216 protein-coding genes, 1 tRNA gene and 2 riboswitches (2 of these 219 cut by a window edge) are annotated in these 219,673 nt (G+C 68.2%); of the genes, 106 read left to right on the forward strand and 111 right to left on the reverse strand.

Features of this window, described 5'->3' with window-relative positions; genetic code table 11:
• The 6 genes from ileS to H7X47_RS03855 all read left to right on the forward strand — a co-directional run.
• Positions 1-1,956, forward strand: partial view of an isoleucine--tRNA ligase gene (ileS, locus tag H7X47_RS03830; protein WP_193367258.1) — the 3' portion only. The gene continues 900 nt to the left of window position 1, outside the view; the window shows 1,956 of its 2,856 coding nt (coding positions 901-2,856); the start codon falls outside the window, past its left edge; the stop codon is at positions 1,954-1,956.
• A gap of 17 nt (positions 1,957-1,973) precedes the next feature.
• On the forward strand, positions 1,974-2,477 hold the full coding sequence (lspA, locus tag H7X47_RS03835) for a signal peptidase II (protein ID WP_193367259.1): 504 nt from the start codon (positions 1,974-1,976) through the stop codon (positions 2,475-2,477).
• 16 nt (positions 2,478-2,493) lie between these two features.
• Complete coding sequence (locus tag H7X47_RS03840) at positions 2,494-3,054, forward strand: DUF3035 domain-containing protein (RefSeq protein ID WP_227010138.1); 561 nt, start codon at positions 2,494-2,496, stop codon at positions 3,052-3,054.
• A 285-nt stretch (positions 3,055-3,339) separates the two neighbouring features.
• Positions 3,340-4,710 (forward strand): M16 family metallopeptidase, encoded by a 1,371-nt coding sequence (locus H7X47_RS03845; RefSeq protein WP_193367261.1) that lies wholly within the window; start codon positions 3,340-3,342, stop codon positions 4,708-4,710.
• 61 nt (positions 4,711-4,771) lie between these two features.
• Positions 4,772-6,151: a M16 family metallopeptidase gene (locus H7X47_RS03850; protein ID WP_193367262.1), complete on the forward strand. Its 1,380-nt coding sequence runs from the start codon at positions 4,772-4,774 to the stop codon at positions 6,149-6,151.
• Positions 6,152-6,235: 84 nt separating this feature from the next.
• Entirely contained in the window at positions 6,236-6,745 is a 510-nt protein-coding gene (locus H7X47_RS03855; RefSeq protein WP_193367263.1) for a hypothetical protein, read from the forward strand.
• A gap of 4 nt (positions 6,746-6,749) precedes the next feature.
• Here H7X47_RS03855 and H7X47_RS03860 read toward each other — a convergent pair whose 3' ends face one another.
• Positions 6,750-7,118, reverse strand: coding sequence for a VOC family protein (locus H7X47_RS03860; RefSeq protein ID WP_193367264.1), 369 nt, complete (start codon positions 7,116-7,118; stop codon positions 6,750-6,752).
• A gap of 107 nt (positions 7,119-7,225) precedes the next feature.
• Between H7X47_RS03860 and H7X47_RS03865 the strand changes: the two genes are divergently transcribed.
• The 4 genes from H7X47_RS03865 to H7X47_RS03880 all read left to right on the forward strand — a co-directional run bounded on the left by H7X47_RS03865 (position 7,226) and on the right by H7X47_RS03880 (position 12,925).
• A complete protein-coding gene (locus tag H7X47_RS03865; protein WP_193367265.1) occupies positions 7,226-8,920 on the forward strand; it encodes an acyl-CoA dehydrogenase family protein in 1,695 nt (564 codons plus the stop codon).
• Between the two features lie 202 nt (positions 8,921-9,122).
• The gene (locus H7X47_RS03870) at positions 9,123-9,440 is read left to right on the forward strand and encodes a hypothetical protein (RefSeq protein WP_193367266.1); all 318 of its coding nucleotides are present in this window, start codon (positions 9,123-9,125) and stop codon (positions 9,438-9,440) included.
• Between the two features lie 142 nt (positions 9,441-9,582).
• Entirely contained in the window at positions 9,583-11,430 is a 1,848-nt protein-coding gene (gene mutL / locus H7X47_RS03875; RefSeq protein WP_193367267.1) for a DNA mismatch repair endonuclease MutL, read from the forward strand.
• Positions 11,431-11,434: 4 nt separating this feature from the next.
• Positions 11,435-12,925 carry an inorganic phosphate transporter gene (locus H7X47_RS03880; RefSeq protein WP_193367268.1) on the forward strand — a complete coding sequence of 497 codons (1,491 nt, stop codon included), beginning with the start codon at positions 11,435-11,437 and terminating at the stop codon, positions 12,923-12,925.
• Here the strand turns inward: H7X47_RS03880 and H7X47_RS03885 are convergent.
• Positions 12,864-13,331 carry an NUDIX hydrolase gene (locus H7X47_RS03885; protein ID WP_193367269.1) on the reverse strand — a complete coding sequence of 156 codons (468 nt, stop codon included), beginning with the start codon at positions 13,329-13,331 and terminating at the stop codon, positions 12,864-12,866. The two genes, H7X47_RS03880 and H7X47_RS03885, sit on opposite strands and share 62 nt — an antisense overlap.
• Positions 13,332-13,559: 228 nt before the next feature.
• Here H7X47_RS03885 and H7X47_RS03890 point away from each other — a divergent pair, with 228 nt between their 5' ends.
• Together H7X47_RS03890 and H7X47_RS03895 are read left to right on the forward strand one after the other, a co-directional pair.
• The gene (locus H7X47_RS03890; RefSeq protein WP_193367270.1) at positions 13,560-13,766 is read left to right on the forward strand and encodes a hypothetical protein; all 207 of its coding nucleotides are present in this window, start codon (positions 13,560-13,562) and stop codon (positions 13,764-13,766) included.
• Positions 13,767-14,217: 451 nt separating this feature from the next.
• Complete coding sequence (locus tag H7X47_RS03895) at positions 14,218-14,739, forward strand: hypothetical protein (RefSeq protein ID WP_193367271.1); 522 nt, start codon at positions 14,218-14,220, stop codon at positions 14,737-14,739.
• Positions 14,740-14,790: 51 nt separating this feature from the next.
• Here H7X47_RS03895 and rsmD read toward each other — a convergent pair whose 3' ends face one another.
• The 4 genes from rsmD to H7X47_RS03915 all read right to left on the reverse strand — a co-directional run bounded on the left by rsmD (position 14,791) and on the right by H7X47_RS03915 (position 17,786).
• A complete protein-coding gene (rsmD, locus tag H7X47_RS03900) occupies positions 14,791-15,360 on the reverse strand; it encodes a 16S rRNA (guanine(966)-N(2))-methyltransferase RsmD (RefSeq protein WP_193367272.1) in 570 nt (189 codons plus the stop codon).
• Entirely contained in the window at positions 15,335-16,522 is a 1,188-nt protein-coding gene (locus H7X47_RS03905; RefSeq protein WP_193367273.1) for a pseudouridine synthase, read from the reverse strand. The genes rsmD and H7X47_RS03905 overlap by 26 nt, the downstream gene beginning before the upstream one ends.
• 13 nt (positions 16,523-16,535) lie before the next feature.
• Positions 16,536-17,273, reverse strand: coding sequence for a gamma-glutamyl-gamma-aminobutyrate hydrolase family protein (locus tag H7X47_RS03910; RefSeq protein WP_193367274.1), 738 nt, complete (start codon positions 17,271-17,273; stop codon positions 16,536-16,538).
• A 69-nt stretch (positions 17,274-17,342) separates the two neighbouring features.
• The gene (locus H7X47_RS03915) at positions 17,343-17,786 is read right to left on the reverse strand and encodes a DUF3775 domain-containing protein (RefSeq protein WP_193367275.1); all 444 of its coding nucleotides are present in this window, start codon (positions 17,784-17,786) and stop codon (positions 17,343-17,345) included.
• Between the two features lie 171 nt (positions 17,787-17,957).
• On the opposite strand from H7X47_RS03915, the gene H7X47_RS03920 reads away from it, so the two are divergent.
• Both H7X47_RS03920 and H7X47_RS03925 read left to right on the forward strand, forming a co-directional pair.
• Positions 17,958-18,428, forward strand: a complete 471-nt coding sequence (locus H7X47_RS03920; protein WP_227010139.1) for a nucleoside deaminase — start codon at positions 17,958-17,960, stop codon at positions 18,426-18,428.
• Between the two features lie 44 nt (positions 18,429-18,472).
• Positions 18,473-18,817, forward strand: a complete 345-nt coding sequence (locus tag H7X47_RS03925; protein ID WP_193367276.1) for a DOPA 4,5-dioxygenase family protein — start codon at positions 18,473-18,475, stop codon at positions 18,815-18,817.
• A 175-nt stretch (positions 18,818-18,992) separates the two neighbouring features.
• Here H7X47_RS03925 and H7X47_RS03930 read toward each other — a convergent pair whose 3' ends face one another.
• Entirely contained in the window at positions 18,993-19,280 is a 288-nt protein-coding gene (locus H7X47_RS03930; protein ID WP_193367277.1) for a TMEM165/GDT1 family protein, read from the reverse strand.
• A gap of 90 nt (positions 19,281-19,370) precedes the next feature.
• Positions 19,371-19,480: riboswitch (yybP-ykoY riboswitch) on the reverse strand.
• A gap of 218 nt (positions 19,481-19,698) precedes the next feature.
• Here H7X47_RS03930 and speD point away from each other — a divergent pair.
• On the forward strand, positions 19,699-20,187 hold the full coding sequence (gene speD, locus H7X47_RS03935; protein WP_193367278.1) for an adenosylmethionine decarboxylase: 489 nt from the start codon (positions 19,699-19,701) through the stop codon (positions 20,185-20,187).
• Complete coding sequence (gene speE, locus H7X47_RS03940; RefSeq protein ID WP_193367279.1) at positions 20,184-21,032, forward strand: polyamine aminopropyltransferase; 849 nt, start codon at positions 20,184-20,186, stop codon at positions 21,030-21,032. Before speD ends, speE begins: the two co-directional genes overlap by 4 nt.
• Positions 21,033-21,146: 114 nt before the next feature.
• Here the strand turns inward: speE and H7X47_RS03945 are convergent, their stop codons facing one another.
• Genes H7X47_RS03945 through purD form a run of 3 tightly spaced genes read right to left on the reverse strand, consistent with a single transcriptional unit; the run spans position 21,147 to position 23,608 of the window.
• Positions 21,147-21,680 carry a GNAT family N-acetyltransferase gene (locus H7X47_RS03945; protein WP_193367280.1) on the reverse strand — a complete coding sequence of 178 codons (534 nt, stop codon included), beginning with the start codon at positions 21,678-21,680 and terminating at the stop codon, positions 21,147-21,149.
• 10 nt (positions 21,681-21,690) lie between these two features.
• Positions 21,691-22,320, reverse strand: coding sequence for a class I SAM-dependent methyltransferase (locus tag H7X47_RS03950; RefSeq protein ID WP_193367281.1), 630 nt, complete (start codon positions 22,318-22,320; stop codon positions 21,691-21,693).
• A gap of 7 nt (positions 22,321-22,327) precedes the next feature.
• Positions 22,328-23,608: a phosphoribosylamine--glycine ligase gene (gene purD / locus H7X47_RS03955; RefSeq protein WP_193367282.1), complete on the reverse strand. Its 1,281-nt coding sequence runs from the start codon at positions 23,606-23,608 to the stop codon at positions 22,328-22,330.
• 83 nt (positions 23,609-23,691) lie between these two features.
• On the opposite strand from purD, the gene xseA reads away from it, so the two are divergent.
• Complete coding sequence (gene xseA, locus H7X47_RS03960) at positions 23,692-25,185, forward strand: exodeoxyribonuclease VII large subunit (protein WP_193367283.1); 1,494 nt, start codon at positions 23,692-23,694, stop codon at positions 25,183-25,185.
• Between the two features lie 23 nt (positions 25,186-25,208).
• Complete coding sequence (locus tag H7X47_RS03965; RefSeq protein ID WP_227010140.1) at positions 25,209-26,030, forward strand: M23 family metallopeptidase; 822 nt, start codon at positions 25,209-25,211, stop codon at positions 26,028-26,030.
• A gap of 157 nt (positions 26,031-26,187) precedes the next feature.
• Here H7X47_RS03965 and H7X47_RS03970 read toward each other — a convergent pair whose 3' ends face one another.
• Genes H7X47_RS03970 through H7X47_RS03985 form a run of 4 tightly spaced genes read right to left on the reverse strand, consistent with a single transcriptional unit; the run spans position 26,188 to position 30,661 of the window.
• Positions 26,188-27,108, reverse strand: a complete 921-nt coding sequence (locus H7X47_RS03970) for an LpxL/LpxP family acyltransferase (protein ID WP_193367285.1) — start codon at positions 27,106-27,108, stop codon at positions 26,188-26,190.
• Entirely contained in the window at positions 27,105-28,106 is a 1,002-nt protein-coding gene (lpxK, locus tag H7X47_RS03975) for a tetraacyldisaccharide 4'-kinase (RefSeq protein ID WP_193367286.1), read from the reverse strand. Before lpxK ends, H7X47_RS03970 begins: the two co-directional genes overlap by 4 nt.
• Complete coding sequence (locus tag H7X47_RS03980) at positions 28,093-28,836, reverse strand: lysophospholipid acyltransferase family protein (RefSeq protein ID WP_193367287.1); 744 nt, start codon at positions 28,834-28,836, stop codon at positions 28,093-28,095. Before H7X47_RS03980 ends, lpxK begins: the two co-directional genes overlap by 14 nt.
• A 13-nt stretch (positions 28,837-28,849) precedes the next feature.
• A complete protein-coding gene (locus H7X47_RS03985; protein WP_319633521.1) occupies positions 28,850-30,661 on the reverse strand; it encodes an ABC transporter ATP-binding protein in 1,812 nt (603 codons plus the stop codon).
• A gap of 183 nt (positions 30,662-30,844) precedes the next feature.
• Here H7X47_RS03985 and H7X47_RS03990 point away from each other — a divergent pair, with 183 nt between their 5' ends.
• The 3 genes from H7X47_RS03990 (at position 30,845) to H7X47_RS04000 (ending at position 33,647) form a co-directional block, all read left to right on the forward strand.
• On the forward strand, positions 30,845-31,804 hold the full coding sequence (locus H7X47_RS03990) for a diacylglycerol/lipid kinase family protein (RefSeq protein ID WP_193367288.1): 960 nt from the start codon (positions 30,845-30,847) through the stop codon (positions 31,802-31,804).
• Between the two features lie 107 nt (positions 31,805-31,911).
• A complete protein-coding gene (locus H7X47_RS03995; RefSeq protein ID WP_319633522.1) occupies positions 31,912-32,841 on the forward strand; it encodes an NAD(P)-dependent oxidoreductase in 930 nt (309 codons plus the stop codon).
• Positions 32,838-33,647 (forward strand): N-acyl homoserine lactonase family protein, encoded by an 810-nt coding sequence (locus H7X47_RS04000; RefSeq protein WP_193367289.1) that lies wholly within the window; start codon positions 32,838-32,840, stop codon positions 33,645-33,647. Before H7X47_RS03995 ends, H7X47_RS04000 begins: the two co-directional genes overlap by 4 nt.
• A 26-nt stretch (positions 33,648-33,673) precedes the next feature.
• Here H7X47_RS04000 and H7X47_RS04005 read toward each other — a convergent pair whose 3' ends face one another.
• The 9 genes from H7X47_RS04005 to H7X47_RS04045 all read right to left on the reverse strand — a co-directional run bounded on the left by H7X47_RS04005 (position 33,674) and on the right by H7X47_RS04045 (position 42,783).
• On the reverse strand, positions 33,674-34,189 hold the full coding sequence (locus H7X47_RS04005; RefSeq protein ID WP_193367290.1) for a PAS domain-containing protein: 516 nt from the start codon (positions 34,187-34,189) through the stop codon (positions 33,674-33,676).
• Positions 34,190-34,368: 179 nt separating this feature from the next.
• Positions 34,369-35,832, reverse strand: coding sequence for a RimK family ATP-grasp domain-containing protein (locus tag H7X47_RS04010; RefSeq protein ID WP_193367291.1), 1,464 nt, complete (start codon positions 35,830-35,832; stop codon positions 34,369-34,371).
• Between the two features lie 27 nt (positions 35,833-35,859).
• Positions 35,860-36,357: a GNAT family N-acetyltransferase gene (locus H7X47_RS04015; protein ID WP_193367292.1), complete on the reverse strand. Its 498-nt coding sequence runs from the start codon at positions 36,355-36,357 to the stop codon at positions 35,860-35,862.
• A gap of 135 nt (positions 36,358-36,492) precedes the next feature.
• A complete protein-coding gene (locus H7X47_RS04020) occupies positions 36,493-36,924 on the reverse strand; it encodes a GFA family protein (protein ID WP_193367293.1) in 432 nt (143 codons plus the stop codon).
• Positions 36,921-37,526: a DUF2239 family protein gene (locus H7X47_RS04025; protein ID WP_193367294.1), complete on the reverse strand. Its 606-nt coding sequence runs from the start codon at positions 37,524-37,526 to the stop codon at positions 36,921-36,923. Before H7X47_RS04025 ends, H7X47_RS04020 begins: the two co-directional genes overlap by 4 nt.
• 86 nt (positions 37,527-37,612) lie before the next feature.
• Positions 37,613-38,956 carry a TldD/PmbA family protein gene (locus tag H7X47_RS04030; protein WP_193367295.1) on the reverse strand — a complete coding sequence of 448 codons (1,344 nt, stop codon included), beginning with the start codon at positions 38,954-38,956 and terminating at the stop codon, positions 37,613-37,615.
• A 100-nt stretch (positions 38,957-39,056) separates the two neighbouring features.
• On the reverse strand, positions 39,057-39,566 hold the full coding sequence (locus H7X47_RS04035) for a GNAT family N-acetyltransferase (protein ID WP_193367296.1): 510 nt from the start codon (positions 39,564-39,566) through the stop codon (positions 39,057-39,059).
• A 181-nt stretch (positions 39,567-39,747) separates the two neighbouring features.
• Positions 39,748-41,463, reverse strand: a complete 1,716-nt coding sequence (gene leuA / locus H7X47_RS04040) for a 2-isopropylmalate synthase (RefSeq protein WP_193367297.1) — start codon at positions 41,461-41,463, stop codon at positions 39,748-39,750.
• 402 nt (positions 41,464-41,865) lie between these two features.
• The gene (locus H7X47_RS04045; protein ID WP_193367298.1) at positions 41,866-42,783 is read right to left on the reverse strand and encodes a LysR substrate-binding domain-containing protein; all 918 of its coding nucleotides are present in this window, start codon (positions 42,781-42,783) and stop codon (positions 41,866-41,868) included.
• A gap of 104 nt (positions 42,784-42,887) precedes the next feature.
• On the opposite strand from H7X47_RS04045, the gene H7X47_RS04050 reads away from it, so the two are divergent.
• Both H7X47_RS04050 and H7X47_RS04055 read left to right on the forward strand, forming a co-directional pair.
• Positions 42,888-43,916 carry a glutathione S-transferase family protein gene (locus H7X47_RS04050; RefSeq protein ID WP_193367299.1) on the forward strand — a complete coding sequence of 343 codons (1,029 nt, stop codon included), beginning with the start codon at positions 42,888-42,890 and terminating at the stop codon, positions 43,914-43,916.
• The gene (locus H7X47_RS04055; RefSeq protein ID WP_193367300.1) at positions 43,913-44,527 is read left to right on the forward strand and encodes a LysE family translocator; all 615 of its coding nucleotides are present in this window, start codon (positions 43,913-43,915) and stop codon (positions 44,525-44,527) included. The genes H7X47_RS04050 and H7X47_RS04055 overlap by 4 nt, the downstream gene beginning before the upstream one ends.
• Positions 44,528-44,537: 10 nt before the next feature.
• Here the strand turns inward: H7X47_RS04055 and H7X47_RS04060 are convergent, their stop codons facing one another.
• The 4 genes from H7X47_RS04060 to H7X47_RS04075 all read right to left on the reverse strand — a co-directional run bounded on the left by H7X47_RS04060 (position 44,538) and on the right by H7X47_RS04075 (position 48,228).
• Positions 44,538-45,014: a PAS domain-containing protein gene (locus H7X47_RS04060; RefSeq protein WP_193367301.1), complete on the reverse strand. Its 477-nt coding sequence runs from the start codon at positions 45,012-45,014 to the stop codon at positions 44,538-44,540.
• Positions 45,015-45,209: 195 nt separating this feature from the next.
• On the reverse strand, positions 45,210-46,724 hold the full coding sequence (locus H7X47_RS04065; RefSeq protein WP_193367302.1) for a UbiD family decarboxylase: 1,515 nt from the start codon (positions 46,722-46,724) through the stop codon (positions 45,210-45,212).
• Positions 46,725-46,732: 8 nt separating this feature from the next.
• Positions 46,733-47,179, reverse strand: a complete 447-nt coding sequence (locus H7X47_RS04070; RefSeq protein ID WP_193367303.1) for an NfeD family protein — start codon at positions 47,177-47,179, stop codon at positions 46,733-46,735.
• Positions 47,176-48,228 (reverse strand): SPFH domain-containing protein, encoded by a 1,053-nt coding sequence (locus tag H7X47_RS04075; protein WP_227010141.1) that lies wholly within the window; start codon positions 48,226-48,228, stop codon positions 47,176-47,178. The genes H7X47_RS04070 and H7X47_RS04075 overlap by 4 nt, the downstream gene beginning before the upstream one ends.
• Positions 48,229-48,581: 353 nt before the next feature.
• Between H7X47_RS04075 and H7X47_RS04080 the strand changes: the two genes are divergently transcribed.
• From H7X47_RS04080 to H7X47_RS04100, 5 genes are all read left to right on the forward strand, one after another.
• Positions 48,582-48,794 (forward strand): DUF4170 domain-containing protein, encoded by a 213-nt coding sequence (locus H7X47_RS04080; RefSeq protein WP_193367304.1) that lies wholly within the window; start codon positions 48,582-48,584, stop codon positions 48,792-48,794.
• Positions 48,795-48,833: 39 nt separating this feature from the next.
• On the forward strand, positions 48,834-49,595 hold the full coding sequence (locus H7X47_RS04085) for a hypothetical protein (protein WP_193367305.1): 762 nt from the start codon (positions 48,834-48,836) through the stop codon (positions 49,593-49,595).
• Positions 49,596-49,754: 159 nt separating this feature from the next.
• The gene (locus tag H7X47_RS04090; RefSeq protein WP_193367306.1) at positions 49,755-50,390 is read left to right on the forward strand and encodes a tetratricopeptide repeat protein; all 636 of its coding nucleotides are present in this window, start codon (positions 49,755-49,757) and stop codon (positions 50,388-50,390) included.
• 41 nt (positions 50,391-50,431) lie between these two features.
• Complete coding sequence (locus tag H7X47_RS04095) at positions 50,432-51,163, forward strand: DUF3047 domain-containing protein (protein ID WP_193367307.1); 732 nt, start codon at positions 50,432-50,434, stop codon at positions 51,161-51,163.
• 90 nt (positions 51,164-51,253) lie between these two features.
• A complete protein-coding gene (locus tag H7X47_RS04100) occupies positions 51,254-52,120 on the forward strand; it encodes a Tll0287-like domain-containing protein (RefSeq protein ID WP_193367308.1) in 867 nt (288 codons plus the stop codon).
• Between the two features lie 24 nt (positions 52,121-52,144).
• Here H7X47_RS04100 and H7X47_RS04105 read toward each other — a convergent pair whose 3' ends face one another.
• Positions 52,145-52,855 (reverse strand): class I SAM-dependent methyltransferase, encoded by a 711-nt coding sequence (locus tag H7X47_RS04105; protein WP_193367309.1) that lies wholly within the window; start codon positions 52,853-52,855, stop codon positions 52,145-52,147.
• Positions 52,852-53,820, reverse strand: a complete 969-nt coding sequence (gene ubiA / locus H7X47_RS04110) for a 4-hydroxybenzoate octaprenyltransferase (RefSeq protein WP_193367310.1) — start codon at positions 53,818-53,820, stop codon at positions 52,852-52,854. Before ubiA ends, H7X47_RS04105 begins: the two co-directional genes overlap by 4 nt.
• A gap of 79 nt (positions 53,821-53,899) precedes the next feature.
• Here ubiA and H7X47_RS04115 point away from each other — a divergent pair, with 79 nt between their 5' ends.
• Together H7X47_RS04115 and H7X47_RS04120 are read left to right on the forward strand one after the other, a co-directional pair.
• Entirely contained in the window at positions 53,900-54,718 is an 819-nt protein-coding gene (locus H7X47_RS04115) for a 16S rRNA (uracil(1498)-N(3))-methyltransferase (protein ID WP_193367311.1), read from the forward strand.
• 223 nt (positions 54,719-54,941) lie between these two features.
• Complete coding sequence (locus H7X47_RS04120; RefSeq protein ID WP_193367312.1) at positions 54,942-56,306, forward strand: glutamate--cysteine ligase; 1,365 nt, start codon at positions 54,942-54,944, stop codon at positions 56,304-56,306.
• 3 nt (positions 56,307-56,309) lie between these two features.
• Here the strand turns inward: H7X47_RS04120 and H7X47_RS04125 are convergent, their stop codons facing one another.
• Both H7X47_RS04125 and H7X47_RS04130 read right to left on the reverse strand, forming a co-directional pair.
• Entirely contained in the window at positions 56,310-56,891 is a 582-nt protein-coding gene (locus tag H7X47_RS04125) for a PAS domain-containing protein (RefSeq protein WP_193367313.1), read from the reverse strand.
• A gap of 220 nt (positions 56,892-57,111) precedes the next feature.
• Positions 57,112-57,657 (reverse strand): hypothetical protein, encoded by a 546-nt coding sequence (locus H7X47_RS04130; RefSeq protein WP_193367314.1) that lies wholly within the window; start codon positions 57,655-57,657, stop codon positions 57,112-57,114.
• Positions 57,658-57,889: 232 nt separating this feature from the next.
• Between H7X47_RS04130 and H7X47_RS04135 the strand changes: the two genes are divergently transcribed.
• Positions 57,890-58,105 (forward strand): hypothetical protein, encoded by a 216-nt coding sequence (locus H7X47_RS04135; protein ID WP_193367315.1) that lies wholly within the window; start codon positions 57,890-57,892, stop codon positions 58,103-58,105.
• Positions 58,106-58,137: 32 nt separating this feature from the next.
• Here the strand turns inward: H7X47_RS04135 and tldD are convergent, their stop codons facing one another.
• Positions 58,138-59,571, reverse strand: coding sequence for a metalloprotease TldD (gene tldD, locus H7X47_RS04140; RefSeq protein ID WP_193367316.1), 1,434 nt, complete (start codon positions 59,569-59,571; stop codon positions 58,138-58,140).
• 211 nt (positions 59,572-59,782) lie between these two features.
• Here tldD and H7X47_RS04145 point away from each other — a divergent pair, with 211 nt between their 5' ends.
• From H7X47_RS04145 to H7X47_RS04185, 10 genes are all read left to right on the forward strand, one after another.
• The gene (locus H7X47_RS04145) at positions 59,783-61,084 is read left to right on the forward strand and encodes a DUF3422 family protein (RefSeq protein WP_193367317.1); all 1,302 of its coding nucleotides are present in this window, start codon (positions 59,783-59,785) and stop codon (positions 61,082-61,084) included.
• A gap of 315 nt (positions 61,085-61,399) precedes the next feature.
• Positions 61,400-62,302: a cytochrome c oxidase subunit II gene (gene coxB, locus H7X47_RS04150; RefSeq protein WP_193367318.1), complete on the forward strand. Its 903-nt coding sequence runs from the start codon at positions 61,400-61,402 to the stop codon at positions 62,300-62,302.
• A gap of 14 nt (positions 62,303-62,316) precedes the next feature.
• Positions 62,317-63,939, forward strand: coding sequence for a cytochrome c oxidase subunit I (gene ctaD / locus H7X47_RS04155; protein ID WP_193367319.1), 1,623 nt, complete (start codon positions 62,317-62,319; stop codon positions 63,937-63,939).
• 64 nt (positions 63,940-64,003) lie between these two features.
• A complete protein-coding gene (locus H7X47_RS04160; RefSeq protein WP_437126542.1) occupies positions 64,004-64,987 on the forward strand; it encodes a heme o synthase in 984 nt (327 codons plus the stop codon).
• Between the two features lie 5 nt (positions 64,988-64,992).
• A complete protein-coding gene (locus tag H7X47_RS26055) occupies positions 64,993-65,121 on the forward strand; it encodes a cytochrome c oxidase system small membrane protein (protein ID WP_264373062.1) in 129 nt (42 codons plus the stop codon).
• A 2-nt stretch (positions 65,122-65,123) separates the two neighbouring features.
• Positions 65,124-65,762 (forward strand): cytochrome c oxidase assembly protein, encoded by a 639-nt coding sequence (locus H7X47_RS04165; RefSeq protein WP_193367320.1) that lies wholly within the window; start codon positions 65,124-65,126, stop codon positions 65,760-65,762.
• A gap of 161 nt (positions 65,763-65,923) precedes the next feature.
• Entirely contained in the window at positions 65,924-66,748 is an 825-nt protein-coding gene (locus H7X47_RS04170) for a cytochrome c oxidase subunit 3 (RefSeq protein ID WP_193367552.1), read from the forward strand.
• Positions 66,749-66,818: 70 nt separating this feature from the next.
• Positions 66,819-67,229: a DUF983 domain-containing protein gene (locus tag H7X47_RS04175; RefSeq protein WP_319633523.1), complete on the forward strand. Its 411-nt coding sequence runs from the start codon at positions 66,819-66,821 to the stop codon at positions 67,227-67,229.
• Positions 67,226-67,987 (forward strand): SURF1 family protein, encoded by a 762-nt coding sequence (locus H7X47_RS04180; RefSeq protein ID WP_193367321.1) that lies wholly within the window; start codon positions 67,226-67,228, stop codon positions 67,985-67,987. The genes H7X47_RS04175 and H7X47_RS04180 overlap by 4 nt, the downstream gene beginning before the upstream one ends.
• A gap of 80 nt (positions 67,988-68,067) precedes the next feature.
• The gene (locus tag H7X47_RS04185) at positions 68,068-69,558 is read left to right on the forward strand and encodes a carboxypeptidase M32 (RefSeq protein WP_193367322.1); all 1,491 of its coding nucleotides are present in this window, start codon (positions 68,068-68,070) and stop codon (positions 69,556-69,558) included.
• A gap of 78 nt (positions 69,559-69,636) precedes the next feature.
• On the opposite strand, the gene H7X47_RS04190 is transcribed toward H7X47_RS04185, so the two are convergent.
• The 3 genes from H7X47_RS04190 to H7X47_RS04200 form a co-directional block, all read right to left on the reverse strand.
• Positions 69,637-71,385 (reverse strand): flotillin family protein, encoded by a 1,749-nt coding sequence (locus tag H7X47_RS04190; RefSeq protein WP_193367323.1) that lies wholly within the window; start codon positions 71,383-71,385, stop codon positions 69,637-69,639.
• Positions 71,386-71,418: 33 nt separating this feature from the next.
• Complete coding sequence (locus H7X47_RS04195; protein ID WP_193367324.1) at positions 71,419-72,072, reverse strand: OB-fold-containig protein; 654 nt, start codon at positions 72,070-72,072, stop codon at positions 71,419-71,421.
• Positions 72,073-72,183: 111 nt separating this feature from the next.
• Positions 72,184-73,356 carry a PspA/IM30 family protein gene (locus tag H7X47_RS04200; RefSeq protein ID WP_193367325.1) on the reverse strand — a complete coding sequence of 391 codons (1,173 nt, stop codon included), beginning with the start codon at positions 73,354-73,356 and terminating at the stop codon, positions 72,184-72,186.
• A gap of 442 nt (positions 73,357-73,798) precedes the next feature.
• On the opposite strand from H7X47_RS04200, the gene H7X47_RS04205 reads away from it, so the two are divergent.
• The 6 genes from H7X47_RS04205 to H7X47_RS04230 all read left to right on the forward strand — a co-directional run bounded on the left by H7X47_RS04205 (position 73,799) and on the right by H7X47_RS04230 (position 80,476).
• Positions 73,799-74,578: a hypothetical protein gene (locus H7X47_RS04205; RefSeq protein WP_193367326.1), complete on the forward strand. Its 780-nt coding sequence runs from the start codon at positions 73,799-73,801 to the stop codon at positions 74,576-74,578.
• A 195-nt stretch (positions 74,579-74,773) separates the two neighbouring features.
• A complete protein-coding gene (locus H7X47_RS04210; RefSeq protein ID WP_193367327.1) occupies positions 74,774-76,564 on the forward strand; it encodes a CARDB domain-containing protein in 1,791 nt (596 codons plus the stop codon).
• A 130-nt stretch (positions 76,565-76,694) separates the two neighbouring features.
• Positions 76,695-78,116, forward strand: coding sequence for a threonine synthase (gene thrC / locus H7X47_RS04215; RefSeq protein WP_193367328.1), 1,422 nt, complete (start codon positions 76,695-76,697; stop codon positions 78,114-78,116).
• The gene (locus H7X47_RS04220; protein WP_193367329.1) at positions 78,113-79,393 is read left to right on the forward strand and encodes a M16 family metallopeptidase; all 1,281 of its coding nucleotides are present in this window, start codon (positions 78,113-78,115) and stop codon (positions 79,391-79,393) included. The genes thrC and H7X47_RS04220 overlap by 4 nt, the downstream gene beginning before the upstream one ends.
• Positions 79,394-79,409: 16 nt before the next feature.
• Complete coding sequence (locus H7X47_RS04225) at positions 79,410-79,997, forward strand: GNAT family N-acetyltransferase (RefSeq protein WP_193367330.1); 588 nt, start codon at positions 79,410-79,412, stop codon at positions 79,995-79,997.
• A 128-nt stretch (positions 79,998-80,125) separates the two neighbouring features.
• A complete protein-coding gene (locus H7X47_RS04230; RefSeq protein ID WP_193367331.1) occupies positions 80,126-80,476 on the forward strand; it encodes a cupin domain-containing protein in 351 nt (116 codons plus the stop codon).
• A 57-nt stretch (positions 80,477-80,533) separates the two neighbouring features.
• Here H7X47_RS04230 and H7X47_RS04235 read toward each other — a convergent pair whose 3' ends face one another.
• Positions 80,534-82,312: an adenylate/guanylate cyclase domain-containing protein gene (locus tag H7X47_RS04235; protein ID WP_193367332.1), complete on the reverse strand. Its 1,779-nt coding sequence runs from the start codon at positions 82,310-82,312 to the stop codon at positions 80,534-80,536.
• A 167-nt stretch (positions 82,313-82,479) separates the two neighbouring features.
• Complete coding sequence (locus tag H7X47_RS04240) at positions 82,480-83,043, reverse strand: YqgE/AlgH family protein (protein ID WP_193367333.1); 564 nt, start codon at positions 83,041-83,043, stop codon at positions 82,480-82,482.
• 241 nt (positions 83,044-83,284) lie between these two features.
• Here H7X47_RS04240 and H7X47_RS04245 point away from each other — a divergent pair, with 241 nt between their 5' ends.
• Complete coding sequence (locus tag H7X47_RS04245) at positions 83,285-85,444, forward strand: protein-disulfide reductase DsbD family protein (protein WP_227010142.1); 2,160 nt, start codon at positions 83,285-83,287, stop codon at positions 85,442-85,444.
• Between the two features lie 138 nt (positions 85,445-85,582).
• Positions 85,583-86,065: a peroxiredoxin gene (locus H7X47_RS04250; RefSeq protein WP_193367334.1), complete on the forward strand. Its 483-nt coding sequence runs from the start codon at positions 85,583-85,585 to the stop codon at positions 86,063-86,065.
• A 90-nt stretch (positions 86,066-86,155) separates the two neighbouring features.
• Here H7X47_RS04250 and H7X47_RS04255 read toward each other — a convergent pair whose 3' ends face one another.
• On the reverse strand, positions 86,156-87,169 hold the full coding sequence (locus tag H7X47_RS04255) for a 1-aminocyclopropane-1-carboxylate deaminase (protein WP_193367335.1): 1,014 nt from the start codon (positions 87,167-87,169) through the stop codon (positions 86,156-86,158).
• A gap of 126 nt (positions 87,170-87,295) precedes the next feature.
• Here H7X47_RS04255 and H7X47_RS04260 point away from each other — a divergent pair, with 126 nt between their 5' ends.
• The gene (locus tag H7X47_RS04260) at positions 87,296-87,790 is read left to right on the forward strand and encodes an Lrp/AsnC family transcriptional regulator (protein WP_193367336.1); all 495 of its coding nucleotides are present in this window, start codon (positions 87,296-87,298) and stop codon (positions 87,788-87,790) included.
• Between the two features lie 96 nt (positions 87,791-87,886).
• Here the strand turns inward: H7X47_RS04260 and H7X47_RS04265 are convergent, their stop codons facing one another.
• The 4 genes from H7X47_RS04265 to ispH form a co-directional block, all read right to left on the reverse strand.
• On the reverse strand, positions 87,887-88,828 hold the full coding sequence (locus tag H7X47_RS04265) for a transporter (protein ID WP_193367337.1): 942 nt from the start codon (positions 88,826-88,828) through the stop codon (positions 87,887-87,889).
• A gap of 375 nt (positions 88,829-89,203) precedes the next feature.
• Entirely contained in the window at positions 89,204-89,653 is a 450-nt protein-coding gene (rnhA, locus tag H7X47_RS04270; protein ID WP_193367338.1) for a ribonuclease HI, read from the reverse strand.
• Positions 89,653-90,618, reverse strand: coding sequence for a homoserine kinase (locus H7X47_RS04275; RefSeq protein WP_193367339.1), 966 nt, complete (start codon positions 90,616-90,618; stop codon positions 89,653-89,655). The genes rnhA and H7X47_RS04275 overlap by 1 nt, the downstream gene beginning before the upstream one ends.
• 64 nt (positions 90,619-90,682) lie before the next feature.
• On the reverse strand, positions 90,683-91,642 hold the full coding sequence (gene ispH, locus H7X47_RS04280; protein ID WP_193367340.1) for a 4-hydroxy-3-methylbut-2-enyl diphosphate reductase: 960 nt from the start codon (positions 91,640-91,642) through the stop codon (positions 90,683-90,685).
• A gap of 281 nt (positions 91,643-91,923) precedes the next feature.
• On the opposite strand from ispH, the gene H7X47_RS04285 reads away from it, so the two are divergent.
• The 9 genes from H7X47_RS04285 (at position 91,924) to H7X47_RS04325 (ending at position 101,059) form a co-directional block, all read left to right on the forward strand.
• Complete coding sequence (locus H7X47_RS04285; RefSeq protein ID WP_193367341.1) at positions 91,924-92,163, forward strand: CDGSH iron-sulfur domain-containing protein; 240 nt, start codon at positions 91,924-91,926, stop codon at positions 92,161-92,163.
• A gap of 44 nt (positions 92,164-92,207) precedes the next feature.
• Positions 92,208-92,762, forward strand: coding sequence for a hypothetical protein (locus tag H7X47_RS04290; RefSeq protein ID WP_193367342.1), 555 nt, complete (start codon positions 92,208-92,210; stop codon positions 92,760-92,762).
• A 7-nt stretch (positions 92,763-92,769) separates the two neighbouring features.
• Positions 92,770-93,273 (forward strand): GFA family protein, encoded by a 504-nt coding sequence (locus H7X47_RS04295; RefSeq protein WP_193367343.1) that lies wholly within the window; start codon positions 92,770-92,772, stop codon positions 93,271-93,273.
• Between the two features lie 73 nt (positions 93,274-93,346).
• A riboswitch (glycine riboswitch) is annotated at positions 93,347-93,442 on the forward strand.
• Positions 93,443-93,640: 198 nt separating this feature from the next.
• On the forward strand, positions 93,641-94,756 hold the full coding sequence (gcvT, locus tag H7X47_RS04300; RefSeq protein WP_193367344.1) for a glycine cleavage system aminomethyltransferase GcvT: 1,116 nt from the start codon (positions 93,641-93,643) through the stop codon (positions 94,754-94,756).
• Between the two features lie 18 nt (positions 94,757-94,774).
• The gene (gene gcvH / locus H7X47_RS04305; protein WP_193367345.1) at positions 94,775-95,146 is read left to right on the forward strand and encodes a glycine cleavage system protein GcvH; all 372 of its coding nucleotides are present in this window, start codon (positions 94,775-94,777) and stop codon (positions 95,144-95,146) included.
• Between the two features lie 64 nt (positions 95,147-95,210).
• Complete coding sequence (gcvP, locus tag H7X47_RS04310) at positions 95,211-98,117, forward strand: aminomethyl-transferring glycine dehydrogenase (protein ID WP_193367346.1); 2,907 nt, start codon at positions 95,211-95,213, stop codon at positions 98,115-98,117.
• A 162-nt stretch (positions 98,118-98,279) separates the two neighbouring features.
• Entirely contained in the window at positions 98,280-98,573 is a 294-nt protein-coding gene (locus H7X47_RS04315) for a YrhB domain-containing protein (protein ID WP_193367347.1), read from the forward strand.
• A gap of 91 nt (positions 98,574-98,664) precedes the next feature.
• Positions 98,665-99,990 carry a serine hydroxymethyltransferase gene (gene glyA / locus H7X47_RS04320; RefSeq protein WP_193367348.1) on the forward strand — a complete coding sequence of 442 codons (1,326 nt, stop codon included), beginning with the start codon at positions 98,665-98,667 and terminating at the stop codon, positions 99,988-99,990.
• Positions 99,991-100,069: 79 nt separating this feature from the next.
• Positions 100,070-101,059, forward strand: coding sequence for a zinc-dependent alcohol dehydrogenase family protein (locus tag H7X47_RS04325; RefSeq protein WP_193367349.1), 990 nt, complete (start codon positions 100,070-100,072; stop codon positions 101,057-101,059).
• Positions 101,060-101,329: 270 nt separating this feature from the next.
• On the opposite strand, the gene H7X47_RS04330 is transcribed toward H7X47_RS04325, so the two are convergent.
• The 9 genes from H7X47_RS04330 to H7X47_RS04370 all read right to left on the reverse strand — a co-directional run bounded on the left by H7X47_RS04330 (position 101,330) and on the right by H7X47_RS04370 (position 110,187).
• On the reverse strand, positions 101,330-101,818 hold the full coding sequence (locus H7X47_RS04330) for a hypothetical protein (protein ID WP_193367350.1): 489 nt from the start codon (positions 101,816-101,818) through the stop codon (positions 101,330-101,332).
• Between the two features lie 710 nt (positions 101,819-102,528).
• Complete coding sequence (locus H7X47_RS04335) at positions 102,529-103,020, reverse strand: F0F1 ATP synthase subunit B family protein (RefSeq protein ID WP_193367351.1); 492 nt, start codon at positions 103,018-103,020, stop codon at positions 102,529-102,531.
• Positions 103,020-103,511, reverse strand: coding sequence for a F0F1 ATP synthase subunit B family protein (locus tag H7X47_RS04340; RefSeq protein ID WP_193367352.1), 492 nt, complete (start codon positions 103,509-103,511; stop codon positions 103,020-103,022). The genes H7X47_RS04335 and H7X47_RS04340 overlap by 1 nt, the downstream gene beginning before the upstream one ends.
• 99 nt (positions 103,512-103,610) lie before the next feature.
• Positions 103,611-103,835, reverse strand: a complete 225-nt coding sequence (locus H7X47_RS04345; RefSeq protein WP_193367353.1) for an ATP synthase subunit C-like protein — start codon at positions 103,833-103,835, stop codon at positions 103,611-103,613.
• A gap of 69 nt (positions 103,836-103,904) precedes the next feature.
• Positions 103,905-104,654 (reverse strand): F0F1 ATP synthase subunit A, encoded by a 750-nt coding sequence (locus H7X47_RS04350; protein WP_193367354.1) that lies wholly within the window; start codon positions 104,652-104,654, stop codon positions 103,905-103,907.
• Positions 104,655-104,677: 23 nt separating this feature from the next.
• A complete protein-coding gene (locus H7X47_RS04355) occupies positions 104,678-105,049 on the reverse strand; it encodes an AtpZ/AtpI family protein (RefSeq protein WP_193367355.1) in 372 nt (123 codons plus the stop codon).
• 234 nt (positions 105,050-105,283) lie between these two features.
• The gene (gene smc, locus H7X47_RS04360) at positions 105,284-108,748 is read right to left on the reverse strand and encodes a chromosome segregation protein SMC (protein WP_319633525.1); all 3,465 of its coding nucleotides are present in this window, start codon (positions 108,746-108,748) and stop codon (positions 105,284-105,286) included.
• A 59-nt stretch (positions 108,749-108,807) separates the two neighbouring features.
• On the reverse strand, positions 108,808-109,494 hold the full coding sequence (locus H7X47_RS04365) for a DsbA family protein (protein WP_193367356.1): 687 nt from the start codon (positions 109,492-109,494) through the stop codon (positions 108,808-108,810).
• 141 nt (positions 109,495-109,635) lie between these two features.
• Entirely contained in the window at positions 109,636-110,187 is a 552-nt protein-coding gene (locus H7X47_RS04370) for a DUF721 domain-containing protein (protein WP_193367357.1), read from the reverse strand.
• Positions 110,188-110,265: 78 nt separating this feature from the next.
• Between H7X47_RS04370 and mutY the strand changes: the two genes are divergently transcribed.
• Positions 110,266-111,393 (forward strand): A/G-specific adenine glycosylase, encoded by a 1,128-nt coding sequence (mutY, locus tag H7X47_RS04375; RefSeq protein WP_193367358.1) that lies wholly within the window; start codon positions 110,266-110,268, stop codon positions 111,391-111,393.
• The gene (locus tag H7X47_RS04380; protein WP_193367359.1) at positions 111,386-112,285 is read left to right on the forward strand and encodes a DMT family transporter; all 900 of its coding nucleotides are present in this window, start codon (positions 111,386-111,388) and stop codon (positions 112,283-112,285) included. The genes mutY and H7X47_RS04380 overlap by 8 nt, the downstream gene beginning before the upstream one ends.
• Before the next feature lies 1 nt (position 112,286).
• Here H7X47_RS04380 and H7X47_RS04385 read toward each other — a convergent pair whose 3' ends face one another.
• A complete protein-coding gene (locus tag H7X47_RS04385) occupies positions 112,287-113,429 on the reverse strand; it encodes a DSD1 family PLP-dependent enzyme (protein ID WP_193367360.1) in 1,143 nt (380 codons plus the stop codon).
• A gap of 263 nt (positions 113,430-113,692) precedes the next feature.
• On the opposite strand from H7X47_RS04385, the gene H7X47_RS04390 reads away from it, so the two are divergent.
• Positions 113,693-114,046 carry a hypothetical protein gene (locus H7X47_RS04390; protein WP_193367361.1) on the forward strand — a complete coding sequence of 118 codons (354 nt, stop codon included), beginning with the start codon at positions 113,693-113,695 and terminating at the stop codon, positions 114,044-114,046.
• 224 nt (positions 114,047-114,270) lie between these two features.
• Here H7X47_RS04390 and H7X47_RS04395 read toward each other — a convergent pair whose 3' ends face one another.
• The 4 genes from H7X47_RS04395 to H7X47_RS04410 form a co-directional block, all read right to left on the reverse strand.
• Complete coding sequence (locus H7X47_RS04395; RefSeq protein ID WP_193367362.1) at positions 114,271-114,438, reverse strand: hypothetical protein; 168 nt, start codon at positions 114,436-114,438, stop codon at positions 114,271-114,273.
• 78 nt (positions 114,439-114,516) lie between these two features.
• The gene (locus tag H7X47_RS04400; protein WP_193367363.1) at positions 114,517-115,104 is read right to left on the reverse strand and encodes a 2OG-Fe(II) oxygenase; all 588 of its coding nucleotides are present in this window, start codon (positions 115,102-115,104) and stop codon (positions 114,517-114,519) included.
• A gap of 47 nt (positions 115,105-115,151) precedes the next feature.
• Positions 115,152-119,927: a calcium-binding protein gene (locus H7X47_RS04405; protein ID WP_193367364.1), complete on the reverse strand. Its 4,776-nt coding sequence runs from the start codon at positions 119,925-119,927 to the stop codon at positions 115,152-115,154.
• A 307-nt stretch (positions 119,928-120,234) separates the two neighbouring features.
• Positions 120,235-120,903: a CARDB domain-containing protein gene (locus H7X47_RS04410; protein ID WP_193367365.1), complete on the reverse strand. Its 669-nt coding sequence runs from the start codon at positions 120,901-120,903 to the stop codon at positions 120,235-120,237.
• 204 nt (positions 120,904-121,107) lie between these two features.
• Between H7X47_RS04410 and H7X47_RS04415 the strand changes: the two genes are divergently transcribed.
• Complete coding sequence (locus tag H7X47_RS04415; protein ID WP_193367366.1) at positions 121,108-122,322, forward strand: ammonium transporter; 1,215 nt, start codon at positions 121,108-121,110, stop codon at positions 122,320-122,322.
• Between the two features lie 45 nt (positions 122,323-122,367).
• Positions 122,368-122,706 carry a P-II family nitrogen regulator gene (locus H7X47_RS04420; RefSeq protein ID WP_193367367.1) on the forward strand — a complete coding sequence of 113 codons (339 nt, stop codon included), beginning with the start codon at positions 122,368-122,370 and terminating at the stop codon, positions 122,704-122,706.
• 89 nt (positions 122,707-122,795) lie between these two features.
• On the opposite strand, the gene H7X47_RS04425 is transcribed toward H7X47_RS04420, so the two are convergent.
• Positions 122,796-125,447 (reverse strand): S8 family serine peptidase, encoded by a 2,652-nt coding sequence (locus tag H7X47_RS04425; RefSeq protein WP_193367368.1) that lies wholly within the window; start codon positions 125,445-125,447, stop codon positions 122,796-122,798.
• A 414-nt stretch (positions 125,448-125,861) separates the two neighbouring features.
• Between H7X47_RS04425 and H7X47_RS04430 the strand changes: the two genes are divergently transcribed.
• On the forward strand, positions 125,862-125,984 hold the full coding sequence (locus H7X47_RS04430; protein WP_193367369.1) for a P-II family nitrogen regulator: 123 nt from the start codon (positions 125,862-125,864) through the stop codon (positions 125,982-125,984).
• 208 nt (positions 125,985-126,192) lie between these two features.
• Here the strand turns inward: H7X47_RS04430 and ftrA are convergent, their stop codons facing one another.
• Complete coding sequence (gene ftrA, locus H7X47_RS04435) at positions 126,193-127,194, reverse strand: transcriptional regulator FtrA (RefSeq protein ID WP_193367370.1); 1,002 nt, start codon at positions 127,192-127,194, stop codon at positions 126,193-126,195.
• A 103-nt stretch (positions 127,195-127,297) separates the two neighbouring features.
• Here ftrA and H7X47_RS04440 point away from each other — a divergent pair, with 103 nt between their 5' ends.
• Positions 127,298-127,672 (forward strand): nuclear transport factor 2 family protein, encoded by a 375-nt coding sequence (locus H7X47_RS04440; RefSeq protein ID WP_227010146.1) that lies wholly within the window; start codon positions 127,298-127,300, stop codon positions 127,670-127,672.
• 141 nt (positions 127,673-127,813) lie between these two features.
• Here the strand turns inward: H7X47_RS04440 and H7X47_RS04445 are convergent, their stop codons facing one another.
• The 3 genes from H7X47_RS04445 to H7X47_RS04455 all read right to left on the reverse strand — a co-directional run bounded on the left by H7X47_RS04445 (position 127,814) and on the right by H7X47_RS04455 (position 131,052).
• Complete coding sequence (locus tag H7X47_RS04445; protein ID WP_193367556.1) at positions 127,814-128,851, reverse strand: site-specific DNA-methyltransferase; 1,038 nt, start codon at positions 128,849-128,851, stop codon at positions 127,814-127,816.
• A gap of 164 nt (positions 128,852-129,015) precedes the next feature.
• Positions 129,016-129,684: a ribonuclease HII gene (gene rnhB, locus H7X47_RS04450; RefSeq protein WP_319633526.1), complete on the reverse strand. Its 669-nt coding sequence runs from the start codon at positions 129,682-129,684 to the stop codon at positions 129,016-129,018.
• A 36-nt stretch (positions 129,685-129,720) separates the two neighbouring features.
• The gene (locus tag H7X47_RS04455; protein WP_193367372.1) at positions 129,721-131,052 is read right to left on the reverse strand and encodes a cation:proton antiporter; all 1,332 of its coding nucleotides are present in this window, start codon (positions 131,050-131,052) and stop codon (positions 129,721-129,723) included.
• A 268-nt stretch (positions 131,053-131,320) separates the two neighbouring features.
• Here H7X47_RS04455 and H7X47_RS04460 point away from each other — a divergent pair, with 268 nt between their 5' ends.
• Both H7X47_RS04460 and H7X47_RS04465 read left to right on the forward strand, forming a co-directional pair.
• Positions 131,321-132,391, forward strand: a complete 1,071-nt coding sequence (locus tag H7X47_RS04460) for an MBL fold metallo-hydrolase (RefSeq protein ID WP_193367373.1) — start codon at positions 131,321-131,323, stop codon at positions 132,389-132,391.
• 7 nt (positions 132,392-132,398) lie between these two features.
• Positions 132,399-133,226, forward strand: coding sequence for an SAM-dependent methyltransferase (locus tag H7X47_RS04465; protein WP_193367374.1), 828 nt, complete (start codon positions 132,399-132,401; stop codon positions 133,224-133,226).
• Between the two features lie 8 nt (positions 133,227-133,234).
• Here the strand turns inward: H7X47_RS04465 and H7X47_RS04470 are convergent, their stop codons facing one another.
• The 6 genes from H7X47_RS04470 to H7X47_RS04495 all read right to left on the reverse strand — a co-directional run bounded on the left by H7X47_RS04470 (position 133,235) and on the right by H7X47_RS04495 (position 139,681).
• On the reverse strand, positions 133,235-134,356 hold the full coding sequence (locus H7X47_RS04470; protein WP_193367375.1) for a PA0069 family radical SAM protein: 1,122 nt from the start codon (positions 134,354-134,356) through the stop codon (positions 133,235-133,237).
• Between the two features lie 285 nt (positions 134,357-134,641).
• Positions 134,642-135,337, reverse strand: a complete 696-nt coding sequence (locus H7X47_RS04475; RefSeq protein WP_193367376.1) for a nitroreductase family protein — start codon at positions 135,335-135,337, stop codon at positions 134,642-134,644.
• 152 nt (positions 135,338-135,489) lie between these two features.
• A complete protein-coding gene (gene moaB / locus H7X47_RS04480) occupies positions 135,490-136,035 on the reverse strand; it encodes a molybdenum cofactor biosynthesis protein B (protein WP_193367377.1) in 546 nt (181 codons plus the stop codon).
• Positions 136,022-137,878, reverse strand: coding sequence for a lytic transglycosylase domain-containing protein (locus H7X47_RS04485; RefSeq protein WP_193367378.1), 1,857 nt, complete (start codon positions 137,876-137,878; stop codon positions 136,022-136,024). The genes moaB and H7X47_RS04485 overlap by 14 nt, the downstream gene beginning before the upstream one ends.
• Positions 137,879-138,198: 320 nt before the next feature.
• The gene (locus tag H7X47_RS04490) at positions 138,199-139,098 is read right to left on the reverse strand and encodes a uracil-DNA glycosylase (protein ID WP_193367379.1); all 900 of its coding nucleotides are present in this window, start codon (positions 139,096-139,098) and stop codon (positions 138,199-138,201) included.
• Positions 139,099-139,192: 94 nt separating this feature from the next.
• Entirely contained in the window at positions 139,193-139,681 is a 489-nt protein-coding gene (locus H7X47_RS04495) for a hypothetical protein (protein ID WP_193367380.1), read from the reverse strand.
• Positions 139,682-140,031: 350 nt separating this feature from the next.
• On the opposite strand from H7X47_RS04495, the gene H7X47_RS04500 reads away from it, so the two are divergent.
• The 3 genes from H7X47_RS04500 to H7X47_RS04510 all read left to right on the forward strand — a co-directional run bounded on the left by H7X47_RS04500 (position 140,032) and on the right by H7X47_RS04510 (position 144,704).
• A complete protein-coding gene (locus H7X47_RS04500) occupies positions 140,032-141,693 on the forward strand; it encodes an electron transfer flavoprotein-ubiquinone oxidoreductase (RefSeq protein ID WP_193367381.1) in 1,662 nt (553 codons plus the stop codon).
• A 250-nt stretch (positions 141,694-141,943) separates the two neighbouring features.
• On the forward strand, positions 141,944-143,740 hold the full coding sequence (locus tag H7X47_RS04505; protein ID WP_193367382.1) for a tetratricopeptide repeat protein: 1,797 nt from the start codon (positions 141,944-141,946) through the stop codon (positions 143,738-143,740).
• A gap of 49 nt (positions 143,741-143,789) precedes the next feature.
• Entirely contained in the window at positions 143,790-144,704 is a 915-nt protein-coding gene (locus H7X47_RS04510) for a 4-(cytidine 5'-diphospho)-2-C-methyl-D-erythritol kinase (RefSeq protein WP_319633527.1), read from the forward strand.
• A gap of 18 nt (positions 144,705-144,722) precedes the next feature.
• On the opposite strand, the gene H7X47_RS04515 is transcribed toward H7X47_RS04510, so the two are convergent.
• A complete protein-coding gene (locus H7X47_RS04515; protein ID WP_193367383.1) occupies positions 144,723-146,033 on the reverse strand; it encodes a peptidoglycan-binding domain-containing protein in 1,311 nt (436 codons plus the stop codon).
• Between the two features lie 271 nt (positions 146,034-146,304).
• Between H7X47_RS04515 and H7X47_RS04520 the strand changes: the two genes are divergently transcribed.
• A complete protein-coding gene (locus H7X47_RS04520; protein ID WP_193367384.1) occupies positions 146,305-148,917 on the forward strand; it encodes an MMPL family transporter in 2,613 nt (870 codons plus the stop codon).
• A 22-nt stretch (positions 148,918-148,939) separates the two neighbouring features.
• Here the strand turns inward: H7X47_RS04520 and H7X47_RS04525 are convergent, their stop codons facing one another.
• Entirely contained in the window at positions 148,940-149,302 is a 363-nt protein-coding gene (locus tag H7X47_RS04525; protein WP_227010147.1) for a hypothetical protein, read from the reverse strand.
• Between the two features lie 358 nt (positions 149,303-149,660).
• On the opposite strand from H7X47_RS04525, the gene H7X47_RS04530 reads away from it, so the two are divergent.
• Positions 149,661-149,735: transfer RNA gene (locus H7X47_RS04530), tRNA-Gln, on the forward strand.
• Between the two features lie 53 nt (positions 149,736-149,788).
• On the opposite strand, the gene H7X47_RS04535 is transcribed toward H7X47_RS04530, so the two are convergent.
• Positions 149,789-150,364 (reverse strand): PAS domain-containing protein, encoded by a 576-nt coding sequence (locus tag H7X47_RS04535; protein WP_193367385.1) that lies wholly within the window; start codon positions 150,362-150,364, stop codon positions 149,789-149,791.
• A 130-nt stretch (positions 150,365-150,494) separates the two neighbouring features.
• Complete coding sequence (locus H7X47_RS04540; protein ID WP_193367386.1) at positions 150,495-151,730, reverse strand: MFS transporter; 1,236 nt, start codon at positions 151,728-151,730, stop codon at positions 150,495-150,497.
• 53 nt (positions 151,731-151,783) lie between these two features.
• Between H7X47_RS04540 and H7X47_RS04545 the strand changes: the two genes are divergently transcribed.
• The 3 genes from H7X47_RS04545 (at position 151,784) to H7X47_RS04555 (ending at position 153,912) form a co-directional block, all read left to right on the forward strand.
• Positions 151,784-152,647, forward strand: coding sequence for an AraC family transcriptional regulator (locus tag H7X47_RS04545; RefSeq protein ID WP_193367387.1), 864 nt, complete (start codon positions 151,784-151,786; stop codon positions 152,645-152,647).
• Positions 152,648-152,898: 251 nt separating this feature from the next.
• A complete protein-coding gene (locus tag H7X47_RS04550) occupies positions 152,899-153,456 on the forward strand; it encodes a hypothetical protein (RefSeq protein ID WP_193367388.1) in 558 nt (185 codons plus the stop codon).
• Between the two features lie 51 nt (positions 153,457-153,507).
• Complete coding sequence (locus tag H7X47_RS04555) at positions 153,508-153,912, forward strand: VOC family protein (RefSeq protein WP_193367389.1); 405 nt, start codon at positions 153,508-153,510, stop codon at positions 153,910-153,912.
• Positions 153,913-154,241: 329 nt separating this feature from the next.
• On the opposite strand, the gene H7X47_RS04560 is transcribed toward H7X47_RS04555, so the two are convergent.
• Both H7X47_RS04560 and H7X47_RS04565 read right to left on the reverse strand, forming a co-directional pair.
• A complete protein-coding gene (locus H7X47_RS04560; protein WP_193367390.1) occupies positions 154,242-154,670 on the reverse strand; it encodes a hypothetical protein in 429 nt (142 codons plus the stop codon).
• 82 nt (positions 154,671-154,752) lie between these two features.
• Positions 154,753-155,571 carry a class I SAM-dependent methyltransferase gene (locus H7X47_RS04565; RefSeq protein WP_193367391.1) on the reverse strand — a complete coding sequence of 273 codons (819 nt, stop codon included), beginning with the start codon at positions 155,569-155,571 and terminating at the stop codon, positions 154,753-154,755.
• Positions 155,572-155,872: 301 nt separating this feature from the next.
• Here H7X47_RS04565 and egtB point away from each other — a divergent pair, with 301 nt between their 5' ends.
• Together egtB and egtD are read left to right on the forward strand one after the other, a co-directional pair.
• Positions 155,873-157,207, forward strand: a complete 1,335-nt coding sequence (gene egtB, locus H7X47_RS04570; RefSeq protein WP_193367392.1) for an ergothioneine biosynthesis protein EgtB — start codon at positions 155,873-155,875, stop codon at positions 157,205-157,207.
• Positions 157,207-158,175 carry an L-histidine N(alpha)-methyltransferase gene (gene egtD / locus H7X47_RS04575; RefSeq protein WP_193367393.1) on the forward strand — a complete coding sequence of 323 codons (969 nt, stop codon included), beginning with the start codon at positions 157,207-157,209 and terminating at the stop codon, positions 158,173-158,175. Before egtB ends, egtD begins: the two co-directional genes overlap by 1 nt.
• A gap of 163 nt (positions 158,176-158,338) precedes the next feature.
• Here the strand turns inward: egtD and H7X47_RS04580 are convergent, their stop codons facing one another.
• Entirely contained in the window at positions 158,339-159,316 is a 978-nt protein-coding gene (locus tag H7X47_RS04580) for an SMP-30/gluconolactonase/LRE family protein (RefSeq protein WP_193367394.1), read from the reverse strand.
• A gap of 93 nt (positions 159,317-159,409) precedes the next feature.
• On the opposite strand from H7X47_RS04580, the gene H7X47_RS04585 reads away from it, so the two are divergent.
• Together H7X47_RS04585 and H7X47_RS04590 are read left to right on the forward strand one after the other, a co-directional pair.
• The gene (locus H7X47_RS04585) at positions 159,410-160,498 is read left to right on the forward strand and encodes an isocitrate/isopropylmalate dehydrogenase family protein (protein ID WP_193367395.1); all 1,089 of its coding nucleotides are present in this window, start codon (positions 159,410-159,412) and stop codon (positions 160,496-160,498) included.
• Between the two features lie 19 nt (positions 160,499-160,517).
• On the forward strand, positions 160,518-161,054 hold the full coding sequence (locus tag H7X47_RS04590; RefSeq protein WP_193367396.1) for a DUF924 family protein: 537 nt from the start codon (positions 160,518-160,520) through the stop codon (positions 161,052-161,054).
• Between the two features lie 108 nt (positions 161,055-161,162).
• Here H7X47_RS04590 and H7X47_RS04595 read toward each other — a convergent pair whose 3' ends face one another.
• Positions 161,163-161,564, reverse strand: coding sequence for a cupin domain-containing protein (locus H7X47_RS04595; protein ID WP_227010148.1), 402 nt, complete (start codon positions 161,562-161,564; stop codon positions 161,163-161,165).
• A gap of 24 nt (positions 161,565-161,588) precedes the next feature.
• Positions 161,589-162,215 (reverse strand): pyridoxamine 5'-phosphate oxidase family protein, encoded by a 627-nt coding sequence (locus tag H7X47_RS04600; RefSeq protein ID WP_193367397.1) that lies wholly within the window; start codon positions 162,213-162,215, stop codon positions 161,589-161,591.
• 174 nt (positions 162,216-162,389) lie between these two features.
• Here H7X47_RS04600 and H7X47_RS04605 point away from each other — a divergent pair, with 174 nt between their 5' ends.
• Positions 162,390-163,367 carry an endonuclease/exonuclease/phosphatase family protein gene (locus H7X47_RS04605; RefSeq protein WP_227010149.1) on the forward strand — a complete coding sequence of 326 codons (978 nt, stop codon included), beginning with the start codon at positions 162,390-162,392 and terminating at the stop codon, positions 163,365-163,367.
• Positions 163,368-163,452: 85 nt separating this feature from the next.
• On the opposite strand, the gene H7X47_RS04610 is transcribed toward H7X47_RS04605, so the two are convergent.
• The 4 genes from H7X47_RS04610 to wrbA all read right to left on the reverse strand — a co-directional run bounded on the left by H7X47_RS04610 (position 163,453) and on the right by wrbA (position 167,582).
• The gene (locus tag H7X47_RS04610) at positions 163,453-164,883 is read right to left on the reverse strand and encodes an adenylate/guanylate cyclase domain-containing protein (RefSeq protein ID WP_193367398.1); all 1,431 of its coding nucleotides are present in this window, start codon (positions 164,881-164,883) and stop codon (positions 163,453-163,455) included.
• Positions 164,884-165,190: 307 nt separating this feature from the next.
• Positions 165,191-166,177, reverse strand: coding sequence for a glutathione S-transferase family protein (locus H7X47_RS04615; RefSeq protein ID WP_193367399.1), 987 nt, complete (start codon positions 166,175-166,177; stop codon positions 165,191-165,193).
• Between the two features lie 32 nt (positions 166,178-166,209).
• The gene (locus H7X47_RS04620; protein ID WP_193367400.1) at positions 166,210-166,908 is read right to left on the reverse strand and encodes a pirin family protein; all 699 of its coding nucleotides are present in this window, start codon (positions 166,906-166,908) and stop codon (positions 166,210-166,212) included.
• A 41-nt stretch (positions 166,909-166,949) separates the two neighbouring features.
• Entirely contained in the window at positions 166,950-167,582 is a 633-nt protein-coding gene (gene wrbA / locus H7X47_RS04625) for an NAD(P)H:quinone oxidoreductase (protein ID WP_193367401.1), read from the reverse strand.
• 161 nt (positions 167,583-167,743) lie between these two features.
• Between wrbA and H7X47_RS04630 the strand changes: the two genes are divergently transcribed.
• A complete protein-coding gene (locus tag H7X47_RS04630) occupies positions 167,744-168,691 on the forward strand; it encodes a LysR family transcriptional regulator (protein ID WP_193367402.1) in 948 nt (315 codons plus the stop codon).
• Between the two features lie 214 nt (positions 168,692-168,905).
• Positions 168,906-169,466, forward strand: coding sequence for a GNAT family N-acetyltransferase (locus H7X47_RS04635; protein WP_193367403.1), 561 nt, complete (start codon positions 168,906-168,908; stop codon positions 169,464-169,466).
• Positions 169,467-169,637: 171 nt separating this feature from the next.
• Here the strand turns inward: H7X47_RS04635 and H7X47_RS04640 are convergent, their stop codons facing one another.
• The 5 genes from H7X47_RS04640 to H7X47_RS04660 all read right to left on the reverse strand — a co-directional run bounded on the left by H7X47_RS04640 (position 169,638) and on the right by H7X47_RS04660 (position 177,037).
• Complete coding sequence (locus H7X47_RS04640) at positions 169,638-170,093, reverse strand: TspO/MBR family protein (RefSeq protein ID WP_193367404.1); 456 nt, start codon at positions 170,091-170,093, stop codon at positions 169,638-169,640.
• A gap of 68 nt (positions 170,094-170,161) precedes the next feature.
• Positions 170,162-172,240: a hypothetical protein gene (locus H7X47_RS04645; RefSeq protein ID WP_319633528.1), complete on the reverse strand. Its 2,079-nt coding sequence runs from the start codon at positions 172,238-172,240 to the stop codon at positions 170,162-170,164.
• Between the two features lie 31 nt (positions 172,241-172,271).
• Positions 172,272-175,040, reverse strand: a complete 2,769-nt coding sequence (locus H7X47_RS04650; protein ID WP_193367405.1) for a DUF4159 domain-containing protein — start codon at positions 175,038-175,040, stop codon at positions 172,272-172,274.
• Between the two features lie 7 nt (positions 175,041-175,047).
• Positions 175,048-175,980: a DUF58 domain-containing protein gene (locus H7X47_RS04655; protein ID WP_193367407.1), complete on the reverse strand. Its 933-nt coding sequence runs from the start codon at positions 175,978-175,980 to the stop codon at positions 175,048-175,050.
• A 40-nt stretch (positions 175,981-176,020) separates the two neighbouring features.
• Complete coding sequence (locus tag H7X47_RS04660) at positions 176,021-177,037, reverse strand: AAA family ATPase (RefSeq protein WP_193367409.1); 1,017 nt, start codon at positions 177,035-177,037, stop codon at positions 176,021-176,023.
• Between the two features lie 195 nt (positions 177,038-177,232).
• On the opposite strand from H7X47_RS04660, the gene H7X47_RS04665 reads away from it, so the two are divergent.
• The 4 genes from H7X47_RS04665 to H7X47_RS04680 all read left to right on the forward strand — a co-directional run bounded on the left by H7X47_RS04665 (position 177,233) and on the right by H7X47_RS04680 (position 180,169).
• On the forward strand, positions 177,233-177,766 hold the full coding sequence (locus tag H7X47_RS04665; RefSeq protein WP_193367410.1) for a DUF1285 domain-containing protein: 534 nt from the start codon (positions 177,233-177,235) through the stop codon (positions 177,764-177,766).
• 22 nt (positions 177,767-177,788) lie between these two features.
• Positions 177,789-178,460 carry a CoA pyrophosphatase gene (locus H7X47_RS04670; protein ID WP_193367563.1) on the forward strand — a complete coding sequence of 224 codons (672 nt, stop codon included), beginning with the start codon at positions 177,789-177,791 and terminating at the stop codon, positions 178,458-178,460.
• Positions 178,461-178,470: 10 nt separating this feature from the next.
• A complete protein-coding gene (locus H7X47_RS04675) occupies positions 178,471-178,749 on the forward strand; it encodes a hypothetical protein (RefSeq protein WP_193367411.1) in 279 nt (92 codons plus the stop codon).
• 94 nt (positions 178,750-178,843) lie between these two features.
• On the forward strand, positions 178,844-180,169 hold the full coding sequence (locus tag H7X47_RS04680; RefSeq protein WP_193367412.1) for a CCA tRNA nucleotidyltransferase: 1,326 nt from the start codon (positions 178,844-178,846) through the stop codon (positions 180,167-180,169).
• Positions 180,170-180,173: 4 nt separating this feature from the next.
• On the opposite strand, the gene hemF is transcribed toward H7X47_RS04680, so the two are convergent.
• Positions 180,174-181,082, reverse strand: coding sequence for an oxygen-dependent coproporphyrinogen oxidase (hemF, locus tag H7X47_RS04685; RefSeq protein WP_193367413.1), 909 nt, complete (start codon positions 181,080-181,082; stop codon positions 180,174-180,176).
• 7 nt (positions 181,083-181,089) lie between these two features.
• Positions 181,090-181,653, reverse strand: a complete 564-nt coding sequence (locus H7X47_RS04690) for a tRNA (cytidine(34)-2'-O)-methyltransferase (RefSeq protein ID WP_193367564.1) — start codon at positions 181,651-181,653, stop codon at positions 181,090-181,092.
• Between the two features lie 274 nt (positions 181,654-181,927).
• Between H7X47_RS04690 and petA the strand changes: the two genes are divergently transcribed.
• From petA to H7X47_RS04715, 5 genes are all read left to right on the forward strand, one after another.
• Positions 181,928-182,476: a ubiquinol-cytochrome c reductase iron-sulfur subunit gene (petA, locus tag H7X47_RS04695; protein ID WP_193367414.1), complete on the forward strand. Its 549-nt coding sequence runs from the start codon at positions 181,928-181,930 to the stop codon at positions 182,474-182,476.
• Between the two features lie 14 nt (positions 182,477-182,490).
• Positions 182,491-183,750 carry a cytochrome b gene (locus H7X47_RS04700; protein ID WP_193367415.1) on the forward strand — a complete coding sequence of 420 codons (1,260 nt, stop codon included), beginning with the start codon at positions 182,491-182,493 and terminating at the stop codon, positions 183,748-183,750.
• Positions 183,750-184,508, forward strand: coding sequence for a cytochrome c1 (locus H7X47_RS04705; RefSeq protein ID WP_193367417.1), 759 nt, complete (start codon positions 183,750-183,752; stop codon positions 184,506-184,508). The genes H7X47_RS04700 and H7X47_RS04705 overlap by 1 nt, the downstream gene beginning before the upstream one ends.
• 140 nt (positions 184,509-184,648) lie before the next feature.
• The gene (locus H7X47_RS04710; RefSeq protein ID WP_193367418.1) at positions 184,649-185,545 is read left to right on the forward strand and encodes an S-methyl-5'-thioadenosine phosphorylase; all 897 of its coding nucleotides are present in this window, start codon (positions 184,649-184,651) and stop codon (positions 185,543-185,545) included.
• A gap of 56 nt (positions 185,546-185,601) precedes the next feature.
• On the forward strand, positions 185,602-186,504 hold the full coding sequence (locus H7X47_RS04715) for a VOC family protein (protein ID WP_193367419.1): 903 nt from the start codon (positions 185,602-185,604) through the stop codon (positions 186,502-186,504).
• Here the strand turns inward: H7X47_RS04715 and H7X47_RS04720 are convergent.
• The 13 genes from H7X47_RS04720 to rfaD all read right to left on the reverse strand — a co-directional run bounded on the left by H7X47_RS04720 (position 186,501) and on the right by rfaD (position 198,450).
• Positions 186,501-187,742: an RNA polymerase sigma factor gene (locus H7X47_RS04720; protein WP_193367420.1), complete on the reverse strand. Its 1,242-nt coding sequence runs from the start codon at positions 187,740-187,742 to the stop codon at positions 186,501-186,503. The genes H7X47_RS04715 and H7X47_RS04720 overlap by 4 nt on opposite strands.
• A complete protein-coding gene (locus H7X47_RS04725; protein ID WP_193367421.1) occupies positions 187,742-188,086 on the reverse strand; it encodes a YciI family protein in 345 nt (114 codons plus the stop codon). Before H7X47_RS04725 ends, H7X47_RS04720 begins: the two co-directional genes overlap by 1 nt.
• A 126-nt stretch (positions 188,087-188,212) precedes the next feature.
• Positions 188,213-188,734 (reverse strand): CC0125/CC1285 family lipoprotein, encoded by a 522-nt coding sequence (locus H7X47_RS04730; RefSeq protein WP_193367422.1) that lies wholly within the window; start codon positions 188,732-188,734, stop codon positions 188,213-188,215.
• Between the two features lie 43 nt (positions 188,735-188,777).
• Complete coding sequence (locus H7X47_RS04735) at positions 188,778-189,443, reverse strand: dienelactone hydrolase family protein (RefSeq protein ID WP_193367424.1); 666 nt, start codon at positions 189,441-189,443, stop codon at positions 188,778-188,780.
• A gap of 87 nt (positions 189,444-189,530) precedes the next feature.
• Positions 189,531-190,628 carry a redox-regulated ATPase YchF gene (gene ychF, locus H7X47_RS04740; protein ID WP_193367425.1) on the reverse strand — a complete coding sequence of 366 codons (1,098 nt, stop codon included), beginning with the start codon at positions 190,626-190,628 and terminating at the stop codon, positions 189,531-189,533.
• Between the two features lie 3 nt (positions 190,629-190,631).
• Positions 190,632-191,294 carry an aminoacyl-tRNA hydrolase gene (pth, locus tag H7X47_RS04745; protein ID WP_193367426.1) on the reverse strand — a complete coding sequence of 221 codons (663 nt, stop codon included), beginning with the start codon at positions 191,292-191,294 and terminating at the stop codon, positions 190,632-190,634.
• Between the two features lie 24 nt (positions 191,295-191,318).
• Complete coding sequence (locus tag H7X47_RS04750; RefSeq protein ID WP_193367428.1) at positions 191,319-191,999, reverse strand: 50S ribosomal protein L25/general stress protein Ctc; 681 nt, start codon at positions 191,997-191,999, stop codon at positions 191,319-191,321.
• A gap of 119 nt (positions 192,000-192,118) precedes the next feature.
• Positions 192,119-193,063, reverse strand: a complete 945-nt coding sequence (locus tag H7X47_RS04755) for a ribose-phosphate pyrophosphokinase (protein ID WP_193367429.1) — start codon at positions 193,061-193,063, stop codon at positions 192,119-192,121.
• A gap of 434 nt (positions 193,064-193,497) precedes the next feature.
• A complete protein-coding gene (locus tag H7X47_RS04760) occupies positions 193,498-194,649 on the reverse strand; it encodes a M24 family metallopeptidase (RefSeq protein WP_193367430.1) in 1,152 nt (383 codons plus the stop codon).
• A 20-nt stretch (positions 194,650-194,669) separates the two neighbouring features.
• Positions 194,670-195,437, reverse strand: a complete 768-nt coding sequence (gene pgeF / locus H7X47_RS04765) for a peptidoglycan editing factor PgeF (RefSeq protein ID WP_193367431.1) — start codon at positions 195,435-195,437, stop codon at positions 194,670-194,672.
• A gap of 10 nt (positions 195,438-195,447) precedes the next feature.
• On the reverse strand, positions 195,448-196,587 hold the full coding sequence (locus H7X47_RS04770; protein WP_319633529.1) for a class I SAM-dependent methyltransferase: 1,140 nt from the start codon (positions 196,585-196,587) through the stop codon (positions 195,448-195,450).
• Between the two features lie 12 nt (positions 196,588-196,599).
• Entirely contained in the window at positions 196,600-197,403 is an 804-nt protein-coding gene (gene lgt / locus H7X47_RS04775) for a prolipoprotein diacylglyceryl transferase (protein WP_193367566.1), read from the reverse strand.
• Between the two features lie 48 nt (positions 197,404-197,451).
• The gene (gene rfaD, locus H7X47_RS04780) at positions 197,452-198,450 is read right to left on the reverse strand and encodes an ADP-glyceromanno-heptose 6-epimerase (protein WP_193367432.1); all 999 of its coding nucleotides are present in this window, start codon (positions 198,448-198,450) and stop codon (positions 197,452-197,454) included.
• Positions 198,451-198,696: 246 nt separating this feature from the next.
• Between rfaD and H7X47_RS04785 the strand changes: the two genes are divergently transcribed.
• Entirely contained in the window at positions 198,697-199,416 is a 720-nt protein-coding gene (locus tag H7X47_RS04785) for a nucleotidyltransferase domain-containing protein (protein ID WP_193367433.1), read from the forward strand.
• A gap of 28 nt (positions 199,417-199,444) precedes the next feature.
• Here the strand turns inward: H7X47_RS04785 and H7X47_RS04790 are convergent, their stop codons facing one another.
• A complete protein-coding gene (locus H7X47_RS04790) occupies positions 199,445-200,479 on the reverse strand; it encodes a substrate-binding domain-containing protein (RefSeq protein WP_193367434.1) in 1,035 nt (344 codons plus the stop codon).
• 170 nt (positions 200,480-200,649) lie between these two features.
• On the opposite strand from H7X47_RS04790, the gene H7X47_RS04795 reads away from it, so the two are divergent.
• The 9 genes from H7X47_RS04795 (at position 200,650) to H7X47_RS04835 (ending at position 207,243) form a co-directional block, all read left to right on the forward strand.
• On the forward strand, positions 200,650-200,979 hold the full coding sequence (locus tag H7X47_RS04795) for an accessory factor UbiK family protein (RefSeq protein WP_193367435.1): 330 nt from the start codon (positions 200,650-200,652) through the stop codon (positions 200,977-200,979).
• 248 nt (positions 200,980-201,227) lie between these two features.
• Complete coding sequence (locus H7X47_RS04800) at positions 201,228-201,728, forward strand: type III secretion system chaperone family protein (protein WP_193367436.1); 501 nt, start codon at positions 201,228-201,230, stop codon at positions 201,726-201,728.
• Between the two features lie 35 nt (positions 201,729-201,763).
• Positions 201,764-202,579 (forward strand): pyrroline-5-carboxylate reductase, encoded by an 816-nt coding sequence (proC, locus tag H7X47_RS04805; protein ID WP_193367437.1) that lies wholly within the window; start codon positions 201,764-201,766, stop codon positions 202,577-202,579.
• A 55-nt stretch (positions 202,580-202,634) separates the two neighbouring features.
• Positions 202,635-203,567: an aldo/keto reductase gene (locus H7X47_RS04810; RefSeq protein ID WP_193367438.1), complete on the forward strand. Its 933-nt coding sequence runs from the start codon at positions 202,635-202,637 to the stop codon at positions 203,565-203,567.
• Between the two features lie 9 nt (positions 203,568-203,576).
• Positions 203,577-204,212, forward strand: a complete 636-nt coding sequence (locus tag H7X47_RS04815) for a DUF6064 family protein (protein WP_193367439.1) — start codon at positions 203,577-203,579, stop codon at positions 204,210-204,212.
• A gap of 77 nt (positions 204,213-204,289) precedes the next feature.
• Positions 204,290-204,793, forward strand: a complete 504-nt coding sequence (locus H7X47_RS04820) for a YbaK/EbsC family protein (protein WP_227010151.1) — start codon at positions 204,290-204,292, stop codon at positions 204,791-204,793.
• Positions 204,794-204,858: 65 nt separating this feature from the next.
• Positions 204,859-205,533, forward strand: coding sequence for a TetR/AcrR family transcriptional regulator (locus H7X47_RS04825; protein WP_193367440.1), 675 nt, complete (start codon positions 204,859-204,861; stop codon positions 205,531-205,533).
• A 252-nt stretch (positions 205,534-205,785) separates the two neighbouring features.
• A complete protein-coding gene (locus H7X47_RS04830) occupies positions 205,786-206,292 on the forward strand; it encodes a phasin family protein (protein ID WP_227010152.1) in 507 nt (168 codons plus the stop codon).
• Between the two features lie 195 nt (positions 206,293-206,487).
• A complete protein-coding gene (locus H7X47_RS04835; RefSeq protein WP_193367441.1) occupies positions 206,488-207,243 on the forward strand; it encodes a dienelactone hydrolase family protein in 756 nt (251 codons plus the stop codon).
• A 142-nt stretch (positions 207,244-207,385) separates the two neighbouring features.
• Here the strand turns inward: H7X47_RS04835 and H7X47_RS04840 are convergent, their stop codons facing one another.
• The 6 genes from H7X47_RS04840 to ectA form a co-directional block, all read right to left on the reverse strand.
• A complete protein-coding gene (locus tag H7X47_RS04840; RefSeq protein ID WP_193367442.1) occupies positions 207,386-207,850 on the reverse strand; it encodes a flavodoxin family protein in 465 nt (154 codons plus the stop codon).
• 8 nt (positions 207,851-207,858) lie between these two features.
• Positions 207,859-208,266 carry a hypothetical protein gene (locus tag H7X47_RS04845; protein WP_193367443.1) on the reverse strand — a complete coding sequence of 136 codons (408 nt, stop codon included), beginning with the start codon at positions 208,264-208,266 and terminating at the stop codon, positions 207,859-207,861.
• Between the two features lie 97 nt (positions 208,267-208,363).
• Complete coding sequence (locus H7X47_RS04850; protein WP_319633530.1) at positions 208,364-209,869, reverse strand: aspartate kinase; 1,506 nt, start codon at positions 209,867-209,869, stop codon at positions 208,364-208,366.
• Between the two features lie 144 nt (positions 209,870-210,013).
• Positions 210,014-210,406 (reverse strand): ectoine synthase, encoded by a 393-nt coding sequence (locus H7X47_RS04855; RefSeq protein ID WP_193367444.1) that lies wholly within the window; start codon positions 210,404-210,406, stop codon positions 210,014-210,016.
• A gap of 23 nt (positions 210,407-210,429) precedes the next feature.
• Positions 210,430-211,698, reverse strand: a complete 1,269-nt coding sequence (gene ectB, locus H7X47_RS04860) for a diaminobutyrate--2-oxoglutarate transaminase (protein ID WP_193367445.1) — start codon at positions 211,696-211,698, stop codon at positions 210,430-210,432.
• A gap of 62 nt (positions 211,699-211,760) precedes the next feature.
• Positions 211,761-212,312 (reverse strand): diaminobutyrate acetyltransferase, encoded by a 552-nt coding sequence (gene ectA / locus H7X47_RS04865; protein WP_193367446.1) that lies wholly within the window; start codon positions 212,310-212,312, stop codon positions 211,761-211,763.
• Between the two features lie 297 nt (positions 212,313-212,609).
• Between ectA and H7X47_RS04870 the strand changes: the two genes are divergently transcribed.
• Complete coding sequence (locus tag H7X47_RS04870; protein ID WP_227010153.1) at positions 212,610-213,104, forward strand: MarR family winged helix-turn-helix transcriptional regulator; 495 nt, start codon at positions 212,610-212,612, stop codon at positions 213,102-213,104.
• A gap of 24 nt (positions 213,105-213,128) precedes the next feature.
• Here H7X47_RS04870 and H7X47_RS04875 read toward each other — a convergent pair whose 3' ends face one another.
• Entirely contained in the window at positions 213,129-213,473 is a 345-nt protein-coding gene (locus H7X47_RS04875) for a hypothetical protein (RefSeq protein ID WP_193367447.1), read from the reverse strand.
• A 461-nt stretch (positions 213,474-213,934) separates the two neighbouring features.
• On the opposite strand from H7X47_RS04875, the gene H7X47_RS04880 reads away from it, so the two are divergent.
• From H7X47_RS04880 to H7X47_RS04890, 3 genes are all read left to right on the forward strand, one after another.
• On the forward strand, positions 213,935-214,282 hold the full coding sequence (locus H7X47_RS04880; RefSeq protein ID WP_193367448.1) for a tRNA-binding protein: 348 nt from the start codon (positions 213,935-213,937) through the stop codon (positions 214,280-214,282).
• Positions 214,283-214,437: 155 nt separating this feature from the next.
• Positions 214,438-216,078, forward strand: a complete 1,641-nt coding sequence (locus tag H7X47_RS04885) for a response regulator transcription factor (protein WP_193367449.1) — start codon at positions 214,438-214,440, stop codon at positions 216,076-216,078.
• Positions 216,079-216,218: 140 nt separating this feature from the next.
• Entirely contained in the window at positions 216,219-217,070 is an 852-nt protein-coding gene (locus H7X47_RS04890) for a class I SAM-dependent methyltransferase (RefSeq protein ID WP_193367450.1), read from the forward strand.
• A 56-nt stretch (positions 217,071-217,126) separates the two neighbouring features.
• Here H7X47_RS04890 and H7X47_RS04895 read toward each other — a convergent pair whose 3' ends face one another.
• The 3 genes from H7X47_RS04895 to H7X47_RS04905 form a co-directional block, all read right to left on the reverse strand.
• Positions 217,127-217,909, reverse strand: a complete 783-nt coding sequence (locus H7X47_RS04895; RefSeq protein ID WP_193367451.1) for a response regulator — start codon at positions 217,907-217,909, stop codon at positions 217,127-217,129.
• A gap of 174 nt (positions 217,910-218,083) precedes the next feature.
• Complete coding sequence (locus tag H7X47_RS04900; RefSeq protein WP_193367452.1) at positions 218,084-219,439, reverse strand: ATP-binding protein; 1,356 nt, start codon at positions 219,437-219,439, stop codon at positions 218,084-218,086.
• Between the two features lie 34 nt (positions 219,440-219,473).
• Positions 219,474-219,673: the end of a response regulator gene (locus H7X47_RS04905; RefSeq protein ID WP_319633531.1), read on the reverse strand. 463 nt of this gene lie beyond the right edge of the window; only the last 200 of its 663 coding nucleotides appear in the window; the start codon falls outside the window, past its right edge — the gene reads right to left on this strand; the stop codon is at positions 219,474-219,476.

Genomic DNA, 219,673 nt, shown 5'->3' on the forward strand with positions numbered 1-219,673 from the left:
TCGCTGGGCGAGCTGGCCGGTACGGTCTGCGGCCATCCCTGGCACGGCTTCGCGCCGGCCGAGGGCGGCTTCGACTTCGACGTGCCGCTGTTGCCCGGCGATTTCGTCACCACCGAGCAGGGCACGGGCTTCGTGCACATCGCCCCGGGCCACGGCGCCGACGACTGGGCGCTGGGCCGCCAGCACGGCATCGAGATCCCGCAGACCGTGGACGGCGCCGGCTACTTCTACGACCACGTGCCGCTGGTGGCCGGCGCGGTGGTCTACGACGAGAACGGCAAGCCGGGCGACGCCAACGGCAAGGTCATCAAGTACCTGGCCGAGGCCGGACGCCTGGTGACCAAGGGCAAGCTGAAGCACAGCTATCCGCATTCCTGGCGCTCCAAGGCGCCGCTGATCTTCCGCAACACCTCGCAGTGGTTTATCTCCATGGAGACCAACGAGCTGCGGGTGAAGGCGCTGAAGGCCATCGACGACACGCGCTTCGTGCCGGCCACCGGGCGCAACCGCCTGCGCTCCATGATCGAGCAGCGCCCGGACTGGTGCATCTCGCGCCAGCGCCTCTGGGGCGTGCCGCTGCCGATCTTCGTCGACAAGAAGACCGGCGAGCCCCTGCGAGACCAGAAGGTCATCGACCGGGTGGCCGAGGCTTTCGAGGAAGAGGGCGGCGACGCCTGGTTCTCCAGCGACCCGCAACGCTTCCTCGGCAACGACTACAACGCCGACGACTACGAGCAGATCACCGACGTGGTCGAGGTGTGGTTCGATTCCGGCTCCACCCACTCCTTCGTGCTGGAGGCGCGGCCGGAACTGAAGTGGCCGGCGGACCTCTACCTGGAAGGCTCCGACCAGCATCGCGGCTGGTTCCATTCCTCGCTGCTGGAGTCCGCCGGCACGCGCGGGCGCGCACCCTATGACGCGGTGCTGACCCACGGCTTCATCCTGGAAGAGCAGGGCAAGGAGAAGATGTCCAAGTCGAAGGGCAACGCCCTCTCGCCGCAGGACGTCGTCGGGACCCAGGGCGCCGATATCCTGCGTCTCTGGGTGGTTGCCTCGAACTACGAGGAAGACCTGCGTTTCGGCCCGGAGATCCTGAAGCACCAGGGCGATTCCTACCGCCGCCTGCGCAACACCCTGCGCTATCTGCTGGGCAACCTGGACGGCTTCGAGGAGTCCGAGCGCGTCGCGGCCGGCGAGATGCCGGAGCTGGAGCGCTGGGTCCTGCACCGCCTGGCCGAGCTGGACCGGCAGGTGCGCCGGAACGTCGAGGACTTCGATTTCCACGCTCTCTATCAGGCGGTCTATAACTTCTGCGCCATCGACCTCTCGGCCTTCTACTTCGATGTCCGCAAGGACGTGCTGTACTGCGACCGGCCGGACTCGCTGCGCCGCCGGGCCTGCCGCACGGTGCTGGACGAGGTCTTCTCCTGTCTCACCGCCTGGCTGGCGCCGATCCTCTGCTTCACGGCGGAAGAGGCCTGGTGGGCGCGCGGCAGCGGGCCCGAGGCTTCGGTGCACCTGCGCACCTTCCCGGAGGTGCCGGCGGCGTGGCTCGACAAGGATTTGGCCGACAAGTGGGCCAAGGTGCGCGAGGTGCGTCGCGTGGTCACCGGCGCCCTGGAACTGGAGCGCGCCGCCAAGCGCATCGGCTCCAGCCTGCAGGCCCGCCCGGTGGTGCACATCGACCGGCCGGAGCTGATGGAGGCCGTGGCCGCGGTGGAACTGGCGGACGTCGCCATCACTTCCGATGTTTCGCTGACCGAGGCTCCGGCGCCGGAGGCCGCCTTCCGCCTGGCCGAGGTGCCGGGCGTGGCGGTGGTCGCTGAGCTCGCCGAGGGCGAGAAGTGCGAGCGCTGCTGGAAGGTGCTGCCGGAGGTCGGCGGCGTAGCCGAGGCGCCGCAGACCTGCGGGCGCTGCGCCGATGCGGTGCAGCATCTGGGCGCGGCGGCGCAGTAGGCGGCGCCCGGCGACCGATGCAACGTTCCCTCTATATCGCCGCGGCCATCCTGCTGCTCGACCAGCTCAGCAAGTGGGCGGTCCTGGTGCAGGGTACGCAGCCGCGGCACATTCTCGAGGTGACGGGCTTCTTCAATCTGGTGCTGACCTACAACACCGGGGTCAGTTTCGGGCTGTTCCAGGGTAATGCGGCCTGGCAGCCCTATGTCCTCATCGTCCTCAACCTGGCCGTCGCCGCCGGCCTGCTGGTCTGGCTCCTCCGGGAGACCCGCAAAGGGGGTAGCGCGGGCCTGCTGCCCTATGCCGTCGGCCTGGTGGTCGGCGGGGCGCTGGGCAACGCCATCGACCGGCTGCATCTGCCCGGCGTCGTTGATTTCCTGGACTTTCACCTCGCCGGCTGGCACTGGCCGGCCTTCAATATTGCCGACAGCGCCATCGTTTGCGGCGTGATCCTGATTGTCGCGGATGGCTTGTTCCAGCCGGGCAGGAAGGGTAATAAAGAGGCGGGGATAGGGAGGTAGTCGAATGGATCGAAATATGACCTATAGACTTCTCATGGTTGCCGGGCTGGCGCTGGGCCTTTCCGCCTGTGGCGGATTCAGCGAGAGCCTGGGCACGAGCAAGCAGTCGCCCGACGAATTTCGCGTCGTCTCGCGCGCGCCGCTGACGGTGCCGCCCGACTTCCAGCTGCGCCCGCCCGAGCCCGGCGCGCCGCGTCCGCAGGTCGGCACGCCGGCGCAGCAGGCCGAACGGGCCGTGTTCCGCAACGACGCGGGTGTGAACCAGACCGCCAATGCGGCGCCGCGGCGCGTGACCGTGGGCGAGCAGGCCCTGCTCAGCGCGGCCGGCGCGCAGGAGGCCGACCCGAACATCCGCCAGGTCGTCAATCGCGAGACCAAGCAGATCAACGAAGAGGCGGACTATTTCGTGGATCGCCTGATCTTCTGGAACGACATCACGCCGGCCGGCACCGTCGTTGACCCGGTGGCCGAGCGCCGCCGCCTGCAGGAGAACGCCGCCCTGGGCCAGCCGTCCACCACCGGCCCGACGCCGCAGATCGAGCGCCGCCGCAAGGCACCGCTGGAAGGCATTTTCTAGAACAACCCGCGTCCGGGAGGACGCGGACAGGTTGCTCTAACCTCTTCATTTAGATCGGTTTATCCTCGATCAGGTGAGTCCGCCTGGTCGAGGATCGATCGGGCCAGGTTATGCGCGCGCCGCTCCGCTGACCGGACGTTAACGATTGTTCACCATAATGCGACGGGGCGTCCGCTTGCGGGCGTCCGGTTTCGTGCCATATAGATGCTCAATAGAATCATTCTGGTTTAGCGGCAGGCCCATGAACGACGCCGGGGCCCTGCAACGCTAAAGGGAGACCTGGAAATGGCAGTTTTCCGCCGCCCGGCCCGCTTGGCCGCCCCGTTCTTCGGGCTTTTGGCCTTGTTCCTGGCAGCCTTAGCCGGGCTTCCGGGCAGCGCCGGCGCCAAGGTATTCGATCCGGTCAGCTTCACCCTGGACAACGGCCTGCAGGTTGTGGTGGTGGTGAACCGCCGCGCGCCCATCGTCCATCACTCCGTGTGGTACCGGGTCGGCGCCGCCGACGAGCAGGCCGGGGAATCGGGCCTCGCCCACTTCCTCGAGCACCTCATGTTCAAGGGCACCGAGAGCCTCGCCCCGGGCGAATTCTCGGACATCATCGCCGCCAACGGCGGGCGCGAGAACGCCTTCACCTCCTGGGACTACACGGCCTACTACCAGACGGTCGCGGCCGACCGCCTCGAGATCATGATGAAGAACGAGGCCGACCGCATGACCAACCTGATGCTCACCGACGACGTGGTGCTGCCGGAGCGCGAGGTGGTGCGCGAGGAACGCCGCAGCCGCATCGACAACGAGCCGGGCAGCCAGCTGGGCGAGATCAGCCGCGCGGTGCAGTTCCTCAACCACCCCTACCGCATCCCCATCATCGGCTGGGACCACGAGATCGAGCAGCTTTCCACCGAGGCGGCGGTCGCCTTCTACGACAAGTGGTACGCGCCCAACAACGCCATCCTCATCGTCGCCGGCGACGTCGATCCCGCTGAGGTGCGCGCCCTGGCCGAGACCTACTACGGCGTCATCCCGGCCAAGGACGTGCCGGAGCGCGAGCGCGTCGTCGAGCCGCCGCAGAACGCGCCGCGCCAGGTGAAGCTGGAAAGCCCGCGGGTGCGCCAGCCGCAGGTCCAGGTCAGCTACCTGGCGCCCAGCTACCGCCAGGCCGAAAACAACGACGCCTATGCGCTGCAGGTGCTTTCCGAGGTCATCGGCGGCGGCGCCACGGCGCGGCTCTACAGCCGGCTGGTGGTGGAGCAGGGCATCGCCGGCTCCGCCGGGGCGGGCTACAACCCGACCAACTACGATTATTCGACCTTTACCTTCTACGTCGCGCCGCGGCCCGGTGGCGAGGTGGCGCCGCTGGAAGAGGCCCTGCGCGCCCAGATCGCCGAGCTGCTGGCCAACGGCGTGAGCGAGGAGGAGGTGACCGCGGCCAAGAAGCGCCTTGTCGCCGGCGCGGTCTTCGCCCGCGATAACCTCGCCACGGCGCCCCGGGTGATCGGCGCGGCGCTGACCACCGGCGGCAGCCTGGAAGACATCGAGGCCTGGCCGGAACGCATCGACGAGGTCACCGCCGCGGACGTGAACCGCGCCATGAAGGGCGTGCTGCGCGACGAGCAGTCGGTCACCAGCTATCTGCTGCCGGAGCCGACGAGCTGAGCGGCGGCCAACGAGAGCACAACTGTCTGAGACCTGAGATCTCAAGGAAAGGATCGTCTTGATGCGAAGCCCGAGCAGCCGGGTTCTGGGCAACCCGGTGATGGCGCTGCTGGTCGCGGCAACGATCGCCTTCTCTATCGTATTCTCCGCCGTTCAGGCGCGCGCCGTGGAGGTGCAGCGCGTGGTCTCCCCCGGCGGCATCGAGGCCTGGCTGGTCGAAGACCACACCAATCCGATCATCGCGCTGGAGCTGTCCTTCCTGGGCGGCGCCGCCCTCGACCCGCAGGGCAAGGTGGGGCTGGCCGAGATGGTCTCCAGCTCCATCGACGAGGGCGCCGGGCCGCTCGACTCCCAGGCCTTTCAGGGCGAACTCGACAACCTCTCCATCACCCTGCGCTTCAACGCCGGGCTCGACAGCTTCTCCGGCTCGCTGGAGACCCTGACCGAGAACCGCGAGCGCGCCTTCGAGCTGCTGCGCCTGGCGCTGACCGAGCCGCGCTTCGACGAGGAGCCGGTGGAGCGCATCCGCAGCCAGATCATCGCCCGCCTCTCGCGGGAGTCCGAAGACCCCAACACCATCGCCAGCCGCACGCTGCGCCGCCTGATGTTCGGCGAGCATCCCTATGCCCGGCCGGTGAACGGCACCGAGGCCTCGATCGCCGCCATCACCGCCGACGACCTGCGCGGCTTCGTGCAGCAGCGCTTCGGCCGCGACCGCCTCTTCGTCGGCGTGGTCGGCGACATCACGCCGGCCGAGCTGGGCAAGGCGCTGGACGAGACCTTCGGCACGCTGCCGGAGAAGGCGGCGCCCTTCACGGTGGCGGAGGCCCAGGTGGGCAACCCCGGCGCCGTGGTGGTGATCGACAAGCCGATCCCGCAGTCGGTGGTGGCGCTCGGCCACCAGGGCATCAAGCGCAAGGACCCGGACTACTACGCGGCCTACGTGGTGAACTACGTCCTGGGCGGCGGCGGCTTTTCCTCGCGCCTGGTCGAGGAAGTGCGCGAGAAGCGCGGCCTCGCCTATTCGGTCTACGCCTACCTGGCGCCGCTCGACCACGGCGCCATCATCGCCGGCGGCACCGCCACCCAGAACGCCCGCGTCGGCGAATCCCTGGAGCTCATCCGCCAGGAGTGGGCGCGCATGGCCGCCGAGGGCCCCACCGCCGAGGAGCTGGACGACGCCAAGCGCTACCTCACCGGCTCCTTCCCGCTGCGCTTCAACAGCTCCGACAACATCGCCGGCATGCTGGTCGGCATGCAGATGGAGGACCTGGGCATCGACTACTTCGACAAGCGCAACAGCTACATCGAAGCGGTGACCCTGGACGACGCCAGGCGCGTCGCCAAGCGGATCTACCGGCCCGACGCGCTGAGCGTCGTCGTGGTCGGCGCGCCCGAGGGCATCACTGCGACGCAGGATGCCCCCAGCGGCGGGAGCTGAGGCAAAGTCGAGGCCGATTTTTTCCCGCGCACAACCTGAAGATGGTGTAGCCTGGAGGCTGTTCGCCAACTTCGGGGAATGACCATGTCGCCGAGAAACCTTGCCTTCGTCGGTTGCCGCTTGTTGGCAATCTACGTTCTCTTGAGCGTCATTCAGGCGCAGACAAGCAACCTCTTTTTCTATCTGCAGTCTCTCAACATCAGCGAGTCCTGGGGCTTGGTGCGGACTAACGAGTTCGAGTTCGACCCCTTTTTTCAGTCGGCACTCCTGAATCTCGTCATCGCCTTGATTTTGTGGTTCCGCGCGGGCTGGTTCGCCGCAAAGGTCGCGCGTGGAACACCGGAGCCACAGGAGGAGAAGCCCGCAACCTGGTCCCCCCAGAACGCCCTGTCAGTCGTGGTCGTTGCGACCGGCCTCTGGGTCCTGATCCTATTGGTGCCGAGCCTCACCTCAGTCCTGCAGGACCTCATACAGAGCGGCCGTGTCGTATCGACGAGCCTCATCAGCTTGGTCTTGATGGTTGGCCTGGGCGCGGTTTGCATTTTCAGCCCGCGGGGCATCGCCGGGGCCATCACCAGGCTCCGCGGCTGGTAGCCGCTCAGGGATAGCTGGCGACCTCGATGAGGTTGCCGTCCGGGTCGTTGAAGTAGACCGAGGTCATAGGCCCCATGGCGCCGGTCTTCTCCACCGGCCCCTCGACGATCGCGACATCTTCGGCCTCGAGGTGGGCGACCACCTTTTCGGGTTCCCAGCCGGTGATGAGGCAGAGGTCGCCGGAGCCGATGCCCGCGAAGTTGCGGGTCTCCATCCCCAAAGTCTGCAGGTTGATCTTCTGCTTGCCGAACTTCAGCGCCCGGCGCCCGCCGGCGAAGGTCACCGCCTCCATCTTCAGGACCCGGGTGTAGAAGGCGACCGCGCGCTCGATATCGCGGACGGTGAGGACAATGTGGTCGATGTGGCTGATCATGATCCTGCTCGGCTGTGCAGTGAGGCCGCAGTCTCGCAGGCGCAGAGGCCCGCAGCCAAGCCTTTCCCTTCGCGCTATAATGGTCTTCGGACGCAAAGGAGGCTGCCATGGCCGGGGAGAGCTTCGCCACCCACCCCTTCGCCACCCATGAGGTCAGCAACCAGAGCCCGCCGTTCCAGGACCTGAACCTCTTCCTCAGCGACGCTGCCCTGCAGGAGGCGGTGCGGCGCGAGGGTGTCATGGCGCGTCACGAGGAGCTGGCCGCCTTCGGCGCCGTCGCCGGCAGCGCCGAGGCCTTCGACCTTGGCCGCCTTGCCAACGAGAACCCGCCGCGCCTGCGCCGCTTCGACCAGAAGGGCTTTCCCCTCGACCTGGTCGAGTTCCACCCGGCCTATCACGAGGTGATGCGCCGCAGCTTCAAGGCCGGGCTGCACTGCTCGGCCTGGGAGCATCTGAAAACGCCCGGCGGTCTGCCGGAGGACGGCGCCCAGGTGGCGCGTCTGGCGCGGCTCTACATGACGACGCAGACGGAGCCCGGCCACCTCTGCCCGGTGACCATGACCAATGCCGCCGTGCCCGCCCTGCTGACGCAGCCGGAGATCGCCGAGGCGCTGCTGCCCAGAGTGCTGTCGCGGCGCTACGACGAACGCTTCCGACCGCTGGAGGAGAAGGCCGGCATGACCCTCGGCATGGGCATGACCGAGAAGCAAGGCGGCACCGACGTGCGCGCCAACGCCACCACGGCGAAGCCCTGCGCCGCTGCCGGGCCCGGGCGGGAATACCTCCTGGTCGGCCACAAGTGGTTCCTCTCCGCGCCCATGTGCGATGCCTTCCTCATGCTGGCCCAGGCGCCGGGCGGGCTGTCCTGCTTCTACGTGCTGCGCTTCCTGCCGGACGGTTCGGTGAACCCGCTGCGCCTGCAGCGCCTCAAGGAGAAGCTCGGCAACCGCGCCAACGCCTCCTCGGAGGTCGAACTGCAGAACGCCCACGGCTGGCTGCTGGGCGAGGAGGGACGCGGCATCGCCACCATCATCGAGATGGTGACCCTGACCCGGCTCGACTGCGCCATCGCCTCGGCGGGGCAGATGCGCCTGGCACTGGCCATGGCCCTGCATCACTGCCGCCACCGCCGGGTGTTTCAGAAGCACCTCGTGGATCAGCCGATGATGGCCGCGGTGCTGGCCGACATGGCGGTCGATGTGGAGGCGGCGACAGCCCTGGCCTTCCGCCTGGCGCGCGCCTTCGAGCGCGCGGCGGCCGACGAGGCCGAGGCGGCCTGGCGCCGGCTGATGGCGCCGGTCACCAAGTACTGGGTCTGCAAGATGGCCCCGGCGCTGGGCTACGAAGCCATGGAGTGCCTGGGCGGCAACGGCTACGTGGAGGAGGGGCCGGCCGCGCGGCTCTACCGCGAGCTGCCCCTGAACGCGATCTGGGAGGGCTCGGGCAACGTCATGTGCCTCGACGTGCTGCGCGTCCGCGCCCAGGACGTCGCCGCCGTGGAGACTGTGCTGGCGGAATTGGACGCAGCGGCGCGCGGCGAGCCGCGCCTGGAAGCGGCGCTGGCCGATCTCCGCGCCCTGCTCGCCGATCCCGGCAGCCTCGAGGGCCGCGCCCGGCACTTCGTGGAACGCCTCGCCCGCACCGCCGCGGCGGGGCTGCTGCGCGCCCAGGCGCCGTCGTCGGTCGCCGAGGCCTTCATCGCTGGCCGGCTCGACGGGGCCTTCCGGCACACCTACGGGGCCGGCGGCCAGGTGGCCGACTGCCGCGCCATCCTGGAGCGGGCCTTGCCTCCCGCCGCCTGAAGTCTTCGCCAGGCTCCGCCGCTGGCGCCCGTCGCGCCGGTCTCTTTTGGGTGAGGGGTCGTCTCTAAAGATAATTCCTCCTGCATCGGATTTCTGCCGGCGGCTGTGAACCATTTCAGGCCTGCCGCCTACTCATCGGACATATGCGGCGCCGCCTCCCGCGGCACCGCCCATCTTTTCAAAGCCAAAGGAATTTCGTTCGATGAAAAAGACCCTCCTTGCCCTGATCCCGGTGGCCGTGCTCGGCGCCGGTATCGCCACCCAGGCGAACGCTGGTGAAACCTGCTGGTCGACCGCCCACGCTGTCTGCGACTGGGCCTACCCGGGCGACGGGACCCTCGAGTCCGAGAAGAAGTATTCCAACTGCATGATCGCCGCCGCGCCGATCTGCAACGCCAGCCAGGAAGCCCGGCCGACCGCCATCCAGCTGAAATCCGCGGCCGAACGCCTGCCCGAGCCGAGTGCCACGCTCTTGAAGCAGTATTCGCGCGCCAAGGGGCAGACCCTCGCCAAGCGCTAACCTGTCCCCATGCCCCGCCGCCCGGTCCCGCACCTGGAGCCGGGGGGTGGGGAAAATCCTCGATTTCCCCGGCTTTTCGCGACTCCGCCAGGTCTGCTAGTCTCCGACCAGTTCTGACAGTCCGGCCGGAAACCCAGCCTTTATGCCGATTCGCCGCCTTCCCGAGACCCTGGTGAACCAGATCGCCGCCGGCGAGGTGGTGGAGCGCCCGGCGGCTGCCGTGAAGGAGCTGGTGGAGAACGCCCTGGACGCCGGGGCGCGCCACATCGACGTGGTGCTGCGCGACGGCGGGCGGGCCCTCATCGCCGTCACCGATGACGGCTGCGGCATGACCCCGGAGGAGCTGACCCTGGCGGTGGAGCGCCACGCCACCTCCAAGCTGCCCGACGACGACCTGGTGCACATCGCCTCCCTGGGCTTCCGCGGCGAGGCGTTGCCCTCCATCGGCGCCGTGGCGCGCCTCACGGTCACCAGCCGCCCGGCGGAAGCCGGGGAGGCCTGGGCGCTGACCGTCGAGGGCGGCAAGCTCGGCAAGCCCCAGCCCGCCGCCCACCCCAAGGGCACCCGCGTGGAGGTGCGCGACCTCTTCTTCGCCACCCCGGCGCGGCTCAAGTTCCTGAAGACCGCCCGCACTGAGGTCTCCCACGCCCAGGACACGGTGAACCGCCTGGCCATGGCGCATCCGCAGGTCGGCTTCACGCTTTCCGACGGGGAGAGGAAGCTGATCGGCCTCGCCCCCGCCGAGGGCGAACTTTTCGAGGGGCGCCTGAAGCGGCTCTCGGCGCTCATGGGCCGCGACTTCGCCGACAACGCGCTGGCCATCGACGCGGAGCGCGAGGGCCTCCGCCTCACCGGCTACGTCGGCCTGCCGACGCTGAACCGCGGTAATGCCCAGCACCAATACCTCTTCGTCAACGGCCGGCCGGTGCGCGACAAGCTGCTCTACGGCGCCCTCCGCGGCGCCTACCAGGATTTCCTGGCCCGCGACCGCCATCCGCTGGTGGCCCTGTTTCTGGAGGTGCCGCCGGAGCAGGTGGACGTGAACGTGCACCCCGCCAAGGCCGAAGTGCGCTTCCGCGACCCCGGCCTGGTGCGCGGCCTCATCGTCTCGGCCTGCAAGCACGCCCTGGCCCAGGCGGGCCACCGCGCTTCGACCACCGTGTCGGAGACGGCGCTGGGCGCCTTCCGGCCGCAGTCGGGACCGGCGGCCTATCAAGGCAATTGGGGCCGGCCGGCGACGACCCTGCCGCGCGGCCTTGCCGAGGCGACGGCGACCTACGCCGCGCCGCTCAACAACACCTGGGGTCAGCAGGCTGGGGGCCAGCTGCCGGGGCTCGATGCCGCGCCCGCGGCGGTGGCGGCCTCCGCCCAGGCGCTGGCCCGCGAGGCCGCCGAGCCCGAGGCCGAGAGCTTCCCTTTGGGCGCCGCCCGCGCCCAGCTGCACGGCACCTACGTGGTGGCGCAGACGGCCGACGGCATCGTCATCGTCGACCAGCACGCCGCCCACGAGCGCCTGGTCTACGAGCGCATGAAACAGCAGCTCGGCGAGAGCGGCGTGAAGCGGCAGATGCTGCTGCTGCCCGAAGTGGTGGAGCTGGAGGAGAGCGCCGCCGCGCGCATCGCCGAACGCGCGGGCGAGCTGGAGGAACTGGGCCTGGTGGTGGAGGCCTTCGGCCCCGGCGCCGTGGTGGTGCGCGAAGTGCCGGCCCTGCTGGGCGAGGTCGAGGTGGCCGGCCTGATCCGCGACCTGGCCGACGAACTGGCCGAGCTGGGCGAGGCGCTGGCGCTGAGAGAAAGGCTCGAGCACGTCTGCGGCACCCTGGCCTGCCACGGCTCGGTGCGCGCCGGCCGCCGTCTCAATGCCGAGGAGATGAACGCCCTCCTGCGCCAGATGGAGGCGACGCCCCACAGCGGCCAGTGCAACCACGGCCGCCCGACCTACGTCGAACTGAAGCTCGCCGACATCGAAAAACTCTTCGGGCGGCGCTGACCACGTGAGCACTCCCGTCAAGAAAACCGAGAACCGCTACGTCAACGACCTCCGGCGTTACGGCTACGTGCAGTCGGTCTTCTTCGGCCTGCGCGGCGTCATCGTGCCGCTCGGCCTCTCCATCATCTTTCTGGCGGTGGTCGGCAGCACCGTCGGCGGCTACCAGAGCACCATCAGCGAGGACTGGCTGATCGTCGCCGTCGCCGCCGTGGTCGGCGGCTACATGGCGCTCAACATCGGCGCCAACGACGTCGCCAACAACATGGGGCCCGCCGTCGGCGGCAAGGTCCTGACCGTCCTGGCGGCGGTGTTCATCGCCGCGGTCTGCGAGGCCGCCGGCGCGCTGCTGGCGGGCGGCGACGTGGTCAAGACCGTCTCCAAGGGCATCATTTCCCCAGGCCCGGAGGTCAGCGTCATGGCCTTCCGCGACCTGATGCTCAGCGCGCTCTTCGCCGCGGCCCTGTGGATCAACCTCGCGACCATCCTCAACGCCCCGGTTTCCACGACCCATTCCATCGTCGGCGGCGTCCTCGGCGCCGGCATCGCCGTGGCGGGCTTCGGCCTGGTCAACTGGGGCACCATGTCGGCGATCGCCGCCAGCTGGGTCATCTCCCCCGTCATCGGCGCCGGCCTTGCCGCGCTCATTCTCTACTTCATCAAGACGAGGATCCTCTACGTCGAGGACCGACTCGCCGCGGCGAAGAAATGGGTGCCCGTGCTCATCGGCCTCATGGCCGGCGCCTTCACGGCCTACATGCTGTTGAAGGGGCTGAAGAAGATCTGGCACCCGGGCATGCTGGAGATCGTCCTGCTGTCGATCGCGGCCTTCGCGGCGGCCTATGCCGCCTCTCGCCCCTACATCGCCGCGCGCGTGCGCGAGCTGGCCAACCGGCGGACCGACATCAACCGCCTGTTCAACCTGCCGCTGATCGCCGGCGCCGCCTTGCTGTCCTTCGCCCACGGCGCCAACGATGTCGCCAACGCGGTGGGTCCGCTGGCCGCCATCGTCTCCACGGTGCAGCAGTCGGGGATCGCCAGGGAGGTCACGATCCCGCTCTGGGTCATGGCCGTGGGTGCCTTCGGCATCGCGCTGGGGCTCGGGCTCTTCGGGCCGAAGCTGATCACCGTGGTCGGGGAGAAGATCACCCGCCTGAACTCGGCCAGGGCCTACTGCGTCGCCCTCTCGGCGGCGGTGACGGTGCTGATCGCGACGACGCTGGGGCTGCCGGTCAGCTCGACGCACATCGCCGTGGGCGCTGTCTTCGGCGTCGGTTTCCTGCGCGAGTTCCTGGAAAACCCGAACAAGAAGAAACTCCGTCCCGGGCACAAGCTGAACGTGACCGCCGAGGACGCCTTCAAGAGCCGCGGCTATCGTTCGATGCGGCTGCTGGTGCGGCGGCGCTTCGCCGTCTCCATCGCCGCCGCCTGGGTGGTCACGGTGCCGGCGTCAGCTCTGCTTGCCGCGCTGATTTACGGCTGTTTGCAGCTTCTGTGATCCACGCCCGCAGGTCGCCGAACTGCCTGATCAGCGGCAGCAGGTCCTCGCGGTAGGCGACGCGGGGCGCGTCCTCGATCAGCGCCCAGTGGCGCTGGCGTTTGTCCTTCTCGGGCCAGTCGTCGAGCTGCTCGGTGACGAGGAAGGGGTAGTAGGTGACGGGCACCTCGCGCTTGCCCTTGTCGGTCAGCTTGGTCACCACCACCGTCATCGGGAAATCGTCCAGGACCACGCCCTTCACGCCGGCTTCCTCGAAGCCTTCGCGGTGGCAGGCCTGGATGTGGGTTTCCCCCGACTCGATCTTGCCCTTGGGCAGGATCCAGCGCCCGCGGGTCTGCGAGGTGACGAAGAGCAGCGCCACGTCGCTGTCTCTGGTGTCGAAGGGAATGATACCAACGCGATGCATTCGGATGCTTTCGTTACCGGCGTCTGAGCAGGTTCGGCGCGACGCGAGCCGATTGTCCTGTAGGAGTAGGATAGTCAGCCAAGCAGATTTCCGGATCAAGCCTTGAGTTCATCGGGAGGCGGTGCAGCGTGCGCCGGGGAGTTCGCTATCCGGTAGGCGCGAATTGCATGAATGGCTATTGTGGGGCCGGGCCGGCGTTTCCAGGCCACTGAACAGGATGGTCGAACGGTGCGCATTTTCCTGATGGTGTTGGGAGTCCTCATTTCCGCCGGAGCCCTGGTTGTCTGGCTTTATCTGAATGCGCTGGCGGCCGGTTGGAACACGAGCAACGCCAAGCCGTCGATCAACTGGCTGAACAAGGAGGCGCTGCTGTGGTTCTGGCTGCCCTTCGCGCTCGGCCTCGCCGTCGCCTTCTTCGGCTGGAAGCGCCACTAGGCACGGCAGCAGCAACCGCACCCTTTCTTTGTCTCAGTTCTTCATCGCCAACCATGGGAGGGGGATCGTGAACGAACCTTGGACCGGCAAGAATCGGCCTCCCCAGATACCTGAGACATGGCGCGGCCGGCCATTGCGTGGCGGGGATGGGTGGTGCTGGGAGGATCCTGCGAATGCGGGCAACAGCGTTCGCTTCTACAAAGGCGATCCCTCGAGCGCGGTTCCGTCGAAGCGGGCACCCTTTGTCGTGGTTTGCTCGGACGGTTTGTTGATCGACCGTAGCGGCAATCCGATCCCGGGAAGCAGTTGCCCGGATGACTGACACATTATCGTCGCCACGCGCGGGTTACTGGAGCCCGAATAACGCCCGCGACCGCTGAGCAACGTCTTCGTCCACCTCTCCGGCCTGGACCCGCCTCAAGGCCTCGCGTTCTTCTGGGTACAGGCAACTGTGGGCCTTGAGCAACCTTTCGGCTGTTTGGGCCGCAAACCACGGTTCTGCTTCCTCGGTGACAAGCGCATGCATTGCCTGGGCACAGTGCTCCAGCGAGTCTTCGTCTGCGCCAAACTCAAGGCCGCGGGTTTCCGACGGCCCATTCAAGGCGACGAATTCCCGGGCATCGTTCAACACGCGGATGCCGTAGTGCAGCCGGAAGCACGGGCCGAAGGTGAACTTGTGGACATGAAGGAATTGCACAAACAGCCCGCTTTCACGGGCAAACCAAGTGCTCTTCCTCTTGAAGCCCAGTGCTTTGACCCTCTAGGCAAAGCGCCGCATGACCTTTGCCGCGTTCGAACGCTCGAGCTTCTTTGCTGCGCGCTGACGCTCTATCACGGCGCGGTATTCCGGGCTGATTTCGATGCCGTAGTAGGTGTCTCTCTCTGGCATCCGGGGTGTGATTCCTGTCTGCTGGCCTGCGGCCTCAATCCCTTTTCCGGGCATTTAGGCAGTTACGGCAAATCGCAAGATTAGCGCGACCTCGATACGATTTACAGATTGCTGCGCCGATGCAGGGCCAGGGGGTCAGATTTCCCCGTATTTCAGGAAAACCAGCTTGGCCTTGCCGTAGCTGCGGGCGTCCAGTTCGCTGAAGCCTTCGGGAATCTCGAAGGCTTCGTTCTTCATCAGCTCGACGGAGACCAGGGCGCCCTCGGCGATCCAGCCGGCCTTCAACAGACTGGCCACGGCCTTCTCGGCGAAGCCCTGGTTATAGGGCGGATCGAGGAAGACTAGGTCGCAGGGCGCGGGGGCCGGGCGCGGGTGCAGCACGTCGCAGGCCAGCAGCTTGCCGCGCTCGCCTTCGCCCAGGTTCTGGATGTTGGCGCGGCAGATCTCGATGGCCGGGGCGTAGTTCTCCATGAAGGTCGCCTCGGCGGCGCCGCGCGACAGGGCCTCCAGGCCCAGGGCCCCGGTGCCGGCGAAGGCGTCCAGCACCCTGGCGCCGGTCAGGCGCTGCTGGCCTTCCTCGGCCAGCTTGCCGCTGGTCAGGATGTTGAACAGGGCCTCGCGCGTGCGGTCCGCGGTGGGCCGCACGGCCAGGTCTTCGGGCGTCTTGAGGCTGCGGCCCCTATGACGGCCGGCGACGATGCGCATGCTTCTTCGGTCCGCTGGATTTGGGGCCGCTGGATCTGGGGCCGCCGGTCTTGCGGGAGGCGGTCCGCTTCGGCGCGCCGCGCTTCGGGGCCGCCTTCTTCACGCCCGGTTTCTTGGCGAGTGGCTTCTTGGAGAACGGCTTCTTCGTTCCCGCCTTCTTGGTGGTGGTCTTCTTGGCCGCGGGCTTCTTCGCGAGGGGGCGCTTAGGGCTCGCTTTCTTGGGGGCAGCTTTCTCGGGCCCTGCTTTCTTGGCCGCGGCGGCCTTCTTCTTCGCAGCCTCCTGCTTCGGGCTGCGGCGCTGGCGCTTTTCCTTTTGCTCCGCCTCGCGCTGGTGCTTGAAGCCGCGCTTGGAGCCGGGACGGTTGGGCTTCGGCTTGGCCTTGGCGAAGCCCTTGCCCTTCTTCTTCTTGTCCGGGTCTTCCTGGCCCAGGGCCTGGCGCAGCTGCTTGGGCGGCACCTCGTCCAGCGCCCGCTTCGGCAGCTTGCCCAGCTTGAAGGGGCCGTAGGAAACGCGGATCAGGCGGTTCACCCGCAGGCCCAGGTGGGCGCAGATCTTGCGCACTTCGCGGTTCTTGCCTTCGCGCAGGGCGAAGGTCAGCCAGGCGTTGGCGCCGGACTGGCGGTCGAGCACCGCCTCCACCGGGCCGTAGTCGACGCCGTCGACGGTGATGCCCTTGGCGAGCGCCGCCAGGCGGTTCGGGTGGACGTGGCCCTGGGCGCGCACGCGGTAGCGGCGCAGCCAGCCACTGCTCGGCAGTTCCAGCTGACGTTTCAGGCCGCCGTCGGTGGTCAGCAGCAGCAGGCCCTCGGAATTGATGTCGAGGCGCCCCACCGCCTGCAGGCGCGGCAGGCCGCCGGGCAGGTGGTCGAAGACCGTGGGACGGCCTTGGGGATCGCGCTCGCTGGTGATTTCGCCGCGCGGCTTGTGGTAGCAGAAGAGGCGCGGCGGCGCGGCGGCGGGCAGCGGCTCGCCGTCCACCGCGATGCGGCTGGCCCCCGTCACCACGGCGGCGGGGCTGGTCAGCACCTTGCCGTCGACGCTGACCCGCCCGGCGCGGATCCAGGTCTCGGCGTCGCGGCGCGAGCAGAGCCCGGCGCGGGCGATGACCTTGGCGATGCGTTCACAGCTCTGCGGCGTGGCGTCGGCTTCGATTTCGGCCATGGTCTTTCTGTTCCTAGCTGGCGCTGGCGACGAAAGCGCGGAAGAGGGCGCTGTCGCCGGGGCCGATCAAGTACTCGGGATGCCACTGCACGCCCAGGCAGAAGCGGTAGTCCGCCGCCTCGATGCCCTCGACGACGCCGTCGGGGGCCACCGCGTTCACCGTGACGCCGGGGCCGACATCCTTCACCGCCTGATGATGCGCCGAGTTCACGGCCATCTCGGCGCTGGCGCAGATGTCGTGCAGCAGGCTGCCGCCGGTCACGGCGACGGCGTGGCCCGGCTCGTGGCGCGGGTTGGGCTGCTCATGGGCCAGGGCATTCTCCACCTCGTCGGGGATGTGCTGGATCAGCGTGCCGCCCAGCACCACGTTCAAGAGCTGCTGGCCGCCGCAGATGCCCAGCAGCGGCAGGTCGCGTTCCAGGGCGCCGCGGGCGACGGCGGCCTCGAAGGCGGTGCGGCGGTCCTTGGTGCGCACGCTCTCGTGGCGGGTGTTCGCGCCGAAGAGGGCCGGGTCCAGGTCGAAGGCGCCGCCGGTGATCAGCAGGGCGTCGATGCGTTCCAGGTAGGCCTCGGCCTCAGCCGGCTCGTGCGGCAGCAGCACCGGCAGGCCGCCGGCCTGCAGCACCGCCTCGCAGTAATTCCGCCGCACGGCATACCAGGGATAGTTGGACCAGCCGCCGGGGTTCTCGGAATCCAGGGTGATGCCGACAACCGGCCCCTTGGAGGGCGGCGTGCCGCGTTGTGTTGCCATGGGGCGTCGTCTTGCCATGGGCGCAATCTAGGCATCCCCAGGGCCCCCGACAACTTCCGAATAGGCGCTCTAGACGGGGACCTCGTAGTCCTCCATCGAATAGCCCAGGGTGACGAAGCCTTCCTCCAGCAGGTCGCCCAGCAGCGGCATCCCCAGCAGGTAGTCCGCCGTCGGCCCGGACTTGCGGTCCATGGCGTCCTGCACCGCTTCTGACCATTCCTCGGCGGAGAAGTCGCCGCGCCCGACCCAGGTCAGGGCCACCAGTTCGGCCTGCGCGTCCTCGTTCAGGTCGGCGATGACCTCGGTGATCTCGGCGGCCACGGGGTCGTCGCCGTAGTCCTCCAGGGCGTCGTGGTCGTCGTCCTCGCCGGGCTGCGAGACGGTGTCCCGGTCGGCCGGGGCGACCTTGGCGTCGAAGGCGCGGGCCTTGGCGATCAGGAAGGCGACCGTGGCCGGTTCGACCTCCAGGGGGATCACTTCGGGTTCCGCATCAACCGTTTTCGTTCCTGCCATGGGGTCCACTCCTTGAAACGTCACTCCATTTGACGGGAAGCTTAGGCCCTCGGGCGAAGCTTGAACATTGACTTATAGCAATTCGCCGGCAAGCCGGACTTGCGGGGGTTTTGGGGCGCTTGACCGGGCCTTGAGCGGCGGGCAGGCTCTCGCGCCATGACCAGATCCCCCATGACCAAATCCCCAGGCGCCTCGCGGCAGGACTACATGGCCGCGGCCCTGGCCGAGGCCCGCCTGGCGGCGGCGGCCGGCGAGGTGCCGGTGGGCGCCGTGCTGGTGGACGTGGCCAGCGGCGAGATCCTGGCCCGCGCCCACAACCGGGTGGAACGCGACGCCGATCCCACGGCGCATGCGGAAATGCTGGCGATCCGCGCCGCCGCTGCCGATCTAGGCGCCAAGCGGCTGACCGGGGCCGATCTCTACGTGACCCTGGAGCCCTGTCCCATGTGCGCCCAAGCCATCGCCTTCGCGCGCCTGCGCCGTCTGGTCTTCGGCGCCTACGACCCCAAGGGCGGCGGCGTCGACCACGGCCCGCGCATCTTCCAGCAGCCGACCTGCCACCACCGCCCGGAGGTCGTCGGCGGCGTGCAGGAGCAGGCCTGCGGCGCCCTGCTGCAGGACTTCTTCCGTGAGCGCCGCTGAGCCCTATATGTGAGAATGCACGGCAGGCAGAGAATGAGGGCGTCATGACGGCGAAAGACACGAGCTCCATCACCGGCTACCACGCCCACGTCTACTACGACGCCGCCAGCAAGGCGGCGGCCGAGGCCCTGCGCGCGGCCATCGAGGAACGCTTCGAGGTGCGCCTGGGGCGCTGGCACGACCGCCCGGTCGGCCCGCATCCGCAGTGGAGCTACCAGATCGCCTTCACGCCGGAGGTCTTCGCCGAGTTGGTGCCCTGGCTGGCGCTGAACCGCGGCGGCCTGACGGTCTTCGTCCATCCGGAGACCGGCGAGGCCCTGCCCGACCACCGCGACCACGCGATCTGGCTCGGCGAGAAGGCCGAGCTCGACTTCGACGCGCTTAAATAGCGGGGACTGGCTTCGCCCTTCCCAAATCGAAGGTTGTCGTCCCGGCACTTGTTGCCGGGACCCAATGCCCTGACCGTTCCATGGGCGCAGGCCCGGCAATGCGTCGTCTTTCGCAAGCGCCAATGGGTCCCGGGGACAAGCCCCGGGACGACAGTGGAGAATCCTGCAGGATCCGCTAGGCCGCCGGAGCGGCCTGAAAATGATCCCAGACCGTCCAGAGGCCGATGGCAACGAAGCCGAGGCCGGCCAGCAGCTTCAGCGGCAGCATGGTCAGCCAGCGCTCCGCGGCGACGCCCAGGGCCACCGCCAGGGCCGTCGAGCAGACCAGCGCCGCGGCGGCGGCCAGGAAGACCAGCAGCGGCGAGGACTCGCGCTCGGCGGCGAAGAGAATCGTCGCGAGCTGGGTCTTGTCGCCCAGTTCGGCCAAGAAGACGGTGGTGAAGATGATGAGGACTTCAGACATTGTTTTTTGATCTCTCCGGAGCCGCCGACACACTATGACGCGCCGCGCGGGCCGGCTCCTGCTGCCCCGCGGAACGTCATAGGTCTCGCCAAATCCAGAGGATCCGCCCGCACCATGGCCCACGGGACAGCGTCCCGGCGCCAAGTCTGTTGATACGGGCCCCCGTTGAGCCGGGGCGGCTACTCCCCTACGAACCGTTCCCAGATAGGCGATCCGGCCGGCCATGGCAAGGACCGGGGCAGGGGCGGGCGGAATACGCCGGCAAGGTTAACGGCGGCGCAATTCGGCGGCCTGCGAATGTCGGCCTTGATTTCTCGACCGGATTCCCAACTTTTTCCTTGCATTGAGGCGTCAAAAACCCGAAAACGCGCGCCTCAGTTTTTTGCTGGGTCAATCTACTGGTTGCGTTGGAGGACCGATGGCACAAGCACGCGCCCTCTTCCAACTGGGGATCGACTTGGACGAGAACCCAAGCGCCTCCAAAACGGAAGAACAGAACATCACCGCCCAGACCCCCGCCGGGGAAGACGAGCGGAAGGACTTTTTCATCGAGCGCGACGGTGAGCGCTTTGCGGGCACACACCTGATCGTCGATTTGTGGGGCGCCGAGGGGATCAATGACCTCGCCTACGTCGAAGAGACGCTGCGCGAGTGCGTGGACGCCGCCGAGGCGACGCTGCTGCACATCCACCTGCATCACTTCACGCCGAACGACGGGATCTCCGGCGTGGCGGTGCTGGCGGAATCGCACATCTCCATCCACTCCTGGCCGGAGATCGGCTACGCGGCGCTGGACATCTTCATGTGCGGCGCGGCCAAGCCGGAGCTGGCCGTGGAGGTGCTGCGCGAGCGCTTCACGCCTTCCCACGTGGCGGTGGAGGAGCACCGGCGGGGCCGCGGCCTGTGAGCCGCTGGCGCGTCGAACAGCTCCACGCCGACTTCCAGCTTGGCCTCAGGGCCGACAAGGTTCTCTACGACAGCGAGACGGACCACCAGCGTCTCGTTGTCTTCGAGAACGAGACTTTCGGCCGCGTGCTGACCCTGGACAGCGTGGTGCAGACCACCGAGAAGGACGAGTTCATCTATCACGAGATGCTCGCCCATCTGCCGGTCTTCGCCCACGGCGCGGCGCGGAAGGTGCTGATCGTCGGCGGCGGCGACGGCGGCATGCTGGAAGAGGTGCTGAAGCATGCGAGCGTGGAGAAGGTGACGCAGGTCGAGATCGACGCCGGGGTCATCGACTTCTCCAAGCAGTATCTGCCGTCGATCTGCAAGTCCGCCTACGACGACCCGCGCCTCGACCTGGTGATCGCTGACGGCGCCGACTTCGTCGCCGGGTGTGAGGAGCGCTACGACGTCGCCATCGTCGACTCCACCGATCCGGTGGGGCCGGGCGAGGTGCTCTTCACCGACACCTTCTACGGCAAGGCGAAGACCTGCCTGGCGCCGGGCGGCATCCTGGTCACGCAGAACGGCGTGCCCTTCCTGCAGGGCGAGGAACTCACCAACACGATGCGGGCCTTCAAGGCGCTCTTCGCCGATCCCGCCTGCTACCTGGCGACGGTGCCGACCTACGCCGGCGGGCCCATGGCCTTCGGCTGGGGCAGCGACGACCCGGCCAAGCGCCAGGTCAGCCTGGAGACGCTGGAGCAGCGCTACGAGGCGGCGGGGATCGAGACGCGCTACTACAACCCGGCGGTCCACCTCGGCGCCTTCGCCCTGCCGAACTACATTGCCGATCTGATTTCGTAGGCGGCAGTTCCCCCTCACCCTCCCGCTTCGCGGGCCCCTCCCTCTCCCCCGCGGGGAGAGGGTTGTGCAGCCTTGGCGAGGCAGCGCCGGGCTCAGGCGAAGCGGGGTGAGGGGCTAGGTCACCCGCTCCAGCAGGATCACCGGGTCGCCCGTGAATTCGGTCTCGGCGAATTTCCGGAAGCCGCATTTCTCGGCGACGCGCAGGGAACCGGCGTGGACCCTGTCGATCATGCAGACGAAGCGCGTCATGCCCAGCTCCCGCTCGCCCCAGGCCAGCGCCGCTTCGGCCGCTTCGGTGGCGTAGCCCTTGCCGTGGGCCCAGGGGGCCAGCACCCAGCCGGCTTCGGGCGCGCCGTCGAAGTCGGGCCCGAGACCGCGCTTGAAGTCGGCGAAGCCGACCTCGCCGACGAAACGGCCGCTGGCCCGTTCCTCCACCGCCCAGAAGCCGTAGCCCATCAGGGCCCAGTGGCCGAGGCTGCTCTGCAGGCGCGACCAGCTTTCCGCGGGGGTGCAGGTCTTGCCGCCGATGTAGCGGGCCACCTCCGGGTCGCCGCGCAGGGCGGCATAGTCCTGGAAGTCGTCGGCCCGCTGGCCGCGCAGGATCAGCCGCTCGGTGGTGAGAAGGGGGATCCGGGGCTGCGTGGACATGGCGGCGGCCTCAGGCGGGCTTCTGCGCCACGATAAAGGTGGCCTTGCCCTTGCCCGGCCGCCACTGGTGGTCGATGAGGAAACCGGCAGTAACGAGGCTGTTCACCAGGCTGCCTTCGCCAAAGACCCGGACCAGTGGAAAGATGCCGAGGAAGTGCCCCGCCGCCAGGAAGGGCCGGAAGAGAACCGACATGTCCCCGAGGCAGACGGTGCTCGAGACGAAGACGCCGCCGGGTTTCAGCATCCGGTGGACCTTCGCGATCACCGCGTCCTTGTCGTGCAGCAGATGCAGGATGCTGTGTCCCAGGACCACGTCAAAGCTTTCGTCCGGTGCCTGGAAATCGTCGATCGCCGCCTGCTCGAAGGTCACGTTGCCGATCTCGGCTGCGGCGGCCTTGTCACGGGCGATCTCCAGCATCTTCTCCGAGATGTCGGTGGCCCGGATGTGTCTCACATGGGGCGCGTGGACCAGCGCGGTCGATCCGGTGCCGCAGCCGAACTCCAGCACCTCCATGCCGGGGCGCAGGTACTCCTGGGTCTTTGCCAGCTTCGTCCGGTAAGCCGCCTCGTCGGCGATGGGCCGGCGCGCATAGCGCTGGGCCGTCCGGTCCCAGAACCGGCTCGAAGGGCCTTCGCTCATGTGCCGCCTATTCGCGCTCGAGCGCGCGCCAGCCGATGTCGCGGCGGCAGAAGCCTTCCGGCCAGTCGATCTTGTCGACGGCGGCGTAGGCGCGCTCCTGGGCTTGCCGGATGCTCGGCGCCATGGCGGTGACGTTCAGCACCCGCCCGCCGTTGGCCAGGATCTCGCCCTCGGCGCCCAGCTTGGTGCCGGCGTGGAAGATCTTCACGTCGTCGGAGTTGCCGCCGGCATGGTCGAGGTTGCGGATCACCGTGCCCTTGTCGTAAGCGCCGGGATAGCCCTTGGCGGCCATGACCACGGTCAGCGCCGCCTCCTCGTACCAGCGCAGGTCGAAGCTGGCGAGCTGGCCGTCGGTGCTGGCGATGAGGGCCGGCAGCAGGTCCGACATCAGTCGCATCAGCACCACCTGGCACTCGGGGTCGCCGAAACGCACGTTGTACTCGATCAGCTCCGGCCCCTTGTCGGTGATCATCAGCCCGGCGTAGAGCACGCCCTTGTAGGGCATGCCCTCGGCCTTCATGGCGGCCACGGTCGGCAGGATGATGCGCTCCATGGTCTGGTCGATCAGGTCCTGGGTCATCACCGGGGCCGGGGAGTAGGCGCCCATGCCGCCGGTGTTGGGGCCCTCGTCGCCGTCATAGGCGCGCTTGTGGTCCTGGGCGGTGGCCAGCGGCAGGGCGGTCTCGCCGTCGACCAGGGCGAAGAAGCTGGCTTCCTCGCCTTCCAGGAAGGCCTCGATGACCAGCTCGGCGCCGGCCTCGCCGAAGGCGCCGCCGGCCATGGCCTCGTCGATGGCGGCCAGGGCCTCGTCCTCGGTCATGGCGACGGTGACGCCCTTGCCGGCGGCCAGGCCGTCGGCCTTGACCACGATGGGCGCGCCCTCTTCGCGCACGTAGGCCTTGGCCGCGGCGGCCTCGGTGAAGCGGGCGTAGGCGGCCGTCGGGATGCCGTACTTGGCGCAGAGGTCCTTGGTGAAGCCCTTGGAGCCTTCCAGCTGCGCGGCGGCGGCCGAGGGGCCGAAGGCCTTCACGCCGATCTCGCCCAGGCGGTCCACCAGGCCCAGCACCAGCGGCGCCTCGGGGCCGACCACCACGTAGTCGATGGCCTCCTTCTGCACGAAGGCGACCAGGGCCTCGGCGTCCTCGGCGGCGATGGGCACGCACTCGGCCTCTTCGGCGATGCCGGCGTTGCCCGGCGCGCAGTAGAGCTTGTGGCAGAGGGGGGAGGCCGCGATGGTCCAGCACAGCGCGTGCTCGCGTCCGCCGCCGCCCACAACCAGTACCTTCATATCGCCCCCGACTAACTTCCTGAATTTCGTCTCTCGGCCATGGCCTGCACGGCGGGGCTCTTGTAGCATAGCGGGCAGGGACCATGAGCGATTTTTATCCAGAATCAGGCCCCGCAGGCGGCGGCTTCGCGGGGAACGCACCAGGGAACGTCCCGGAATTCTCGGTTTCGGAGATTTCCCAGGCGGTGAAACGCACCCTCGAAGGCACCTTCGAGCGGGTGCGCGTGCGCGGCGAGATTTCCGGCTTCAAGCGCGCCGCCTCGGGCCACCTCTACATGGCGCTGAAGGACGAGAGCGCGGTGCTGGACGCGGTGTGCTGGCGCGGCACCGCCGGCAGGCTGTCGATCAAGCCGGAAGACGGCATGGAAGTCATCGCCAGCGGGCGCATCACCAGCTATCCGGGCCGCTCGAAATACCAGATCGTCATCGATTCGCTGGAGTTGGCCGGCGAAGGCGCGCTGTTGAAGCTGCTGGAGGAGCGCCGCCGCAAGCTGGCGGAAGAGGGCCTCTTCGCCGAGGAGCGCAAGCAGGCGCTGCCCTTCCTGCCGCAGGTCATCGGCGTGGTCACCTCGCCGACCGGCGCGGTCATCCGCGACATCCTGCACCGCCTGGCCGACCGCTTCCCGCGCCGGGTGCTGGTCTGGCCGGTGCTGGTGCAAGGCGAGGGCGCGGCCGAGCAGGTGGCCGCGGCGATCCGCGGCTTCAACGCCTTTCCGGCGGACGGCGGCCCCCTGCCGCGACCGGACCTGCTGATCGTGGCGCGCGGCGGCGGCTCGCTGGAGGACCTCTGGGCCTTCAACGAGGAGGTCGTGGTGCGCGCCGCCGCGGAGTCGCGGATCCCGCTGATCTCCGCCGTCGGCCACGAGACCGACACCACCCTCATCGACTTCGCCGCCGACCGCCGCGCGCCGACGCCCACCGCCGCCGCCGAGATCGCGGTGCCGGTGCGCCGCGAGCTGCTGATCCAGACCGGCGAGCTGGAGCGCCGCCTGCTGGCCGCCGCCTCGCGGCTGGTGGCCGAGCGGCAGGAGCGGGTCGAGGGCCTGGGCCGCGGCCTGGTCGATCCCAAGCGCCTGGTGGAGGAGATGAACCAGCGTCTGGACGAGCGCGCCGAGCGCCTGAAGGGCGCCTGGACCACGCTGCTCCGCGACTGGCAGGCGCGCCTCGACCGCCTGCAGGCCAGCCTGCCGCATCCGCGCCAGTTCTTGGCGGTGAGGGCCGAACAGCTCGCCGGTCCGGCGGCGCGCCTCGACTATCTCCGCCCGCGCCTGCTGGCCGAGCGGCGCCAGGAAATCGACGGCCTTAACCGGGTGTTAGAGAGCGTCTCCTACAAGAAGGTGCTGCAGCGCGGCTATGCCGTGGTGCGCGGGCCGGAAGGGGCCATCACCAGGCCGGAGGCGGTGACGCCGGGCCTGGCGCTGGAACTGGAGTTCGCCAGCGGCCGCGCGGCGGCCACGGGCGGCAGCGGTCAGCCGGCTTCCGCTTCGGCGGCGGACCCGACATCCGCCAAGAAGCCGGCGGTCCGCAAAGGCAAGAAGAAGTCCTCCTCCGACGATCCCCAGGGGTCCCTGTTGTGAGCCGCGTTGTGATGAGAGCTTTGTTGAGCGCCCTGTCCCTGCTGCTGGGGTCCCTGCTGCTGGCGGCGACGGCCGCCCAGGCGGCGGAGCTGACGCTGGAGGGCCAGTTCACCCAGGGCGGCCTGGTCTTCGGCAAGACGGTTCCCGGCGCCACGGCCAGTCTGGACGGCGAGGTGCTGCGCCTGACCCCGGACGGGCGCTTCATCTTCGGCTTCGGGCGCGACCACGCGCCCAGGGCGACGCTGACGGTGACCGAGCCCGGCGGCACCGTGATCACCCGCGAGCTGCAGGTGGCGCAGCGCGAGTACAACATCCAGCGCATCGACGGCATCAAGAAGGACTACGTGAGCCCGCCCGAGGAGGTGCTGGCCCGCATCCGCGCCGATGCGGCGGCGGCGGCCGAGGCGCGCGCCGCCGACCGCGCGGAGAGCGACTTCGACTCGGGCTTTATCTGGCCGGCCACCGGGCCGATCTCCGGCGTCTACGGCTCGCAGCGCATCCTGAACGGCGAGCCGCGCCAGCCCCATTTCGGCGTCGACGTGGCCGGGCCGGTGGGCACGCCGGTCATGGCCCCGGCCGACGGCGTGGTGACGCTGGCCCATCCCGACATGTACTTCTCCGGCGCGACGCTGATCATCGACCACGGCCACAGACTCAGCTCCTCCTTCCTGCACCTGGAGCAGATCCTGGTAAAGGAAGGCCAGCGGGTGAAGCAGGGCGAGGTGGTGGCCCTGATGGGCAAGTCGGGCCGCGTCACCGGCCCGCACCTGGACTGGCGCATGAACTGGCGCGGCGAACGCATCGACCCGGCCCTGCTGGTCCCCCCGATGCCGAAGAGCGAGTAGGCGATTCCCCCTCACCCAGCTCCGCCTAAGCTCACTGACGTTCGCTAAGGCTGCGCAACCCTCTCCCACCAGGGGAGAGGGATTGTTTTAGTTCCCTCTCCCCTTCGTGGGAGAGGGAGGGGCCCGCGAAGCGGGAGGGTGAGGGGGCTTGTTGCCCCTAAGGCCGGTCCCAGCGTCTGTGCAGCCACAGCCAGTCCTCGGGGCGGTGGCGGATCCAGCGTTCCAGGACTTTGTTCACCTGGATCATCATGGCCTTGGCCTCGGCCTGACTGTCCCCGAGCGAGGGGCGCTCCACCGGGTCTTCTACCGTCAGTCGGAAGCGGGCGCCGCCCAGGCGCTCCAGGTGCGCCGGAAAGATATCCACGCCGTGCTCCAGGGCCAGGCGGGCGATACCCAGGTTGGTGCGCGCCGGGCGCCCGAACAGCGGCAAGGGCACGCCCTGGCTGACCCGCTGGTCGACCAGCACCCCCAGGTTTTGGCCCTGCCGCAGCAGGTTCACTGCCTGGCGGGCGCCGCTGACGCCCTTGGGGATCTTGCCCCAGTCGCCGGTCGGGCGCTGGCGGAAGAACAGCAGGATGCGCTGGATGATGGGGTTGTTCACCGGGCGCGACACCACCGTCAGGTTGTGCCCGTGCTTGTAGGCCGAGATCGGCATCAGCTCGAAGTTGGCCATATGGGCGGAGATGATGATGAAGGGCCTGCCCTGGTCGCGCAGCGCGTCCAGGCGCTTGGCGCCGATCACCTCCATGCGCCCCGAGGCGGGATCGGCGATGGCGCCCAGGTGCGGATACTCGGCCACCATGCGCCCCAGGTTTTCCCACATGCCGGCGACGATGCGGCGGCGCTCGTCCTGCGGCATCTCCGGAAAGGCGATGGCGAGGTGGTCCATGGCGCGGCGGCTGACCGGCAGGCGGCTGCCGATCTGCCGCGTCAGCCAGCCGCCCAGGTTGGGGGCCCAGTCGACCGGCAGAATCCAGAAGGTGCCCAGCAGCAGGAACTGCAGCAGCCCCTCGACCGCATGGCGGATCGAGCGCAGGGCCTTGCCCCAGGGGCGGTGCTTGTGGGCCCAGGATGTCATGAAGGGGAGGTCCTTGCGCGTAGTTCGGGCAGGCGCTCCAGAAGCCGGAGCAGGGCCTCCTTGTCGTTCCAGGCCAGGGCGACGTCAAGCACCGCGATGTCCGGCGCGCTCGCCCCCAGGCGGGCCGCGTCCTTGGCGGTGGTGACGAGCTGCGCGCCGGCGGTCCGGGCGGCATCGCGCAGGCGCGCCAGCGTCGCCGCCGTGTAGGGCTGGTGGTCGGGGAAGGACTCAGTGCCCGCCAGCTCGGCGCCGAGGCCGCGCAGGGTGTCGAAGAACTTTTCCGGGCGGCCGATGCCGGCGAAGGCGAAGACGCGCTTGCCCCGCAGCGCATCGTCGCTGGGCTGCAGCCTTGCGCGCAGGACCGGACGGTCGCCGATCAGGTTCTTCTCGGTTTCACCGATATAGCTTCCTTCGTACTGGTCCGCGCCGATCACCACGACGGCGTCGGCGCGGGCAAAGCCGCCGGCCGCCGTTTCGCGCAGCGGGCCCGCCGGCATCACCCGTTGGTTGCCGAGGCCGTAGCCCGCGTCGATCACCAGCAGCGAAAGGTCTTTCTTCAGGCTCGGGTTCTGGAAGCCGTCGTCCATGACGATGACCTGCGCGCCGTCCTCTGCCGCGGCCTTGGCCCCGGCCACCCGGTCGCGCGCCACCCAGGTGGGGGCGGCGGCCGCCAGCAGCAGGGCCTCGTCGCCGACCGTGGCGGCGTCGTGCACGCCCGGCTCCACGCGCAGCGGGCCCGCGGCCGCGCCGCCGTAGCCGCGGGTGAGCGCGGCGGGCTTCAGGCCGCGCTCGCGGAGAATCTCGAGCAGGGAGAGCGCCACCGGCGTCTTGCCGGCGCCGCCGGCCACGAGGTTGCCGACGCAGATCACCGGCAGCGGCGCCTGCCAGGGACGGGTGGCGCCGCGGCGCAGCACGCCGGCCAGGTGATAGGCTCCGCCCAGCGGGCTCAGCAGCCGCGCCAGCAGGCCGTCATGGCGCCAGAAGTCAGGCGCTTGCATGGCGCCGTCCAGGCTTGTCTGGGCTCTCGTCCGGAGCGGCGGCCTGGATCTCCTCCTGGCCCAGGGCGCGCTCGGCCGCGTTGGTCAGGCTGTTGAGGCTCTCCTCGGCGGCCTGGCGGCAGCGCTCCAGGGTCTCGGCGTCGGCCTCGCGCGGCACCGTGATCGGCGGGCCGAAATGCATCACCGCGCGGGCGAAAGGCAGCGGCAGGCAGAAGCGGTCCCAGGTGTCGAAGACCTTGCGGGGCCGGGCGCTGCCGGTCAGCGCGACCAGCGGCGCGCCGGTCATCTGGGCCGCCTTCACGGCGCCCGACTTGAACCGCATGCGCGGGCCCTTGGGGCCGTCGGGCGTGATCACGACGGTGACGCCGCGCTCCAGCAGGCGGCTCATGCCGCGCAGGGCCGTGGCGCCGCCGCGCCGGCTGGAGCCGGCGATGGTCTCGTAGCCGAAGGCCCGGGCGCCGCGTGCGATGAGCTGCCCGTCACGGTGGCCGGAGGCGACCACGCCCATACGCTTGGGCGGCTTCGGCCAGCCGCCGGAGAGAAAGAACATGCGGCCGTGCCACATGCAGAGGATGACGGGCTTGTCGGCGTCGAGCAGGGCCTGGGTCGCCGGATCGATGCGCCGCTCCCAGCGCACCGTCAGGTGAAACAGCCACATGAGGCCGGCGACCGCATAGCCGAAGAGCCGCTGTGCCGGTTCCGACTTGATCCATGTGGAGATAAGGCTCACGGAGGATACCCGTTCAGCGTGGGCCGTCAGGCCCTTGGATGTCTGTGGGCTTGTCCGGGGAGGGGGCGCCGTCTTCCTGTTCGGCGAACTGCATGGCGTAGAGCCGCGCGTAGTGGCCTCCGCGGGCCAGCAGTTCGGCGTGGCTGCCGCGCTCGATGATCCGGCCTTCCTCGATCACGTAGATCAGGTCGGCGTCCACGACCGTGGAAAGGCGGTGGGCGATGACGAAGGTGGTGCGGCCTTTCATCAACTGGCCCAGGGCGTGCTGCACGTGGCGCTCGGACTCGCTGTCCAGGGCCGAGGTGGCTTCGTCCAGCAGCAAGATCGGCGCGTCCTTCAGCATGGCGCGGGCGATGGCGATGCGCTGACGCTGGCCGCCGGAGAGATTGCTGCCGCGCGGGCCGACAGGCGTGTCGTAGCCCTGGGGAAAGGCGACGATGAAGTCGTGGGCGCCGGCCATGCGCGCGGCCTCCTCGATCTCCGCCTCGCTGGCGCCAGGGCGGCCGTAGGCGATGTTGGCGCGCACCGTGTCGTCGAACAGCAGGATCTCCTGGCTGACCAGGGCGATGGCGTGGCGCAGGGAATCCAGGGTCACGCCGCGCAGATCCTGGCCGTCGATGGTGACGCTGCCGCCCGAAGGGTCGTAGAAGCGCGGGATGAGGTTCAGGATCGTCGACTTGCCGGCGCCCGAGGGCCCGACCAGGGCCACGGTCTTGCCGCCCGGCGCCTCCAGGCTGACCCCGTGCAGCGCCGCCTTGTCGTCGTCGTAGGCGAAATGCACCTCGTTGAAGCGCACCTCGCCCAGGCCGACCTGCAGCGGCGCGGCGTCGGGCGCGTCGGTGATCTTCGGCGGCATGTCCAGCAGGGCGAAGACGCGCTGCGCGGCGGCCAGGCCGTTCTGCAGCTGGGCGTTCAGCTTGCTCAGGCGCTTCAGCGGCTCGTAGGCCAGCAGCAGGGCGAAGATGAAGGTGAAGAGCGAGCCCGCGTCGCGCTCGCCGGTGATCACCTCGTTGCCGCCGTAGAGGATCACCGCGGCGATGGCGAAGCCGCCCAGCGTCTCCATCACCGGATGGATAATGTTGGAGACCCGCGCGGATTTCTGGTTGAGGCGGAAGACCTCCTCGATGGTCTCGTCGGCGCGCTGGGATTCATAGCGCTCCATGACGTAGGCCTTGACGTGGCGGATGCCCTGGAAGGCCTCGTCCAGCAGGGTGGTAAGGCGCCCGACCTCCACCTGGTTCTTGCCGGAGACCTTGCGCATGGACCGCCCGATGCGCACCGAGGGCAGGATCGCCAGCGGCAGGATCACCGTGGTGATCAGCGCCAGCAGCCAGTCCTCTGCGAACATGACGCCCACCAGGAAGATCGCCGTCAGGCTGTCCTTGCCGATGGCGGTCAGGGTCGAGGAGGCCATGTTGCGCAGCAGGTTCACGTCGTTGATGAAGTGGGAGATCAGCGTGCCCGGCGAGTTGTGATGGAAAAACGCCAGATCGGCGCCGATCAGCTTGTCGAAGAGCTGCTGTTGGATGCGCGCGACCACCCGGTGGCCGACAAAGCTCATCAGCACGGCCTGGCTGTAGGCGGCGAAGCCGCGCAGGGTGAAGACGGCGACCGTGGCGATGGCGATGGGGTAGAGCAGCTCGGAGCGCTGGGCGATGAAGATCTCGTTCACCACCGGCTTGATGAGCTGGGTGAAGGCGGCGGTGGTGGCGGCGACGATGCCCATGCCGAGCAGCGCCAGGACGATGCGCCCCTTGTGTTCGGCGATGTAGTCGCGCAGCAGGCGGCGGACCAGCACCTTGGTGTGCTCGTCGCGCAGATCCACCTTCTTTTTGGAAGATTTACGTTTGTCCGACAAATTGTCCGGGGGAGCCGTCCACAGGCTCCGTCAGCGGTTGATGAGGGCGGCAATTTACCATGACGCCGGGCGCGGCGTCACGTGGCCAAAAGCCGCTGGCGCTGGGCCTTTTTGCGGGAACTAGGCGTGGATCTCGCAGGACAAATCCCTATGATCGCCCGATTCATGGTCGATTCGCCCGAAAACGACGGCGCCCCACGGCGCCTGCTGGTCATCTACAACCCCACCGCCGGAGGCAGCCGCCGCCAGCGCTTCGAGGCCGTGCTGGCCGGCCTGGCCGACCTCGGCTGTCCCCTGGACGTGCGCCCGACGAGCGGGCCCGGCGACGCCGCCGCCCTGGCGCGGGCGGTCGATCCCGCGGCCTACGACCTGGTGGTGGCCGCCGGCGGCGACGGCACCATCAACGAAGTGGTCAACGGCATGGTCGGCGCAGCCGGCAGCGAAGTCGCCGCCGGCCCGGCGCCGCCGCCTCTCGCGGTCCTGCCGCTGGGCACGGCCAACGTGCTGGCCGCCGAATTGGGCCTCGACCTGGTGCCGGCCCATATCGCCCGGGTCATCGCCCGGGGGCCGGTCCGGGAAGTCTCCCTCGGCCGGGCCAGCGCGCCGGGCCGGCCGGCGCGGGTCTTTTCCCTCATGGCCGGGGCCGGTTTCGACGCGCGCGTCGTCGACAGCATCGACCTGCGCGTGAAGCGCCTCCTCGGCAAGGGCGCCTACGTGCTGGAGGGCTTCCGCCAGATGTGCCTGAAGAAGCCGCCGCTGATGCGGGTCACGGTCGATGGCGAGACCCATGAGGCGGCTTCGGTCATCGTCAGCAACGCGCGCTTCTACGGCGGGCGCTACCTGCTGGCCCCGCAGGCCAGCCTGGAGGACCCGCTGCTGCACGTCTGCCTGTTCCGCCATGGCGATACGCTGAGCATCCTGCGCTACGCCATGGCGCTGCAGCGCGGCCGCCTGCTCGGCACGCAGGGCTTCGAGATCGTCACCGGCCAGGACATCCGCATCGAGGGCGATCCCGGCGCGCCGCTGCAGGCCGACGGCGACATCATCGCCCGCCTGCCGGTCCGCATCGCCGCCTTGCCCCGCGCCCTGCGCATGGTGACCGCCGGCTAGGCCGCCGGCGATTCCATCCGACCCTGATCTGCTCTAGGATCACAGCCGGACCGCGCGGCGGGGGGCGCGGGGGGGGCGAGGGGTAGGGGGAGAGGAAAGGGGAGGAAGTGTCCGGCAAGGGTGGCGCGGTGGCGCCTCCCGCCGCCATCGGCTTCATCGGCCTGGGCCAGATGGGCATCCCCATGGCGCAGCAGTTGCTGCGGGCGGGATTCGAGGTAAAGGCCTTCGACGCGGCCGAGGCGGCGCGGGCGAACTTCCAAGCCGCGACCGGGACCGCCGCCGTGGAGAGCGCGGCGGCGGCCTGCCGGGACGTTGCGGCGGTGATCACCATGCTGCCGGACGGCAAGATCGTCCGCGACGTGCTCTGCGGCGCGGGAGAGGGCGCCCTGGCGGCGGCCGATCCCGGCACCATCGTCATCGACATGAGCTCTTCCTCCCCCATCGACACCCGCGCCCTGGCGGCGGCGCTCGAGCCGCGCGGCTTCGCCCTGGTGGACGCGCCGGTCTCCGGCGGCGTCAAGCGCGCCCTCGACGGCTCCCTGGCGATCATGGCCGGCGGCGAGACCGGCACCGTGGAGCGCGTCCGCCCGCTGCTCTCGGCCATGGGCGCGGCGGTCTTCGCCACCGGCCCGCTCGGCTCCGGCCACGCCATGAAGGCGCTCAACAACTACGTCTCGGCGGCGGGCCTCGTCGCCGCGGCCGAGGCGATCCTCGTGGGCCGCCGTTTCGGCCTGGACCCTGAGACCATCGTCGACGTGCTGAACGCCTCCACCGGGCGCAACAACAGCACCGAGAAAAAGATGAAGCAGCAGGTGCTCTCCGGCGACTTCGCCTCGGGCTTCTCCCTGGCGCTCATGACCAAGGACCTGCACACCGCCGCCGGGATCGCCCGCGACGCGGGGATCGCCGCGCCGCTGGCCCAGGTCTGCGAGGATCTCTGGGCCGAGGCCGACACGAAGCTGGGCGCGGGCGCCGACCATACGGAGATCTACCGCTTCCTCGCCGGGCTGCAGGGCGGCGACGGGGAAGCGTCATGACCGCCGATACCGCGCTGCCCTGCTATGAGGTCTTCGCCCTGCGCTATGCGACGGTGGCGCGGCGGCCGCAGGAGAATTTCATCTCCCCCGATCCACATGAGGGCCCGCTGTCCCTGGACTACTTCGTCTGGCTGATCCGCGGCGAAGGCCGGGTCATCGTGGTGGACACCGGCTTCGACGCCGAGGCGGCGCGGCAGCGCGGCCGCAGCCTGCTGCAGCCGCCCAGCGAAGCCCTCGCCGCGCTGGGAGTCGACTGCGCGGCGGTGGAAGACGTGGTCATCACCCATCTGCACTACGACCATGCCGGCAATCTGCAGGACTTCCCCCGGGCGCGCTTCCACCTGCAGGACGCTGAGATCGCCTACGCTACCGGCCGGCTGATGCGCCACGACATGCTGCGCCACGCCTACGACGTGGAAGACGTGGTCGCCATGGTGCGCCGGGTCTACGCCGGGCGCGTGGCCTTCCACGACGGCGAGGCGGAGGTCGCGCCGGGCGTCACCCTGCACCGTATCGGCGGCCATACCATGGGCCTGCAGGCGGTGCGCGTGCGCACGGCGCGGGGTTGGGTGGTGCTGGCCTCGGACGCGACGCACTTCTACGCCAACATCCGCGGGCGCGACCCCTTTCCCATTGTCGTGGACGTCGGCGCGATGTTGGAAGGCTACCGCACGCTGGAGCGCCTGGCCGACAGCCCCGACCACATCGTGCCCGGGCACGATCCCGAGGTGATGCGCCTCTATCCCGCCGTGCCGGGCGTCGCCGCCGAGGCCGTGGCCCTGCATCTGCCGCCCGCCGCGCCGTGACCTGCCGCTTGCGGCGCAGTGTGGCGTTACGCGAGTTCCCAGATGTAGCCGATGGCGAACCTGTTGCCCTTGTCGTCGTTCATCGGCAGGGTCAGGTCGATCAGCGTGCAGTGCGCCCGGTCCAGGTATTCCATGCTGTAGGCCAGGATTGCCGTGCGCTTCTCGAAGTAGACCACCTGGTCGGAGCGCTTCCACAGGGCGTTGACGTCGCCCTTTACGTAGTCGTCGGTGCGCAGCCCGATAACTTCCTCGTCCCACCGCGCCTTCAGGTCCTCGCCCATCAGGCGCATGCGGCTCTGTTGGGCTTCGGGGTCCCATTCCTCGATGTAGATGCTGGGCAGCAGCGCCGGCACCTCCAGAGGATCGAAGGCCGGCTTCAGCGCCAGCCCGTGGTAGTGCAGCAGCCGGCACCAATATTCGAAGAGCTGCAGGGCCTTGTCGTTGTCGATCAGGCTTCGGAAGTGCGAGGTGTCCGTGTCCGCCAGGATCTCATCAACGGACGGCCCCGGGATCAGCCCCCGTGCGAGTATCTCGGTATTCATTCTATGCGCTCGCATTGCTGCAATGGCGGATTTGGCCCCGCACCTGACGGGACACGTTAATGGCAAGTCTGCAATTTACAAGGGCAACGGCCACTTGGACAGCAGACACGCGGCCGCGCGCCGACGGCATCGCTGCTCACTTCAGGCAAGCGTGTTGAAGGTCGTGGCCTCTCCCCTCCTCAGGCCCCGCTAGCGCGACTCTCGATACGCCGAATGAAGTCCTGGATGATGGCGGTGTAGAGGCCGTCCTTCAGCACCGCGTCCTCGATGCCGGCATCGAGGCTCGGATTGTCGTTGATCTCGATGACGAAGACGCCGTGTTCGTTCTGCTTCAGGTCGACGCCGTAAAGCCCATCGCCGATCAGATTGGCGGCGGCCAGCGCGGTCTCGACCACCGCCGCCGGCGCGTCGGCGACCGCCAGCGTCTTGGAATCGCCTTCGACGACCCGCCCGGCCGGGCCGTGCTGCACGATCTGCCAGTGCTTGCGCGCCATCATGTACTGCGAGACGTAGAGCGGCTTCCGGTTCAGGATGCCGACGCGCCAGTCGTACTTGGTGTACATGAACTCCTGGGCCAGGATCACGTCGGAGCGTTTCAGCAGGTCCTTGGCAATTTGTTCCAGCTCGTCGCGGGTCTCCGCCTTGTGGACGCCGCGCGAGAACGAGCCGTCGGGGATCTTCAGCACGATGGGATAGGGCATGGCCTGGTCCAGCTGGCCCAGGGTGTTGCTGTCGACCAGCATGGTCTTGGGCGCCGGGATCTTGTGGGCCTGCAGCAGCTCGGCCAGATAGACCTTGTTGGTGCAGCGCAGGATGGAGCCGGGGTCGTCGATCACCGGCATGCCCTCGGCCGCGGCCTTCTTGGCGAAGCGGTAGGTGTGGTTGTCGATCCGCGTCGTCTCGCGGATGAAGAGGGCGTCGAACTCCGCCAGCTTGCCCAGGTCCCGGCGGGTCACCAGGGTGACGGCGATGCCCAGCGCCCGCCCGGCCTCGGCGAATTTCTCCAGGGCCTTGGGGTCGGAGGGCGGCAGGGCCTCCTCCGGGTCGTAGAGCACCGCCAGGTCGTACTTGCTTGGGGCCTTCTGGCGCGGCGAGCGCCAGGCCGTCTTGGTGTAGCGGATCAGGGCGTCGGCGAAGGCGTCACCCAGGTCCGCCGGGGCCTCGCGCAGCGACGTGGTGCCCAGCGAGCGGATCCGCCAGTCGCGCTTGTAGCGCAGCTCCACCGCCAGGATCGGCGAGCGGAAGAGGTCGAACAGCCGCCGGCCGATCTCCGTCAGCCGTTCGTCGGGATTGCGCCCGAAGAAGAAGTGGATCGTGCGGTCGTCCAGGTCGGTTTCGCCCTGCAGGGCTTTGGCGAACTCCGCCTCCAGTTCGGGCAGGTAGGTGCGGTACAGCCGCTTCCAGTTCAGCTCCAGCAACACCTCGACGGCGGGAATCACCTTCTGGCGGCGCGCTTCGGCCAGCAGCGAGCAGTAGTACCCGAGGCTGAGATAGCTGGTGTCGCGGCAGAGGTTGATGACCCGCGCGCGCTCACCCGGCGCCTGGAGGCGGGTGATGTAGTCGCGCGGCGTCATCACCTCGATGGCCGGGTCGGGCCACTTGAAGTCCTTGGGCTGGTCGATGACGACGATGTGCTTGGCCATGGGGGCTCGTAAAGTCTGCCTGAGGGCTCAGGACCTGCGCCGGGACGCCCGGCGGGGTGGCCGGCGCGGCGGCAGCGGTTTCTCCATGCGGACGGCATCGGCGCCGTTCTCGTAGTACTTCTCGTAGCGGCCGAACACGCCGTAGCCGGCCTGCCTGTAGAGCCGGCGGGCCCTGGCGTTGCGGGGGTGCACCTCCAGGCGCAGGGCGCGGCAGTCGCGTTCCCGGCAGGCCGCCTCGGCGGCCGCCAGCAGCTTGCGGCCCAGGCCGCGGCCGCGGCAGCGCCGCGCCACCGCCAGGGAGTAGATCCGCCCCAGCCCGGTGCCGCGCCGGAACAGCACGGTCACGTAGCCGCAAAGGCCCTGGCGGTCTGACGCGACAAAGGTGGTGGCATTGGCGCCGTTCAGGATATGGCGGAAGTTCCGGCGCGAGATCCGGTCATGAGAAAACGACGTCTCTTCGAGTTCGAAGAGCGCGGAGAGGTCTTCAGGCGTCGCGGGACGGATCATGTTCACGGGCCAGGGCACGGCCGGTCACTCAGGCCGATAATCGAGGCCGAAGATATAGCCACGATCCGCTCCGGCGACAACGCGAATAGCGCGGCGGGGGCCGCGCGCCCAAGGAGGGCGCTGCGGCGCAGGGGGAAGTCGCCGCGCCTCAGTTCAAGCTTTGCTTCCGCCGAGCGGCTTTCCGTCGGAAGCCGGCCAGGCGTCGAATTGCGGCGCCTTGCCGCCGATCTCGTCCCAGCCAGCCTTGGAGGCGACGAAGATGTGCTCGCCGATGATCACCGCCGGATCGCCGTTCAGGCTGCCGAGGGTGATGCCCGTCACCTCGCCGTCGAAGAGGCCGCAAAGAGTCGTGCCGCAGCGGCGGCAGAAGCCGAGACCGGCACCCTCGCGGTTGACGTAGGTCTGCAGCAGTTCTTCGCCGCGGGTCCAGGTGAAGGTCGCCGGGTCGACGCGGGACATGGCCGAGCCGGCGCCGCTGAAGGCCTTGCGGCACCGCGAGCAGTGGCAGCTGCGCGCCGGGGCCAGCGATCCCTTGATTTCGTAACCGATGCCGCCGCAGAAGCACTCGCCGGTAATCGCCGTCATGCCGGGGCCCGTTCGTTTTCGAGTTGGGATACTGACTCGGGAAATGCGCGGGCGGTCATCTTGCGGCAGTGATCGCTCAGGTCGGCGGGCCAGGAGGCGATCAGCCTGTTGAAGTCGTCCCGCCGGCCGGCGAAGAGTGCCCGCGTCGCTTCCTCGAAGCCCGGCAGGTCGCCGGCCAGGGCCGACATGAAGCGGTAGGCCGCGTCGCGTGCCGCAACATGGCCGTTCCTGTCGTTGCGCCGGGCGGCCTCGACCAGTCTGCGCAAGGCCGCCGAGGCGCCGCCCGGCTGGCGCGCGAGCCAGTCCCAGTGACGCGGCAGCAAGGTGACCTCGCGGGGCACCACGCCCAGCTTGGGCCGGCCGCGGCGGCGCGGGGCGGCGGCTTCTTCGGCCTGAGAGGCCGGCCGGCGGGCGAGGATGTCGGCGGCCTCGCCGCGGGTGTCCACGTCGACCACCCGTCCGCTGGAGTCCTCGAAGACCAGCAGAGGCGCGTCGCAGCCATGCTCCTCGGCCGCCTTGACCGCCAGGGTCACCTCGGCGAGGTCGCCCTGGGCCAGGCGTTTGTGGCCCTCGAAAGCCGTGAAACTGCTATCGCCAGACATGGCGGAACTCCCCGGAAATTCATGCTTCCGGGATTTTATCCGGGTAAAAAGATGGAGTCAATTATATCCGGGTAAAAATTCGGCCCTCAGTTCCCCGCCAGCATCATGCCGTCGATGCGCAGGGTCGGGGCGTTGGCGGAATACTTGAAGACCAGGTCGTCGGCGGGGGTGATGTTCAGGAACATGTCCTTCAGGTTGCCGGCCACCGTGGCCTCGCTGATCGGCGTGGTCAGCTCGCCCTTTTCGATGCGGAAGCCCGAGGCGCCGCGCGAGTAGTCGCCGGTCACGCCGTTGATGCCCATGCCCATCAGGCCGGTGACGTAGAAGCCGTCCTCGATGTCGGCCATCAGCTCGGCGGGCGAGAGGCTGCCCGGCTCCATGTAGAGGTTGGAGGTGCTGGGCGAGGGCGGGCTGGAGGCGCCGCGCGCCGCGTGGCCGGTCGACTTCAGGCCCAGCTGCCGGGCCGAGCTCAGGTCCATGATCCAGGTGGTCAGGCGGCCGCCGTCGATGAGGTTGAGGCGCCGGTTGGCCAGGCCCTCGCCGTCGAAGGGTTTGGACGCCAGGCCGTGCGGGCGGTGCGGGTCGTCGACGATGGTGATGCCCTCGGCGAAGACCTGGCTGTCCAGCCTGTCCTTCAGGAAGGAGGTGCCGCGCGCGATGGCGGGGCCGGAGACGGCGCCGGCCAGGTGTCGCAGCATGGAGTTGGAGACCCGCGGGTCGTAGATGATGGGCAGGCGCCGGGTCGGCGGCTTCTTGGCGTTCAGGCGCTTGACCGCGCGCTCGCCGGCGCGCCGGCCGACGGCGGCCGGGTCGTCCAGTTCGCCGCCGTAGACCGCGGAGGCGAAGTCGTAGTCGCTCTCCATGCCCAGGCCCTCGCCGGCGATCACCGAGACGCCGACCGAATGGCCGGAGCGGGCATAGCCGCGGGCGAAGCCGTTGGAGGTGACCAGCGCGATGTCGATGCGGCTCCAGCTCGCCTCGGCGCCCTCGGAGTTGGTGATGCCGGTGACGGCGCGGGCGGCCTCCTCGCAGGCGCGGGCGCGCTCGATCAGCACTTCCGGCGCCGGCTCCTCGGCGTCCAGGATGTCCAGGTCGGGCACCGTTGTGGCCAGCTCGCCGGCCTCGGCGAGGCCGCAGTAGGGGTCCTCCGGCACCACCTTTGCCATGGCCAGCGCCCGCTCGACCAGCTCGTCCAGGCTGTCCGGGGCCGTGTCGGTGGAGGAGACGATGGCCTGGCGCTTGCCCAGCATCACCCGCAGGCCGACGTCCTGGCTCTCCTCGCGCTCCAGGCGTTCCGGCGCGCCCAGGCGCTGGGCGTGGGACAGGCCGGTGGAGCAGAAATGCACGGCGTCGGCGGCGTCGGCGCCGGCCTTCTTGGCCTTGGCGACCAGGTCGGAGAGCAGGGAGAGGGAGTCGTCGGTGGCGGTCATCGGGCCTCGCTTGGGGGGACGAAGGAGCGTCGGTCTTGTTCTTGGGGAGGAATATAGGGGCTGCGGGCCCGCCTTGCACCCGCTGAGGGCCGATCCGGGCCTAGAGCTCGTAGTGCAGCACGGGCAGGCAGCGCTCGCTGCCGTCGGGCGCGCGCACGGAGGAGCGGATCTTGCCGGAGAGCGTCGCCCCGACGGCGCGGTAGAAGCCCAGTGCAAAGGGATCGCTCAGCACCTTCAGGCGCTTCAGGCCCTGGGCGCGGGCCGTGGCCACGGCGTGGTCCCACAGCGCCCGGCCGAGGCCGCGGCCGATGGCGGCGGGCTCGACGAAGAGCAGGCTGACCTCCGCCTCGTCGTGGCGCTCGCCCCGGTCCAGGGCATAGAAGCCCAGCGGGGTGTTCTCCTCGACCAGCACGATCACGCGCCCGGCAGCGATGTTCGCCGGGGAGACCGCCAGTTCGTCGCGGCAGGCCTGGATGAAGCGCGGGTCGTAGCCCCAGTAGGCCTTGGAGCGCAGGGCCAGGGCGGAGAGGGTGCCGCATTCCTCGGGCCGTGCCCGGCGCAGCAGCCAGCCGCCGCTTTCTTGCTCGGATAATCGGGCGCCGATGTTCATGGCGCGCGCCTCGCGATAGTGGCTCCATCCCCGACTGCAGGTGTAGCCCCCCACACCAGGCGAGCGAAGTAACAAAATGCTGCCGATTGTTTCAGCCACCGGTCGAAGCGGAGGCTGAACGCAAGAGAAAGGGCCGGGAAGTTTCCTTCCCGGCCCTGCGATGGTGTCGAACAAAATGGGGTTAGGCGGCCTGGCCGGCGCTGTCCGGTTCCGCCGCCGCGGCCATCTGGTTGGCGGCGCTGACCACGGCCTGCAGGCAGGCCACCACGATGTTGGGGTGCTGGCCGACGCCCCAGAAGACCGTGCCGTCGGCGGCTTCCGCCTCGACATAGGCCACGGCCTTGGCGTCGGCGCCGGCGCCCACGGCGTGCTCGTGGTAGTCGTGCACCTTGATGTCGACGCCGCAGTCCTTGCGCAGGGCGTCGACGAAGGCGGCGATGGGGCCGTTGCCGCTGCCCTGGATCTCGCGGCGCACGCCGTTCTCCTCGATCACCGCGGTGAGCTGGCGCAGCTCCGAGGCGTGGGTGTCGGGCACCGAGCGGTGCTCGACGAAGGCGTAGGGCAGGCGCGGGGCCAGGTAGGTCTGCTCGAAGAGATCCCAGATCTGCTTCGGCGTGATCTCCTTGCCGGAAGTGTCGGCCTGCTCCTGCACCTTCTGGGTAAAGGCGATCTGCAGCTTGCGCGGCAGCTCCAGGCCGTACTCCGTGTGCAGGATGTAGGCGATGCCGCCCTTGCCCGACTGGCTGTTGATGCGCACCACGGCTTCGTAGGAGCGGCCCACGTCCTGCGGATCGATGGGCAGGTAGGGTACTTCCCAGAGGCCGGAGTTGCTCAGCTTCATGGCCGCCATGCCCTTCTTGATGGCGTCCTGGTGGGAGCCGGAGAAGGCGGTGAAGACCAGGTCGCCGGCGTAGGGGTGGCGCTCGGGCACCGGCAGCTGGTTGCAGTACTCGGCGGTCTCGCGGACCTTGTCGATGTCGGAGAAGTCGATGCCCGGATCGATGCCCTGGGTGAAGAGGTTCAGGCCCAGGGTGACCACGTCGACGTTGCCGGTACGCTCGCCGTTGCCGAACAGCGTGCCCTCGATGCGGTCGGCGCCGGCCATGACGCCCAGCTCCGCCGCCGCAACGCCGGTGCCGCGGTCGTTGTGGGGGTGCAGCGACAGCACGATGCTGTCGCGGTTCTTGATGTTGCGGTGGAACCACTCGATCTGGTCGGCGTAGATGTTCGGCGTCGACATCTCCACCGTGGCCGGCAGGTTGAGGATGGTCTTCTTCTCCGGCGTCGGCTGCCAGACGTCCATCACCGCCTCGCAGATCTGCTTGGCGAAGTCCATCTCGGTGCCGGTGAAGCTCTCCGGCGAGTACTGGTGGACGATCTCGCCGCCCTCGAAGTCGGCGGCCAGGTCGCGGATGCGCTCGGCGCCCTTGACCGCGATGTCGACGATGCCGGCCTCGTCCAGGCCGAAGACCACCCGGCGCTGCAGGGTGGAGGTGGAATTGTAGAGGTGAACGATGGCCCGGCGGGCGCCCTGGATCGCCTCGAAGGTGCGGTCGATCAGGTGGTCGCGCGACTGGGTCAGCACCTGGATGGTGACGTCCTCGGGGATCATGTCCTCTTCGATGAGCTCGCGCACGAAGTCGAAGTCGGTCTGCGAAGCCGCCGGGAAGCCGACCTCGATCTCCTTGAAGCCCATTTCGACCAGCAGCTTGAACATGCGCCGCTTGCGCGCGCTGTCCATGGGCTCGATCAGGGCCTGGTTGCCGTCGCGCAGGTCGACGGAGCACCAGATCGGCGGCTCGGTGATGACCCGGCCCGGCCACTGGCGGTCGGGCAGATCGATGGGCTTGAAGGCGGTGTACTTCTCGGCCGGGTTGACGCGGGGTTTGCTGCTCATGGTCTCGGTTCCTTGGGTGCCGGGCGGGGCGGCGCCTCTCTTCGAGGGCTCTGCCCGCCGCCGGGCTCTTGTTTCACGAATGTCGGGTTTTGCGTGGCCAGGCTACAGCCGCTGCGGCGCCAGCCGGGCGCAGCGGCCGCCCCTAAGTCGCAGGCCGGGACGGCCCGGCGCGAGGGCACGGTTCAGGCAAGCGTGAAACGGCCGAGAATGGCGGAAAGCGCAGAGTTCTGGGGTTTTTCGCGGACTGTCGCTCATCGGAGCGAACCTCTTTCAGGGACTGGATTGTCGGACGACGGCTTTACCCGGCGCGCACTTCAGGCGGCCGGGGCAGTAAGTCGTAGCGACAGGAGTCCGTGAAAGGTCGTCATAACGAGGCAAATCTAGGCAGCAGGCAGGACGGGGTCAAGGTTCTTGCGGCGGGAGGGAATCGAACCCGGCGGCTTCGGAGCGCAGCCAGGCGGCAACCTGCGCCACGGCCGTCCGCGACGGCGTTCCTTCCGGCGTCAACAGCCAATAGGCATCGGCCAGATCGACCTGATGGCTGCCGAAGGGCCGGATGAGCGCGCCGGAACGCAGATGGTCGCAGGTCAGACGGTGGCGGGCGAGAGCCACGCCCAGCCCCTGCAGGGCGGCACGCAGGACGAGATCGGAAGAGGCATAGCGCGGCCCGCTGCGCAAATCGGCTCCGCCGATGTCGTAGTGCCTGCGCCAGATTTCCCAGGCGGCTTGGGGGTCACGGTCGTGGAGCAGCCGCAGCCCCTGGAGCTGCCGCGGTTCACTGGGGCAGCCGGCACTTTTCCAGTATGCCGGGCTCATCACCGGATAGAGGGCATCGTCCATCAACGGCTGGCAATGGAAGCCGGGCCAGGGGCCGCGACCCATGCGAAGAGCGAGGTCCGCGTCCAGGTGGCCGGGGAGTGCCGGTCGCTGATCGACGGTGACCGACAGCTCGATCCACCCCAGGCTTGCCTCGAAGTCCGCCAGCCGCGGGAACAGCCAATTGGCCGCGATGGAGGGTGTCGTCGCGAGGCTGACGGCGTTGCCGCGGCGCGCTTCGCGCAGGGCGGCCACCGCGGAGCCCAGTTTGCCAAGCGCGTCGAGGCTGGCCCGGCCGAGCGCCTCGCCCTGAGGCGTGAAAGCCAGAGAGCGCCGCTGCGTCTCACGCTCGACCAAAGGAACGCCCAGCCAGTGCTCCAGTTCTCGCAGATGGCGGCTGACCGAAGAGTGGGTGATCTGCAGGGCGCGGGCGGCTGGCCGCAGTCCGCCCCGGTCGTATACGGCGGCAAAGGCCCGCAAGGCGTTCAATGGCAGGTCTTTCATGGTCGCATAATTAGACCATAACACGCTTTGAAGAGACCAGAAAAACCAGCTGGCGGTTGCTAGATTGTGGGCCGAAACGGGCGGATTTGCGCGGAGAAGGCCCAATGGGCATGTTGATCGACGGCCAGTGGCACGACGATGACCGGATTATCGAGGACGGCGCCTTCCGGCGCCTGCCCAGCCGCTTTCGCGGGACGATCGGCGACAATATCGTCGCCGCTCTGGGCGCCGAGGCGGGCCGCTACCACCTCATCGCTTCCTCCTCCTGTCCCTGGTCGCATCGAACGCTGTTGCTGCGGGAGTTGAAAGGACTGGCACCCGCAGTTCCGCTCCAGCTTGCCGGCGGCACCAGGGTCGAGGGCTATCCCGTGAATGGCGGCAGGTCCTGGACATTGCCCGGCAGCGACCGGTCGATCGTCCACCTGCATGAACTCTACAGCCTCGCCGACCCCCTCTACACCGGGCGTGCGACGGTCCCCGTGCTGTGGGACAGCCGGGAGGGACGCATCGTCAGCAATGAATCGACGGCGATCTGCCGAGCCTTCGACGAGGCGCCCGCCGGCGGTTTGGATTTCGTCCTGCGCCCGGTGCGGCTTCGCGACGCGATCGATCGCCTGAACGCGCGGCTCCAGCAAAGCCTCTTCAATGCGGTCTATGAGGCGGGTCTCGCCCAGCGGCAGGAGGCCTACGACGCGGCCGTCGCCCGCGTCTTCGCCAGCCTGGACAAGCTGGAGGCGCGTCTTGCAGCGCGGCGCTATCTCTTCGGAAATGTGGCAAGCGAGAGCGACTGGTTCCTCTTCTCCTGCCTCGTGCGCTTCGATGCGGTCTATTTCACGCACTTCCGCTGCAGCCGTCGGCGGCTCGTCGACTACCCGCATCTCTGGGCCTATGCCCGCGACCTCTATGCCTGGAAAGGTGTCGCAGCCACTGTTGACTTCGATGCGATCCGGGCGGGCTACTACCGCAACGACGGTGTGCACAATCCTTTCGGCATCGTCGGGGTTGCGCCGGAAGCCGATTGGGGGGCGCCGAGCGGGAGGGATGCCCTGGGGGCCGCCGAGCTGGCGTTGCGGCAGGGCGGCAGCCGGGCTATCGATCCGGGGAGTCTGCGGCCCCTGGAGCCGGCGGCATGATGGCCGGCGAGGCCCTCCTGGCGGTGACCATGATGATCGGCGTTGCCGCCGCTTCGCCGGGTCCGAACAACCTGATCGTCATGACTGCCGCCGGGCGCGGCGGATTTGCCGCCGCCGTGCCGGCCATCGCCGGTGTGGTGGCCGGCAGCCTCGTGCTGCTGGTCCTGGTCTGGGCCGGCGCCGGCAAGGCCTTCGCGGCGCTGCCGCCGCTGCGCGACCTGCTTCGGATCCTTGGCGCTCTCTATCTGGTCTGGCTGGGTCTGGCGCTCGTCCTGTCCGCCCTCCGGCAGTCTGAGGCCCGCCCCATGGCGGCGCCTCAGGCCTTGCCCGGGAGTCTCGCCGGCGTAGCGCTTTTCCAGCTCGTCAATCCGAAGAGCTGGGTCCTGGTGGCGACCGCGGTTGCCGCCGTCGCCGCGCCGATGAAAGATGGTGAGGTCCTGGCGGCCCTGGGCTTCATCCTCGTCGCCGTTACCCTGCCCTGTCTCAGCCTTTGGGCCCTGGCGGGAGCCGTCATCCTCGGCCGGCTGGAATCGCGGCGGCCGCGGCAGTGCTTCGATGCCGTGCTCGGCGTTCTTCTGGTCGGCTCGGCGCTCCTGCTGGTCCTCCGCTAGACAAAGCCCCCTAAACAAAGCCCACCGTGACGAAGAGCATGTCGACGGTGTCGTCGTCGTCGGAGAGCGGCATGATGAGATCCTCGGTGGTGAGGAAGTCCTTGTTCTTGCCGATGTAGGGCGTGTCACCGGAGATCGGCCGCCGCTCCATCACCACCTGGCGGCAGTTGGCCCAGATGCGGCTGGGCGCGGCCTGGTGGGGGATCTCGCTCATCCAGCGGCCGGTGTAGCGGGCCAGCATGTGCTCGTCCATCTTGGTGCCGACTAGGCGGTAGCGGAAATCCAGCGGGGCCTGGCGGACATCCAGCAGGAAGACGTGCGGCAGGATCTTCACCATCTCGGAGGGGTCGATGTCCCCGCGCGTCGGCATGCGCCGCTGGCCCCGCTTGCGCTTCCAGTAGTCGTAGCCGACCTGGTTGATGGGCGAGCGCAATGCCAGAAGGGGTGCAGACGCGCTATGGGGAAGGGGACCGGTCACAACATTCATGCCGCTTCTTCTTTGTACAAACCCACCTCTACCGCCCGCGGACAGCCGGCGGCGAAGGAGCGGCGACGTGATGACTTTCAGGGGGACCAGTCTAGCGGATCGCCGGGCAGTTTCTAGCCGTCCTGAGGTATTAATTGTTTCAGGAAGGCGACTCCCGCCCCTTTCCCGGCCTCCGGCGGCCAGGAAGTGTGTCGACTACTTCCAGATCGACTTGCCGCTGCCGGGCAGGCCCAGCTCCGGCCACAACCTGTCGACACGGTCGATGACCTCCTGGTCCATGCGGATCTCGCGGCCCCACTCGCGCCTGGTCTCCGGCGGCCACTTGTCGGTGGCGTCCAGGCCGATCTTGGAGCCCAGGCCGTCCTCGGGTGAGGCGAAGTCCAGGTAGTCGATGGGGGTGTTCTCGACCAGGGTGATGTCGCGTGCCGGGTCCATCTTGGTGGAGACGGCCCACATGACGTCCTTCCAGTCCCGCGCGTTCACGCTGTCGTCCACCACGATGACCCACTTGGTGTACATGAACTGGCGCAGGTAGGACCACACGCCCAGCATCACCCGCTTGGCGTGGCCGGGGTAGGCCTTCTTCATGGAGACCACGGCGATGCGGTAGCTGCAGCCCTCCGGCGGTAGCCAGAAGTCGGTGATCTCCGGGAACTGCTGCTGGAGGAGCGGGATGAAGACCTCGTTCAGCCCCTCGCCCAGCACCGAGGGCTCGTCCGGCGGCCGCCCGGTGAAGGTGGAGAGGTAGATCGGGTCGCGCCGCATCGTAATGGCCGTCACCTTGAAGACCGGGAAGCGCTCGACGGCGTTGTAGTAGCCGGTGTGGTCGCCGTAGGGGCCTTCCTCGGCGGTCTCCTCCAGGGAGACCTCGCCCTCGATGACGATCTCGGCCTCGGCGGGCACCTTCAGCGGCTGGGTCTTGCAGTCCACCAGCTCCACCTTGCTGCCGCGCAGCAGGCCGGCGAAGTGGTACTCCGACAGGGTGTCGGGGACCGGCGTCACCGCGGCCAGGATGGTGCCGGGGTCGGCGCCGATGACGGCGGCCACGGGCAGGGGGGCCGCCTTCTCCGCCTTCCAGCGCCGGTGGTGCTGCGCGCCGCCGCGGTGCTTCAGCCAGCGCATGATGGTGGTGTCGCGCCCGGTCACCTGCATGCGGTAGATGCCCAGGTTGAAGTCGTCGGTCTTGTCGCCGCCGGGGTTCGGTCCCTGGGTCACGACCAGCGGCCAGGTGATCAGCGGCGCCGGCTCGCCGGGCCAGCAGGTCTGCACCGGCAGGCGGGCAAGGTCGATGTCGTCGCCGGTCAGCACCACTTCCTGGCAGGGCCCGCTGCCGACGGTCTTGGGCTTCATGGCCATGACGGTCTTCAAGAGCGGCAGGTGCTCCCAGGCCTCGCGCAGGCTGCCCGGCGGTTCCGGCTGGCGCAGGAAGGCCAGGGTCTCGCCGACCTCGCGCAGCTGCTGCGGCTCGCGGTCCATGCCCCAGGCGACCCGCTCCACGGTGCCGAAGAGGTTCACCAGCACCGGCATCTCGGCCTTGCGGCCGTCGCCGTAGACCACGTTCTCGAAGAGCACCGCCGGGCCGCCCTCGGCCAGCAGGCGGGTCTGGATCTCGGTCATCTCCAGCTCCGGCGAGACCGGTGCGGAGACGCGTTTCAGCCGCCCGGCGCGTTCCAGGCGGTCGATGAAGTCACGCAGGGAGGCAAACGACATCAGGCTCTCTAGGCTCTCTCGACCTTCAGAACGGTGCCGTCGATGGCGGTCACTTTGACCTTCGTTCCCGCCGGCAGGTCCTCGCCCTCCACCTTCCAGCGCGAGTCGTCGACGTGCAGCAGGCCGGTGCCGTCGACGATGGGCTCCTTCAGGGTGAAGGTGCGCCCCACGTAGCTGGCGCCGCGGCGGTTCAGCAGGCGCTTGGGGACCGGCGCGGGAAAGCGGTCGCGCAGGAAAAAGCGCCAGACCAGGATCGAGGTCAGGGAGAGCACGGCGAAGATCAGCAGTTGGATCTGCCAGGTCATCTCCGGGAACAGCATGAGGACGAAGCCGACGATGCCGGCGGCGATGCCCATCCACAGGAAGACCGCGCCGGGGGCGAAGATCTCGATGCCGATCAGGAAGACGGCGACGACCCACCAGTTCCAGAATTCGATCTGTTCGAAGCTGATCATGGACGCCTGCCTCCCTCGCCAGCGGAGCTGCCGCCGGCCGTGCTGCCGCCGGCGGTGCTGCCGCCCGCGCTGCCGCCGCCGCTGGGCGTGCTGCCGCCGTCCCAGGGCCCTCTGGCGGCCTGCCGCTGCTCCATGGAATCGCGGGCGATCTCGGCGATGCCGCCGATCGCCCCGATGATCCCGGCGGCGTCGACCGGCAGGAAGAAGGTCTTCTGATTGGTCGAGTCGGCGAACTTGCCCAGGGCGTCGACGTAGCGCTGCGCCACGAAGTAGTTCACCGCGTTGACGTCGCCGCGGGCGATGGCCTCGGAGACCATGGCGGTGGCCTTGGCCTCGGCCTCGGCCTCGCGCTCGCGCGCCTCGGCATCGCGGAAGGCGGCCTCGCGGCGGCCCTCGGCGGCCAGGATCTGGGCCTGCTTCTCGCCCTCGGCGCGCAGCACCTGGGCCTGGCGGTCGCCCTCGGCGACCAGCACGGTGGCGCGCTTGTCACGCTCGGCCTTCATCTGGCGGGCCATGGAGTCCACCAGGTCGGCCGGCGGGGTGATGTCCAGGATCTCGATGCGTGTCGCCTTGATGCCCCAGGGCTCGGTGGCGTCGTCGACCACCTGCAGCAGACGGGTGTTGATGTCGTCGCGCCGCGACAGCAGCTCGTCCAGGTCCATGGAGCCCATGACGGTGCGGATGTTTGTCATGGTCAGGTTCAGGATGGCGCGCTGCAGGTCGCGCACCTCGTAGGCGGCGGCGGCGGCGTCGAGCACCTGGAAGAAGATGACCCCGTCGACCTGCACCAGGGCGTTGTCGCGGGTGATGACCTCCTGGGAGGGCACGTCCAGCACCGACTCCATCATGTTCATCTTGGCGCCGATGCGGTCGACGATCGGAAAGATCATGCCCAGGCCGGGGCTGAGGGTCTTGGTGTAGCGCCCGAAGCGCTCGACCGTGTACTCATAGCCCTGGGGCACGGCCTTGACGCTCATGGTGACGATGATGATCGCCAGAATGACGACGGCGATCACCAGGACGCTGAAGCCGGAAATCTCGAAAGGCATCTTCTGCGGGTCTCCCTCCAGGTCAGGTCCTTGTCGGCGGACCTACTACCGCTGGTGCCGCGCCGGAGCGCTCTCGGGCTGGTACATGGCGGCGGCGGTTAATCTATCCTGTGTTGATGTGGTGGGGAAAGGTTAGGCTTTGCTGTCCCAAATGGCCGCTTTCGGGAAAGAAAATGACGCGGACGACACAGTTGGGCGACCGGTAATTAACCAACTTGAAATGCCAGTTTGGCACTATACATTGCGTTCGATTTTTCCCTATCTTTATAGGGACCTTCGCCCGCTACTCGAAGATTCGTGTTCAAACGCGAAGGGGAACGGCAGACGCTTTCAAGTTGAGAGGCGTGGATTTAATGATTCAGTACTACGTAGTCGGCGGCGAATACAAAGATACGCATTTTAGCGAAGCCGTCGGTGGCGATGAGGAGTGGTTTGGCCCATTTGCCGATTACGAAGCGGCGAAGCAGGAATGGGCCAAGCATGCCTGGCACACGGTCGATGAGTGCACGACCCGTTACCGGATCGAGCGCATCGACAACGAGGCCCCGCCGCCCTGCACCGACTGAAGCGGTGCAGTTTTTTTTGCCGGTTGACGGCTGATCGCCGTGCCCTGGGCCCTTCCCGACTCAGACGACGCTTTGCTGCGCCTGGCCAAGGGATACCCCTACGCCGCGCCTGACGGCTCCTACCTTTACCGCGAGGGCGAGAGCGCCGCATTGCGCGGGCCCCTCGACCCGGCGCTCACCGCCGGACGGGTGCCGGTCATCGCCCACGGCTCCAACCGCGCGCCCGAGCAGATCCACCGCAAATTCGGTCACCTGACCGGGGCGGCCTCAGAGATCCCGGTGACCCGCGCCTGGCTCACCGACCACGACGTGGTCTACTCGGCGCATATGACCCGCTACGGCTCCATCTCCGCCACCCTGCACGAGGCCCCGGGCACCCGGGTCCAGGTCTACGTCACCTGGTTGACCGAGGCCCAGCTGCCGCGCATGCACGAGACCGAGATCGGCGCCGGCAACTACGCCTACGGGCGCATGGGCGGCGTGAAGCTCGCCGTCGAGGCGGGTCCGGAGCTGACCGAGGCCTTCGCCTACCTCTCGGTGCACGGCTGCCTGGCCGACCCGGAGCAGCCCGAGGCCCCGCTGGCCCTGGCCGCCGTGCCGGCCGAGCGGCGGGTCCACCGCCACGTGGACCAGGAGACGGCGCTGGCCGTGCTGCATGCCGCCCACCACCCGGAAGACGACCTCGACGCCATGATCCTGGCCAACATCAAAGACGTCCCGCGCCGCCGCCGCCTGGTCGAGGCCCTGCAGCATGCGGCCGTGCCCTGGTCGGTCCCCGGCTTCGAGCTGATCGTAAAGTAATTTTCCGCTGCTTCTACCGGAGGTAGTTGCTAGTCTCGAACCGATTGCCGGCAGCGAGGTTGGGAGTGGCTGATGTGGAGAATAGTGCTTTCAGCGATCTGTGTAGCAGGGCTTGCGTCTTGCCAGACGACCAAGTCTGGAACCGCGTCTCTCTGCGACATGGACCATCTCTACCAGGCGGACAGGAACGCGGAAGCGAGCATCGGCGCCTGCAGCGAGTTGATTGCGGCTGGTGGCTCGGCACAGGCAAGGTCGAACGCCCACCAGGTCCGCGGGGCTTTTCTCGCCCGGATGGATCGCCTGGATGAAGCCGAGGCGGATTTCAATGCGGCCATCGCTCTGACACCCAAATCCAGCACCGCCTATGCAAACCGCGGGAACTTCCACAGCCTGCGCGGGGATCGGGATCGCGCCTTCGCGGACTACGAAACGGCACTCAACCTCGATCCGGAAAACGCTGCGGCGATGAACAACACGGCGTGGGAACTCGCAAGGTACGGCGAGTACCAAGCGGCGGCCGACATGATGGAAACGGTGCTGGCCATGGCTCCGAACCAGCCTGTGGCCTATGACACGCGCGCGCATGCGCTCATGGGGCTTGGGCGATTGGAAGAAGCCGAAGCTGCCTTCGAAAAAGCAGCAGAACTTGGTGGCGCGAATCGTGTCAGGCGCTATCAGACTGCACTTGGCGCGGACGGCTACGACCCCGGCCGGACAGATGGAGTCTACGATGAGGGGACCCGGGCTGCGCTCTCCGCCTGCATCCGCGACAACTGCCGCTTGCTGCTGGATTGAACCCCACTGGATTGACTGCGGGCCTCCGCTATAGTGCGCGCATGATCACACGCGCTTTTCGCGGCGGCCCGGCCGCGCTCGCCCTCGCCTTTCTCACCGCCTGCACGGCGCAGCCGGAACTGGCCCGCGAGGGCAGCTTCGACCGCCAGGACCTGCTCTACGACCCGGCGCTTGCCATCGAGCAGGGCTGGCTGGCCATGTCGCTGTCGCCCAACGGGCGGCTCACCGACTACCGCCTCGACAGCACCCAGGACCACCTCTCGATCCGCGCCGAGGGGCAGCGCGCGGCCTCCGGCCTGGTGCTGCCGGTCAACGTCGACGTGGAAGCCTGCCCCTACCTGGAATGGGAGTGGCGGGTCGAGAAGCTGCAGGAGGGCGCCAGCCTCTACGAGGCCGACCTGGAGGACGTCGCCGCCTCGATCTGGGTGATGTTCGGTGATCCCGAGCCCGGGCCCTGGGGCGCCATCACCGCGCCCAAGCCGGTGCCGACCCTGCGCTACGTCTGGACCACCGACAAGATCCAGGAGGAGACCATCATCGACTCGCCCTCGCAGCCCGGCGTGATCCGCTCCATCGTCGTGCAGGGCGGCATCGTCAGCCCCCTGGCCTGGGAGGGCGAGAAGCGCGACCTGGCCGCCGACTACCAGGCGGCCTTCGGCGGGCTGCCGCAGAGCAACGTCCTCGCCGTCGCCCTGGTCACCGGCAATTACCACACGCAAGAGCCGGTGGTGGCCCACTACGGTGCCGCGCGCCTGCGCTGCAGCGGCGGCTGAGCGGCCCTTCTCTGCTTGATCCACCGCAAGGTGGCTGCCGGCAAGCGCCGCTAGCCTGAATGTCAGTCCCAACCTCTGCGAGGGCGCGGAATGCGGTGTTTTTCGGCTTTCATCCTGGGATGCCTGCTGCTTGCCGCCGGCCCTGCGGCGGCGCAGGACCTGACGGCCGAGCGGGACTCGGCGCGCGCCGCCATCCAGCAGCTGCGCCAGGCGATGATGCAGGCGCTGCAGACTTCGATGCGGGAGGTCGGCCCCGCCGAGGCCACCGCCGTCTGCCGACACCTGGCGCCCGAGATGGCGGCGGAGATCTCCGCCGAGACCAGCTGGCAGATCCGCCGTCCCGCCCTGAAGGCGCGCAACCCGGCAAACCGTCCGACGGAGCTGGAGCGCGGCGTGCTGCTCGGCTACCTGACGCGCAGCCTCGCCGGCCAGTCCTTCGACGGGATGGAGACGGTCCGCCTGGTAGAGCAGGACGGCAAGACCTACGTCCACTATATGCGCGCCATTCCCACGCTGGACGCCTGCCTCACCTGCCACGGCAGCAACCTGGCGCCCGACGTGGCGGCGAAGATCGCGGAGGTCTACCCCGAAGACGAGGCGGTGGGCTTCCAGGTCGGGGACCTGCGCGGCGCCTTCTCGCTGCTGCGGCCGTACGACCCCGAGGCCGCGCCGGTGGTGCAGGCGCCGCGCCTGCCGGAGGTGGCGGCCACGGGGCCAAGCGCGCTCGACACCCCTGGCCTGCGCGGTGATCCCGTCGCCGGGCGCAGCCTCTTCGGCGCGCATTGCCTGTCGTGTCACGGCGCGACCGACCTGGCCACGCACCTCTATCCCGGCGGCGGCGAAGGCACCCATGGCGATGTCTGTGAATTTCTCCAGACCCACGGCCTGACCGACCGGCAGAACGACTGCGACATCATCGCCTATCTGAAGGTGCTGGCCGGGCAGGTCCCCGAGTAGAGCAGACCCCCGAGCAGGGGCGGTTCAACCCGCCGCTTCTTCTGGTTCGGGGGCGACCTTCCAGACCACGGCGTTGCGCAGGTCGCTGTCCTCCAGCTCACGGCTGGTCTTCACCCCGTAGGCGATGATCCGCTCCAGGCCCTGGCGCGGCAGGTAGGTGCGCCCGGGATCGCCCATGAGGACCAGGCAGCCGCCTGAAGCCGATGGGGCCGCCAGGCCGCGCAGCCAGGCGACGATGCGCTCGGCGGCGGGGCGCTCGTAGCAGACGTCGCCGGCCAGGACCACGTCCCAGCCGGCATTGGCCGAGCCCACGATGTCTTCTTCGCGCACCGTGATCTCGACGCCGTTGGCGGCGGCGTTGAGGCGGCAGGCGGCGCCGGCGAAGGCGTCGATCTCGACGGCCTCGACGCTCTGCGCCCCGGCCAGCTTGGCGGCGATGCCCTGCAGGCCGGAGCCGGCGGCGAAGTCCAGCACCCGCTTGCCGCGCACCACCTCGGGGTGGTCGATCAGGTAGCGCGCCAGCGCCTGGCCGCCGGCCCAGGCGAAGGCCCAGAAGGGCGGCGGCAGGCCCTGTTCGGCCAGTTCCTCCTCGGTCGCCTCCCACAGCGGCACCACCTCGCTGGCGAGGTAGAGCTGCACCTCCGGCACCAGGGGCGGGGCTTCCAGGCGGGTGTTGGCGCGGATGAAGGCTTCCGGGTCCTGGCGCAGGGCCTCCGCCGTGGGGGGCGTGGTCATCCGGTCAGACCGAGCCAGGGGCTGCCGGCGAGGATGCCGGCCAGCAGCAGCCAGCCGGCCAGGCGGTTGGACTTGAACTTGGCCAGGCAGTTGAAGGGCGCGTCCAGGTCGACGTCGAGCACCTGCCAGGCGAACTGGGCGCCGGTGGCGGCCAGCCCGATCCAGAAGGGCCAGGCGAGGCCCGCCGCCCAGCCGGCGGCGCCGAAGAGCAGCAGGGCGATGGCGAAGAAGGCGCCGAGCCAGGGCTTGCTGCCCTCACCGAGGCGCAAGGCCAGGGACTTCACGCCGATCAGGGCGTCGTCCTCCTTGTCCTGATGGGCATAGATGGTGTCGTAGCCGAGCGTCCAGGCGATGCCGCCGAGGTAGAGCAGCAGCGGCGGCCAGGCCAGGGCGCCGGTGGCCGCCGTCCAGCCGATCAGCGCCCCCCAGTTGAAGGTCAGGCCCAGCCAGGCCTGGGGCCAGTAGGTGATGCGCTTCATCAGGGGATAGGGGAAGACCAGCAGCAGCGAGGCGCAGCCCAGGGCCACGGTCAGGCTGTTCATCTGCACGAGAATGCCGAAGGAGACCAGCAGCAGCGCCAGCAGGAAGATCCCGGCCCGGGTCAGGCTGATCTCGCCCGAGGGGATCGGCCGGGTGGCGGTGCGCGCCACCTTGCCGTCGATGTCGCGGTCCAGGATGTCGTTCACCGTGCAGCCGGCCGCGCGCATCAGCACCGCGCCGCAGCCGAAGTAGAGGTAGAGCCACCACGAGGGGCCGCTGTTGGCCGCGGCATCACCCAGGGCAATCGCCCACCAGCCGGGAAACAGCAGCAGCCAGGTGCCGATCGGCCGGTCCAGGCGGGCCAGGCGCAGGTAGGGGCGCGCGGCGGCCGGGGCGAGGCGCAGCACCCAGTGGTCGGCGCGGATGTCGCTGGCCGAGGGCCCCTGGCTGGACGGGGTCCCTGAACTGGAAGACAGGTTGCTCATCCCCTAATCTTTAACGGCGAATCGGCGCGGGAAAAAGCCGTGTGTCGCCCGCAGGGGCGACAGCGGCGGCGGAAGGGAAATGACCACAGCTGCAAAAATTGCCACCCGGCTCTACGTCGACGACGCCCTGACGGCGGAGCGCAGCCTGGGTCTCGACCACGGCCAGGCGCATTTCCTGCGCTCGGTGCTGCGCCTGGCGCCCGGCGCCAAGCTGGCGGTCTTCAACGGCCGCGACGGCGAATGGCTGGCCGAGATCGACGGCCTGGGCAAGGGCTGGTGCTCGCTCACCCTGCTGGAACAGCGCCGCGCGCCGGCGCCCGAGCCCGACCTCTGGCTGTGCTTCGCACCGATTAAGCGGGCGCGCATCGACTTCATGGCGGAAAAGGCGACGGAGCTCGGCTGTTCCGTGCTGCAGCCGGTGATGACCCGCTTCACCGCGGTCAGCCGGGTGAACGAGGAGCGCCTGGCCGCCAACGCCCGCGAGGCCGCCGAGCAGTGCGAGCGCCTGACGGTGCCGGAGGTGCGTGAAACCGTGAGCTTCGGCCGGCTGCTCGACACCTGGCCGGCGGAGCGGCGCCTCATGGTCTGCGCCGAATGGGGCGAGGCCAAACCCGTGGCCGAGGCGCTGCAAACGATTCGCGCCGAGACCGGTGGTAGCCCGCGGCCCTGGCCCCAGCCCTGGGCAGTCATGACCGGACCGGAGGGCGGCTTTGCCGAGAGCGAACTTGACGCCCTTCGCAAACTGCCCTTTGTTACCCCGGTCGGCCTCGGGCCGCGGATTCTGCGTGCGGATACCGCGGCTTTGGCGGCGATCGCCTGCTGGCAGGCGGTGCTCGGCGACGGGGACCGGCGGCCGCCGGCGGCGCTGGCGGGGGTTCCCCCGCCCGGGGGCGGATAGGCCTATTGGCCAAAAAGACTTGGAGGGCGCCTTCCGGCTCCCCTTGTAAAGCAGCAGGCTCCATGAAGAGGGCCGCTGTGACGGACCGAAAATTAGGAATACGAACCACCAGGCGCCCGGGGGGCGGACGCCGACTTCAATCCATAAGAATGCGTTCGATCGGGCGGTTCGAAGGGAACCGGAACGTGTCGAACCGGGATTCCGGGACCAAGGGTATCAAGTCATGTCCGCTCCTCCCCAAAGCCAGGGCGAAACCCTGACCGACAAGGCACAGCTCATTGCCTACCTGGAGACAGGCTGCAAGCCGGCCGACGACTGGCGCATCGGCACCGAGCACGAGAAGTTCTGCTATTCCCTCGACGATTTCCGCCCGCTGCCCTATGAGGGCGAGCGCGGCATCGGTGCCCTGCTGGAGGGCCTGCAGCAGTTCGGCTGGGCCGCGGTCAAGGAAGGCGACAACGTCATCGCCCTGGCCAAGAACGGCGCCAGCGTGTCCCTGGAGCCGGGCGGCCAGGTGGAGCTCTCGGGCGCGCCGCTGAAGACCATCCACGACACCTGCAGCGAGGTGCACACCCACCTGGACCAGATCCGCCAGGTCATGGGGCCGATGAACGTCGCCGCCATGGGCCTGGGCTTCAATCCGAAGTGGGCCCGCGAGGACATCTCCTGGATGCCCAAGGGGCGCTACAAGATCATGGGCGAGTACATGCCTAAGAAGGGCAGCCTGGGACTCGACATGATGCTGCGCACCTGCACGGTGCAGGTGAACCTCGACTTCGCCTCGGAAGCCGACATGGTGAAGAAGTTCCGCGTCGGCCTGGCCCTGCAGCCGGTGGCCACCGCGCTCTTCGCCAACTCGCCCTTCACCGAGGGCCGGCCCAACGGCTTCCTCAGCTTCCGCAGCCACATCTGGACCGACACCGACCCCGACCGCTGCGGCGTCCTGCCCTTCGTCTTCGAGGACGGCATGGGCTTCGAGCGCTATGTCGATCACGTGCTCGACGTGCCCATGTACTTCGTCTACCGCGACGGCCGGTACATCGACGCCTCCGGCCAGTCGTTCCGCGATTTCCTCGACGGCAAGCTGCCGGCGCTGCCGGGCGAGAAGCCGAAGATGGGCGACTGGGCCGACCACCTTTCGACCCTCTTCCCCGAAGTGCGCCTCAAGAAGTTCCTGGAGATGCGCGGCGCCGACGGCGGTCCCTGGAAGTCGCTCTGCGCCCTGCCGGCGCTCTGGGTCGGCCTGCTCTACGACCAGGGCGCGCTGGACGCCGCCTGGGACCTGGTGAAGGACTGGACCCTGGAAGAGCACCAGTACCTGCGCGACGAGGTGCCCAGGCAGGCCCTGCACACGCCCTTCCGCGGCAAGCCGCTGAACGCCATTGCTCATCAGGCGGTGGATATCGCCGCCCAGGGCCTGAAGGCGCGCCGGCGCCTGGATGGACAGGGCGACGACGAGAGCCACTTCCTCGCCCTGCTGCGCAGCCGCGTCGAGCGCGAGAAGTCGCCGGCCGAGTACCTGCTGGACGATTTTCACGGCCGCTGGCAGCAGTCCATCGACCCGGTCTTCACCGAGTGCGCGTACTGAACGCTAAATCTCGATCTTGAAGACGGTCTTCGGCAACAGCTCGCCGAAGTCGATGTCCTTGCGGTAGTGGATCTCGATCTCTTTGCTGAACAGCTGATAGCACAGCAGGCGCGTCACCCGGCCGTCTTCGCCGTAGGGCAGGGCGATGCGCCAGGCCTTGCGGCTGTGGAAGGCGTCCTTGTAGGTGTCGTCGCGCAGCTGGAAGTCATGGCGTGAATACAGCGGCACGCCGCTGGCCGCGCATTCGCGCAGCTGTCCCTCCACCATATGGACGTAGGGCGTGTCGCCGAAGGCCTCGACGAGGGTGCGGCCCTTCAGGTTGGTCCCCGTCGTGGTCACGACCTTCTCCCCGACCACCCGGAAGGTGATGGCGCTGTCGGTGACCTCGTAGAGGATGAGGTTGGGCACCAGGGCCGGCAGCAGGAAGGGGTCGATCTTCCCGGCCGGCGGGAAGGCCGCGCCGTCGCGCTGGCCGCACCAGCAGTGCAGGATCTCCCGAAAGGTCTCGGGCTCAATATCGGCGATGGCGATGCGGCCGAAGGTCGGCTCGGCATCGGTGGGGGACTTGGCAGTCGGGGCGTACACGGGCGCGCGCGTCCAGATCCTCTGATCACGTCCACGGCAGACCGCCCGCGATGCATCCCAGCAGCGCCCCGTCCGGTTTTGCCGTTTCGACTAGTCTTTACTAGCAGGGTATCAATGAACAAGCGCTTATAGACGCCCGCGGCGCATTTCGCTGCCGTCGGTTGAAGGACCCCGGCAGGGACCACCCGCGGGCTGCGCCCGCAGGCATTTCGGCGCCGGTCTAGTTGCCTTCGACAGCCTTTCCGGCGGTGTTTTCGCGGGCCTCCTGGGCCAGCCGCAGGGCGCGGACCAGGGCCGGGGGCATGTCGGTCCCGGCCGCCTTCTGCGCCGGGGTCAGGTTCAGCTTGTCGATCTGCTCCTGCCGGTACTGGGCTTCGATGGCCAGGATCTCGGCGCGCAGCGCGGCGATGCGGGCCTCGTAGAGGTCGCCGCCCAGGGGTTTGGCGGTGCCGACGCCGGTGAAGGTGCGCGGCCCCGCCAGGCCACGGGACTCGGCGCCGCGCAGCATCTGGGTGCGCGGCGGCGTGCCGGTCACGGTGTAGTCGCCCACGCGCCGGCCGGCCGGGCCGTTGTTGAAGATCACGGTGTTGCCGACCGTGTTGTGGGAGCCGCGCGCGCCGCAGTAGGTCGAAGAGCCGATGGTGGCGCAGGACTGGGCGGCGGCGGGGGTGGCGCTGCCGGCCGCGGCGGCGCTCAGGGCGCCGGCCAGCAGCAGTGGCCCGGCCAGGCCGGGCAGGCGGCGCTTCAGGGTCGTGGCAGGCTTCATCCGGGGCTCCCGTCGTTCCTCTCCTCCCCAGGGGTATCCGGGGGGTCCAGCGAGATCTACGCGGTCTGCCCCCTATATGGGTTCAGCCCGCCCCGATTCCCAGCGCCCGGCGCGATTTACGGCTGCGCCAGCACAGGCGTTTTGCGGCTGCGACGCGGGGGCGCTAAACTCCCGCGCAAATCCCAGCTCCCGGGCCCCTGCCCGGGGCAGGCCGCAGGAAAGACGTCACGTTATGCCCCTGGAACCCGAGGATCGGCGCTGGCTCATGGACTGGGCCCGCAAAGTCGGCATCACCGCCTATCTGTTGTTCGTCCTGGCTTTCATGGCCGGGCACCCGGCGCCGGGCAGCGTGGCCAGCCTCAGCTACGCGGTGATGATGGCGATCATCCCCGCGGCCATCGGCACGGCCGCGGTGCTGGGCCTCATGCTCTACTTGAGGAAGCGCTAGCGGCCTCAGGCCGATGCCCGTTCCTTGGCAACCTACGCCGCCGTGCCGCCCACCGTGATCGCGTCGATCAGCATGGTCGGCTGGCCGACGCCGACCGGCACGCCCTGGCCTTCCTTGCCGCAGGTGCCGATGCCGTCGTCCAGCTTCATGTCGTTGCCGATCATCTTCACCTTGGTCATCACGTCCGGGCCGTTGCCGATCAGGGTCGCGCCCTTCACCGGCGCGCCGACCTTGCCGTCCTCGATGAGGTAGGCCTCGGTGCAGGAGAAGACGAACTTGCCGGAGGTGATGTCGACCTGGCCGCCGCCGAAGTTGACCGCGTAGAGGCCCTTCTTCACCGAGGAGATGATTTCCTGCGGGTCGGCGTCGCCGGCCTGCATCACCGTGTTGGTCATGCGCGGCATGGGGATGTGCGCGTAGCTCTGGCGCCGCCCGTTGCCGGTGGGCTGCATGCCCATGAGGCGCGCGTTCTGGCGGTCCTGCATGTAGCCGCGCAGGATGCCGTCCTCGATCAGCACGGTGGCCTGACTGGGCGTGCCCTCGTCGTCGATGGTCAGCGAGCCGCGGCGGTCGGCCATGGTGCCGTCGTCCAGCACCGTGACGCCCGGCGAGGCGACGCGCTCGCCCAGCAGGCCGGAGAAGGCCGAGGTCTTCTTGCGGTTGAAGTCGCCTTCCAGGCCGTGGCCGACCGCCTCGTGCAGCAGGATGCCGGGCCAGCCGGCGCCGAGCACCACCGGCATCTCGCCGGCCGGGGTGTCGACGGACTCCAGGTTCACCAGGGCCTGGCGCAGCGCCTCGTCGACGCCGGCCTGCCAGTGCGCCGGGTCCAGCAGGGTTTCGTAGGCGATGCGTCCGCCGCCGCCGTGCCCGCCGGCCTCCATGCGATCGCCCTCGCCGACCACCACGGAAACGTTGAGGCGGACCAGGGGCCGGATGTCGGCGGCGCGCTCGCCGCCGGCGCGCAGGATCTGCACCGCCTGCCACTCGCCGGCCAGCGAGGCGCTGACCTGCTTCACGCGCGGGTCCTTGGCGCGGGCGTAGGCGTCGATCTCGGCCAGCAGCTTCACCTTGGTCTCGAAGGGCACGGCGCCGATGGGGTTCTCGTCGCCGTAGAGGATGCGGTTGGTGCGCCCCGGCCCCTCGGCCATGACGCCGGAGTGGCCGGCCTGCACCGCCTTCACGGTCTCCGCGGCGCGGGCGATGGCGGCCTCGGACAGCTCGCTGGCGTGGGCGTAGCCGGCGGCCTCGCCGGCGATGGCGCGCAGGCCGAAGCCCTGCATGGTGTCGAAGGAGGCGGACTTGAGGCGCCCGTCGTCGAAGGCCAGGGCCTCCGACTGGCGGTACTCCAGGAACAGCTCGCCGTCGTCGGCCCCGGTCATGGCGTCGCTCACCAGGGTTTCCAGGCGGTTGCGGTCCAGGCCGGCTCTTGCGTAGAAAAGCTCGTCGGTGTCGGCGAGGTGGGTCATGAATGGGCCTCCAAGGTCGCGTCCCGCCCTCGGCGGTCGCGGATACTCTGCTATGGTGTCGGTCGGGCGGCTGACTTGCCTTACGATGGGCTTCAATATAGGTCGTCGGGGCCAGAGTAACATCCTTGCCGCGTGAACGCAGGGGCGCGACGCGGATTTTTCAGGGGCCCGAGTATCTTCTGAGGGCCGGGCCGGAGGGGAAGTTGTCGAGATGATCGAGGGGCTGCGGAACCATCCCCTGCGCGGGGCGCTGCATTCGGAGGTGCATTCGCGCCCCTTCGCCACCCTGCAGGCCCCGGAACGGGTCAGCCATCTGGCGCTGCTCTCGGGTGAGGGCGCGGCCAAGAGCGAGCGCCAGCACGTCGTCGACCTCTGCCGCAGCCGCGGCGTCGCCGGGCCACCGGAGGACACCAACCACTTCATGGCCGACCTCGGCGCCTTCCGCCTGAAGTGGGAGCGGCATACCGAGTTCTCGACCTACACCTTCTTTCTGAACGGTCCCTTCGGCGACGGGCCCTTCGCGGGCCGCGCCCTCGACCTGGTGCCCCAGGACTGGATCGCCGGGCTGCCGGGCGAGCTGCTGGTCGGGGTGCACCTGGACCTGCTGGCCAGGGACGCGCCGGAGCTGGACCTGGCCGCCCTGCAGGCGCTTTTCGGCCACGACAGCATCGTCGGCAGCCATGTCTCCGGCGGCGCGGCGACCCTGTGGATGGATTTCCGCGTCCGGGAGGACGGCTTCGGGCGCATCCTGCTGCGCGACAACTCCCTGAAGCCGCGCCAGGCGGGCCGCCTGGTCCAGCGCCTGCTGGAGATCGAGACCTACCGCATGACCGCGCTGCTGGCCTTTCCCGCCGCCAAGCGCCACAGCGCCGGGCTGGCCGCCGTCGGCGACCGGTTGACCGGAATCACCGGCCGCCTGAGCGAGATCGAGGGCATGGGGGCCGAGCGCAAGCTGCTGGACGAGCTGATGGTGCTGTCCTCGGAGATCGAGGACGTGGCCGCGGCCACCAATTACCGCTTCAGCGCCGCCAGGGCCTACTACGCCCTGGTGCTGCGCCGCGTCGAGGAGCTGCGCGAGCAGCGCATCGAGGGCCTGCAGACCATCGGCGAGTTCATCGATCGCCGGCTGGCCCCGGCCATGCGCACCTGCGAGGCGGTGGCCGAGCGCCTGGAGGTGCTGTCCCGGCGGGTGGCGCGGGCCAGCCAGCTGCTGCGCACCCGGGTCGATATCCAGCTGGAGGCGCAGAACCGCGACCTGCTGGAATCCATGAACCGGCGCGCCCGCCTGCAGCTGCGCCTGCAGCAGACCGTCGAGGGCCTGTCGATCGCCGCCATCACTTACTACGTGGCCAGCCTGGTCGGCTACCTGGCCAAGGGCGCCAAGGCCGCCGGCCTGCCGGTCAGTCCGGAACTGGCCACCGGCGCCTCGATCCCGGTGCTGGCGCTGCTCATCTGGCTCGGCCTGCGACGTCTGCGCCGTCGCCTGGAGCGGGAAGACGGCGCCAAGGATTGAACCCCCCGGTTTGGTCGCCCGCGGCGGCGCCGGGCGTGCCGGGCACGATATCAAGGCGGGCGGAGTTGCGTCATTCGGTCGCACCTGCCGTCTCACGGCCCCAAAGGCCAGCCTGCTTGATCTATCATAGGTGTACCTGGGAGGAGCGAAACCCCTGGCCAGCCGCCGCTTTTCGCGGCCTTGTGAAGGCAAGAGCCTTGGTATAGTTTTCGCTCGCCTTGGTGCCGACTCGCCTCCGTGGGGACTGAAATCGCGGCTACGCGCAACGAGAGGCGGCGGACGACAGGATTTGCAGGAAAGATGGGAAATGCAGCTATGACATTCCTAAGCCGGCTTGGCGTTCTGGCCGCTGCCTTTGTGTTCACGTTCGGCCCCTCGATGGTGGGGAAGGCGGTCGCCACCCCGCAGAACTATCAGTTGGGCCTTCAGGATGCCGTGACGCCGGTCATGGAGCGCATCCAAAGCTTCCACACCATCCTGCTGGTCATCATCACGGTGATCACGCTCTTCGTGCTGGTGCTGATGCTCTGGGTGATGTTCCGCTTCTCCGAGAAGCGGAACCCGAACCCGTCGAAGACGACCCACAACGTGACGCTGGAGCTGGCCTGGACCGTGATCCCGGTGCTGATCCTCATCGGCATCGCCTTCCCGTCCTTCCGCCTGCTGTACTTCGCCGACCAGGTGCAGTCCGCCGACATCACCGTGAAGGCCATCGGCCGCCAGTGGTACTGGTCCTACGAGTATCCGGACCACGGCAACTTCACCTTCGATTCCTACATCGTCGCCGACGAGGACCTGGAGCCCGGCCAGCCGCGCATGCTGACCGCCGACAACGCCCTGGTGCTGCCGGTCGATACCAACATCCGTTTCCTGGTGACTGCCAGCGACGTGCTGCACAACTTCGCCATGCCGCAGTTCGGCATCAAGCTCGACGCCGTGCCGGGCCGCAACAACGAGACCTGGGCTTACGTGCCCGCCGAGTACGCCGGCCAGACGTTTTACGGCCAGTGCTCCGAGCTCTGCGGCACCGGTCACGCCTACATGCCGATCATGATCAAGATGGTCAGCAAGGCCGAGTTCGCGACCTGGACCGTGCAGGCCCGCGAAGAGTACGCCCGCATCGACGGGCCGGCCCCGCAACCGGCCGGCCAGCCTGAAGAAACAGAACAGACCGTCAAGGTCGCCGCGGCCTCCACCGCCGTCATGACATCCGAGTGAGGGAAGAGACGACAATGGCTCACAGCAGCGAAGCGCACGCGCATCACGACCACAAGCCGGGTTTCTTCCTGCGTTGGTTCTGTTCGACCAACCACAAGGACATCGGCACCCTCTACCTGATCTTCGCCATCGTCGCCGGCATCGTCGGCGCCTACTTCTCCCTGGTCATGCGCCTGGAACTGCAGGAGCCCGGCGTGCAGTACCTGCTGACCAGTGGCGAGCCCGACGGCCAGCTGTGGAACGTCATCATCACGGCGCACGGCCTGATCATGGTGTTCTTCGTGGTCATGCCGGCTTTGATCGGCGGTTTCGGCAACTGGTTCGTGCCGCTGATGATCGGCGCGCCGGACATGGCCTTCCCGCGGATGAACAACATCTCTTTCTGGCTGATCATCCCGGCCTTCCTGCTGCTGCTCGGCTCGGCCTTCGTCGACGCCGGCGCGGGCACCGGCTGGACGGTCTATCCGCCGCTTTCCGGCCCGCTGGGCCACGGCGGCATGTCCGTGGACATGGCGATCTTCGCGCTGCACCTGGCCGGCGCCTCGTCGATCCTGGGCGCCGTCAACTTCATCACCACGATCTTCAACATGCGCGCGCCGGGCATGACGCTGCACAAGATGCCGCTCTTTGTCTGGTCGATCCTGATCACCGCCTTCCTGCTGCTGCTCTCGCTGCCGGTGCTTGGCGGCGCCATCACCATGCTGCTGACCGATCGCAATTTCGGCACCCACTTCTTCGATCCGGCCGGCGGTGGTGACCCGATCCTGTTCCAGCATCTGTTCTGGTTCTTCGGTCACCCCGAGGTCTACATCATGATCCTGCCGGCCTTCGGCATCATCAGCCACATCGTGTCGACCTTCTCCCGCAAGCCGGTCTTCGGCTACCTGGGCATGGCCTACGCCATGGTGTCGATCGGCTTCGTCGGCTTCATCGTCTGGGCGCACCACATGTACGCCGTGGGCCTGGACGTCGACACCAAGGCCTACTTCACCGCGGCCACCATGGTCATCGCGGTGCCGACCGGCGTGAAGATCTTCTCCTGGATCGCGACGATGTGGGGCGGCTCGATCCGCTTCACCACGCCGATGGTCTGGGCGCTGGGCTTCATCTTCCTCTTCACGGTCGGCGGCGTGACCGGCGTGGTGCTGGCCAACGCGGGCATGGATATCGCCATGCACGACACCTACTACGTGGTGGCGCACTTCCATTACGTGCTGAGCCTGGGCGCCGTCTTCGGCATCTTCGCCGCCTTCTACTACTGGTTCGGCAAGATGACGGGCCGCGAGTATCCGGAGTGGGCCGGCAAGCTGCACTTCTGGGTCACCTTCATCGGCGTGAACCTGACCTTCTTCCCGCAGCACTTCCTGGGCCTGTCGGGCATGCCCCGGCGCTACATCGACTATCCCGACGCCTTTGCCGGCTGGAACGCGGTTTCCTCCTACGGCGCCTATATCGCCATCGCGGCCACGGCATTCTTCATCGTCATGACGCTCTACGTGCTCTTCGCCGGCCGCAAGGTGACGGCGGACAACTACTGGGGCGAGGGCGCGACGACTCTGGAGTGGACGGTCTCCTCGCCGCCGCCGTTCCACACCTTCAACGATCTGCCGCAGATCAGCGGAGGCAGCCACCACTGAGCCCGCAATTGAACGCCTGGGGGCTTCGTGATGCCGCTTCCGGGCCAGCGCGAAGGACGACTGAGTGAGTGACCTTTCACTTCGACTAGGTGCCGAGGGCACGGCTTTCTCCGGCGACGCCGGGGCCGTGCGCCGTGGCAGCGGTCAGGTCTCCGACTACCTTGCGCTGCTCAAGCCGCGGGTGATGAGCCTGGTGGTCTTCAGCGGATTCGCCGGGCTCTACGCGGCGCCGGGGGAAATCCATCCCTTCCTCGCGGCGGTGGCCGTGCTCTGCATCGCGGTGAACGCCGGGGCCGCCGGCGCCATCAACATGTGGTACGAGCGCGACATCGACGCGGTGATGGACCGCACCCGCGGCCGCCCGCTGCCGCGCGGCAAGATGGCCCCGCAGGAGGCGCTGGCCTTCGGCGTGGTGCTCAGTCTCTTCTCGGTCATGCTGATGGGCATGGCGGTGAACTGGGTGGCGGCGGGCCTGCTGGCGCTCGCCAACGCCTTCTACGTTTTCGTCTACACCATCTGGCTGAAGCGTCGCACGCCACAGAACATCGTCATCGGCGGCGCCGCCGGGGCCTTTCCGCCGATGATCGGCTGGGCGGCGGTGACCGGCGGGGTGGACCTGCACTCCATCGTGCTCTTCGCGCTGATCTTCTTCTGGACGCCGCCGCACTTCTGGGCGCTGGCGCTCTACCGCCAGGGCGACTACGCCAAGGCCAAGGTGCCGATGCTGCCGGTGGTCGCCGGGCGCGCGGCCACCAAGCGCCAGATCATGGCCTACAGCCTGCTGCTGGCGCCGCTGGGCGTGCTGCCGGCGCTGCTGGGCACCGCGGGCGTGGTCTACGGCGCGGTGGCGGCGCTGATGGGCGCCTTCTTCGTGCTGCTGGCCGGCGCGGTGCTGCGCAGCGAGGCGGGCCCGAAGGGCGACCGCATCGCCCGCCAGCTGTTCGGCTATTCGATCCTCTACCTCTTCGTTCTTTTCACCCTGCTGATCATCGACCGGGCGCCGGGCCTCAGCTTCCAGGCGAACGGGATCTTCGGGCTGCTGGGGTGATGGTCATGACCGGTGAAGACGAGAAAGAACGCCTGCGGCGCCAGCGCAAGAAGAACTGGGCGCTGCTGGCCGCCCTGATGGCTTTCGTCGTCATCGTCTACATCGTCTCGATCATCCGCATGGGCGGAGGCTGAGCATGGCGCAGCGCAAAGACACGAAGCAGCGCTCCAAGTCGAACCGGTTCCTGGGCCTGGCTCTGGTCGGCGTGGCCGCCGGCATGATCGGGGCGGCCTACGCCTCGGTGCCGCTCTACCAGCTGTTCTGCCAGGTCACCGGTTACGGCGGCACCACCCAGGTGGCCGAGGCGGCGCCGGAAACCGTCGGCGAGCGGGTCATCACCGTGCGCTTCAACAGCGACGTGGACCCGCAGCTGCCCTGGAGTTTCCAGCCGGTGCAGCGCGAGATGACCCTGAAGGTCGGCGAGTCCGGCCTGGCGTTCTTCCGCGCCCGCAACCTTGCGGCCCGCGCCACCGTCGGCACGGCGACCTTCAACGTGACGCCGCTGAAGGCCGGGCCCTACTTCAACAAGGTGCAGTGCTTCTGCTTCACCGAGCAGCAGCTCGCCGCGGGCGGCGAGGCCGACATGCCGGTCACCTTCTTCGTCGATCCGGAAATCGAGAACGATCCGAACCTGGCGGAAGTGGATACCATCACCCTGTCCTACACCATGTTCGTCGACGAGGACGCGCAGCGGGAGCTGGATGCCGAGCAGCAGCTCGGCCAGCTGCAGGCGCCCGCCGGCAGCGTGCAGGGCGAAGCAACGTCGGTGAACTGAGGGTTGAGTTTTTGCCGGGCCCGGGCAGCGGGCGCGGCGCGAGCAAGCGCCTGACGGCGGCAACGGCCGCCCCGGGCAGTGGAAATTGACAAGAGGTCTCCCAAGAGAACGTCGAGGGGACCGGCCGGAGCCAAAACGGCGATTTAGAGCGGGGAATGACCATGAGTGCTGGCCACGACCAACCGAACCATCCTTACCACCTGGTGGACCCGAGCCCCTGGCCTTTCGTGGGCGCGGTCTCCGCCGGCCTGCTGGCCGTCGGCATGGTGCTCTTCATGCACGACATCACCGGCTGGTTGCTGCCGGTCGGTATCCTGGCGGTGCTGGCGACCATGTTCCTGTGGTGGCGCGACGTCATCAAGGAAGCCGTGCACCAGGGCCACCACACCCGGGTGGTGCAGCTCGGCCTGCGCTACGGCATGATCCTCTTCATCGCCTCCGAGGTGATGTTCTTCGCCGCTTTCTTCTGGGCCTTCTTCGACGCCAGCCTGTTCCCGGACGAGGCCAAGCAGGTGGCGCGCAGCGAGTTCACCGGCGGCGTCTGGCCGCCGGCGGGCACCGAGGTCTTCGACGCCTTCCACCTGCCCTTCCTCAACACCATGATCCTGCTGCTGTCGGGCTGCACCGTGACCTGGGCGCACCACGCGCTGATCCACGGCGACCGCAACGGCCTGCTGCAGGGCCTGGCGCTGACCATCCTGCTGGGCATGCTGTTCACCGGCGTGCAGGCCTATGAGTACAGCCACGCGGCCTTCGGCTTCACCGACGGGATCTACGCCTCGACCTTCTTCATGGCGACGGGCTTCCATGGCTTCCACGTCATCGTCGGCACGATCTTCCTGATCGTCTGCTTCTTCCGCGCCTACGCCGGCCACTTCAAGCCGGACCACCACTTCGGCTTCGAGGCGGCGGCCTGGTACTGGCACTTCGTTGACGTGGTGTGGCTCTTCCTCTTCATCTGCGTCTACTGGTGGGGGGGCAACTGATCGCCCGCCGGACCATCACCTGCTGCCGCGGGGCCTCGCGCCCCGGCGGCGAATCTGAAGGGGCGCCGTCGTGACGGCGCCCCATTCCCATCAGGACCTGCCGCCGGAGCCGCCCTCGGCGGTCCTCACCGGCCTGCTGTGCCGCTGTCCGCGCTGCGGCAGGGGCAAGCTCTTCTCCGGCGTTCTCACTATCGCCGAGCGCTGCAATGTCTGCGGCCTGGACCTGCGCAAGCAGGACGCCGGCGACGGCCCGGCGGTCTTCGTCATCTTCTTTCTCGGGCTGATCTTCATGCCGCTGGTGTTCTGGGTGGAATTCTCCTTCGAGCCGCCCTGGTGGGTCCACATCGTCCTCTGGCCCCTCCCGGTGGTGGTCGTCGCCCTGGCGCTGCTGCGGCCCATGAAGGGCTTCCTGGTGGCCCAGCAGTTCCGCCACCACGCCAGCGACAGCGGCACGGTTGACTACGGCGAAGACGACCGATGAGCGCGCCTGAAAGCTTCGGCGGGGGCGGAGGCAAGCGGCGCTTCCGGCCGACCCTCTGGGCCACCGTCTTCACCATTCCCGCCCTCATCATCCTGCTGGGGCTCGGCACCTGGCAGGTGCAGCGCCTCTACGAGAAGGAAGAGCAGATCGTCCTCCGGCACGAGCGCTCGCAGCCGCCGGGCATGGAACTGCCGGCCGGTTTCCCCGATCCGGGCGCGCTGGAGTTCACCCGCGTGAACCTGAAGGGCCGCTTTCTCCACGACCAGGAGTTTTACCTGGGTGCCCGCACCGAAAGCGGGCGGGTCGGACTCAACGTCGTGACGCCCTTCGAGCTGGACGACGGCCGCACCCTTTTGGTGAACCGCGGCTGGGTGCCGGAGGCCAAGCGCGACCCCGCGACCCGTGCCGAAGGGCAGCTGGAGGGGGAGGTCGAGATCGCGGCCCTGCTGCGCACCGACGGCTGGAAGGGCATCGACTTCGCCAAGCCGCCCAACGAGCCGGAGGAGCGCTTCTACTTCTGGCTCGACCTGCCGGTCATGGCGGATTACGTGGACCGGCCGATCATCGAGGATATGTACGCCGACGCCGTGGAGTCCGACATTCCCGGCGGCCTGCCGATCGGCGGCCAGACCCGCATCCAGCTGAAGAACGACCACCTGGAATACGCCATCACCTGGTACTCCTTCGCCGTCATCCTGGCGGTGATCTACTTCCTCTTCCACTACCGCCGCGAAGAAGAGCCTTCCTCGGAGGCCTGAGCGGGCTGCTATCTTGATGTGGACCCGCCGGCGTGCCACCTAGAATGGGCGGCTTTGTCTGATGCTAGGAATGATCTCGCATGACTGCCTACGAAGAACTCGCCAAGAAATTCAAGCGCCTGCACGCCCTGCAGGAGGCCGCGGGCATGCTGGGCTGGGACATGTCGGCGATGATGCCGGCCGGCGGCGCCGAGGCGCGTACCGAGCAGCTGGCGACCTTGAGCGTCGTCTGCCATGAGATCCTGACCGACCCGAACCTGGATGAGCTCTTCGACAAGGCCTCGGCGGAGACCAAGGGCCTGGATTCCTGGACCCAGGCGAACCTGGCCGAAATGCGCCGGCGCTGGCTGCACGCCACCGCCCTGGAAAGCGACCTGGTGGAGGCGCTCTCCAAGGCCTGCAAGCGCTGCGAGATGATCTGGCGGAAGGCGCGGCCCAAGTCCGACTTCGCCGCCGTGCTGCCGGCCCTGAAGGAGGTGCTGAACCTGACCCGCCAGGCCGCGGCGGCCAAGGCCGAGCGCCTCGGCTGTTCGCTCTACGACGCGCTGCTGGACGAGTACGAGCCCGGCGGCAAGTCGGAACGCATCGACGCGGTCTTCACCGACCTCGCCGCCTTCCTGCCGGGCTTCCTCTCCGACGTGCTGGACCGCCAGGCCAAGCAGCCGGCGGCGCTGCCCCTGGAGGGCCCCTTTCCCCTGGACAAGCAGGAGGCCCTGGCCCGCAAGCTGATGGCCGCCGTCGGCTTCGACTTCGAGCACGGCCGCCTCGACGTCTCCCTGCACCCCTTCTGCGGCGGCGTGCCCGACGACGTGCGCATCACCACCCGCTACAACGAGGACGACTTCATGATCGCCCTCATGGGTGTGCTGCACGAGACCGGCCACGCCATGTACGAGCGCGGCCTGCCGGCGGAGTGGCGCCTGCAGCCGGTGGGCGAGGCGCGCGGCATGGCGATGCACGAGAGCCAGTCCCTCATGGTCGAGATGCAGGCCTGCCGCAGCCGCGAGTTCGTGGAATTCCTGGCACCGCTGGCGCGCGAGGCCTTCGGCGGCTCGGGCCCGGCCTGGCAGGCCGACAACCTGCTGCGCCACTACAACGAGGTGAAGCCGGACTTCATCCGCGTCGACGCCGACGAGGTCACCTACCCGGCCCACGTCATCCTGCGCTACCGCCTGGAAAAGGCGCTGATCGCCGGGGAGATGGAGCTGGAGGCCCTGCCGTCCGAGTGGAACAAGGGCATGCAGGAGCTCCTCGGCGTCACCCCGCCGGAGGACCGCCTGGGCTGCCTGCAGGACATCCACTGGTACGACGGCGCCTGGGGCTACTTCCCGACCTATACCCTGGGGGCCATGACCGCGGCCCAGCTCTTCGCCGCCGCCAAAAAGGCGCGGCCGGAAATCCCCGAGGCCCTCGGCAGGGGCGACTTCGCGCCGCTGATGGGCTGGCTGGCCGAGAACGTCCACGCCCAGGCCTCCTCGGCCGGCTTCGAGCAGATCCTGGAGAAGGCCACCGGCGAGCCCTTGAACCCGAAGATCTTCGAGGCCCACCTGAAGGCCCGCTATCTGCCCTAGTCTCGAGACCATGCCCTGAAAAGCGTGAAGGCCCGCCTTTCGGCGGGCCTTCTTCATTGCGGGAGGCGGGAAGGGCGCTCAGGCCGTCCCCTCACCATCCGGGGTCGCCGGCGGCGTCGCGCTGGCGACCGGCGGCTTGCGCTTGCCGCCCTTCGCCTTGGGCGCGTCGCCGGCGTCCTCCGGCTGCGCCTGCCCGTTACCGATGCTCTGCGACAGGCGGTGCAGCATGGTGTTGGGGTTTTCCTTGGCGTTGAAGCCCAGGTCGGTCAGCAGCTCGTCCACCAGGGGTGCCTGCATGCGGTAGTTCAGCAGCGACTGCACGATGTTGTCGGGCAGGCTGCCGCCGCCGCCCAGGTTGCCGCCGGCCTGCGCGCCGTTGCCGCCGCCGTTGGTGCCGGCGATGTTCGGCATCAGGCCGGCGCCGCCGGCCATGCCCTGGCCGAAGTCGATGACGCGGATGTCCTTGATCTTCTCGACCGCCTTCATTGAGGCCGCCATGACTTCCGGCATGACCTCGATCAGCGCCTTCTTCAGCTCCAGGGCGATGATGCGGTCGTCCAGCACGTTGCGCGCGGCGTTGATGGCCTCCTGGCCCTCGGCCTCCACCTGGTAGCGGGCGGCGTCGGCCTCGGCGGCGATCTTGGTCGCTTCCGAGTTGGCGCGCGCGGTGATCAGCGTCGCCTCGGCCTCGTCCTCGGAGGCGGCGCGCTCGGCCTCGGCGGCCACGGTCACGCCGACCGCGTTCTTCTCCGCCTGTTCGCGGGCAGCGACGATGGCCACGGCCTTCTGGCGCTCGGCCTCGGCGACGCGGGCCACGGTCTTCACCTGTTCCTCCTCGCGCACGGCGGTGGCGCGGGCCTTGTTCGCCTCGGCGGCGGCCAGCGACTCCTCCTGCGACTTGGTGGCGACGGTGATGGCCTTGTCCTGGCGCGTCAGCTCGACGTCGCGGTCGGACTCGATCTGCTTGCGCTCGACGGCCAGCCGGGTCTGGATCGCGGCCTCCTCTTCCAGGCGCTTGGCCTCGGCTTCCTTCTGCGCCGTCTGGGCGCGGGTCTCGGCCGCGTAGTTGGCGACGTTGCGCTCGGTATTCAGGCGCGCGTAGTCCTTCTCCTGACTGATCTCATAGGCGCGCTGGTCGGCCTGCAGATTGCGCTGCTCGATGGCGATGCGCGTTTCCTGCTCGATCTCGTTGCGCTCCTTCTTCTTGTGCTGGGTGATCTCGGTCAGGCGCGTCAGGCCCTCGGCGTCGAAGGCGTTGTTGGGGTTGAAGAACTCGGACGACGTCTGGTCCAGGGTGGTCAGGGAGACCGACTCCAGCTCCAGGCCGTTCTGCTCCAGATCGCCGGAGACCGAGTTCTGGACCTTCTGCACGAAGTCGGTGCGCTTTTCATGCAGGTCGTTGAGGTTCATCTGGGCGGCGACGCCGCGCAGGGCATCGACGAACTTGGCCTCCACCAGGTCGCGCAGCTGCTCACCATCCAGGGTGCGCTCGCCCAGGGTCTGGGCGGCCAGCGCGATGGACTCGCGGTTGGGCTTCACGCGCACATAGAATTCGACGCCGATGTCGACGCGCATGCGGTCCAGGGTGATCATGGCCGCCTCGCGCTGGCGGTTCACCTCCAGGCGCAGGGTGCGCAGGTTGACCCAGGTGATGTCGTGCAGCACCGGCAGCTTAAGGGCGCCGCCGTCCTGGATGACGCGCTGTCCGCCCAGGCCGGTGCGTACGAAGGCCAGGTCCTTGGGTGCGCGGACGTAGAGCTTGGCGAAGACGATACCGATGACGATGATGACGACGGCAGCAAAGCCGCCCAGATAGATGCTTTCCATCTCACTTCTCCCCTTCCTTCATGAAACCGAATGTCAGTCTTTCAGGCTGTCCGGCGGCGCAATGACGTCGAAGAGCGATCTTCGGTGGCTCACCAGCAGCACCTGCTCGTCCTGTTGGAAGCGCTTGCCGCGCCGGGAGGCGCGCACGCGCACGAAATGCGTATTGCCGTGGGTGTCCGAGACCTTGGCTTTGCCCGGCGTGCGCCGGGTCACGGGCCCCAGGGTGATGACGGCGATGCGCCCGACCAGATCGTCGTTGCCGGTGGCGTAGGTTTCCTCGCGCGGCATGACGCGGGCGAGACCGCGGCTGGTCAGGCGCGTCGCCGGAATGGCCAGCGCCAGGGCCGCCGGAGCGGCCAGGACCGAAGGCAGCAGGAAGCCGAAGGTGCCGCGCATGGCCAGCTGCAGGCCGTAGCCGCCCAGGGTGAAGACCCCGAGGAAGGCCAGCAGCAGCACCAGGAAAGGCACGCGCCCGACGTTCAGCCAGCCCAGGGCCTCGCCCAGCAGCGAGCCTTCCGCCTCCGGCGCTTCGGTGTCGAAGTCCGGCAGGAAGTCGTCGATCAGGTCGGAGAGGCCGAGGCCCATGAGCAGGCTCAGCGTCTCCACCCCGGCGATGGCCAGGGTCAGGACCATGGTCACCAGAAACGGGTCGTTCTGGTCGGCGAAGAAGAACTCGGCACCGTTCATGGCAAGCACTCCCTTGCGTTGCGGGTTGGTCCGTTGTGGTCAGGCCCGCCCAGTCGGGGGCGGCGGTTCCTCCCCCGGCGTGGCGGCCGGGGGAGGGGCCGGTGGGCTTGGTCAGCCCTCGCCCCTGAGGCGCGCCTTGTGGCGGGCGAGGCGTTCCTGGATGGCGTTCTGGCGGTGCAGTTCAGCCAGGTCTTCCAGGTCGCGGTTGCTGATGTGGCTCTCCTCGCCTGGCAGGCCGGTGAACTTCTCGCCCAGGCGCTGGGCCGCGTCCATGGCGGCGGAGGCCTTTCCCTGCGCCTTGGTGCCGGCGCCACCGCCGCCGTCGCCGCCGGCCGGTGCGGCGGCCTTCAGGTCGCGCAGCCGGCTCTGCGCTTCGCGGCGGCTGGCCTGCAGGGCGGCCAGGGAATCGGTCAGCTTGGCGACCTCCTCGTCGGCCTCCGCCACGGTGCGCTCCAGGAGGGCGAGCTGGTTTTCGATGTCCAGCTGGCGGCCGACGCCGGCCTCGGCGAGGTCGTCCTTCTCCTCCTTCACGGCCAGGGCGATCTTCTCGCTCAGCGAGTCGTGCTCCTGCTGCAGCTCCGCCATGCGGCGTCGCGCGTTGTGCTTGGTGGCTTCATGTTTGCCGACCTCGCTGCGCACCTCCTTCACCGCGTCGTCGATGTCGCGGATCGCCTGTTCCATCATGGGAACGGAGGCGGCCTGCTCGGCCTGCTCGATGGCGTTGTGGGTCAGTCCGGCGACCAGGCGGGTGATACGGGTCAAAAGAGTTTCCGGCATGACTTGCTCCCTTCTTATGCTGTGACGGCTCAGGAGGTCTTCGGACAGTTCGGTCCGCATGATGAAGACCCAGTCCCCGTCGAGATGGCAGAGCTCTGCGCTGCCGACCAAGAACTCGCCCGCGGCATAGGCGGTGATCGTGCAAGGCACCACCACCCGCCCGGCCAGGGTGGAGAGGGACACGGCATCGACCGCCTTCATCGAAAAGAGGTGACGGTCGAAGGGCACCGGCCCCTCAGCGTCGAGATGCGGCGCGACTACCGCCTTCCGACAGAGACGGGCGATGTGCTTGAGGCACAGCACGGCCGTCTGGGCCGGCAGGTCGAAGCGATCTCGCAGGCGGCTGTAGTAGAGGCGGTGCAGGCGGACCTGGTCGGTCACCCCGGCATCGAAGACCTTCTGGCTCAGCCAGTTGGCCGCCTCGGCGTAGCGTTCCGCGTAATCCCGCAGCTGCTTGGCCTGTTCGGCGGTCGGGTGCAGCTGCAAAATCGCTTCGGTAGAATGCATCACTTACTCCACGCTTCATGGTTATATAAGGGCATAATTTGTCCTTTCGTCAAGGGACAGAATATGACCTTTGAAGGCGGCTGTCGTGTTTTTTGAGTTCTGATCCTCTAAAATCGGCGGAAATCAGGGGTTTTTAGGAGGAGCGGAAGCGGCGAAAAAGCGTCCCAGGATTGTTGATTCCTTCAGGACGATCGCGAAAAGGGCGTAATTTTCCCAATTCGATCCTCTCCGCCCGGCTTCGGGCGGATCCTGGAAATAGCCAGCGGCGAGCCGCTGAACCCGAAGATATTCGAGGCCCGGCTGAAGGCCCGCTACCGGGCATAATCAATTGATTTAGACGGATTTTCCGGCGGCGTTTATGGATTCTCAACCCTGATTGAACCGGCGCCGGACTCTCCGCGACCCATGGGCAACCAACTCATAGGGGAAGTGGAGAGAGAAGATGTTCAATCACCCTGTTTCCGGGGGCCTCAGGGCCTCCATTCTGGCCCTCGGCGTCGCCGGGGCCCTCAGCGGGTCCCTGGCCGGCGCCGCCCAGGCGGAGGAGCCGGGCCTGGTCGACCAGATGGCCTCCCAGCTCGCCGCGCGCAGCGACTCCTTCGCCGCCACCACGGCCGGCCTCAACGTGGTGCCGATCAAGATGGCAGGGTCCTGCCCGCGCGCCTTCATGCTGCAGGTCAACCTCGGCGCCCAGTCGCCGGGCACCCTGTCCTACCAGATCGAAACCCTGGACGGCCGTACCTCGCAGGTCTTCAAGACCCGGGCCGGCGCCCGGGAGGACGGCCTGTTCGGCGCCCGCGTGGAGCACATGGTCGCCCTGGCGAAGCTCGAGGACGGCGAAACCGACCCCTCGCTGGTGAAGTTCGACAACCCGACGCGTCCGGCGGCCGAAGCCGAGGCGGAGTCCGAGCCCGGCTTCTTCGAGCGCCTGTTCGGCGTCGAGCCGGCCGCCGACCCCTCCAAGGGTCTGCGGGAGCAGAGCTTCAGGGTCAAGATCGTGGCGCCCAACGAGATCGCCTCGACCTTCGATCAGGTCAGCGTGACTTGCGAGGACAAGGTGCTGCGTCATACCGCGGCGGCCGAGAGCCAGCGCGACGGCCGCGACTCGTCGGGCCGGGACCGGGACAGGCCGGGCCGGGATTCGTCGAGCGGCGGTTCGGGCAGCGGTTCGGGCGGTGCTTCGGGCGGCGGCACGGATGCTTCGGGCGGCACCATCGACTGACGAAAGCCCGCGCGACAGTGGAAGGGATGGGAAGGCCTGCCTAGCGGCGGGCCTTTTCCTCTTGGCGGTTGTGACAATCAGGGGACAAGGCCGACTCCCGGGGTTGCGTGTTGAACCGGGAATCCCTCCCGGGCGACCTACCGGACAGCACCAGTGGTTCCGTTACCCATTCGTCTTCACGAGAGGAGTAGGACCATGTCACGCCGCATTTCCTTTGCCGCCATCTCGGCGGCCGTGCTTGCCGTCAGCCTGCCCGCTGCGCCGAGCCGGGCCGCGGACTTCTACGACGTCCGGGTGGACTCCGTGATCACCCAAAAAATCATCGTCCAGAGCAACGGCAGCAGCTATCACCGCATGGCGCCGTTGTCGAACCTCATCGCCAACCTTCGTGTCGAGCTGGACACCGGGGCTTCGGGCCGGATCAAGTGGTTCACCGCCTGGCTCGGGCTCGGCCGTGAAGGCCTGGCCGAGCAGTACTGGCCGGAGTGGCGCGAAGACGGCTATCACAAGTCCTTCGACCCCCGGCCCAAGTCCTGGTCGGGGACGGTGCCTGTTGCGGTCCCCGAATCCTCCCTTCAGCAGTTCGCCCTGGGGCAATGCAACTATCAGGCCCAGACGCTGCGGGATCAGGGCCTGTCGAATACGGCGATCTTTGCCCAGGACCGGCCCATCGAACTCGCCGTGGTCGCGCATCTCGATCATGAGATGACCGGCCCCAGCGGCAACCCGATCATTGAAGGCATCGGTGGCTGGCCAGCCTACAAGAAGATCAAGCTGGTCTGTCAGAAGTGGCCGGGCGCGGTAGGCCCCCAGGCCGGCGACTCCCTGGACAGCGTGCCGCCGGTGGTGGAGAAGGCGTCGCTGACCCTTCTGGAGCGCTCCGGCATCTCCGGTGTCTGCAAGGTCATCCTGTCGGGTGTCATCGAGACGTCGCTGCCCAACACCGAGGTCAGGTTCCGCTACAAGGACGACGACGGGCACCAGAGCGACGTGCACGAGGTGGTCACCGACCACGCCGGCATCGCGATGTTCGATCACCACTACGACATTCCCAACAACCCGGAGGGCGGCGAGAGCGGCAGGATTCGCATCGTCGGCGTCAGCCATCCCTTCGAATCCAAGAAGCGGTCCTACGATATGGACTGCAGCGAGCCGGCGGCCACCGGCTTTCAGGCCCTCCTGCCGCCGACTCTGGACATCGACGTGGTGCCCCTGGAGAAGGTCATGGTCGGCCAGCAGCTCTGCGTCAGCAAGGTGCGGATCAACGGCAAGATCACCGGCCGCGGCCCCATGTCCGGCTATGCCGCCTTCGTCGGCGACCACAACTACATCTCGCCGCCGCAGGCCTACGAGGTGGATCAGGGCGATATCGTCCTCATCGGCGCCGACCGGGAGCTGGACTGGACGACGGACCCGCAAAGCACCTTTGCGACGGGGCCGACGCCGGCGGGGCAGGCGAAGTCTCAGACCATCGACATCGGCTTCAACGTCACCGGTGAAAGCAACGCCATCGTCGCTTCCCTGCCCAAGAAGGGCTACGCCTTCACCTGCGTCTTCCCGACCGTGAACCCCGCCGTGGTGGGCGGCAACGGGGGCCTGGCCGTCCAGCCCCGCCCGCAGGACGGGGCCGCTCCCCAGGCCGCCCCCCAAGCCCCGGCGCAGCTTGCCCTGACGGCGCCCCTGCCGGACCTGAAGATCCAGCAGGCCAGGCCGGGCAAGAACGGGAACCGGCTGCGCGTGCGCGTGGTTAACGGCGGTGCGGGGACGGCCGGCGCCAGCAAGCTGATGGCGGTCTACCGGCGGGGCGGCAAGAACGTCGTCCGCACCGTCCCGGTGAAGGCCCTGAAGGCCGGCGCCAAGACCGTCGTGGTGGTCGATTTCGGCCTGCCCGTGGAGGATGCCGAGCGCATCAGCCTCACGGTCGACGCTCCCGACCAGGTCAAGGAGCTGAACGAGCAGAACAACAAGCTGCAGTTCAAAGGTTAACGCTCCAGTCCAGACCCTGATCCCCGGGCCCATCACCCGGGGCCGGGAAAGGGGGTGCCGCGGGTTGCGGCACCCCCTTCGCCGTGTCTAGATTAGCCTTTCCGCGAAGGGAACCCATGGACCGCTGGCGATGAAGTACGTTTCCACCCGGGGCGAGGCCCCGGAGCTCTCCTTTGACGAGGTCCTGCTGGCCGGGCTGGCCCGCGACGGCGGGCTCTATCTGCCCGCAAGCTGGCCGGAGTTCTCGGCCGAGGAGATCCGCGGTTTCGCCGGCAAGCCCTATGCCGAGGTCGCCTTCGCGGTGATCAAGCCCTTCGTCGGCGGCGCCATCTCCGACGGCGATCTGAAGGGCATCCTGGAAGAGACCTACGCCGGCTTCGACCATGCCGCCGTCGCGCCCCTGAAGCAGCTCGACGAGCGCACCTGGCTCATGGAACTGTTCCACGGGCCGACGCTGGCCTTCAAGGACTATGCCCTGCAGCTCCTGGGGCGCCTCTTCGACCACCTGCTGGCCGAGCGCGGCGAGCGCGTCACCATCGTCGGCGCCACCTCCGGCGACACCGGCTCGGCGGCCATAGAGGCCTGCCGCGACCGCGCCCAGATCGACGTCTTCATGCTGCACCCCAAGGGCCGCGTCTCCGAGGTGCAGCGCCGCCAGATGACCACGGTGCAGGCGCCCAACGTCTACAACATCGCCCTGGAAGGCACCTTCGACGACTGCCAGGACCAGGTGAAGGCGATGTTCAACGACCTCGCCTTCCGCGACGACGTGAACCTCTCGGCGGTGAACTCCATCAACTGGGCGCGCATCATGGCCCAGATCGTCTACTACTTCGTGGCCGGGGTGGCCCTGGGCGCGCCCGAGCGCGCCGTCGCCTTCTCGGTGCCGAGCGGCAACTTCGGCAACATCTTCGCCGCCTACGGGGCCGGGCGCATGGGCCTGCCGGTGGCCCAGCTCATCGTCGGCTCCAACAAGAACGACATCCTGACCCGCTTCTTCGAGAGCGGCAGCATGAAGATCACCGGGGTCAGCCCGACCATCTCGCCGTCGATGGACATCCAGGTCTCCTCCAACTTCGAGCGCCTGCTGTACGACGTGCTGGACGGCGACGGCGGCCAGGTGCGCCGCGTCATGCAGAGCTTCCGCCAGTCCGGCGAGTTCGCCGTCAGTCCCGCGCAGCTGCAGCGCCTGCGCCGCCTCTTCGATGCGCAGCGCTTCGACGACGAGCAGACCTCTGCGGAGATCGCCGCGCGCCTCAAGTCCTGCGGCGAGCTGCTGGATCCGCACACGGCCATCGCCACGGCGGCCGCGCGCGCCGAGGTCCGCCCGGAGATCGCCGCCGTGGTCGCCCTGGCGACCGCCCATCCGGCGAAGTTCCCCGACGCGGTGGAGAAGGCCTCGGGCCGGCGTCCCGGGCTGCCGCCGCGCCTGGCCGACCTCTACGACCGCGAGGAACGCTGCGTGGCTCTGCCGAACGATCTCGTTGCCCTGCAGGACTACATCCGCAGCCAGCGGCAGGACCCGCCACAACGTCAGAAGGGCGCCGCATGAGCGTACCCACGAGCGTCCCCACGAGCGTTCAGGTCACGCGGCTGCCCTCCGGCCTGACGGTCGCCACCGACACCATGCCGGATGCGGCCACGGTGTCTCTGGGCGCCTGGGTCGGGGCCGGCACGCGCCAGGAGACGCCGGAGGTCAACGGCATCGCCCACCTGCTGGAGCACATGGCCTTCAAGGGCACCGAGCGGCGCTCGGCCCAGGACATCGCGGTGGAGATCGAGGCCGTGGGCGGGCACCTGAACGCCTATACCAGCCGCGAGAACACCGCTTTCTACGCCAAGGTGCTGTCCGAGGACGCGCCGCTGGCCCTCGACATCATCGCCGACATCCTGCAGCACTCCACCTTCCTGGAGGAAGAGCTGGAGCGCGAGCGCGCGGTGGTGCTGCAGGAGATCGGCCAGGCCTACGACACGCCCGACGACATCGTCTTCGACCATTTCCAGGAAACCGCCTATCCCGACCAGGCCCTGGGCCGCCCGGTGCTGGGCGAGAGCCGCACGGTCAGCGCCCTCAAGCGGGAATCGCTCTGGGACTACCTGCGCGGCCACTACGGCCCGGAGCAGACGGTGGTGGCCGCCGCCGGCCAGGTCGAGCACGACCGCTTCGTCGACATGGTGGCCGGCGCTTTCACCCACGAGGGTTTCCAGAGCAACGGCGCGACCGACCCGGCCGACTACCGCGGCGGCGATCGGCGCGAGGCCCGCGATCTGGAGCAGGTTCACCTGCTGCTCGGCTTCGACGGGGTCGGCTACCTGGACGACGACTACTACGCCATGAACCTGCTCTCCATGCTGTTCGGCGGCGGCATGTCCTCGCGGCTGTTCCAGGAGGTGCGCGAGAAGCGTGGCCTGGTCTACTCGATCTATTCCTTTCACTCGGCTTTCGTCGACGGCGGCATCTTCGGGCTCTACGCCGGCACCGGCAGCCGCGAGGTGAAGGAGCTGGTGCCGGTGGTCTGCGACGAGCTGGCCAAGTTGACCGGCGAGGTGAGCCCCGAGGAGCTGGAGCGCGCCCGCGCCCAGGTGCGCGCCTCCCTGCTGATGAGCCGCGAGCGCTCCAGCTCGCGCGCCGAACAGTTGGCCCAGCAGATCCTGATCTACGGCCGCCCGCAGCCGCTCGACGAGGTGCTGGAGAAGATCGCGGCGGTGACGCGCGAGGACGTGCTGCGTGTCGCCGCACGCCTGCTGGCCAGCCGCCCCACCTTGACCGCCATCGGCCCCCTGAAACACCTGGAGAGCGCCGAGCGCATCGCCGCGCGCTTCGGCTGAAGAGGAGGGGCGGGCCATGCTGTTCACGGTCTTCCGCGGCGAGAGCCCGCAGGCCATACGACTCGAAGGGCCGCGCGTCTTCCTGGTGCCGCCGCGCATGAGCGACTGGAAGGCCTGGGCCGGCCTGCGCGAGGAGAGCCGCGGATTTCTGACGCCCTGGGAGCCGACCTGGCCGCACGACGCGCTGGGCCGCCACGCCTTCCGCCGCCGCCTGCGCGCCTATAACCAGGAATGGCGCCAGGGCACCGGCTTCAGCTTCCTGGTCTACCGCCTCTCCGACAGCACGCTGATGGGCGGGGTCACCCTCTCCAACGTGCGCCGCGGCGTCGCCCAGGCCGCGAGCATGGGGTATTGGATCGGCGAGCGCTTCGCCCGCCAGGGCTTCATGAGCGAGGCGGTCTCGGCCGTCGTCGAGTTCGCCTTCGAGGAACTGGCCCTGCACCGGGTCGAGGCCGCCTGCCTGCCGCACAACGACGCCAGCCGCAGCCTGCTGCTGAAGGTCGGCTTCCGGCAGGAAGGCTATGCCCGCCAGTACCTGCGCATCAACGGCAAGTGGCAGGACCACCTGCTGTTCGAAATGCTGCGCGACGACCCCAGGCTTTAGGGCCCCGGCTTTAGCGCTGCGTCCCTCTGGAAGACCCCTTCCCAAAGAAGGGAAGACCCCTACCTTAAGTGAAAGTGTCCGGGATCCTGGGGTTCCGGATGGCGCGTTCGAAAAAGGAAGGTGGAACGATGGCCGCAAGCAAACCCGAGCCGCTCAAGGACGCCAGCCACCTCTACGAGGTCGAGCGGCGGCAGTATCACCTGCAGCGCCCGGGCTTCAGGATCAGCGAATTGCAGTTGGGCCCGACGCAGAGCGTGCCCTGGCACAGCCACACGCACATCACCGATACCTTCTACGTGATCGAAGGAAGACTCCGCTTGTTTCTCCAGGGACCCAAGGAAGAAGTGCTGCTCGGGCCCGGGGAAACCTATGCCGTGCCGCCGGGACGGCCGCACCTGGTCACCAACGGCGGTGACGGCTCGATGACCATTCTCGTCCTCCAGGGCGTCGGCGAATACGACTACGTCCCGCTGGTTTGAGACCGGACCTCGGGGCCGGACGAAGGGGGCCGCCTTCCTGCATCCTGCACGCCGAGGTTATTCCTCGGGCAGGCCTACCTGCCGCAGGGCCGCCGCATAGCGTTCCCTGTCGTTTTCGCCAGCGTAGGCGACCTGGCCATAGACATCTCTCTTGATCGAGCTTTCCGGCGTCAGCCGCAGCACCTCTGCGATGGCGCTGCGCGCCTTTTCCATTTCTCCGAGCCCGGCATGGCAGGCCGCGAGGAAGCGCAGGGCCGGCGTGAAATTGGGGCGCTCCCGCAAGGCCTGCTCTTCACAGGCAACCCCCTCGGTATAGCGTTCCGCCGCAAAATGCGCGATCGCGGCGAAGTGGAGGTATGAATAGTTGAACGGATCGCGCGGACTCATGCGGATCGCCAAGTCCACGGCTTCGATGGCCGCATCGGGCTGGCCCCCGAGGGCAAGCGCCGCCGCCATGTTGCCGTGCGCGAGGGCAAAGTTCTCGTTCAACTCGATCGCCCGGCGATACCAGGCGATGGCCTCGTCGTACCTGCTGGTGAAACAGACGATATAGCCGACCGAGAAATAGCCCCAAGGTTCATCGTCGTCCAAGGCGACCGCGGTCTGTGCGATCTCGCGGGCGCTGGACAGGGTTGTGTCTATGTCACCGCCGAAGAACACCATGCGGGCCTCGGCAAATGCCAGCACACTGTGCGCCTTCGCATAGTTGGGGCTGAGCGCAACGGCCTGCCGCAGGAGCTGCCGCGCCTCCTCGTTGTCGCCCTTGGTGAAGCGCCCCAGGTGCCAGAGGCTTCGTATGACACAGCCCCAGGCATCCAGGCTCTCAGGGGGCTTGCTTTGGATACGCAGGTTCTCGGCGGCGTAGAGCTGGGGCTCGATCGCGCCGACGACCCGCTGCGTGATCTCGTCCTGCACCGCGAAGATATCCTCCACCTGCCGGTCGTAGCGCTCCGCCCAGAGGTGATTCCCGGTCTCCCCATCGATCAGCTGCGCGGCGATCCGCAAGCGGTTGCCGGCCTTGCGCACGCTGCCCTCGAGGACATAGCGCACGCCGAGTTCCCGTGCGACCTGGCGTACGTCGGGTGATTTTCCCTTGTAGGAGAAGGTCGAATTGCGCGCGATCACGAAGAACCAGCGCAGTTTCGACAGGGCCGTGATGATGTCCTCCGACATGCCGTCGGCGAAGTAATCCTGCTCCGGGTCTCCGCTCATGTTGTCGAAGGGCAGAACGGCGACGGAAGGCTTGTCGGAGGTTTTCGCCGCCGGTTCGGGCGGTGGCGCTTGCTGCGATGCGCTTTCGTCTGCCGTGTCGGGGCCCACGGCGAAACAGCGGACGGGCCGGGTGATGTTCTTGACGGCAACCTCTCCCAGGTCGTGGAGCGCGATTGCCATGCGGTCGCGCACCTGGTCGCGCGCCGCGCGCGAGAGGCAGATGCCGCCCGGCCTTGCCAGGCCCTCGATGCGCGCGGCCACGTTCACGCCGTCGCCGAAGACGTCATCGTCCTGGATGATCACGTCGCCCAGGTTGACGCCGATGCGAAACTCTATGCGCCGGGCTTCCGGAACCGGGCCGTTGCGCTTGCCCATCGCGTCTTGAAACGCAAGCGCGCACTGCACGGCGTCGACGACGCTGGCGAACTCCGCGAGCAGTCCGTCGCCCGTCGTCTTGACGACGCGTCCGCGGTGTTCGGCGATGCAGGGCTCGATTGCCTCGGAGAGATGGGCTGTCAGGGCGGCCAGCGTACCCTCTTCATCCTCGCCCATCAGCCGGGAGTATCCCGCCACGTCGGCGGCCAGGATCGCAGCCAGCCTTCTTTGAACGCGTCCCTCGGCCATTTTCCGGTACTCCCCGGGATGGAGTCTATGGCCGGGGAGGGAGGAAGTCTATGAGAGCGCGCGGCGGCGGACGGGCGTCAATCTGCGCCCTCGAGCCCGGTCGCGGAAAGGCCCGCTCTCAGCCGAAAACCGGGTCTCCTGCCGCGCATGGCGAAGATTGCGGATGACTACGCGTGGCCGGCGTCGCCGGAGAGCATGGAGACGTCGATGCCCAGCTTGGCGATGGCGCGTTCCCACTTGTTGTCGAGGGACTCGTCGAAGACTAGGTCTTCGTCCGGGGCGACGTGCAGCCAGCCGTTGGCCTGGATCTCGGAGTCGAGCTGCCCCGGCCCCCAGCCGGCGTAGCCCAGGGCCAGCAGGCTGCGGCGCGGGCCCTGGCCGTGGGCGATGTCGCGCAGGATGTCCACCGTCGCCGTCAGGGCCACGGTCTCGTCCACCTGCAGGGTGCTGTCCTGGCGGTACTCGCCGGAATGCAGCACGAAGCCGCGGCCGGATTCCACCGGGCCGCCGAAGTGCACGCGGATTTCCTCGTCGATGGTCGGCGGGCCGATGCCGAGCTGGGTCAGCAGGTCGGGGAAGGTGATGGCCCCGACCAGGCGGTTGATGACTAGGCCCATGGCGCCCTCGGGATGATGGGCGCAGACATAGATGACGCTGCGCGCGAAGCGGGAATCGCGCATGCCGGGCATGGCGATCAGCAGCTGGCCGGTCAGGTATTCTTCGTCCTGCATCACCCAAGAATCTAGCGGTCCGGCGCGATCCCCACAATGGCCGCGCGGGTGTTTTTTCGGGGACCCGGCGCCCGGCGGCAATGCACCGCGGGACTCCGGGGCTTTCCGGCGGGTTATCGGGGCTATACTGGGGACACACGTTGTCGTGAGACCCCCACGGCCGGGGCTGGATATTCCGGGCCCAGCCGTCTATATGCCGGGGGTCGGCCCCTTTCGGCGGAAGCGGTTGTTGATTAACTATTTGAAAAATAGAACTTTTGCTGCGGCTCTCCTGGCCGGATTCCTGGCTTTTGGGGGCGCGCTTGCCCTGGCGCCCCAGAACGGGGTCGCCGCGGCCAGCGGCTGGGCCGAGGAGGAGCAGGGCCGCCTGCGCCTGATCAGCGCCCAGCAGTCGCTGGCCGGCGAGGCTGTCGACCTGGGCCTGGAGTTCGACCTGCAGCCGGGCTGGAAGATCTACTGGCGCTCGCCGGGAGACGCCGGGCTGCCGCCGCGGGCCGACTGGAGCGGCTCGGAGAACCTGAAGCAGGCGGAGATCGCCTGGCCGGTGCCGCACCGCTTCTCCCTCTTCGGGCTGGAGACCTTCGGCTACGGCGACCAGATCGTGCTGCCGGTCCGGGCCCTGGCCGAGCGCCCGGGCGAGCCGTTGCAGCTGCGCGCCAAGGTCGACTACCTGCTCTGCGAAGAGATCTGCATTCCCTACACGGCCGAGCTCAGTCTCGACCTGCCGGCGGGCGAGGGCGCGCGCACGCCGCAGGCCTTCCTCATCGAGAGCTTCCGCGGCCAAGTGCCCGGCCTCGGCGCCGAGCGCGGCCTCGGCATCACCAATGTGACTCTTACCGGTTCACTGGAGGCACCTCGCCTGCAGGTGACCGCGCGCTCCGAACGGCCTTTCCAGGCGCCGGACCTGCTGGTCGAGGGGCCGCCGGGCTTCACCTTCGGCGTGCCGGAGGTGAGCCTCAGCGACGGCGGCAAGCAGGCGAGGCTCAGCGTCGCCGCCACCACGGTGCTGCCCGACAAGGTGCTGGAGGGCAAGGCGGTGACTGTCACCGTCACCGACGGGCCGCGCGGCATCGAGAAAGACGCCGTGGCGCAGTTCCTGACGCCGCCGGCCCCGCCGGCGCCCAGCCTGGCGGCCTTCGCCGGCCTGCTGGGCCTGGCCCTGCTCGGCGGCCTGATCCTCAACCTCATGCCCTGCGTTCTGCCGGTGCTCTCCATCAAGCTGCTCTCGGTGGTGCAGCAGGGCGGGCGTGAGCGCGGCGCCGTGCGCCTCAGCTTCCTGGCCTCGGCGGCCGGCGTGATCTTCTCCTTCCTGGTGCTGGCCAGCCTGGCGGTGGCGCTGAAGGCCACCGGCCTGGCGGTGGGCTGGGGCATCCAGTTCCAGCAGCCGCTGTTCCTCAGCGCCCTGGCCCTGGTCATGACGCTCTTCGCCTATAACCTCCTGGGCTTCTTCGAGGTGCCGCTGCCCGGCTTCGTCGGGCGCCTGGCCGCGACCGGGACCGGCCACGAAGACCACAGCCTCTTGGGCAACTTCGCCACCGGCGCCCTGGCGACCCTTATGGCGACGCCCTGCTCGGCGCCTTTCCTCGGGACCTCCGTCGGCTTCGCCCTGGCGCGCGGCGCGCTGGAGATCTACCTCATCTTCACCGCCCTGGGCCTCGGCCTGGCGCTGCCCTACCTGCTGGTGGCCGCGGCGCCGCGGCTGGTCGCCTGGCTGCCGCGCCCGGGCCATTGGATGGTGACCCTGCGCCGCGTCCTGGGGCTGCTGCTGGCGGCCACGGCGGTGTGGCTGCTCAGCGTGCTGGCCGCCCAGGTGGGCGCGCTGGCCGCGCTGCTGACCGGCGGACTGCTGCTCGGCCTGGGGCTGGTGCTGTGGAAAGGCCCCAAGCTGATGGCGCAGAACCGCTTCGCGACCTCGGCGCTGGCGGTCGTCCTGGCCCTGGCCGCCTTCGCGCTGCCGGCCGGACTCAAGAGCGATCTGCCCGGCGGACCGGGGCCCCGGCAGACGGCGGCGAACGATCTGGCCTGGCGGCCGCTGGACGCGGCGGCCATTCCGGGGCTGGTGGCCGAAGGCCGGGTGGTCTTCGTCGACGTCACGGCCGACTGGTGCATCACCTGCCAGGTGAACAAGAAGCTGGTGCTGAACAGCGACAGCGTCGCCGCCCTGTTGAGCGATCCCTCTGTGGTGCGCATGCGCGGCGACTGGACCCTGCCGAGCGACGCCATTTCCAGCTATCTCGCGAGTTTCGGGCGCTACGGCATCCCCTTCAACGCGGTCTACGGCCCCGGCGCGCCGGAGGGGCTCGCCCTGCCGGAATTGCTGAGCCAGGACGCGGTCACGGCCGCCTTCGGGCAGGTGCGCCGCGCCGAAACCGCCGCCCGCGTCCCGCAAACCTTGGAATAGGGCCGCCGCCGCTCTATCTTTCTGGGCAGCGCCGGGTCCTCCGGCGCGCGACATCCGAAAAGGGGCCTCCGGTCCCGGCAATCAAGAGACAGAGCTCCCCGACTGGGTAGGGGGCGGAATTTTCAGGGGACACTCATCATGACGATTCAGGTTGGCGACCGCATTCCCAGCGCGACCCTGCGCTACAAGACAGACGAAGGCATTCAGGAGATCACCACCGACGAGATCTTCGGCGGCAAGAAGGTCGTGCTCTTCTCGCTGCCGGGGGCCTTCACCCCGACCTGCTCGGCCAAGCATCTGCCGGGCTTCGTGGACAAGGCCGGCGAGTTCAAGGGCAAAGGCGTCGACAGCATCATCTGCATGTCGGTGAACGACGCCTTCGTCATGGACGCCTGGGGCAAGGACCAGAACGTCGGCGACAAGGTGCAGCTGCTGGCCGACGGCAACGGCGACTTCGCCAAGGCCCTGGGGCTGGAGCTGGACGCCACCGGCGTCGGCCTGGGCATCCGCGCCCAGCGCTTCGCCATGGTCGTCGAGGACGGCGTGGTGAAGACGCTGAACGTCGAAGAGCCCGGCGCCTTCGAGGTGTCGAGCGCCGAGTCCATGCTGGCCGCGCTGTAACGCCGGACACCGCGCAGAACAGCGGCGGCGGCTCCTTCCTGGGGCCGCCGCTTTGCTTTTGCCGGCTTCGCGGCGCCCGAAAGGGCGCCGTCATCCGTTGCGGTAGACATAGCTGTAGCCGTTGATGGCGGGAACGCCGCCCAGGTGCGCGTAGAGGACCTTGGCGCCCGCCGGGAAATAGCCCTTGCGCACGAGGTCGATCAGGCCCTGCATCGATTTTCCCTCGTAGACCGGATCGGTTATCATCCCTTCGGTGCGCGCCGCCAGTCGGATCGCCTCGTTGGTTTCCTCGGAAGGCACGCCGTAGGCCGGATAGGCATAGTCGGCGATCAGCACGAGGTCTTCGTCGGTGATGTCAGAGCCAAGGCCCACCAGATCGGCGGTGTTGCGCGCGATCTCCATCACCTGGGCGCGGGTCTGGTCGTAGGTGCCGGAAGCGTCGATCCCGATCACTTTGTCGGCGCGGCCGTCCTTGGCGAAGCCCACCAGCATGCCGGCATGGGTCGAGCCGGTCACGGTGCAGACGACGATGTAGTCGAAACGGAAGCCGAGTTCCTGTTCCTGTGCGCGGACCTCCTCGGCGAAACCGACGTAGCCGAGGCCGCCCAGTTTGTGGACCGAGGCGCCGGCGGGAATGGCGTAGGGCCGCCCGCCCTTCGACTCGATATCCTCCAGTGCCCGGCGCCAGCTCTCGCGGATACCGATGTCGAAGCCTTCGTCGACCAGCTCGATCTCGGCGCCCATGACCCGGCTCAGCAGGATGTTGCCGACACGGTCGTAGACGGCGTCGGGAAAGGGGACCCAGCTTTCCTGCACCAGGCGGCATTTCATGCCCAGTTTCGCGGCCACCGCCGCGACCTGACGCGTGTGGTTCGACTGCACGCCGCCGATGGTCACCAGCGTGTCCGCGTTGGCCGCAATGGCGTCGGGCAGGATGTATTCGAGTTTGCGCAGCTTGTTGCCGCCGAAGGCGAGGCCGGAGTTGCAGTCCTCGCGCTTGGCGAAGATCTCGACCCCGCCGCCGAGGTGCCGGGACAGCCGGCCGAGCTTCTCGATCGGGCTGGGCCCGAAAGTCAGCGGATAGCGATCAAATTTCTCGAGCATGGGCGGGTTCCTCCGGAAGTGGCTGTTGCCGAAACTAGCGGAGAAAGCCTGGAAGGTGCTTCCAAAGATGGGTCGGATGATTCTATAAAGCGAGGCAGATGCCTTGGTTTACGGATGATTTCCTTAATGAAAAGCGGAAAACAGAAAGAATCTTCCGAGGGGTCGGGGCTGGACCGGACGGACCGGCGGATTCTCCGGCTGCTTCAACAGGATGGGCGGCTCACCAATGCCGAGCTGGCCAAGCGGGTGAATGCCAGCCCCGCGACCTGTCACCGGCGCACCCAGCGGCTGTTCGAGGAAGGCTATCTGCGTGCCGTGCGCGCCGAGGTGGCGCCGCAGCGCGTCGGCCGGGGCGCTCTGGTGGTGGTCGGCGTCGTTCTGGATCGCTCGACACCGGAAAGCTTCGCCGCCTTCGAGAAGGCCATCGTCGCGCTGCCCTTCATTCTCGACTGCCACCTTGTCGCCGGCGACTTCGACTACTTCCTGAAGATCCGGGTGCGCGACATCGCCGATTTCAACCGACTTCACGGAGAGCGCCTGATCGCCTTGCCGGGGGTGCGCCAGACACGCACCTTCTTCGTTATGAAGGAAGTCGTCGACAACGCGCCCTTGGAGTTTTGAGCCGCCGCCGGGGCGGCCCCGCGGCCGGCGCGCATCCGGCTGAACGGGAACGGCGGCCCCTTCATCCCCCCGGGGCCGCCGCTGCTGCACCCCCGCCTAAAACGACAGCACGAGATCGGCGTAGACGCGGTAATCCATGATGGTGTCTTCTTTGTCGGTGATCGGCGTCTCCGCCCCCAGGCCGACCTGCACGTTGTCGGTGAAGCGGTAGCGGAAGCCGCCGCCGAGCGTGATCGTGGTGCCGCGGTCGTCGCTGCCGAGGTTCAGCAGGTCGACCCCGTCCAGCTTGCCCAGCGCGCCGGTGATGCGGTTGCCGTGGTCGATGGGGGTGAAGCCGTTGAGCTCGATCAGCGGGAAGAAGTCCTCGAAGACCTCATAGTCCGCATGCAGGGAGTAGTGCAGGATCGAGGTGTCGGCATCGCCGTCGAGGGCGATGTTGGCGCCCAGGCTGGCCTGCAGGCCCAGGTCGCCGAAAGTCGTCGCGCCCGTCACGAAGGGATTGATGAAACCGTCGCCGTCGCCCTGCAACTCGATGCCGCCGGTTTCCAGATCGGCGATGGGAATCTCGTAGCGCAGGCCCGCGGTCAGGATCGTTTCGCTCTCGGGGTCCGAGATGATCGCGTACTTGAGACCGAAGGCGATGTTGGCGAAACCGTTTTCGTCATCCAGGACGCTGTCGAAGTTGGCGTCCGCATAGCCATCCTTGGTGGCGATGAAGCCGAGACGTTCGGTCAGCGCCAGGCGCAGTTGCAGGGCGCCGAGATGGATGTTGCCGCCGTCGGTGACGAAGTCGTCGCCGTCGGGGATCTCGTTGTACAGATAGATGCCGCGTGCCTCGGTGGTGATGTAGGGCGTCTCGTTGAATACCGGGTTGGTCAGCGGCGGCACGTAGCGGCTGTGCCGGCCCTCGCCCAAGGACCCCTTGAGGTCCAATCCCAGGAAGTTGTCCTCCGCAAGCGCCGGCAGCGGCGCCGCAGTGCTTGCCAAAAAGATCGCCAGGGCGGCCAGCCGGCCGTTCCGCGCCAAATCCCCCTTCATAACCAAATCTCCTTCGTGTTCCGCGATGGGGTCGACAACAGAACCTCATTGCCCGCAGGCCGGCGCAAAGGCGCGAAGGGGCGCCTTTCCACCACAAGCCGGGCGGCAAGTTGCTCAGCGTCGATCCGCTGCCGAGGGAGATCGGAGAACCGAGCCTCGATGGCTGTGAGTGAACGACCGGCGCAGAGAACCTTGCTCCCCACATCTCAGTCCCTACAGCTCAGAAAAGGAGGCAACGTAAGTTCGCGCGCAGAAGATCAGAACGCCGCCGGGCGTGCATTGATCTGTGGCAATTTTCTCCACGATATCAAGGCAGTAGTGAGACAAATTGTCGCGGGGGAAAGATCGCCGGGCGCAGGCCGGCGGTCGCGAAGGTCAGCGCACGCTGTCCACGCCGGCGCGGGCGAGCGCGTCGGCGCGCTCATTCTCGGGGTGGCCGGCGTGGCCCTTGACCCAGTGCCAGGCGACGTCGTGGCGTTCCAGCGCCTCTTCCAGGCGCTGCCAGAGATCGACGTTCTTCACCGGCTTCTTCGCCGCCGTCTTCCAGCCGTTGCGCTTCCAGCCGTGAATCCACTTGGTGATGCCGTCGCGCAGGTAGGTGCTGTCGGTGTGGAGGTCCACCCTGGAGGGGCGCTTCAGGGCTTCCAGGGCCTGGATCGCCGCCATCATCTCCATGCGGTTGTTGGTGGTCGATTTCTCGCCGCCGCTCAGTTCCTTTTCCACGCTGTCGTAGCGCAGCACGGCGCCCCAGCCGCCTGGGCCCGGATTGCCCGAGCAGGCGCCGTCGGTGAAGATCTCCACCCGTTTTCCCGACGCGCCGGTCACTAGAGATCCAGTCCGTAGGCGCCGGGGCCACGGACTTCCTGATGGAATTTCAGCTTGTGCCAGTACTCCATGGGGTCCTTGGGCTTCACGAAGGCGCCCTCGGGGTGGTTCAGCCAGTCGTAGAGCCGGGTCAGCAGGAAGCGCAGGGCCGAGCCGCGCGCCAGCAGCGGCAGGGCCGCCAGCTCTTCCCTGGAGAAGGGCCGTTCGCGGCTGTAGGACTGCAGCATCTGGCGTGCCTTGGTGACGTTGAAGGCCTTGTCCTGCTCGAAGCACCAGGCGTTGAGGCAGATCGCCAGGTCATAGGCGAAGAAGTCGTTGCAGGCGAAGTAGAAGTCGATGAGACCGGTAAGCTTCTCGTGGCGGAAGAAGACGTTGTCGGGAAAGAGATCGGCGTGAATGACGCCGGCGGGCAGGTCGCCGGGCCAGTCGGCCTCCAGGTGGTCCAGCTCCCGCTGCAGCGCCTCGGCGAGGCCGGGCCGCACCTCGTCGGCGCGGTCCTGGCAGGCATCCAGCAGTGGGCGCCAGCCGGCCACGGATAGGGCGTTCTCGCGCCGCAGCTGGAAGTCGGCGCCGGCCAGGTGCATGCGCGCCATGGCGCCGCCCAGGGCGGCGCAGTGGAAAGTCTGGATGCGCCGCGGCCAGAGTCCCTCCAGGAAGGTAACCAGCGCCGCCGGCCGGCCGCAGAGCTGGCGCAGGGCCTTGCCGTCCTGGCCGTGCAGCGGCACCGGGCAATCGATGCCGCGCCCCGCCAGGTGTTCCATCAGGCCCAGGAAAAACGGCAGGTCGGCCGCGTCCACGCGCTTCTCGTAGAGCGTCAGGATGTAGCTGCCGCTCTCGGTCTGCAGCACGTAGTTGGAATTCTCCACTCCTTCGGCGATGCCCTTGAACGACAGCACCTCGCCCAGGCCGTAGTCGGCGGCGAAGCTCTCGATCTCTTCGGCGGAAACTTCGGTGTAGACGGCCATGGGATTACGGAAGGGTGGTCGGGGAAAGGAGGCGGGCCGGGGTTGCTGTGGCGGGCGTCGGCTGTCAGGCGGAGGCGGTCTTGGCGGTCAGTTCCCGGGGCAGTTTGAAGATGACGTCCTCGACCACGCCGCTGACGTTCTGGAGTTCGACGTCGAAGCGTTCACGGCAGGCGTCGATGACTTCCTCCACCAGGACCTCCGGCGCGGAGGCGCCGGCGGTCAGCCCCAGCCGCTGGATCTGGCCCAGGGTCTCCCAGTCGATGTCGGCGGCGCGCTGGACCAGCAGAGACTTGGGGCAGCCCTCGCGGCGCGCGACTTCCACCAGGCGCTGGGAGTTGGAGGAGTTCGGCGCCCCGACAACCATCAGGGCATCGCAATTGCGGGCGATGGTCTTCACCGCCTCCTGACGGTTGGTGGTGGCGTAGCAGATGTCTTCCTTCTTGGGGCCGTGAATGGCCGGGAAGCGCCGCCGCAGGGCGGAGATGATCTCGATGGTATCGTCCACCGACAGAGTGGTCTGGGTGATGTAGGCCAGGTTGTCCGGGTCGTCGACCTGAACGCTCTCGGCCTCTTCGACGTTCTCGACCAGCAGGATGGCGCCTTCCTCGACCTGGCCCATGGTGCCGATGACCTCCGGGTGGCCGGCGTGGCCGATCAGCAGGATCTGGTGCCCGACCCGGGCATGGCGCTCGGCCTCGCGGTGCACCTTGCTGACCAGCGGGCAGGTGGCGTCCAGGTAGAAGAGCTGGCGCCGCTCGGCCTCGCTCGGCACCTCCTTGGGCACGCCATGGGCGGAGAAGATCACCGGCACGCCCTCCGGCACCTCGTCCAGCTCCTCGACGAAGACGGCGCCCTTGGCCTCCAGCGACTCGACCACGAAGCGGTTGTGGACGATCTCGTGGCGCACGTAGACCGGCGCGCCGTAGCGCTCCAGCGCGCGCTCGACGATTTCGATGGCCCGCTCGACGCCGGCGCAGAAGCCCCGGGGGTTGGCCAGAAGAACGGTAAGCGGCTTTTTACTCATTCAAAGGGGTCCCTGTCCTTGGAACGATCCTGGGGAATGGCCCGTCCGGCCTCGGGGGCGCCGAAGCCGCGGACTCTAGGGTGAGCGCGCGAAGCCGGTGCCGCAAGGCTTGTTTCGGGCGGCTGCCTGGTTTCCGCCGGGCCGGGTCTACCACCAGGGGGCCCCTTGTCCCAGCCCCGGCGGTTCCTTAAAGTCCGCCCAGCAAGAAAATGGCGCTTCCCGGCGGCTCTCCGGCGCCGCCCGCGGACACTAATACAGCACGCCAGTAGAAGGAAGGCTTCATGGCAGACCCGATTCCCGCGCAAAAGGAGCCATATAAGGTTTCCGTCGAGGCCGGAAAGAAGTACTTCTGGTGTGCCTGCGGGCGCAGCAAGAATCAGCCTTTCTGTGACGGCTCCCACTCCGGGACGGGGCTCACCCCGGTCCGCTACGAGGCGCCGGCCAGCAAGGTCGTGTTTTTCTGCGGCTGCAAGGCGACCGGCAAGCGGCCGCTCTGCGACGGCAGCCACTCCCGGCTCTGACCGGCCGACCCGCGTCCAGGACCCCTGCGATATAGCGAGCCTCCATGATTGCCTTTTCTTCCCGGTTTGACGTCCTCCGATCCCGATTTCTGCGCCGCTCCGGCCTGCTCTTCGGCCTCGCCGCCGGCCTGCTGCTGGCCGGCTGCGCCAGCGAGCCGGAAACCCGGCCCTGCCCCGAGGTGAGGGTGCTCACCGACGCCGCGCGCCAGGTGAAGTTCAGCGGCCAGGGGCGCGACCTGACCGACGTACTCTTCGAGGCCTCCATCGAGACCGGCAGGCTGGTCTGCGAATACGACGACAACGTTCTGGACGTCGACCTGCAGGTGCAGGTGATCGGCTCGCGCGGTCCGGCCAACAGCGACCGCCTGGCCAACATCAGCTACTTCGTGGCCGTCGCCCGCACCGACCAGACCATTCTGGCGCGCCAAAGCTTCGACATCGCCATTCCCTTCCCCGGCAACCGCACGCGCGTTTCCGGCCTGGAGGAGATCGGCCAGGTCATCACGCTGCAGGGCAACGAGGACGGCGGCGACTACCTGATCTACGTCGGCCTGGACCTGACCCGCGAGGAACTGGACTACAACCGCGCCAACTATTGAGGCGGACATGCCGGACCAGAGAGTGCAGGGCGGCTGCCAGTGCGGCGCCGTCCGCTACAGCGTCGATCTGGCGGAGGCCCTGACGCTTTACCGCTGCCACTGCCGCGACTGCCAGAAGCAGTCGTCCAGCGCCTTCGGGATGTCGATGATCCTGCCGGAGACGGCGTTCGAGATTACCGAGGGCCGTGCGAGCACCTGGTCGCGCACCGCCGACAGCGGCCGCCCGGTGCACGGCTTTCTCTGCGGGACCTGCGGCACCCGGCTCTATCACACCTCGCCCAGCCGGCCCGGCATGGTCAACCTGAAGCCCGGCACCCTGGACGATCCCTCGGGCCTGCAGCCGATCGGCGATGTCTGGACCGACAGCCGGCAGGCCTGGGTGGACCTGCTGCCCGAGGGCCTGCACTATGCCCGCCAGCCGGCGGACATGGAGGCCCTCATGGCCCGCTATCGCCCGCGAATCCCCGCCCCGGAAGGCGGCGATGGCGGCGGCGGCGACGCAGGCAGTTGAAATCCACCCTCCGGCGGGCTAGCTTCCTGACTACAGCAGGGCGGTCGTCCGCGAGTCGATCGCCTTTTGCCACTGATCCCTTGCGGGAGAGACCGGTTTTCGCAAAGAAGCCGGCGCCGAAGGAGCAACCGCCCCGGAAACTCTCAGGCAAAAGGACCGCAAGGGTGAGGCGCTTCTGGAAAGCGGTCGCGCCCGGCCCCCTGACTTGCATGGGGATTTTGGCCGGGCGGGTCTCACCGAAGGAGTAAGTCGGCAGCCGATGTTATCGGCGTACCGATGAATCTCTCAGGTATCCACGACAGAAGGGGCCGGGCTACCCTCAAGGGGGTGGTGCTGGCGGAATGACTTTTGTCGAAGGAGGCGCGCCTTGGGAGAGCCAGGCACAGCGGGGCAGAAAGAAACACCCCTCTTCACCCTGCACCAGGAACTGGGCGGCAAGATCGTGCCCTTTGCGGGCTATGCCCTGCCGGTGCAGTACCCGGCCGGCATCATGGCCGAGCACAAGCAGACCCGCGAGTACGCCGGGCTGTTCGACGTCTCCCATATGGGCCAGGTGAAGCTGGAGGGCGCCGACCGCGTCGCCGCGCTGGAGGCCCTGGTGCCGGCGGACCTGGCCGGCCTCGCCGAGGGGCGCCAGCGCTACAGCTTCTTCACCAACGATGCCGGCGGCATCCTCGACGACCTGATGATCTCCAACCAGGGCGACTGGCTGTTCCTGGTGGTCAACGCCGCCTGCAAGGACGCCGACATCGCCCACCTGAAGGCGAACCTGAAGGGCGAGGTGACCCTTACCGAGCTGTCGGACCGCGCGCTCATGGCGCTGCAGGGGCCCAAGGCGGCGGCGGTGCTGGCGCGCCTGGCGCCGGGGGTCGAGACGATGAGGTTCATGGACTGCAAGCCGGTGGAAATCGACGGGACGGCCTGCATCGTCAGCCGCTCCGGCTACACCGGCGAAGACGGCTACGAGATCTCCGTGCCCGCCGAGGCCGCCGACGCCCTGGCGCGCCACCTGCTGAGCGCCGAGGAGGTCATGCCGATCGGCCTGGGCGCGCGCGATTCGCTGCGCCTGGAGGCCGGGCTCTGCCTCTACGGCCATGACATCGACACCACCACCACGCCGGTCGAGGCCGACCTGACCTGGGCGATCCAGAAGCGCCGCCGCGAGGGCGGCGGCTTTCCCGGCGCCGCCGTTGTGCAGGAGCAGCTGGCCGAGGGCGCGCAGCGCCGCCGCGTCGGCCTGCTGCCGGAAGGCCGCGCGCCGATGCGCGAGGGCACGGTGCTGCAGAATGACCAGGGCGAGGTGGTCGGCAAGGTGACCTCCGGCGGCTTCGGGCCGACGGTAGGCGGGCCGGTCGCCATGGGCTATGTGGACAGCGGCCTGGCGGCGGAGGGAACTGCGCTGCAGGCCGTGGTCAGGGGCAAGGCCCTGCCGTGCAAGGTGGCGGCGCTGCCCTTCGTGAAACACAACTACTTCAGAGGCTGAGAGGGGGACCTGAGAGACATGAGCGAGAAGCGTTATACCGAAGACCACGAATGGGTGCTCATCGACGGCGACAGCGCCGTGGTGGGCATCAGCGACCACGCCCAGGAACAGCTGGGCGACATCGTCTTCGTCGAGCTGCCGGACGTCGGCAAGGCCCTGGAGAAGGGCAAGGAAGCCGCGGTGGTCGAATCGGTGAAGGCCGCCAGCGAGATCTACGCGCCGGCCGACGGCGAGGTGCTGGAGGTCAACGAGGCGCTGAACGACGAGCCGGCCAAGGTGAACAGCGACGCCGAAGGTGACGGCTGGTTCTTCAAGATGAAGCTCAGCGACCCCTCGCAGGTCGCCGCGCTGATGGACGAGGCCGCCTACAAGGATTTCGTTGGCGACTAGGGACATCGTTGGCGACTGAGCGCCATTCAAAGCATTGCGAGCAGGGTGTAACCGGAGAGGATCCATGAGTAACGAGAAGCCGTCACTTGCTGAACTGGAGAAGCGCGACGACTTCGTGCGCCGCCACATCGGTCCCGGCGAGCCGCAGATCGCGGCCATGCTGGAGAGCCTGGGGCTCGATTCCCTGGACGCCCTGGTCGACAAGGCGGTGCCGGATTCCATCCGCAGCAGCGGTCCCATGGCCCTGCCGCCGGTGCGCAACGAGCGCGACACCCTGGCCTACCTGCGGGCCATGGCCGACCGCAACCAGATCATGACCTCGATGATCGGCATGGGCTACTACGGCACCTTCCTGCCCGGAGTCATCCAGCGCCGGGTGCTGGAGAACCCCGGCTGGTACACCGCCTACACGCCCTACCAGGCCGAGGTCAGCCAGGGCCGCCTGGAGGTGCTGCTGAACTTCCAGCAGATGATCATCGACCTGACCGGCCTGGAGATCGCCAACGCCTCGCTGCTGGACGAGGCGACGGCGGCGGCCGAGGCCATGGCCATGGCGCACCGCGTCTCCAAGTCGAAGTCGGAGGCCTTCTTCGTGGCCGCGGACTGCCACCCGCAGACCCTGGCGGTGATCCAGACCCGCGCGCGGCCGCTGGACATCGAGATCATCGTCGGCGACCCGGCGACGGAACTGGCCGGGAAGGCGGTCTTCGGCGCCCTGCTGCAGTATCCGGGCACCTATGGCCACTTGCGCGACATCCGCCCCATTGTCGAGGCCCTGCACGCCCAGAACGCCCTGGCCGTGGTCGCCGCCGACCTGCTGGCGCTGACCCTCGCCACGCCGCCGGGCGAGCTGGGCGCCGACATCGTCGTCGGCTCCTCCCAGCGTTTCGGCGTGCCCATGGGCTACGGCGGCCCGCACGCCGCCTACTTCGCCACCAAGGATGCCTACAAGCGCTCGGTCCCCGGCCGCCTCATCGGCGTCTCGGTGGACTCCGCCGGCCGCCCGGCCCTGCGCATGGCCCTGCAGACCCGCGAGCAGCACATCCGCCGCGAGAAGGCGACCAGCAACATCTGCACCGCGCAGGTGCTGCTGGCGATCATCGCCGCGCTCTTCGCCGTCTACCACGGCCCCGACGGGCTGGAGCGCATCGCCCGCCGGGTACAGCGCCTGACCGGCATCCTCTGGCAGGGGCTGAAGCAGCTCGGCATCCAGGTGGAGAACGACACCTTCTTCGATACGCTGACGCTGGCCGTGCCGGGCCGCGCCGAGGTGCTGCTCGCCAAGGCGCGGGAGGCGGGCATCAACCTGCGCCTCATCGACAGCGGGCGCATCGGCATCTCGCTGGACGAGACCACCAAGCCCGAGGACGTGCAGAAACTGTTCGACACCTTCGCCGGCTTCGGCGTCGAGCCGCCGCGCGTCGAGGACCTGGACGGCCAGGCCAGGGACGGCATTCCGGCGGAGCTGAAGCGGACCTCCGATTACCTGACGCACCCGGTCTTCAAGCTTTATCACGGCGAGACCGAGATGCTGCGCTACCTGCGCCGCCTGCAGGCCAAGGACATCGCCCTCGACCGCTCCATGATCCCGCTCGGCTCCTGCACCATGAAGCTGAACGCGACCACGGAGATGCAGGCCATCACCTGGCCGGAGTTTGCCGAGATCCATCCCTTCGCGCCGCTGGACCAGGTGCAGGGCTATCACCAGCTCTTCGACGAGCTGGAGGGCATGCTCTGCGCGGCCACCGGCTTCGACGCGGTCTCGCTGCAGCCCAACGCCGGCTCGCAGGGCGAGTTCGCCGGACTCATGACCATCCGCAAGTACCACGAAAGCCGCGGCGAGGCGCACCGCGACGTCTGCCTCATTCCCTCCTCGGCGCACGGCACCAACCCGGCTTCGGCCTCCATGGCCGGCATGAAGGTCGTGGTGGTGAAGTGCGACGACAACGGCAACGTCGACGTGGCGGACCTGAAGACCAAGGCCGGCGAGCACAAGGACAGCCTCGGCGCGCTCATGGTCACCTATCCCTCGACGCACGGCGTCTTCGAGGCGGCGATCCGCGAGATCTGCCAGGTGATCCACGACAACGGCGGCCAGGTCTACATGGACGGCGCCAACTTCAACGCCCTGCTCGGCCTCTGCAAGCCGGGCGAGATCGGCGCCGACGTCTCGCACATGAACCTGCACAAGACCTTCTGCATCCCGCACGGCGGCGGCGGCCCCGGCGTGGGCCCGATCGGCGTGCGTTCGCATCTGGCGCCCTTCCTGCCGGACCACCCGGTGGTCAAGGGCGTGAACCCGGCGGCGGGCGAGGGGGAGACCATGGGCCCCGTCTCGGCGGCGCCCTGGGGCTCGGCCTCGATCCTGCCGATCTCCTGGGCCTACATCGCCATGATGGGGGCCGAGGGCCTGACCCGCGCGACCCAGGTGGCGATCCTCAACGCCAACTACATCGCCCACCGCCTGGCCCCGCACTTCCCGGTGCTCTACACGGGCCAGAACGGCATGGTGGCGCACGAGTGCATCATCGACCTGCGCGACCTCAAGGGGCGCTGCGGCATCTCCGTGGAGGACGTCGCCAAGCGCCTGGTCGACTACGGCTACCACGCGCCGACCATGTCCTTCCCGGTGGCCGACACCCTGATGATCGAGCCGACGGAGAGCGAGGCCAAGCGCGAGATCGACCGCTTCTGCGACGCCTTGATCGCCATCGCCGGCGAGGTCGCCGAGGTCGAGGCCGGCAAGGTGAGTGCGGAGGACAGCGTGCTGCGCCACGCCCCGCACACCCACCACCTGCTGCTGGCCGACTGGGATCGGCCCTACAGCAAGGAGCAGGCCTTCTTTCCCCTGGACGGCGCGATGGACGACAAGTTCTGGCCGCCGGTCGGCCGCGTCGACAACGTCGCCGGCGACCGCCACCTGGTCTGCACCTGCCCGCCCATCGAGGCCTACCAGGAGGCGGCGGAGTAGGGGAAGAAGTACCCCCTCACCCTCCCGCTTCGCGGGCCCCTCCCTCTCCCCTGGTGGGAGAGGGTTGCGCAGCCTCGGCGAGGTACGAGCCTAGGCGAAGCTGGGTGAGGGGGGGTAGGCTGACAGCTCGAAGGCTCTTCGGCCAACAGCAAAGGATAGGGCGTGATCGATTACGAAGAGGCGCGTGAGATTGTGGAGCAGCATCTTGCGGAAACCGCGACCGGTACCCCGAAGCTCGTGTTGCTGGACGATGAGACGATGGAGGAAGATTTTGGCTGGGTCTTCTTCTATCAGTCAGAGGAGTATCTCAGGTCGGGGAGCTTTGCTGACCAGTTGGCCGGGAACGCGCCGATCATCGTGTCGAAGGTGGATGGAAGTCTGCACGTGACGGGGACCGCCCACCCCGTCGAAGTCTATATCGAGAGTTTCAGGCGGTCAGGATCACCGCACGGGTAGGTTCGGCCAGGGGTCGCCGCCACCGCCGCATTTCCCCTTTGCTGCCTCCGCCGAAGGATGCTCTCCTTGCCGCAAGAGCAGGGAGTTTTTCATGACCGACTTGGCCTACCGGCCCTGGGTGCCGGAAGCTTGCGAGACCTACATCCAAAGCCTCGCCGGGCGCACCGCCGCGCTGGCCTCCGGCGACATCGCCCGGCGGCTCGATGACCTGGTGGAGCGCAACCGCGCCATCCATGAGCGCGAGTGCTTCAACCTCAACCCCGCCACCAACGTGATGAACCCGCGTGCCGAGGCGGTGCTGGCGGCAGGGCTCGGCGCGCGGCCCTCGCTGGGCTATCCCGGCGACAAGTACGAGATGGGCCTGGAGGCCATCGAGGAGATCGAGGTGATCGCCGCCGAGCTGGCCGCCGAGATCTTCCGCGCCAGCTACGCGGAGATCCGCATCGCCTCGGGTGCCCTGGCGAACCTCTACGCCTTCATGGCCACCTGCCGGCCGGGCGACGCGATCATCGCGCCGCCGCCGGCCATCGGCGGCCATGTCACCCACCACGCCGCCGGCTGCGCCGGGCTCTACGGCCTGACGATCCATCCGGCGCCGGTCGACGCCGAGGGCTACACCGTGGACCTGGCGGCGCTGAAAAAGCTGGCGCGGGAGGTGCGCCCCAAGCTCATCACCCTGGGCGGCAGCCTCAACCTCTTTCCCCATCCGGTGGCCCAGGTGCGCGAGATCGCCGACGGCGTCGGCGCCAAGCTGCTGTTCGACGCCGCCCACCAGTGCGGCATCATCGCCGGCGGGGCCTGGGCCGATCCCCTGGCCGAGGGCGCCCACCTCATGACCATGAGCACCTACAAGAGCCTGGGCGGGCCCGCCGGGGGCCTGCTGGTCACCAACGACGCCGGGCTGGCGGAGAAGCTCGACGCCATCGCCTTTCCGGGGCTTACCGCCAACTTCGATGCCGCCAAGTCGGCGGCCCTGGCCTACACGCTGATCGACTGGCGCGAGTACGGGAAGGCCTATGCGGCAAAGATGATCTCGGTGGCCCAAGCCTTCGCCGCGGCCCTGGACGCCGAGGGCCTGCCGGTTTTCGCCCGCGACAAGGGCTTCACGCGGTCGCACCAGTTCGCGCTGGCGGCCGCGGCCTGGGGCGGCGGCCAGGCGGCGTCCAAGAAGCTGCGCCGGGCCGGCTTCCTCGCCTGCGGCATTGGTCTGCCCATCGAACCGGTCGCGGGCGACATGAACGGTCTCAGGATCGGCACGCCGGAGCTGGTGCGCTGGGGCGTCACCGAGGACGACGTGGCGGCGCTGGCGGGCCTGCTGAAGCGCGCGCTGGCCACCGACGCCCCCGAGGCCCTGGCGCCGGAAGTCGCCGCCCTGCGCGCCCGCTTCGGCCGCCTGCACTACGTTTGCCAAGCCTAGGCGTGCCGACGGCCCTTCGCGCGAGGGGGCCCTTCCTGTAGCATCGCGGCAAAACAAGGCGATCGATGAGGGAGGAAAGATGAAAGCGATCCAGCTTCAGCGACACGCGCGCCCGGACGAGGCCTGTACTTGCGTCGAGGTGGACGACGTAGGCGCGCCGGGCGAGGGCGAGGTGGTGGTGGAGATCCGCGCCTCGGCGATCAACCCCGCCGACCTGCTGATCATGGAAGGCCGCTACCCCGGCCCCGAGACGCTGCCGGCGCCCATGGGCATCGAGGGGACCGGGCGCGTCACCGCGGTGGGCGCGGGCGTCGATCACCTGAAGCCCGGCGACAAGGTTATGAGCCTGGGCCGCGCCAACTGGGCCGAGCGCATCAAGGCGCTGGCCGACCGGGTGGTGAAGCTGCCCGACGCCATCGACTTCACCCTGGCGGCCATGCTGAAGGCCAACCCGCCCTCGGCCCATTTCATGCTCAGCGACTACGTCGAGTTGAAGCCCGGCGACTGGGTGGCCCAGAACGCCGCCAACTCGGCGGTGGGCCGCCATGTCATCCGCCTCGCCAAGGCCCGCGGCCTGCACAGCGTCAACATCGTGCGCCGGGAGGAACTGGTCGAGGAGCTGAAAGGCCTGGGCGCCGACGTGGTGGTGGTCGACGGCGACGACGTCGGCGAACGCGTGCGCGAGGCGATCGGCGACGCGGCGCCGGTGCGTCTCGGCATCGACGCCGCCGGCGGGCCGCTGTGCCGGCGCCTCGCCGACTGCCTTTCCGACGGCGGCACGGTGGTGAACTACGGCTTCCTCTCCGGCGAGCCCTGCATGATCACCCCGCACCAGGCGATCATCCACGACATCACGCTGAAGGGCTTCTGGCTGATGCGCAAGATGCAGACCCTCACGCGCGAGGAGATCGAATCGCTCTACGCCAAGATGGCCGGCTACTTCATGGACGGCACCCTGGAGGTGCCGGTGGAGGCCAGCTACGCCCTGACGGACGCCAAGGCCGCCCTGGCCCACGCCTTCCAGGCCGGGCGCGGCGGCAAGATCCTCTTCACCCCGACGGCGGAGTAGGGAGCAGGAATCCGGAACTGTGCCCAGCTTGCTGAGGACTTGAAGCGGCAAGGGTGTCACCCCCACCCCAACCCTCCCCCATCGAAGGGGGAGGGGATAGCTTATTGCCGTGTCTTCAAAAATCATTCCTCCCCTCTTGATGGGGGGAGGTCAGGAGGGGGTGAAGGCCGAAGGCCTGCCTTGCGGCTCGCTTCCCCAACCGGACAGCCGTGGAACAAGTCCGAGGGTGACCGCCTGGGGTGGATTTCCGGCAACGACTGCCAGGCGCGTTCAGTGCCGCAGCCTCACCTCGTCGAGGTTGGCGATCACGTAGTCGTAGTTGTTCAGCAGCCACAGCAGCGATTCGACCTTGGTCCGGTCCTCGTCGTGGACATTGCGCGTGAAGGTGCCGTAGGACCTGCCCTCGCTGTCCTTCACCACGGGCCCGTCGAAGGACTGCGGGTGCCAGGGACTGAGCGGCTTGTAGGGCGAGCCGTAGGCGCTGATCTTGTTCCAGATGGTGTCCCCGTCGTACTCCGAGCCGTAGGGGCTCAGCTTGTTCCAGACGGAGCGGCTGTCGAAGCGCGAGCAGTTGAGGCAGCCCAGGAAGACGCTGTGGTTCGCGCCGCCGTAGAGCAGGTACTCGGGCTCCGGGATCGGCGATTTGAACTGGGCCGCGGCCTCGCCCTGCAGGCCGCCGGCGAGCAGCAGCAGGACAGCGCCGGCCGCGGCCAGGCGGGCGAGGGCGCCCGAAAGCTTCGTGGATTCGAAGGCGATCATTCCGGTTCTCCGCAAACGGCTTGGCGGCGACGTAACTAAGTCGTGCCGGCGGGCGCGGCGGTTCACTATGACGGGAATAAAGGCGGCGGTGAAGAGGGCGTGGCCCGGTGTCACTTCCTCAGCCGACTGCCGTGGGATAAGCCCCGAAAAGTGCTTTGTAGGACGGTGGAGGAAATACCCATGGAGATTCATTCCCTGAGCTTGTCCTGCTATAGTGGCGAACAACGATGCAGGGCGGAAATCGAAAGAGCCTTGGCATACTTGTGGGGCTGCCAAACTCGATCGCGCAACCGGGTTCTGTACACATGATCTACTTATTTACGGCCTGTTTCTTCGCAGCCGGCTCTCTCTTGGGATTTCTCGCGAGCTGGCTGATCCTTTGGATGACGCCGGAGACGAAGCGGCCACGCGGAGCGTTGCGCTACACAGCCAGAGCTCTCATTCGCCTTGTCGGGGTTGGCGTGCTCTTGGCTCCCTTTCTCGTATTCTATGGCTACTTCGATCGCTGGGCAGAACTCTCCCGGACCGACAACATCTACGGGTGGTATGTCGTGGCTTGCTTTGTCATTTCTCTTGTCCCCAGCTTCGTTCTTGTTTGCCGCAAAGAGCGGCCCCCTCGGTAAGCCAGCGCAATCCAGAAGGCGAAAAGAAAAACGCCCGGCTCTCGTTAGAGAACCGGGCGTTTGTCGTTCGGAGACGTTCAGCCGCGCTTAGTGCAGCTTCTGCCCCAGATCCTTGATGGCCTGGTCGACCATGGCCTGGTCGCGCTGCGGGTCGACGCTCTCGCTCAGCAGCTTGGCGGTGGCCGCCATGGCGATGTCGACGGCCTGGACGCGCACGTCCTGCACCGCCTGGGTCTCGGCCTGCGCGATCTTCTCCAGGGCCGTCTTCTCGCGGCGGGCCAGAGTGGCCTTCAGGTCTTCGGCGGCCTGCTTGCTCAGCAGTTCGGCCTCGTGCCTGGCGCTGGCCTTCAGGTCCTCGGCCTCCTTGGCCGCGTCGCGTTGCTTGCGCTTGTATTCGGCCAGGGTCTTCTGCGCTTCCTCGCGCAGGCGCTGGGCCTCGTCGAGTTCCGCCTTGATGCGCTCGGCGCGGGCGTCGATGCCGTCCAGGATGGCGGTGCGCGCCTTCCAGACGATCAGGCCGACGAAGACGAAGAAGGCAATGGCGACCCAGAAGGTGGGATCGTAGAGAAGGGCACCCATCAGCGCTTGCCTCCCATCACCTCGGTCACGGCCCGGGCGATCTCCTGATCGCCGGCCTTGACGCCGATCAGCTTCTCGGTGGCCGCGGCCACGACCTCGTTGACCGTGCCCTCCAGGCTGGAAAGCGCTGCCGTCTTGGCCTCGGCGATGCGCGCCTCGGCTTCCTCGGTCTGCTTGGCCAGCTTGGCCGCCACTTCGCTGTTTTGGCGTTCCGCCTCGGCCTTCATCTCATCCTGGGCCTTCTGCAGCACGCTGTGCGCCGAAGCCTGGGCGTCGGCGCGCATCTTCTCGTACTCGGCCAGGATGGTCTCGGCCTCTTCCTTGAGGGCCGTGGCCTTCTTCAGGTCGTCGTCCAGCTTGCGCTGTCTTGCTTCCAGGACATCGGCGATGCGCGGCAGGGCGATGCGCCAGATGACCAGGTAGCAGGCGATAAAGGTGATCGCCAGCCAGATCAGCTGTGTCGGCCAGACGGCAGGATCGAGTTGGGGCATGGCCCGCGTCCTCTCACTCTGTCAGGGATGATGCCGGCGGGAAAAGCGGGTGCCGGCGGCTTTGCCGCCGCCGGCCGAGAGCTTTTCCGCGGTCGGCGCTTAGCCGAACAGGATGAGCAGCGCGATGACCAGCGCGAACAGCGCGATGGCTTCCACCAGCGCGAAGCCCAGCATGGTCATGGTGAAGACCTCGCCACGCGCCGCCGGATTGCGGCCGACCGCGACGATGAAGGACGAGAAGATGCTGCCGATGCCGATACCAGAGCCGATGACGCCGATAACGGCCAGGCCCGCGCCGATCACTTTCGCGGCTTCAAGTTCCATTGTTAAAGCTCCCTTTGACGTAAAAAGCTGAATGAGGGTTGTCGATGACGCTCCGGCCCGTCCTGTCGATCAGTGCAGGTGCAGCGCGTCGTTGATGTAGAGGCAGGTCAGGATGGCGAAGACGTAGGCCTGGAGGAAGGCGATAAGGATCTCCAGGCCGGTCAGCGCCACGACCAGCGCGAAGGGCAGAATGCCGAACACGCCGAGGACGCCGATGAAACCGGCGATGACCTTGAGCAGCGTGTGCCCGGCCAGCATGTTGGCGAAAAGACGGACGGAAAGGCTGATCGGACGCGAGAGGTAGGAGATCACCTCGATCGGGATCAGCAGCGGCCACATGGCGAGCGGCGCGCCCGGCGGCACGAAGAAGCTGAAGAAGTGCATGCCGTGCTTGGCGATGGCCAGGACGGTCACGCCGATGAAGACCATCGCCGCCAGGGCGAAGGTCACGATGATGTGGCTGGTGAAGGTGAAGCTGTAGGGCAGCATGCCGAGCAGGTTGCCGAACAGGATGAACATGAAGAGCGTAAAGATGATCGGGAAGTAGCGGCGGCCCTCGGCGCCGACGGTGTCCGATATCAGCCCCGCGATGAACTCGTAGGACATCTCGGCCAGGCTCTGCATGCGCCCGGGAACCAGGGCGCCGCGGCGCATGCCGAGGATCAGGAAAGCGGAGATCAGCACCAGCGCCGCGACCATCATCAGCGAGGAGTTGGTGAAGGCGAAAGTCCCGACCTCGCCGCCATGGCCGCCGGCCGGAAAGATGCTCTTGATCTCGAACTGTTCGAGGGGGCTGTGCCCGCCGCCGCCTTCAGCCATTATTTAAACCCTATCCGTCCCGACTATTCGTCTACGTCTCGCCCGCCAGGGGTCCGCTTGGAGGTTTCCTCCTCCGGCTTTTCAACCTTGCGGTAACCGACCTGACCGCCCAGTCCCCCGACAACCCGGAAAACGTTCATAAATCCCGCGGCCGCGCCGAGGACGAAAAACAGCAGCAGGAACCAGGGTTTGGTTCCCAGCCACCGATCGAGGAAGTAACCGATCGCCACGCCGACGATCAGCGCCGCAACGATCTCAACCCCGATCCGCATGGCGAAGGCCAGTCCTTGGCCCTGGTCCTCAGAGCCCGCCTTCGTCTTGCGCCGCTTGGCTTCCGCCGCACGGAGTTTCTCGTCCAGCTGTTCGAGGGATGACAAGGGACGGTCGTCTTTCATGAAGCGCCTTTACCCCCCTGCCCGGTGACCGTTCTCCCCAAGGATTACCCGTGGTCTGAGCTGAATTCGCGCGCACAGTATGAAGACTCCCCCCCTCTGTCAAGGCGAAGAAACCCCGGCCAAAGGCGGCGGAATCGCGCGGATTCGAAGGCTTTCGGCAAGTCCGGCGGGGGCGCCTCCCGGCCCCGTCGCTGCACTGCGGAAAAGTCCCGGAAAAAGACGCTCTTAGAGCCCTTACGCGCTCTCGCGCAGGTCCTCGGCGGCCTCCAGGTCGACCGAGACCAGCTGGCTGATGCCGCGCTCGGCCATGGTCACGCCGAACAGGCGGTTGACCCGGGCCATGGTCATGCGGTGGTGGGTGATGACCAGGAAGCGGGTGCCGGTGGCCTTCGTCAGCTCGTCAACCAGGGCGCAGAAGCGATCCACGTTGGCGTCGTCCAGCGGGGCGTCGACCTCGTCCAGCACGCAGATCGGTGCCGGATTGGTCATGAAGACGCCGAAAAGCAGGGCCAGCGCGGTCAGCGCCTGCTCGCCGCCCGACAGCAGGGACATGACCTGCAGGCGCTTGCCCGGCGGGCTGGCCATGATCTCCAGGCCCGCGGCCAGGGGATCTTCCGATTCGGTGAGCTTCAGATGGGCGCGGCCGCCGCCGAAGAGGCGCACGAAAAGCTCCTGGAAGTGGGTGTTCACCAGCTCGAAGGCCGCCAGCAGGCGCTCGCGCCCCTCGCGGTTCAGGCTGGCGATGCCCTGGCGCAGGCGGCTGATGGCGTTGATCAGGTCGCTGCGCTCCGACTGCATGCCGACGATCTGCTCGTCCAGCTCGCGGGCCTCCTGCTCGGCGCGCAGGTTGACCGCACCCAGGTTGTCGCGCTCGCGCAGCAGGCGGGCCAGCTTGGTCTCCACGTCCTCGCGCGGCGGCAGGTCCTGGCCTTCGGGGATCTCGGCCACCTGCAACACGTCGTCCAGGGCGCAGGACAGCTTCTCGCGCACCTTCTCGGTGACCGTGTCCAGGGTCTGGCGCGCCTGGGAGACCGCGCCCTCGGCGCGGATACGGTTCTCGCGGGCGTTGGTCAGGCGGGCTTCCTCGGCCTTCAGCGCCTTGTCGGCCTCGCTGAGGCGGGTCTCGCCGCTCGCCAGGGCGTCGGCGGCGCTGCGGCGGCGGGACTCGGCCGCGTCGATCAGCTCGGCCAGGGCGTCGCGCTTTTCCATCAGCGCCAGCGGCACGGCCGCCAGTTTCTCGATCTCCGCCTCGGTGGCGGCGCGGCGCTCCTCCAGCTCGGCCAGGTGGGTCTTGGCTTCCTCGCCGCGGCGCGCCCAGGACTGGAACTCGGTCCCGATGTCCATCAGGCGGCGGCCGCGGGCCTCGGCCTCGCGGCGCAACTGGTCCAGGCGACCCTGGCGCTCCACCAGGGCGCTGCGGGCGGCGGCCAGTTCCTCGCGCAGCTCGTCGGCGCGCTGGTGCTCCAGGTTCAGGTCGGGCAGGCCGGCTTGTTCCTCGCGGGCCTGGGCCAGGGTGCCCTCGTTCTCCTCCACGTCGCCGCCCAGGCGGGCCAGGGATTCGTCCAGGGCGGCCAGGCGCGAGGCCACGGCCCCGGCGCGCTGGGCCAGCTCGCCGTGCTGCTTGCGGGCGGCGTTCACCGCCTCGAAGGCCTCGCCCTCGGCGGCACGGGCGGCGCGCTCGGCACCGGCGGCCTGCTCGACGGCGGCCTCCAGTTCGCCGTGGTCGGCGCTGGCGCGGGCGGTGTGGCGTTCGACGTCTTCCAGGCCGGCGCGCAGCTCGACGACGCGGTTGCGCTGGGCCATGCGCTGGGCGGCGGCGGTCGGGGCCTCGGCGCGGGCGGTGAAGCCGTCCCAGCGCCACAGGTCGCCTTCCCTGGTCACCAGGCGCTGGCCGGGCTGCAGCTGGGCCTGCAGGCGCTGGCCGGCCTCGCGGTCGGTCACCACGCCGATCTGCGAGAGGCGGCGGTCGAGGGCGGAGGGCCCGCGCACCACGCCGCTCAGCGGCTCGGCGCCATAGGGCAGAGCGGGCACGCTGGCCAGGGGCGCCAGGGCCTGCCAGTGCACCGGCGCCGCCTCGTCGGCGGGAACCGTCAGGTCGTCGCCCAGGGCCGCGCCCAGGGCCGCCTCATAGCCCGGCGTCACGGTGACGGCGTCGACCACCGGCGGCCACATGTCGGCTTCGGCCGGCTCCAGCAGGGCGGTCAGGGCCGCGATCTCGGCTTCCAGCTTGGCTTGCGCCGCTTCCTGCTCGCGCAGCTTGCCGCGCGACTCGGCCTCGCGGTTGCGCGCCTCGGCGGTGGTCTCGGAGGCCGCGCTGCTGGCCGCGCGGGCCTGCTCCAGGCGCTGTTCGGCGGCGGCCAGGGCGTCGGCGGCGGACTGCAGCGCGGTCTCGGCCACGGTTTCGCGCTCCACCGCCTCGCGCTGGGCCCGGGCCTCCTCGCGCTGCCGGCGCAGGCGCTCCAGGCGCTGGGTCAGTTCGTCGATGCGGCGGGTCAGGGCGTTGGCGCGGGCCTCGTCCTCGGCGATCTTCTTGGTGACGGCGGAGAGCGCCTGTTCCCGCTCCTCGGCCTTGGCGGCGGCGGTGGCGCGCTCGCCCTCGGCTTCGGCCAGGGCTTCCTGCTCGCCCTCGGCGGCGGTGTTGAGGTCGCTGCGTTCCTGCGCCAGGCGCTGCTGGGCCGCCTCGGCGTCGCCGGCCAGGGCTTCGGCACGCGACTTGTCGCCCATCAGCTGGGCCAGGCGTTCCTCGGCGCGGGCCTTGCCCTCGGCGGCCTGGGCCTCCTCCCGGTCCAGGGCGTCGCGGTCGACCTTCAGGCGCTGCAGGGCCGCGGCGGCCTCGGCCTCGGTCTCGCGCAGCCCCGGCAGGGCGCTGGCCGCCTCGGCCTGCTCGGTGGATCTGGCCGCGGCGGCTTCGGTGGCCGTGGCGACGGCCTTCTCGGCCTCGCCGAAGGCTTCCTCAGCGCGGGCGAGGGCGGCCTTGGCCTCTTCGCCCTCCAGGTGCAGGACGATGGCCTCGGAGCGGCGGATCTGGTCGTTGACGTTGCGGTAGCGGGTCGCCTGGCGGGCCTGCTTCTTCAGGCCCTGGAGCTGCGACTCCAGGGTGGAGATGACGTCGTCCAGGCGCTCCAGGTTGGTTTCCGCGGCGCGCAGGCGCAGCTCGGCCTCGTGGCGGCGCGAATGCAGACCGGTGATGCCTGCGGCCTCTTCCAGCAGATGGCGGCGGTCCTGCGGCTTGGAATTGATGATGGCGCCGATGCGGCCCTGGCTGACCAGGGCGGTGGAGTGGGCGCCGGTGGCCGCGTCGGCGAAGAGCAGCTGCACGTCGCGGGCGCGCACCTCCTTGCCGTTGACCCGGTAGGTGGAGCCGGAGCCGCGCTCGATGCGGCGCACCACCTCGATCTCGTCGAATTCGTTGAACATGGCCGGCGCCTTGCGCTGGGTGTTGTCCAGCACCAGGGTCACGTCGGCGACGTTGCGGGCGGGGCGGTTGGAGCTGCCGGCGAAGATGACGTCGTCCATCTCCTTGCCGCGCATGCGCTTGGCCGAGGTCTCGCCCATGGCCCAGCGCAGGGCCTCGACGAGGTTGGACTTGCCGCAGCCGTTGGGACCGACGACGCCTGTTATGCCCGGCTCGATGTCCAGTTCGGTGGCATCGACAAAGGATTTAAACCCGCTCAAGCGAAGCTTGGTGAACTGCACCACGCCTGGCTATACCCCCCGTACCGTCATAACAAATCGTCCTATTCCACCGTGCCGCCGGCTCAGGAGGCCTTCGCCGATGCCTGTTCCAGTGCTGCGTTGAACTCGTCGTAGGGCATGGCCCCTTGCACCAGCGTGCCGTTGACCACAAAGCTCGGAGTCGAGGCAATGCTGTATCGGTCGCGGCCGTCGGTTTGTTTCTCCAGGATGCGGGTGATCTGCGCCTCGTCGTTGGTGCAGGCCTCGAAGGCGTCGGGGCTGATCCCGGCCAGGGCGGCGAGCTGCTGCAGCGCCTTCAGCGGGTCGTCGCTGTGGGCCCAGCGTTCCTGGTTCTTGAACAACACGTCGAGGAAGCCGAAGAAGGCGTCGCCCTCGATGCAGTCGGCTGCCGCGGCGGCGCGCAGCGCCAGCTGGTCCAGCGGGTAGTGGCGGTACACCAGGCGCGCGCGCCCGGCGTCGATCCACTCCGACTTGACCTGCGGCAGGGTGTTCTTGTGGAAGTTGGCGCAGTGCGGGCAGGTCAGCGAGGAGTATTCCAGGATCGTGACCGGCGCCTCGGCGCTGCCCAGGATGCGGTCGTCATCGAACAGCGGCTCGCCGCCGTCGTTGGCGGCCAGGGTCATGACGCCTTCCTGGGACGCCGCGGAGCCCGGCAGCGGGGTCTGCGGCGCGCGCAGCCAGTAGGCGCCGCCCGCAGCGGCACCAGCGGCGACGACCCCAAGACCGATCAGAATGTTCCGTCTATTCATAGCTCTACCTACCAGATGTTGTGCATGCTAGAGGGGCGTTTCGGATTCCACAAGCGCCCTTTTCCGGGCAAAATCGCAGTCGGCGCCGCGTTTCCGCCGTGTCGCCCGACCTGCTCTATGTGGTCTTACAAGCGGCGGAATCTACGGATTTTTTGCGCTTCTGTCGCGCCTGCCTTTGAGCGAGCGGCCGAGGCCTTCCAGGGCCGCGCGCAGCTCCGGGTCTTCGACTGTGGATAGTTTCTCGGCCAGGCTCTCGTCGAGGCGCGCCGGAGGCGCCTCCCGAGTCTGCCTGCGGCGTTCGGCGCCGGCGTCGCGCAGGGGGGGTAGCGGGCCCTGCTGCAGCACCAGGCGGGTGACGGCGCGGTAGCCGAAATAGCCGTTGATGCGCTCCAGCATCAGCGGTTCCAGGTGCTGCACCTCCAGGGCCCAGCCCGGCGCCACCCGCAGGGTCAGGCGGCCGTCGACGGCCTCTCCGGCCTTGGGAAAGCGCAGCTGGCGCGGCCGGCACTGGGCCGCCAGGTCGCGCCCGACGATGGCCGGCCACTGGCGGGCGAGGTCGGCGCCGGTCAGGCCGCGGCGCGCGAAGGCGCGCTTGGTCACGGCGGTCAGGCTGCTGCCCAGGGCACGCAGGCCATAGCCGCCGCGCCGGCGGTCGCCGGCGGAGCCGTTACGCTGGGATGAGGAGTCAGACACTGGGACCGTCCCCTGGCAATTGTACCGGTGACAAAAGCCTGCTTTGCGGTGGTTTCCGGGGCCATTATAGAGAAGGACATGGCCCCTGTCGCACCTACAAAGGCGCAAGCTCGCGAAGATCACACGGCGCCGGTCGACCCCGGGGCCGCGCTGCTGGCCTGGTACGACCGCCATGCCCGCGCCCTGCCATGGCGCAGCCCGCCGGGGGCGCCGCCCCCTGATCCCTACCGGGTCTGGCTCAGCGAGATCATGCTGCAGCAGACCACGGTGGTGACGGTGGGGCCCTACTTCGCCGACTTCCTGACGCGCTGGCCGAGCGTCGAGGCCCTGGCCGCCGCGCCGCTGGACGACGTGCTGACCGCCTGGGCCGGGCTCGGCTACTACGCCCGGGCGCGCAACCTGCACCGCTGCGCTCAGGTCGTGGCGGGCGAGCTGGGCGGCGTCTTCCCCGGCAGCGAAGGGGAACTCCGCAAACTGCCCGGCATCGGCCCCTACACCGCCGCCGCCATCGCCGCCATCGCCTTCGGGCGGCGCGCCGTGGTGGTCGACGGCAACGTGGAGCGGGTGGTCTCCCGCCTCTTCAAGGTCGAGACGCCGCTGCCCGCGGCCAAGCCGGAACTGACCCGCCTGGCCGACAGCTTGACCCCCGACGACCGCGCCGGCGACTTCGCCCAGGCGATGATGGACCTGGGCGCCACGGTCTGCCTGCCGCGCGGGCCCAAGTGCCTGCTCTGCCCCTTGGAATCGCGCTGTGAAGCCAAGGCGGCGGGCCTGGAGCAGGCGCTGCCGCGTCGCCTGCCCAAGGCGGCCAAGCCGACCCGCCACGCGGTGGCCTTCTGGCTGCAGGCGCCCGACGGCGCGCTGCTGCTGCGCCGCCGCCCCGAGAAGGGCCTGCTGGGCGGCATGATGGAGGTGCCCTCGACCGACTGGCGCGACAGCCCCTGGCAGCAGAAGGACGCCCGCGCCGCCGCGCCGCTGGCGGCCGTCGCCCTTGCCGGGGACTGGCGGGAACTGCCGGGCCTGGTGCGCCACACCTTCACCCATTTCCATTTCGAGGTGACGGTCTGGGCCGGGCAGGCGGCGGAGGCTGCTGACACGGAGGGCCGTTGGGTGGCGCTGGACGCGCTGGCCGACGAGGCCCTGCCCACGGTGATGCGCAAGATCATCGACCACGGCCTGGTCCAGAGCGCGACAGCAGATGACTGACTCCGTCGCCTCTACGAACGAAGCGCTGGCCGAGACAAAAGGGCTGCTGCTCGGCTTCGTCGGCGTGGCGGTCTTCAGCCTCACCCTGCCGGTGACGCGCCTGGCCATGGCCGACAGCGACCCGGTGGTCTTCGGCCTGGGGCGCTCCCTGCTGGCCGGGGTGGTGGCCGCCGCGATCCTGCTGGCGACCCGCCAGCGCCTGCCGCAAGGGCGCGAGTGGCGCGCCCTGGCGGTGGTCTCCGCCGGCGTGATCTTCGGCTTCCCGCTGCTCTCCGCCTGGGGCATGCAGCGGGTGCCGGCGGCCCACGGTGGCGTGGTGCTGGGCATCCTGCCGCTGGCGACGGTGGCGGCCGGCGCGGTGCTGCTGCGCGAGCGGCCCTCGCTCGGCTTCTGGCTGGTCTCGCTTCTCGGCGGCGCGGCGGTGGTGACCTTCTCGCTGCTGCGCGGCGGCGGCAGCTTGGGTGTCGGGCATCTGGCCCTGCTCGGCTCCGTGGCCTGCGCGGCGGTGGGCTACGCCGAGGGCGCGCGCCTGACCCGCAGCCTGGGCGGCTGGCAGGTCATCTGCTGGGCGCTGGTGCTCTCCTTCCCGCTTCTGCTCATTCCGGTGGTGCCGGCCGCCCTGGCCCACGGCCTGCCCGGCTCGCCGCAGAGCTGGGCCGCCTTCCTCTACGTGGCACTGTTCAGCCAGCTCTTCGGCTTCTTCGCCTGGAACCGGGGCCTCGCCATGGGCGGCGTGGCGCGGGTCAGCCAGGTGCAGCTTCTGCAGACCTTCCTCACCATCGCCGCCTCGTCCCTGCTGCTGGGCGAGGCCGTCGACGCGATGACCCTGGGCTTCGCCGTCTTCGTGGTGGCCAGCGTGGCGCTCGGCCGGCGTATGCCGGTGCGGCGCTAGCTCACGCCGAGCAGCCGCGCGCTTCGATCGGCCAGAGGTCGACCAGTTCCTCGCCCCTGACACAGTGATAGAAGTCGAAGAAGTTGATGGTGGGGTCGCAGTGCGGCACCACCAGCCCCACCAGGTCGCCGGGCTTTAAAGGCGCGCTGCCCGGGGGCAGAGTGAGTTCGCCGAACTCGTCGCCGCTGCAGCGGTAGGTCGTGCCCTCGGGCGCGCCGAAGGCGACGGCGGGCGCCGGGCCGTCCATGGAAAGCACCTTGGAGCCGGCGTCGATGGTGGCGAAGCCGTCCCGGTTGGCGCTGACCACGCGGGCGTAGACGAAAAGGCCGTCGCGGAAGCGCCGGGTCCCGTCGCCGGTCAGGTCGACGGCGTCGTATTCCACGTCTGAGACGATGTAGGAGCCGACCTGCAGTTCGTTCAGCACCCCGCTGGCGGGGTCGAGGGCGTGGGTGCCGGTGCCGCCGCCGCTGACGATGGGGCAGGGGTGGTCCGCTGCTTCCAGGCGGTCGCGCACCGCGGCCAGCAGGCCGAGGCTCATGGCCGAGGCGCGGCGGCGTTCCTCGAAGTCGGCGATGTGCTGCACATGGCCGGCATAGCCCTGCACCCCCTTGAGGGTCAGCGCCGGCGCCTCGGCGATGATCCCGGCCAGCAGCAGGGCGGCATCGGCGTCGCGCACGCCCGTGCGTTCCTGTCCCACGTCGACGTCGATCAGGATGTCCAGCGTGATACCGGCCGCGGCGGCGGCCGCCGCCCGCTCGCGCAGGGTGCCGGGGTTGGTGGCCACCAGCATCAGCTCGGCGCAGTTTCGGGCCAGCGTCATCAGCCGCGCGATGCGCCGCGCGCCCACCACCGGCGAGGTCAGCAGAAGGCGGTCCAGCCCGGCCTCCGCCAGCGCCTCGGCCTCGGCCAGCTTGGCGCAGCAGAGGCCCAGCGCGCCTTGCTCCATCTGCAGCCGGCCGATGGCCGCGCACTTGTGGGTCTTGGCGTGGGGGCGCAGGGCGATGCCCTGGCTCTTGGCCCAGGCCGTCATGGCGGCGAGGTTGGCCTCCAGCGCGTCGAGGTCGAGCACCAGGGCGGGGGTGGAGAGTTCCAGGCGGCTGCCCAGGCGGTTCAGGAGGTCGCGGTCGAGAGGTGGCTGCGGCATGAAGGAGATATCTCAAGGCTGTGGCAAGCGGTGATGCAGCCTATCGCAGAGCCGGGCAGGCGGAGAAGAGGCCTTTCCTTCCCCTTATGGAAAGCACGGCCGAGAGCCGGCCCGTGACGCCCGCCGAGGCAAGGGAATAGATGATACCCGCGGAGTGTCTGTTCCCTAAGGGCCAGATGTGTGTGGAGGCGTGCATTGTGAAAAAATCGAAAAGCGGACTTCTCGCGGCGCCCACGCTCACCGGAGCGCTCGTCGCGATCGGCGTGCTGTCCGCCATGGGCCCGGCCCAGGCCGGAGGCTGGGACAAGCATCACTGGGGCAAGCACCGCGGCTACGGCGGCCATCACCACTACCGCCACGCTCACTATCGGCACGGTCACTACCGGCATCACAGGTACCACCGCCGTCATCGCGGCCATGACGACGATACCCTGATTATCGGCGGCATCCTCGGCGGCGTGCTTCTGGGCAGTGCCCTGTCGCAGCCGCGGCCGGCGCCGCCCTATCGCTACGACTACTACGCCCCGCCGCCTCCGGATTTCTGTGAACAGGACCAGGTCTATCGCTACCTGCCCGACGGCCGCATCCAGTGGGGCACCCGGACCCGCTGCTACTAGTTCACCAAAAAGGATGGCGGAAATGCCGCCAGCCCATCGAGGTCGAGCACCAGGGCGGGGGTGGAGAGTTCCAGGCGGCGGCCTGGACTGTTCACGGGGCCGCGGTTAAGGGACGGCCGGGATATCCGGGGAGACCTGGCTGCAGAAGGAACGGGCAGGCCGCATGGCGGAGTTTCCGTCTTCTGCGCAGCCCGCCCGTTTCCTCCCCGGGGCCTGCCTGGCCCCTATCCGAATTCCAGATTGATCACGCCGTTCAGCTCCGACCAGTTGTCGATGGTGCCGTCGCCGATACCGGCGAGCGTCAGGACATCGCCGTTGTCGAGGGTGACGGTGACGTCGGTGCCGTCATCGGCCACCATGCTGTCGTTCAGGTCGCCGCAATCGTTGACCACGCCGGCGCATGCCGGTCAGGTAAAACTCCTGGTGCCGGCGGTGCTAATCTCAATCTTCGACATTCCCAACTTCTCGTCTCATGCGAAGGGCGGGCCGCCAATCCAGCCGACCAGGGATCGGCGCAGGCCCCGCATTACCGGCGTTACCCGGTGCAGGATAAAGGCTGGAAAGGCAATCATCGCGCCCTGCTCGTGCAGCATGGCGGTCGGCCGGCCGTCGGTGGTGATTTGGAGGACACCGCCGTCGTAGTCCTCCGGATCACTGAGCTGAACGACGAAACTCAGCTTGCGTATCCGGTTCTCCCCCCGCCCTATGTCGAGGTGCCAGCCGTAGTGGTCTTCGGGGCCGTAGCAGCCAAGCTGCAGCGGTTCGGTAAAGCCCGCCAGCTTGAGGTGGAAAAAGCGGTTGTTTACCGCGTCCAGCCGCTTGCGCAGTTGCTCGAAGAGCCAGCTTGTCTCTTCGCTTTGGCCGATCCAGGCAACGCGGCCGTCGCGCCGCCGCGGTTCAATCCGGCCGCCGTCGATCGTGGCGCGTTTGGTCTCTCCGCCCAGGGCGACGATCCTGGCACATTGATCGGGTGTGAAGACGCGCTTGATCCCTACGAAGGTGGCCCACTCATCGTGCGGAACGAAGCTGTCACGGAGATCCTGGGTCGGGTCGCTCACTTTTCCTTCCGTCATCCCGTCAGCGGCTCGCCGCGCCCTGGGGTTCGTCACCCGAATTCGAGGTTGACGACGGTCTGCAACTCCGACCAGGTGTCGATGGTGCCATCGCCGATACCGGCGAGCGTCAGGGCATCGCCGTTGTCGAAGGTGACGGTGACGTCGGTGCCGTCATCGGCCACCATGCTGTCGTTCAGGTCGCTAGGCATAGTGACGACACCGTCGCTGTCGACCAGCTCCAGGACGTCGTTGGCATCCAGGGCCACGTCGACGATGGTGTCGTTGCCGCTGCCGGCGTTGTTGCCGCCGCCGGTATCGGATTCGAAGTTGTAGATGAACCGGTCGTCGCCGCTGCCGCCCTCGATCGTATCGTCGCCGAAGTCACCGTCGATGGTGTCGTCGCCGGAGCCGCCATAGATCAGGTCGTTCCCACCTACGTCTGCGGCAGTGTCATCGCCGTCGATCAGGTCGTTGCCGGCGCCGCCGTAGATGGTGTCGTTGCCGTCCGGCGAGGTGTTGTCGGAATCGCCGAAGATGGTGTCGTCGCCGCCCTCGCCATAGATCAGGTCGTTGTTGGAGCCGCCGTAAAGCAGGTCCGCGTCGCCGCCGACGAGGTCGCCGTCGTCGCCGTAGATGGTGTCCGCCAGGATGCCACTGCGGACGATGTCCAGGCCGTTGCCGCCGTAGATCAGGTCTTCGCCGTCGTTGCCGGTAATGGAGTCGTTGTCATCGCCGCCGTCAATGGTGTCGTTGCCGGAATCGCCTTCGATGGTGTCGTTGCCCGCCTCGCCGTAGATCAGGTCGCTGCCGCCTACGTCTGCGGCAGAGTCGTCGCCGTCGATCAGGTCATTGCCGGCGCCGCCGTAGATGGTGTCCTCGCCGTCGGGCGAGGTGTTGTCGGAATCGCCGAAGATGGTGTCGTCGCCGCCCTCGCCATAGATCAGGTCGTTGTTGGAGCCGCCATAAAGCAGGTCCGCGTCGCCGCCGGCGAGGTCGCCGTCGTCGCCGTAGATGATGTCCGCCAGGATGCCACTGCGGACGATGTCCATGCCGTTGCCGCCGTAGATCAGGTCTTCGCCGTCTTCGCCGAAGATGGAGTCGTTGTCGTCGCCGCCGTCGATGGTATCGTCGCCGCTGTCGCCCCGGATGGTGTCGTTGCCGGCCTCGCCGTAGATCAGGTCGGCCTGACCCGCATCCGCAGCCTCGTCGTCGCCGTCGATGAGGTCGTTGCCGGCGCCGCCGTAAATGGTGTCCTCGCCGTCGGGCGAGGTGTTGTCGGAGTCACCGAAGATGGTGTCGTCGCCGCCCTCGCCGTAGAGCAGGTCGTTGTTGGAGCCGCCGAGGATGAAGTCGGCATCGCCGCCGACGAGATCGCCGTCGTCGCCGTAGATGATGTCGGGAAGAATGCTGCCGTCGAGGTAGTCCAGGCCGTTGCCGCCGTAGAGCAGGTCCGCGCCGTCTTCGCCGAAGATGGAGTCGTTGTCGTCGCCGCCGTCGATGGTATCGTCGCCGCTGTCGCCCCGGATGGTGTCGTTGCCGGCCTCACCGAAGATCAGGTCGGCCTGACCCGCATCCGCAGCCTCGTCGTCGCCGTCGATCAGGTCGTTGCCGGCGCCGCCGTAAATGGTGTCCTCGCCGTCGGGCGAGGTGTTGTCGGAGTCACCGAAGATGGTGTCGTCGCCGCCTTCGCCGTAGAGGACGTCATTGTTGGAGCCGCCGAGGATGAAATCGGCATCGCCGCCGACGAGGTCGCCGTCGTCGCCGTAGATGATGTCGGGAAGAATGTTGCCGTCGAGGAAGTCCAGGCCGTTGCCGCCGTAGAGCAGGTCCGCGCCGTCTTCGCCGAAGATGGAGTCGTTGTCGTCGCCGCCGTCGATGGTATCGTCGCCGCTGTCGCCCCGGATGGTGTCGTTACCCGCCTCGCCGTAGATCAGGTCGGCCTGACCCGCATCCGCAGCCTCGTCATCGCCGTCGATGAGGTCGTTGCCGGCGCCGCCATAGATGGTGTCCTCGCCGTCGGGCGAGGTGTTGTCGGAGTCACCGAAGATGGTGTCGTCGCCGCCCTCGCCGTAGAGGACGTCATTGTTGGAACCGCCGAGGATGAAGTCGGCATCGCCGCCGACGAGATCGCCGTCGTCGCCGTAGATGATGTCGGGAAGAATGTTACCGTCGAGGAAGTCCAGGCCGTTGCCGCCGTAGAGCACGTCCGCGCCGTCTTCGCCGAAGATGGAATCGTTGTCGTCCCCGCCGTCGATGGTATCGTCGCCGTCCTGACCCCGGATGGTGTCGTTGCCCGCGTCGCCGTAGAGCAGGTCGGCAAAGCCCGGGTCTCCGGAAGAGGGGTCGTCGCCATAGACCAGGTCGTTGCCGCTGCCGCCGTAGATGGTGTCGGCCCCGTTGGGCAGAGAGAAGTCGGCATCGCCCACCAGGGTGTCGTTGCCGCCCTCGCCCCAGATCACGTCGTCGCCGATGCTGCCGTAGAGCACGTCGTCGTCGCCGCCGATATTGTCGCCGTCGTCGCCGTAGATCGTGTCGGCATCGAAGCTGCCGTCGACGGTGTCAAGGCCGTTGCCGCCATAGATCAGGTCCATGCCCATGAACCCGTCGATGGTGTCGTTGCCGTCGCCGCCGTCGATGGTGTCGTCGCCGTCGCCGCCTTCTATAGTGTCGTCGCCTGCGTCGCCGTAGAGCAGGTCGAGGCCGTTCTCTCCGAAGATCTTATCGTTGTCGTCACCGCCGTAGGCCGTGTCGTCGCCGCTGCCGGCCTCGATTGTGTCGTCACCTTCGTCGCCGTAGAGCAGGTCGTTGCCGCCGAAATCGACCAGTCCGTCGTCGGCGATGATCGAATCGTTGCCGCTGCCGCCGTAGATCAGGTCGTTGCCGCTGCGGGTGGCGCCGCCGTCGTCGCCGTAGATCGTGTCGTTGCCGGCCCCGCCGTCGAGGGTGTCGTCGCCGTCGGCATCCACAGAGGGGTCGTCGCCGTAGATCAGGTCGTCGCCGCCCTCGCCGTAGGCGCGGTCGTTGCCGAGGCCGCCGTTAAGCGTATCCGCGGCGCCCAGGCCGTCGCCGTTGTCGCCGTAGAGCAGGTCGTTGCCGTCGTTGCCGAAGACCTGGTCGCTGTCGGCGCCGCCGTAGACGCTGTCCGCGCCTTCGTTGCCGGCGACACTGTCGTCGCCTTCGTCGCCGTAGGCCTGGTCGTCGCCGGTGTTGCCTTCCACCGAGTCGTTGCCCGTGCCGCCCAGCAGGTAGTCGCCGCCGGCCCCGCCATAGAGGCCGTCGTCGCCGGCGCCGCCGTAGAGGAAGTCGTTGTGGTCGTTCAGGTAGGGAATGGGTGCGAGGTAGTCCGCCTCCGATCCGCCGTAGATCGAATCGCTGCCGTCACCCCCCAGCAGGACGTCGGGCCCGCCATAGCCTTCCAGCATCTCGCCGCCGTCGCCCGCCTGCAGGAAATCCTGGCCGGGCAGGGGATCGGGGTTGTCCTGGCCCGGGTTTAGGTCGTCGTTCACGGGGTCCGAGGGGTTGGGGTCTACCAGCGTCGTGTCATTGAGAGCGCCATCGGTGGGTATGGTGTTCGTCGTCCAGTCGGTCTGATCGTCGTCATCGTCCAGGTCGACCCGCGAGAAGACGAGGTGCCCTTCGGTCAACTGGCCGTAGAAGGTCTCGAAGTTGAAGCCCGGCAGCTGCGAGCCGAAGCCGTCGGGCGAGCCCGAGAAGTCGGGGTCGGCCAGGGCCGCGAGCTCCGCCTGCGTCAGGTTGGCCGCGAAGCTGTCCAGCGTCTGGTCGCCGTCGATGTCCTCGCCCGCGCGGTAGACGAGGTTGACGGCGATGGGTTCCGTCGTGTCGTCGCCCAGGTCCCAGAAGGTCGCGTCCGCGATCGTAAAGCCGTCGACCACATTGCCGGCGGCGTCGAAGACCCGCACGATGATGTCTTCCTCCCCGGGCGTGCCCTCGTCGTCGGCCAGCTGGTAGAAGACGATGAAGCCGCCGGCGGGAATCGTAACGCCGCCGGGCACGTCGAAGGTCACCAGCACGCCGTCCGGATTGAGGATCTGGATTTTCAGGTCGTCGGTCGTCGTGGCGGCGGCGGAGGTGTTGTGCAGCTCGATGAAGCTGTACTCGGGCAGCTTCTGGGCCTGGGCCGTCTCCGGCTCTTCGTCCGGGGAGGCGCCCGGCAGGCCCGGGATGTCCAGCGGCACGCGCAGGCCGATCTCGTTGATGATCAGCGGCGGCGGCGGGAACTGCGGCAGGATCGGGTCCGGTTCCACGGCGATAAGCCCGAACTCCAGCTCCACCGGAGGGATCACACCCTGCGCGGCCAGCAGATCGAGAATGTTACCCAGATTGTCATCGTAGGTGGAGCCGCCGCCACCGATCGCGCCCGGCCCGGCGGCCACGTCGTCCAGCCCCGTGCTGTCGCCCTGCAGGGCGAGAGCCTGAGCGACCAGGAGGTCGGCGGCAACATCGATTCCGGCGATCCGGAACGTCGGGGCGTCGCCGGACTCGGCGGCCTGCACCATGCCGAGGAAGACGACCTGGCTGTCCGGCACGGCATCGCCGTCGTCGTCGAAGGAGATGACGAAGTCATTGCCCCGCACCGCGACCTGGGCGCTGGCCGGCGGGAAATCCAGGATATAGGTCTGTCCCGGGAGTGACTGGATCTCGACCGTCCGGCCGGAGGCCGGGCGCCCGATGACCACCGCTTCACCTGCCTGGCCGGTCAGAGAGGCCGCTTCAAAGCCGCCGATCCCGGCAGGCTCTGTGACGGCATCGTCCTTCGCCACAGTGTCGACAGGGCTGGTGACACCAAGCTCATGGTAGTCGGCCATGCTTGTCTCCCGAATACAGTACAGACCCCCGGGAAACACTTCTATCTGAAGTAGAACTCGACCTGAGTTCCAGTTTCAGTTTGGCCATGTCCTACGACGGGCGCAAGATGAGCTTTTATGAATATGACTTAATATTGTATGAGTTCTTATTTTTCATAGTATAGAAATAGCAATTATAAGATTTTACTTAACCTATGGGTGCGTGCAGTCGCCTCGGCGTTTCCCGGCAAAGAAAAGCGGGCGGCCCTGGGGAGGACCGCCCGCAGTCGCTCGCGGGACGAGCGTCCGGAGGAAAGGCGGGAGGATTCTAGTCGGCCGGCCGGCGCAGCAGCGGGCGCTTCGGTTCTTCGGGTTGCCTGGGGGCCAGGCGCTGCGGGCGCACTTGGTGCTCCATGCTGCTGCGTTGCTTGCGCAGCCGGAAGATGTTGGCCGAGTCGAGCTGCGACGGTCTGACGGGCCGCGCCGCGGCGGGCTGGGCGGTCAACGGCAGCGGGGCGGGCGGCGCGACACCGACGGCGGGCAGCTCGGTGTAGCTGCTCTGGGCGCTGTTGTTGGTTTCGTCGGACTCCACGACGTCGCCGCCGGCATCGACCTCGGCGTCGAAGACAAAGGTCCCCGGCGTCCAGGGGATGGCGTTCCAGAAGGTGAGGTCATGGTTGAAGGCCTCGCCCGGCTCCAGGGCCGGCACGTCGATCACCGCCCGGTTGGGGAAGGCAGGGTCGACATAGGCGCCCATGCCCGGCGCCTCGGGGCAGCCGCCGTCGGCCTGGCCAAACCTTGTGCAGTTGATGGTCAGCTGGCTGGGGCCGGCGGCCGTGGTGCCGCTGTTCAGGACGCCCACGGAGGCGTTCATGGGGAAGTTCAGCTGCGGGACCAGGTCGGGCTGGGCGAGGGCCTGGCCGGCGCCGGCGGCGAGCGAGACCGCGGTGCAGAGGCTGGCGGCGGCGAACAGGCCGAGAGAAAGGCGCTTGGCCATGATGAGTTCCTCTTGCGAAAGGTGTCTGCATCATGGGTCGCGCCCACCACGCGTTTGGTTCAAAGGAATCCGCGGGTCTCCTACGTAAACGAACAGTCAGTTGCGATCCGCGCGGCCCTCGGCTATCCATCGTTCGCATAAGAACGAATCCAACAATTCCGCCGGTGGCGCTTCCGCCTGCTGGCATCCTTGGGGGGAAAATCCATGATCGACAGCGGCAATACCGCCTGGATTCTCACGTCCACGGCCCTGGTTCTGCTGATGACCCTGCCGGGCCTGGCGCTGTTCTACGCCGGTCTGGTGCAGTCCAAGAACGTGCTCTCGGTGCTGATGCACTGCATCACCATCGCCGCCCTGGCCTCCGTCTTCTGGGTGGTCTGCGGCTACTCGCTGGCCTTCGAGGCGGGCAACGCCCTGATCGGCGGGCTTTCGAAGGTCCTGCTGTTCGGGGTCGGGCGCGACAGCGCGGTGGAGGGGACGGGCCTGCCCGAGACCGTCTTCATCATGTTCCAGATGACCTTCGCCATCATCACTCCGGCGCTGATCGTCGGCGCCTTCGTGGAGCGCATCCGCTTCGGCGCCGTCATGGCCTTCTCGCCGCTGTGGCTGCTGCTGGTCTACGTGCCCGTGACCCACTGGGTCTGGGGCGGCGGCTGGCTCGCCGAAATGGGCGTCATGGACTATGCCGGCGGCATCGTGGTGCATGTGACGGCCGGCGTCTCGGCGCTGGTGATCGCCGCCATGCTGGGCGCGCGCGACGGCTTCCCGCGGTCCATCCGTCCGCCCCACGCGCCCTGGATGGTCATGGTCGGCGCCTCCCTGCTGTGGGTCGGCTGGTTCGGCTTCAACGCCGGCTCGGCGCTGGGGGCGGGCACGGACGCCGGCATGGCCATGCTGGTGACCCACCTCTCCGCCGCCGTCGCCTCGCTGGTCTGGCTGGTCATCGAAACGGTGAAGTTCGGCAAGCCCAGCCTGGTCGGCTTCGTCACCGGCACCATCGCCGGCCTGGCGACCATCACTCCGGCCTCCGGCTTCGTCGGCCCCCTGGGCGGCCTGCTGCTGGGGCTGGCCGGCGGCGTCGTCTGCTACGTCGCCGTCGACCTGGTGAAGCACCGCTTCAAGATCGACGATTCCCTCGACGTGCTGGCGGTGCACGGCGTCGGCGGCGCCACCGGCAGCCTGCTGGTCGCCTTCCTGGCGCTGCTGCCCGGCGGCACCGGCGTCAATGTCGACGGCGGCGCGGTCAGCCAGTTCCTGGTGCAGCTGGCCGGGGTCGCCGCCGCCATCGTGTGGAGCGCTGTCGCCACCTTCGTCATGGTCAAGGCCATCACGATGACCATCGGCCTGCGCGTCGGCAAGGAGCAGGAGATCGAGGGCCTGGACTTCACCGCCCACGGCGAGACGGCCTACAACCCGTAAGAACGAAAAGCCCCGCGACCGGGGATACAAGGTAGGGAGCAAGCCATGAAGTACATCACGGCGATCATTCAACCGCACCGCCTGGACAAGGTGCGTGAGGCCCTGGGCGCCATCGGCGTGCACGGCATGACGGCCAGCGACGTCTACGGCTACGGCCGCCAGAAGGGCCACACCGAGGTCTATCGCGGCGCCGAGTACGAGATCAACTACGTCCCCAAGATCAAGATCGAGATCGCGGTGGGCGACGACCAGGCCGAGGCCGTGGTCGAGGCGGTCACCGAGGCCGCGCGCAGCGGCAAGATCGGCGACGGCAAGATCTTCGTCTTCGACCTGGGCGAGGCGCGCCGCATCCGCACCGGCGAGGCCGGCAACGACGCGCTGTAGCTGAAGACGCCGGCGGGGCGGCGCTGCGGCGTCTGCGGAAGATTGGGCCCGCGCCAGGCGGCGCGGGCCCTCCCTCGGACCTTTGCGGTCTAGTCGACGGATCCGCCGCCGAAGCCCTTGCCGTCGTCCGACGTTGCGAAGCCGTCGTCCGAGCCGCTGTCGCTCATCTCGCCTCCGCCGCCGTAGCCGGAGCCGTCGTCGACCTCCGCGCTGTCGAGCGCCGCAGGGCTGCCGACGTTGGGATTGGCGGCGGCCGGGGCGTCGCCCGGCAGGACACCGCCGCCATAGCCTTCACCGTCCTCGCTTTCCGGAAGGCCCGCCGCGGGGGCGGTCTCCTGAATCGAGGCCACCAGGAACCCTTCGCCGAAATCGCCGCCGCCCTGTCCCAGGGCGCCGGAGCCGGCAGAAGCCGCAGTCCCGGCCGGCAGGATGTCTGGCTCGATATCGCCACCGCCGAAGCCGGTGCCGTCGGTGTCGTTCTCGAAGATCATCGCAAGCATGTCCATTCCACTCGCAACAGGTGTTGAAGGGGCCGCGTCGCCGGAGAGCGCCACCTCCAGATCGACGAGGCGCAGACCGTGGCTCGACAATTCCTGCCACTTGTCCGTGAAGCTCTGCCAAGAGGCATTGACCCACAGATAGTAGCTGTCGCTACCCGGCCTCCAGATGCCGGAATAGCGCCATTGGCCGTTGATGTTGGTTCGCACGATCTTGACGAGCCGCAGGTTCTGCTGAGCGAGCTGTTGCCATTTGCTGACAAAGCTCGACCAGGAGGCGTTGACCCAGAGGTAGTGCGCCCCCGTGCCCTGGCGCCACACGCCGGTGTAGCGGTAGGCATTGCCGATCTTGCGGATCTCGATGTCGACGAGGCGCAGGTTCCTGGCGGAGAGAGTCTGCCATTTGCTGACGAAGCTCTTCCATGAGGCGTTGACCCACAGATAGTAGGGATCGTTGCCGCCCCGCCAAACGCCGGAATACCGCCAGTTCGACCCGATCTGCTTGATCTCGATATCGACCAGCCTCAGGTTCTGTTGGGCCAGCTGCTGCCACTTGTTGACGAAGCTGGTCCACGAGGCGTTGACCCAGAGGTAGTAGGGGTCGTTGCCTTGGCGCCAGACGCCGGAGTAGACGTATCCGCTGCCGCGCTTGGAGATCTCGAAATCGGTCAGCCTGAGGTTCTGCTGGCCGAGCTGCTGCCATTTGGCGACGAAGTTGGCCCAGGAGGCGTTGACCCAGAGATAATGCTTGTCGTTGCCGGCCCGCCAGACTCCGGTATAGCGGTCCTTGGGCTTGATCACCCGGTCCAGCATCTGTTTGAGATTGGGTCGTCTGCCGATCCTCTGGGTTCTTGGCCTGCCGGGCGCGTCGGTCTGGGGGGAGCCGGTCGCGCGCAGCAGGTTGATGGCGCCTACGGGCGTCAGCATCGACTGGCCGTTCGCCTTCAGCGCCCCGTTCACACAGGCGAGCGCAGCGGTGACGATGGGGCTCGCGCTGGAGGTTCCGCTGAAGCTGTCCGTGTAGTGGCGATCGGGATTCGCACCACCCTGAAGGCTGCCGTAGCCGGTGGTGGTGACCTCCCGGCCCCAACCCTGGGCGTCGACCCGGCGTCCGTAGTTGGAGAAGCCGAGCCGCGACCGGTCCGGTCCGTGGTTGTTCCCGTGGGTTCCAGGCGGTGGCGCGCCCGCCCCGACCACCACGGCTCTCGACGAGGTGTTGGCGGGGTTCAACGGGTTCCGCCAAGTCGGCGGGAACCCGGCCGGCCGCTGATCATAGAGCGCGTCGTCGAAGTTCTCGGCGCCGTTGCCTGCCGCTTCGACGACGATGACCCCCTTGCCGGTCGCATAGCGGATGGCGGCATAGTCATCGGGCCACCACTCGATGGCGATGTAGCCGCGCTGGTCGTTGCGGCTCTGGTAATTGAAGCGTGGACCGGGGCGATGGATCTCCAGCAGCATGACATCGCCGGCCTGCAGCTTGTCGGCGGCCTTGCGGATCGCCGTCGCGCTGGGCATCGAGAACGCGACCGCGCCGATCCGCGCTTTCGGCGCGATGCCGGTGATCCCGAAGGAATTGATGTCGCCGCTGATCTCACCCAGCACCGCCGTGCCGTGGTCCGTGCTCGAGCTGCCCGAACCCGCGAGAATGCCGTCCTGGTTGACCTTGAGGTCCTCGTGGCTGAAGCGCCAGCCCCATTCCAGGTCGATGACGCGGATGTTCTCGCCGCGCCCGCCGGGAAAGCGCCAGGCGTAGAAGGCGTCGACGCCCTCCGGGGCTGCATTGAGATAGCCCTGCCGCGCCACGTAGTTCGGCGTCGCCGCCGGCGGTTCGCCCGCTGCGGGCTGCATGTCATTGAGCGCCACCAGGTCCTGGTCCGCCTCCACAACCATCTGTTCCACTGCCGCCGGGGCCTCCGACGGCGGCTTGACATAGGCCGCCACGACGCCTTGCTCCTTTTCGAGCTGGTCGCGCAGCTTGTCGATCTTCTTGTCCGGGGCGGCGACGTGGAAGTACTCGGTCGCGCCCTGGTCGGACAGGGCAGCTTCCGGTGTCGCCTCGCCGCCGTCGCCGTCGAACAGCGGTTCGAGCTTCGCCCCGGCATCGGAGATCAGCTTCGCGATGCCGCTGCCTGCACCGCTCGCCATCGCGGCGGGGGCCTGGCTGCGTTCCATGATCACGATCAGTTCCCTCGGCGACTGCGCTTGCCGCGGGCTCTTCTTGGGGGTTTGGGGGGAGTTGGTCATCTTCGGTTCCTCATAACGCTACGTTGAACACGCGACCGGGCAGTAGATTCTTGACGGTTGGATCTGGATGCACCGGCCGTTCTCGATGAACCGGATCTCTCACCTCTTGAGAGATCCTAACGTCCGATTGCCGGCCAAGAGGCGAAGAGCCCCAATGGACAAACGACCCCGGATCGGGCTGCTGCTTTAAACCCTGTCAAGAAATGGCGCTTGCCAAGAAGCGCGTGCTTCCGTCTTCTCGCCGATGGGGCTGGCGGAAGTCTGATACCCTGCAGGCTAGCGCGGTCTGTGCCGGCTGTGGATGGCGCTTAGGGGTAGCGGGCGATGGCAAAGGGCTTAGCCGCCGCCGCGAAAGGGCCGGGCGCGCGCACGCGGCGACGCCTTTTTCTCGTACGCGGCGGGTAGGCCGAGACCATGGTCGAGGCGGTCACCGAGGCCGCGAGCAGCGGCAAGATCGGCGATGGCAAGATCTTCGTCTGGGATCTCGGCGACGCGCGCCGCATCCGCACCGGCGAGGCCGGCAACGACGCGCTGTAAGGAACGGGCTGAGGGGCGGCGCTGTGCTCTATCAGTTCATCGTCTTGGGCAAGCTGGAGCGCAGCTTCTGGCGTAGCACGTCGAAGTGGGGCCCTCTATGGCGCCCAGACGTTCCTTTTTGACAACATGGTCAGGCCGCAGCGGCGGCGACAGCAAGTCGAACGACAAGAACCGGTAAAGCCATGCCAATGCGTCGGGCTGTCCGCCTCTACGACGCTTGGAGGTTGGCCTGCGCGGTGGACGAAAACCGCTTCCGATATTCCCCTGGGCTGATGGCGTAGGTTTTCCGGAAATGGTAGCGCATCACCTCCGGGCTCTGAAAGCCGACTGAATATCCGATTTGCTCGACTGTCAGATCAGTCGTCTCCAGCAGGATGCATGACTTTGCGATCCGCTCTTGGGTAAGCCACTGCATTGCGGGTACCCCAGTGAAAGCCAAGAACTTCCGCTGAAAGGTGCGTGATGACATTCCCGCGATTCGCGCCATCGACGCGATGTCGTAGTCCGTCCCAAGACTCTGTCGGACGGAGTCCATGAACTCGGAAAGCCGATGGTTCGACCCACTCGTCGGCAAGGGCTGTTCGATAAACTGAGCCTGTCCTCCCTGCCGAAAGGTGTGCATGACCAATCGGCGGGCCACCGAATTCGCGATCCGTGTCCCGTAGTCGCACCGGACGATGTGAAGACAGGCGTCTATTCCGGCCGAACTTCCGGCAGACGTGACGATGTCGCCGTTGTCCACATACAGGTTGTTCGGCAGCACTTCGACATCAGGAAAGCGCTCCTGCAAATCGCGAACGTATCTCCAGTGCGTCGTGGCCTGACGACCGTCCAACAGACCCGCTGCAGCTAAGACATAGACCCCGGAACAGATCGACAGCAGGCGGGCTCCACGACGATGGGCGGAACTGACCAATTCACAGAGGCGATCCGGAACTGGCATGTCCTTTCCCCGCCAGCCTGGGATCACCACAATTTCAGCGTTGTCAAAATCCTTCTGTGTCCCATCCGTGGTTGCGACCAGACCCCCAGCCACCCGTATCATACCCCCTTCCGGGGCGTAAGACACAAAGCTGTATAGATCCGGTCCGATCTCGGGTCGCTTGAGGCCAAATACCTCAGAGACAATGCCGTACTCGAAGGTGCAAAGGCCGTCATAGACAAGTGCCACAACACTGCGCGGCGCGGCACTCAGATCATCGGCTGTCATTTTTTGCTGCGGAATTGGCACTGGGCAGGGCTGGCATGATTTCAACATATAGGGTTTTCTTGCCAACACATCAACGGAGAATGTGGATATGCACCCAAACCCATTGCCTGACCTTCTTGAAGCCGTTCAGCTCTATTTCGACTCGCTCTACCACTGCGACACGAAGATGCTGAATCAGGTCTTCCATGAGTCCTCCAGTCTGTTCGACGCGGACAATGGCAAGCTCTTTGTCGAGCCGATCGAGAGCTTCAGCAACGACGTCGGCGGCCGGACGTCGCCCGCCAGTAGGAGCCAGGAGCGTGAGGACGAGATCCTCTTGGTCGACTTCCTCTCACCGATCAGCGCCACGGTGAAGATCAGGCTGCGCGCGCATCAGAACGTTTTCGTCGACCACCTCGGCTTCGTGAAGACGGAGGACGGCTGGAAGATCGTCTCGAAAATCTGGCATCTCGAGAAGATCGTCGAGATCGACGGATGACCCACCAGCTCTCGGTTGTCGAAGGGCATCGCCTTGCGCGAATGCCAATGGATCCCGGGGTCAAGCCCCAGGACGACAGCGGTGTGTGTATCCTCCGCGTGACAACCGTGCGGACTATGAGAGCCCGATTGGGCGGCCGCGTCAGTTCATCGTCTTGGGCAGGTTGGCGCGCAGTTTCTGGCGCAGCACGTCGATGGAGACCGGCTTGCCCTCGACGTCGATGTGCCAGAAGGACCAGCCGTTGCACGAGGGCGCGCCCTGCAGGTGGGCGCCGACCTGGTGGATCGAGCCCTTGAAGTCGGAAGTGATGAGCGTGCCGTCGGCGCGCACCTTGGCGCGGAAACGCTTGTCCGGGCCGTGCAGCACGGTGCCAGGCTCCAGCAGGCCGTGCTCGATCAGCCAGCCGAAGGGGATGCGCGGCTCGGCGCGCTTGGCCGGGGTCTCCACCATCTCCAGGTCGGTCACCGGCTGCACCTCGGCGATGCGTTTCTTGGCCACGGCGATGTAGTCGGGGTCGCGTTCCAGGCCGATGAAGTGGCGGCCCAGCTTCTTGGCCACGGCGCCGGTGGTGCCGGAGCCGAAGAAGGGATCGAGCACCACGTCGCCCGGCTTGGTGGCCGCCATGATGACGCGGTGGAGCAGGGCCTCCGGCTTCTGCGTCGGATGCGCCTTCTCGCCCTTGTCGTTCTTCAGCCGCTCGCCGCCGCTGCAGATCGGGATCAGCCAGTCGCTGCGCATCTGCAGGTCATCGTTCAACCGCTTCATGGCGTCGTAGTTGAAGGTGTAGCGCGCGTCCTTGTCCTTGGCCGCCCAGATCATGGTCTCGTGGGCGTTGGTGAAGCGCCGGCCGCGGAAATTCGGCATGGGGTTGGTCTTGCGCCACACCACGTCGTTGAGGATCCAGTAGTCCAGGTCCTGCAGCGCGGTGCCGACGCGGAAGATGTTGTGGTAGCTGCCGATCACCCAGAGGGAGCCGTTGTCCTTCAGCACGCGGCGCGCGGCGCGCAGCCAGCGGCGGGTGAAGTCGTCGTAGGCGGCGAAGCTGTCGAACTGGTCCCAGGCGTCGTCGACGGCGTCGACCTTGGAGTTGTTCGGCCGGTGCAGGTCGCCGGCGAGCTGCAGGTTATAGGGCGGGTCCGCGAAGACCATGTCGACCGAGGCCTCCGGCAGGGCCTCCATCAAAGCGATGCAATCGCCCTGCTTGACGACATCTTTCTGCACAGGTTTTCCCCTCTCGAGCGCCAGTCTTCGCCGCGCCGACCCCGATTCGGCGCGCAAGCCGGCTATCCTGAGTCAAGCCGAGTCGCGCGTCAAGAGTCTAGCTGACTCAAGATCTTACGGACTTAAGTTAAAGATTTGCTTGCGAGCGCGTCCCGGATCGGCCGGAAAGAGCGCCGGTGCAGGGGGGTGACGCCCAGCCGGGCGATGCCGGCGCGGTGCTCCGCCGTGCCGTAGCCCTGGTTGCGTTCCCAGCCGTAGCCCGGGTAGTCGCGGGCCAGCGCCGCCATGGCGCGGTCGCGGGTCACCTTGGCCACCACCGAGGCCGCGGCGATGGAGAGCGAGCGGCTGTCGCCCTTCACCACGGCACGCGCTTCGCAGCCCAGTTGCGGCAGCTTTTTGCCGTCGACCAGGGCCGCCCCGGGGGCGCTGTCCAGGGCCGCGCTTAAGGCTTCTGCGGCGCGCTGCATGGCCAGCAGCGAGGCCTGCAGGATGTTCAGGCTGTCGATTTCCTCGACGCTGGCCTCGCCCACCGCCACCCGGACGCAGGCGCAGGCCGGATCGCTGAGGATTTCGAAGAGCTCGCTGCGCCGCCTGGCCGAAAGCTTCTTGGAGTCGTCGAGGCCTTCGGCCAGCGCCGGGTCCAGCGCCGCCGCATCCAGCCAGGCGGGGGCGGCCACCACCGGCCCGGCCCAGGGGCCGCGTCCGGCCTCCTCGGGGCCGGTGGCGAGGCGGCCGCCGTGATGGTTCCCAAGATCGTCAAGCAGCTCGCGTTCCAGCGAGAAGTCCGGCACCTGCGTAATCCCTCCGGCGATCGGTTGACTGCAGGCTTACTCGGCCGAGGCGTCGCTCGCGGCGGCGCCGTCGTTGCCTGCCTTGCTCTGCGGGGGTTTCCTGTAGCGCGCCAGCCAGGCGTTGACCAGCCCCCGCGAGCGGCCCAGCGCCAGGGCCTCGGGTCCCAGGGTGAGGCGCAGGGTCTCGCGGCCCGAGGTGATGCCCAGCAGCGCGATGCGGTGCAGGCGGCGCGCCGCCTCCAGCCACACCGGGCTGACCAGCAGGGAGATCACCGTGACCGCGACCAGCAGGCGGTGGCTTTCCCAGTCGATGGCGGCCACGGTCAGGCCTTGCGCGGCGAGGATGAAGGAGAACTCGCCGAGCTGGGCCAGCAGCACCGAGGAAAGGAAGGCCCGCGGCCAGGTCTCGCCCATGGCGCGGATCAGGCCGATGTTGAGCGCGGTCTTCAGGACGGCGACGAAGAACACCAGCATGACCACGATGCCCAGGTTGGCCCAGATGTACTGGATGTCGATCAACAGGCCGATGGCGAGGAAGAAGACCATCAGCAGCACCGTCTGGATGGGCTCGGTGTAGTGGATCATGGCGCGCCGGCTGGTCGAGTTGCCGATCACCAGGCCGGCCAGGAAAGCGCCGTAGGAGGCCGAGATGCCGAGCAGGCCGGACAGCGCCGCGGCGCCGAAGCAGAAGCCGAGGCCGGCCAGCGGCAGCAGTTCGCGGTTGCGCCCGATCTCGCGGGCGAAGGGCAGGCGCACCCGCTTGCGCTTGCCCAGGTAGGTGATGATCAGCGCCAGGAAGACGATGGACAGCAGGATCTTGACGATGGACAGCGGGCCGATGCCGCCGTCGCCGCGGAAGGCGCCGATGATGAGGATCATGGGGATCACCGCCAGGTCCTGGGCGATGAGGATGCCGATGGTGACGTAGCCGACGCGGGTGCGCTTTTCGCCGATCTCGTCCAGCATCTTGATGGCCACGGCGGTCGACGACAGCGCCACCACGAAGCCGACCACCACGGTCAGCGCCAGCGGCCAGTCGAGCAGCAGGCCCAGCAGGTACATGCCCAGGAAGGCGACGACGATCTGGAAGGCGGTGGTCAGCACCGCGACCTTCCACACCGCGCGGAAGTCGCGCAGGTTCAGCTCCATGCCGATGAAGAACAGCAGCATCAGCACGCCCAGCTCGGCCAGCAGCTGCACCTGTTCGCGGCTCTGCACGAAGCCGAAGCCGGAGGGGCCCAGCACGGCGCCGGCCAGGATGTAGCCCAGCAGGATGGGCTGGCGGAAGTAGCGCATCACCAGCCCGCAGCCGAGCGCGCCGACAACGACGATGGCCAGTTCGGTAATGCTGCTTGTGTGCCCTTCCATGTGCCGAAACCTAGCACATGGAAGCATTTAAGTGATTAACGCGGGGGTGGTGGTGCGTCGTTTCTCTCGCCCGGCCGTGGTCCGGCGCGCCCGGCGATCACGCCAAGCCTGCGCAGCTCTCTCCCAAGGTGGCGAGAGAGGGCGCCGCGAAGCGGGAGGGTGAGGGGCGCTCCCGCGGTGCCGGCGACGGCGAATGCTGTTGCCCGCGCGGCCGTCTCCGCTCACCATGGCCCTTAGTCGGCGCGCTTACTCTTGGATGCCAGGCCCCATGCTCTTTCGCCAACTCTTTGATCCCCAGTCTTCGACCTATTCCTACCTGCTGGCCGACAGCACGACGCGCGAAGCCGTGCTGATCGACCCCGTCTACGAGCAGGTAAGGCGCGACGCGGCCCTGCTGGCCGAGCTTAACTTGAAGCTGGTTTACACTCTGGAGACCCACGTCCATGCCGATCACGTGACCGGCGCCTGGATGTTCCGTCACCGCCATGGCAGCGAGATCGCCTTGTCCGGCGACAGCGGCGCCGAAGGCGCCGACCGGCTGCTGCACCATGGCGACAGGATCCCCTTCGGCGGACGTGAGCTCCTGGTGCGGGCGACGCCCGGCCACACGGCAGGCTGTCTGACCTACGTGCTCGACAACGAAGGCATGGCCTTCACCGGCGACTGCCTGCTGATTCGCGGCTGCGGCCGCACGGACTTCCAGGGCGGCGATCCCAATCAGCTCTATGCCTCGGTGCATACCCAGATCTTCACCCTGCCCGAGGACTGCCTGCTCTATCCCGGCCATGACTACCGCGGCCTCACCGTGACCAGCGTCGGCGAGGAGAAGTCCTTCAACCCGCGCCTCGGCGGGCAGCTCAGCCAGAGCGACTTCGCCGGTTACATGGCGAACCTGGGACTCGATCATCCGAAGAAGATGGACGTCGCCGTGCCGGCCAATCTCCTCTGCGGCAGGCCGCAGGACGATCACCTGCCGGAAGACGAGCCGACCTGGGCGCCGCTGACCTATACCTTTGCCGGGATCTGGGAGGTGCAGCCGCAGTGGCTGGAAGAGCACCTCAACGCCGCGCAGATTCTGGACGTCCGCGAAGCCGACGAGTTCGACGGCCCGCTGGGTCGCATTCCCGGGGCCAAGCTGATCCCCCTGGGTTCCCTCGCCGAGCGGACGTCGGAGCTGCGCCCCGACAGGCCGGTCATCGCCGTCTGCCGGGCCGGGGGACGCTCTGCCCAGGCGACGACGATCCTGCGGCGCGCCGGCTTCGGGCAGGTCGCCAATCTGGCCGGCGGCATGCTGCGGTGGCGCGCCCAGCGCTGCGTCGTCGAGGGCGGCCGGGATTAGCCGCGTCATGCAGCGGCCCATGTCATTGAGTGTCGAGGAGCAGGCGCAGCGCCAGCGCCTGGAGGAGCGCTACCTCTGGGCCTGCGCGCCGGTCATGCTGGCCATCGAGCGGCGGGTCTGCGGCTGTGATTACGGCGGCACCAGTTGGACGACGCGGAGCGAGGCCGATCGCATGGCGGCGCGGCTCGCTTTGCGGCCGGGCGTACGGCTGCTCGACCTCGGGGCGGGTTCGGGCTGGCCGGGCCTCTATCTGGCGGCGACGACCGGCTGCGACGCAACCCTGGTCGACCTGCCCGTCAACGGATTGAAGATCGCCCGCGACCGGGCGCGGGAGGATGGGCTTGCGAGCCGTGTGAGGGCGATGGTCGCCGATGCCGCGGCGCTGCCCTTTGCCGAGGGCGCCTTCGACGCCATCAGCCACAGCGACCTGCTGTGTTGCCTGAAACAGAAAGGCGAGGTGCTCGCCGCCTGCCGGCGCGCGGTTCGTGACGGCGGGCGCATGGTGTTCACCGTGATCTCCGTCGCGCCGGACCTTCCGCCGGCGCGTTACCGCCTGGCCGTGGCGCGCGGACCGGAGTTCCTCGAAACGGACAGCGACTACCCTGCCCTGCTGGCGGAAGCGGGCTGGGCCGTCGTCGAGTCGGACGACATCACCTCCGACTACGTGGGCTCCTGCCGCCGGCAGCTCGACGCCGACATGACGCAGAAGGAGCCTTTAACGGCCCTCATCGGCGCAGAGGAGTTCGATCAGCGCCTGACCGACTGGCAGGGAAAGCTCGCGGCTCTGGACGACGGACTGCTCCGCCGCCGGTTCTTCGTCGCGGCGCCTGCGTGACGGGCGCGCTACAGCAGTGAGAGCTGGCGGTCGTCGATTTTTGGGGGAGTGAACTGGAAGGTATCCAGGCGGGCCAGGCCGCGGTTGAGGCCCAGACGCCGCTCGGCCTGCTTGAAGCGCTTGGCCAGCAGGTCGGCGTAGACGCCGCTGCCGCGCTGGCGCAGGCCGAATTCAGACTGGTAGAGGCCGCCCTCCCGGGTATCCCTCACCAGGCTCATCACCTTGGCCTTGCGCTCGGGGAAGTGCGCCTCCAGCCACTCGGTGAAGAGGTCCTTGATCTCCAGCGGCAGGCGCAGCAGCACATAGCCGCCGTGCCGGGCCCCGGCGCGCACTGCGGCGTCCAGCAGGGCCTCCAGCTCCATGTCGTTGATGGCCGGGATCATCGGCGCCGTCAGCACGCCGGCCGGCACGCCGGCGGCGTTGAGGGTGCGCAGCGCCTCCAGGCGGCGCTCCGGCGTCGGCGCGCGCGGCTCCATGACGCGGGAGAGCTTGCGGTCCAGGGTGGTCAGCGAAACCATCACCCGCACCAGGCCTTCGCGGGCCATGGGCGCCAGGATGTCCAGGTCGCGCAGCACCAGGTTGGACTTGGTGACGATGGTGAAGGGGTGCCGGGTCTCGCGCAGCACCTCCAGGATGGCGCGGGTGATCTTCAGGCGCCGCTCGATGGGCTGGTAGGGGTCGGTGTTGGTGCCCAGCGCGATGGGCTCCGGCTTGTAGCCCTTGCGCGCCAGCTCCTTCCTCAAGAGGGCCGCGGCTTCGGGCTTGGCCAGCAGCTTGGTCTCGAAGTCCAGCCCGGGGGAATAGCCCAGCCAGGCGTGGCTCGGGCGGGCGAAGCAGTAGATGCAGCCGTGCTCGCAGCCCCGGTAGGGGTTGATCGAGCGGTCGAAGGGAACGTCGGGGGAAGAGTTCCGGGTGATGATGGAGCGGCTGGCGTCCCAGGTGACCTCGGTGAGCGGCCCCGGCGGCTCGGTCAGGTTGTCGGGGGAGCCCATAACGTCGGGGGAGAAGGTCTCCGGGGCCTCGCCCCAGCCGTCGTCGATGGCGACCCGGGTGAAGGGCTCGTAGCGCCCGCTGGCGTTGCTGACGGCGCCACGGCCCTTCTTCGGTCGCTGGGGGATCAGATCAACCATGAGATTGAAGTTAGCGTCAAAGAGTGAATAAAACAAGAACAAAGCAGGAAAATCGTATTTCGGAAGCGGCGGAATCCCTGGCGCGAATCGGGACGACTCGAGTCGCCTGGATTGCCCCGGCCGGCGCCTACTTCAACTTGTGGTGGCGCATTTCGGGGCCACAATATCTTGATTCAATGGCGCCGCCGGCCGCGGCCACTCCGCCGCCGGATTGCGACTCAGGGCTGCAGAACATCGGCTGAATGAGAACGGATGTTCTCCCCCCTGGTCCCGCAGACCGGGGCCTCACAGGAAGGTGGCGATTTCTTCCAGCGGCTTCTTCACCTTGGCGTGGCGGGGCACGGTCGCGTTCTCGGCGGCGTGGCCGGCGACCAGGATCATGTAGGGCTTCTCGTTTTCCGGGCGCCCGCAGATCTCGTTGAGGAAGCGCATGGGGTTGGGGGTGTGGGTCAGGGTCGCCAGCCCGGCGCAGTGCAGGGCGGTGATCAGCATGCCGGTGGCGATGCCCACCGATTCGCCGATGTAGTAGTTCTTGCCGATCTTGTGGTCGGCATCGACGCGGTAGCGCTCGGCGAAGATGACGATCAGCCAGGGCGCGCTCTCCAGGAAGGGCTTTTCCGCGTCGGTGCCCAGCGGCGCCAGGTCCTGCAGCCACTCCTGGCCCGCCTTGCCGGCGTAGAAGGTCTTCTCCTCGGCCTCCGCCGCCTCGCGGATGCGCTTCTTCACCGCCGCATCGGCGACGGCGACGAAGTGCCAGGGCTGGTGGTTGGCGCCGCTGGGCGCCGTGCCCGCGGCGCGGAGGCAGTCCTCGATGATCTGGCGTGGCACCGGCTGGTCGGTGAAGTCGCGCAGCGTGTGGCGGGTCTTCATCTCGGCCAGGAAGCTGCGCGCCCGCTCGGCCATCTCGGCGTCGCTGAACTCGCGGCGGTCCGGCAGCGGGATGGGATCGTAGACCGGTGCGGCGAGACCGGAGTCGCTCATGGTTGCTGTCCCCCCAAGGTGCGGGCGCCCGCGATTATTGATCGGCCCGACGGCGGCGGAGCGCCTCGACGCCCAGTAAAGCGGCTTCGCTTCGCGCTTTCAAAGGGGAAAGGCAAAGCCGCCATGAACTTTTCGTGCGGGTAGCGCCGGGACTAGCTCGCGGCCTTGAGGTGTTCCTTCAGGCGCGGCATGAGCTCGACCAGGTTGCAGGGCCGGTGGCGGGAATCGAGCTGGAACTTCAGGATGTCCTCCCAGCCGTCCTTGCAGGCCGAGGGGGAGCCGGGCAGGGCGAAGAGGTAGGTGCCGTCGGCGACGCCGCCGATGGCGCGGCTCTGCATGGTCGAGGTGCCGACCTTCTGGTAGCTGAGCATGCGGAACAGCTCGCCGAAGCCCTCGATCTCCTTTTCCATCACCTGCTTGAAGGCCTCCGGCGTCACGTCGCGGCCGGTCACCCCGGTGCCGCCGGTGGTGATGATGCAGTCGATCTCCGCGTCGGCGACCAGGGCCTTGAGCGCCGCGACGATCTTGTCGATGTCGTCGGTGACGATGTCGCGCCTGGCCAGCTTGTGGCCGTCGGCGGTGATCATCTCCTCCAGGCGCCGGCCGGACTTGTCGTCGGCCAGGGTCCGGGTGTCGGAGATGGTCAGGACAGCGATGTTAACCGGCAGGAAGGGGAGAGATTCGTCAATTCGAGCCATTGAGCGCGACCTCGGCACGGGTTCCGTCCAAGGCTTCGTAGCGCGGCCAGTCGCCGCCTGCAAGTCGTTCCAGCGAGGGCGCCGGCTGGCCCAGGCGCTCGCGGTAGATCCACAGGTTGGTCAGCACCCGCTCGATGAAGAGGCGGGTCTCCTTCGAGGGCAGCGCCTCGATGAACAGCAGCGGGTCGTGGTCGGCCTTGATGGCGCGCTCCCACTTGCCCAGGTTGCCCGGACCGCCGTTGTAGGCGGTGGTCAGGCGGAAGAGGTCGCCCTGCACCCGCTCGTGTTCCAGCAGGTAGGCGATGTAGCGCTGGCCCAGCTCCATGTTGAGGCCGGGCTCGAAGAGCTCGTTGCGGCGCTTGCCGCGGTGGTAGTGGCGGCCCTTGGCCATGTAGCTGGCGGTGCGCGGCATGAGCTGCATCAGCCCACGCGCGCCGTCGGGGCTCTTGGCCTTGGTGTTGAAGCCTGATTCCTGCCGCATGAGGGCGAAGAGCAGGGCGCGGTCGACCTTGAAGCCGCTCTGCGGCTGCCACGGCGGAATGGGGTAGAGCGCCGCGTCCAGCGCGCCGCCGGTCTGCTCGCTGTTGCCGGCATGGGCCAGTTGGCGGCCCATGCGGAAGGCCAGGGCCGGCATCTTGGCGTACTGGGCCAGCGCCAGCAGCGCCTCGCCCATCTGCGGGTCGCCCCACTGGCCGGCGTTGACCAGTTCGCGCTCGGCGGTCTCGCGGTCGCCGATCTGCAGCAGCGCCAGGGCGCGGCTGCCGACGGGGCTCCGGCTCAGGCGGGCGGTCATCTCCGGGGCCATGCGGTGCGAGCCGAAGTCGAACTCGATGCGCATGCCCAGGGCGCGGCGCGCCAGCAGGCCGTAGAAGGTGCGCTGGTACTCGGCGGCGCGGCGCAGCAGCGGGCTGCTGCGGTCAGGGCGCTGCTGCTTCAAATGCGCGCGGGCGGCCCAGTAAGCGCCGGCGGCGGCGTTCCAGCCGGCCACGTTCCGGGACTCGGCCAGGGTCTCGAAGAAGACCGAGGCTTCGTCGATGTGGCCCAGGCGCCAGGCCGAGAGCCCGGCGATCCAGTTGATCATCGGCGCGGCGCGGCCGGAGCGGCGCGCGGCCGGCGCGGAGAGGGCGTAGGCGCGCTCGGTGTTGCCGTAGTAGAACCAGCCGCTGGCCACCAGGGCGCGGGCTTCGTCCAGTTCCACCTCGTCCAGCAGGTTCTTGACCGAAGGCTGGTCCAGCAGCTTCTCGGTGACGGTGAAGCGCTGGCGCAGCACGTTGCGGCGCACCTGGCGCAGCACGCGCGACACCTTGCGGCGCGTCGCCTTGGAGCGCTTGCGCGGCGAGACGTAGTCATAGCTGGTGCGCTTGCCGCTCCAGGAAATGGCGGTCTTGGCCGTGGCCGGCGGCTTGGGCCGCCGGTAGTTGGCCGGGCGGCGCTTCAGGGCCAGCGTGTAGATGCGCTTGGCCTGGGGATGGTCGGCGTAGTGGTCCATCCACTCCTTCAGCTCCAGGTACTTGGAGCGGTAGGCCGTGGGGTGCAGGTAGCGCTGAGCCAGCACGTGGCCCATGAGGTGCCGGTCGGTCAGGCCGGCGATCAGACGGTCGGCCTCCTGCCAGCGGCCGTCTTCCTGCAGCGCGAAGATACGGCGGTAGGCCTCGGCGTCGTGGCCCGACAGCACCGCCGGCAGGCCGTCCGGGCCGGCGTGCGAGGCAGAGGGACGATTGGGCGCCAGGCCGCCCGGCAGGGCGGCGGCGGGATTCAGGTCCTGCGGCTGCAGCACCCCCGCCACCTGCCGGGGCGCAAGCTGCTGAGCGTCGGCGCTCTGGGGGGCGGTCCAGGCGAACAAAACCGCGGCGGCTGCGAAAACAACACCGCGCGCCGTCAGGCAAAGGTCATCAACCCCTTGCCGGGCACCACTCCTGGATTGCACTGCGACCCCCGTATTTTTCATCGACCCTAACCAAGTGATCTGCGGGCCGCAACCGCCGCCCTGGGACAAACAAGCGCCAAAGAGGGGGCGCCCGCGAGACTCACGCCCCAAGAAAGCCACATCTGGGGTTAAATCCACGTTAAATCAGATATTTGAAGGGAAATCGGCGGGGTTTCCGGCGGCCTTTCCCCGTGCCTTCTCAGGTCTTGCACGGCCCCCGGCAGCCCCCGGGCGGTCTAGCCGGCGGCGGCCGCGGCGGCCTCGGCCAGGCCCTCGCGCTCCATGGCCTCGGCGAAGGACAGCAGGTCGCGCCAGGCCTCGCGCTTCTGCGCCGGCTGGCGCAGCAGGTAGGCCGGATGCAGGGTCGGCAGGGCCGGGATGGGCTGCTCCAGGCGCGGATGGTGGTAGTCGGCCCAGCGCCCGCGCAGCTTCAGGATGCCCTCCGTGCGGTGCAGCAGCGTCTTGGCCGACATGCCGCCGACCAGCAGCAGCAGCCTGGGCTGCAGGACCTCGATCTGGCGCTCCAGGAAAGGCAGGCAGGAGGCGATCTCGGCCGGCGTCGGGTTGCGGTTCCCCGGCGGGCGCCAGTACAGCAGGTTGGTGATGTAGACCTTGGTACGGTCCAGCCCGATGGTCGCCAGCATGCGGTCCAGCAGCTGGCCCGCCGGGCCGACGAAGGGCTTGCCCTGGCGGTCCTCCTGGGCCCCCGGGGCCTCGCCGATGATCATGATCCTGGCCTCGGGGTTGCCGTCGAACATGCAGAGATTGGTGGCCGTCGCCTTCAGGGGGCAGCCTTCGAAGTCCTCCAGGGCCCGGCGGATCTCCTCGATGGTCTTGGCCGTCGCGGCCAGGCGCTGGGCCGAGGCCTGGGCCTCGCTGGCGGAGGTCAGGCTGGGGGCCGGGCGGGCCCGGGAAGGGGGGACCTGCGGCGCAAGGCTCTGCGCTGCCTGCGGGGGTGAGGCCGGTGGCGGGGCCGGCAGGCGCTGGGGCGCCTCCGCCATGCCCCGCGAGGGGGCCGCGGCGGGACGGGCCGCCGTGCGGTCGAGCGGAAGGGCGCCGATGGCTTCGTCGGCGCCGGCCTCGATCTGCCATTTCAGGGCTTCGAGGAAATCCTGCTCGCTGGGAGGCATGGTCATGACGGGCGCCAGGATAGCACCGGCGCCCCCGCCGCAGAAAGCCGGGACCGCCGCCAGCGGCAATAAAACGGCGGACGTGGAAAGCGAGGGAGGCTTAGTGGTAGAGCGGCGAGACGACCAGCACCAGCAGCACGTTGCCCAGGATGAGCGCCGCAATCATGAACACCAGCAGTGTGTAGCGGTGAACGTTGGCTTCGCGCGAGGATTTGATGGCGCGGGTGAACTGGGAGAAGCTGGAGAAGTGCCCGGCGATGTCGCGCAGCTTCTCGCGCTCGGTATTCTGCCAGACTTGGTAGAGCGCCAGCATGTAGATCACCGCGCAGGAGCACAGGAAGCTGATGGCGATGATCAGATTGGTGATCGTGGCGTTGTAGGGGACCAGCTGGGCCAAAGCGATCAGACCGCCGAAGACCAGCAGGGTCGAGCCCAGGGACTTCCACTGGTGGGCCTTGGCGAAGCGGATGGAATCGGCCGACTCCTTATACAGCATGCACATTTCGGCATGCGTCAGCTCGTCCAGCTCGCTGGGCGTGTTTTCGCGGATCGGCTCGTCGCCGAGATCCCGGATTTCCTGTGCAACCATGGTTTGCGGTCTCCAACGCCCCTATCCTCGGGCGGAAAGGTAAATTTTTAGGAAAGCCCGGCTGTGGAGGCCCGGAGAGGTGCCCGGAGGACGCCCGCAGGCGAAAGGGCGGCGCGGCGGGTGGGCTTTGCTCCGGACGGCGGGCTGTACTATGTAGGGCCGCGGCGGGGCCGGAGGGGCCGCCCGCCGGCAGGCAAAGGAACGCCGGGCAAACGAACGCCGGGTAGGCAAACGCCAGGCAAGCAAACGCCAGGCAAGCAAACGAGTGAGCGCAGGCGCGCCGGATCAAGGGGTGAACCCCGGGGTCAGACCAGAGGACAGTGGCCGGCGCGCGGCAGGAGAGAGGGATCTTGGAACGCGAATTCATGGAATACGATGTGGTCATCGTCGGCGCCGGCCCGGCCGGCCTCTCGGCGGCCATCCGTCTGCGGCAGCTCTCGGCGGAAAGCGGCCAGGAGGTCAGCGTCTGCGTTCTCGAGAAAGGTTCCGAGGTCGGCGCCCATATCCTCTCCGGCGCGGTGCTGGAACCGCGGGCCCTCAACGAGCTGATCCCCGATTGGCAGGAAAAGGGCGCCCCCCTGAATGCCCCGGTCGAGGAGGAGAAGTTCATGCTGCTCTCGGAGAAGGGCAGCACCTCCGTGCCGGTCTGGATGCTGCCGCCGCAGATGCAGAACCACGGCAACTACGTGGTCTCCCTGGGCAACGTCTGCCGCTGGCTGGCCGAGCAGGCCGAGGCCCTGGGCGCCGAGATCTATCCCGGCTTCGCCGCTTCCGAGGTGCTGTACCACGAGGACGGCCGCATCAAGGGCGTGGCCACGGGCGACATGGGCGTGGCCCGGGACGGCAGCCAGAAGGACAGCTATCAGCCGGGCATGGAGCTGCACGGCCGCTACACCCTGTTCGGCGAGGGCTGCCGCGGTTCGCTGACCAGGCAGCTGGAGGCGAAGTTCGGCCTGCGCGAGGGTGCCGACCCGCAGACCTACGGCATCGGCATCAAGGAGCTGTGGGAGCTGGACCCGGCCAAGCACAAGACCGGCACGGTGATCCACACCGCCGGCTGGCCGATGAACAACACCACCTGGGGCGGCTCCTTCATCTACCATCTGGAGAACAACCAGGCCTACGTCGGCTACGTCATCGGCCTGGACTACGACAACCCGCACCTCTCCACCTTCGACGAGATGCAGCGCTTCAAGACGCATCCGGCGATTCGTCCCATGCTGGAGGGCGGCAAGCGCATCGCCTACGGTGCGCGCGCCTTGAACGAAGGCGGTCTGCAGTCGCTGCCGAAACTGGTCTTCCCGGGCGGGGCGCTGATCGGCTGCGCCGCCGGCTTCCTCAACGTGCCGAAGATCAAGGGCAGCCACAACGCCATGAAGACCGGCATGCTGGCCGCCGAGGCCGCTTTCGAGGTCATCTCCGCTGCCGGCGAAGGCGGCGAGACTCCGGCGGTGCTGGACGCTTTTCCGCAGAAGTTCGAGAGCTCCTGGGTCTACGAGGAGCTCTACAAGGCGCGCAACTTCCGCCCGGCCTTCAGCAAGTGGGGCCTCTACGGCGCCATGCTCTACGGCGGGCTGGACCTGAAGTTGCTGCGCGGCAAGGCGCCCTGGACCTTCCGTCACAAGCACGCCGACAACGAATGCCTGAAGCCGGCGGCGGAGATGCCGAAGATCGACTACCCGAAGCCCGACGGCGTCATCACCTTCGACAAGCTGTCCTCGGTCTTCATCTCCAACACCAACCACGAGGAGGACCAGCCGGTCCACCTGACGCTGAAGGATCCCTCGGTCCCGGTGGAGCACAACCTGAAGCTCTATGACGAGCCGGCCCAGCGCTACTGCCCGGCGGGCGTCTACGAGATCGTGCGCGACGACGACGGGAGCAACCCGCGCCTGCAGATCAACGCGCAGAACTGCGTCCACTGCAAGACCTGCGACATCAAGGACCCGACCCAGAACATCGTTTGGGTGACCCCGGAAGGCGGCGGCGGCCCCAACTACCCGAATATGTGACAATTCCGGCAGGCGGGCCGGCCGCCGCGCCTTGCAGGATGCCGCAAAAGCGCCATGTTAAGCGGTAAGCCTGGGCTTATGGCGACCCGGCGGCCGCGCCGGGTCGCAAAAAGGTGACTCCCGCCGGGCTTAAGGATCCCAAGCTGGTCATTGTTTGGCCTTGGAGCGGTCGGCTACACTGGCCCCGCCAGTTCCGGCAGCGGTCGGTCTCCGTGCCGCCCCCCTGAAGCGAAACCGCCAGGAGATTAATTTGTCGAACCTTCGGGTCTTCCTGCGTCGTGCCACGTGGTCCCAGCAGGCCAAGTGGTCCAGGACGGCGCTCATCGCCTTGGCGGCCGGCTTCGTGCCCGCCGCCTGCGGCGCGGAATCCCCGGTGCTGAGCGCCGGCCTCGACAGCCAGGTCGTCCAGGCCGCGCAGCCGGCCTCGCCGCCGGCGATCTCCTCGCCCTACGGCGCCTACCTGGCGGGCCTGGTGGCGCGCAGTGACGGCGATCTTGAGGCGGCGACCGACTACATGCTGCAGGCGCTGCGCTACGACCCGGACAATCCGGCGGTTCTCCTCCCCGCCCTGCAGCTGGCCGCGGCCACCGGCCGGCAGGAGGATGCCGCCAGCCTGGCGACGCGCGTCCTGGAACTGGAGCCGCAGCACAGTCTCGCCACGCTGATCCTGGCGGTGGAGGCGGCGCGCGCCGGCGACATGGAACAGGCCGACGCTCTGCTGGCCGGGCTGCCGCAGCGCAATTTCGATCAGGTTCTGGTGCCGATGCTGCGGGCCTGGGTGCAGACCGGCAAAGGCGATCCGGACACCGGCCTCGAGACTCTCTCGGTGCTGAAAGGCGACCGCGGTGCCAGCGTGCTCTACGGCCTGCACGCGGCCTTGATCAACGAAGTCGCGGGGCGCGAGGAACTGGCGGCCCAGGAATACGAAACCCTGCTGACATCGGCCGGACGGCCGACGGTGCGCCTGACCTGGCTTGCCGGCAGCTTCTTCGAGCGCCATGGCCAGCGCGATCGCGCGCTTGCGCTGTACCGCGATTTCGTCGGCTCCTCCGTGGGCTCGGACATCCTCCAGCCGATGCTGGATCGCGCCGAGCAGGGCGGCGAGAGCCCGGTAGAGGTTGCCGGTGCCACCGACGGCATGGCCGAGGTGCTGTTCAACCTGGCCGGCCTGTTGAGCCAGGAACAGGCCGACGACGCCGCGCTGGTCTATCTGCATCAGGCGCTGGCGCTCAGGCCCGACTTCATCATGGCCCAGGTGCTGCAGGGCGAGATCCTGCAAAAGCAGGACCGCAGCCGCGCGGCCATCGCCGCCTATCGCAAGGTGCCGCAGGACTCTCCCTTCGGCTGGATCGTCAGCCTGCGCATTGCCGACGAGCTGCAGCAGCTGGGCGACAACGAAGCGGCGCTCGTCGAACTCGACCGCCTTGCCGACCAGCGTCCCGACGCCTACGAGCCGATGATGCGCAAGGGCAACCTGCTGCGCATCGAGGAACGCTTCGACGAAGCGGTGGTCGCCTACGACGAGGCCGTGGCGCGCATCGAGCTCAGCGGCGAAATCGAGCCGCAGCACTGGTCGCTGCTCTATTTCCGCGGTATCGCCCTGGAGCGCGCCGACCAGTGGGAGCGGGCGGAGGCGGACTTCAAGCACGCCCTCGGCCTGCAGCCGGAGCAGCCCTACGTGATGAACTATCTCGCCTACTCCTGGGTCGAGAAGAAGCAGAACCTGGACGAGGCGGAGGCCATGCTGGAGCGCGCGGTGAAGCTGCGCCCGCGTGACGGCTACATCGTGGACAGCCTGGGCTGGGTCTACTACCGCCTCGGGCGCTACGAGGAAGCGGTGACGCAGCTGGAGCGCGCCGTCGAGCTGCGCCCCCAGGATCCGACCATCAACGACCACCTGGGCGACGCCTTCTGGCAGGTCGGGCGCAAGCATGAGGCACGCTTCCAGTGGCACCGCGCCTTGAGCCTGGATCCCGAGGAGGACCAGGTCCCGGTGATCGAAAACAAGATCAAGGAAGGCATGACGACTCCCCCCGAGGACATCTGACCCCGGAACGGTTTCGCCTGCCCGTGACAGTCCAACCGAGTCCTTTCCCGTGACCGCTCGCGACGCAACTGCGCTGCCTGAGACCAGTGAAGCCACCCTCTTCGAGGACGCCTGGGCCAAGATCAATCTGACCCTGCAGATCACGGGCCGCCGGCCCGACGGCTATCACGAACTGAACAGCCTGGTGGTCTTCGCCCAGGTCGGTGACAAGCTGAGCGTCGCGCCTGCCGTCGACGCCGTCACGCTGCAGGTCGAGGGTCCCTTCGCTGACGGCCTGCGCGCCGAGCCGGACAACCTTGTGCTGCGCGCCGCGCGGGCACTGGCGGCCGAGGCCGCGGTCGACAGCGCGCAGCGGGGGGGCGCCGTCCTTACCCTTACCAAGAACCTGCCCGTCGCCTCGGGCATCGGCGGTGGTTCCGCCGACGCGGCGGCGGCGCTGCGCGGCCTCGCGCGGCTCTGGGACGTTGGCCTGGCGCCCGACAGGCTGGAGGCCCTGGCGCTGCGGCTGGGTGCCGACGTGCCGGTCTGTCTGCGCGGCGTGCCGGTGGTGATGTCGGGCATCGGCGAGCGCCTGGAGCCGGTTCCGGCCCTGCCGCCGCTGTGGTTCGTGCTGGTCAATCCGCGGGTCGCGGTGTCCACCGCCGCTGTCTTCGCCGGGCGCGAAGGAACATTCTCGCAGGCGGCCGAGCCCCTGCTGCCGCCGCTCGGCCTGGCCGCGCTCATCGACTGGCTGGCCGCGCGCCCCAACGACCTGCAGGCCGCGGCCTGCCGCCAGGCGCCGGCGGTGGTGGAGGTGCTGGCCGCCCTCGAGGGTCTCTCAGACTGCCTCTTGGCGCGCATGTCGGGCAGCGGGGCGACCTGCTTCGGGCTGTTCGAGAGCGAGGAGGCGGCGCTCTACGCCGCCGAGGCGCTGGCGCTGCAACATTCGGACTGGTGGGTGGCGCCGGCGCTGCTGCGCGCCTGACGCGGGAAGATCAAGGTTCTAGCTGCCGTAGAGCTCGGCGACCGAGCGCAGTTCTTCCAGCAGGGCCTTGTCGGCGCCGCCCTCGGCGGGCAGGCCGGCCATCTCCCGGTAGGCGACGATGGCCGCCTCGGTCTTGGCGGTCAGGATGCCGTCCAGGTTACCGGGGGCGAGGCCCAGGCGGTCCAGCAGCTGCTGAAGCTCGACGATCTCTTCCAGGGAAAGCTCGGTGACGTGCTCGACCTGCCCGGTCGGCGAGGTCGCGACGAGAGGACCCGGCGAGACGGGCGCCCGCACGGAGGGGCCCAGAGGTGCCGGGGCCGGCTCAGGGGCGGGAAGCGTCGCGACGGCCTTCGCCGGGGTTTCGAATTCGGGCGGGGTCGAGCCCTCGGGGGCCGGCTGCACCGCCGCCAGGTCCGCGCCCGGCGCCGGGGCCTCACCGCCCTGGTTCAGCCAGAAGGCCAGGCCGCCGACCGCCACCACCAGGCCCAGCATGGTCAGGGCGAAGCCGCTGGAGGAGCGCTCCTTGTCCAGGCGCCGGCTGCTCGCCTGGGGGGCAATGGCCGGCTTGGTCAGCGCGGGGGTCTTCACAGGGGCGCCGGTCTTGGGGGCGCCGGTCTTGGCCGCGCCCTTGGCCGTGTTCTGGGCGCCGCTGGCCGGCACCTTGGAGGCTTCCGGCTTCTTGGCCGGTTCGGCTTTCGCCGTGTCTTTGCCGGGCGTTCCCGCCTTGCCCGCCTCGGGCTTGGCGAGCTCCGACTTGCGGGCCGGCGGATTGCCGACGGGGGTGCCGCCCAGGGGCGCGCCGCCGGCGGGCTTGCCGGCGCTATTGCCGGGGCCGCCGTTGGCCAGGCCGTTGCCTGCAAAGCCGTTGCCGGATTTGGCGCTGCCGTTCTTGGCGTTGGTGAAGGTGAGGCCGCTGGCCTTGGCCGAGGTCGGCTGCGGGCCGCTGGCCTTCAGTTCGCCCGCCGAAGGACCGGCGAAGTGCAGGCCGCTGCCCTCGGGCAGCTTGCTTGGCGCGGTCACGATCGGCCGGTTGCTGCCGAAGGTGATGGTGGCCGGGTCGGGGGCAAGGGAATTCGGGCCGGGGTTCGCGGGAACAGGGGACTTGGGATCAGGCGACTTGAGATCAGGCGACTTGGGATCCAGCGATGGGGCGGCCGGTTTCCCGCCGGCCGTGGGCGTGGCCACCTTGCCGGCGCCGCGTTCCGGCTTGGCAAGGCCGCCGTCCGGCGCCTTGGCGCGCTTGGTCTTGGGCGAGCGCGACTTGCCCGCCCCCTTCTTGGGGACGGCCTTGCCCGATTTAGGTGACGCCTTATCCGTACGTTCTGTCATGCTCTTCGGCGGACCGTTGAAGACCCAGCTAACCTGCTCATCTCTCCGCCTGCCGGACCCTTGCCCCGGCCGGCTCCGGGCAGACCCGGGGCGCAGTTGGGGCGGTGCGGCAAGCTCCAATGGACCGTTATGGGCCAGCCGTGGTTAACGGAGCCCTAATTCGAAGCCTTTCAAAAACATAAGTTTTTACCTCCAGGAGGGGCAGCGGAGGCGTTGTCAGGGGCGCAAATCCGGGGCTATAAGCAGACCTTGGCCCGGGGATCACATGCCTTTGAAAGAAAAAGATTCTTCACGCGACCTGCTCGCCGCCTGGGTAAACGGGGTCTGCCGGCGACCGGTTCTCGTCCTGTTCGCCTGCCTGGCGCTGGCCGCCGGCTTGCTGTGGATCGCCGCCACCAGCCTCACAATCAACACCTCCACCGAGGACATGCTGTCGGCGGAACTGCCCTGGCGGCAGAATAACCGCGCCGTCGACCGCGCCTTCCCGCAGCTGGTCGACAGCCTGACCATCGCGGTGGAGGGCCCCGACGCCCTGGCCGCCGAGGAGGCCGCCGGGCGCCTGGCCCAGGCCCTGCGGGCCCGGGACAAGGTCTTCCACTCGGTGCTGCTGCCCGAGGGCGGGGATTTCTTCCGCCGCAACGGCCTGCTCTACCTCTCGCCGGAGGATCTGCAGGCCGAAAGCGACCGCCTGGCCGCGGCCCAGCCCCTGCTCGCGGCCCTGCAGGAAGACCCCAGCCTGCGCGGCCTGGCCGACCTGCTGATCCAGGCCTTCGACAGCGAGGACGCCGCGGCGGATCGCGCCGAGCTGGGGCCGCTGCTCGCGCGCCTGGCCGCCACGGCGGAGGCCCTGCCGGACAACCCGGCGGCGCGGCTCTCCTGGTCGGCCCTGATGTCCGGTGGCCCAGCGTCCGGTGAGGGGGGGGCCCCGGCCGACCACCGGCGCTTCCTCATCGCCAAGCCGGTGATCGACTTCGCCACGCTGGAGCCCATGGCGGCCGGCGTGGCCGCGGTGGAGAAGGCGGCGGAGGACCTGGGCCTGACGGCGGAGAACGGCTACAGGCTGCGCCTGACCGGCGAGGCGCTGATGCTGCAGGACGAGCTGGCTTCCGTGCGCAGCGGGATCGGCGTCGTCGGCCTGATCTCCGGCGTACTGGTCGCCATCGTGCTCTTCGCCGGCCTGCGCTCCTGGCGCCTGGTGCTGCCGATCCTGGTGACCCTGGTGGCGGGACTGGCCTGGACCGCCGGCTTCGCCGCCCTGGCGGTGGGCGAACTGAACCTCATCTCCGTGGCCTTCGCCGTGCTCTTCATCGGCCTCAGCGTCGACTTCGGCATCCACTATGCCCTGCGCGTGCAGGAAAACGCGGCGGCCGGGCGCGAGCCCCTGGCCGCGCTCACCGAGGCCGCCGCGCTGACCGGCCGGCCGCTGCTGCTCTGCGCCGTCTCCTCGGCGCTGGCCTTCTTCGCGTTCTTTCCCACCGCCTACCGCGGCCTGTCGGAGCTGGGCCTGATCGCCGGCACGGGCATGTTCATCGCGCTGTTCCTGAACCTCACCCTGCTGCCGGCGCTGATGCGTCTCCTGCCCGCGCGCGCGGGCGCGGTCCATCTGGGCCCGCTGGCGGCCGCCAGCGCCGGGCTGCAGCGCCGCGCCGGGCGGCACGCCGGTCTCTTGGCCGGGCTCGGCGTCGCGCTGGCGCTGGCGGCGGCCTTCGCCCTGCCGCAGGCGCGCTTCGACGACGATCCGCTGAACCTGCGCGACCCGGACTCGCCCTCGGTGGCGGCGCTGCTGGAGCTGCTGGACGATGCCCGGGTCTCGCCCTACAGCGCCCAGGTGTTGAGCGACGGTCTGGAGCAGGCGCGGGCCGAGGCGGCGCGCCTGGAGGCCCTGCCGCAGGTTTCCGCCGCCGTCACCCTGGACGCCTTCGTGCCGGCCGAGCAGGACCTGAAGCTGGACATCATCGACCAGACCGCGCTGCTGCTCACGCCGCTCTTCACCGCGCCGCCGCCGCTGCCCGCCCCCGACGCAAGCGAACGCGCCGCGGCGCTGGAACGCCTGAAGGCGGCGCTGCAGGACCCGCCGGCGGAGGTGGCGGGCGAAGCGGCGCGCCTCGCGGCCGCTCTAAGCAATCTCGGCCCGGTCACGCCGGCCCAACTGGAGGCGGCCTGGCTCGGCGGCTTCGACGCGGCCCTGAACCGCTTGCTGGATGCCCTGGAGGCGCAGCCGGTCACTCTCGACGACCTGCCCGCGGAACTGCGGCGGCGCTATGAGGCGCCCGACGGGCGCATGCTGATCGAGGTGATCCCGGAGCAGGATCTGCGCGACCCGGCGGCGCGCGAGCGCTTCGTCGCCGCGGTCCAGGCCGAGGTGCCCAAGGTCTCCGGCGTGCCGGTCACCATCGTCGAGGCGGGCTGGGCGGTGGTCACCGCCTTCGTGGAGGCCACGGTGCTGGCGCTCTGCGCCATCGCTCTGCTGCTGCTGCTGGTGCTGCGCTCGCCCCTCGATACCCTGCTGGTGCTGCTGCCGCTGTCGCTGGCGGCCTTGCTCACCGTGGCCGCGGGCGTGGTCTTCGATCTGCCCTTCAACTTCGCCAACGTCATCGTGCTGCCGCTGCTGCTCGGCCTCGGCGTCGACAGCGGCATCCACTACGTGATGCGGGCGCGCGAGGAGAAGGAGGGGGCGGTTACGCCGACGAACTCCACGCCAAGGGCGATCTTTCTCTCGGCGCTGACAACGCTGGCTTCTTTCGGCGCCCTTTCCCTCTCCCAGCACCCGGGCACCGCTTCCATGGGCCTGCTGCTCACCGTGGCGATCGTCATCACCCTGGTCTGCGTGCTGGCCTTCCTGCCGGCGCTGCTGGCGCTGGCCGGGCGTCTGCCCCGGGGCTGACGGACCCGGGGCGGGCTTTCCCCTAGCCCTTGTTCATCTTGGCGACGTCGATATAGCCGCGCTCGATGGCGTGATAGAGGGCGTTGAAGGCCTCGCGCGCCTCTTCGTAGGTCTCGCGCTTGGCGCGCAGGTCCGCGATGTCCTGCGGGTCCGGGTGAGTGCCCGCGGAGCAGAGCTTGAAGGCGGCGTCCAGGTAGTCCGCGCGCAGGCGGGCCACCAGGGTGGCGAAGACGAAGGCCTTCTTCCGGTCCAGGTCGGGGATGCGCGCGTGGATGATTTCCTGGTTGGCGGTGCAGATGCCCAGGTCCAGCTCGTTCAGGAAGTGCTTCACCAGCTTGGACTCTTCGATTTCCGACGCGAAATGGGACATGGCGTTCTGAGGCATGGGACAGGGTTCTCTCTGTTGTCGCGGGGCCAGCTATTCGCCCTGCGGAGCTGAAGTATTCGCGGGCGAAGGGCCGCTACGCCGGCGTAATTCTCTCGACCTGGAAAATACGCCCAGAGACTTAATCAGAGATTTAGCCCGGTAATGGGGGTGTTCCGGCCGGTCCGAAAACTTGCGCGGGCTTTAGACGGCGGCGTGATTTAATCGGTGGTTGAAAAGCGCCGGGGCGCCGGGCCAGTCGCGGCGGCTGGAAGACGCGGCATCCGCCCGCTGCAGAGGGACGTTGCAGGGAAGGGGCGCTGACGCTAAGTTTCGGCCCGCCCGGTCCGCTGTCTGCGGTGTTCCTGCCGGGCCCTGCTGGGGCGTAGCCAAGTGGTAAGGCACCGGTTTTTGGTACCGGCATTCGCAGGTTCGATCCCTGCCGCCCCAGCCAACTCTTCTCTTCCCTTGAATTCGATCTTCGCGAAGGTGGCGGCGACCCGGCTCTCAGCGGTTGGAGCCGAGGGGGATGTCCGTCAGCGGGCAGTACTGGATGTTGGTCGGCGGGAAATCGCGCGTCGTCAGGTGGGAGGCCGTGCGCGGCCTGGCGTAGCTGGTCGCGCCCAGGATCACCGAGACCTCGCCGTCGTCGCCGCGCAGCGGCAGCATCAGGCGCTCGACCTGCGATGTCTGATAGCCGTCGGCCAGGTGCACGACGCCTTCGGCGCGCACCAGGTTGCCGCGGTCCAGCACCGCTTCCCAGCGCGCCCGGAACATGTCCAGCGCCTGCGGATTGAAGAGGGACGCGGTGTCGGTGCCGTGGCGGATGCCGCCGTGGATGCCGGCGATCGTCTCGCCGGCCAGGCGGTAGCGGTAGTGGCCGTCCTCGTGACGCTCCATCAGCCAGGTCAGGTCCAGGAGGGTCCGGAACTGGGTCGGGTCGACGGCGCTGCGATGGGGAATCGCATCTTTCTGGCGCAAGGCGAGCCAATGCCGGATCACCTGTCCGAAACGCACATCGGTGAATCTGGAGAGGAACTGTTGAAGGTCCAGTTCACTCCACACCGCGTCATCGCCCTGCATCCGGCCGCAACTCCCTTTCACCCCGGGGAACAACTGCCCCGGCTGTCCACTCAACCCAGGCACGGAATGTAGGGCTCTGGCTGTTAACACTGCGTAAAGGAGTGGCGGGTCGTGGGGACGGGTCGAATGTTTATTCCGCCGGGGCGGGCGCGGTTGTTGGCACACGGCCAAGCAGGACCTCCTGGCCCGGCTGCGGGTGGCGCGGCACGTTGAGCGCCATGATCAGCGAGCAGGCGGCCATGGCGCTGCCGGCCAGGAAGACGGCGGCCGGGGAGGCCAGCCAGAGAAAGCCGAAGGCCGCCGGGATCACCACCGCCGCGATGTGGTTGATGGTGAAGCTGACGCCTGCGGTGGAGGCGATGTCGGCCGGGTCGGCGATCTTCTGGAAGTAGGTCTTGATGGCGATGGCCAGGGCGAAGAACAGGTGGTCGACCACGTAGAGCCCGGCGGCGACGGTGGCGTTCTCCACCACCGCGTAGGCGGTGAAGACGATGATGAGGCCGATGTACTCGAAGATCAGCGCCTTGCGCTCGCCGATGCGCCCGATGAGGCGGCCGATCTTCGGCGCCAGCCAGATGTTGATGGCCGAGTTCAGCAGGAACAGCAGGGCGATGGCGCCGACGTCGTAGCCGAACTTCTCCACCATGAGGAAGCCGGCGAAAACGATGAAGATCTGGCGGCGCGCGCCGGACATGAAGACCAGGGCGTAGTAGAGCCAGTAGCGCTTGCGCAGGACCATGTGCTTGTGCTGCTCGACCGGCTGCTCGAACTGCGGGAAGCCGAGCCAGGCCACCAGGGCGATGGCCGCCGTGGCGCCGCCGCCGATGAGATAGATCCAGCGGTAGTCGAGCGCCAGCAGGTCGCTGGTGAACCACACCAGGGCATAGACCACGATGGAGGTGACGGCGCCGGCGGAGATCAGGCGGCCCAGGGTCTCCGGCGCGCGGACCTTGTCGATCCACTGCAGCGAGAGCGAGATCTGCAGCGTCTCGTAGTAGTGATAGCCGAGCGACATGACCACGGTGGTGACGTAGATGCCCAGCACCGAGGGGAAGAAGCCGGTGGCCGCGGTGCCGAGGCCCAGCAGCAGCAGCGAGATCATGGCCAGGCGCTGCTCGCGAATGAGCAGCAGCAGGAAGACCACGCCGAAGGCCAGGAAGCCCGGCACCTCGCGCAGCGACTGCATCATGCCGATCTCGACCCCGGTGAAGGCCGCGCGCTCGTAGGCGAAGTTGTTGATCAGCGCCTGCCAGGTGGCAAAGCTGAGCGGCACCGCCGCCGCCATGAGCAGCAGCAGGACCTCGGGACGGCGCCAGCGCGCCAGGAAGCCCTGGGGAGCGGCGGATTTGGCATCGGTCGTTGTCATGCCTCCGATATAGCCTTCCCGTCTTTGCCCGTCTTTCTATATAATGCCAAGCAATGACGCGAAACGGACAAAGCGGCGAGAGGTCGGAACCGCCCAGGGTACTGAAGCGGGGGGCGGACCACGTCCACCTGGCGCCGCTGCCCGATCACCCCGGCAACCTGGACGACCCGGCGCGGCCGGTGGCGCCCCTGGCCATCGACTACAGCGGGGCCTCGCTGCGCCCCTGGCACCACCACCGGCGCGGCCAGCTGCTCTACGCCGACGAGGGCGTCATGCAGGTGGGCACGGCGGCGGGCACCTGGGTGGTGGCGCCGGAGCAGGCGGTGTGGGTGCCGCCGGGCGTCGAGCACCAGGTCGGCCACCGCGCCGGCGTGGCCCTGCGCACCCTCTACATCGACCCTCAGGTGGCCCGGGAGTTGCCGGGCGACTGCTGCGTGCTGGCGGTACCGGCGCTGCTGCGTCAGCTCATCCTGCGCGCCATGCAGGTCGGCCTCGACTACGCCCCCGGCAGCGCCGGGGCGCGGCTCATGGCGGTGATCCTGGACGAGCTGCGCCGGCTGGAGCCCGAGCCGATGCACCTGCCGCACCCGCGCGATCCGCGCCTGAAGAAGATCACCGAGGCGCTGCTGGCCGAGCCCGCCGACGGCCGGGCGCTGGCCGACTGGGCGAAGGACTCCGGCGCCAGCGAGCGCACCCTGGCCCGCCTCTTCGTGAAGGAGTGCGGCATGACCTTCGGCGCCTGGCGCGAGCGCCTGCGCCTGACCCAGGCCGTCGCGCGCCTGGCCGAGGGCGAGGCGGTGACCTCCGTCGCCTACGACCTCGGCTACCAGAGCCCCAGCGCCTTCATCGCCATGTTCAAGCGCACCCTCGGCGACACGCCGGGGCGCTACTTGAGGAAGACTCAAAGCTCGGAGTGAAGGCGCTGCTCCCGGCGGGTAGTGCGCCGCCGAGAGGCTGTCACCCCCACCCTAGCCCTCCCTCATCGAAGGGGGAGGGTAGAGTTTTTTTAGCGGCATCTTCCGAGAATCCCTCCCCCCTTGATGGGGGGAGGTTAGGTGGGGGGTGGGGCCTTGGGCGCGCTGCTTATCTTTGATGCGCGTCCATGCTTTCGCCACAGTCTTGGGTTTCTCTGGGCGACCATCTGCGGGAAGCAAAGGTGAGGCAGGTCATGCCGCTGAAGCGCTCAGGTCAGTTGTTCTCGACTCTCATGTTCTTTTGGCTTTCCGGTGGGGCGGCCTTGGCCGATGAGCCATTGCCGCTTCCCGAGGACAAGACCGTCTGCTCGCCCAGCGGCATCTATTGTGCTGAGGTGCGTGTCGGGTCGGGGCCGCTCAAGAATGATCCAAGAACGACCGTTCTGAAGAGCGGAAAAGCGCTGTGGTCCATGCCCGGCTGGTTCCGCGACCCTTATCTGGCAGATAACGGCGACCACTTGGTGGTCGGCAATGACGGATTGGGATTGATCCCGATGCGCTATAATCCGCCAATCACAATTCTTACTTTTTGGCGGCGCGGTGAACTGGTGCGGAAGGTTCCGTTGTCAGAGATCGTCCTGGATGCATCCAATCTCGGCATTACCGGTTCCCACCGGCTGTGGGGCCGTACTCTCGGCTTCGACGAGCAAGGCCGCTTTGTTGTCCAGACGGTGGAAGATCGTGCGCTGGCGTTCGACCCGAAAAGCGGCCTCTTGGTGGACATCTGGCCGAAATCGCTGCATGAGAATTGACCGCAGACCTGCAACGCTGCATTTCTAGCGCAGACTTTCCGGGAGACTCCCATGGCCTTCACCCCCAAGAACATCGACCACGTGGTGGTCTGCGTCAGCGACCTGGACCGCGCCTTGAAGTTCTATTGCGATGTCCTGGGCTGCACGGAGGAGCGGCGGGTCGAGCGCATCGGCCTCATCCAGCTGCGCGCCGGGGCCTCGATGATCGACCTGCAGCTGGTCAAGCCGGCGCCGGAGGACAGCGAGTTCTCCGGGCCGACCAAGAACATGGACCACTTCGCCCTGCGCATCGAGCCCTTCGATCCGAAAGCTCTGCTCAGCCACCTGGCCGACCACGGCATCGACGCCGGCGAGGTGGTGCAGCGCTACGGCGCCGAGGGCGACGGCCCCTCGGTCTACATCGACGACCCCGACGGCAACACCATCGAGCTCAAAGGGCCGGCGAACAAAGATTAGTGTTGCCAGCGCTTTGGTACTCGCAGGTACCAACAGCTCGCTGTCAGCGTTTTATTCTCTAGGCAGCCAGCCTTTGGAATTTCTCGGCGGCATTGGGATGTCTTCAGATTTCAGGTGCTCAACAAGGCGTGACTCGTAATGAGGCGCCCAACCGTCCCAGTTGCTGTTCCAGCAGGTCTTGCATGCCGAAATCTTGTACCGTGGGATGTACTTTCCATCGTACTGATGTGGACCCATTTGAAATTGAGCTCCACACATGAAGCAGTCGTAAGAGGTTTCTTTCGCAGCCATCTCGCTACTCTGTCAAAATCAATTCATCAGAGATCGAACTAAATGAACTGATTTTCATAGACCGTACGGCGAAGCGCTTTTGCTGCAAAGAATGCCATGTTTTCTAGCTCTTGCTCGTACTTCTCAGGAAAGATCTGAATGTCGGAATCGTCCAATGGGTCGCCAACATGGACCCATTTGTTTCTATATTTCCTCAGCTTGTGCAGATCACTCTTGAGTCCAGAGTCTATGGGGGAATTTTCGATCAAGTCAAAGAGGGACTGCTTGCGGTCTTCTCCGTATTCTGCGCGTAGATGCGTCTCGATCCCAGAGGTCGAAGTCAAAATTGCGGCCAGGTTGGCGCCCTTCGCAAATGCGGTATCCGCTTCTCTTACGATGAAGCTGCACCATTCAGAAATGATCACTCCGCCGACTAGTAGCTCTTCGTCTAAGCGAGTGATCAATTCCCAACGTTCATCTTCAGTCATTGTCGCGACCCCGCGAGCTGCCTAAGTGAAGACAGTAGCAAATCTGTGTGTGTTAGGTGCAGGAAAGTAGCGATCGTACTGACTAATCTTCCCGCCGTCCCACCAGGATATAGCTCAGCGGCAGCTGCTGGGGCTGGTTCTCCAGGTGGCTGTGGTTGCCGACGTCGTGGGGGAACTCTTCGAAGTCTTCGATGGCGAATCCGGCGCGCAGCACGCCCATGACCACGTCGCTCATCTTGTGGAAGTTCCAAAAGAAGGCCGTCGACGCGTAGTCCTCGTTGCGCCAGTAGTCGAGGCCGTTGTCGCTGCGGTAGGGCGCGCGGCGGAAGTAAGACTCGTCGGCTACCGGCGGCAGGCGCTTGTCGCGGTCGTCGTACATGTTGAGGATCGGGTGCCCCTCGTAGATCACCAGGTGCCCGCCGGGCTTGAGGATGCGCCGCGCCGTGCCGAAGAATTCGGCCAGGTCGGGCATCCAGCCCAGCACGCCGATGGTGACCAGCGCAAGGTCGAAGCGGCCGTCGTAGCTTGCGGGGATCTTGGCGATCTCCGTCTGCACCAGCTCGGCCTCGAGGCCGCCGGCGGCGGCCAGTTCGCGCCCCTGCGCCAGGAAAGCCTCGGAAAAGTCGAAGCCGGTGACGCTGCCGGCGCCGAGATTCTTCACCGAGAGCAGCTCGCGCGCGTTGTTGCAGCACAGCTGTGCCACCGCCTTGCCCTCCAGGCCGAGGCCTTCGAGGCGGCCGGTCAGGGTGGCGTCCAGGACCGAGAAGCCGGGCCGCGCGAAGCCGGCCAGCAGCGCGGCGTACTGGTCGTGGCTGCGGTGGCGCTCGGCGGCCTCGTTCCAGGAGGCCTTGTTGGCGGCGATGATCTGGTCCTTGCCGATTTCGTTCTCGGGCGGGGGCATGGCGGTTCTTCCGGTGCTGCGCGGCGGCGGCGAGGGTACCGCCCCCGCCCCGGCACCGCCAGAACATAAAGGTGGCACGGAACTGTCACCGTAAAGTCATGGGAGTCTGTCAAAGCGGTCAGCGCAGTCTCTCCTGACGGCATGTTGTCAGTTGACCGCCCTTACCGACGAAATTGTGAACGGCGCCCCCCTTCACCTGGGCGTGAGGCGCCCCATAATGAAGCTTCATGACCCGTTCCCCGACGAGTCGCACCCTTCCCCACCACGCGTGTGTTTTTCACTGACATCTCAGGAGTCGAGCATGCCGCAGACCGCCCGTGCCTCCACATCCTTTGCGCCCGATTTCCCGCCGCAGGCCGCCGCGGCGGAACGAGAACGCCTGCTCGACGCCTTCCATGACGTGCGCGCGCGCAGCGACGCCCTGGCCGCGCCGCTGTCGCCGGAGGACATGACCGCACAGTCCATGGAGGACGCCAGCCCCACCAAGTGGCACCTGGCCCACACCTCCTGGTTCTTCGAGACCTTCATCCTGCGCGCGCTGCAGCCCGGCTACCGCGACTTTCGTCCCGGCTACAACTACCTCTTCAATTCCTACTACGAGGCCGTGGGCAAGCGGCATGCGCGTCCGCGCCGCGGCCTCCTTACCCGCCCGAGCGTTGAGGAGGTGCGGGCCTACCGCCGCCATGTGGACGCGGCGATGAAAGCCCTGGTGCATGACGCCCCTGATGATGTCTGGGCGGCGATGGCGCCGCTGCTGGAGCTCGGTCTGCACCACGAGATGCAGCACCAGGAACTGCTGCTCACCGACATCCTGCACCTCTTGGCGCAGAACCCGCTGAATCCGGCCTACCGCGAAGCGGCGCCCGGGCCCGGCGGACAATCTTTGCCGCTCACCTGGTGGGAGCACGGTGGCGGCATCGTCGGAACCGGACACGCGGGGGAGGGCTTCGCCTTCGACTGCGAGGGGCCGCACCACGAGGTGCTGCTGCAGCCCTTCGCCCTGGCAAGCCGCCTGGTGACCAACGGCGAGTGGCTGGAATTCATGGCCGACGGCGGCTACGACGACCCGGCGCTGTGGCTCTCCGACGGCTGGGCGACCGTGCAGCGCGAGGGCTGGCGCGCGCCGCTCTATTGGGAACAGGAGGACGACGGCGGCTGGAGCGCCATGTCGCTGCTCGGCCGCCACGCGCTGGACCCCGCCGCAGCGGTCTGCCACGTCAGTCTCTTCGAGGCCGACGCCTTCGCCCGCTGGGCCGGCGCGCGCCTGCCCAGGGAGGCGGAGCTGGAAGTGGCCGCGGCCGGGCGCCCGATCGCGGGCAACCTGCTGAGCCGTGATGCGCTGGTGCCGCAGCCGGCGCAGGGCGACGCCGGCAAGGCGCCGCTTCAGTTGTACGGCGACGTCTGGGAGTGGACCCAGAGCGCCTACAGTTCCTATCCCGGTTTCCGCGCGCCCGAAGGCGCGGTGGGCGAGTACAACGGCAAGTTCATGTGCAATCAATTCGTGCTGCGTGGCGGCTCCTGCGTGACGCCCGATGCGCAGCTGCGCCCCAGTTACCGCAACTTCTTCTATCCCCACCAGCGCTGGCAGTTCACCGGCTTGCGTCTCGCCAAAGACCTCGCGGCGGGAGGCCTCTGATGGGGGTGCTGCACAAGCTGGAGAGCTTCGTCAAAGCCGGCGCCGCGGGCGACGACGAGTTCCGCGCCGCCGTGCTGAGCGGCCTGGCGCGTCATCCGAAGACGTTGGAGCCGAAGTTCTTCTACGACGAACGCGGCTCGCAGCTCTTCGACGCCATCACCGAGTTGGAAGAATACTACCCGACCCGCGCGGAGACGGCGGCGCTGGAAAGCCACGCGGCGGAGATCGCCGCCTTCGTCGGGCGCGGGGCGAGCCTCGTCGAGTTCGGCAGCGGCTCCTCGGTGAAGACGCGCCTGCTGTTGGAGAACCTGGCCGGACTGCGCTGCTACGTGCCCATCGATATCTCCGGTGCGCATCTGCAGGCCGCCGCCGAAAGGCTGGCCGCCGACTACGCCCTGCCGGTTATCCCCGTGCACGCCGACTACACCGGCGCCTTCGCGCTGCCGGACGTGGTCCCGGCGGCAGGGCGCCTCGGCTTCTTTCCCGGCTCGACCATCGGCAACTTCGATCCGCCGGCGGCCGTCGCCTTCCTGCGCCGGGCCCGCGACCTGCTGGGCCCGGGCGCGCGCTTCCTCGTCGGCGCCGACCTGCAGAAGGACGCAGCCCGGCTGGTCGCCGCCTATGACGACGCCCAGGGCGTCACCGCCGCCTTCAACCTCAACCTCCTGCGGCGCATCAACCGCGAGCTGGCGGGCGACTTCGATCTCGCGGCCTTCCGCCACGAGGCACGCTACGACCCGGAACTCGGCCGCATCGAGATGCACCTGGTGAGCCGCGCCGCGCAGCAGGTGACTATCGCCGGCCACTCGTTCTCCTTCGCGGCGGGCGAGTCGATCCACACGGAGAACTCCTACAAGTACACGCTGGAGTCCTTCGCGGACCTCGCGCGTCAAGGCGGCTGGCGCAGCGAAGCGCAGTGGCTGGACCCTGAGGGCCTCTTCAGCCTGCACGGCCTCGTCGCGGATTAAGGTGCCGCGCCTGTGCCCCCACTTCTCAGGACGTCACCCTCGGACTTGATCCGAGGGTCCATTGGGCCACTTCTCGAGGGCTGAACCATGGATGCTCGGGTCAAGCCCGAGCATGACTATCGAGAGATGACAGCGCTCGTGCGTCTCCCGTGCTGAGCAGTCGTCACACGTTGAAGTGCCAGTGGCTGGGCGGGCGGCCCATGAAGGGGCTGCTGAAGCGGGCGAGGCTGTCGCCCAGCAGGGAGCCGAGGTAGGCGGTGCGCAGGTCGGGGCCGGCGAAGGCGAGGCTGGAGATGTTGGGCAGCTTCTGGCTCCTCACCTCGTCGAAGGCGGCGCGGGTCAGCTCGCCGGCCTGGTAGGCGGCCTCCACGGCGGCCAGGTGATCGGGGTCGCTGTCTTCCAGGATCAGCGTCTGGGCGCCGTCGGGGGCGACGCGGATCACCCGGTTGGACACCGGCGAGGTGACCCAGAGGTGCTCCTCCACGTCCATGGCCAGGCCGTCGGGGAAGGTGCCGGCGCCGAACTCCGTCACCACCGTCGGCGCGCTCAGCTCGCCGAAGCGGTTGATGTTGAAGCGGGTGAGGCAGCGCGCGAAGGTCTCGTTCACGTAGAGGTGCCGGCCCTGGCGATCGAGCTGCAGCTCGTTGGCGTAGCCGACATTGTCCGCGACGATGCGCGCGCCCTTGCCGTCGATCAGCACCACGAAGCCGTCGGCGATACCCTTGCGGTAGGCCTGGTCGCGCGGGCTCTGGCGCGTGGAGACCGTGACCCAGACGCGACCGCGGTCGTCGACCAGCACGAAGTTGGTGGCTGGCAGGTCGACGCCGTCCACCCGGCGCAGCACCTCGCTCAGCCTGCCGTCGCGATCAAGGCGGAAAATGCCGCCGGCCTCGTTCAGGTTGGTGAGCAGGAAGGAGCCGTCGCGCTGCAGGGCGATGCCGTTGGGCAGGATGGCCTCGCTGCCCGCGGCGGCCTGGAACAGTTCGCCCCGGCCGTCCTCCCGGCTCAGCGCCACGCCGCCGCGCCCGTCCGAGCTGTAGATGTCGCCGTTGGAGGTGCAGAGGACACACTCCGGACGCCGGAGGCCGTCGCCCAGGAAAGTGACGTCTGAGAGGGACAGCAGCGGCGCGGTATCGGACAAGACGGACTCCCGGAAAACGGCTGGGCTGGCGGGCAGTAGGGTGGAGGGATTATAGTCCGCGCTTCGAAGTGACGCGAACAAAGTGGGGGCCGCATGGCCGAATTCCGTATCGCCGTCCTGCCGGGTGACGGCATCGGGGCGGAGGTGATCGCGCCCAGCCTGGAGGTGCTGGACGCCGCCTGCGCCGCCGTGGGCGGGATCTCGCTGAATTATGAGGAACTGGCCGCCGGCGCCGGGGTCTATCGGGAGCGCGGTGTCGCCATGGCCGACGAGGCCGTGCAGGCGGCCGAGGCCGCCAACGCCATCCTGCTGGGCGCCATGGGCCTGCCGGAGGTGCGCTACCCCGACGGCCGCGAGATCGCGCCCCAGGTCGACCTGCGTGAGCTGTGGCAACTCTTCGCCGGGGTGCGCCCGGTGCGCGCCATCCCCGGCGCGCCCCTGCCGCTGGCCGACCCGCGGGCGGCGGAGATCGACTTCATCCTGGTGCGCGAGCAGACCGAGGGCCTCTTTGCCGCGCGCGGCAAGACCGAGCAGAGCGCGAGCGAGGCGCGCGACGTGCAGGTCATCACCCGCGCCGCCTCGGAACGCCTCTTCGATTTTTGCTTCAAGCTGGCCGAACGGCGCAAGGAACGCGGCCACGCCGGGGTGCTGACCTGCGTCGACAAGGCCAACGTGCTGGGCAGCATGGTCTTCTTCCGCAAGATCTTCGACGAGCGCGCCGGGCTGTTTCCGGGCATCGAGGCGCGCCACCGCTACGTCGACGCCATGGCCCTCGACCTCATCAAGCAGCCCTGGGCCTTCGACGTCATGGTCACCGAGAACATGTACGGCGACATTCTCTCCGACCTGGCGGCGGGGCTCATGGGCGGGCTCGGCATGGCGCCTTCCGGCGACATCGGCCCGGAGCATGCGGTCTTCCAGCCCTGCCACGGCAGCGCGCCGGACATCGCCGGGCAGGGGCGGGCCAATCCCACGGCGGCGATCCTCTCGGCGGCCATGATGCTCGACTGGCTGGGCGAGCGCCACGGCGCGCCCAAGGCCGAGGCGGCGGCGCGCCTCATCGAGGCGGCGGTCGACCGCGCCTACGCCGGCGGCGACCTCCGCCCCCAGGAGTTCGGCGGTCCCGACGGCACGGCGGCGGTGACGCGCCGGGTGCTCGAGTCCATGAAGGTGACGGCGTGAGGGGAGAGCAAGGAACGCGATGGAAGAGGTTCTGACATTCTGGTTCGCCGAGGGCCGCAAGGCGCAGTGGTTCGAGGCCAGCGAGGCCTTCGACGACGAATGCAGGCGGGTGCTGCGGCCGCATCTCGAGGCGGCGCTGGCCGGAAAGTACGACGACTGGCGGCGCAGCCCGCGCGGCTGCCTGGCGCTGGTGCTGCTGCTCGACCAGGTGCCGCGCAATCTCTACCGTGGCACGCCGCGCGCCTTCGTCAACGACCCGGCGGCCCGCGCGGTGACGCGCCACGCCCTGAAGGAGCGTTTCGACGAGGCCCTGGGCAAGGTCGAGCGGCTGTTCCTCTACATGCCGCTGGAGCACAGCGAGGACCTGGAAGACCAGCAGGACTGCGTGCGCCTGATCGGCGTATTGGACGCCGGTGGCGAATATCTCTCCTACGCCGAGCGCCACCGCGATGTCATCGCCCGCTTCGGACGCTTCCCCCACCGCAACGAGATCCTGGGCCGCGAAAGCACGGAAGCGGAGATCGAGTTCCTGAAGGAACCGAATTCTTCGTTCTGATCTTTCTACGGGTCACTCTCGGGCCTGTCCCGAGGGTCCAGGGGGATGTCCGCGCGCTTGCTCCGGATGCTCGGAACAAGTCCGAGCATGACAGGCGCCGCCGAAGACCTACGCCGGCGCGTCGACTTCCTCGGTGGCGAACTCGGCGGGGGAGATGATCTCGATCAGCTCCATGTCGTCGGAGTGGCGCACCTCGCGGTGGCGGATGCCAGGCGGCTGCAAGACGCAGGAGCCTTCACGCAGCACCTGCTGGCCCTGACCTTCGTACTCGAAGACCACCCAGCCCTTGGTCACGTAGACCATCTGGAAGTCGAGTTCGTGCCGGTGCCAGACGGCGGGGCTCTCCTGGCCCGGCACGGCGCGGATCACGTGGGCGCCGAACTTGCCATTGGTAGCGCCGGCTATGCCCAGGTCACGGTATTCGAAGAAGGCGCGCAGGCCCTCGCCCTCAAAGGCGCTGCTGTCGGCGTGGGAGACGCTGAAGGCTTGCCCTTTCCACATGCCGGACATGAGGTGTCTTCGCTTTCTACGGCTTCAGGGGACCAGCCAGCTCGTCTGCAACTGGCCGTCGTCGTTCCAGGTGAAGTTGGCGCGGCGATGGCCGTAAGGCGTGAGGAACAGCCAGTCGATCTGGCGCACGCGGCAGACGACGACCGCGAAGTTCAGCCGCCCGGCCTCGCTTTCCGCCTCGTTGGGGTCGCGGCCCTCGAACTCCGCCGGCAGGCCGGAGGTGGCCCAGGCCCAGGGCAGGCCGCGCGGGCCGGAGACCAGGTAGTCGCGCCGTCGCCGCGGGCTGAGATCCCGCCAGGCCGCTTCGGCCAGGGAGTCGCGATGATGAATCACCGCCTCGGCCTGCACGCGGATCTGGGTATCGTCACTCACCGAGTTGAACAACAGGGCGATGCGTGGATCCTGCTGGATCTCGCCGATCTTGCGGCTGCGCAGGTCGGTGTAGAAGGCCAGCTCGCGGGCTTCCGGGTCCACCTTGCGCAGCACCACGGTGCGCAGGGTGCAACCCAGACCGGCATGAGTCGTGGCCAGGGCTGTGGTATGGAAATCGTGCTGCGGCTCGGCGGCGCCGTCGGCCAGCAGGTGCCAGCATTCGGCCAGCACGGCGCCGAGGCGTGGCTCGTCTTCCGAGTGCCAGATGTCCAAATGCACAGGAACCAAGAACATTTCCCCTGAAAGGCTTGTTATTGGCTACACAGTCTAGAGCGAGGACGGCACGGCGCAAAACCGTTTCCGGCCCTGGTATCGCTGTCCAGGACCAAGTCGGCTTGCGCCAGGTCATTCGGGTGCGAGCGACCATCGGCTAAGCTGCCAGAAAACAAGGGATTGCCGGGACAGACCATGCGCATTGCCACCTTCAATCTGGAAAACCTCGACCTCGCGCCGGGCGGTGAAGCGGCCTTCGAGCGGCGGGCGGCGGTGCTGCGCCCGCAGCTGGAGGCTTTGCAGGCGGACATTCTTTGTTTGCAGGAGGTCAATGGCCAGCACGTGGGCGGGCAAAAGGCGCGGGAGCTGACGGCCCTGACGCGCCTCCTCGCCGAGACTGCTTACGACACCTACGACCTGGTCGCCGCCTCCTCTGCGGCCCAGGGCATGGCGGACGTCCACAACCTGGTGATCCTCAGCCGCCGCCCGGCGCACCGCAGCGAGGCCCTGCGCCACCGCCTGGTGCCGCCGCCCGCCTACCGCTCGGTGACCGCCGAACCGGAGACGGCGCGGGAGATGACCCTGGAGTGGGACCGCCCCCTGCTGCACGCGGTCTACGAAACCGAAGGCGGCCGCGCGCTGCACGTCATCAACCTGCACCTGCGCAGCCCGCTGGCCGCGCCCATTCCCGGCCAGAAGCTCTCGGCGCAGCGCTGGGGCTCGCTCGCCGGCTGGGCCGAGGGCTACTTCACCGCCACGGTGAAGCGCAGCGGCCAGGCCCTGGAGGCGCGCCTGCTGGTGGAGCGGATCTTCGACGCCGATCCGGAGGCGCTGATCGCAGTCTGCGGCGACCTCAACGCCGGGGAGGAGGAGACCCCCTCGCGCCTCCTGCAGGCGACGCTGGAGGACAGCGGCAACCCCGAGCTGGCCGGGCGGGTGCTGGAGGCGCTGGAGCTGCGCCTGCCGGCGGCGCGGCGCTTTACGATCAATCACGGCGGCCACAGGCGTATGCTCGACCATATCCTCTGCTCGCCGGTCCTGGCCGCCGCCTGCCGCGGCGTCGAGGCCGACAACGACAAGCTGCCCGACGAAACGCTCATGGCCGAGGACGACCCGCGCTCCAACCACGCCCCGCTGGTGGCTGAGTTCGATGTGTGAGTGGTGCCCGTTACCAGCCTGCGCCTAGGTTCGCTCTGAGTTCTCAGCGAAGAGCCGGGGGCAACAGGCTTGGCTCTGCGGCGCACTATCGATTGAGCTGTGCCAGCGCTCTTTCAAGCGCCTCCTTTGTCTTCTGCCTGTCGGCGCGGCCTCCCTCTATGGAAATGACAACGCCTTCGTCTTCGTGGTGAAAGAAGTTCTCGTCCTTTGCGAGTTCTTCGTGGGTGCCGCGAACGCGGTAGGTTCTTACCGGTTGAGAAAAGCCCTTCATCATGATGGCGTCCTGCTCCTCGGCAAGCAGCCAGTCCTTGACCAGGGAATGGGTTTCCGCCGCCATCAGGATTCCACCGGCGTCCGCATGGGACTCCAGCCTGGCGGCGAGATTCACTTCATGCCCGATGATGGTGTAGTCCATGCGATCCAGGCTGCCGAAGTTCCCGACCGTGCAGTAGCCGGTGTTGATGCCCATGCGCGCCTCAAAAGGACGGTCGATCACGCCCCTGTCCCGCCAGCCTGACTGCAGCTCACGCAGCCGATTCTGCATCGCCAGCGCCATGCGGACGCAGGCCTCGGCGTCTTCTTTCACACCCTTACTTTCGGGATCGCCGAAATAGCACATGATCGCGTCGCCGATGAATTTGTCGAAGTTGGCGCCGTGTTCTTCTGCGATATGGGACATTTCCGTCAGGTACTCATTCAGCAGCGCCGTCAGCTCTTCGGATTCCATCTGATCGGTAATCTCGGTGAAGCTGACGATATCGGAGAAGAAGATCGTTAGTTTCTTGCGTTTGGATTCGATCGTCACATCCCGTTCGCCGCTGAGGATCGATTGGTAAAGCTGCGGCGAGATGTACTTTGCCAACTGGTGCGAAACATTCTCCAGAACCGAGTTCGTCTGCCGGAACTCGTTCATCAGGCGCGTGTTTTCGATCGCGATGACGGCCTGAGCCGCGAAGGCGCGCAAGACGGCGAGCTGTGCGTCGGACAGCGGACCCGGAGCAAGCCGCACGATGCCGAGCACACCGATTGCTTTTCCGTCACGCAGCATCGGCATCAACGTCACCGCGCGATAGCCGCTGGCGAGGAAATTCTTGGCGCCGGTGGTGTCTCTGTTCGGGGCCTTCGCCACATCCGGGATGTCAAGTTCGCGCCCCTCCAATATGACGACGCCGTGCATATAGTCGCGGGACAGCGGGAAGGGAAATCGCCTGCGCCAGGCTTCGGCGCGGTCGGGATCTTCATCGGCGACCGCAACCGCGTCGACCCTGTCACCCTTCGGGAGCGCCACGCTGATGGCCGAGCCGGGAAACAGTTTCGATCCGCTTCGTACGATCGCTTCGAACACCGGTTGGGTGTCGCTTGGAGAACTGCTGATGATGTGCAGAATCTCGTTTGTCGCGGCCTGCCGGTCCAAGGCCTCCTGCAGTTCTCGCTTTGCCAGCGTCAAGGCGCTCTTCTGCTTGGACGCAGGATCGGCGGTGTTTTTGTTCGAAGGTCGCTTCCGGTCTTGCGTCATGCCACCCCGTGTCCGACCGTGAGCTTCTCCGCTCTGTTTGCTGCATAAACAGGCTCACGCAAGCTCGGCTTCGAACGCCTCGAATGCCCTGTCACAAACCGCGTTGCAGGCGTCCAATATACAGCACATCCGGCGAGACGGCCATCAGATGGCGGTTGTTGTCGAATCGATGGCCTTGGTCCCGGACGTGGGAACGTCTTCTCCTGGCGGCAATTCGCAAATCACAAGTCTGGTCTTCAACGCCAGAGGCGATATTCCCCTTTTGCAGTAGTCGCTTGCCCCCTTGGGGCGGGAAGGGGGAGGTGCGCTAGGCCGCCTTCAGGGCGTCGCGGCTGTGTGGCCGTTCGAAGTCGAGGGCGGGGCCCTTGGGCACGATGCCGCTGGGGTTCACGCTGCGGTGGCTGCCGTAGTAGTGGTGCTTGATGTGGAAGAAGTCGACGGTCTCGGCCACGCCGGGCATCTGATAGAGCTCGCGGGCGTAGTCCCAGAGGTTGGGGTAGTCGACCAGGCGCTTCAGGTTGCACTTGAAGTGGCCGTGGTAGACGGCGTCGAAACGCAGCAGCGTGGTGAAGAGGCGCCAGTCCGCCTCGGTCAGGCGGGCACCGGCCAGATAGCGCTGGCCCAGCAGGCGCTGCTCCAGGGCGTCCAGGGTTTCGAAGAGCGCGTCGAAGGCCTCTTCGTAGGCCTCCTGTGACGTGGCGAAGCCGGCCTTGTAAACGCCGTTGTTCACCTTGTCGTAGACGGTCTCGTTCACGGCGTCGATCTCGCCGCGCAGCTCTTCCGGATAAAAGTCGAGGCTCGAGCCTGTCAGGCCGTCGAAGGCGCTGTTGAACATGCGGATGATCTCCGCCGACTCGTTGCTGACGATGGTGCCCTGCTGCTTGTCCCACAGCAGCGGCACGGTCACGCGCCCGGTGTAGTCCGGCTTGGCCTTCAGGTAGACCTCGTAGAGCTTCTCGGCGCCGCCCACGCTGTCGGCTACGACGCCGCGGCCCTCGGCGAAGGTCCAGCCCTCGTCGCCCATGTGCCAATGCACCACCGAGACCGGGATGATCTCCTCCAGTCCCTTCAGCTTGCGGAAGATCAGCGTGCGGTGCGCCCAGGGGCAGGCAAGGGAGACGTAGAGGTGATAGCGTCCGGTCTCGGCCTTGAAGCCCGGCTCGCCGGATGGTCCGGCAGCGCCGTCGGCGGTCACCCAGTTGCGAAAGGCGCTCTCCTGTCGCTTGAAGCGTCCGCCGGTCTTCTTGGTGTCGTACCACTTGTCGTGCCAGACGCCGTCGATCAGCAGTCCCATGAAAAATTCTCCTCTCGTCTCGTGCTTTTGGCTCAGACGTCGGCGAGCAGGATCTCCGAATCCTCCTCGGCGGTGATGGTCACCTCCTCGACGTCTTCCAGCACCACGCCGGCGCGCGCCTCCACCGTCTCGCCGTTGACCTTCAGGCGGCCCGTGGCGGGCACCAGGTAGCCCTTGCGCCCCGGCTCCAACCTGTGGGTCACGCTCTGCCCGGCCTTCAGGGTGGCGGCCAGGATGGCGGCGTCCTGGTAGATCGGCAGGGCGTTTTCTTCGTGGCCCTTGCGCCCGGAGGCGAGCGGCACCAGCGCGCCCTCGCGGCCGGCCTTGGGGAAGCTGCGGGTTTCCCAGCGCGGGGCGACGCCGTGCACCGCCGGCTCGATCCAGATCTGGAAGATCTGCGTCGGCTCGTCTTCCTTGTTGTATTCGGCGTGCATGATGCCGGTGCCCGCCGACATCACCTGCACGTCGCCGGCCTCGGTCCGCCCCACGTTGCCCAGGTGGTCCTGGTGGGTGATGGCGCCTTTGCGTACGTAGGTGATGATCTCCATGTCCCGGTGGCCGTGCAGGTCGAAGCCGGTGCCGGGGCGGATGGTGTCGTCGTTCCACACGCGCAAGGCGCCCACGCCCATGCGCGCCGGGTCGTGGTAGTAGGCGAAGCTGAAGTGGTAGCGCGCCGACAGCCAGTCGTTGTCGAAACGCCCAAGCTCCTCGAAGGGGGTGATGTCGATCATCGCGGGTCTCCTGCTTCGCCCACCGTTAGCCGGCCTCCAGATTAGGCGGGCACCTTCTCCGCCGCCACCAGCTTGGCGGCGACTTCGGCAACGTGCCGGCCCTGGAAGCGGGCGATCTCCAGCTCGTTGGCGCTGGGCTGGCGGCTGCCGTCGCCGCCGGCCAGGGTCGTCGCGCCGTAGGGCGTGCCGCCGGTGATCTCGTCCATCTTGGTCAGGCCCTCGCAGGAATAGGGCACGCCGACCACGACCATACCGAAGTGGAACAGCGTGGTGTGGAAGGAGGTGATGGTGGTCTCCTGTCCGCCGTGCTGGGTCCCGGTCGAGGCGAAGACGCTGCCGACCTTGCCGATCAGGGCGCCCTTGGCCCAGAGGCCGCCGGTCTGGTCCAGGAAGTTGCGCATCTGCGCGGCCATGTTGCCGAAGCGCGTCGGGGTGCCGAAGATGATGGCATCGTAGTCGGCCAGTTCCGCCGGGCTCGCGACGGGGGCGTCCTGGTCCAGCTTCACGCCGGCGTTCTTGGCGACCTCCTCGGGCATCAGCTCGGCCACGCGCTTCACGGTGACCTCGACGCCGTCGACGCTCCTGGCGCCCTTGGCGACGGCCTTGGCCATCGTCTCGATGTGGCCGTAGCTGCTGTAGTAGAGAACGAGAACCCTGGTTTTGGCTGGGGTCATGGCTGGATCTTCCTCACTCGGCGTTGGTTTTGGCGGCTTGGGTTTTTTGGGGCCGTCGTGGCGGTCTCCCGCCGCGCGGCCACGCCTAGGAGGTAGGGTGTTCTCATTGGGGAGTTAATGGGTTAGAAAAGAACAAGATTGTTTCTTTGAGGAAACGATAAGTGATCCGCCTGGACGCCATGGAAATCTTCGCCGAGGTGGTGGAGGCCGAGGGCTTCTCCGCCGCGGCCCGCAATCTGGGGGTCAGCAAGTCCGCCGTCTCCAAGCAGGTCGCCCGGCTGGAGGACGGCCTGGGCGTGCGCCTCTTGAACCGCACCACCCGGCGGCTCTCCCTCACCGAGGCGGGGACGACCTTCTACGAGGCCTGCCGGCGGGTGCTGGACGCGGCCGAGGCGGCGGAGCGGGCGGTGAGCAACCTCTCCGCCGCGCCGCGCGGCCTCCTGAAGCTGAACGCGCCCATGTCCTTCGGCTTCCTGCACCTGGCCCGCGCCATCCCCGAGTTCCATGCCCGCTTCCCGCAGATCACCATCGACATGGCGATGAACGACCGCTTCGTCGACCTGGTGGAGGAGGGCTATGACCTGGCGCTGCGCATCGGCGACCTGCGCGATTCCAGCCTGGTCGCCCGCCGCGTGGCGCCGGCCCGCTCGGTGCTCTGCGCCAGCCCCGACTATCTGGCAAGGCGCGGCCGGCCCGAGCGGCCGGAGGACCTGCGCGACCACGATTGCCTGCTCTACACCCACAACGCCCAGGTGCGCGAATGGACCCTGCACGGGCCCGGTGGAATGCAGAAGGTGAAGGTCGACGGGCCGCTGCTGGCGAACAACGGCGACGCGCTCTGCGGCGCGGCCCTGGGCGGCCTCGGCATCGCCCGCCTGCCGACCTTCATCGTCGGCCAGCATCTGCGCAACGGCCACCTGCAGGCGCTGCTGCCGGCCTTTCCGGTGCCCGAGCAGGGCATCCACGCGGTCTACCCGCACAGCCGCAACCTCTCGGTCAAGGTGCGGGTCTTCATCGATTTCCTGGCCGACTACTTCGGCCCGGAACCCTATTGGGACGAAGGTCTGGAGGCCCTGGTCGCCCCGCCGGCGGGCATCCGGGGCGGGTGAGACGCGGCGGCAGAGGAGGCTATGCCCTTGGCGCGAGTTGTGTTATTCACCTCTGGTTAATGAACCGGCTGGTAAAGAGATTCCATGATCGACCTCTTCCAGAGCCCGCAGGCCCGCCTGCGACGACGACGCTGACCCCCGCGCCCTCCGCGCGCCTTTCGGCCTGCCGTCAATCCGTGCCGCACCCAAGAGCGGCCCTTCTGGAAGCAAGATCATGACCTTCACCATCGTGCCCGAGCGGCCCGACGACGCCGCCCTCAATACCCCCCTGCTGGACCGGACCTTCGGCTTCGAGCGCACCCGCAAGACCGTTTATCGGCTGCGCGAGGGCGTCGATCCCCTGGCCGGGCTGTGCTTCTCCGCGGTCGCCGGAGACGGCGGCCTGCTGGGCTCGATCCGCTACTGGCCCATCGACATCGCCGGCACGCCGGCCATCCTGCTCGGCCCCCTGGCGGTGGAGCCGGCCCTGCAGGGCCGGGGCATCGGCAAGGCGCTGGTGCGCCACAGCCTGGATGCGGCCGCGAAGGCCGGGCACCGCATCTGCGTGGTGGTGGGCGATCCCAACTACTACCGCGCCTTCGGCTTCATCTCCGCCTCGGCGCAGGGACTCTCCCTGCCCGGCCCGGTGGAGCCGGAACGCTTCCAGGTGAAGGCCTTGCAGGACGGCGCGCTGGAAGAGGTCTACGGCGTCATCGGCCGCCGGCAGGCGCCGGAGGAAGCGCAAAAGAGCGAGAAGCCCCCACGCCGGAGGCGGGTTCGCCGCTCCGTCGCGTAAAGAATGACCCTCTCCCCTCGTGGGAGAGGGAGGGGCCCGCGAAGCGGGAAGGTGAGGGGGCTTTCATCGGAAGCAAGTGGCGCGATACCCCTCACCCAGCTCCGTCTAAGTTCGCTTCGCTCACGAAGACTTCGCATCCCTCTCCCGCAAGGGGAGAGGGACTCACGCCCCTCACGCGTTCATCTTCCAGATCGCGAAGTTCAGCGCCCCGGCGTAGCCGAGCCACAGCAGGTAGGGCAGGAACAGCCAGCCCGCCGCGCGGGAGACCCGCGTGAAGGCGATGGTGGTGAGGATCACCGCCAGCACCAGGGCGCCCAGGCAGATCAGCCCCAGGAAGGGGCTGCGCTGGCCGAAGAAGCTGAACGACCACAGCACGTTGATCACCAGCTGGCCGAAGAAGAGGGTCATCGGCAGGCGCAGCTCGCCGCGCTCGGCCGTCTTCCACACCAGCCAGGCGGCGATGCCCATGGTCACGTAGAGGATCGACCAGGCGACCGGAAAGACCACGTCCGGCGGCGTCCAGAAGGGCTTGGCAAGGCCGCGGTACCAGCCCTCCAGGGCCGGCTCGGTCAGGGCCGCGCCCAGCCGCCCGGCGGCCAGGCAGATCACCACGAAGACGAGCAGCATGATCGGGCTCGTCAGCGGAGCCCTCTGCTTCTGGCGATGCATGTTGATCGGATTCGGCCCCCCGGCCCCTAATGCCCTTCCCTCTGCCAAGCTAATACCGCAGCCGCAAGGCTGAGGCAAAGCACCAGAAGAGCCGGCAGCACGGGGATCTGCAGGACACCGGTCACCACATAGCCGCCGCCGCGCTTCAGACCGATCCAGCCGCGACCGTGGCGGTCGCGGTCGGCGGCGACCTTGCGCAGGGCCGGCAGCTCGTCGCCGGCCAGGCGCCACACCGTGCCGCCGCTCTCCTCGGCCAGGGGCTCGACCAGGGCGCCGCTGGAGCGCGGGTCGCGCAGTTCCAGGGGGTTCAGCGGCCCGGCGGCGGCCAGGGTGGTCAGCTGCCCGTCGGTGATGTGATAGAGCCCGTTCTCCTCGGCGCTCAGCGTGGCCGAGCTGCGTCCGGCGCCCTCAGGCGTGAGGGTCAGGCTTCGGGTTTCGCCGGAGGGCAGGGTGACCGTCACCTGCGGCTGCTCGATGGAAAGCGAGCGCCGGATGATCTGCAGCTGGCCGCCGCGCACCAGGGCGCGCAGGTCCTCCTCCTCCAGGTCCGGCTCTTTCATCAGCCAGTGGGAGATGCGGCGCAGCAGCTCGGCCTGGGGGCCGCCGCCCTCGAAGCCGCGCGACCACAGCCACATGTGGTCGCTCATCATCTGCGCCACCCGGCCCTCGCCGAAGCGGTCGAGGATCAGCAGCGGGCTGTTCTGGATGCCCTGCATCAGGATGTCGCCGCGGATGGAATCGCCCTCGATCTGGCGGAACCAGCGGCCCCAGCTCGGCGTCCCGCCCGGCGTGGCGGCGCCGTCCAGCCCGGCGGTCACCGGATGGCGGTTGCCCAGGTCGGTGACCTGCGGATGAAAGCCGGCCTCGTAGATCTGCCCGGTGGGCTCGGCCGGCAGCACCCGGCCCAGCGGCGTGCGGTAGAGCGACAGCGGCGTGGCGAAGGTCGGGCCGACGGCCTCCAGCAGGGCGCCGCCGTTTTCCACGTAGTTGGCCACGTTCTCCAGGTAGATGGACGGCAGCACGCCGCGGCGCCGGTAGCGGTCGAAGATGATCAGGTCGAACTCGTCGAGCTTGACCTCGAAGAGCTCGCGGGTCGGAAAGGCGATGAGCGACAGCTCGCGGATCGGCGTGCCGTCCTGCTTTTCCGGCGGCCGCAGAATGGTGAAGTGCACCAGGTCGACCGAGGGATCGGACTTCAGGATGTTGCGCCAGGCGCGCTCGCCCGCGTGCGGCTCGCCGGAGACCAGCAGCACCCGCAGGCGGTCACGCACGCCGTTGACCACCACGGCGGCGCGGTTGTTGGACAGCGTCAGCTCCTCGGGGCCGCGGGCGACCTCGATCTCCAGCACCGCCGGGCCACGATGGTCCAGCTCGAAGGTCATCTGCTCCTCGACGCCGATGCGCGCGTCGATGCCCTGGGTGGCGACACCGTCCTGGCGCAGCACCACGCGGGCGCTGCCGGCGGCCGCGCCGCCCGGCAGGTCGTCGACCCTGAGGCTGAGGGTGAGCTGGTCGCCGACGATGCCGAAGCTGGGTGCCTGGGTGATGGTCAGGCGCCGGTCGCCCTCGTCGGGCCGCCCGGTGAGCAGCAGGTGCACCGGCGCCTCGATGCCCAGGCTCTCCACCGACTCCGGCAGGTCGTGGATCTGGCCGTCGCTGATCAGGATGACGGCGGAGACGCGCTGGCGCGGCACCTTGGCCAGGGCCTGGCGCAGCGGGGCGAAGAGGCGCGTGCCCTCGACGTCGCGCGAGCCGGCGGCGTCGCCGGCGCGGATCAGGCGCACCTCGGTGTCCTCCAGGGCGCCGATTTTGGTCAGCAGGTGACTGACCGCCTGCTCGGTCTGGCTGCCGCGGTTCTCGATGTCCTGGCTGGTGCTCTCGTCGGCGACGATGAAGACCACGTCGCTCAAGGGGTCGCGCTGCTCTTCGACGATGGAGGGGTTGGCCAGCGCCAGCAGCAGCACCGCGAAAGCGCCCAGGCGCCACAGCACGCCGCGCGCGCGGCGCCAGAAGGCCAGTGCGATCAGCAGCGCGGCGGCGATGCCCAGCCCGCCGATCAGCCACAGCGGCAGCATCGGGGCCCACTGGATGGAAAGCGCGCTCACGGAGCCGCCTCAAACAGCGGCGGTTGCCACGTCATTGTCCCAAGCGCTCCAAGATAAAAGGGATGTGTACCTGATCGGCCTTGTAGTTGCCCGTCAGCGCGTACATCACCAGGTTGATGCCGAAGCGGTAGGCCATTTCGCGCTGGCGCGGGCCGCCCGGCACCACCGCATTCAGCGGACGGCCCAGTTCGTTGACCGCCCAGGCGCCGGCCCAGTCGTTGGAGCCGACGAGGATGGAGGCGACGCCGTCGTTGACGTTCTCGCCCGGCGCCTCCAGCCACAGGGTGCTGCCGATGAAGCGGCCCGGGAAGTCCTCCATCAGGTAGAAGGCCTTGCGCAGCACGTGGTCGACCGGCACCGGCTCGAGCGGCGGGATGGCGATGCCCTGGGTCAGGCGCTGCAGGTGCTGCGTGCCCTGGCTGCCGCCGCCGAAGAGGTGCGCGCCGGCGCTGGCCTCGCGCAGGTCGAAGAGGATGGTGCCGCCGTGGTCCAGGAAGAAGTTCACCTGGTCGATGGCGTTCTGGCTCAGCGTCGGCTGGGAGGCGGTCACCGGCCAGTAGACCAGCGGGAAGAAGGCCATGTCGTCACGCCCCAGCACGATGCCCAGCGGCGGGCCGGCCTCCACCGAGGTGCGGCGCTCCAGCACACGCGTCAGCCCCATCAGGCCGGCGCGGCTGATCTCGTCGACGGCCGGATCGCCGGTCTCGACATAGGCCAGGCGGGTCATCAGCGTCGCTTCCAGGGTGCGCCCGTCGTCGCGCCCCTGCGCCAGGGCGGGCGTGGGGGCGAGGCCCGCCGCGGCGAGGCCGAGGCCCAGCAGCAGGGCGGCGGTGGCGGCGGTGCCGCCGGGACGCAGCAGGCCGCGCAGCGCCAGGGAGATCAAGAGGTCGAAGAGGGCGAGGAGGAGGGCGGCGGCCAGCAGCCAGGGCTTCAGGTCCTGTTCCGGGCTGCCCTGGTACAGCGCCGTGGAGACCCCGGCGGGCAGGCCGCGCAGCGGCGCCAGGTCGGCGACGAAGCGGCTGAGGTTGTGGGCCTGGCGCAGGCTGTCGTTGCCGTAGTAGCCCGGCGGGTGGCGCGGGCCCAGGGAGCTTTCCTGGCCCTCGCCGGTGTCCAGCGCCAGCACCGTGGCCGGCGGCGTGCCGAGGCTGCCGAAGCCGTCCATGACTTCGATCGGCGGCAGGGCGGCGCCGCCGGCGCCGCCTTCGACGCCCTGGCTCACCGCCATGACCCGGCGCAGCATTTCGACGAAGAGGCCGGAGATCGGCAGGTTCGACCAGTCGGTGTTGGCGGTGGTGTGGAACAGCACCAGCCAGCCGTCGCCCCGCCGGTCGGCGGTCACCAGGGGCGTGCCGTCGCTGAGTCGCGCCCAGGTCTTGTCGCCCAGGTCCAGCGAGGGCTCGGCCAGGACCTGGCGGCGGATCACCACGTCGTCGGGCAGGGCGATGTCGGCGAAGGGACTGTCGGCGGCGAAGGGGGCGAGGCGGGCCGGGGTGTCCCAGGTCAACGCGCCGCCCAGGATGCGGTCGCCGCCGCGCAGGCGCACCGGCAACAGGTCGTCGACCCCGCCGGCGGTTCCCCGGTCGCCGGGCGACTGGGCGCCGCTGTGCGGCCCGGCGAAGCGCAGCAGAAGGCCGCCGCGGTCCACCCACTCGGCGATGCGTCCGCGCTCGTCGGGGCTGAGGGTGATGCCGTCCGGCACCGCCAGCACGGCGAGCTGGCGCTGCAGCAGGTCTTCGACGCTGCCCTTGCGCAGCTCGGTGAAGGGCTCCAGCGCGCTTTCCAGGTAGTAGGTCTCGCTCAGCAGCGGCTGGGCTTCCTGTTCGCCGCCGATGGAGACCAGCCCGACCGGCCGGCGGCGCCAGCGTTCGTCCAGCAGCACCGTGGCGCCGGCCGTGGTTTCGCCCTCGATGGAGAGCAGGGCGATGCGGTTGCGCATCTCGGTCGGCAGGTCCAGCAGGGCCCGGGCCTCGGCCTCGCCGGGCTCGAAGAGCAGTGGCGCGCGGGTGATGATGCGCCCGTCGCCGCCGATGGCCAGGATCGCGGCCTGGCTGGCGCCGCTGCTGTCGGCGCGCAGGGCACGGGCCACCAGGTCGACGCCTTCGGTGTCGGGGGCGAGGGCGAGATGGGCCAGGCCGTCGCTTTCCTCGCGCAGCACATGCAGACGCCCGAGACGCTGCAGGGCGGCGGCGAAGTCGGCGCTGCCTTCGCTGTCCAGGCCGTCGGACAGCCAAGTCACGTGGGCCGAGCCTTCGATCTGGGCGTCTTCAAGGGCGGCCAGCGCGGCTTGGCGGTCGGCCGGCCAGGGCTTGGGCTTCAGGCCCTGCAGCAGGCGCCGCGCCTCGGCCGCCGGCAGCAGGCCGCTGGCCTCCGGCGGCGCGTCCTGGGTGCCCGGGGCGGTGGTCAGCAGCACCACCGGGCGGTCTTCGCGCTCGGCCTGGGCCAGCAGGTTGCCGGCGGCGATCTGGCGCGCCGGCCAGAAGCGCGCCGAGGCCCAGCCGTCGTCGATGACCAGCACCATCGGGCCGCTGCCGGAAAGCTGCGCCGCGGGATTGAGCAGCGGCTGGGCCAGGCCGAGGATGATCAGGGCGACGATGAAGAGGCGCAGCAGCAGCAGCCACCAGGGGGTGCGCGCCGGGGTCTCCTCCGGCACCTTGAGGCCGGCCAGCAGGCGCACCGCGGGAAAGGCGAGGCGCTTGGGCGCCGGCGGCGTCAGGCGCAGCAGCAGCCACAGCAGCGGCAGCCCCGCCAGCGCCAGCAGCAGCCAGGGTTGCGCGAAGGCGAGGAGGCCCAGGTTCAGCATGATGCTCTCAGCATAGCGCGGCCTGGGAAAGCGTGGTGTAGAGGCGCAGCAGCGCCGCTTGCGGCGGCTGGTCGCTGCGGTGGAAGTCACAGCCCCAGCCCAGCGCCCGGCAGATGTCGCGCAGCCCTTCGCGCTGGGCGGCGAGGCGGCGGGCGTAGTCGCCGCGCACGGCCTCCACCTTCGACACCAGCCAGGAGGGCTCCTGCTCCAGGCCGTCGAAACGCACGCGCCCGTCATAGGGCAGGCTTTCCTCCGCCGGATCGAGGACCTGCAGCAGCGTGCCGCGCAGGCCGGCCTCGCCGTAATAGCGCAGGGCCTTGTCGATCTCTTCCAGGGGCGAGAGGAAGTCGCTGATAAAGACCATCTGGGCGCTGCGCGGCAGCGGCAGCGCCGGCGGCAGGTTGTCGGTCGGGGGCACGTCGCCTTCGACCTCCTGTTTCGGCTTTTCGCTGCCCGCTTCGGAACGCGCCGCGGCGCTTTCGACCAGGGTGGCGATCTTGGTGAGGGTGGCGCGGCTGGCCGAGGGCCTGAGGCCGGAGCCCAGCAGGGCGACGTGCTCACCGCCGCGCATCAGCAGCACCGAGAGGGCGAGGGTCAGCAGGTCGGCGCGCTGGCGTTTGCTCTGGTGGTTGCGGTCCGAGGTCCAGGACATGGAGGGCGAGGAGTCGCGCCAGATCCAAACCGACTGCGCGGCCTCCCACTCCATCTCGCGCACGAAGACCATGTCGGACTTGGCCGACTGGCGCCAGTCGATGGACTGCGGCTGGTCGCCCAGGTCGTAGTGGCGGTACTGCCAGAAGGTTTCGCCCTGTCCCACCCGGCGACGGCCGTGCACGCCCTGGGCCACGCTGGCGGCGACCCGTTCGGCGGCCACCAGCAGGGGCGGCAGGGTGGCGGCCAGTTGCTCGGCGCGATGCCGCAGCGGGAGGGTGTTCGTCATAGGCCGGTCGGAGTCTCCGTCGCCATTCAAATGCCGGGGATCAGGCGTAGGGGGCGGCCAGATGGGCGATGATGTGATCCAGGGTCACGCCGTCGGCGCGCGCCGCAAAGCTCAGCGCCATGCGGTGCTTCAGCACCGGATGGGCAAGGTGAATGACGTCGTCGATGGAGGGCGCCAGACGGCCTTCCATCAGGGCCTTGGCGCGCACCGCCAGCATCAGCGCCTGGCTGGCGCGCGGCCCCGGGCCCCAGGACACCTGGCTGCGCACCTCTTCCAGCTCGCTGACTTCGGGGCGGCCGTTGCGCACGAGGGAGAGGATGGTCTCGACCACGCTCTCGCCGACCGGCACGCGGCGCACCAGCTGCTGGGCGGCCATCAGTTCCTCGGGGGTCATCACGGCCTTGGCCTGGCTTTCCTGGGCGCCGGTGGTCTCGATCAGCATCTGCCGCTCGGCCTCCAGCTCGGGATAGCCGACATCGACCTCCAGCAGGAAGCGGTCGAGCTGGGCTTCGGGCAGGGGGTAGGTGCCTTCCTGCTCCAGCGGGTTCTGCGTCGCGAGCACGTGGAAGGGCGTCGGCAGGTCGTGCGGGTGGCCGGAAACCGTGACGCGGCGTTCCTGCATGGCCTGCAGCAGGGCCGACTGGGTACGCGGGCTGGCGCGGTTGATTTCGTCGGCCATGAGAAGCTGGCAGAACACCGGGCCGGGAATGAAGCGGAAGGAGCGCCGGCCGGTTTCGCTCTCCTCCAGCACCTCGGAGCCGAGAATATCGGCGGGCATGAGGTCGGGCGTACACTGCACGCGCTTGTCCTCCAGCCCGAAGACGGTGCCCAGGGTCTCGACCAGCCGGGTCTTGGCCAGTCCCGGCACGCCGATCAGCAGCGCATGACCGCCGGCCAGCAGCGTGATCAGGGTTTGATCGATTACCTCCTGTTGGCCGAAGATGACCTGACCGATAGACTGCCGCACGAGGCCGAGCTTGTGGCCCAGCTCTTCGATCTGGCCGGCCAGCTTGGCGTCGCCGATGTCATCGGTGGGTAGCGTGGGCGTCGTCGTCACGGGGCAGTATCTCCCAGCGGTTACAGGGGGCCGTGGTCATCAGACCGATTACCGTCCTCAGACCGAACGAGGTCCTCAGACCGAACGCTGGGCCCCCGTGGCTGGAGGGACCCCGGCAAGGGTGCTGCCGGGCTGTCGCCCGGCGGCGGATCGCAACCAAAATCACGTACGCTAAACATAAAGATAAGGCTTTCCATGCCCGCTGACCAGTCGCCAGGACAGAGAGACTTTCCGCCGGTCGGCGATTTCGATATTCGCATTGCCCGGGACGGCACCTGGTACCACGAGGGCGCGCCGATCCGGCGCAAACCCTTGGTGAAGCTTTTTGCCTCGGTATTGTGGCGAGACGATGACGGCGGCTACTGGCTGCGCACGCCGGTTGAGAAGGGCCGCATCGCGGTGGAGGACGCGCCCTTTACCGCGGTTGAACTTTCCGTGAAGGGTCAGGGCCGGAACCAGGTTCTCGCCTTCCGCACCAACCTGGACGACTGGGTAGAAGCGGATTCGGCCCACCCTCTACGGGTGGTTGAAGACCCTGACAACGGCGAGCCCGCGCCCTATATCCTGGTACGCGACCGACTGGAGGCGCTGATCCTGCGTCCGGTGTACTATGAACTGGCCGAACTGGCGGTGGAGTCGCCGCCGGTCGGGCGCGAATCAGCGAAGGAGTCCAATTGTCTGGGTGTATGGAGCAAGGGCGAGTTCTTCCCGCTGGGGCCGGCGCGGTGAGTGGAGCCGCTGTGTGAGCGGGATGTGGCGTAGCGACGATCTCCTGGCGCGGCTGTCGCGCCTGCCGGAGCCGGGCACGCGGGTCGCGCCCAGCGGCCCGGCCTCGGCGGAAGAGGATATGCTGCTGGTCGCGCCGCGCGGCGACCACGATCTCAACCCCGACCTCTACGACCCCGACGCGCCGCTGCGCGAAGCGGCGGTGCTGGTGCCCATCATCCGGCGGCCCGGCGAGATGACGGTGCTGCTGACCCGGCGCGCCAAGCACCTGCCCGACCACCCGGGACAGATCAGCTTTCCCGGCGGCAGCGTCGATCCCGGCGACGCCGACGCCGAGGCGGCGGCGCTGCGCGAGGCGCAGGAGGAAGTCGGTCTGCCGCCCGGCTGCGTGACCGTCGTGGGGCGGCTCGACACCTATATCGTACGCACCGGCTTCCGGGTCGTGCCGGTGGTCGGCCTGCTGCAGCCGCCCTTCGAGCTGCAGCCGGAGGAGGGCGAGGTGGACGAGATCTTCGAGGTGCCGCTCGCCTTCTTCCTCGATCCCGCCAACCGCGAGCTGCACAGCCGCATGTTCCGTGGCACCGAGCGCTTCTTCTACGCCTATCCCTTCGGCGACTACTACATCTGGGGCGCCACCGCGGGCATGCTGTCAAACCTCTCGGAGGTCCTGCTGCAGCCGGATCTTCTGAAATCGTGAAGGAAGTCTCATGCTGCGCGTTCTGCTGACGGTCCTGTTGCCGCTCATCGCGCCCTTCCTGGCCTACGCCGCCTGGGCGTGGCTGGTGCAGCACAAGGTGAAGGGCGGCGAGCTGGTACTCGACTGGCGGGAATCGCCCTGGCCCTGGATGCTGTCGGTGGGCCTGGCCGGGGCGCTGGGCGGCCTGCTCTATCTCTATCTCACGACCGGGCATCCGGCGGGCACCGAGATGGTGCCGCCGGCGCTGGTCGACGGCGTCGTGGTGCCCAGCCATCCGGCGGAGCAGTAGCCGGCGGTCAACCACAGCGGTTGCAAGGCGGCCGGCGGCCCGGCAGGCTGCCTCCCCAGATTCCGACCAGGCGTGAAGCGGACCAGAGGATTCCATGACCGCAGGCAGCACAGCGCAACGGCTCGAGCCGCAGCCCTGGATGACGGCGCCGGAGACCCAGGCGGTTGTGGAGGCGCTGACTGCGGAAGGGGCCGAGGTGCGCTTCGTCGGCGGCTGCGTGCGCGACGCCCTGGCCGGGCGCCCGGTGAAGGACGTCGACCTGGCGACACCGGACCGCCCGGAAAAGGTCATGGAGCTGCTGCAGGCCGCCGGCATCAAGGCGGTGCCGACGGGGCTCGACCACGGCACGGTGACCGCCGTCAGCGGCCACCATCCTTTCGAGATCACCACCCTGCGCCTGGACGTGGAGACCGACGGACGCCGCGCCGTCGTCGCCTTCACCGACGACTGGCTGGCCGATGCGGCGCGCCGCGACCTGACCTTCAACGCCATGTCCTGCCGCCCCGACGGGTGGCTCTTCGATCCCTTCGGCGGGCTGGCCGACCTGGCCGCCGGGCGGGTGCACTTCGTCGGCGATCCGCGCGACCGCATCCAGGAGGACTACCTGCGCCTGCTGCGCTTCTTCCGCTTCCAGGCGCACTACGGGCGGGTGCCGCCGGACGCGGCGACCCTGGCGGTGGCGCGCGAACTGGCCCCCAAGCTCGCCGGTCTTTCGGGCGAGCGCGTGCGCAGCGAGATCCTGCGCCTGCTCTCCGCCCCTGATCCCCTGCCGGTGCTGGAGCTGATGCTGGCCGAGAACATCCTGGCGCCGATCCTGCCGCAGACCGCCGGCACCGCGGTGCTGCGCCGGCTCATGGCCCTCGACCTGCCGGAACGCGAGGACGCGGTGCTGCGCCTGGCCGCGCTGCTGCGCCCCGGCGCGGCGGTCGCCCGCGCCGTGGCCCAGCGCCTGCGCCTGTCCAACGCCGAGACGGCGGAGCTGGAACTGCTCGGCGCGCCGGAGCAGACCCTGGGCGAGGCGGCGGGGGTGCTGCTCCGCGGCCCCGGCGACCCGGCGCTGCGCCACGCACTGGCCACGGCACTCTACCGTGCCGGCGCGGCCCGCTTCCGCGTCGCCCTGGTGGTGGCCTATCTGCGCCTGGTCGCAGGCGACGAGGCGGCCGGGCCGGCGGCAACTGCCGGGCTGCAGGCGGCGCTGGCGGCGGCCGAGGCCTGGCAGCCGCGCGAGTTCCCGCTTTCCGGCGCCGACGTGCTGGAGCTCGGCTATGCCGCCGGGCCCGATGTCGGCAGCCTGCTGCGCGCGGTGGAGGACTGGTGGATCGGCGAGGATTTCGCCCCCGACCGCGCGGCCTGCCTGGCGCGTCTCAAGGAACTGGCCGAACGCATCTCCCCCGAACCGCCCAAGGCGCCGGGGACCTGAGGTGTTACGGCCAGGCGGCCTCGGGCGGCAGGCTCATGAGGATGGCCTCGACGTTGCCGCCGGTTTGCAGGCCGAATTTCGTGCCGCGGTCGTAGAGCAGGTTGAACTCGGCGTAGCGGCCGCGGCGGAACAGCTGGTGGCGGCGCTGCTCTTCGGTCCAGGGCTCGGCCATGTGACGGCGCACGAGCTGCGGATAGATCTCCAGGAAAGCGCGGCCGACGTCCTGGGTGAAGGCGAAGTCGTCCTCCCAGTCGCCGCTGTCCAGGTAGTCGTAGAAGATGCCGCCCACGCCGCGCGCCTCGCCACGGTGGGGAATGAAGAAGTACTCGTCGCACCACTTCTTGAACTTGGGATAGTACTCGGGGTCGTGCCTGTCGCAGGCGGCCTGGAAGGCGGCGTGGAAGTCCGCCGTGTCCGCTTCGAGCGGGTACATGGGGTTCAGATCGCCGCCGCCGCCGAACCAGGACTTGGTGGTGACGATGTGGCGGGTGTTCATGTGCACCGCCGGCACCAGGGGCGAGCGCAGATGCGCCACCAGCGAGATGCCGCTGGCCCAGAAGCGCGGGTCCTCATCGGCGCCGGGAATCTGCTTGGCGAAATCGCCCGAGAACTCGCCGAAGACGGTGGAGACGTTGACGCCGACCTTCTCGAAGACGCGGCCGCGCATCAGCGACATGACGCCGCCGCCGCCCCCACTACTGTCCTCGGCCGGTCTGTCCCAGGCCTTGCGCTCGAAGCGGCCCGGCGGCACCTCGGCGAAGCGCTCGGCGTTGGCGCCGTCCAGCTCGTCCTCCAGGGCCTCGAAGGCGGCGCAGATCTTGTCGCGCAGCTCCTCGAACCAGGCCCGGGCCCGGCCCTTGCGCGCTTCGACGGTCGCCGGATCGGTCGTATTTGGGGCAACTGGGTCGGTCATTGTCGGATCACTCTGTTTCTGTCTCTGGCGGCTCCGGAAAGCCCCCGGGAAAGCCCTCAATCTGGCGCAGGGCCTCGCCCAGGACCATGGCGGCGGCCTGGGCCACGTTCAGGGAGCGGCAGCCGGCCCGCACCGGGATGACGAGGCGGGCATCCGCCGCCGCATGCACCTCTTCGGGCACACCCGCCGATTCGCGGCCCAACAGCAGGATGTCGCCGGGCGCGTAGCTGAAGTGGGTGTAGGGCCGATCCCCCCCGGTGGTCAACAGCAGCAGCCGGCCGCCCCCGGCGCGCGCCCCGTCCGCACCCCCGTCCGCACCCGCGTCGGCACCCGCATCGGCACCCGCGTCGGCACCCTGGGCCTGCCGGTTGGCCTGAAATGCGGTCCAGGAGCGGTGCCGCTGCAGGCTGGCCTGGCTGTGGTAGTCGAGGCCGGCGCGTTTCAGCCGCTTGTCATCCAACAGAAATCCGCAGGGTTCGATGATGTCCAGCCCGACGCCCAGGCAGGCGGTGAGGCGGATCAGGGCGCCGCAGTTTTGCGGGATGTCGGGTTGATAGAGGGCCAGGCGCATGGTCGGGTAGAATGATCTCTCTAAGCGGTTCAATAACTAGGCGATTCGTATCATTCGACTTGGTGCGAAGGGGCTTTGCGTTCCCCGTAAATTTCCTCTATATCCAGCCCCACAAAGGGGCATTCGGGCCTCGGCTGCGGCAGCATGTCGCACCCCCGGGGCTTTGTCGCGCGCTAGGGTCTGGATCATGCCGCCGGGGCGCAAGCCTCGGGATCGATTGGTCTGAGCCCTGTGCCACAGGGCTCCAAAAGAAGGATCGTAGGGGAAAAGACGCATGGCAGATACCGCCACTCCCGCGCAGGCCGGATCCGGCGAGACGCGGCGCGACTTCTTGTACCTGGCCGCGGGGGCCATGGGCGCTGTCGGGGTCGGGGCCGTGGCCTGGCCGTTGATCGATTCGATGAACCCGTCGGCAGAAGTGCTGGCTCTGGCGTCGACCGAGGTCGACCTGTCGCCGATCGAGGTGGGCCAGCGCATCACGGTGACCTGGCGCGGCAACCCGGTCTTCATCGACCACCGCACCCAGGAGCAGATTCAGCAGGCCGAGGCCGTGCCGCTGGACGATCTGCCCGATCCGCAGGCCGACGATGCCCGCGTCCAGCAGCCGGAATGGCTGATTGTCATCGGCGTCTGCACCCACCTGGGCTGCGTGCCGCTGGGCCAGAAAACAGGCCAGAGCCGCGGCGAGTTCGGCGGCTGGTTCTGCCCCTGCCACGGCTCCCACTACGATACCTCTGGGCGCATCCGCAAAGGCCCGGCCCCGCTCAACCTGCCTGTGCCTCCCTATGAGTTCACCGGCGACACGTCCATCGTGATCGGCTAAGGGGAGTTCGGACAATGAGCGAGTTTCAGACCAACAGCCGGGTGATCAAGTGGATCGAGCACCGCATGCCGGTGTTCTCCTTCCTCGACCATTCGGTCGGCCGCAGCTTCCCCGCGCCCAAGAACCTCAGCTACCTGTGGAACTTCGGGTCCCTGGCGGGCCTCGTGCTGGTGATCATGATCGTCACCGGCATCGTGCTGGCCATGCAGTACACCGCCCATGTGGATTACGCCTTCAACTCCGTCGAGCGCATCATGCGCGACGTGAACTACGGCTGGCTGATCCGCTACATTCACATGAACGGCGCCTCCTTCTTCTTCATCGTCGTCTACATCCACATCTTCCGCGGGCTCTACTACGGCTCCTACAAGGCGCCGCGCGAGCTGCTGTGGATGATCGGCGTGGTGATCCTGCTGCTGATGATGGCCACCGCCTTCATGGGCTACGTGCTGCCCTGGGGCCAGATGTCCTTCTGGGGCGCCAAGGTGATCACCAACCTGTTCTCCGCCGTGCCCTTCTTCGGCGAGGGCATCGTCACCTGGCTGTGGGGCGGCTTCACCGTCGATAACCCGACGCTGAACCGCTTCTTCTCCCTGCACTATCTGCTGCCCTTCATTATCGTGGCCGTGGTGGTGCTGCACATCTGGGCGCTGCACCAGTTCGGCTCCAACAACCCGCTGGGCATCGATACCAAAGGGCCGCAGGACAAGATCCCCTTCCACCCCTACTACACGGTCAAGGATGCCTTCGGGGTGGGGGTCTTCCTGATCTTCTTCGCGGCGATGGTGTTCTACGCCCCGAACTACATGGGCGACCCGGTCAACTACGTGCAGGCCGATCCGCTGGCGACACCGGCGCACATCGTGCCCGAGTGGTACTTCCTGCCGTTCTACGCGATCCTGCGCGCGATCCCGGACAAGCTGCTGGGCGTGATCGCCATGTTCGGCTCCATCGCCGTGCTGTTCATCCTGCCGTGGCTCGACCGCTCGCCGGTCAAGAGCGGCAGGTTCCGCCCGATCTTCCGCATCTTCTTCGTGCTGCTGGTGATCGACACGGTGGTGCTCGGCTTCGCCGGTGCCAACCCGCCTGAGGGCACCTGGCTGCTGGTCGGCCAGATCGCCACGGCCTGGTACTTCCTGCACTTCCTGATCATCCTGCCGTTGCTCGGCGTCTTCGAGCGGCCCAAACCGCTGCCGACCTCGATCAGCGAGCCGGTATTGAAAGGCGGCGGCTCTATGGCCGGGGCCACAACCACGCCGATGGAGAAGGCCTGATGCGCAAGGGACTGATCTTTGGACTGGCGGCCCTTGCCGCGATCGCGACCGCCTCTTCCGCCGCCCGCGCGGCGGAGGAAGGCCCCGCCCTGCCGCATGTCGAATGGAGCTTCGACGGGCCTTTCGGCACCTTCGACCGCCATGCGATGCAGCGCGGCCTGCAGGTCTACCGCGAGGTCTGCTCGGCTTGTCACAGCCTGAACTACATCGCTTTCCGTGACCTGGCCGCCCTCGGCTACGACGAGGACGAGATCAAGGCCATCGCCGCCGAATACACGGTGACCGACGGTCCGAACGACGAAGGCGAGATGTTCGAGCGCGAAGGCCGTCCGTCGGACTATTTCCCCGCGCCCTTCCCGAACGAGAAGGCGGCCGCGGCGTCCAACGGCGGCGCGGCGCCGCCGGACCTCTCGCTCATGGCGAAGGCCCGCGTGGGCGGTCCGACCTATATTTACGGGCTGCTGACCGGCTACGAGGATCCGCCGGCCGGCTTCCCGGGCGACAACTACAACCTCTACTTCCCGGGCCATCAGATCGCCATGGCGCCGCCGCTCTTCGAAGACGGCGTCAGCTATGCCGACGGCACCCCGGCGACGGTGGAGCAGATGGCCAAGGACGTTTCCCACTTCCTCATGTGGACGGCGGAGCCGAAGCTGGAGGACCGCAAGGGCATGGGCATCAAGGTGCTGATCTTCCTCGTGGTCTTCACCGGCGTGCTCTACGCCGCCAAGCGCAAGATCTGGGCCGACGTCCACTGATCCGGGCGTCTTGCGCGAGCTGACAGTCAAGGGAAAGGCCGCCGTTTCAGGCGGCCTTTTCTTTTGCCCGCCTTGGCAAGCCGGGTTCCGTCGAGTAAAGGGAATCCCTGAAACAGGCCTGAAAAAAGGGGGGGCAGCGCATGCCCAGTGAGGTTACGCCCGGAACACCGCCGGTGATCGGCATCATCGGCGGCAGCGGCATCTACGAGATCGAGGGGCTGCAGAACGCCGAGTGGCGGCGCCTGCGCTCCAGCTTCGGGGAGCCCTCCGACACCTGCCTCTTCGGCGAACTGGACGGCCAGCGCCTGGTCTTCCTGCCGCGCCACGGCCGCGGCCACAAGATCCCGCCTTCCGAGCTGAACTTCCGCGCCAACATCGACGCGCTGAAGCGCGCCGGGGTGACCGAGATCCTCTCCTTGAGCGCCGTCGGTTCCCTGCGCGAAGACCTGCCGCCGGGCACCTTCGTCATCGCCGACCAGTTCATCGACCGCACCTTCGCCCGCCATAAGAGCTTCTTCGCCAGCGGCATGGTGGCCCATGTCTCCATGGCCGACCCGGTCTGCGGGCGCCTGGGCGACCACCTGGAGGCCGCGGCGGCGGAGCTCGGCCTGCCGGCCAGGCGTGCCGGCACCTACATGGTCATGGAAGGCCCGCAGTTCTCGACCCGCGCCGAATCGGAGCTCTACCGCGCCTGGGGCTGCGACGTCATCGGCATGACCAACATGCCCGAGGCCAAGCTCGCCCGCGAAGCCGAAATTTGCTACGCGACCGTGGCCATGGTCACCGACTATGACTGTTGGCATGACGAGCACGATCATGTCACCGTGGACCAGGTGGTGAAGACGCTGCTGGACAACGCCGACAAGGCGCGCGCCCTGGTCAAGCAGGTGGTGCCCAAGCTGGCGGGACGTACGGCCGCCTGCGACAAGGGTTGCCACCATGCCCTCGACGCCGCGCTCATCACCCACGGGGAAGCCCGCGACCCGGAGGTCCTGGCCCGTCTCGATGCCGTCGCCGGGCGCGTGATCGGCGACTGACGCGGCCCCGAAACGGCGGCGCAGCGGAGGACAGGATGCCGGAGGAGGCGGGGGATATGAAGCTGATGGTCGGTGACAAGGGCGTGGAGGCGGCGCAGCCGCTGCGCGGAATCGACCACGTGCTGGTCGGGGTGCGCGACCTGGAGGCGGCGCACCAGGCCTATGCGCGCCTCGGCTTCACCGTCTCGGCGCGCGGCCGCCACATCGGCTGGGGCACCGCCAACTACTGCATCATGTTTCCCGACGACTACATCGAGCTGCTGGGCATCGTCGATCCCTCGCAGTTCACCAACAACCTCAACCGTTTCCTGGAGAGCCGCGAGGGCCTGCTGGGCCTCGCCTTCGCCAGCGACGATGTGGCGCTGGCAGAGCGCGCGCTGCGCCGCGCCGGCATTGAGCCGGGCGAGATGCGCGACCTGAAGCGCATCCTCGAGGATCCGGAGGGCGAGGTCTGGCCGCGCTTCAAGCTGCTGCACCTGCCGCCGGAGGCCACCCCCGGCACCTCGGCCTTCATCTGCCAGCATCTGACGCCGGAACTGGTGTGGCGCCCGGAGTGGTGCAGGCACGCCAACAGCGCGCGCGGCCTCATCGCCATGACCTCCGTGGTCAAGGACCCCTCGGCGCTGGCCATTCCCTATGCCGAGCTCTTCGGCTTCGACCGGGTGCGCGCCGGCGACGGCGTGGTGGAGGTTGACTGCGGCGGTCCCGGGGGGAGCCGCGTCTGGCTGCGCTTCACCACGGCGGAGATGCTGGGCGCCCTGCACCCGGGGCTGATCGGCGCGCCGCGCCAGCCGACGCCCTGGCTGGCCGCCCTGCGCGTCGCCGTCGAGGACCTGGGGCTCTGCGCCACCACGCTGGAGCGCAACCACATGCCGGTGCACTGGGACGGCCCGCGCCTTCTGCGCGTCCCCGCCCAGGCCGCCTGCGGCGTGCTGCTGGAATTCACCGAAGAAACCTAGCGACGGAGCGCCTCCCGGCGCTGCTGCAGAAAGCGGCGCACGGCCTCGTCCGTTTCCAGGCCGATGGCCCTGGCGTAGGCGGCATCGGCGGCGGCGCCGTCGCCGCGCTGGGCCAGCAGGCCGGCGCGCGCCGCCCAAAAGGGCTGATAGTCGGCAAGCCGCCGGTCCTCCGCTGCCCGGTCCAGTTCCCGCAGGCCCGCCTCGGCGCCTTCGGCCTCGGCGAGGGCCACGGCGCGGTTGACCGCCACCACGGGCGAGCCGGAGAGTGCCGCGAGCGCGTCGTAGAGCACGACGATGGCCGGCCAGTCGGTCTTGCCGCCCTGCCGCCGGGCCACGTGGGCCGACTGTATCGCCGCCTCCAGCTGATAGCGGCCGATGGTGCCGGCGGCACCCGCCCGGCGCAGCAGGGCCTCGGCCTCCTCGATCAGGCGGGCATCCCACAGGGCCGTATCCTGCTCGGCCAGCGGAACGTAGTCGCCGGCGGGGCCGCGCCGTGCCGCGCGCCGCGCCTCGGCAAACAGCATCAGAGCCAGGAGGCCCAGCGCCTCCGGCTCTTCCGGCAGCAGGGAAGCGACCAGCCGGCCGAGCCAGATGCCCTCGCCGGCAAGGCTGCGGCGCTTCGTCTCCGTGCCCGCCGGGTCGCTCCAGCCCTCGGCGAAGGCGGCGTAGATCGCTTCCAGGACCCCGTCGAGCCGAGCCGGCAGCTCGTCGCGTCCGGGCACTCCAAAGGGAATACCGGCTTCGCGGATGCGCCGCTTGGCCCGCACCAGCCGCTGGCCCATGGCCGCCGGGCGCACCAGGAAGGCCGACGCGATGGCTGCCGCGTCGAAGCCCAGGACGGCCTGCAGCATGAGCGGTGCCCGCACCGCGGCGTCGATGGCCGGATGGGCGCAGGCGAACATCAGGCCCAGGCGTTCGTCGGGCAGGGTTTCACCGGTATCGGCCTGCCTTTCCGCGAACAGCTGTTCCAGCTCGGTCATGGACGCGCTTGCGGTTTTCCGGTGGCGGATGACATCGATCGAGCGGTTCCTGGCGACCGTCATGAGCCAGGCTTCGGGACGCTCGGGCACGCCTTTCTCGGGCCAGGAGGCGAGGGCGGCGGCGAAAGCCTCCGACAAGGCATCCTCGGCCGCGGCGACGTCGTGCGTGCGGGCGCAGAGGTAGGCGACCAGCTTGCCGTAGCTCTGCCGGGCGGCCGCCTCGGCAGCCGCCCGGGCCTCTAAATTGTGCTTTTCCATCACTCCCAGATCGGGCGGACCTCCAGCGTGCCGCGGCTGGCGCCGGGGCAGCGGGCGGCCCAGGAGAGCGCCGAATCGATGTCCGGCACGTCGATGACGAGATAGCCGGCGAGCTGCTCCTTCGTGTCGGCATAGGGGCCGTCCAGCACCTGGGCCTCGCCGTCGACCACGCGCAGGGTGGTCGCCGTCTCGGTCGGCTTCAGCCGGTCGCCGCCGACCAGGATGCCGGACTCGCGCAGCGCCTCCACGTAGGCCGCGAAGGCGGGCGACATCTGGTGCGGCGCATCGACCGCCGCCGCCGGCTGGGCACTTTCGTCCACATAGATGCAAAGCATGTACTTCATGATCGTCTCCCTTGGCTCCAACCGCCGGATCGCGGTTCGAACCTATGACGGGCGGGCCCGGCCGCTTTCGACAGATAAGTGAGAATTTTTGGGCTTTGGGGAGGGAACCGCAAGCTCCGGGCCGCTTTATGGTGCCGGGCGCTGGATGCGCGGGGCGAACTGCGCGAAGGTGGCTTGGGCGTCGTAGATCTGAAAGCCACCGGAGGAGTCGACGGGCGGCCGGCCCGAGAAGGGCTCGATGGTCAGCAGCGCGCGGAAGGTGGTGCGCTCGCGCTGATACGTCGGGGCCGGATAGGGCCGGTAGTAGCGGTAGCGGCGATCATAGGGGCCGTAGTAGTAGGGATCGCCCCAGCCGTCGTAGGTCTGCCGCGTCACCTGGGTGTAGCGCTCGACCAGCTTGTCGTGGACGGCGAACTTCTCCGCGCCCAGCTCCAGGGTCAGTTCGGCGGCGCGGAACAGGCAGTAGTCCTGCACCCGCTCGCGCGAGGTCACGGCGTTCCCCTGGAAGCTCACCCGGTAAAGCCCCTTGCCCAGGGCCTCGTCGGCATAGCCGTCGCGGCTCGCCTTGGGGGCATAGAGGCTCGGCTGCGGCGCGGCGCAGGCCGCCAGCAGCAGCGTCAGCAGCAGGGCGGTGACGCGCGGAGCCATGCTTAGGAGATAGGCAGGCTATGGGGGCCCGGCAAGGCGGGACTCAGCCGATGGTGCGCTTGAGGAAGGTGAGGCTGCGCTCGCGGGCGATCGCGGCGCTCTCGGCGTGGTAGGAGCCGCGCATGTCGCAGTTGAAGCCGTGGCCCGCCGGGTAGGTGTAGAGCTCTTCCTCGGGATGGGCTTCGCCCACCGCCTTCACCTGGTCCATTGGAATCCCGGCGTCTTCCTCGCCGAAGTGGAAGACCACCGGGCAGTTGGGCTGCTCGTCGCGGTGCTCGTAGATGTTGCCGCCGTAGTAGCAGACCGCGGCGGCGGGCTTCAGGCGGGTGGCGGTCAGCCAGGCCAGCGAGCCGCCCCAGCAGTAGCCGACCACGCCGGCCTTGCCGGCCCCGGCGACGAAGCCCAGGGCGGCGGCGATGTCGGCCAGCGCCTCTTCCCAGGCGATCTTGCCGCGGATCTCGCGGCCGCGCGTGACGTCGTCGGGATCGTAGCCCAGCTCGATGCCCGGCCCGACCCGGTCGAAGAGGGCGGGGGCGATGGCGAGGTAGCCCTCGGCGGCAAAACTGTCGGCCACGCCGCGGATATGCACGTTGACGCCGAAGATCTCCTGGATCACCACAAGGCCCGCTTTCGGCTGTTCCGCCGGGCGCGCCACGTAGGCGTCGAAGCTGTGCCCGTCGTTTGCCGTCAGTTTCACCGTCTCGCCCATCTGCCGCTCCCGTCGTCTGCCTCTTGATCGGCTGTTCGCCGATCAAGCCTTAGCAGATGGAGAGCGGGTCCGGCTAGGGTGCGGGCGCTAGACGTTGAAGCGGAAATGGAAGACGTCGCCGTCCTTGACCACGTAGTCCTTGCCTTCCGCGCGCATCTTGCCGGTGTCCTTGGCGCCTTGCTCGCCGCCGCAGGCGATGAAGTCGTCGTAGGCGATGGTCTCGGCGCGGATGAAGCCGCGCTCGAAGTCGGTGTGGATGACGCCGGCGGCCTGCGGCGCCTTGGCGTTGCGGCGCACGGTCCAGGCGCGGGCCTCCTTCGGCCCCACGGTGAAGAAGGTGATGAGGTCCAGCAGCTGATAGCCGGCGCGGATGACGCGGGCGAGACCCGTTTCCTCCAGGCCCAGGCTCTCCAGGAACTCCTTCTTTTCTGCGGGATCGCCCAGGGCCGCGACCTCCGCCTCGATGGCGGCGGAGATCACAACGCAGGCCCCGCCGGTCTCGGCCGCGCGCTGCTCGACCAGGGCCGAGTACGCGTTGCCTGTGGCCGCGGAATCTTCATCCACGTTGGCGGCGTAGAGCACCGGCTTGGCGCTCAAGAGCTGCAGCTGGCGGAACGCCGGCAGCTGGTCGTCGGAGAGCTGCACGCTGCGCGCCGGCTTGCCGGCCTCCAGCGCTTCGATGACCGGCTCCAGCACGGCCAGGCGCTCCTTGGCCTCCTTGTCGTTGCCGCGCGCCCTCTTGATGGCGGCGTCGCGCTGCTTGAGGGCCGAGTCAAGGTCGGCCAGCATCAGTTCGGTCTCCACCGTCTCGGCGTCGCGGATCGGGTCAACCGAGCCGTCGACGTGGGTGACCTCGCCCTCGAAGCAACGCAGCACGTGAACGATGGCGTCGACCTCGCGGATGTTGGCCAGGAACTGGTTGCCCAGGCCCTCGCCCTTGGAGGCGCCGCGCACCAGTCCGGCGATGTCGACGAACTCCAGGAAGGTGGGAATCTCCTTGGCCGACTTGGCGATCGCCGCCAGCTTGTCGAGGCGCGGATCGGGCACCGGGACCCGGCCCACGTTGGGCTCGATGGTGCAGAAGGGATAGTTGGCCGCTTCCGCCTGGGCCGTCTCGGTCAGGGCGTTGAAGAGGGTGGACTTGCCGACGTTGGGCAGTCCGACGATGCCGCAGTTGAAACCCATAGGTCAGTCGTCGCTTTTGGTAGGGGATACGGAGGGGGAGGGCGCCGCGTCACCCGCGTCGCCGTCCTTGGGCGCGGGCTTCGGTTTTTTGGGGCGGGGCGGGGCGGTCAGTTCGGCGACCCGCGACATGAAGCGCGGGGCGTCGCCCTCGACCAGGGCGGAGATTTCGCCGGCCACGGCGTCCAGCAGCTTCTCCAGCCAGACCTTGTCGGCCTTGGCGAAGTCGCTCAGCACGTGGCCGTGCACCAATTCCTTCTGGCCCGGATGGCCGACGCCCAGGCGCACCCGCCAGAAGTTGTTGCCGATGTGGGATTCGATGGAGCGGATGCCGTTGTGGCCGCCGCTGCCGCCGCCCTGCTTCACGCGGATCTTGCCGGGCGCCAGGTCGATCTCGTCGTAGAGCACGATGACGTCTTCCGGCGCCAGCTTGAAGAAGCGCAGGGCCTCGCCGACCGAGCGGCCGGACTCGTTCATATAGGTCTGGGGCTTCAGGACCAGCACCTTCTCGCCGCCCAGGCGGCCTTCCGCGCAGTCCGCCTGGAAGCGGTTGCGCCACGGCGAAAAGGAATGGCGGCGGACGATCTCGTCCACCGCCATAAAGCCGATATTGTGCCGGTTGTCCGCGTAGCGGGGGCCCGGGTTGCCGAGCCCGGCAAGCAACAGCATGCTGGCCACCCCCTCTGGGTCGGCTTAGTCCTCTTTGGACTCTTCCTCGGCGGTCGTGCCTTCGGCAGCCGCCTCGGCTTCGCCCTCGCCCTCGCCCTCGGCCGCGGCCTCCTGCTCCTCCGCGGCCTCGTCGCGCACCACGGTCGGGGCGGCGATGGTCGCGATGGTGAAGTCGCGGTCGGTGATGGTCGGCACCACGCCGTCGGGCAGCTTCACCATGGAGATGTGCACGCCGTCGCCGATCTGCAGGCCGGTCAGGTCGATCTCGATCTGCGACGGAATGGCGTCCGCGCGGCAGGCGAGTTCGATCTCGTGGCGCACCACGTTCAGCACGCCGCCTTCCTTGAGGCCCGGGCACTCCTCTTCATTGATGAAGTGGACCGCCACCTCGACGTTGACGCTGGTGGCCGCGGAGACACGCAGGAAATCGATGTGGACCGGGAAGTCCGTCACCGGATCGAACTGCACGTCACGGGCCAGGACCCGCTCGCTCTTGCCGTCCATCTTCACGTCGAAGAGGGTGGAGAAAAAGCCGCCCTGGTGCAGCAGCTTGTTCAGCAGCCGCTCCTCGACGGAAATCAGGGTGGGATCCTTTTTCGCGCCGTAAATCACGCCCGGCACCTGCCCGGCGCGACGTGCGGCACGGGCTGGCCCCTTCCCGGCCCGTTCCCGCGAAGCCGCGGGAAAATCAACTACGTCAGCCATTGTCTAACTCCTTGACGGATTGAACCGGACACCGGCACCGCGCCGGCCTCCGCCTCGCCCGACCCGGCCTCCAGGGGTGCCGGCATCGGAAAAGCTCATAAAAAGACGTTCTAGCGGCCTTACATGGCCGGAACGTTAAACAAACTCGAAACCGAGCGCTCGTCGCTGATGCGCTGCATGGCATCGCCGATCAGCGGGGCGATCGAAATCTGGCGGATGTTCTGGGCCACCCGCACGGCCTCGGTCGCCTGGATGCTGTCGGTCATGACCAGCTCCTCCAAGGGAGAAGAGGCGACCCGCGCCACGGCCCCGCCGGACAGCACCCCGTGGGTAATGTAGGCGGAAACGGCGGTGGCGCCGGCTTCCATCAGGGCGACGGCGGCATTACACAGCGTGCCGCCCGAATCCACGATGTCGTCCACCAGGACGCAGCGGCGGCCCTTGACGTCGCCGATGATGTTCATCACCTCGGAGACCCCGGCACGTTCGCGGCGCTTATCGATGATCGCAAGGTCGGCGTCAAGCGGTTTGGCGATGGCCCGGGCCCGGACCACGCCGCCCACGTCGGGGGAGACGATGGTCAGATCCTCCTTGCCGTTGCGCTCCAGGATGTCCTTGGTGAACACCGGCGCGGCATAGAGGTTGTCGGTCGGAATGTCGAAAAAGCCCTGAATCTGGCCGGCGTGGAGTTCCAGGGTCAGCACCCGGTCGGCCCCGGCGGAGGTGATCAGATTGGCCACCAGCTTGGCCGAAATCGGGGTCCGGGGGGCCGACTTGCGGTCCTGGCGGGCGTAGCCGAAGTAGGGCAGGACCGCCGTGATGCGCCGCGCCGAGGCCCGCTTCAGGGCGTCCATGGCGACCAGCAGTTCCATCAGGTTGTCGTTGGCCGGGTAGGAGGTCGACTGGATGATGAAGACATCCTCGCCACGCACGTTCTCGTGGATCTCGACGAAGACCTCCATGTCCGAGAAACGGCGCACGCTGGCCTTGGTCAGTTCCAGGTTCAGAAAGGCGGAAATCGCCTCGGCCAGCGGCCGATTGCTGTTCCCGGTCATGATTTTCATGTCGGTATCCCTAGAGCCCGTTTTGCTGGGCGCGGATCATCGGGCGCAGCGAAATCTCGTCCGTCTTGCGCTCCCCCTGGGGCCCAGGCGGGCGGACCATATCAATGCGCTCCGGCCCTGTAAACGGCCTTGGCCGGACTTTCTGGGGACATCCCGGCGCGGGCCCTCCGGGGTGCCGGGGAGGCGCCGCCAAGGGGAGGAATCGGCGGAAAACCAGCCTTCCGGCTGTGCGCCTGCGGCTTCCGCCGGGCGCGCCGGGCGGGCGGGCCTAGATCAGGAAGCAGCTGGCCAGGAGGCCGAGGCAGAGGAAGAGGACGAAGATGGTCAGGTGCGGCATGGCCCACTGCTTTCGATGGGAGCTCTCGATGGGGCTTCCGAGCCGCCCCGCCCGGGGGCCTTGGGGGCGTCGGGGAGCTTAACCTTACCGGCTTTCCCTAGCGGCTTTCCAGCTCCAGGGAAGCCTGGGACAGGGGCTCCGCCGCCCCCTCGGTGACCAGGCTGGTGCGCCCCAGGGTCATGGCCACGCCTTCCTCGGAGTTGAAGAGGATCATGTGGCAGAAGATCGCCATGCCCGGCTCGAAGGGCACGGGATTGCCGTGGTAGAGCATCGGCCAGTCCATCCACACCGGGGCGAAGGTGGTGCCCTGGGAATAGCCGCAGGCATTCATGCGGTGGGCCTGGTAGCCGGCGGCGTCCATGACCCGGCTGTGGGCGTCGAAGGCCTCGCCGAAGGTCTTGCCGGGGCGCAGGTTCTCCTCCACCGCCAGCAGGGCGTCGCGGGCCACGGCGTGCATTTCCTCGTGCAGGGGCTGCGGTTCGCCGATCGGCAGGGTGCGCATCATGGCGGCGTGGTAGTGGCGGAAGGTGCCGGCCCACTCCAGGGTCAGCTGGTCGCGCGGGTCCAGGTGGCGCCGCCCGGAGTAGTAGCGGCACAGCAGGGCGCCGGGGCCGGAGCCGATGATGAACTCGTTGGAGGGGTCGTCGCCGCCGCGGCTGAAGATGGCGCCGTGCATGGCGGCCAGAATGTCGCCCTCGAAGGCGCCGGGTCCGGCGCTGTCCAGGGCGGCCTGCCAGGCGGCGTCGGCCAGCCCCGCGGCCTCGCGCACGTAGGCGATCTCCGCCGGGCTCTTCACCACGCGCTGGCGGCTGACCAGGCCGGAGGCGTCCTCCAGGGCGCAGAAGCCCTCCAGGGCCGCCTCCAGGCGCTTGCCCTGGGCGGCGGTCAGGCCGTAGGCCTCGTATTCCACGCCCAGCTTCTTCCCGGCGCAGCCGAAGCCGCGCAGGATCTCGCGCAGTTCGGCGGCGGGCTCGGCGTCGGGGCGGTCGACCCAGATGCGGATGTCCTGGACCATCGAGGTCTGCTGCGCCTGGCGCAGGTCCGGCGCCCGGGTCAGCAGCATCAGCCGGCCGTCGGCGCCCAGGTAGAGGCACTGGAAGAAGCAGTAACCGAAGGTGTCGTAGCCGGTCAGGTAGTACATGCTCTCCTGCCGAAAGATCAGCAGGCCGTCCAGGCCGGCCTCGGCCAGCAGGCGGCAGGTCCGGTCCCGCCGCTGGGCGAGTTCTTCTTCGCTGAAATGCAGGGGCATGAAGGTCGTGCTTTCGGGCGTCAGGGTTCCAGGTAGATGGCGGAGAGGCCGCGGCCGTAGTCCGGCTCCTTGCGGTGGCAGGACCGGCGGTAGCTGTAGAAGCGCTCTTCCTCGGCGCAGGTGTCGCAGGGCAGGGTCTGGACGGTCTTGAGGCCGGCGGCGCCGAGGCGCCGGGCGACGTAGCCCTTGATGTCGAAGTGGGAATGGCCTTCGCGCTGGCCGGGGCAGAAGAAGTCGGCGTTGCCGGGGTCCTGTTCCAGGAAGGGGGCGGGGAACTCCGGGCCGACTTCGTAGGAGCGCTGGCAGATCGCCGGGCCGATGCCGGCGGCGATGCGCTCGGCCGTGGCGCCCAGCTCCACCATGGCCGCCACGGTGGCCGCCACCACCCCGTCCAGCGCGCCCTTCCAGCCGGCGTGGGCGGCGCCGACCACCCCGGCCTCGGCGTCGGCGAGGAGCACCGGCACGCAGTCGGCGGTGAGGATGCCGAGCGCCAGGCCGCGCTCGCGGGTCACCATGGCGTCGGCCTTGGGGGCCTCGTCGCGGGCCCAGGGTGCACGCACCTCCACCACGTCCGGCGAGTGGACCTGGTAGGCGGTGACCAGGCGGTCGCCCTCCAGGTCGATCAGTTCCATGGCGCGGCGCCGGTTCTCGGTGACGTTCTCCGGCCGGTCGCCGGAGCCGTAGCCGCAGTTGAGGCTGGAAAAGAGTCCCTCGCTGACGCCGCCGCTGCGGCAGAAGAAGCCGTGGCGCACATTTGGCAGGTCGTTGAGGCGGCCGATGGTCAGCATGGGCGGCACTCTAACGATCTTGGCCGCCGGACGATAGGGGGCCCGGCGCTTGGGGGGAGGCCGCCTCGAAGCCGGCCGGCGCGCCCAAGCCGGGCGAGGTGAGGGCGAGCGCCTTGAAGAGGTCGCCCATCTCCGCCGGGTCGGTCAGGCGCCGGCGCGCGGCGCTGATGGCCTCGGCGGCGCCCGGCGCCGCGGCGGCCAGCTGGGCGGCGCGCAGCTCGATGCCGAGCGCCCGCAGGAAACCGCCCTGGCGCACGGGGCCGTGGGTCTCGCAGCCGGCGTTGGCCGCCGCCTGGGCCAGGCTCGTGAAGTCGACGTGGGCGGTCAGGTCGGCGCTGCCCGGGGCCTCCAGCACCTCGTGGTGGCGGTGGTGGCGCAGCGCCTGCAGGGTCGGGCCCGGCGCCGGTTTCACCGGGCCGTAGTCGACGATCAGGGCGGCGCCCGGCTGGCGCGCCAGGCGGTGGCCCAGGAAGGCGGCGATGTTGAGGGCCGCCGGGCAGACCTCCACCACGGTCCCTTGCGGGGCGTCGCGCAGTGTCGCGGGGATCAGCGGACGGTTGGCCGCGCTGGGCGCGGCCAGGGCGAAGGCCAGGTTGCCGTCCGGCCCCAGCACCACCACCCGCTCGGCCCAGCCTTCCGCCGTCTGCTCGAACTGGCGCACCGGCAGGGCGTCGAAGAACTCGTTGGCGATCAGCAGCAGCGGGCCTTCCGGGATCTGCCCGACGTTGTCCAGCCAGGTCACCTGATGGGCGCCCAGGGATTCGCGCTGGCGCTCGCGCAGGGCGGGGCTGATCTCGACGAGGTGGACGTCGAGGGCGTCGTGGAAGCCGGGCACCTGGCGGGTGGCGCGCAGGGCGTCGGCCAGCAGGGTGCCGCGCCCCGGCCCCAGCTCCACCAGGGCGCAGGGGGAGGGCTGGCCCAGGCGCATCCAGGTGTCGGCGCACCACACGCCCAGCAGCTCGCCGAACATCTGGCTGATCTCCGGGGCGGTGACGAAATCGCCGCCCGAGGGGCTGGGCGCGCCGAAGGGATCGCCGCGCATGTAGTAGCCGCTGACCGGATGGGTCAGGGCCTCGCCCATGAAGTCGGCAACGGTCAGCGCGCCCTCGCGGGCGAGGCGCTGGCGCAGGTGGTCGAGCAGGGAAACCACGGGTCTTGTCTCTTACGCCTTGCGGCGCAGCGCCCAGACGGTCACCGCGATGCCGATCAGCACCATGGGGAAGGACAGCGCCTGTCCCATGGTGATGCCGGGCAGCACGAAGGAGAGGAACTCGTCGGGCTCGCGGAAGAACTCGGCGATGATGCGCGCCAGACCGTAGCCGATCATGAAGGCACCGGAGAGCAGGCCGGTGCGCTGCAGCGCCCCTTTGCGCACCATGACATGCAGAACAAGGAAGAGGATCAGGCCCTCGAGCAGCGATTCATAGAGCTGGCTGGGGTGGCGCGCGATGGGCCCGGCGTGGGGAAAGACCATGGCCCAGGGCACCTGCGCCGAGTCCGCGGTGCGGCCGTAGAGCTCGCCGTTGATGAAGTTGGCGATGCGCCCCAGGCAGAGGCCGATCGGGGTGGCCGCGCCGACGATGTCCGAGAGGGTGAAATAGCTGACCCCGCGGCTGCGCGCAAAGAGGCCGATGGCCGCCAGCACACCCAGCAGGCCGCCGTGGAACGACATGCCGCCGCGCCAGATGAAGACCACCTCCAGCGGGTTCGCCAGGTAGTAGTCGGGCTTGTAGAAGAGGATGTAGCCGAGGCGTCCGCCCAGCACCACGCCCAGCGTCGCCCACAAGAGGAAGTCGTCGAAGTCGACGGGCTTGAGGCGCTGCGGCGGCAGCTTGGTCATCCAGCGGCAGTACAGCCAGGCCAGCACCAGCCCGGCGATGTAAGCCAGCGCGTACCAGCGCACGTCGAAGATCCAGATGGAAAAGGCGACCGGGTCGAAGTCCGGATGCTGCAGGGCCATCAACATCTGGCCGAAGGAGGTGACGGCGTACTCAGCCGGGAATGCCATGAGACCTCAGCGGTAGGGATCGGGTTGCGAGAGGAAGTCGCGCACGTAGCGGGCGACGCCGTCCTCCAGCTCGGTGAAGGGCTTGTCGTAGCCGGCGGCGCGCAGGCGCGCCATCCTGGCCTCGGTGAAGTACTGGTACTTGTCGCGGATGTTCTCCGGCGTCGGCACGTAGCTGATGTTCTCCGGCCGCTCGGTGGCGGCGAAGACGGCGCGCGCCAGGTCGGCGAAGGAGCGCGCCTTGCCGGTGCCGACGTTGAACAGGCCGCTGACCGCCGAGTTGTCGAGCAGCCACAGCATGACATCGACGCAGTCGCCGACCCAGATAAAGTCGCGCAGCTGGCCGCCGTCGGCATAGTCCGGGTGGTGCGACTGGAACAGCTTTGCCGGCTCGCCGCGCTGCAGCTGGCCGAAGAGGTGCCAGGCGACGCTGGCCTGGCCGCCCTTGTGGTACTCGTTGGGGCCGTAGACGTTGAAGAACTTCAGGCCCGTCCACTGCGGCGGCGCCAGGGGCTCGCCGCTCTCCGCCGCCTTGGCCAGGCGCCGCACGACCCAGCGGTCGAAGAGCTGCTTGCTCCAGCCGTAGCCGTTGAGGGGCTTGAGGCGCGCCAGGTAGTCCGGGCTCGCGTCGTCGTCGAAGCCTTGCGTGCCGTCGCCGTAGGTGGCGGCCGAGGAGGCGTAGATCAGCGGAATCCTCTCGCGGGTGCAGTGGTCCCACAGCACCTTGGAAAGGCGGAAGTTGTTGGCCAGCAGGGCGTCGCCGTCGGTCTCCGTGGTCGCCGAGATGGCGCCCATGTGGAAGACCCCGGTCAGGCGCCCCTCGGCCCAGCGCAGGAAGTCCGGCATCTCGTCCGGCTGGATCACGTCCTCAAGGTCGTGGTGGGCGAGGTTGCGCCACTTGTCGCCCTCGCCCAGGCGGTCGCAGACGATGACGTCCTCGCCCCGGTCGCAGAGGGCGGCAACCAGGTTGGAGCCGATGAAGCCGGCGCCGCCGGTAACCAGAAGCATGGTCAGGCTGATCCTTTGCTAGAAGCGCCTTCTTATAGAGGCCGGGCCGAAGCCTCCGCAAGCCCGTGCTGGGAATTCAAGCCCTTCTGTTCAACCGGCGGAGAGGGGGCACTACCTGTCCTGAACGCCAAGGAAAGCAATAAGCTCCGGCATTGGGGCGAGTTATCGAGGCGACTTTCCAAGTCTGGGTTGATCGTGATCCTATATCATACGAGTCAGCGGTGCTTCCAAAAGGGGACTTCTGTTATGACTTCCCTGTCGCCCCACGATCAGGCTCTGGAGATCGTGCGGTCTCGTTTCGGTGAGGCCGCTGCGGTCTTCTGGGCTGGGTCTTTGTCGCGCGGCGAGGGCGGGCCAGGCTCCGACATCGATCTTGTGGTCGTCTATGACAAGGTTGAAAGCCCCTATCGCCGATCTTTCCTGTCGGGTGACCGGCCTGTGGAGGTGTTCTGTCACGACACTGATAGCCTGATGCGCTTCTTCGAAAAGGATATTGAGTGTGGACGTCCGGCGCTCATCGAAATGGTGGCGGGAGGTGTCGCCTTGCCGGATGCTTCCATGTTCAGCGAGGATATCCGTGCAACGGCGCAGAATCGCCTTGCACGTGGCCCCAGGGCATGGTCCGCAGTGGAGCTTGATGCTTCCCGCTATCGAATTACCGATGCGCTTAACAAGCTGCAGCTTGCACTAGATCGGGACGAGATCGTGGCGATCTCCACGCAGCTCTATGGTCAGCTGTTCGAACATCACCGGCGCTGCAAGGCTCGCTGGTCAGCAACTTCCAAACAGATCCCGCGCGTGCTCAAGAACGAAGAACCGGACTTCGCCGCAGCGTTCCTGGGTGCCTTCGACGCCCTTTTCAAGAGCAGCGACAAGACCCGTGTCGTAGAATTGGGGCGGCAAATCCTCGAGGCCAGCGGCGGCGAACTCTTTGATGGGTACATCGAGGAAACGCCGCACCATTAGGCTGCTGGCCAGCTTGATTTCGAGGAAACTAGTTGGCGGGAGGCGCCACTCCTCCGGCGTTTGCGGCGGGCAGGGGCACCAGGCCGCGCGTGGTCAGATAGCCGCCGGGCCCGGCGGCGGCGGGGCCCAGGACCTCGGCCAGGTAGCCGTTCAAGCCGGGGCTGTCCTTTGCCTGGCCGGGCTTGGCGTAGAGATAGAGCGGCCGGGAGGGGGCGTAGCGGCCGTCGGCGATGGCCGCGGCGCGGGGGTTCACGCCCTCGACCGCCAGGCCGTTGAGGCGCCCGCCCTGGCGTTCCAGGAAGTTGAAGCTGAAGATGCCCAGCGCGCCCGGCTTTCCGGCCAGGCGCTGGGCGGTTTCCGCCTCGTCCTCGCCCAGCTCGGTGAAGACGCCGTCGGCGCGCAGCGCCCCGGCCAGGGCGGCGCGCTGCCCGGCGGTCCAGCCGCGTAGTTCGGGCAGGGACGCCGCGGCCGGTTCCATAACCAGTTCGATGAAGGCGTCGCGCAGCGGGCTGCCCGGCGGCGGCCCGTAAACCTCGATGGGGGCCACCGGCAGGGCGAAGTCGATGTCGCTCCACAGGCGGTAGGGGTTGTCGACCAGCTTGCCCTCCAGGGGCACCTGCCGGGCCAGGGCCAGGAAGATCTGGCGCAGGCTGAGGCCGGCCGGCGCGCTGCCCGGAAGCTGGCCCAGCACCACCGCCTGGTGGCCGAAGACTGCCTCGGTGACGGCGATGTTCTTGCGCTGGCAGGTGCTGAGCTCGGCCCGCGTCATCCGCCGCTCGGCGACGGCGGCGTCGGCAAAGCGCGGGCCCTGGCCGGCGCAGAACGCCTGCAAGGCGCGGCTGCTGCCCAGGCGCTCGACCACCGGCATGGCCTGGTTGGTCTTCGCGCTGAACTGCTCGGCGGCGGTCACGGCCAGGGGGAAGGCGGCGGTGCCGGCGACGACGCTGAGCGCCTCGCGGGGGTCGTCCTGGGCCCGGGCCGCCGGCGCGGCAACCGGCAGGGTGAGCGCCGCCAGGAGCGGCCCCACCAGCAACGGCAGGGAAAGTCGCGAAATCTTCGGCATGGCCCCCTCTTGATTGCGGCGGCAGTCAAGCGCCTTCCCGGCCGCCGCGCAAGCGCGCTTACGCGTGGCCGCGGCAAAGCGCGCGCCCGCGAGGCGCCCTGTTGAAGCCGCCGGGCCGCGCCGTCATAGTAGGGGCGAGACCACGCGACCTGCGCGCAAAAGGAGTTCCGATGCAAAGCCAGAACAAGATCCTGGACGACATGGCCAAGGTGGCGAGCAGCGCCATGGGCGTGGCCGCGGGCATGCGCAGCGAGGTCGAGGCCCGCTTCCGCGAGCAGCTGGAGCGGGTACTCTCTCAGATGGACCTGGTGCCGCGCGAGGAGTTCGACGCCATGAAGGCCGTGGCCGTGGCCGCCCGCGAGGGCCAGGAGGCCCTGGCCGAGCAGGTGGCGGCGCTGGAACAGCGCCTGGCGGCCCTTGAGGCGGCCCAGAAGGCGCCGAAGAAGGCCGCCCCCAAGGGGGCCGGCAAGGCGGGCGAGCCGCCCGCGGGCGACGGCTGAGCGGCCGGGCACAGCTTGAGGCGCCCGCCGGGGCCGCCGTTCACCGCCGGCTCGTGCTTGAGGGGCCGACGCCCGTCCGTCCACAGCTTTCTGCAATTCCCCCCGGATTTGTGCCTAATCCTTTGTTGCACAGCGGAATCAATTGAGGCTACGCTACATGTGGTAGCGGCGGCGTCGCCTTATTCCATATATCGGGCTCAAGTGGGACGCTCGACCCTGCCACCGCCAACCGAAGAGGCTGTATCGCAATGGTCGAACTCGTTTCCGAATACCACCATCCGATCAACCCCCTCGACCTCCTGGAAGAACTCGGTACCGCCAACGACTGGACCCTCGACCGCCACAGCGAGTCGGAGCTCTTGATCGAGATGTCCGGTCATTGGTGCGAATATCACATGTACTCGGTCTGGCAGGCGGACGTGAGCTCCATGTTCTTTTCCTGCCACTTCGACATGAAAGTCCCTGAAGCCCGCCGCGGCGAGGTCTGTGAACTGCTGGCGCACGCCAACGAGCGGCTGTGGCTCGGCCACTTCGACCTGATGTCGGAGGAAGGCGCCCTCATGTACCGCCACACCATTCCGCTGCGCGGCCTGCCTGGCGCGTCGCTGGAGCAGCTGGAAGACCTGGTGGAGGCCGCTCTCATGGAGTGCGACCGCATCTATCCGGCCCTGCAACTGGTGGTCTGGGGCAATTCCCCGGTGCGCGAGGCCCTGGACGCGGCAATGCTGGAGACGGTTGGCGAAGCCTGACGCCATGCCGGGAATGCCATGAAGCCCCTAGTGTCATGAACTTGGGTGGACCGCTGCTGCTGGTCGGCTGCGGCAAAATGGGCGGGGCGCTGCTGGAAGGCTGGCTCAGCCAGGGCATCGCCCCCGCCGACGTCTGGATCGTCGAGCCCAACGCGGAACCCCTGCAGGGCTTCATCGCCCGCGGCGTCCACCACGCGCCCGACGCCGCGGGCCTGCCCGGCGACCTGAAACCCGCCCTTATCGTCTTTGCCGTGAAGCCGCAGATGCTGGCCGCGGCGCTGCCCGCCTATAAAGCCTTCGCCGAAGCGGGCGCGGCGGCGCTCTCCATCGCCGCCGGCTGGCGCATCGCCGGCTTCGAAGAGGCACTGGGCGCGCAGACGCCCGTCGTGCGCGCCATGCCCAACACCCCGGCCGCCGTAGGGCGCGGCATGACCGTGCTCTGCGCCAACGACAAGGCCGACGCGAAGCTGCAGGAGGTCTGCGGCGAGCTGCTCTCCGCCGTGGGCGAGACCGCCTGGGTCGACGACGAGGGCCTCATCGACGCGGTCACCGCCGTTTCCGGCGGCGGCCCGGCCTACGTCTTCCTGCTGATCGAGTGCCTGGCGAAAGCCGGCGTCGAGGCCGGCCTGCCGGAGGACCTGGCCATGCAGTGCGCCCGCGTCACCGTGGCCGGCGCCGGGGAGCTGGTGCACATCGCCAGCGAGCCCGCCTCCACCTTGCGCGAGAACGTCACCTCGCCCGGCGGCACCACCCTGGAGGCGTTGAAGATCCTCATGGCGGAGGACGGCCTGCAGCCCCTCATGACCCGCGCCATCGCCGCCGCCACCGCCCGCAGCAAAGAGCTGGGCTGATCGGCTGCCGCCTGCGCCGCTTTGACATTCCCGGCGACGGGGCCATGTCTCATACATGAGTAAAGCCTGGCTCACTTCCCGCCGCGCGGTCCTCGGCGGCCTGGCGGCCCTGCCGTTCGCGGGCCGTCTTGCACGCGCCCAGGGCGCGCCGATCACCCGCGCCATTCCGTCCAGCGGAGAGAGCATCCCCGTCATCGGCATGGGCTCCTGGATCACCTTCAACGTCGGCGACGACAGGAAGCTGCGCGACGAACGCGCCGAGGTGCTGCGCGAGTTTTTTGCCCGCGGCGGCAAGGTCATCGACTGCTCGCCCATGTACGGCACCTCGGCGGAGGTCATCGGCTACGGCCTCAAGAAGCTTGAAGAGGAGAAGCTCGGACGGCCGCCGCAGCTCTTTTCCGCCAGCAAGGTCTGGACCTGGTTTCAGAACGACGGACCGGCGCAGATGGCCGAGCAGCGCGCCGCCTGGGGCGTCGGGAAATTTGACCTCATGCAGGTGCACAACCTGCTGAACTGGGACGGCCACCTGGCGACCCTCCGGGAGATGAAGGCGGAAGGCCATATCCGCTACCTCGGCGTCACCACCTCGCACGGCCGCCGCCACGACGAGCTGGAAGCGGTGATGAAAAGCCAGGACCTCGACTTCGTGCAGTTCACCTACAACATCCTCGACCGCGAGGCAGAGCAGCGCTTGCTGCCGCTGGCCGCCGAGCGCGGCCAGGCGGTGCTGGTGAACCGGCCCTTCCGCCGCAAGGACCTGATCCGCCGCTTCGAGAAGCATCCCCTGCCGGACTGGGCGGGGGAGTTCGGCGCCGCCAACTGGCCCCAGTTCCTGCTGAAGTTCATCGTCTCCCATCCCGCCGTCACCTGCGCCATCCCCGCCACCTCGCGCGCCGACCACATGGCCGAGAACATGGACGCGCTCTACGGCCGCCTGCCCGACGCCGCGCTGCGCCGGCGCATGGTCGACTATGTCGAAAATCTCTAGGCTGGATTGATGTTTCCCTACGACGCCGAGGTGCTGGCGCTCACCTATGCGCAGTACAACGCCGCGGTCTGGCCGGGCCAGCCGGTCGCCCTGCTGCTGGCCCTGGCGGCCTTGGGGCTGGCCGCCTGGCCGCGGCGCGGCGGCGCGCGGATCATCGGCGCGATCCTGGTGGGTTTCTGGCTGTGGTGCGGCCTGGTGTTTTTCCTGCGGCACATGGCGCCGCTCGACTTCATGGCGTCGGTCTACGGCTGGGTCTTCATTGCCCAGGCCGCCCTGCTGGCCTGGGCCCTGGTGTGGCGAGGGGCTGCCTTCCGCTTCCGCCCGGAGGCGGCCTCCGGGGCCGCGCTGGCCCTTGCCGCCGCGGCGCTCTTCGGCCTGCCGGCGCTCTCCGTCTTCGGCGCGGCCGGCTGGGGCGGGGCGCACATCGTCGGCCTCACGCCCGGCCCGACGGTGCTCTTTACCCTCGCCCTGCTGCTGCTGGCCGAGGGGCGGGGGCGCTGGCTGCTGATGGTGGTGCCGCTGGCCTGGTGCGCCCTGGCCGGAGCCACGGCCTGGGCGCTGGCGGTGCCGGAAGCCTGGCCCCTGCCGCTGCTGGGCGCGCTGGCGCTGGTCCTCACGCTTTGGCGCCCCCGCCGAGCCGGGTGATCGTTGGCCAGGGTGATCGTAGCGGCGCGAGCGTGCTATGCTGCCGGGAAAAGCAATCGTTTCAGGACGGGATCCAGATGAGTGAAGCGCCTTCCCAGGCTCCAATGAAGGACAGCGCCCGCCGGGTGCAGCAGGCGATCGAGTCGGCGGGCTTCGATTTCCAGGTCCGCGAGTTTCCGGCCTCGACCCGCACCTCGGAAGAGGCGGCGGCGGCCATCGGCTGCGACGTGGCGCAGATCGCCAAGTCGCTGATCTTCCGCGCCAAGGACTCGAATCGTCCGGTGCTGGTCATGGCCAGTGGCGCGAACCGGGTCGACGAGAAGGCGGTGGGGCGCCTGCTGGGCGAGAAGCTGGGCCGCGCCGACGCCGACTTTGTGCGCGCGGCCACGGGCTTCGCCATCGGCGGGGTGCCACCGGTCGGCCACCGCGAAGCGCCGGCCGTCTTCATCGACGCCGACCTGATGGCGTTGGACGAGATCTGGGCCGCCGCCGGCACGCCCAATGCGGTCTTTCGCCTGACGCCGCCGGAGCTGGTGGCGCTCACCGGCGGCCAGGTCGCGGCCCTGAAAAAGGCGGGGTGAGCCGGGCGCGGCCTTTTCCCCGCGCGCCGGAAACCTAGGTTGAATGGCGAGAAGGAGGGACTGACATGGTCAAGAAAGCCGCCGGCAAAAAGGCGACCGGCAAGAAGACTTCCGCCAAGAAAGCCGCTGCGGGAAGCGGCAAGGGCGACCCGACGCGGCGGATCATCGAGGCCGCCTTCGCCTTGGCCGCCGAGCGCGGCTGGCGCGACCTCTCCCTGGCCGAGATCGCCGAGGCCGCCGGGCTGCCGCTGTCCACGGTCTATCCGGTCTTCTCCTCCAAGCAGGCGATCCTCAACGGCTTCACGCGCCAGGTCGACGCGGCGATGCTGGCCGAGGGCGCCGAGGATATGGATCTGCCGGCGCGCGACCGCCTCTTCGACATGATCATGCGCCGCTTCGACGCCCTGCAGCCCTACAAGGAGGGCCTGGGCGCGATCCTGCAGGACCAGCTGCGCGATCCGCTGGCGACCTGCTGCGGGCTCGGCCGCCTGGGCCGCTCCATGGCCGCCACCCTGGAGGCCGCCGGCTTCTCCACCACCGGCTGCCGGGGCGTGCTGCGCATCAAGGGCCTTTCGGCCATCTACCTCTCGGCCGTGCGGGTCTGGCTGCGCGACGACAGCGAGGACATGGCCAAGACCATGGCCCAGCTGGACAAGCAGCTCTGCCGGATCGATTCCCTGATCGGCCGCCTCAAGAGCTACCGGCCCCGGGGTCAGCACAGCGGCGAGGCCGCCGCCTGAGCCGCCGCCGCGGCGGGGGCGGCGGGGCCCCCGGGGGCCCGGGCCCCCAAGTCCCTCTTATGGTTAACGAATCTCGCAGCTGCACGCGCAGAGCCGCGCGACTCCAGGGAAATCCTGGATTCATTTTATTGTGCAGTGCAAAAAAAATCCTTGACCGCCTACGAACGCTGGCCTATATCACGGTCACGCGCTGATTTGTGCGGTGCAACAATTTGCGGGGGTCACCCCCCGCCAGGGATAGGAGCCCGAACCATGGCAGTTTCCGGTAACCCCTTTCTGAGTGGTGAGTTCGCCAAGTTCGACTTCGCCGCTCTTATGGATCCCAGCAAGTTCGCTGAGCAGTTCGAGCAGTTCGACTTCGCCAAGACGGCGGACCAGTTCAAGTTCCCGGGTCTCGATGCGCAGGCCCTGGTCGAGTACCAGAAGCGCAACCTTGAGGCCTTCGCCTCTGCCAACAAGATCGCGCTGGAAGGCGCCCAGGCGGTGATTCGCCGTCAGGCCGAGATCCTGCGCCAGGGTGTTGAAGAGGCCTCTAAGGCGTTCTCCGAGATGAGCGCTGCCGGCACGCCGCAGGACAAGATCGTCAAGCAGGCGGAGCTGGCCAAGGGAGCCTACGAAACCGCTCTCGCCAACCTTCGCGAGCTGACCGAGCTGGCCAGCAAGTCGAACGGCGAAGCCGCTGATCTGCTGTCGACCCGCGTGAGCGAGAGCTTCGGCGAGTTCACCAGCGAGATCAAGAAGACCGCGAAGAAGAAGTAAGCGAGCTTTTTCGCGGGAGCTATTTCCTCCCCAGAGTACCCTGTACCTAGAGTACCCTGTAACTTGCCTTAAGGGCCGTCCCCCGGGACGGCCCTTTTTGTCTGCGCGTCCTGGCTGCGCCTGGGGCTTAACTTGCGCGATTTGCGCCCTATCTTGTTCCCCTGAACCTCCACCCACGGACAAGGGAGATCGGGAATGAGGCAGGCAGTGAGGCTTTCGGTTCTGGCAATGGCGGCGACGCTGCTGCCCTTTGCGGCGGCGGCCGGCGAGAAGGTCATCTACACCGTCGAGGGCGGCAACTACGAGGGCTACAGCGCCCCCGCCGAGGGCCCCTCCAAGGGCCTGGTGCTGGTGATTCACGATTGGGACGGCCTGACGGAATACGAGGAAAAGCGCGCCGATATGCTGGCGGCGATGGGCTACGACGCCTTCGCCGTCGACCTCTACGGCCAGGGCAACCGCCCGGTGGAGACCGGCGCCAAGAAGGCCGAGACCGGCAAGCTCTACAACGACCGCGAGACCATGCGCGGCCTGATCCTCGGCGGCCTGGCCGAGGCGCGTAAGCTGAACGGCGGCCCGGCGGTGGTCATGGGCTACTGCTTCGGCGGCGCGGCGGTGCTGGAACTGGCGCGCTCCGGCAAGGCCAAGGACATCGCCGGCTACGCCACCTTCCACGGCGGCCTCTCGACGCCCGAGGGCCAGAGCTACCCCGCCGACACCCCGCCGCTGCTCATCGCCCACGGCGGCGCCGACAGCGCCATCACCATGGACGACGTGGCCGCTCTCTCCAAGGAGCTGGAGGCCGGCGGCATTCCTTACGAGATCCAGGTCTATTCCGGCGCCCCGCACGCCTTCACGGTCTTCGGCGCCGGCAGCTACCGCAAGGTCGCGGACACCCAGTCCTGGGACGCCTTCCAGGACTTCCTCGCCACCAACCTGGCGGGCAGTTGAAGACTGCCGGCTTGCTTGACCTCGTGCTTCGAGACGGCGCTCACGCGCCTCCTCAGCATGAGGTCAGTCATTGAGGGTTGCGCCTCACCCTGAGGAGCGCTCCTTGGAGCGCGTCTCGAAGGGCGAGGCGCCCCGCCGTCCTTCAGAAAATCCCCGCTTCCAGGCCGGCGGCCATGGCCAGGCCCAGGTTGCGGCAGTCCTCCACGAAGCTCTCCTGCCAGGCGCCGCGGCAGATCAACGGCTCCTGCACCGCGCGCCACTTGAGGCCCGTGGCGATGCTCTCCACCGCCCGCCGGGTGCCGGTACCGTCGTGGCCGGCGCGGATATAGAGCGCGTAGGGCAGGGCCTCGCTCTGCTCGATGACGCTGTAGTAGCTGCGGTCGAAGAAGTCCTTCAGCGCACCGCTCATGTAGCCCAGGTTCTCGGTGGTGCCCAGGATGACGCCGTCGGCCGCCAGGACGTCCGCCGGGCCCGCCTCGAAAGGGGTCAGGGCGACGGTCTCCACGCCCTCGACCTCGTCGGAGCGCGCGCCCGCCACGACGGCATCGCGCAGGCGCAGGGTGTTGTCGGAGGGAACGTGGGCGACGACGAGCAGGCGCTTGCCCATCGCGTAACTCAGGCCGAGAGGCGCTTGCAGAGGGCCCGGAGATAGCGGTGGTCGCTGTCGGTGAATTCCCCGGCGGCGATGTCGGCCTTGTAGTCCTCCAGCTCCTGGCGGAACTCGTCGGAATTGTCGGGCTTGGCCAGCAGCTTCGCGATCAGCGCCAGGCTCTCGGCGTTCTTCGCCGCCGCGTCGGCCGGCAGTTCGTCGAGATTACCCAGGTCGCCCAGGTCGTAGGCGGCGCCGCCGCTCTCCGCGGCCTCGGCACCGAGGTTCGCCAGCAGCAACTCATCCCAGGTGCTGCCGGCGACCTTCACCTTGGTGTCCAGCACCCGGGCGGCGGCCAGCGCCTCTTCGTCATTGTCGCTGCCCAGGGTCTCCAGAAGGGAGATCAACTCACCCCGATCCAAGCTGCCGGTCATATTGCGCCTCGTTTCAGTTCTGCGAATCCGTCAGGATCGTACTCTAACGAACCCGCAGCTTGCTGGGCAAACCCCGGAAGCGGGGGGTCGTCCGGCCTCAGGCGGCGGCGCTGAGCGAGGAGAGCTCTTGGCTGTCCTCGCCGGCCTCCTCGATCAGCGCCTTGTGCAAGGCGCGGATGCAGGCGTCATGGTCGCCCTCCTCGACGATCACCTGCATATCCACCTTGCGGAGAAGGTCGTTGAAGCCCAGCGGCTCGACCCCGGCCTCGGCCAGGGCCGTCAGCACCCGGGCGCCGAGGCCCGGCAGGCGCAGGTCGCGGCCGATGATGGAAATCAGGGCCACGTTGCGCGAGGAGATCGAGGCCGAGGGGAAACGCTCGTTCAGGTCCTGCTCGACCCGCTTCACCGCCTTGGCCGAACCCTTCAGGAAGTGGGTGATGGTGTTGGCGTTGGAGGTCTTGGTGACGATGCGCGCCTTGTGGCGCTTCAGCGTCTCCAGGATCGCCGCGTCGTAGCCCTTCACGCCCACCATGTCCTGCTCGAAGAATTCGAAGGCGTAGACGCTCTTCAGGCCGGTGATCATCTCGACGGCGGGGGCCGTGGCCTCCAGGTCGCCGCGGATCATCGCGCCGGGGTCCTCCGGCTCGAAGGTGTTCATGATGCGCAAGGGGATGCGCGCCTGGCGCAGTCCCTTGGCGGCGCTGGGGTGGATCGCCTCCATGCCCATGTTGGAGAGCTGGTCGGCGACGTCGTAGTTGGTCTCGGCGATCGGCTTCACCGCCTCGGCGCCCACCAGCTTGGGGTCGGCGGAGGAGAGATGGAACTCCTTGTGGATGGTCGCTTCCGCCGCGCCGCTGTTGACGGCGATGCGCGAGAAGGTGATTTCGCTGTAGCCGCGGCCGTAGAGGCCGACCAGGCCCTCCTCGCACTGGGCGTAGCCGGTGACGATGGGCAGTTGCCGGGCGAGGTCCAGCGGCTCGAAGGCCTCGGCGATGCGCTCGTCCAGCTTGCTGCTGCCGGTCTCGCGCCAGCCGGTCAGGTCGACGAAAACGGCGTTCACGCCGCGGCGCTTCAGGGCCAGCGTCAGGTTGTGGGCGCTGTGCGCCTCGCCGATGCCGCTCAGCATCTCGCGCACGGTCAGCAGGTGCTCGGGCAGCTTGAAGTGGCCGAAGGAGCAGAGCCGGCGCAGGTCCATGAGACAGCTGCGCACGCCCTCGACCCGCTCCTCCACGAAGCGGTCGGCGAGCGCGATGTCGGCGGGGTCCTCCAGAACCTCGCGGTTCTTGTCGCGCATGGCCGCGGCCATGCGGGTCAGGGCGTCGCCCCAGGCCCATTCGTTCTCGGAGCCGGAGTAGAGCGCGTAGACGCCGGGTTCGCCGGTCTTCTTGTGCTCCAGCAGCAGGTCGGTCATGCCGCTGTAGGCGGAGACCACGAAGACGCGGTTGTAGAGCTCGGCCGCTTCACGCCCGCCGACCACGATGTTGTCCAACACCGTGTCGACCGCGGACATGGAAGTGCCGCCGATCTTGTGGACGCTGTGGGGGGCGTCCTGCGGGGCGTGGTTCTGATTGCCCGAGCGTTGCTGCAGTATGGCTTCCGTCACTGGGTATATCTCCCGGCCCGAGGGCGCGGGCGCCGGCCTTGTCGGCGCCCGTCCACATCAAACCTGATAATCGCTTGTCTCTTAGGTTCTGTTCTCTCTCGGCGCCGCCCTGTCAGGCGGTGTCGTGATCAGGCGGTGTCGTGATCAGGCGGCGTCGTCTTCCAGGGCATAGGCGCCGTCGGGGCCGTGCACTTCCTTGCCGGTGACCGGCGGGTTGAAGCAGCAGGCCATGACCATCTCGGTCTTGCCGCGCAGGACGTGCTTGTCGTGCTTGTCCAGGGCGTACATCACGCCGGGCCGGATCTCGTGGACCTCGCCGGTGGCGCAGTCCTCGATCGAGCCTTCGCCGGAGATGCAATAGACCGATTCGAAGTGGTTCTTGTAGTGCAGGTGCAGCTCGGCGCCTTCGAAAATGGTGGTGATATGGAAGCTGAAGCCCATGTCGTCGCCCTTCAGCAACAGGCGCACGCTCTGCCAGCCTTCGGCGCTGACGCAGCGCTCGCCGTTCTTGGCTTCCTCGTAATCGCGAACAATCATCTCTCTATCCAACTCCTCGTAACTTAGGCGGCGGCAGCCGAACGGTGCGTCTCTTCGAAGGCCTCGGCAAGGATGTCGAGGCCGGCATCGAGCTGCTCGGTCTTGATGGTCAGCGGTGCCAGGACCTTGACCACTTCGTCGTGGGCGCCCGAGGTCTCGATGATCAGGCCGCGCTCGAAGGCGGCGGCGCAGATCGCCGAGGCGGTGTCGCCGTCGCCCACGTCGATGCCGCGGAACATGCCCCGGCCCTTGGTCGAATAGCCGTGCTTCTTGGCGATTCCAGCCAGGCGCCGGGCAAGGTGGTCGCCCTTGCCCTGCACGGCCCGGGCGAAGTCCGGATTGCGCCAGAACTTCTCCAGCGCCACCTTGGCGGTGACGAAGGCATGGTTGTTGCCGCGGAAGGTGCCGTTGTGCTCGGCCGGGCCCCAGACGTCGTGCTCCGGTTTCAGCAGCACCATGGCAAAGGGCAGGCCCATGCCCGAAAGCGACTTGGCCAGGGTCACGATGTCCGGCGAGATGCCCATCTCCTCGAAGGAGAAGAAGCTGCCGGTGCGCCCGCAGCCGGCCTGGATGTCGTCGACGATCAGCAGGCTGCCGTGCTTGCGCGCCAGCTTCTCCAGGCGCTGCATGAACTCGGCCGAGGCGACGTTCAAGCCGCCCTCGCCCTGCACCGTCTCGATGATGAAGGCCGCCGGCGCCGTCATGCCGCTGGAGGGGTCTTCCAGCATCTGCTCCAGCATCGCCAGGCTGTCCGCACCGCCTTCCAGGTAGCCGTCGTAGGGCACCCGCGTCACGCCCTCCAACGGCACGCCCGCCCCGCCGCGGTGATAGCCGTTGCCGGTGCAGGCCAGCGCCCCCAGGGTGACGCCGTGGAAGCCGTTGGTGAAGGCGACGACCTGCTGGCGGCCGGTCACCTTGCGGGCCAGCTTCAGGGCCGCCTCGACGGCGTTGGCGCCCGTCGGGCCGGTGAACTGCAGGCGGTAGTCCATGTCGCGCGGCTGCAGGACGATTTCCTCGAAGGCCTTGATGAAGTCGGCCTTGGCCTCGGTGTACATGTCCAGGCCGTGGGTCACGCCGTCGCGCAGGATATAGTCGACCAGCGCCAGCTTCATGTCCGGATCGTTGTGGCCGTAGTTCAGCGTCGAGCAGCCGGCCAGGAAATCGATGTAGCGGCGGCCGTCCTCGGCGATCAGCTCGGCGCCGCTGGCGCGCTCAAACAGCACCGGGAAGCTGCGGCAGTAGCTGCGGATTTCGGATTCTCTGCGGGTAAAGGTATCGAGTGCCGAGGACATGGAGGGACCTCTTTCTTTGTTGCGGGAAGCGATGTCGGGAAAGTTGTGCGGAGCCCGGAGGCTCAGGCGGCGCTCTGCAGCGCGATGCGGTCGAAGGGACCGATCTCCACCAGATGCTCGGTGGCGTGGGCGCCGCCGAAGTGGGTCTCGCGCTCGAAGTGCGCGTCGTCGGCCATGGGCGCGTCCAGGTCGTCGGCGATGGCGCGGAACAGCGCCCAGGACGCCTTGTTGTCGCGTGTGATGGTGCTGTGGATGTGACGCACCTGGCGGCATTCCGGGCGCTGCAGCAGCTCGCGGATCAGGCGCTTGGCCACGCCGCGGCCGCGGGCGTCGGGATGCACGGCGACCTGCCAGACGAAAAGCGTGTCCGGCGACTCAGGAGGCCTGTAGCCGGAGATCCAGCCGACGGGCTCGCCGTCGAGCTCTGCCAGGGCGCAGGTGCCGGCGAAATGCGAGCACTGCAGCAGATTGCAGTACATCGAATTGTCGTCCAGCTTCTCGATGCTCTTGATCAGGTTCCACACCTTGGCGCCGTCGGCCTTCTTCGGCTTGCGGAATCGCAAGGCGCCCGCGGTGCGGGCCTTGGGGGATTTCAGAGCGGTTTCCAACTGCATTTTTTGTTCGTCTCCAAGCGGCGAGGACGCCAGATACTTTGTCCGTCAAACTAATTTGTCAACCGTAAAGGGAGCGTAAAACTTACGGGCATCTCGTTGAAAATCCTCAATACGCGCAGAAAATAAGCGAAAACGCGATGTCTCAAAAATTCGTATGAAGTTTTAATGTCAAAGCGTTTTTGAACTGAGCCGAAAATATCTTTAGTTAGGAGAACTAAAAGCGGGTCTTGGCCGCCCCGCAGCCGCACCCTAGGATCGAGTCGACGACAGGCGAGTTTTCGAGAGTTCGGGGATCCCTTGGCAGAAGTATCGCGGCGGCGCTCCCAACAGGCCCTGACGGCCATGCGCCAAATCCTGCGCGCGACGGACAACTATGCGCGCAAGCTGTCACGGGAGACCGGCCTGACGGCCTCTCAGTTGCTGCTCCTGCAGGTGCTCGACGAGCACGGCGAGACCACCGCCGGCCAGATCGCCGGGCATATGGGCATCACCCAGGCGACCACCACCAGCCTGCTGCACAAGCTGGAGGCCGGCGGCCTGGTCCATCGCCAGCGCGGCGACGCCGACCGTCGCCAGGTCTGGCTGTCGCTGACCGAGGCCGGGCGCGAGAAACTGGCCGCCGCGCCGGACGGGCTGCAGGAGAATTTCCGGGAGCGTTTCGAAAACCTGGAATCCTGGGAGCAGGCCATGCTGGTGGCGGCCCTGGAGCGGGTCGTCGCCCTGCTGGATGCCGAAAGCCTGGACGCGGCGCCGGTGCTGGACGTGGGCGCCATCGACCGCGAGCAGCACTAGCTGCCTCTCTGCCGGCGGGCGCCCTTAGCGGCTGACCACCACCATCTTCTCGATGACGTCGTCCATTTCCCGGTCGTCGACCAGGATGTGCAGCGCCTCCAGCGTCGGCAGCAGGTTGCTGCGCTTGCCCACGCGGATCACCGGGTTCTTGCCGGGGATCAGCATGGTGCGTTCGCCGAAGTTGAGGCGCAGGTAGAGGATGCCGTCCTCCTCGAACCACCAGGGCGCCGGCTGCTTGTAGGTCATGCGCTTGACGGTCTCGCCGTCCTGCTCGACGTACTCGTGGCTCGGGTAGGTGAAGTCGGCGTCGTGCGCCAGGCCGATCTGGTGGCTCAGGCCCTCCAGAAAAATGCGGCGCAGGTCTTCCATGCGGCGGTTGACCAGCTTCTTGCGGCGCGCCGGATTGTCGGTCCGCGGCGGGCGCGCCGGGACGACGAAGTCGAGTTCTTCACGCGAAACGGAAAGGGGGCGTGAGACGGGAATGGGGGGCCTCCAGGCGCTTCTTGCGCCGGCTGTGAACAGGGAGGCGGAGACTATCCGAAGTGTCGCATATTGTCAAAATGCGACACTCGAGTCGTATTTACGACAAATCAAGTATTGTTCCGCAGGAGAAAACTATCGGTGTTTCAACGGATCTGCCCGGTCCTTCCGGGGATCTTTCGCCGCCCGGGCGCCGATTCCCGATGATCGCCGGAGCGGCGGCGAAGAATATTTTTGAGGCATTCCGGTAGTTTGCGCTGCTCTCGCGCCTTGTCGGGCGGATCGCCGGAATGATAGCCTCGCCGCACTCCACCGAGGCGCGAACAGGACAGTCAGAGGCATCCAAGGTCATGGCAGCGAGCCCGCAGATCTCCTTCGACGACTTCATGAAAATCGACGTGCGGGTCGGCACCATCGTCGACGCCCAGCCCTTTCCCGAGGCGCGGCGCCCGGCCATCAAGCTGTGGGTCGACCTGGGCGAGGAGATCGGCGTGAAGAAGTCCTCTGCCCAGATCACCGTGCACTACGACGCGGAGCACCTGGTCGGCAAGCAGGTCGCCGCGGTGGTGAACTTCCCGCCGCGCCAGATCGGCAAGTTCATGTCCGAGGTCCTGGTGCTGGGCTTTCCCGACGGCGAGGGCGAGGTGGTGCTGGTGACCGCCGACCAGCCGGTCCCCAACGGCGGCCGGCTGTACTGACGCTTTCCCGGAACCGACGAGAAGCTGTCCGTGACCCGATCGTCGCTCCCCTGCAGGCCGGCCATTTCCGGCCGCAGTACCGAAAGCGCATTTGTGCTAGGTTTGGGGGGCAGGGAGATGTAGTCGGGCGCCAGTAACGCTGGGCGAGGATTCCGATGATCAAGCCGTCGGATGAACTTGGACAGGGCCGCCGTTCGTACGATGCGAGAGCGTGGCGCGATGCCTTCGAATATCTTTCGCGGGCTGACGAAGAGGAACCGCTGCGCGCCGAGGACCTCGAGCGATTCGCGGTAGCCGCCTACCTGACCGGCGAGGACGACAGATTCCTCGAAATCCTGGGCCGCGCCTACAAAGCCTATCTGGACGCTGACCAACCTGCCCGCGCTCTCCGCTGCGCCTTCTGGATCGGCCTGACGCTGCTGTTACGCGGCGAAACCGGCCGCGGCACCGGGTGGATTTCCGGCGCACAGCGGCTCATGCAACGCGAGGGGCTGGATTGCGTCGAGCAAGGTTACCTGCTGCTGCCCTCCGCAGAGCAGAGCCTGGGCGGCGACGATTTTGACACGGCATCCAAGACGGCCGCTGAAGCGCTCGAAATCGGCGAGCGGTTCGGTGACATCGATCTCATCGCCTGTGCCCGGCATGTGCAGGGGCGGGTGCTGATGGGCCAGGGACAGGTCGAGCAAGGCCTTGCCTGCCTGGACGAGGCGATGGTGGCGGTTACCTCGGGCGACTTGTTTCCGATGATGACCGGGCTCGTCTACTGCAGCGTGATCGATGCTTGCCAGCAGTTCTATGCTTTGGCGCGCGCCTGGGAGTGGACGACCGCCCTGGCGAGCTGGTGCGCCGAGCAGCCCCAGATGGTCGCCTTCACCAGCTCATGTCTGATCCATCGCTCGGAAATCATGACGTTGCACGGCGCCTGGTCGGACGCGATCGAGGAGGCGCAGCGCGCCTGCGAAAGCCGGACCGCGAGACCCGACACCCAACAGCCTGCCGCGGCGTTTTACCGGCAGGCGGAGGTGCACCGTCTGAGGGGTGAGTTCGCCTTGGCCGAAGAAGGGTATCGCAGCGCCAGCCGGCGGGGGTTCGAGCCGCAACCGGGCTTGGCCCTCTTGCGACTGGCACAGGGAGATACAGTTGCCGCGGCTGCGGCGATCCGCCGGATCGTGGACGCGACCAGCAATCGGCCCCAACGCGCGAAGCTGCTGCCCGCCTACGTCGAGATCATGCTCGCCGCGAAGGACATCGAAGCCGCTCGCGGCGCCTGCCGGGAACTGGCGGGCATCGCCGAGGGCTTCAAGGCGGAGGCCATGGAAGCGATGGCTGCCCATGCCAGAGGAACGGTCGACCTGGCCGAGGATGATGCAACAGCCGCGCTCGGTTCGCTTCGCCAGGCCTTGGAGGCATGGCAGCGGCTGGAAGCGCCCTACGAGTTGGCACGGGCAAGGGTCGCGGCGGGACTGGCCTGCCGGGTGCTTGGCGATGACGAGGGCGCCAACCTGGAGTTCGACGCGGCGCGGGACGTCTTCGAGCGGCTCGGCGCCGCCCCCGACCTGCGCCGGGTGGCGGCGCTGACAGGTGAAGCGGCGGACCGGCCTTCGCATGGATTGACGCCGCGCGAACGCCAGGTCCTCAGCCTGGTGGCGATCGGCAAGACCAACAAAGCCATTGCCGCCGAGCTGGGCGTGAGCGGACGGACGGTGGAGCGCCATGTGAGCAACATCTTCAACAAGCTCGACGTTCCCTCGCGGGCCGCCGCCACCGCCTTCGCCTACGAGCACGATCTCATTTGATCCCCCTCATTTGATCCCCTGCGCCGGATGGGTGATTCCACCCATGCGGGCGGTTCTCTCAAACTGGGTGGTTCTCCGGAAGCGGCGGGCCGCCGGCCCGCCGTAAGGTGGTGCGTCATGAGGAAGCCGAGGAGAGAGACATGGCCACAGTATCCGAAACAGCCGTCGCCACCGAGAAAGGTACCCGCGAGGCTTGGAACAAGATTGCCGAAGGCTACGACACCTTCGTCACGCCGACGCATATGTGGCTGGCCAACGAGGGGCTGCGCCGCGCCGGCGTCGGGGACGGCACGCGGTTCCTCGATGTGGCTGCCGGCAGCGGCGCGCTCAGCATTCCTGCCGCGCGCCTCGGGGCAAAGGTTCTTTCCACCGACCTTTCGCCGTCGATGCTGGAGAAGCTCGAAGCACGCGCCCGCGACGAGGACCTGGACCTGGAGGTCCGTGTCATGGACGGTCATGCCCTTGACCTGGATGACGGTACCTTCGACGTTTCCGGTTCTCAGTTCGGCGTCATGCTGTTCCCCGACATGCCGCGCGGCATAGCCGAGCTCGCTCGGGTCACCAGAGCCGGCGGGCGGGTGCTGATGACCGTCTACGGCGCGCCCGAGAAGATCGAGTTCTTCGGCTTCTTCGTGCACGCGATCCGCTCCGTCGTGCCCGGCTTCACCGGCCCGCCGATGGATCCCCCTCCGCTGCCGTTTCAGCTGCAGGATCCGGAGAGGCTGCGCAAAGAGCTGTGCCGCGTGGGTCTGAAAGACGTCCGTGTCGACACGATCACCGAGAAGCTGGAGTTCACCACGGGCCGGCAGTTGTGGAACTGGCTGACCACCAGCAACCCGATCGTGGAAACCGTTCTCGGCGAGCTGCATCTCACTGAGGATCAGCGGGAGCAGGTTCGGCAGTCGCTCGACCAGATGATCGAAAAGCGCTCCGGCGGCCAGGGGCCCGCCGTCCTCACGAACCCGGTCAATATCGGCATTGGGACGAAGTAGGCAGAACAGCCGCAGGGGGTGGCGGCACGCGGTGCCCCCTGCCCCTGCCGGCGCGCTCAGGTGATGTTGAAGCGCTGCAGGACGTCGGCGAGGTCGTCGCCGAACTGGGCGCCGCGGCGGATCAGGCCGACGTTCATCGGCAGGGCCTTCAGGTCCGGATGGTCCGGGTCGAGGCTGGTCAGCAGGGCCACCGGGATCGACTTGGTCGCCGGCATGGCGGCCAGGGCACAGGCCAGGTCGACGCCGCTCATGCGCGGCATGACCTGCGAGGTGATCACCAGGTCCGGCTTGGTCTCGAGGATCAGTTCCAGCGCCTCGATGGGGTTCATCACCGTGGCGACGCGATAGCCGCAGGCCGCCAGCTCGCGGCCCACCACCTTGGCGGCCGAGCGCTGCGGGATGATCACGGTGACGTCCTTGTCCATCACCGTCACGTCTTCGACGTTGAAGGTGTTCTGCTGCGGCAGCGCGCGCAGCACGGCGGCCACGTCCTCGACGTCGACGGCCTCGCCGTCCAGCACCGCCGAGATGCGGTCGGCGAAGGCGATCAGGTCGTCGGCCTGCTTGTGGTCGACGGCGTCGATCTCGCTGAGGTATTCGTCCAGGCGGTGGGTCAGGGGGCCGAAGCCGACCAGGTTCACCGCGCGGGCCTTCATGCGCAGGTTGGCCGATTCCTGGGCCAGGGCCTTGGCGGCTTCCTTGGGGTTGAGGACGCCGTTCTTCACCTGCTGGACGCGCAGCTCCAGGTTACTGACGAGATCGCGCGCCTCGTCGAGCACTTCGCTCTCAAGCTGAGAATCGAGCTCTTCTTCCGAAATCAACCCACGCGTGGTGGCCATGCCCTTAGCTCCGTAACCTGCTTCTGCGGGAAACTGACGGCGGTCAGCGGCGCCAGCTTAGACGCCAAGAGTTAAGGCTGTATAAATAAAATGAACCTCCGGTTGCGGGTCCGCGGGCCCCTTCCCCCGGCCGATTTTGCGGCGCGATACAGGGGCGATTTCGGGAGGGAGGTTCTAGACCGGCAGCCAGATTCGGGCCCTGAGCCCGCCGCCCGGGGCGCTCTCCAGGGCCACGTCGCCGCCGTGGCTGCGGGCCACGTCGCGGGGGAGGGTCAGGCCCCGGCCGGTGCCGCCGGGCGCCGGCGTGCGCGACTGCTCCAGGCGGTAGAAGGGCTTGAAGACGTCTTCGTGGCGCTCCGGCGGGATGCCGGGGCCGTCGTCGTCCACCGTGACCTCGACCATGTTCTTGCGCCGTCCGGCACGCACCGCCACGTGCTCGCCGTGACGCTGGGCGTTGGCGATGAGGTTGGTCAGGCAGCGGCGCATGCCGTCGCGGCGCAGCGGCAGCGTGATGTCCTGCTCCACGTGCAGATCGACGGCGCGGCCGTCGCGCGTCATCTGGTCGACCACGTCGCGCAGCAGCCCGCCCAGGTCGGTGGGCGCCGGCGTCTCCTGTCCCTCGCCGCGGGCGAAGGCCAGGTAGCCCTCGACCATGTGCTCCATCTCCGCCACGTCGGACTGCAGGTTCTGCACGTCGGGCGCGTCCTCCAGCATCTCCAGCTGCAGCTTCATGCGGGTCAGCGGCGTGCGCAGGTCGTGACTGACGCCGGCCAGCATCTCGGTGCGCTGCTGAATCTGGCGCTTGATGCGGTCGCGCATGTTGACGAAGGCGGCGGCGGCCTGGCGGACCTCCGTCGCGCCCTCCGGCTTGAAGTCGCGCACCTCCTGGCCCTTGCCGAAGCTTTCGGCGGCGCGCGCCAGGCGGCGGATCGGCTTCACCTGGTTGCGCATGAAGATGACGGCGATGCCGAACAGCAGGATCGAGCTGCCGATGGTCCAGAAGATGAAGATGTAGGTGGTGGAGGAGAACAGCCGCTCATCGGTGACCAGCACGCGCAGAACGCCCCGGGGCAGCTGTACCAAGATCTCCACCCGGTCCTCGATGGAACGGGCGTCGATGACGAAGGGTTCGTTCAGGCGCTCCCGCAGCGCGTCGGTCAGGCGCGCTTCCACCACGCCGCGCAGCCGGCGCTGCGGCGGCACCAGCAGTTCCGCGCCTTCGGTCAGGGTGAGCTCCAGTTGCATGGAGGAGCGCGCCAGGTGGAAGATGCGGCGCTGGTCGAGGTCGCTTTCGCTGCGCGACAGCAGCGAGATGACCGCCGCGACGTCGCCGGCCAGGCCCTGGGCCAGGCGCTTGGTGATGGTGTCGTAGTGGCGGTCGTAGAACACCCAGGTCGAGATCACCTGCATGAGGATCAGCGGGGTGATGATGATCAGCACCGAGCGGCCGAGCAGGGAGCGCGGCAGGAAGCGGCGGATCGGCCCGGGGCCGCCTTGCGGATAGAGTGGGTTCGGCGGGGAGCTGTTCATGGCTCCAATCTGTCGGAGAAGGGGAAGCGCACCATCAATCGGGCATCAGCACATAGCCGGTGCCGCGCACCGTTTGCAGGTAGCGTGGAAACTTGGGGTCGGCCTCGATCTTGCGGCGCAGCCGGGTCACCTGCACGTCGATGGTGCGGGTGTTGCCGCTGATCATGCTTTCCTCACCCAGGTCGTCGCGGCTGATCGGCTCGCCGGCGCGCCGCGCCAGGGCTTTCAGCAGCG

Origin of the sequence: Pelagibius marinus, assembly GCF_014925385.1 — a bacterium.
Taxonomy (GTDB): domain Bacteria; phylum Pseudomonadota; class Alphaproteobacteria; order Kiloniellales; family Kiloniellaceae; genus Pelagibius; species Pelagibius marinus.

Bases quoted from the DNA above. Each gene is read 5' to 3' on its own strand.
- ftrA (WP_193367370.1), bottom strand. From the start codon at position 127,194: ATGACAGCCGATGATCTGAGTGCCGCGCCGCGCAGTGTTGTGGCACTT.
- H7X47_RS04420 (WP_193367367.1), top strand. From the start codon at position 122,368: ATGAAGTACATCACGGCGATCATTCAACCGCACCGCCTGGACAAGGTG.
- H7X47_RS04875 (WP_193367447.1), bottom strand. From the start codon at position 213,473: ATGGAAGACCTGCGCCGCATTTTTCTGGAGGGCCTGAGCCACCAGATC.
- H7X47_RS04055 (WP_193367300.1), top strand. From the start codon at position 43,913: ATGATGGCCGGCGAGGCCCTCCTGGCGGTGACCATGATGATCGGCGTT.
- H7X47_RS04120 (WP_193367312.1), top strand. From the start codon at position 54,942: ATGTCCGCTCCTCCCCAAAGCCAGGGCGAAACCCTGACCGACAAGGCA.
- ectB (WP_193367445.1), bottom strand. From the start codon at position 211,698: ATGTCCTCGGCACTCGATACCTTTACCCGCAGAGAATCCGAAATCCGC.
- ispH (WP_193367340.1), bottom strand. From the start codon at position 91,642: ATGAGTAAAAAGCCGCTTACCGTTCTTCTGGCCAACCCCCGGGGCTTC.
- H7X47_RS03950 (WP_193367281.1), bottom strand. From the start codon at position 22,320: ATGAGCGAAGGCCCTTCGAGCCGGTTCTGGGACCGGACGGCCCAGCGC.
- H7X47_RS04345 (WP_193367353.1), bottom strand. From the start codon at position 103,835: ATGGAACTTGAAGCCGCGAAAGTGATCGGCGCGGGCCTGGCCGTTATC.
- H7X47_RS04090 (WP_193367306.1), top strand. From the start codon at position 49,755: ATGGACCATCTCTACCAGGCGGACAGGAACGCGGAAGCGAGCATCGGC.
- H7X47_RS04495 (WP_193367380.1), bottom strand. From the start codon at position 139,681: ATGGTTGCACAGGAAATCCGGGATCTCGGCGACGAGCCGATCCGCGAA.
- hemF (WP_193367413.1), bottom strand. From the start codon at position 181,082: ATGACCGACCCAGTTGCCCCAAATACGACCGATCCGGCGACCGTCGAA.
- H7X47_RS04335 (WP_193367351.1), bottom strand. From the start codon at position 103,020: ATGGGTGCCCTTCTCTACGATCCCACCTTCTGGGTCGCCATTGCCTTC.
- H7X47_RS04445 (WP_193367556.1), bottom strand. From the start codon at position 128,851: ATGGAGGCCCTGCCGGAGGCCTCGGTCGACATGGTCTTCGCGGACCCG.
- H7X47_RS04275 (WP_193367339.1), bottom strand. From the start codon at position 90,618: ATGGCCGTCTACACCGAAGTTTCCGCCGAAGAGATCGAGAGCTTCGCC.
- H7X47_RS04025 (WP_193367294.1), bottom strand. From the start codon at position 37,526: ATGTCTGGCGATAGCAGTTTCACGGCTTTCGAGGGCCACAAACGCCTG.
- H7X47_RS04725 (WP_193367421.1), bottom strand. From the start codon at position 188,086: ATGAAGTACATGCTTTGCATCTATGTGGACGAAAGTGCCCAGCCGGCG.
- H7X47_RS04000 (WP_193367289.1), top strand. From the start codon at position 32,838: ATGACCGCCGATACCGCGCTGCCCTGCTATGAGGTCTTCGCCCTGCGC.
- H7X47_RS03945 (WP_193367280.1), bottom strand. From the start codon at position 21,680: ATGTCCACGCAGCCCCGGATCCCCCTTCTCACCACCGAGCGGCTGATC.
- ychF (WP_193367425.1), bottom strand. From the start codon at position 190,628: ATGGGTTTCAACTGCGGCATCGTCGGACTGCCCAACGTCGGCAAGTCC.
- H7X47_RS04900 (WP_193367452.1), bottom strand. From the start codon at position 219,439: ATGAACAGCTCCCCGCCGAACCCACTCTATCCGCAAGGCGGCCCCGGG.
- H7X47_RS04145 (WP_193367317.1), top strand. From the start codon at position 59,783: ATGATCGAGGGGCTGCGGAACCATCCCCTGCGCGGGGCGCTGCATTCG.
- petA (WP_193367414.1), top strand. From the start codon at position 181,928: ATGGCAGATACCGCCACTCCCGCGCAGGCCGGATCCGGCGAGACGCGG.
- pth (WP_193367426.1), bottom strand. From the start codon at position 191,294: ATGCTGTTGCTTGCCGGGCTCGGCAACCCGGGCCCCCGCTACGCGGAC.
- H7X47_RS04705 (WP_193367417.1), top strand. From the start codon at position 183,750: ATGCGCAAGGGACTGATCTTTGGACTGGCGGCCCTTGCCGCGATCGCG.
- H7X47_RS03910 (WP_193367274.1), bottom strand. From the start codon at position 17,273: ATGGCAACACAACGCGGCACGCCGCCCTCCAAGGGGCCGGTTGTCGGC.
- gcvP (WP_193367346.1), top strand. From the start codon at position 95,211: ATGAGTAACGAGAAGCCGTCACTTGCTGAACTGGAGAAGCGCGACGAC.
- H7X47_RS04365 (WP_193367356.1), bottom strand. From the start codon at position 109,494: ATGAATAGACGGAACATTCTGATCGGTCTTGGGGTCGTCGCCGCTGGT.
- H7X47_RS04285 (WP_193367341.1), top strand. From the start codon at position 91,924: ATGGCAGACCCGATTCCCGCGCAAAAGGAGCCATATAAGGTTTCCGTC.
- H7X47_RS04030 (WP_193367295.1), bottom strand. From the start codon at position 38,956: ATGACCGCCACCGACGACTCCCTCTCCCTGCTCTCCGACCTGGTCGCC.
- purD (WP_193367282.1), bottom strand. From the start codon at position 23,608: ATGAAGGTACTGGTTGTGGGCGGCGGCGGACGCGAGCACGCGCTGTGC.
- H7X47_RS04855 (WP_193367444.1), bottom strand. From the start codon at position 210,406: ATGATTGTTCGCGATTACGAGGAAGCCAAGAACGGCGAGCGCTGCGTC.
- proC (WP_193367437.1), top strand. From the start codon at position 201,764: ATGAACTTGGGTGGACCGCTGCTGCTGGTCGGCTGCGGCAAAATGGGC.
- H7X47_RS04880 (WP_193367448.1), top strand. From the start codon at position 213,935: ATGGCAGCGAGCCCGCAGATCTCCTTCGACGACTTCATGAAAATCGAC.
- H7X47_RS04200 (WP_193367325.1), bottom strand. From the start codon at position 73,356: ATGCATTCTACCGAAGCGATTTTGCAGCTGCACCCGACCGCCGAACAG.
- H7X47_RS04330 (WP_193367350.1), bottom strand. From the start codon at position 101,818: ATGATCGCCTTCGAATCCACGAAGCTTTCGGGCGCCCTCGCCCGCCTG.
- H7X47_RS04075 (WP_227010141.1), bottom strand. From the start codon at position 48,228: ATGCCTTTCGAGATTTCCGGCTTCAGCGTCCTGGTGATCGCCGTCGTC.
- H7X47_RS03990 (WP_193367288.1), top strand. From the start codon at position 30,845: ATGATCGCCCGATTCATGGTCGATTCGCCCGAAAACGACGGCGCCCCA.
- H7X47_RS03905 (WP_193367273.1), bottom strand. From the start codon at position 16,522: ATGGCCGAAATCGAAGCCGACGCCACGCCGCAGAGCTGTGAACGCATC.
- H7X47_RS04295 (WP_193367343.1), top strand. From the start codon at position 92,770: ATGCCGGACCAGAGAGTGCAGGGCGGCTGCCAGTGCGGCGCCGTCCGC.
- H7X47_RS04750 (WP_193367428.1), bottom strand. From the start codon at position 191,999: ATGGCTGACGTAGTTGATTTTCCCGCGGCTTCGCGGGAACGGGCCGGG.
- H7X47_RS04715 (WP_193367419.1), top strand. From the start codon at position 185,602: ATGAAGCTGATGGTCGGTGACAAGGGCGTGGAGGCGGCGCAGCCGCTG.
- xseA (WP_193367283.1), top strand. From the start codon at position 23,692: ATGAGCGATTTTTATCCAGAATCAGGCCCCGCAGGCGGCGGCTTCGCG.
- H7X47_RS04105 (WP_193367309.1), bottom strand. From the start codon at position 52,855: ATGACCACGCCCCCCACGGCGGAGGCCCTGCGCCAGGACCCGGAAGCC.
- H7X47_RS03865 (WP_193367265.1), top strand. From the start codon at position 7,226: ATGGCCGGGGAGAGCTTCGCCACCCACCCCTTCGCCACCCATGAGGTC.
- H7X47_RS04535 (WP_193367385.1), bottom strand. From the start codon at position 150,364: ATGCAGGGCGATGACGCGGTGTGGAGTGAACTGGACCTTCAACAGTTC.
- H7X47_RS04710 (WP_193367418.1), top strand. From the start codon at position 184,649: ATGCCCAGTGAGGTTACGCCCGGAACACCGCCGGTGATCGGCATCATC.
- H7X47_RS04195 (WP_193367324.1), bottom strand. From the start codon at position 72,072: ATGAACGGTGCCGAGTTCTTCTTCGCCGACCAGAACGACCCGTTTCTG.
- H7X47_RS04525 (WP_227010147.1), bottom strand. From the start codon at position 149,302: ATGCCTCAGAACGCCATGTCCCATTTCGCGTCGGAAATCGAAGAGTCC.
- rfaD (WP_193367432.1), bottom strand. From the start codon at position 198,450: ATGCTTCTGGTTACCGGCGGCGCCGGCTTCATCGGCTCCAACCTGGTT.
- H7X47_RS04265 (WP_193367337.1), bottom strand. From the start codon at position 88,828: ATGAAGGGGGATTTGGCGCGGAACGGCCGGCTGGCCGCCCTGGCGATC.
- H7X47_RS04655 (WP_193367407.1), bottom strand. From the start codon at position 175,980: ATGACGAACACCCTCCCGCTGCGGCATCGCGCCGAGCAACTGGCCGCC.
- H7X47_RS04585 (WP_193367395.1), top strand. From the start codon at position 159,410: ATGGCCGAATTCCGTATCGCCGTCCTGCCGGGTGACGGCATCGGGGCG.
- H7X47_RS04665 (WP_193367410.1), top strand. From the start codon at position 177,233: ATGCCCGCTGACCAGTCGCCAGGACAGAGAGACTTTCCGCCGGTCGGC.
- H7X47_RS04490 (WP_193367379.1), bottom strand. From the start codon at position 139,098: ATGACCATGCCTCCCAGCGAGCAGGATTTCCTCGAAGCCCTGAAATGG.
- H7X47_RS04100 (WP_193367308.1), top strand. From the start codon at position 51,254: ATGCGGTGTTTTTCGGCTTTCATCCTGGGATGCCTGCTGCTTGCCGCC.
- H7X47_RS04885 (WP_193367449.1), top strand. From the start codon at position 214,438: ATGATCAAGCCGTCGGATGAACTTGGACAGGGCCGCCGTTCGTACGAT.
- H7X47_RS03870 (WP_193367266.1), top strand. From the start codon at position 9,123: ATGAAAAAGACCCTCCTTGCCCTGATCCCGGTGGCCGTGCTCGGCGCC.
- egtB (WP_193367392.1), top strand. From the start codon at position 155,873: ATGCCGCAGACCGCCCGTGCCTCCACATCCTTTGCGCCCGATTTCCCG.
- H7X47_RS04840 (WP_193367442.1), bottom strand. From the start codon at position 207,850: ATGGGCAAGCGCCTGCTCGTCGTCGCCCACGTTCCCTCCGACAACACC.
- H7X47_RS04635 (WP_193367403.1), top strand. From the start codon at position 168,906: ATGACCTTCACCATCGTGCCCGAGCGGCCCGACGACGCCGCCCTCAAT.
- H7X47_RS04730 (WP_193367422.1), bottom strand. From the start codon at position 188,734: ATGGCTCCGCGCGTCACCGCCCTGCTGCTGACGCTGCTGCTGGCGGCC.
- H7X47_RS04340 (WP_193367352.1), bottom strand. From the start codon at position 103,511: ATGCCCCAACTCGATCCTGCCGTCTGGCCGACACAGCTGATCTGGCTG.
- H7X47_RS04455 (WP_193367372.1), bottom strand. From the start codon at position 131,052: ATGGAAGGGCACACAAGCAGCATTACCGAACTGGCCATCGTCGTTGTC.
- H7X47_RS04610 (WP_193367398.1), bottom strand. From the start codon at position 164,883: ATGACGCAAGACCGGAAGCGACCTTCGAACAAAAACACCGCCGATCCT.
- H7X47_RS04355 (WP_193367355.1), bottom strand. From the start codon at position 105,049: ATGAAAGACGACCGTCCCTTGTCATCCCTCGAACAGCTGGACGAGAAA.
- lgt (WP_193367566.1), bottom strand. From the start codon at position 197,403: ATGTTGATGGCCCTGCAGCATCCGGACTTCGACCCGGTCGCCTTTTCC.
- H7X47_RS04720 (WP_193367420.1), bottom strand. From the start codon at position 187,742: ATGGAAAAGCACAATTTAGAGGCCCGGGCGGCTGCCGAGGCGGCCGCC.
- lpxK (WP_193367286.1), bottom strand. From the start codon at position 28,106: ATGCAAGCGCCTGACTTCTGGCGCCATGACGGCCTGCTGGCGCGGCTG.
- H7X47_RS04820 (WP_227010151.1), top strand. From the start codon at position 204,290: ATGAGTGAAGCGCCTTCCCAGGCTCCAATGAAGGACAGCGCCCGCCGG.
- mutL (WP_193367267.1), top strand. From the start codon at position 9,583: ATGCCGATTCGCCGCCTTCCCGAGACCCTGGTGAACCAGATCGCCGCC.
- H7X47_RS04735 (WP_193367424.1), bottom strand. From the start codon at position 189,443: ATGGGCGAGACGGTGAAACTGACGGCAAACGACGGGCACAGCTTCGAC.
- H7X47_RS04795 (WP_193367435.1), top strand. From the start codon at position 200,650: ATGCAAAGCCAGAACAAGATCCTGGACGACATGGCCAAGGTGGCGAGC.
- H7X47_RS03970 (WP_193367285.1), bottom strand. From the start codon at position 27,108: ATGACATCCTGGGCCCACAAGCACCGCCCCTGGGGCAAGGCCCTGCGC.
- H7X47_RS03920 (WP_227010139.1), top strand. From the start codon at position 17,958: ATGACCAAATCCCCAGGCGCCTCGCGGCAGGACTACATGGCCGCGGCC.
- H7X47_RS03925 (WP_193367276.1), top strand. From the start codon at position 18,473: ATGACGGCGAAAGACACGAGCTCCATCACCGGCTACCACGCCCACGTC.
- H7X47_RS04115 (WP_193367311.1), top strand. From the start codon at position 53,900: ATGACCACAGCTGCAAAAATTGCCACCCGGCTCTACGTCGACGACGCC.
- H7X47_RS04045 (WP_193367298.1), bottom strand. From the start codon at position 42,783: ATGAAAGACCTGCCATTGAACGCCTTGCGGGCCTTTGCCGCCGTATAC.
- H7X47_RS04385 (WP_193367360.1), bottom strand. From the start codon at position 113,429: ATGCCGCAGCCACCTCTCGACCGCGACCTCCTGAACCGCCTGGGCAGC.
- H7X47_RS04555 (WP_193367389.1), top strand. From the start codon at position 153,508: ATGGCCTTCACCCCCAAGAACATCGACCACGTGGTGGTCTGCGTCAGC.
- H7X47_RS04350 (WP_193367354.1), bottom strand. From the start codon at position 104,654: ATGGCTGAAGGCGGCGGCGGGCACAGCCCCCTCGAACAGTTCGAGATC.
- H7X47_RS04675 (WP_193367411.1), top strand. From the start codon at position 178,471: ATGCTGCGCGTTCTGCTGACGGTCCTGTTGCCGCTCATCGCGCCCTTC.
- H7X47_RS04410 (WP_193367365.1), bottom strand. From the start codon at position 120,903: ATGGCCAAGCGCCTTTCTCTCGGCCTGTTCGCCGCCGCCAGCCTCTGC.
- H7X47_RS04095 (WP_193367307.1), top strand. From the start codon at position 50,432: ATGATCACACGCGCTTTTCGCGGCGGCCCGGCCGCGCTCGCCCTCGCC.
- H7X47_RS04070 (WP_193367303.1), bottom strand. From the start codon at position 47,179: ATGATCAGCTTCGAACAGATCGAATTCTGGAACTGGTGGGTCGTCGCC.
- H7X47_RS04325 (WP_193367349.1), top strand. From the start codon at position 100,070: ATGAAAGCGATCCAGCTTCAGCGACACGCGCGCCCGGACGAGGCCTGT.
- tldD (WP_193367316.1), bottom strand. From the start codon at position 59,571: ATGACCCACCTCGCCGACACCGACGAGCTTTTCTACGCAAGAGCCGGC.
- H7X47_RS04615 (WP_193367399.1), bottom strand. From the start codon at position 166,177: ATGGGACTGCTGATCGACGGCGTCTGGCACGACAAGTGGTACGACACC.
- H7X47_RS04565 (WP_193367391.1), bottom strand. From the start codon at position 155,571: ATGCCCCCGCCCGAGAACGAAATCGGCAAGGACCAGATCATCGCCGCC.
- H7X47_RS04005 (WP_193367290.1), bottom strand. From the start codon at position 34,189: ATGAATACCGAGATACTCGCACGGGGGCTGATCCCGGGGCCGTCCGTT.
- H7X47_RS04415 (WP_193367366.1), top strand. From the start codon at position 121,108: ATGATCGACAGCGGCAATACCGCCTGGATTCTCACGTCCACGGCCCTG.
- H7X47_RS04815 (WP_193367439.1), top strand. From the start codon at position 203,577: ATGTTTCCCTACGACGCCGAGGTGCTGGCGCTCACCTATGCGCAGTAC.
- H7X47_RS04540 (WP_193367386.1), bottom strand. From the start codon at position 151,730: ATGACAACGACCGATGCCAAATCCGCCGCTCCCCAGGGCTTCCTGGCG.
- ubiA (WP_193367310.1), bottom strand. From the start codon at position 53,820: ATGAGCAACCTGTCTTCCAGTTCAGGGACCCCGTCCAGCCAGGGGCCC.
- H7X47_RS04255 (WP_193367335.1), bottom strand. From the start codon at position 87,169: ATGCTCGAGAAATTTGATCGCTATCCGCTGACTTTCGGGCCCAGCCCG.
- H7X47_RS04700 (WP_193367415.1), top strand. From the start codon at position 182,491: ATGAGCGAGTTTCAGACCAACAGCCGGGTGATCAAGTGGATCGAGCAC.
- H7X47_RS04830 (WP_227010152.1), top strand. From the start codon at position 205,786: ATGGCAGTTTCCGGTAACCCCTTTCTGAGTGGTGAGTTCGCCAAGTTC.
- lspA (WP_193367259.1), top strand. From the start codon at position 1,974: ATGCAACGTTCCCTCTATATCGCCGCGGCCATCCTGCTGCTCGACCAG.
- H7X47_RS04080 (WP_193367304.1), top strand. From the start codon at position 48,582: ATGATTCAGTACTACGTAGTCGGCGGCGAATACAAAGATACGCATTTT.
- H7X47_RS04895 (WP_193367451.1), bottom strand. From the start codon at position 217,909: ATGGCCACCACGCGTGGGTTGATTTCGGAAGAAGAGCTCGATTCTCAG.
- H7X47_RS03855 (WP_193367263.1), top strand. From the start codon at position 6,236: ATGTCGCCGAGAAACCTTGCCTTCGTCGGTTGCCGCTTGTTGGCAATC.
- H7X47_RS04890 (WP_193367450.1), top strand. From the start codon at position 216,219: ATGGCCACAGTATCCGAAACAGCCGTCGCCACCGAGAAAGGTACCCGC.
- H7X47_RS04430 (WP_193367369.1), top strand. From the start codon at position 125,862: ATGGTCGAGGCGGTCACCGAGGCCGCGAGCAGCGGCAAGATCGGCGAT.
- H7X47_RS04640 (WP_193367404.1), bottom strand. From the start codon at position 170,093: ATGCTGCTCGTCTTCGTGGTGATCTGCCTGGCCGCCGGGCGGCTGGGC.
- H7X47_RS04680 (WP_193367412.1), top strand. From the start codon at position 178,844: ATGACCGCAGGCAGCACAGCGCAACGGCTCGAGCCGCAGCCCTGGATG.
- H7X47_RS03840 (WP_227010138.1), top strand. From the start codon at position 2,494: ATGACCTATAGACTTCTCATGGTTGCCGGGCTGGCGCTGGGCCTTTCC.
- H7X47_RS04135 (WP_193367315.1), top strand. From the start codon at position 57,890: ATGCCCCTGGAACCCGAGGATCGGCGCTGGCTCATGGACTGGGCCCGC.
- H7X47_RS04835 (WP_193367441.1), top strand. From the start codon at position 206,488: ATGAGGCAGGCAGTGAGGCTTTCGGTTCTGGCAATGGCGGCGACGCTG.
- H7X47_RS04545 (WP_193367387.1), top strand. From the start codon at position 151,784: ATGACGCGAAACGGACAAAGCGGCGAGAGGTCGGAACCGCCCAGGGTA.
- H7X47_RS04180 (WP_193367321.1), top strand. From the start codon at position 67,226: ATGAGCGCGCCTGAAAGCTTCGGCGGGGGCGGAGGCAAGCGGCGCTTC.
- H7X47_RS04210 (WP_193367327.1), top strand. From the start codon at position 74,774: ATGTCACGCCGCATTTCCTTTGCCGCCATCTCGGCGGCCGTGCTTGCC.
- H7X47_RS04240 (WP_193367333.1), bottom strand. From the start codon at position 83,043: ATGCAGGACGAAGAATACCTGACCGGCCAGCTGCTGATCGCCATGCCC.
- coxB (WP_193367318.1), top strand. From the start codon at position 61,400: ATGACATTCCTAAGCCGGCTTGGCGTTCTGGCCGCTGCCTTTGTGTTC.
- H7X47_RS04515 (WP_193367383.1), bottom strand. From the start codon at position 146,033: ATGACAGAACGTACGGATAAGGCGTCACCTAAATCGGGCAAGGCCGTC.
- H7X47_RS04230 (WP_193367331.1), top strand. From the start codon at position 80,126: ATGGCCGCAAGCAAACCCGAGCCGCTCAAGGACGCCAGCCACCTCTAC.
- H7X47_RS04620 (WP_193367400.1), bottom strand. From the start codon at position 166,908: ATGATCGACATCACCCCCTTCGAGGAGCTTGGGCGTTTCGACAACGAC.
- H7X47_RS03930 (WP_193367277.1), bottom strand. From the start codon at position 19,280: ATGTCTGAAGTCCTCATCATCTTCACCACCGTCTTCTTGGCCGAACTG.
- H7X47_RS04845 (WP_193367443.1), bottom strand. From the start codon at position 208,266: ATGACCGGCAGCTTGGATCGGGGTGAGTTGATCTCCCTTCTGGAGACC.
- H7X47_RS03885 (WP_193367269.1), bottom strand. From the start codon at position 13,331: ATGCATCGCGTTGGTATCATTCCCTTCGACACCAGAGACAGCGACGTG.
- H7X47_RS04590 (WP_193367396.1), top strand. From the start codon at position 160,518: ATGGAAGAGGTTCTGACATTCTGGTTCGCCGAGGGCCGCAAGGCGCAG.
- H7X47_RS04185 (WP_193367322.1), top strand. From the start codon at position 68,068: ATGACTGCCTACGAAGAACTCGCCAAGAAATTCAAGCGCCTGCACGCC.
- moaB (WP_193367377.1), bottom strand. From the start codon at position 136,035: ATGGCTCGAATTGACGAATCTCTCCCCTTCCTGCCGGTTAACATCGCT.
- H7X47_RS04165 (WP_193367320.1), top strand. From the start codon at position 65,124: ATGGCGCAGCGCAAAGACACGAAGCAGCGCTCCAAGTCGAACCGGTTC.
- speD (WP_193367278.1), top strand. From the start codon at position 19,699: ATGGCACAAGCACGCGCCCTCTTCCAACTGGGGATCGACTTGGACGAG.
- H7X47_RS04800 (WP_193367436.1), top strand. From the start codon at position 201,228: ATGGTCGAACTCGTTTCCGAATACCACCATCCGATCAACCCCCTCGAC.
- H7X47_RS04465 (WP_193367374.1), top strand. From the start codon at position 132,399: ATGCAGCGGCCCATGTCATTGAGTGTCGAGGAGCAGGCGCAGCGCCAG.
- H7X47_RS04050 (WP_193367299.1), top strand. From the start codon at position 42,888: ATGGGCATGTTGATCGACGGCCAGTGGCACGACGATGACCGGATTATC.
- H7X47_RS04010 (WP_193367291.1), bottom strand. From the start codon at position 35,832: ATGGCCAAGCACATCGTCGTCATCGACCAGCCCAAGGACTTCAAGTGG.
- H7X47_RS26055 (WP_264373062.1), top strand. From the start codon at position 64,993: ATGACCGGTGAAGACGAGAAAGAACGCCTGCGGCGCCAGCGCAAGAAG.
- H7X47_RS04020 (WP_193367293.1), bottom strand. From the start codon at position 36,924: ATGACGGCGATTACCGGCGAGTGCTTCTGCGGCGGCATCGGTTACGAA.
- mutY (WP_193367358.1), top strand. From the start codon at position 110,266: ATGGCCCCTGTCGCACCTACAAAGGCGCAAGCTCGCGAAGATCACACG.
- ectA (WP_193367446.1), bottom strand. From the start codon at position 212,312: ATGCAGTTGGAAACCGCTCTGAAATCCCCCAAGGCCCGCACCGCGGGC.
- H7X47_RS04670 (WP_193367563.1), top strand. From the start codon at position 177,789: ATGTGGCGTAGCGACGATCTCCTGGCGCGGCTGTCGCGCCTGCCGGAG.
- H7X47_RS04755 (WP_193367429.1), bottom strand. From the start codon at position 193,063: ATGAAAATCATGACCGGGAACAGCAATCGGCCGCTGGCCGAGGCGATT.
- H7X47_RS04250 (WP_193367334.1), top strand. From the start codon at position 85,583: ATGACGATTCAGGTTGGCGACCGCATTCCCAGCGCGACCCTGCGCTAC.
- H7X47_RS04460 (WP_193367373.1), top strand. From the start codon at position 131,321: ATGCTCTTTCGCCAACTCTTTGATCCCCAGTCTTCGACCTATTCCTAC.
- H7X47_RS04130 (WP_193367314.1), bottom strand. From the start codon at position 57,657: ATGAAGCCTGCCACGACCCTGAAGCGCCGCCTGCCCGGCCTGGCCGGG.
- wrbA (WP_193367401.1), bottom strand. From the start codon at position 167,582: ATGACCCCAGCCAAAACCAGGGTTCTCGTTCTCTACTACAGCAGCTAC.
- H7X47_RS04260 (WP_193367336.1), top strand. From the start codon at position 87,296: ATGAAAAGCGGAAAACAGAAAGAATCTTCCGAGGGGTCGGGGCTGGAC.
- H7X47_RS04190 (WP_193367323.1), bottom strand. From the start codon at position 71,385: ATGGAAAGCATCTATCTGGGCGGCTTTGCTGCCGTCGTCATCATCGTC.
- rsmD (WP_193367272.1), bottom strand. From the start codon at position 15,360: ATGCGCATCGTCGCCGGCCGTCATAGGGGCCGCAGCCTCAAGACGCCC.
- egtD (WP_193367393.1), top strand. From the start codon at position 157,207: ATGGGGGTGCTGCACAAGCTGGAGAGCTTCGTCAAAGCCGGCGCCGCG.
- H7X47_RS04760 (WP_193367430.1), bottom strand. From the start codon at position 194,649: ATGCCCCTGCATTTCAGCGAAGAAGAACTCGCCCAGCGGCGGGACCGG.
- H7X47_RS04825 (WP_193367440.1), top strand. From the start codon at position 204,859: ATGGTCAAGAAAGCCGCCGGCAAAAAGGCGACCGGCAAGAAGACTTCC.
- H7X47_RS04290 (WP_193367342.1), top strand. From the start codon at position 92,208: ATGATTGCCTTTTCTTCCCGGTTTGACGTCCTCCGATCCCGATTTCTG.
- H7X47_RS04220 (WP_193367329.1), top strand. From the start codon at position 78,113: ATGAGCGTACCCACGAGCGTCCCCACGAGCGTTCAGGTCACGCGGCTG.
- H7X47_RS03850 (WP_193367262.1), top strand. From the start codon at position 4,772: ATGCGAAGCCCGAGCAGCCGGGTTCTGGGCAACCCGGTGATGGCGCTG.
- gcvH (WP_193367345.1), top strand. From the start codon at position 94,775: ATGAGCGAGAAGCGTTATACCGAAGACCACGAATGGGTGCTCATCGAC.
- H7X47_RS04470 (WP_193367375.1), bottom strand. From the start codon at position 134,356: ATGGTTGATCTGATCCCCCAGCGACCGAAGAAGGGCCGTGGCGCCGTC.
- H7X47_RS04690 (WP_193367564.1), bottom strand. From the start codon at position 181,653: ATGCGCCTGGCCCTCTATCAACCCGACATCCCGCAAAACTGCGGCGCC.
- H7X47_RS04425 (WP_193367368.1), bottom strand. From the start codon at position 125,447: ATGACCAACTCCCCCCAAACCCCCAAGAAGAGCCCGCGGCAAGCGCAG.
- thrC (WP_193367328.1), top strand. From the start codon at position 76,695: ATGAAGTACGTTTCCACCCGGGGCGAGGCCCCGGAGCTCTCCTTTGAC.
- H7X47_RS04225 (WP_193367330.1), top strand. From the start codon at position 79,410: ATGCTGTTCACGGTCTTCCGCGGCGAGAGCCCGCAGGCCATACGACTC.
- H7X47_RS04035 (WP_193367296.1), bottom strand. From the start codon at position 39,566: ATGAACATCGGCGCCCGATTATCCGAGCAAGAAAGCGGCGGCTGGCTG.
- H7X47_RS04475 (WP_193367376.1), bottom strand. From the start codon at position 135,337: ATGAGCGACTCCGGTCTCGCCGCACCGGTCTACGATCCCATCCCGCTG.
- H7X47_RS03915 (WP_193367275.1), bottom strand. From the start codon at position 17,786: ATGGCAGGAACGAAAACGGTTGATGCGGAACCCGAAGTGATCCCCCTG.
- H7X47_RS04060 (WP_193367301.1), bottom strand. From the start codon at position 45,014: ATGAATGTTGTGACCGGTCCCCTTCCCCATAGCGCGTCTGCACCCCTT.
- H7X47_RS03845 (WP_193367261.1), top strand. From the start codon at position 3,340: ATGGCAGTTTTCCGCCGCCCGGCCCGCTTGGCCGCCCCGTTCTTCGGG.
- H7X47_RS04790 (WP_193367434.1), bottom strand. From the start codon at position 200,479: ATGCCGAAGATTTCGCGACTTTCCCTGCCGTTGCTGGTGGGGCCGCTC.
- H7X47_RS04380 (WP_193367359.1), top strand. From the start codon at position 111,386: ATGACTGACTCCGTCGCCTCTACGAACGAAGCGCTGGCCGAGACAAAA.
- H7X47_RS04235 (WP_193367332.1), bottom strand. From the start codon at position 82,312: ATGGCCGAGGGACGCGTTCAAAGAAGGCTGGCTGCGATCCTGGCCGCC.
- H7X47_RS03860 (WP_193367264.1), bottom strand. From the start codon at position 7,118: ATGATCAGCCACATCGACCACATTGTCCTCACCGTCCGCGATATCGAG.
- ctaD (WP_193367319.1), top strand. From the start codon at position 62,317: ATGGCTCACAGCAGCGAAGCGCACGCGCATCACGACCACAAGCCGGGT.
- H7X47_RS04595 (WP_227010148.1), bottom strand. From the start codon at position 161,564: ATGTCCGGCATGTGGAAAGGGCAAGCCTTCAGCGTCTCCCACGCCGAC.
- H7X47_RS04785 (WP_193367433.1), top strand. From the start codon at position 198,697: ATGACTTCCCTGTCGCCCCACGATCAGGCTCTGGAGATCGTGCGGTCT.
- H7X47_RS04810 (WP_193367438.1), top strand. From the start codon at position 202,635: ATGAGTAAAGCCTGGCTCACTTCCCGCCGCGCGGTCCTCGGCGGCCTG.
- H7X47_RS04205 (WP_193367326.1), top strand. From the start codon at position 73,799: ATGTTCAATCACCCTGTTTCCGGGGGCCTCAGGGCCTCCATTCTGGCC.
- leuA (WP_193367297.1), bottom strand. From the start codon at position 41,463: ATGAGCAGCAAACCCCGCGTCAACCCGGCCGAGAAGTACACCGCCTTC.
- H7X47_RS04170 (WP_193367552.1), top strand. From the start codon at position 65,924: ATGAGTGCTGGCCACGACCAACCGAACCATCCTTACCACCTGGTGGAC.
- H7X47_RS04560 (WP_193367390.1), bottom strand. From the start codon at position 154,670: ATGACTGAAGATGAACGTTGGGAATTGATCACTCGCTTAGACGAAGAG.
- H7X47_RS04405 (WP_193367364.1), bottom strand. From the start codon at position 119,927: ATGGCCGACTACCATGAGCTTGGTGTCACCAGCCCTGTCGACACTGTG.
- H7X47_RS04550 (WP_193367388.1), top strand. From the start codon at position 152,899: ATGCCGCTGAAGCGCTCAGGTCAGTTGTTCTCGACTCTCATGTTCTTT.
- H7X47_RS04065 (WP_193367302.1), bottom strand. From the start codon at position 46,724: ATGTCGTTTGCCTCCCTGCGTGACTTCATCGACCGCCTGGAACGCGCC.
- H7X47_RS04650 (WP_193367405.1), bottom strand. From the start codon at position 175,040: ATGCTGAACCTGGGCCTCCTCGCCTTCGCGCAACCCTGGCTGCTGCTG.
- pgeF (WP_193367431.1), bottom strand. From the start codon at position 195,437: ATGCTGACCATCGGCCGCCTCAACGACCTGCCAAATGTGCGCCACGGC.
- glyA (WP_193367348.1), top strand. From the start codon at position 98,665: ATGACCGACTTGGCCTACCGGCCCTGGGTGCCGGAAGCTTGCGAGACC.